Consider the following 227,170-nt stretch of genomic DNA (forward strand, 5'->3'; position numbering starts at 1 on the left):
GCGGCAATACCCGGCACGATCAGCGAAAACGCGGTGGCCGCCAGCATCACCCCCGCACCGAAGCCCAGCAGCGTGTCACTCACCGCCAATGGCATCCGGCGAATCACCAGTACCGGCACGGCGCCCAAGGCGGTGCCAAGGGCGCAAATGGCACCCCCCTGCAACGCGCGCAGGATGCGGGGTTCCAGGTCAAGCCAGGCCAACCCTTGGGCCACCAGCAATGCAGTTCCTGCCAATAGCAGCAGCGAGCCAAACGCATAACGAAACATTCGCACGCTGCTGATCGCCAGTGTTTCAGTGCCCATAGTCGGCCTTAGATCTTGTTATAGAGGAGTTTCAGCCCAGCGCAGCCTGGTACCGTTCAGCAACTTCCGGCCAATTGATAACGCTGTAGAACGCGTTGATGTATTCCGGGCGACGGTTCTGGTACAGCAGGTAGTAAGCGTGCTCCCAGACGTCCAGGCCGAGGATCGGCGTATTGCCGTTCATCAGCGGGCTGTCCTGGTTGCCGCTGCTTTCCACCACCAGGGTCTTTTGCGGGGTAACGCTCAACCACGCCCAGCCACTGCCGAAGCGGGTCAAGGCAGCCTTGGTGAAGGCCTCTTTGAAGGCGTCGAAACCACCCAACTGCTCGTCGATGGCGTTGCCCAGCGCGCCGTCTGGCTTGCCGCCGCCCTTGGGCGACATGACGGCCCAGAACAACGAGTGGTTGGCGTGACCACCGCCCTGGTTGATCACCGCCGCCCGGAGTTTTTCCGGCAGTTGCTGCACGCTGGACACCAGTTTCTCCACCGGCCAACCGGCAAACTCGGTGCCTTCGACAGCCGCGTTGAGGTTATTGATGTAGGTCTGGTGGTGCTTGGTGTAGTGGATCTCCATGGTTTGCGCGTCGATATGCGGTTCAAGGGCATCGTAGGCGTAAGGCAACGCCGGCAAGGTGTAGGACATATCAATGAGCTCCATAAAAAGGGCTGTTGCGGGTCGACGCATCCGAGGGCGCCACGTTGCTGCCCAGCAAGCGATGAGTACGCGGGTACTCACCGTGATCGCTGATGAAATTCAGCAGCTCGACGTAGGTCTTGCTGCTCTGGCGCAGGGCCGCTTCCCGCAGTAGCGGGTTAAGACGGGTGTCCTGAATGGTCTGCAACAGGCGCTGGTGAATGGCGCAAAGGTATTCCGCGCTTTCTTCCGGCTGGTTCAGGCGCAGATGCAGGTCCGCCAGGTTGTGATGGGAAATGACGCAAGCCGCCACCGCTTCGTCGGCATCCGCCCAGCGCTCAAACAACACTTGAGCCAAGGCCAGGGCTTGCAGGTAGGCTTCGCGGGCATCTACCAGCTCGCCCGCCATAAAGCAGCGATTGGCCCGTTCGATCGTGCGTTTCCAGTGCTCCATGGTGAGCCTCCAAAGCAGGGTCGGTGATTACACGCCGCCGGCCGTGAGCTTTTCCGGATCCAGCAGGATTTCCAGTTGGCTGCGGGGCAAGTCGGTGTGTTCGAGCGCCACATCAATCACCGGACGGCCTTGTTGATAGGCCTTCTTGGCGATTTCGGCGGCCTTTTGGTAACCGATGATCGGGTTGAGTGCGGTCACCAGGATCGGATTGCGCGACAGCGCCTCCTTGAGCTTGGCTTCGTTGACCTTGAAGCTGGCAATGGCCTTGTCCGCCAGCAAACGGCTTGAGTTGGCCAGCAATTCCAGGCTGCCGAGCAGATTCTGGGCAATGATCGGCAGCATCACATTGAGTTCGAAGTTGCCGGACTGACCGGCGATGGTGATCACCGTGTCATTGCCGATGACTTGCGCGGCAACCATCGCAGTGGCTTCCGGGATCACCGGGTTGACCTTGCCCGGCATGATCGAGGAGCCCGGCTGCAGGCCCTCCAGTTCTATTTCACCGAGGCCGGCCAACGGGCCGGAGTTCATCCAGCGCAGGTCGTTGGCAATTTTCATCAAGGACACCGCAGTGGTCTTGAGCTGCCCGGAGACCGCGACGGCAGTGTCCTGGGAGCCAATCAGCGCAAACAGGTTCTTGCCGGGTGTGAATTGAACCTGGGTCAGGCTGCTCAGTTGCTGGCTGAAACGCGCCGCAAATTCCGGATGGGCATTGATCCCGGTACCGACAGCGGTACCGCCCTGGGCCAGCGCCTGCAAACTCGGCAGCAGGTCCTGCAGATGGCCGATATTCGCCTTGAGTTGCTGGGCCCAGCCATTGAGCACCTGGCTCATGCGCACTGGCATGGCGTCCATCAGGTGCGTCCGGCCGGTCTTGACGAAGCGATGCACCTCTTCGGCCTTGTGTTCGATCACCTGCACCAGGTGCAGCAGTGCCGGCAGCGTTTGTTCGTGCAGCACCAGCGCCGCGCTGACATGGATGGTGGTGGGGATGATGTCGTTACTGCTCTGGCCGCAGTTGACGTGATCGTTAGGGTTGACCGGCTCGCCCAGCAAACGGCTGGCGAGGGTCGCAATCACTTCGTTGGCGTTCATGTTGGAGCTGGTGCCGGAACCGGTCTGGAAGATATCCACCGGGAAATGCTGCATGAAATCGCCTTCCAGCAAGCCTTGGGCAGCATCGACGATGGCCTTGCCCTGGGCTTCGCTCAGCTGTTTCAGCTCCACGTTGGCCTTGGCGGCGGCGGCCTTGGCCAGGATCAGCGCACGGATGAATTGCGCCGGCATACGTTGATGGCTGATGGGAAAGTTGTTCACCGCTCGCTGGGTTTGTGCGCCATACAGTGCCTCGGCCGGCACTTGCAGTTCGCCCATGCTGTCGCGTTCGATACGGGTGTTACTCATCGGAAGATCCTTGCACCAGGTCAGAGTGAGAAATCGATGGCAGCAATTCGCAGGTCGCCAATTGCCAGGCAAAGGTCTGCCAGCGCTTGAGGCGGCAGGCACAGTGGGACAGTTTTTCCAGGTCGCGCAACGGGCGCCAGGCCTGGTCCAGGCACATGGACCGCCAGTGCCAGGGCAAGGCGATGTCGGAGGCGGTGTCGAGCAGCAGGCGGAATGAGGTCTCGCCGATGGTCCACGGATGGGTCGCTGTGCAACAGGCGAGGTACCGGCCTTCGGCCAGGTAATGTTCGATCAGGCGGGGCTCGTCGGGATCAAGGCCGCAGCGAATCTGACGGCTCATCCAACGCCAGCTTTCCAGGTAGGGATCCTCATGCAGGACAGAACTCATGATCCACGCTCATTCGGTAATGATATTTATTATTAAATGATATTGAGAATCAAAACAAGAGCCTGAGGAAATCACTCGGAATTCCAGGCACAAAAAAAGCGCGCCACCCAATGGGTGGCGCGCCTTGTTTACAGCGTCTTTCGGCGGGTCAGCTACCGGCGACGGTCATCTTCTCGATCAACACCGAACCGGTGCGGATGTTGCTGCGCAGTTCCAGGTCATTACCCACCGCGACAATCTGCTTGAACATGTCGCGCATGTTGCCGGCGATGGTCACTTCCTGCACGGCGAACTGAATTTCGCCGTTTTCAACCCAGAAACCCGCCGCGCCACGGGAGTAGTCGCCCGTGACCATGTTCAGGCCATGCCCCATCAACTCGGTGACCAGCAAACCGCGCCCCATACGGCGCAACAGCGCCGCCTGGTCTTCGTCGCCATGGGTGATGAACAGGTTGTGCACGCCGCCGGCATTGGCGGTGCTGGGCAGGCCGAGCTTGCGACCGGCATAGGTGCCCAGCACATAGGACACCAACTCACCGTTCTCGACGAACGGCTTGGCGTAGGTGGCCAGGCCATCACCGTCAAACGACGAACTGCCCATGGCGCGCATCAGGTGCGGACGCTCATCGATGGTCAGCCACTCCGGGAAGAGCTTCTGGCCGATCGCCCCTTCCAGGAACGACGACTTGCGATACAGGTTGCCGCCGGAAATCGCCCCAAGGAAACTGCCGAACAAACCACCGGCCAGTTCCGCCGAAAACAGCACCGGTACTTCGCACGTCGGCACCGGGCGCGCGCCCAGGCGGCTGGCGGCCCGTTGCGCGGCACGCTGGCCAATGCTCACCGGGTCCGCCAGCAAATCGCCCTGGCGGTTCACGTCGTACCAGTAATCACGCTGCATCTGGCCGTTGGCTTCGGCAATCATCACGCAGCTCAGGCTGTGACGCGTCGAGGCATAACCGCCGATAAAACCATGGCTGTTGCCATACACACGGCAGCCCTGGTGGGTGCTCAAGGTGGTGCCATCGGCATTCTTGATCCGGCTGTCGGCATCAAAGGCCGCCGCCTCACAGGTCAGCGCTTGTTCAATGGCCTGCTCCGGGGTGATATCCCAAGCGTGAAACAGGTCAAAATCCTTCAGGTCACGCGCCATCAAGGCCGCATCGGCCAGGCCCGAGCTTTCGTCTTCGGAAGTGTGCTTGGCAATCGCCAATGCGGCGGCGACGGTTTCGCGAATCGCTTCCGGGCCACTGGCGGAGGTGCTGGCCGAGCCTTTGCGCTGGCCCACGTACAAGGTGATGCCAAACCCCTGGTCACGGTTGAACTCGACGGTTTCCACTTCACGCTGGCGCACCGAAGTCGACAACCCCTGCTCCAGGGACACCGCCACTTCACAGGCACTGGCCCCCTGGCGCTTGGCCTCGGCAATGATCTGCTCGACTTGTTCCTGCAGTGCCGGTAACGCTTGCGGACCGACGCTTTGGGCTGCACTCATGGTTTTCTCCACTCAAATTCTGCTTTCGGTTAAGGCCTTCTAGCGACCGGGCCGGACAAGCGGCCCCCGACTGGTTATCATGGCGGCGTTTCTTTGCGGACTGCCACCATGGTTGATTCTTACGACGACTCCCTCGATGGGGAGAAAAGCAAATCTCAGGTCAAACGCGAGCTGCATGCTCTGGTTGACCTCGGCGAGCGCCTTACAACACTCAAGCCTGACTTGTGTGCAAAACTGCCATTGACCGACGCCCTGCGCCGGGCTCTGAACGATGCGCCCAAGCACACCGCGAATATCGCGCGTAAACGGCACCTTATGTTTATCGGCAAACTGATGCGCGACCAGGACACTGACGCGATTCTGACGTTGCTCGATCAACTCGACGCCTCCACTCGCCAGTACAACGAGCGCTTCCATAATCTGGAACGCTGGCGTGATCGCTTGATCGCCGGCGATGACGCGGTACTGGAGAAGTTCGTCATTGAGTACCCGGATGCCGATCGCCAACAATTGCGCTCCCTGATCCGTCAGGCCCAGCACGAACTGGCGCAAAGCAAGCCACCGGCTTCCAGCCGAAAAATCTTCAAATACATCCGTGAGCTGGACGATAGTCAACGCGGCCTGCGCTGACCCTCTTCCCCGGGTGGCGGCCTTCGCCACCCGAAGCTCCCGTTCTTACGACCCCGTGCCACCCACGGTGATCGCATCAATTTTCAAGGTTGGCTGGCCGACACCCACCGGCACCGACTGCCCATCCTTGCCGCACGTCCCTACCCCACTGTCCAGCGACAGGTCGTTACCGACCATCGACACCTTGCTCATGGCTTCCGGGCCGTTGCCAATCAACGTTGCACCCTTGACCGGCGCGGTGATCTTGCCGTCTTCGATCAAGTACGCCTCGCTGGTGGAGAACACAAACTTGCCGCTGGTGATGTCCACCTGCCCGCCACCGAGGTTGGCGCAGTAGATGCCGCGCTTCACCGAGGCAATGATTTCAGCCGGGTCGCTTTCGCCACCGAGCATGTAGGTGTTGGTCATGCGCGGCATCGGCAGGTGCGCGTAGGACTCGCGACGACCGTTACCCGTGCGGGCCACGCCCATCAGGCGAGCGTTGAGCTTGTCTTGCATGTAGCCCTTGAGCACGCCGTTTTCGATCAGGGTGGTGCACTCCGTCGGCGTGCCTTCATCATCGACGCTCAACGAACCACGACGCCCGGCCAGGGTGCCGTCGTCGACGATGGTGCAGAGCTTGGACGCAACCATCTCGCCCATCCGACCGCTGTAGGCCGAACTGCCCTTACGGTTGAAGTCACCTTCCAGACCGTGGCCCACCGCTTCATGCAACAGCACGCCGGACCAGCCGGAACCCAGCACCACCGGCAACGTACCGGCCGGAGCCGGAATCGCTTCCAGATTGACCAGGGCCTGGCGCAGCGCTTCACGCGCATACCCCATGGCGCGGTCTTCGGTGAGGAAATAGCGGTAGTCGGTACGCCCGCCGCCGCCATGGCCACCGCGCTCGCGGCGGCCGTTCTGCTCAACAATCACACTGACATTGAAACGCACCAGTGGCCGCACATCCGCCGCCAGGCCGCCATCGGTGGAGGCCACGAGGATGCGCTCCCACACGCCGGCCATGCTCACGGTGACTTGCTGGATGCGCGGGTCCAGGGCGCGGGTCGCGGCGTCCACACGCTTGAGCAGCTCGACCTTTTCGGCGCGGCTGATCACTTCCAGCGGGTTATCCGGCGCATACAACTGGGCCACGTCCTGGGTGCTGAACGCCTGCACCGTGCCGTTCTGGCCGGCACGAGAGATCGAACGGGCAGCGCGAGCCGCCAGGCCCAAGGCTTCAAGGGTGATGGCATTGCTGTAGGCAAAACCGGTTTTTTCACCGGACTGGGCACGCACGCCCACGCCTTGGTCGAGGTTGAAGCTGCCTTCCTTGACGATCCCGTCTTCCAGGGCCCAGGACTCGGAAATCTGCCCCTGGAAATACAGGTCGGCAGCATCGATGCCCGGCCCGGCCAGATCGCCGAGGACCGTTTGCAAGCTTTCGATGGTCACGCCACCGGGCGCCAGGAGGTGTTCACTGACTGAGGACAACAACTCGCTCATAGGTTTGGCCTTAAATTCATCGTTCTGAAGCAGGTCGCTGCGCGCCCTGCGAGAAAAAGCGCCGGTGGCCTGCCACCGGCATACGCGTCCGTATCGACGCCTGTTCACTGCTATCGCGTTCGGCCAGCAGCACCGCCTCGCCTTGATCCTGTTGTGCCAGCACTCGGCCCCATGGGTCGATAATCGCTGCATGCCCGAAGGTTTCCCGTGGCCCCGGGTGCACGCCGCCCTGGGCAGCCGCCAGCAGGTAACACTGGGTTTCGATAGCCCGTGCGCGAATCAGCACGTCCCAGTGCGCAGCGCCCGTCACCGCTGTAAAGGCGGAAGGCGCAGTGATCAACTCGGCACCCGCAGCGCGCAATTCGCTGTACAGCTCCGGGAAGCGCAAGTCGTAGCACACCGTCAGCCCCAAGCGGCCGACCGGCGTATCCGCCACCACCACCTGGCTACCATGAGCATAGTCATCGGATTCGCGATAACGGCCCCGGGCATCGGCTACATCGACATCGAACAGGTGTAGCTTGTCGTAGCGAGCGACGATTTCGCCCTGATCATCGATCAGCAACGAGCAGGCATTGGACTTGGCGTTCGGTTGATCCTTTGGAGGCAACGGCAAAGTGCCGGCCACTATCCATAAGGTGAGGTCGCGAGCGGCCTGTTTCAACCACGGCAGGACAGGACCTTCGCCCAAGGCCTCGGCGCGCCCGATATCGGCTACATCACGACGGCCCATGGCGGCGAAGTTTTCCGGGAGTACGGCGAGCCTGGCACCGCCCGCCGCCGCTTGTTCCAGCAGGCGCCGGGCCTGGGCCAGATTGGCCAGCACATCGCTTTGGCTGACCATTTGAATTACCGCAAAGGACATGGGCCCACACTCCAGAAAAGGCATGCACCAAAAAGGGATAGTGCCATGCTACTCCGCAGGCACTCAGTTTGGTTTTTCAAATGGCTTGTCGAAGGTGATTTTCGGGTCTTTCCATGGGCCTTCGACCTTGTACTGGACGCTGGCGAAACGCGAGACGCGGTCGCCAATCAGCTTGTCGATCAGGAACAGTGCACCGCCAATGGCCGGCGCGCCGACGATCAGCGCGGCAATCGGCAGGTTATTGGTCACCGGCAGCGTTACCAGCAACTTCGCATCGACGCGATCCGCCACCAGGTCCAGGGTGCCGTTGATCTCCAGGTTACTCGACGGGCCCGTCATGGTGATCGGCTCACGGGTCACAAACACGCCATTACTGGCGGCCAGCAAGCCCTTGACCCGGTCATAACTCAAGCCTTTGCCGAGCAAGTCCGAGAAGTCCAGCCGCAGCCGGCGACCGATGGAGTTGAAGTTCAGCAAACCAAACACCCGCAGGGCCTGGGCGCCGCCTTCCACTTCAACAAACTGCCCTTTGCGGAAGCTGGCATCCAGGCTGCCGGAGAAACGCTTGGGACCGACCCAGGCCGGCGAACCCGGCCAGCGGCCGTCCACGTCCACATGAAACTCTTCACTGGTCACGCTCGGCGCAAAACCCCAGCCCTTGAGCACGTCCCCAATGTTCTTGCCATCCAGGCGGCCCTTGTACCAACTGCTGCTGGCTCCGGGCCCCCCCTCCCAACCGCCGGCGCCCTGAAGCAGCATGCCCTTGAGGCCCAGGTTGAGGCTGTTGAACGCCATGCCCTTGGTGGTCGGCCGGACTTTCAACGACCAGGCACCTACCAGGTCCGGGCCCTGGAACAACTGGGCAATCGAGATATCCAGTGCCGGAATATCCTTGGGATCGACATCAGCCAGCGGGTCCGGCGCATTTTCATCCGCCTGCACCGTCGGATCCACCGCAGGCAATTTCACGTACTGCAAGTTGACCGCGATCGGCGCGCCCTTGGCATCCGGTAGCCCCACGGTGCCTTTGGCTTGCTGGCTGTCGAACTGCAAGCCCCAGGCCGCGGGCTTGCGATCCAGTTGCAGGTTGACCTGGTCAAACTGCGTGCCGAAGCCGGTCAGCTTGCCAATCTTGAAGTCAGCCCCGCTCAACAGTTGCTTGGCACTGCCACCCGGGTCGTTGCCAGCATAGCGGTCTACCAGTTTTTTCCAGGGATCGACATCCAGCTCCGACAACACCCCGCGAATACGCAAGCCCTTGCCGGCCGGCAACACGGCATCGCCTTCCCCCAGGAACAGCTCACCACGGCCATCGGCAAAATTGTCCGCCGGGGCGGCGAAGGTGAAGCTGCCCAACTCGCCATAATCGAACCAGTAGCGGCGCTCCTTACCCTGCAGCGTCATGCGGAACACGCTGTCACGGCCCTGGCTCGCCGGCATGCCGAACGGTGCCGGCAGGTCCACGGCCACGCCCTTGAGGTTGGAACTGACCATCAACTGGCTGTCGGCGCCGTCGAGGTTGAGCTGCAATTGGTAGGGGATATCGCCGGACACCGGCAACGGCTGGCTGACTTTCAGCCAGTCAGTCAGCCGCTTGACGGTCACCTGCCCCTTGGCGGTTACGCGGGTATTGAGATTGCCCTGCCGGCCATCGGCAAAAATCTGCGCGGTGATCGGCCGGTCGAAGGCCTGGGCGCTGATGTTCTGGCCACTCAGGCCCTTGGCGCTGTCGAAACGGAAATCACCCTTGAGCTGGCTCAGGTCCAGCGTAGGCTCAGCCAATTGCAGGCGCGCCTTGTCAGTCTTGAAATCCACCACAATCTTGGGATCTGCACCCTTGGCCAAGGGAATATCCAGGTCGAGCTTGCCTTGCAGGTCGCCGTCGCCTTTCCAGCCGGCGAAGGTCGAGGCGGTGCCGATCGGCGCCTCCTGAAGGATCTTCAGGCCATCGCCCAAGCCGCCGGCAAAATTGCCGGTCAGCAGTAGGTGACTGTCCTTGCCTTCAGGGGCATGGGGAATGTTGACGTAGATGTCGTTGACCTTGGTGTCGAGCAACTGGCCCTTGCTGGCCAGGATGCGCACGCCGCTCTCCTCTACAAACACTTCGCCCTTGACCTTGCTGACATGCGGCCAGCCCGGCTGGAATGCCAGTTCGGCATCGTGCACCTTGAAGAACAGGCTGATATTGCGCGAAGCAGGCAGCGCATCGTGGTTCAGCGAGCCCTGGTACTGGAAGAAGCCCTCGTCCACCGCGCCCTTGAGGATCGCGGTGCGCAGCCATTCATCGAGTGCCGGGCTCAAGACGGCGGGCAGGTATTTGGGGGTGAAGCGGCCATCGCCGTCGACCATGCCGACCCGCAGGTCCATGTAGTCTTCCTGGCTATGGTCGAAATGCAGGCGAATCAGGAAGTCCGCCGCCACTTTGCCCTCTTCCCCCAGCACCTTGATGTACGGCGCAATCAGGGTGAAGCCTTCTTTATCCAGCTTCCACGTCAGGCGAGCGTTGGCCTGGATGTACTGCCAGGGCTTGGCGAAGATCGGAAACAGGTGCAAGGAGAAGTCCTTGCTGTCCATGCGCAACTCGCCCTTGCCCAGGTCACCGCTGATGCTGCCGCTGACATTACGGGCCGCCGGGGCGCCGAAGTAGGCATCAAAACCGATGCGATCAAGGTTGGCCGCGAAGCTCACGCGCTGGTCAGTGGTGTCTTCAGGCCGGTAATCCAGCAACACGTTGCGCAGCGTACCCGTCGCCTTGAGGTGATCCAGCGCGGTGGCCAGGGCCTCCGGCAACGGTGCCAAGGCATGCAGCAACGGCGTGATCGGGGTCAGGTCGAGACGATCGGCCTGCACGTTCCAGACTTCCTGGGCCTTGTCGGTCGCCAGGGTTTGTTGCAGTTGCAGGCGCGACTCCCAGCGAGTGTCACCGAGGTTCATCGCCAGCGAGTCGAACAGCACCTTGAGGCCGCTGTCACTGCGTTGCAGGTACGCGGTGAGGGCCAGGTTCTCGATATGGGTCGGCTTGCGGTCGGCGTAGCTGCCCTTGAGTTGCGCAGCGTTGAGGCGCACGGCGGCGCTTTGCACGGTGCCCTTGCCCCACGTCAGCCAGAATTCGCCGCCGGCCTTGAGTTCGGTGAGTTTCCATTGCCGGGTCAGCTTTGCCGGGATCCATTTTGCCCAGTCACTCTGGGGCAAGCTCAGGTAAGCCTCGGCTTCACCGTCTTTCCACTGACTGGCGCGGATTCGGGTACGCAGGTTCAGCGCCAGCGGCTGGCCATCGGGCAGGGTCAGGCGCGCGTCCAGGCGCTGGCGGTTGGCGCCGGTCTGCAGGCTCACACCGACATAGGTCAAGGTCAGCGGCGCCTGCTCGAACGGCTGCAGCGTCACCTGGCTGTCGAGCAATGAGACTTGCCCGACCATTTGCATGCGCGTCAGCAGTTGTTCGGGATCCAGCGGCTGGTCATCCTGCACTGGCAAGCCTTGCAGCGCCCAGTGTCCGTCCTTGTCTTCCTTCACGCTGACTTGCAGGCCACTGACTTCCAGATGGGCAATCCGCACGTCGCGCGCCAGCACGCTGGCCCAGATATCCGGCACCACTTGCACCTGATCCAGACGCAGGGCGCTGTTGCCCTCGCCGACCATCACATCGTGGGCCATCAACACCGGCGCGAAACCGCTCCAGCGCCCTTCCAGGCTGCCGATGCTCAAGGGCATGTCCAGCGCAGTACGGGCCTTGGCTTCGATTTCGCCCCGGTATTCCGCCACCAGCGGTGTCAATTCACGGCCAAGGCTCACGTACACCGCTGCCAATACCAGCAACAAGGCGCACAGGCCAAGGCCCCAGCGGGTCAATGCGGCAAAAAAGCGTATCAGACGCTCCATGTCAGGCGACCCTCAAAGGCAATAGTCGGACGGCAGTTCAAGGTCTGCCGGTCTCGTTGATAAGAGCTAACGCGAATCAGAGCAGCACCACGTCATATTGTTCCTGGGAATACATGGTTTCGACCTGGAAGCGAATAGTGCGTCCGATAAAACCTTCCAGCTCCGCGACGTTGCCGGACTCTTCATCCAGCAGCCGGTCGACCACCTTCTGGTTAGCCAGGACTCTATAGCCCTCGGCCTGGTAGGCGCGTGCCTCCCGTAAGATTTCCCGGAAAATCTCGTAGCAAACCGTTTCCGGGGTCTTCAACTTACCGCGCCCCTGGCAACTGCTGCACGGCTCGCACAGTACTTGCTCCAGGCTTTCGCGGGTGCGCTTGCGGGTCATCTGCACCAGGCCCAATTCGGTGATACCGATGATGTTGGTCTTGGCGTGATCGCGCTCCAGCTGCTTTTCAAGGGTACGCAGTACCTGGCGCTGGTGCTCTTCATCCTCCATGTCGATGAAGTCGATGATGATGATCCCGCCCAGGTTGCGCAGGCGCAGTTGGCGGGCAATTGCGGTAGCGGCTTCGAGGTTGGTCTTGAAGATGGTTTCTTCGAGGTTGCGATGGCCCACAAAGGCGCCCGTGTTGACGTCGATGGTGCTCATCGCTTCAGCCGGGTCCACCACCAGGTAGCCGCCGGACTTGAGCGGCACTTTGCGCTCGAGGGCTTTCTGGATTTCGTCTTCGACACCGTACAGGTCGAAGATCGGCCGCTCGCCCGGGTAATGCTCCAGGCGATCGGCAATTTCCGGCATCAGCTCGGCAACAAATTGCGTGGTGCGCTGGAAGGTTTCCCGCGAGTCGATACGAATTTTCTCAATCTTCGGGCTGACCAGATCACGCAACGTGCGCAGGGCCAGGCCGAGGTCTTCATAGATCACACTCGGTGCGCCAATGGTCTTGATCTGCGCGCCGATCTGGTCCCAGAGGCGACGCAGGTAACGGATGTCCATGAGGATTTCATCGGCGCCGGCGCCTTCAGCGGCGGTACGCAGGATGAAACCTCCGGCCTCCTTGATGCCTTCCAGCGCCACGCAGTCGCTGACCACCTTTTTCAGGCGCTCGCGCTCGGCTTCGTCTTCGATTTTCAGGGAGATGCCAACGTGGGCCGTGCGTGGCATGTACACCAGGTAGCGCGAAGGAATCGACAGTTGGGTGGTCAACCGCGCGCCTTTGGAGCCAATCGGGTCCTTGGTGACTTGCACCACCAGGCTTTGCCCTTCGTGCACCAGGGCGCTGATGCTTTCAACCGCCGGGCCTTCACGCAGGGAGATTTCCGAAGCATGGATAAACGCGGCGCGGTCCAGGCCGATGTCGACGAAAGCCGCCTGCATCCCCGGTAACACACGCACGACCTTGCCTTTATAGATATTGCCGACGATCCCGCGCTTTTGGGTGCGCTCGACATGCACTTCTTGCAGAACACCGTTCTCTACCACCGCCACGCGCGATTCCATCGGCGTGATATTGATCAGAATCTCTTCACTCATGGCTGGGTCTCGTTCAGGCGTTTTCACAATAGTGACCGATCGCTTAAGGCTTGGCGCTGGAATACGGCGTTTAGCGCACGGTAAGGTTTTGCCAACAGGGTATGCCGAATTGGCCCAGCAGTTCTGCGGTTTCGCAGACCGGCAGGCCAACGACGGCAGAGTAGCTGCCATTGAGTCCGGCGACGAACACCGCCGCCAAGCCTTGGATAGCATAGCCGCCCGCTTTGTCCTGGGGCTCGCCGCTGTGCCAATAAGTGGTGGCTTCATCCGCTGAAATCTTGCGAAAGCGCACGCGACTGCTGACCAGCCGCGTTTCGCAACGCTGATCATCAATCAGGGCAATGGCCGTCAGGACTTCGTGTTCACGATCAGAAAGGGCCAGCAACATGGCCTGGGCATCGGCCTGACCCACGGGTTTACCGAGGATCTGGCCGTCGAGGATGACGGCGGTGTCGGCGCCCAGTACGCAAGCGCCAGCCGCATCGGCCAGGGTCGCACGGCCGGCCGCCGCCTTGCCGCGCGCCAGGCGCTCTACGTAGGACGCCGGCGATTCATTGGTAAGGGGAGTTTCATCAATGGCGGCGCTGACGACAGTGAACGGCACACCGATCTGGGTCAGCAGTTCACGCCGCCTCGGGGAGCCCGAGGCCAGGTAAAGCGAATTCATGCAGACTCTCCCTGTGGGGTTCGATAACCAGGCAGAGCCTCGCGATCCATTCAATTGATTTTATAGCGACGACGCAATCCACGCAGGCCGAAACTGATCCAGGGCCACAACAACGCACTGACCAGGGCGGGCAACACCAGCGCCAGGGTCGGTTGGCGGTTGCCGGTCAAGGCACTGAGCCACAGCTGTACCAGCTGCGCCAGGCCGAAGATCACCAGGATCACCAGGCACTGCTGCCACATCGGGAACATGCGAAGGCGCTGCTGCAACGACAACACCAGGAAGGTAATCAGGGTCAGGATCAGCGCGTTCTGGCCGAGCAGCGTGCCATAAAGCACATCCTCCATCAGCCCCAGGCACATGGCCGTGACCATCCCGACCTTGTGCGGCAACGCCAGGGCCCAGAATGCCAGCAGCAAGGCGAGCCACAGCGGACGCAGGATTTCCATGAATTGCGGCAACGGCGAAACGCTGAGCAGCAAGCCGATGGCGAAGGTCAGCCAGACGATCCAGCCGTTACGCGAATGAGTACCGGCCATTATTCTTCCCTCTGCCGAGTGGTTGCCGGGGCCGCAGCCGGTGGCTTGGCGGCAGCGGGCGGTTTGGCAGCGGCAGGTGTAGCAGCCGCAGGCTTGGCCGGACGCGCGCTATGGGCCACCGGCTTGGCCGGGGTTGCGACAGGCGCGACTGGGGTTGCCGGAGCAGCAGCCGGGGCGGCAGGTGCAGCCGGCTTTGGCACGGTGGCCGGAATGATCGGCGCAGTGCCGTTTTGCTTGTCTTCCGCTTCCTGGGCCTGGGCGGCTTCGTTGGCGCGCTCTTCCGGGGTGCGGTTGTCACTGAACACCAGCAACAGGTAGCGGCTGCGGTTCAACGCGGCGGTCGGCACGGCGCGCACGATGGCGAACGGCTGGCCGGAATCGTGGATCACTTCCTTGACCGTCGCGACCGGGTAGCCCGCCGGGAACCGCTGACCCAGGCCGGAACTGACCAGCAGGTCGCCTTCCTTGATGTCGGCAGTATCAGCCACGTGGCGCAACTCCAGGCGCTCCGGGTTACCCGTACCGCTGGCAATCGCCCGCAGACCGTTGCGGTTAACTTGCACCGGGATACTGTGGGTGGTGTCGGTCAGCAACAGGACGCGGGAGGTATAAGGCATCAACTCCACCACCTGGCCCATCAAGCCACGGGCATCGAGCACCGGCTGGCCAAGGACCACGCCGTCGCGCTCACCCTTGTTGATGATGATGCGGTGGGTGAAGGGGTTCGGGTCCATGCCGATCAACTCGGCCACTTCGACCTTTTCGTTGACCAGCGCAGAGGAATTGAGCAACTCGCGCAGCCGAACGTTCTGCTCGGTGAGGGCCGCCAGCTTTTGCATGCGTCCCTGCAGCAGCAGGTTTTCGGTCTTGAGTTTTTCGTTTTCGGCCACCAGTTCGGTGCGGCTGCCAAATTGGCTGGCCACGCCCTGGTAAAGACGCTGCGGCAGGTCAGTGATCCAGTAAGTCTGCATCAGGACCAGCGACATCTGGCTACGCACTGGCTTGAGCAGTGTGAAGCGGGCATCGACCACCATCAGCGCAACCGATAGCACGACCAGCACCAACAGGCGCACGCCCAATGAGGGGCCTTTGGAGAAAAGCGGTTTAATAAGCCGCTCCTCCCGGGCAAATTTTTTCTTTATTCATACGGCATCAAACCGGCCTGGATGCAGATTGAAGAAGATAAACGCCAACAGGCAGCACTGCAAAGTGCTGCCTGTTGGCGAAGCATGGGCCAACCAGCAAACGCTTATTCGCTGGAGAGCAGGTCCATGGTGTGTTTATCCATCATTTCCAGTGCACGACCACCGCCACGGGCAACGCAGGTCAGCGGGTCTTCAGCGACGATCACTGGCAGACCGGTTTCCTGGGCCAGCAACTTGTCGAGGTCGCGCAGCAAGGCGCCACCACCGGTCAGCACCAGGCCACGCTCGGCGATATCGGAAGCCAGTTCCGGAGGCGATTGCTCCAGGGCGCTCTTCACAGCCTGAACGATGGTGGCCAGGGACTCTTGCAGAGCTTCCAGCACTTCATTGGAGTTCAGGGTAAAGGCACGTGGAACGCCTTCGGCCAGGTTGCGACCGCGAACATCCACTTCGCGCACTTCGCCGCCCGGGTAAGCGGTACCGATTTCCTGCTTGATGCGCTCGGCGGTGGACTCGCCGATCAGGCTGCCGTAGTTACGACGCACGTAGGTGATGATCGCTTCGTCGAAGCGGTCGCCGCCAACCCGTACGGATTCGGCATACACCACACCATTGAGGGAAATCAGGGCGATTTCAGTGGTACCACCACCGATATCCACCACCATCGAGCCGCGCGCCTCTTCAACCGGCAGGCCGGCACCGATCGCAGCCGCCATTGGCTCTTCGATCAGGAACACTTCACGGGCACCGGCACCAAGGGCCGATTCACGGATGGCACGACGCTCCACCTGGGTGGACTTGCACGGAACGCAGATCAGCACACGAGGGCTGGGCTGCAGGAAGCTGTTTTCGTGAACCTTGTTAATAAAGTACTGCAGCATCTTTTCGCAGACACTGAAGTCGGCAATCACGCCATCCTTCATCGGACGAATGGCAGCAATGTTGCCCGGTGTTCGGCCCAACATGCGCTTGGCCTCGGTGCCAACGGCAACGACACTTTTCTGATTACCATGGGTCCGAATGGCCACAACCGATGGCTCATTCAGGACGATACCGCGCTCGCGCACGTAAATAAGGGTGTTGGCAGTGCCCAGGTCGATGGAAAGATCGCTGGAAAACATGCCACGCAGTTTCTTGAACATGGGAAAGGGACCCTAGGCAACGCGTGGGTAAAAAAGTGCGGCAAACTCTAACAACGACAGGGATTTTGGGCAAGGCGCCAATGTGCTAAATTGGCCGACTTTCTGTGCACCAACCCCCACAATCGCGGCCATATGACCGTAGAAATGCGGTAGTGTTCCTACAATCTAACACACGGATAGCTTCCGTTCTGTTTTCCACTGGAGAATCCCATGGCGCTTGAACGCTCCGACGTGGAAAAAATCGCTCATTTGGCCTGCCTGGGCCTCAATGAAGCCGATCTTCCACAGACCACCGCAGCCCTGAACAGCATTCTCGGGCTGGTCGACCAAATGCAAGCCGTGAATACCGACGGCATCGAGCCCCTGGCTCACCCGCTGGAAGCCAGCCAGCGCCTGCGCGCCGACGTTGTGACCGAGCGCAATAACCGCGAGGCTTACCAGTCCATCGCGCCAGCGGTCGAAAACGGCCTGTACCTGGTTCCGAAAGTCATCGACTAAAGGGAAAGAGCCTGCAATGCATCAATTGACTCTGGCCGAGATCGCCCGCGGTCTCGCCGACAAAAAGTTTTCTTCCGAAGAGCTGACCAAGACCCTGCTGGCGCGTATCGCCGAGCTGGACCCTGCGGTCAACAGCTTCATCAGCATCACCGAAGAACTGGCCCTGAGCCAGGCCAAGGCCGCCGACGCCCGTCGCGCCAACGGTGAAAACGGCGCCCTGTTGGGTGCGCCGATTGCCCACAAAGACCTGTTCTGCACCCAGGGCATTCGCACCAGCTGCGGCTCGAAGATGCTCGACAATTTCAAGGCGCCCTACGACGCCACCGTGGTCGCCAAGCTGGCTGCCGCCGGGGCTGTGACCCTGGGCAAGACCAACATGGACGAATTCGCCATGGGCTCGGCCAACGAGTCGAGCCACTACGGCCCGGTGAAAAACCCGTGGAACCTTGAGCACGTGCCCGGCGGTTCGTCCGGCGGTTCGGCTGCCGCGGTTGCCGCTCGTCTGTTACCTGCCGCCACGGCCACCGACACCGGCGGTTCGATCCGCCAACCGGCCGCGTTCACCAACCTCACCGGCTTGAAACCGACCTACGGTCGCGTTTCCCGCTGGGGCATGATTGCCTACGCCTCCAGTCTTGATCAGGGCGGCCCTCTGGCACGCACGGCTGAAGACTGCGCAATATTGTTACAAGGCATGGCAGGCTTCGATCCGCAGGACTCCACCAGCATTGACGAGCCTGTGCCGGACTACAGCGCCAGCCTGAATACCTCGATCAAAGGCCTGCGCATTGGCGTGCCAAAAGAGTATTTCAGCGCCGGTCTCGATCCGCGCATTGCCGAACTGGTGCACAACAGCGTCAAGGCGCTGGAAAAGCTCGGCGCCGTGATCAAGGAAATCAGCCTGCCGAACAACCAGCACGCGATTCCTGCCTACTACGTGATCGCCCCGGCAGAAGCGTCCTCCAACCTGTCGCGTTTCGACGGCGTGCGTTTCGGCTACCGCTGCGAAAACCCGAAAGACCTTACCGACCTTTACAAGCGCTCCCGTGGCGAAGGTTTCGGTGTGGAAGTACAGCGCCGGATCATGGTCGGTGCCTACGCCCTGTCGGCCGGTTACTACGACGCGTATTACCTCAAGGCGCAAAAGATCCGTCGCCTGATCAAGAACGACTTCATGGCTGCCTTTAATGAAGTCGACGTGATCCTCGGCCCAACCACGCCAAACCCGGCCTGGAAGATCGGCGCCAAGACCGGCGATCCGATCGCCGAGTACCTGGAAGACCTGTACACCATCACCGCCAACCTCGCGGGGCTGCCGGGATTGTCCATGCCTGCAGGTTTCGTCGACGGTTTGCCGGTGGGCGTGCAACTGCTTGCCCCGTATTTCCAGGAAGGCCGCCTGCTCAATGTGGCGCACCAGTACCAGTTGAACACTGACTGGCACACTCGCACCCCTACCGGCTTCTGAGGAGAACACTATGCAATGGGAAGTCGTGATCGGGCTGGAGATTCATACCCAGCTCGCCACCCAATCGAAGATTTTCTCCGGTAGCGCCACCACGTTCGGCTCCGAGCCCAACACCCAGGCCAGCCTCGTAGACCTGGGCATGCCCGGCGTGCTGCCGGTGCTGAACCAGGAAGCGGTGCGCATGGCGGTGATGTTCGGCCTCGCAATCGATGCCGAAATCGGCCAGCACAACGTGTTCGCCCGTAAAAACTACTTCTACCCGGACCTGCCCAAGGGCTACCAGATCAGCCAGATGGAATTGCCGATCGTCGGCAAGGGCTACCTGGACATCCCGCTGGAAGACGGCACCATCAAACGTGTCGGCGTGACCCGTGCGCACCTGGAAGAAGATGCCGGCAAGAGCCTGCACGAAGAATTCAACGGCGCCACCGGCATCGACCTGAACCGCGCCGGCACCCCGTTGCTGGAGATCGTGTCCGAGCCGGACATGCGCAGCGCCAAGGAAGCCGTGGCCTACGTCAAGACGATCCACGCGCTGGTGCGTTACCTGGGCATTTGCGACGGCAACATGGCCGAAGGCTCCCTGCGTTGCGACTGCAACGTGTCGGTGCGGCCAAAAGGACAGGCCGAGTACGGCACCCGCTGCGAGATCAAGAACGTCAACTCGTTCCGTTTCATCGAGAAGGCGATCAACACCGAAGTGCGTCGCCAGATCGAACTGATCGAAGACGGCGGCAAGGTGATCCAGCAGACGCGCCTGTACGACCCGAACAAAGACGAAACCCGCGCCATGCGCAGCAAAGAGGAAGCCAACGACTACCGTTACTTCCCCGACCCGGACCTGTTGCCGGTGGTCATCGAGGACTCGTTCCTGGCTGACGTGCGCGCCACCCTGCCGGAATTGCCGCCGCAAAAGCGCGAGCGCTTCCAGGAGCAGTTCGGCCTTTCGGTGTATGACGCCAGCGTCCTGGCTTCGAGCCGCGAGCAAGCCAACTACTTCGAAAAAGTCGTGAGCATTGCCGGCGACGCCAAACTGGCGGCCAACTGGGTGATGGTTGAGCTGGGCAGCCTGTTGAACAAACAGGGCCTGGAAATCGACGAAGCACCGGTGTCCGCCGAGCAGTTGGGCGGCATGTTGCTGCGGATCAAGGACAACACCATCTCCGGCAAAATCGCCAAGACCGTGTTTGAAGCCATGGCCGCAGGCGAAGGCAACGCTGACGAGATCATCGAGAAGCGCGGCCTGAAGCAAGTCACCGACAGCGGCGCGATTTCGGCCGTGCTTGACGAGATGCTGGCAGCCAACGCCGAACAGGTTGAACAATACCGTGCGGCGGATGAAGCCAAGCGCGGCAAAATGTTCGGCTTCTTTGTCGGCCAGGCGATGAAAGCCTCCAAAGGCAAGGCCAACCCGCAACAGGTCAACGAACTGCTGAAAAGCAAGCTCGAAGGCTGATCGCGGTCGCCTCACTGCGGGAGCCGGCTTGTGTGGGAGCTGGCTTGCCTGCGATAGCATCACCTCGGTGCACCTGAAAGACCGAGGCGCTTGCATCGCGGGCAAGCCCGGCTCCCACATAAGCCGGTTTCCACATCACTTTCGGGGACACCTTGAATGAAGCGTCTACTCGGCCTGCTGGCCCTGTTCTCACTGCTTACCGGCTGCGCCAGCGGCCTCATCGACCCCAACGGCTACGACGAAACCGGCACCGCCTCCTACTACGGCGCCAAACACCACGGCAACCGAACTGCCAGCGGTGAACCGTTCAACCAGAATGCCCTGACCGCCGCCCATCGTCGCCTGCCCTTCGGCACGCAGGTGAAGGTCACCAACCTCGACAACAACAAAAGCGTCGTTGTCCGCATCAACGACCGCGGCCCGCACACCCGTGGGCGCCTGATCGACCTTTCACGCAAAGCCGCCGAACAGCTCGGTATGATCAGCAACGGCACCGCGCGTGTTCGCGTGCAAGCCCTCAGCAATTGACCCACGGAGCCCAGGCCATTTTCGGATTAACCGCCCTCTCGCTCTTTAGCGTGATCGAACTGATCAGCGGCCTGCTGCTGTTGATCGTCGGCGCCGAAGTCCTGGTGCGCGCCGCCGTGCGCCTGGCAGCCAGCCTCAAGGTGCGGCCGCTGATCATCGGCCTGAGCATCGTTGCCTTCGGCAGCAGCGCGCCGCAAATGGCGATCAGCCTGCAAGCCACCCTGGCCGATAACACCGACATCGCCGTGGGCAGCGTGATCGGCAGCAGTATCTTCAATACCCTGGTAACCCTTGGCCTGTCGGCCCTGATCATCCCGCTGCGGGTCTCGCGGCAACTGGTGCGCCTGGACATCCCGGTGATGATTCTCGCCAGCCTGCTGGTGTTTGTGCTCGCCGCCAATGAAGAGCTGACGCCGGTCGACGGCCTGTTGCTGCTGGTGGCCCTGGTGGCCTACCTCGGCGTGCTGCTCTACCAGACCCGCCACTCCCGCCGCCCCCGTACCCGGGACATTGTGGTGCAGGCGCCGTGGCTGAGCAGCGTGCTGCTGATGCTTGGCGGGCTGCTGATCCTGGTCCTCGCCGGGCACCTGCTGCTGGGCGCCGCGGTGGACGTGGCCGAGGACCTCGGGCTGTCGGAGCGCATCATCGGCCTGACGCTGATTGGCGTCGGCACTTCCCTGCCGTGCCTCGCTACCTCGTTGATCGCCGCCCTGCGCGGCCAGCGGGAAATTGCCGTAGGCAACGTGATCGGCAGCAACCTGTTCAACTTGCTCGGGGTGCTGGGCTTTACCGCCCTGGTGGCGCCTTCGCCGCTGTCGGTGTCGCCCAACGCGCTGGATTTTGACCTGCCAGTGATGCTTGGCGTGGTCGCGTTGTGCCTGCCGGTGTTCTATTCGGGCTACCGCGTCACCCGGGCCGAAGGCCTGGTGTTCCTGGGCCTGTACCTGGTGTACGGGCTGCATGTGGTGTCGTTCACCTTCGGCATGCCGCTGGCCAACAAGCTTGAACAACTGATGCTGTATTACGTCCTGCCAGCGCTGGTGGCTTTCCTGTTGTTCACCTCGCTGCGAGCCTGGCGCCGCCAACACAAGAGGGAATCGCAATGACCGAACAGAAAAAGCCCGGCGTTGAAATGCGCCGCCAGGTAATGGGTGATGTGTTTGTCGATCGGGCGCTGGGCAACGCCACCGAGTTCAGCCAGCCGCTGCAGGATTTCGTCAACGAGCATGCCTGGGGCAGCGTGTGGAACCGTGAAGGGTTGCCGCTGAAAACCCGCAGCCTGATCACCCTCGCCGCCTTGACCGCCCTCAAGTGCCCGCAGGAACTCAAGGGCCATGTGCGCGGCGCGCTGAACAATGGGTGCACCGTGGAGGAGATTCGCGAGGCGCTCCTGCATTGCGCGGTGTATGCCGGTGTGCCGGCAGCGATTGATGCCTTCCGTGCCGCGCAGGAAGTGATCGACAGTTACCAGAAAGACGTTTAAATCCAGCCGCCTGCCTGCAACACGAAAATCCCGATATTCGTGGTCACCGCCGCCATCAAGGTGGTGATCACGATAATCGCCGCCGCCAGCTCATGATTGCCCTCCGCCGCCCGCGCCATCACATAACTGGCCGCCGCCGTGGGCGCGCCGAAGTACAGGAACAGAATCCCCAACTCCGGCCCACGGAACCCCAGCAGCCACGCCCCCAGGGTGGCCAGCACCGGCAGCCAGACCATCTTCATCAGGCTGGCACTCAGGGCCATGTCACCGCTTTTGCGCAACGCCGCCAACGACAGGGTGCCGCCGATACAGATCAGCGCCAGTGGCAAGGTCATGTCCGCCAGGTACTGCCCGGAAGACTCCAGCCAGCCGGGCAGGCCAATCTGGAAATACGCGAAGGGCGCCGCCGCGATCACGCTGATGATCAACGGGTTGGCCAGCACGCTCTTGAAGATGCTCCAGGGGTCGGACTTGATCACCGGGCTGTACACCGCCAGCACAATGGTCGACAGGGTGTTGTAGAACAGGATCACCAGCGCTGCGAGCACCGCGCCGAGGGAAATCCCGTAGTCGCCATACATGCTGGCCGCCAGGGCCAGGCCGATCACGCCGTTGTTGCCGCGAAACGCACCTTGGGCGTAGATGCCGCGATCTTCCCGCGGGCAACGAAAGATCGCCCAGCCCCAGGCCAGGGCGAAGCTCAGCAACGTGGCCACGGCGAAGTAGATCAACAGCCCGGGTTTGAGGGCTGAATGCAGGTCGGCGTGGAGAATCCCGAGGAACAGCAAGGCCGGCATGGTGACGTTGAACACCAGGGCCGAGGCGATGTGGATAAAGTTGTCGTTGATCCAGTTGATGCGCTTGAGCAGGACGCCCAGGAACAGCATGGCAAACACCGGCGCGGTGATGTTCAGGGTTTGTAGGAAAATTGCCAGCATGCCGGGGAGAACCTTGGGTGGGCGTCGGTAGGTGGCTAATGATAAGCCACCTGGCACGGGTTCGTCTGGAGCACACCGATCAAATGTGGGAGCTGGCTTGCCTGCGATGGCGTCGGTACAGCAAACATCATTGTTGTCTGGCCTACCGCTATCGCAGGCAAGCCAGCTCCCACACAGTGCACATCTGTCTCAGGTGATCGGCGCCGGGTTGAACAACGTAATGTCGTTATGCAGCTTGTGCTGCTCCGCCCAGGTCTGCTTCTTGCCGCTGGCCACGTCCAGATAGAAGTGGAACAACTCCCAACCCAGCTCCTCGATCGTCGCCCGCCCGGTGGCAATCCGCCCGGCATCGATATCAATCAGGTCCGGCCAGCGCTGCGCCAGCTCGGTGCGCGTCGAGACCTTCACCACCGGCGCCATCGCCAGCCCATACGGCGTACCACGCCCGGTGGTGAACACATGCAGGTTCATCCCCGCCGCCAACTGCAACGTACCGCACACAAAATCACTGGCGGGCGTCGCGCAAAAAATCAGGCCCTTGCGATTGAACCGTTCACCCGGGCCAAGCACGCCATTGATCGCACTGCTGCCCGACTTGACGATAGAGCCCAGCGACTTCTCGACAATATTCGACAACCCGCCCTTCTTGTTGCCCGGCGTGGTGTTGGCGCTGCGATCCGCCTCGCCCTTGGCCAGGTAGCGATCGTACCAGTCCATTTCCCGCACCAGCTCCCGGGCCACGTCCTGGTTCTGTGCACGGGACGTCAGCAGGTAGATCGCATCGCGCACTTCGGTCACTTCGGAAAACATCACCGTCGCGCCCGCCCGCAGCAGCAAATCCGAGGCATAACCCAGCGCCGGGTTGGCGGTAATCCCTGAGAATGCATCGCTGCCGCCGCACTGCATGCCGAGGATCAACTCCGACGCCGGTACGGTTTCCCGCCGGCGCTGGTCGAGTTTCTTCAGGCGGGTTTCGGCCAATTCCATGATCTGTTCGATCATTTCGGTAAAGCCGTGGCTGGAGTCCTGCAACCGGTACAGCCAGGGCTCACTCAGGTCTACCGAGCGGTCGTTGTCGTGCATCACCTGCCCGGCCTGCAATTTCTCGCAACCGAGGCTGATCACCAGGGCCTCACCGCCCAGGTTCGGGTTGCGCGCCAGGTTACGCACGGTGCGAATCGGGATGTAGGCGTCGGTGGCGGTAATCGCCACGCCGCAGCCGTAGCTGTGGGTCAGCGCGACCACGTCATCGACGTTCGGATACTTGGGCAGCAGCTCGTCCTTGATGCGCTTCACCGCGTGGTCCAGCACGCCCGTGACGCACTGCACCGTGGTGGTGATGCCAAGGATATTGCGCGTGCCGACCGTACCGTCGGCGTTGCGATAACCTTCGAAGGTAAACCCTTCCAGCGGCGCCTGCGCCTCGGGCACCTCGGTGGACAGCGGCAAGCTGTCCAGGGGCGGCGCCGTGGGCATGCGCAGTTGATCTTCCTGAACCCAACTGCCGCGGGGAATCGGGCGCAAGGCATACCCGATGGTCTGCCCGTAGCGAATGATCCGACCGCCTTCGGGGATGTCTTCCAGGGTCACCTTGTGGCTTTGGGGAATGAAATCCACCGTCACCAGGCCGTCGGGAAACTCGGTCCCCGCCGGTACGCCCTGGTCGTTGACCACAATCACCACGTTATCCAGCGCGTGCAAACGGATGGAGCGTGGCGAATCGGCATGTTCAATCAACTGCATGACGCGGGCCCCTTCAGGAATGCGCTTGAGAAAGTTTAGTCAGCTCAGGGCCGTTGGCCGGCGGCTCTTTGAGCACCACACGCTTGATCGGGCCGACAATCACCAGGTAGCTGAATACAGCCAGCAATGCGTTGGCACCCACAAACACCAGCGCCCATTTGAAGGAACCGGTGGTGCTGATGATGTAGCCAATCACGATCGGTGTGCTGATGGACGCCAGGTTGCCGAACATATTGAACAAACCACCGCTCAAGCCAGCGATTTGTTTCGGCGAGGTGTCGGACACCACCGCCCAACCCAGTGCGCCAACGCCTTTACCGAAGAAGGCCAGGGCCATGAAGCCCACCACCATCCATTCGATGTCCACGTAGTTGCACGCGACGATGCTGCTGGAAATCAGCAAGCCGCCAATGATCGGCGCCTTGCGGGCGAAGGTCAGGGAATGGCCTTTACGCAGCAGGTAGTCGGAAATCACCCCGCCCAATACGCCGCCGATAAAACCGCAGATCGCTGGCAACGAAGCGATGAAGCCGGCCTTGAGGATGGTCATGCCGCGCTCCTGAACCAGGTACACCGGGAACCAGGTCAGGAAGAAATAGGTGATGCCGTTGATGCAGTACTGGCCCAAGTACACGCCGAGCATCATGCGGTTGGTCAACAACTGACGGATGTAGTCCCACTTCGGGCCGTCGGTTTTCTTGCCTTTGCCCTTGTCCTGGTCCATGTCGACCATCGCGCCGTTGGCAGCGATGTGCTGGAACTCGGCTTCGTTGATCATCGGGTGCTGGCGCGGGCTGTGGATAACTTTCAGCCAGATCAGCGAGAACACGATGCCTATGCCGCCCATCACCACAAACACGTGCTGCCAGCCGAAGGTGTAGACGATCCAGCCCATCAGCGGCGCGAACAACACGGTGGCGAAGTACTGCGCCGAGTTGAAGATCGCCGAGGCAGTGCCGCGTTCAGCGGTAGGAAACCACGCCGCCACAATGCGGGCATTTCCGGGGAAGGATGGTGCTTCAGCCAGGCCCACCAGGAACCGCAGCATGAACAGCGCAACGATGGCGGTGGAGACACCGAACTCACCGACATAGCCTTGCAGCACGGTGAACAGTGACCAGGTGAAAATGCTCAGGGCGTAGACCTTTTTCGAACCGAACCGGTCCAGCAGCCAGCCGCCGGGAATTTGCCCGGCCACGTAGGCCCAACCGAATGCGGAGAAGATATAGCCGAGGGTGACGGCGTCAATGCCGAGGTCTTTTTGCAGGCTGGAGCCGGCAATGGCAATGGTGGCACGGTCGGCGTAGTTGATCGTGGTCACCAGAAACAGCATGAGCAGGATCAAATAGCGGACGTGAGTCGGCTTGGTCGCTTGCATGAAGATGTACTCCCACTAATTATTTTTTTTGCGGGTAATCAAATTGTAAGCCTGTGGCGGGCACGGACCCGCCACAGTGCTGGCGTTACGAACCGATGTAGCTGGTTTTCACCACGGTGTAGAACTCTTGCGCATAGCGACCCTGCTCACGCGAACCGTAGGATGAACCCTTACGGCCACCGAATGGAACGTGGTAATCCACACCGGCAGTCGGCAGATTGACCATCACCATCCCGGCCTGGGAATGACGCTTGAAGTGGTTGGCGTACTTCAGCGACGTGGTGGCGATACCGGCCGACAGGCCGAACTCGGTGTCGTTGGCCATCGCCAGCGCCGCCTCGTAATCCGCCACGCGCACTACGTTGGCCACCGGGCCGAAGATCTCTTCACGGCTGATGCGCATCGCGGCTTCGCTGTCGGCAAACAGCGTCGGCGCGAGGAAGTAGCCTTCGGTGTCGCACGTCACCAGCTCACCACCGCTGACCAGCCGGGCACCTTCGCTCTGGCCGATGTCGATGTATTTCAAGTCCTGGTCCAGCTGGGCCTGGGAAACCACCGGACCAATGTCGGTACCGGTTTTCAGCGCGTGGCCGACCTTGATCGACTTCATGCGCTCAGCCATGGCCGCGACGAACTGGTCGTGAATCCCGGCGGTGACGATAAAGCGGCTGGAAGCGGTGCAACGCTGACCGGTGGAGTAGAACGCGCTCTGTACCGACAGCTCGACGGCTTGCTTGAGGTCGGCGTCGTCGAGAATGATCTGCGGGTTCTTGCCGCCCATTTCCAACTGCACCTTGGCCTGGCGCGACACGCAGCTGACAGCGATCTGACGCCCCACACCCACCGAGCCGGTGAAGCTGATGCCGTCGACTTTCGGGCTGTTGACCATGGCATCACCGACCACACGGCCGCTGCCCATCACCAGGTTGAACACACCGGCGGGGAAGCCGGCGCGGGAGATGATTTCGGCCAGGGCCCAGGCGCAACCCGGCACCAGTTCAGCCGGCTTGAGCACCACGCAGTTGCCGTACGCCAGAGCCGGGGCGATCTTCCAGGCAGGAATCGCGATCGGGAAGTTCCACGGCGTGATCAGGCCAACCACGCCCAAGGCTTCACGGGTCACTTCGACGTTGACGCCCGGGCGCACCGACGGCAGGTAGTCGCCGGACAGGCGCAGGCATTCACCGGCGAAGAATTTGAAGATGTTGCCGGCGCGGGTCACTTCGCCGATGGCTTCGGGCAGGGTCTTGCCCTCTTCCCGGGCCAACAGGGTGCCGAGCTCTTCGCGACGGGCGAGGATTTCAGTGCCGACTTTATCCAGGGAGTCATGACGCGCCTGGATGCCGGACGTGGACCACGCCGGGAATGCCGCGCGCGCAGCGTCGATAGCGGCATGCACCTGGGCGAGGTCAGCCTTGGCGTATTCACCAATGACATCAGACAACTCAGACGGGTTGATATTGGCCGAGTAGTCGGCGCCGGCAACCCACTGGCCACCGATGTAGTTTTCAAAACGCTTGGCTTGGGACACGAATTCTCTCCTGACGCAAAAAGCCGCTGATTACTCAGCGGCCTTGGTGATGGGTTATTGCGCGCCTTGCTTGTCGATCAGCGCGGCCAGGGCTTCGTATTCTTCCGGCAGCAGATCGGTCAGCGGCGTACGCACGGGGCCTGCGTCATAGCCGACGATTTTCGCCCCGGCCTTGACGATGCTCACGGCGTAACCGGCCTTGCGGTTACGGATATCGAGGTACGGCAGGAAGAAGTCGTCGATGATCTTGCCGACGGTGGCGTGATCTTCCCGGGCAATGGCGTGGTAGAAATCCATCGCGGTTTTTGGAATGAAGTTGAACACCGCCGAGGAGTACACCGGCACGCCCAGGGCCTTGTAGGCAGCGGCGTAAACCTCTGCAGTCGGCAAGCCGCCCAGGTAGCTGAAACGGTCACCAAGGCGGCGGCGGATCGACACCATCAATTCGATGTCACCCAGGCCGTCCTTGTAGCCGATCAGGTTCGGGCAGCGCTCGGCCAGGCGTTCCAGCAGCGGCGCGGTCAGGCGGCAGACGTTGCGGTTGTAGACCACAACGCCGATCTTGACCGACTTGCACACCGCTTCAACGTGGGCGGCAACCCCGTCCTGGCTGGCTTCGGTCAGGTAGTGCGGCAGCAGCAGCAGGCCTTTGGCACCCAGACGCTCGGCTTCCTGGGCGTACTCGATGGCCTGGCGGGTGGCACCGCCGACACCGGCAAGAATCGGCACGCTGGTGGCGCAGGTATCCACCGCGGTTTTCACCACTTGCGAATATTCGCTGGCCGCCAGGGAGAAAAACTCACCGGTGCCGCCAGCGGCGAACAAGGCAGTGGCGCCGTAAGGGGCCAGCCATTCCAGACGCTTGATGTAGCCCGCCTGGTGGAAATCACCCTGGGCGTTGAAATCGGTCACCGGGAAAGACAGCAGACCGTGAGAGAGGATGGACTTCAGTTCTTGTGGATTCATTATTCGAACACCCTGGGCGAAGACTTTCTGTTGTGAGATTACGGATGGTTATCTTGATGTCGTACGTCATCGTACAACTATAAAAATATTCGTCAACTGCAATTCATCGACCTTCTACCGGTTCGGGATTTGTACACGCCTGCCTTGACGTAGGAAATTTCTCCTCTATGCTCGCTTTAGCTGTATATACATACAGTTATTACGGAAGATTCCTACGACATAGCAAGGAGCTAACATGTCAGGTCTTGAACTCGCTGCACCTGAAAAAAACCCGCCCACCCTGCGTTTTGAAGGCGGTGAACACACCGCCATCGGCGACGACACCCTGCTGCGCTTCGTCAAGGATGCCCCGGCGATTCCCGCCCGGCAGGTCGAATTGCACCTGCCCAACGGCCTTGCCCTGCGCTATGGCCAGATCATCGCCCTAGGTGGCGATTTCTATGGCATTCCCGGGCGCCCCATCAACGAAGGCACATCGCCCGCTGATCGCGTGCAGCGCTTTACCGATGCGTTCAACTCGCTGGCGGTACTCCCGGCATCACGGGAGGAAGCGGGCAAAATCCTGGCGGTGATGCAGAAGGAGATCAACGCGGTCAACCAGGCGATCAAGGACGGCAAGCAACCCCACGAGGCCTATGACGCGTTGGGTGACACGTTGTCGGAAGAATGGAACCGCATCACCGGCGGCGGCAGTGCCGTGTCGGCGCTGGTTCCCCTGGGGCGTTACCTGAAACTGGCGGCAGACAATGCCGACCACTTCGGCGAGTGGGCGTTGGCGGCCTACCTGGCGGGCCATACTGCGGCGCTGCAACAAGCAGTCGTAGCCCATCAGACCGGCACCGACCAGGCGCTGGAACTGGCCTACGCGATGAACAGCTTTGCTGATCACTTTTTGACCGACCTGTTTTCTGCCGGCCACCTGCGGGTTCCGCGCAAACAACTGGCGGCGGTGGTGACACCGGGTGAACTGGGCTCGCTGATCAGCCGCTTCATGCACGATGAAGACAGCAAGTTCGGGCTCAATGTGCGCAACGCCCTGGGCGAGCAGTGGCACGCCTACGGTGACAAACGTTATTTCGACAGCAACGACGCGGCCAACCGGGCCATGGTCAAACGGGCCGTGCAGGCTTCGGCCGACGAAATCTTCGAAACGTTTATCAGCGGCGTGGCGCCCTCCCCGGCCAATTTCAGGGCGCCGTTGTACGTGCCGGACCTGAACGCCGCGCAAAACCCGGCAAACAACTTTTCACCGCTGTTCAAGGCTGAAGGCGACAAAGTGCTGCGGCGCAAAGACGTCAACAACCTGAACGACAAGCAGTGGACCAATGACTGGTGGGGGTGGAGCACGTATCTGCTGCTGAAGGACTACAAGCCGAATCAGCCGGCCTGAACGACATGAGTTAAGCCTTGTGCATTAACCTGTGGCGAGGGAGCTTGCTCCCGTTGGGCTGCGAAGCAGCCCCAGCGGGAACACGGGGTTCTTTCAGAGAGAACTCGGGGGAATGGTTTTGGGGCCGCTGCGCGGCCCAACGGGAGCAAGCTCCCTCGCCACAATGAGCTTTCAAGCCTTCCAGGCTGGAATCAACCGCGCTGCGCTTCTGCCTCTTCATGGGCATGGCGCAGCCGCTCACGGCTGTTGGTCAGGTGCAACCGCATGGCCGCCCGCGCCGCGTCCGAGTCCTGGCGAGCGATCGCCTCATAGATCTCTTCGTGTTCACGGCTCAGGCGACTCATGTAGTGCTGCTGGTCATCATGGGCCAGGCGGGCCGAGTTCAGCCGCGTGCGCGGAATGATGCTGGTGCCCAGGTGGGTCATGATGTCGGTGAAATAGCGATTGCCGGTGGACAGGGCAATCTGCAGATGGAACTGGAAGTCCGACGCCACCGCATCACCGGCGTGGGCCGCGCTTTCGTTCAGGGCATCGAGGGCGGCGCGCATGCCAGCCAATTGCTCCTCGCTGCGACGCTGGGCGGCGAGCCCGGCAGACTCCACTTCCAGACTGATCCGCAGCTCAAGGATGGCCAGCACATCCCGCAGCGTCACCACGGTGGCCGGGTCGATGCGGAAGCCGCTGGGGCTTGGCGTGTCCAGCACAAAGGTGCCGATACCGTGACGGGTTTCCACCTGCCCCGCCGCCTGCAATCGCGAGATGGCTTCACGCACCACGGTGCGGCTGACCCCATGGGCGTCCATGATCGCCGACTCGGTGGGCAGTTTGTCGCCACGTTTGAGTTGGCCGTCGCGGATCTGCTCGGACAACACCGTGACCAATTCCTGGGCAAGGCTGCGGCGCTTGCGGGGAAGACGAGGGGCGGCGCTGGCGTTTTCCATGATGAATCATCTATCTCGGCGATCAGAAGTACGCATGATAGCCCATGGCGGTTGTACGATCACCGTTACGTCATGACTTTCATCTATAACCGCCGGGGTTTTCATCGGGCAAAAAAATGCCCCGGCATTGCCGAGGCATTTTTAACACTGGCCCGAGGACCGGCGTTTTGTTACTTCACCACTTTCAGACTCGGCCGACCGCTTGGACGCGGTGGCTCGGAATCCGGCGGCGGTACGTCATCTTCGCCTTCGAGCTCGATCGCTTCGTCTTCCTCAAGGGACGACTCCAGATCAAACACCATGCCCTGGCCGTTTTCCCGGGCGTAAATCCCGAGGATGGCGCCAATAGGCACGAACAGCGTATGCGGCACACCGCCGAAACGCCCTTCAAAGCTGACCGCTTCATTGTCCATGTGCAGGTGTCGCACAGCACTGGGTGAAACGTTCAGGACGATTTGTCCGTCACTGGCAAAACCTTGCGGTACCTGAACCGCAGGAAACTCGGAATTGACCAGCATGTGCGGGGTGCAATCGTTGTCCACTATCCACTCATAGAGCGCGCGGACCAGGTAAGGTCGACTGGAGTTCATCAACGGCTCCTTAAGCCTTAGCGCATATCGCGTTCGACACCAGACAGACTCGCCTGGAAAGCCTCACGCGCAAACTGGCGCTCCATGTAGTCAAGCAGCGGCTTGGCAGGCCGCGGCAATTCAATGCCCAAAATCGGCAAGCGCCAGAGTATGGGTAATAGGCAGCAATCCACCAGACTTTGTTCCTCGCTGAGGAAAAAAGGTTTGTCGGCAAATAACGGCGAAACACCGGTCAGGCTCTCGCGCAATTCCTTGCGCGCCTGAACCCGGGCCGCTTCTTTACTGCGTGAATCCAGAATCAGGTCCACCAGGCCACACCAGTCACGCTGGATCCGATGGATCAGCAGGCGGCTGTTGGCACGCGCCACCGGATACACCGGCAACAACGGTGGATGGGGATAACGCTCATCCAGGTATTCCATCACCACGGTTGACTCCCACAACGCCAGGTCACGATCGACCAGGGTGGGCAAGCTGCCGTAAGGGTTCACTTCGATCAGCTTCGGCGGATGACGCCCCGCCTCCACAGTAATGATCTCTGCGCTGACACCCTTCTCTGCGAGCACGATGCGTACTCGGTGGGAATAGTGGTCGGCGGGGTCGGAGTAACAGGCCAACCGATTGGTCACGCCCATGGCGGTCCTCCTCGCTTGTTGAAATTATCGGAAGCTCAAAAACGAGCGCGCCCAGTGAGCATCTCCGTGACGCCTGGATAAACCAGACTTACCTTCAGAGATGCCGCTGGGCGCGCAAGATTAACAGCAATTACTTACGGTTGGATCAATGCACATCCTTCCAGTATTCGCGTTTCAGCAGATAGGCGAACACGAAGAAGAAGGCCAGGTACAGCAACACATAGGTACCAATGCGCTGATGCTGCAGCTTCACTGGGTTGGCCGAGTAGGCCAGGAAGGTCACCAGATTCTTGACCTTCTCGTCGAACTGCTCTTCGTTCAGCGCGCCGGTCTTCGGCACTATGGTCAGCTGATCGCACGCTTCATGAGTCAAAGGCGTACCGGTGAGCGGATCATACTGCTTCTTGCCGTCTTCGACGATTTGTACTTGCTTGCATCCTACCACTTGGCGGCCTTGCAGGCCGACCAGAACGTTAGGCATACCGACGTTCGGGAACACTTTGTTGTTCACGCCGTAGGGACGCGTCGGGTCTTCGTAGAAGGATTTCAGGTAGCCATAGAGCCAATCGGTACCACGCACACGGGCCACCAGGGTCAGGTCGGGCGGTGCAGCCCCGAACCAGGTCTTGGCGTCGGCCGGTTGCATGCCAATGGTCATGTGGTCGCCGATCTTCGCACCGGTGAACACCGAGTGGCTGAGCATCACGTCATGGGGGATGCCCAGGTCATCGGCTACGCGCTCGTAACGCTGGAACTTGGCACTGTGGCAGCCCATGCAGTAGTTGGTGAACGTACGCAGCCCGTCCTGCATCGCAGCCTTGTCCGACACATCGATGTCGACTTTTTCCAGCTCTGGGCCGTGTTCAGCGGCGAAAGACAGCAGCGGCAAGGCCGCAAGAATGAATGCAACGAATAATTTTTTCATCAGCCAGTCACCCTTTCCGGTACCGGTTTGGTCTTCTCGAGCCGGGTGTAGAACGGCATCAGAATGAAGTAGGCGAAGTACAGGAAGGTGCAGACCTGCGACAGCAACGTACGCTCCGGGGTCGGCGCCAACACGCCCAGTACACCCAGGATCACGAACGCAATGCAGAACACCCACAGCCAGATCTTGCTCAGCCAGCCCTTGTAGCGCATGGACTTGACCGGGCTACGGTCGAGCCAGGGCAGCACGAACAGCACCGCAATCGCCGCGCCCATGGCGATAACGCCCATGAGTTTGTCGGGAATCGCCCGCAAGATCGCGTAGAACGGGGTGAAGTACCAGACCGGGGCAATGTGTTCCGGGGTCTTGAAGGCGTTCGCCTGTTCGAAGTTCGGTTTCTCGAGGAAATAACCGCCCATCTCCGGGAAAAAGAACACGATCGAGCAGAAGATGAACAGGAACACCACCACGCCGACGATATCTTTTACGGTGTAGTACGGGTGGAACGGAATGCCGTCCAGCGGTACGCCGTTTTCGTCCTTGTGCTTCTTGATGTCCACGCCGTCGGGGTTGTTCGAACCCACTTCGTGCAACGCCAGAATGTGCAGCACCACCAGGCCCAGAATCACGATCGGCAAGGCCACCACATGCAACGCGAAGAAGCGGTTCAGGGTGATCCCGGAGATCAGGTAGTCACCACGAATCCACTGGGTCAGGTCGTTGCCGATGACCGGGATCGCACCAAACAGCGAGATGATCACCTGGGCACCCCAGTAGGACATCTGGCCCCACGGCAGCAGGTAGCCCATGAAGGCCTCGGCCATCAGCGCCAGGTAGATCAGCATGCCGAACACCCACACCAGCTCGCGGGGCTTCTGGTAGGAACCGTAGAGCAGGCCACGGAACATGTGCATGTAGACGACGATGAAGAACGCCGAGGCGCCGGTAGAGTGCAGCAGACGCAGGATCGAGCCGTACTCGACGTCGCGCATGATGTATTCGACGGAGGCGAAGGCTTCTTCGGCCGACGGGGTGTAGCTCATCGTCAGCCAGACACCGGTAACGATCTGGTTGACCAGTACCAGAAGTGCCAGGGAGCCAAAGAAATAGAAGAAGTTGAAGTTCTTCGGTGCGTAGTACTTGCTGAGGTGGTCTTCCCACATTTTGGTCGCGGGGAAACGCGCATCCACCCAATCCATGAACTTGCTCATCAGGCTTTCTCCCCCTCGTCGACGCCAATGACAATGACACTGTCAGTCTCGTAGTGATGTGGCGGAACTGGCAGGTTCAGTGGTGCGGGTTGTGACTTGTAGACGCGGCCGGCGAGGTCGTAGTGAGAACCGTGGCACGGGCAGAAATAGCCCCCGACCCAGTCCTTGCCCAGGTCAGCGGGCGCCACTTCCGGGCGGAAGGTGGGAGAGCAACCCAAGTGGGTGCAGATACCGATCAGCAGCAGAATCTCCGGCTTGATCGAGCGAATTTCCTTATCGACGTAAGCGGGTTGGTCGGAATTCTTCGAGTCGGGGTCAGACAGTTGGCCCTCGATCTTCTTCAGATTTCCCAGGATTTCCTCGGTACGACGAACGATGAACACTGGCTGACCGCGCCACTCAGCAATCATTTGCTGGCCTGGATCGATCTTGCTGACATTCACCTTCACCGGTGCACCTGCGGCTTTCGCCTTGGCACTGGGAAACCATGACCCCACGAACGGGACCGCAGCCCCCACCGCTCCTGCAGCACCCACCACGGATGTGGCTGCTACCAAGAAGCGACGCCGGCCTGCATTCACGCCGTCATTGCTCATTCAGTCCTCTCCCATCAGCTTTGTGGCCTGTTAAATCAGGCGTCTACTAAGTGTTAAATCTGAACTTATAAAAATTTTGCCGAATGGTAATGAAAAGCCCCACGTCTGACAAGGTAATTACCCCCGGCACTGGCTCCAAGCCTTTGAGTATAGGGGCTCTACGGATGTGGCAAGTTGTCACAGAGATTTTTTTACATAAATAGTAGGCAATAAAAAACGCCCAGCTCCGTGAGGAGGCTGGGCGTTTTCTGGAACGTAAAAGCGAATTAACGCTTCGAGTACTGCGGACGCTTACGCGCTTTACGCAGACCAACTTTCTTACGTTCAACTTCACGAGCATCGCGAGTAACGAAGCCAGCTTTGCGCAGAGCGCCACGCAGGGTTTCGTCGTACTGCATCAGAGCGCGAGTGATACCGTGGCGGATTGCGCCAGCTTGACCACTTACACCGCCACCGATAACGGTGACGTAGATGTCGAACTTTTCAACGGTCTCGGTCAATTCCAGCGGCTGACGAACTACCATGCGGGCAGTTTCGCGACCGAAGAAATTTTCCAGAGTGCGGTTGTTGATCGAGATGTTACCAGTACCCGGACGCAGGAAAACGCGAGCGGTAGCGGTTTTGCGACGGCCAGTGCCGTAATTTTGAGTCGCCGACATAATGAACTATTCCGTTAAAACTTCAGTTCTTGGGGCTGCTGAGCAGCATGAGGGTGAGCAGCGCCCGCATAGACTTTCAGCTTGCGATACATGTCGCGACCCAGTGGGCCCTTCGGCAGCATACCTTTGACCGCGATTTCAATCGGGGCTTCAGGCTTTTTGGAGATCAGGCCTTCGAAGTTCGAAGACTTGATACCGCCTGGGAAACCGGAGTGACGGTAGTACATTTTGTCTTGCGCTTTGTTGCCGGTAACACGTACCTGCTCGGCGTTGATGATGACAATGTAGTCACCGGTATCAACGTGAGGGGTGTACTCAGGCTTGTGCTTGCCACGCAGACGGCTGGCGACTTCAGTGGCCAGACGACCCAGGGTCTGACCAGCGGCGTCGACGACAAACCAGTCGCGCTGAACTGTTTCTGGTTTTGCAGTAAAAGTTGTCATTCTTTAATAGCCTCAGGGGCCGCCCTGTAAATTAGACGGCGGATCTTACTGAATAGTGCGTACTTTGACAAGTCAAAGGCAGCCGGATACAGACGCTATCGGGGGCTCGGGTCGGCGCGTCCGTTCAACGGCAAGATTCTTCGGCAGGCGGCGCATCACTTCCACTGCAGAAAGAGGTGGGCAATTATGCAGATTGCCAAAAAAATTTCAACCTGCTTTTATGATTGTTTTCCCCGAAGGAGTACCCGATGGACTATCGACAGCTGGGCCGAACCGATCTGAACGTGAGCGCGATAGCCTTGGGCACCATGACCTGGGGCGAGCAGAACAGCGAGGCAGAGGCCTTCGCACAGATCGAACGGGCCAAGGCCGCGGGGATCAACTTCCTCGACACCGCGGAAATGTACCCGGTACCGCCCAAGGCCGACACCTACGCCACCACCGAGCGCTACATCGGTAATTACTTCAAAAGCCGTGGCGACCGTGCCGATTGGATCCTCGCCAGCAAGATCGCCGGCCCCGGCAACACCATCGACTACATCCGCGATGGCAACCTCAAGCACAACCGCAAGCACATCGCCGAAGCCCTGGACGCGAGCCTCAAGCGCCTGCAAACCGACTGGATCGACCTCTACCAGTTGCACTGGCCCGAGCGCAGCACCAACTTTTTCGGCCAACTGGGCTACAAGCACAAGGCTGAAGAAGACCTGACCCCGCTGGAAGAAACCCTCGAAGCCCTGGATGAGCAGGTCAAGGCCGGCAAGATCCGCCACATCGGCCTCTCCAACGAAACCCCGTGGGGTACCATGAAGTTCCTGGCCCTGGCCGAAGCCCGCGGCTGGACCCGCGCGGTGTCGATCCAGAACCCCTACAACCTGCTCAACCGCAGCTTTGAAGTGGGCCTGGCGGAAATCGCCATCCGTGAACAATGTGGGTTGCTGGCCTATTCGCCCCTGGCCTTCGGCATGCTCAGCGGCAAATACGAAGGTGGCGCACGCCCGGCCAAGGGCCGCCTGAGCCTCTACAGCCGCTTCAGCCGCTACTTCAACGCCCAGTCGGAAGCAGCCTGCAGCCGCTATGTGGCATTGGCCCGCGAGCACGGCCTGGACCCGGCGCAGATGGCATTGGCGTTTGTGACGCAACAGCCGTTCGTGACCAGCAACATCATTGGCGCCACGACCCTGGAGCAGCTGGACAGCAACATCGCCAGCGCCGACCTGAAACTGTCGGATGAAGTGCTGGCGGGGATTGAGGCGATCCAGAAGGATCATCCGAATCCTGCGCCGTGATTGACCCTGTGGTGAGGGGGCTTGTCCCCCGTTGAGCTGCGAAGCGGCCCTGAAACCTGCCACCTCGGCTGGCCTGAAAGAATGAGGTGGCTTATTGGGGCTGCTGCGCAGCCCAACGGGGGACAAGCCCCCTCGCCACATGAATCTCTCTGCGCTGTCAAAGCGCCCGCGCAATAATCTCCTTCATGATCTCGTTCGTCCCCGCATAAATCCGCTGTACCCGCGCATCCGCCCACGCCCGGGCAATCGGGTATTCCCACATAAACCCGTAACCCCCGTGCAGCTGCACGCACTCATCCAGTACCTTGCACTGCAAATCCGTGGCCCAGTATTTGGCCATCGCCGCCGTGGGCACGTCGAGCTTGCCTTCGAGGTGCAGCTCCATGCACTTGTCGACAAACACCCGGCCAATCTGGGTTTCCGTAGCAATCTCCGCCAGCTTGAAACGGGTGTTCTGGAAGTCGATGATCGCCTTGCCGAACGCCTTGCGGTCGCGGGTGTACTCCAGCGTCCATTGCAACGCCGCCTCGGCTGAAGACAGCGCGCCAATCGCCACCGTCAAGCGCTCCTGGGGCAACTCCTGCATCAGATAGGCAAAGCCCATCCCAGCCTGCCCCAGCAGGTTTTCCTTGGGTACACGCACATCCTGGAAGAACAGCTCCGAGGTGTCCTGAGCTTTCATCCCGACCTTCTCCAGGCGCTTGCCCTTGTCGAAGCCCGGCGTGTTGGCCTCCACCAGGAACAGGCTGGTGCCCTTGGCGCCGGCCTTGGGGTCGGTCTTGGCGACGACAATCACCAAGTCCGCCAGGTAGCCGTTGGTGATGAACGTCTTGGAGCCGTTGATCACGTATTCATCACCGTCCAGCACCGCCGTGGTCTTGACCCCTTGCAGGTCCGACCCGGCACCCGGCTCGGTCATGGCGATGGCCGTGACCATCTCCCCGGAGATCAGCTTGGGCAGGTATTTGTGCTTCAGCGCCTCACTGCCGTAATGCAAGATGTAAGGCGCGACGATGTCCGAATGCAGGGAGAAACCAATCCCGGTCAGCCCCAGCCGGCTGATCTCTTCGATCACCACCGCGCTGTAGAGAAAGTCCGCCCCGAGGCCGCCGTACTCTTCCGGCAAGTGCGAGCAAAGCATCCCCGCCTCCCGCGCCTTGTTCCACAGGTTGCGGTCAATGTAGCCCTGCTTTTCCCATTGCCCGTGGAACGGCGCCGCGTCTTTTTCGAGGAAGGTGCGCACGCTCTGGCGGAAGAGTTCGTGCTCCGAGCTGAACAAGGTTCTGGGAATCATGGGTCACCTGCGTGAATTGTCGGACAAGACCGGGATCACAGAGCCTAAGCCGCGAAGGCGTCACGGGACACTGGACACATGCGACAAAAAATAAGACGATCCAGCCGTCTGGTGACCACTTTCCCCTATAAGAATAAATGAAATTATGTCTAACCAAATCTCCACGCCCTTGCGGCGCGTCAGCATTTTGGCCATTGATCGGGTATTCGCTTCAACCCTCATGCAAGCCAAGGATTTTTTCCATCTCGCCAGCCTGCGCTACGGCAAACAGCTGGGCCAGGGCCTCACACCGGCGTTTGAAACCCGCCTCGTCAGCCCCGACGGGCAATCGGTGCGCAGCTTCAGCGACGTGATCATGCCGGTGGACGGAGGCCTCGAAAACGCCGACATCATCGTGCTCCCGGCCTTCTGGGACGACTTCGACTCACTGTGCCAACGCTACCCCCAAGTACTGCCCTGGCTGCGCGAGCAGCATGCCCGTGGCGCCGTGCTCTGCGGCGAAGCCACCGGGGTGTTCTGGCTCGCCGAGGCCGGCTTGCTGGACGGTAAGGAGGCGACCACCTACTGGCGCTTCTTCAACGCCTTCAGCGAACGCTTTCCCAAGGTTCAACTGAACCAGGACAAGCACCTGACCGACGCCGACAACCTGTACTGCGCCGGCGGCACCACCTCGGCCTGCGACCTCTACATCTACCTGATCGAGCGCTTCTGCGGCGCCAACATCGCCCAGGCGGTAGCCCGCGACATCCTTTATGAAGTGCAACGCAGCTATGCGCCGGGGCGTATCGGTTTTGGCGGCCAGAAGCTGCATCAGGACGTGATCATCCTGCAAATCCAGCATTGGCTCGAAGAACACTTCGCCGACAAGTTCCGCTTCGAAGACGTGGCCCGGGAGCACGGCATGAGCATCCGCAACTTCATGCGCCGCTTCCAGACCGCCACCGGCGACAAGCCGCTGCATTACCTGCAACGCCTGCGCATCGAGACGGCCAAGGGCTTGCTGTCCGGCAGTCGCAAAAGCATCAAGACCATCAGTTACGAAGTGGGTTACGACGACGCGAGCTTCTTTGCGCGGCTGTTCCGGCAACACACCGAGTTGTCACCCAATCAGTACCGCCAGCAATTCCAGCAAGCCGCGTAACCAAAGGGTATACACAGTAAAAATGTGGGAGCTGGCTTGCCTGCGATGGCGGCGTGTCAGGCACCAGATGCATTAGCTGACAGACCGCTATCGCGGGCAAGCCCGGCTCCCACCGTTGATTTCTGTTGACCTGGAAATTTTGCATTAAAAAGGCCCGCATCGCTGCGGGCCTTTTTCATTTCGAGCACATCGCTTACGGCTTGTGCGCCCGCGACAGGAACTCGTGGGACTGCATTTCCAGCAAGCGGCTCAAGGTCCGTTGGAATTCGAAGTTCAAGCGACCGCCGGTGTAGAGGTCCTTGAGCTCGACTTCCGCCGAGATGATCAGCTTGACGTTACGGTCGTAGAATTCGTCGACCATGTTGATAAAGCGCCGCGCGATGTCGTCGGTGGTGACGCTCATCTGCTCGACGCCGCTCAGGATCACCGCGTGGAAGATCTTGCCCAGTTCGATGTAGTCGTTCTGGCTGCGGGGGCCGTCGCACAGTTCGCGGAATTCGAACCAGGCCACGTCATCGCAGGTGCGCAACGCAATGATTTCGCGGTTTTCGATGATCAACTTGTCGTTTTCGATCGCCTGGGTGCATTCCGGCGTCAGCGCGCGGAAGCTTTTGCGCAGGCTTTCCTGGGCCACTTCGTTGAGCGGGTAGTGGAACAGTTCGGCTTGCTCAAGGTGACGCAGGCGGTAGTCGACGCCGCTGTCGACGTTGACGATGTCGGTGTTCTGCTTGATCAGGGCAATGGCCGGCAGGAAGCGCGCGCGTTGCAGGCCGTCCTTGTACAGGCCGTCGGGCACGATGTTCGAGGTGGCGACCAGGGTCACGCCGTTCTTGAACAGCTCTTCCATCAGGGTGCCGAGGATCATCGCGTCGGTGATGTCGGACACGAAGAACTCATCGAAACAGATCACCCGAGCTTCTTCCGAGAAGCGCTTGGCGATGATGGTCAGCGGGTTCTTCTCGCCCGGCAGGGTCTTCATCTCTTCGTGCACGCGCTTCATGAAGCGGTGAAAGTGAGTACGGACCTTTTCCTTGAACGGCAGCGCTTCAAAGAAGGTATCGACCAGGTAAGTCTTGCCCCGGCCAACACCACCCCAGAAGTACAGGCCCTTGACCGGCGTGTGGTCTTTCTTGCCAAACAACTTGCTGAACATGCCCGGCTTGTTCTGCGAGGCCTGGACCAGATCGTCGTACAGGCGTTGCAAATGGCGCACCGCAGTTTCCTGGGCAGCGTCATGGAAGAATTCCGGGCGTTTCAGATCAGCTTGATATCGTTCTAGGGGCGTCATAATTCGTTAGCAAGGCAACAAAAACGGGCCGCCACTGTAACGACGGCCCTGAAGAATGGCAATCAACCCTTGGTCGGGTCAATCCTCGATTGGGGTCAACGCAACGCGCAAGGCTTCAATCGCCGCATCCCGCGAGGCGCTGTCGGCGAACGCCGGGCTATCGGCGACGACTTCACCGTCCAGCCACACGCTGAAGCTCGAGGCTTCACTGCGTACATCCAGCGCCTGACCCGACTGCAGCTGCTTGGTCACCGCGCCGGCGGCTTTACCGTCGGCAAAGTTGCGCGACAACAGCAGTTGCTCGCCTTCGGCCGCCAGCAAACGGAAGCGGAAGCTGCCGTCGTCTTCGCGGAAGCTGACAAAACGTGCGGCTTTCGCAGCTTTCTTCTTGGTGGTGGCGGCAACGGCGACCGGGTTGACGAACGAACGCAGGCCCACCGCTTCACGCAGCTCGGCCAGGAACGGTGCCGCCACGGCGCGGGCTTTCTTGGCGCCGATCAGCAGCAGGTCTTCCATGTCCGACGGGCGCGACATCAGTTGGTGGTAACGCTCACGCGCCTCACCCAGTTGGCCGTCCAGCAATTGGAACAGACGGTTCTTCGCCTCGCCCCAGCCCAGGCCTTGCAGCAATTCGCCGCGGAACTCTTCTTCCTGGGCCTTGGTGGCAAATGCCTGGTACAGGGTGAACAGGTGGGAATTGTCCGGATCTTTCGCTTCGCCCGGCGCGCGGGAGTCAGTGACGATGCGCGAGATCGCGTCCTTCATGTCCTTGGCGCTGGTGAACAACGGGATGGTGTTGTCGTAGCTCTTCGACATCTTGCGGCCATCCAGGCCCGGCAAGGTGGCGACGCTTTCTTCGATCAACGCCTCGGGCATGGTGAAGAATTCTTTGCCATTGCCGAACAGGTGGTTGAAGCGCTGGCCGATGTCCCGGGCCATTTCCACGTGCTGGATCTGGTCACGACCGACCGGCACCTTATGGGCGTTGAACATCAGGATGTCCGCCGCCATCAGCACCGGGTAGCTGTACAGGCCCATGGTGATGCCCGCATCCGGGTCTTCGCCGTTTTCCAGGTTCTTGTCCACCGAGGCCTTGTAGGCGTGCGCACGGTTGAGCAGGCCCTTGGCCGCCACGCAGGTCAGCAGCCAGGTCAGCTCGGGGATTTCCGGGATGTCGGACTGGCGATAGAACGTCACGCGGTTCACATCCAGGCCACCGGCCAGCCAGGTCGCAGCGATTTCCATGCGCGAGCGCTGGATACGCTGCGGGTCATCGCACTTGATCAGGGCGTGGTAGTCGGCCAGGAAGTAAAAGGAGTCGGCATTGGCGTCCTGGCTGGCAAGGATCGCCGGGCGAATCGCGCCGGCGTAGTTGCCCAGGTGCGGCGTGCCGGTGGTGGTGATACCGGTGAGGATGCGGGTACGGGTCGTCATGGGTGATCGCTTTTCATCAATTCGAAAGACGTGGCAGCACAAGATCCTTGAGATCGGTCAGCTTGCCATGAAAAAAGTGTCCGCATTCTGCCACTTTCAGCAGTTCATGGGGGCGATTCAGGGCGGCGGACCAGTCGTAGACCAGCTGCGGGTCGACCACTTCGTCGGTTTCCGGTTGGATCACGGTCAATGGGCAGCCCTGTGGCAACACGTCGTTATCCCGCAGGCGCATCACCGCCGCGGCCACCATGAACAGGTGGGCGAGTTTTTCGCCCTTGGCTTCCAGGCGGCCGCCGAGGGTGCCTGCCACAAACCCGCCGAAGGAAAACCCCAGCAGGGTGATCGGCAGGTCGGAATGCTTTTCACGCAGCCAGGTGGCGGCGGCTTCGGCGTCGTCGACTTCACCGGTGCCCATATCGTGCGTACCGGCGCTGGCGCCGACACCGCGATAATTGAATCGCAATGTGATCAAGCCGGCATCGCGCGCAGTGCGTTGCAGGGTCGATACGACTTTGTTGAGCATGGTGCCGCCCTGCACCGGGTTAGGGTGGCAGATCAGCGCCAGGCCACGTGGCTCGGGGTGATCCAGATACAGGGCTTCCAGTTGGCCTACCGGGCCATCGATCAAAACGGGGGTTTCACGCATCAGCAAGGAAGGAACTCCGTGACCTCTCAAGGGGTCGACTCGTCTAGCTAAAAGTCTGTGCATGGCATCATTGCGAGCTTAATCGCGGTATACAGCGCAGGTCCGAGCCGTTAACGTAAAGCAAAGCCGTTTATAGAGGAAGGACTCGTGGAACACTCGCTCTTAGTTTGGTTGTTGCCGACTCTCGCCTTGGTTGCCGGTGTCGCCATTGGATTCCTGGTTGCCCGCCTGCTGCCGAATGCCGCGCCTAACCGCACGCAACGTCAGCTGGATGACATTCAGGAACGTTTTGACAGTTATCAGAACGAGGTTGTTACCCACTTCAACAGCACCGCGACCCTGGTGAAAAAGCTCACTCAGAGCTACCAGGAAGTACAGGATCATCTCGCCGAGGGTGCCAACCGCCTGGCCCTGGACGACATCACCCGCCAGCGTCTGCTGGCCGCGCTGCATTCCGATGCACCGCAAGCGCCACGGGAACGCCTGACCCCACCTCGGGAAAATCAGGAACCGCCACGGGACTACGCGCCAAAAACGCCAAACGCCCCGGGGATGCTGGATGAGCATTACGGCTTGAAGAAGTAATACGTTTTCAAGCGATATGAAAAAGCCCGGCTGATCGATGATCAGCCGGGCTTTTTTTGTTTGGCTTCGTTGGATGGAGTGAGTACATATCCGTTGCTGCGGTCAGGGCTGCTATGGGTTCCGCCCTTACGGCGGGTCACTTTTGAAAGGAGCCCAAAAGTAACCAAAAGGCTCTTGCCCCACCACTCGGCACCTCGCCCAGGCTCGGTGTGCCCTCTCTCCGGTACTACTCCGCGGGCCGCCGCGACGGGGCGTCCCTGCCCCGTCGCGGCTAAACCGGCGTCCTGCCGGTTTACCCGCTCCGTACTACCTGCGTTCGGCCAGCGTGGTTTAACGGGGCGCCTAAGATCAAGATCAAAAGCAGATCAACAGCACAGCGGCCTACAGGCCGGCTTGAGTGGTGTGAAGCAAAGGCAAAATCAAAATCAAAAGCCAGAGCGAGCACGGTCAAATGTGGGAGCTGGCTTGCCTGCGATGCAGACAACTCGGTACATCAGACACACCGAGGTGATGCCATCGCAGGCAAGCCAGCTCCCACAGAAAAGCAGAGCCGCAGCAGTTTCAGATTTGGTTTTCGCTTTGGCTTTGGCTTTTGATCTGGCTTCTACCACTCAAGCCGGCCGGTAGGCCGCTGTGCTCTTGCTTTTGATCTTGATCTGGCTCTGACTGCCCCAATAAGCCCGAGGCCGAACGCAGGGATTGAGGAGCGGGTAAACCGGCAGGACGCCGGTTTAGCCGCGACGGGGCAGGGACGCCCCGTCGCGGCGGCCCGCGGAGCAATGCCGGAGTGAGGGAACACCGAGCCTAGGCGAGGTGCCGACAGGCGGGGCAGAGCGCTTTGGTTACTTTGCCGCTTTTGCAAAGTGACCCGCTGTAAGAGCGGAACCATAAGTAGCCGTTACCGAAGCAACGGATATACCCCAAAGTCTCAAACCAGCGCCTGCTCCGCCAACTGCCCGTTCTCGATCCGCACATGCCGTCCATGGAAACGCTTGAGGCTGCTGCGGTGCCCGACGCTGACGATGCTCAACCCCGGCAACTCATCGATCAACGCCTGATACAGCGCCGCCTCGTCCTCCTCGTCCATCGCCGACGTAGCTTCATCCATGTACAGCCATTGCGGCTCAAACAGCAATGCGCGAGCAAACGCCAGACGCTGCTGCTCACCCGGTGACAACATGCGCTGCCAGTGGTTGGCTTCATCCAACCGAGGAATCAGATGCGCCAGGCGGCAGGTTTCCAGCACCTGTGCATAACGTTCCGCCGGGTACGCACCCTCCTCCTGTGGATAACTCAACACGCCGCGCAAGGTGCCAATCGGCAGATACGGCTTCTGCGGCAGGAACAGGTAACGCTCGGCCGGCAAGCGAATGTTGCCGTGACCGTTTGGCCACAGATTACCCATGGCCCGCAGCAAGGTTGATTTACCGCTGCCGGAGCGACCGCTGAGCATCAAGCGCTCCCCCTCGGCGACGGTCAGGTTGGCGCCGTCGAGCAGGTGACGACCATCGGCCAGGTCCAGGCTGAGGTTGTTCATCTGCAAACTGCCGCCCTGACGCTGCAACTCAATGCCCATGTTGCGGCCTTCGTTTTCTTCCATCGCCTCGCCAAAACTCAGCAGACGATCACAGGTCGCGCGCCAGCTGGCCAACACGGTATATGCGTCGACAAACCAGCTCAGGCTGCCCTGCACGCTGCCAAAGGCACTGGCCACCTGCATCAGCACACCCAGCTCTATCTGCCCGGAAAAGTAGCGCGGCGCGGCCACCACAAACGGAAAGATGATCGCAATCTGCGAGTATCCGCTAGTGAAGAAATTCAGGCGCTTCTTGAGCTGCATGATGCTCCAGAAGTTGCTCCACACCCGCCCGAAACGTGCACTCAGCTGTTGGTGTTCATTCGGCTCGCCATTGAACAGCGCAATGCTTTCGGCGTTCTCGCGCACCCGCACCAGGCTGAAACGCAAGTCGGCCTCAAACCGTTGTTGGCGGTTGCTCAAGCCGATCAGTTTTCGACCAATCAAGTGGGTCAACCAACTGCCCAGCACGGCATACACCAGCGCCGCCCAGAACATGTAGCCGGGAATCGTAATGCCCCACACTTCAATGCTGCCGGACACGCCCCACAAAATCACCGAGAACGACACCAGGCTCACCAGGTTACTGATAAAGCCCAGGCCCAGGCTGAGGGTGCTGCTGGTGAAGGCGTTGAGGTCTTCGGAGATACGTTGGTCGGGGTTATCGGTGTAGCCGCCGTATTCCAGGTGGTAGTAGTTCTTCTGGCTCAGCCACTTGGCGAAGTAGGTTTCGGTCAGCCAGCGCCGCCAGCGGATGGTGAGCATTTGCTGCAAATAAGAGGTGAACACCCCGGTGACGATCGCCACTACAGCGATCACGCTGAAGTACATCAGCAAATGGGTGAAGGCGTCGTAGTCCTTCTTTTCCAGGGCGTTGTAGAAGTCGCGATTCCAGCTGTTGAACCACACCGACACGGCCACGCTGAACAGCGACAGCCCCAGCACCACCAGCAACAACAGCCAGGCCTTGACCTTCTCCTCACTGCGCCAGTAAGGGGTGATCAGCGCCCAGACTTTCCTTAAAAATTGCCCACGCACCGCGTCATTGACCGCGGAATACTCAGCGTTCTGATTCATTGTTCAGGCTCGGTAGGAAATAAAGAACAGGCGTCGGATCGATCATAGCCGATCGATCCGGGGCTCCGTGCAGCCTGAAGCAGATTGTTCAGTCGCCGTTCAACGTCGTACCGGGCGCTTCTGCAGCTTGCGCTGCAACGTCCGGCGATGCATGCCCAGGGCGCGGGCGGTGGCGGAGATATTGCCTTCGTGCTCGGTCAACACCCGCTGGATGTGCTCCCACTGCAGGCGGTCCACCGACATCGGGTTTTCCGGCACCAGGGTGTCGAGGTCGGCGTGCTCGGAGAGCAAGGCAGCCAGGACGTCGTCGGCGTCTGCCGGCTTGCACAGGTAGTTGCAGGCGCCGCGCTTGATGGCCTCCACCGCGGTGGCAATGCTGGAATAGCCGGTGAGGATCACCACGCGCATTTCCGGGTCCAGCTCCAGCAGCTTGGGCAGCAGCACCAGGCCGGAGTCACCGTCCATTTTCAGGTCCAGGGCGGCGTATTCCGGCAGGTCGGCCGTGGCGATGGTCAGGCCTTCTTCGGCGGAACCTGCGGTGCTGACACGAAAGCCACGACGGCTCATGGCGCGGGCCATCACGCGGGTAAAGGTGGCGTCGTCATCTACCAGCAGCAGGTGCGGCAGTTCTTCGCCTTCGACTTGGATCTCGTCACTCATCGATGTCTCCTCGTGCGACACGGGGCAGGCGCAGCTCGGTGAGCGTGCCGCCTTCCTCATGACTATAGAGTTTCACTGAGCCGCCCGCGCGGGTCACGCTGGCCTTGCTCAAAAACAGGCCCAGGCCGAAGCCTTTGCCCTTGGTGGTAAAGAATGGCTTGCCGATCTGCTCGGCAATCGCCAGCGGCACACCGGCGCCGTGGTCGCGAATACTGATGGTGAAGTCTTCCGCGTCCCAGTTCAGGGTCACTTCCAACCCTTCCGGGCACGCATCGGCGGCGTTGTTCAGCAGGTTCAGCAGCGCCTGGGTCAGGTCCGGCGGCGGCGCCATGCGCGGCACTGCGCCCTGGCCCAGCAGGTGGAAACGGTAACTGGCTTCGGGACGCATCAGGTGCCAGCGGTTCAGGGCTTCGTCCAGCCACTGGGTGACGTCCTGCATCTCCACCGCCAGGCGGCGATTGGCTTCGGCGGCGCGCACCAGTTGCTGCAACGTCAACTTGCACTGCTTGACCTGTTCCTGCAGCACGCCGAGGTCATCTTGCAGGGCCGGGTCGTGATGGTCCTGGGTCATTTCCTTGAGCAGCACGCTCATGGTCGCCAGCGGCGTGCCCAACTCGTGGGCCGCGCCGGCGGCCTGGGTCGCGACGGCCAGCAACTGCTGATCGCGCAGACCTTCTTCACGGCGAATGGCGCGCAGCTCTTCCTGGCGGCGCAGCTCTTCCGCCATGCGCGCGGCAAAGAACGTGATGACCGCCGCCGACAGGGCGAAGCTCAACCACATGCCGTAGATCTGCAGGTTTTCCCGGGCGATGGGGAAAGTTTGCAGCGGGTAGAACTGCGCCAGCAGCAGGGTGTACAGGGCCAGGGCGATGCCCGACAGCACCACCGAATAGCGCCACGGCAAGGTCACCGCAGCGATGGTCAATGGCACCAAATAATAGGAAACGAAGGGGTTGGTGGAACCACCGGAGAAGTACAGCAACACACTGTGGATAAACAGGTCGCAGGCCAGTTGCAGCGCGTATTCCAGTTCGGTCACCGGCCACGTGGTGCGCAGGCGGATGGCAGTAAACGCGCACAGCACCGTGGAAAACCCGAGGGTGACCGCCAGTTGCAACCACGGCAGCGGCAGCAGGTTGAACCAATAGGCAAGCCCCACCGAGCCGGCCTGTGCGGCCAGCACCAGGGTGCGGATGAACGTCAGGCGCCAAAGGTTCTGGCGGGTGGCGGAAGTCAGTTTTACGGCGGCGAGCATGAGCTCTCCCGATGAGCGCTGCAGGCGGATCGCACGGAGTATAAACGAAGCGACAGCGCTGGCACGGCGTGTGTGGCTCTTTGACGCAGGGGTCAGGAACATGACCGTTCGTCGGCATCCGGTAACTTGTAGCGAATGTGTAAACCCGAAGAACTGAAACCTTGCGTCTACAGTCTTACCGAACACGAACATCTCAAGGAGCTTCCATGTCACGTTTCATTCGCAGTGCAGCCACCCTCACCCTCGGCGCCGCTACCCTCGCCAGCCTGCCGGCGATGGCTGCCGATGAACTGCATTACAACCAGATTTCCCTGCGTGCCGAAGTCAGCCAGGAAGTGGCGCGCGACCAGATGATCGTCACCCTCTACACCGAGTCGCAGAACACTGACCCAGCCAAGCTGGCCGCCGAAATCACCACCACCATGAACAAGGCGCTGGCCCAGGCCCGCGAAGTCAAAGGCGTGACCCTGCGCCAGGGCAGCCGCAACAGCTACCCAATCTACGACAACAAAAACCAGAAGATCACCGGCTGGCGTGAACGCGCCGAGCTGCGCATGGAAAGTGCCGACTTCGCCGCACTGTCCAAGCTCACCGGCGACATGCTGACCAACCTGAAAATGGACAGCATGGATTTCGCCATCGCCAACCCGACCCGCAAGGCCAGCGAAGATGCCTTGCTTAAAGAAGCGGTCACCGCGTTCAAGGCCCGTGCACAACTGGCCACCGACGCGCTGGGCGGCAAGGGCTACAAAATCGTCAACCTGAACTTCAACACCAACGGTTATCCACAGCCCTACGCCCGCGGTGGGATGATGATGAAGGCCGCAGCGATGGATTCGGCGCCGACGCCGGAAGTCGAAGCCGGCACCAGTCAAGTGAGCATGAGCGCCGACGGTGTGATTGAAGTCTTGCAATAAGTTTTATTGCAATAAAAAACGGCGCAGCCTTACAAGGCTAGCGCCTTTTTTTTGGGACGCGATGTCTCGATCACGTCATAACCAACTGTAGGTCCGACACTCGGCTCTCACTTAAGCCTACCGCCCACCTGTCAATTCTGCACACCTTAAAGTAACTATTGCCTTTATAAAATAACTTGTCACGCAGGATACAAACATCAATGTGGAACCGTTGACACTCAAGCTGCCACCCAACTGCACATACTCCACTGATGTTTTACACGACCACAGAAAAAACCTTAACCGTTCTAAAACAAGGCACCAATTCGCGCAATATAACAGTGTACGGTTCGGCCACCTCGAACTCACACCGAGGAATTCAACTTATAAACCCTCACTAATAAAAAGAGCCCACAATGAATATAAGCCCGCACTCCCTATCGCCACTTTCAACTACTCCACAGGCAACTTTTGCCGTTTCCGAACCTATACATAATCATCCCACTCGGACCACTGACTCTCCACCTAATGTACACACTCTCACTCCAGGAGCAGTGAAAGGTTCAGGGGCAAAAAAAACCGACCATGGACAAGAGTCGATTCACTCCTCCGCCCCTGATCATGAATTTGACGTCGCCAAGGCAGTCATTTATGGCTCAGTGGACGTTACTCCGCCCACTGCAAGCTATACGATACAAGAGCGGGTGCAACGTATCGATGCGTACGCGGGCCGTGTAACAACGCAGCTTGAGAACATAGAAAGTGGTGAGGAAGGCGAAAGCAATATCAGGTTCCAGAAGAACCGCCAGTTCCTGGAGCCTGCGGGCTATTTCAGTGGAGGGTTGCTAGCGGCCGGATATGACCCGCATGAAAAAATCACAGTGACCTTCACCTCCTACGTAGGGAAAGGAAAGCCTGAAGTACCGACCGACACCGACAAGCGTACCTACTTTGCGTGGGAAATTGCCGCAGGCGCTCTTGCGCATGACAAAGTACAGCGGGGCGGTCCGCTTAACTTCCAATTCATGGAAGTCGAGCGCAATGACCGAAGCAAGGTCAACGTTCTGGAGTCTCTAGGCAAGCACCTTCAGAATCATTGGGAACAGGACATAGCCAAGTCCATGCGAGACACTTCAGGCGCATTGGAGAAACGTTCAGGGAACGCCGATGCCTATGTTGTACGGGGAACATTGCAAAGCCTGTTAAACAACCCGGACAGCTTCGAAAAGTTAAGCTCTGACGCTCAGGAGGCGGTCAAGCGCACCCTGGAGAAAAATGGGCAAGTCATTATCCCCAACATCTATGGCTATCCACTGGCAGGGTATGCGTTTATTCCTAATACTCCATTTGATGGCAATTATGATCATCGGCCCAATGAGGGCTTGATGATCGATTTGAAGAACGGCACGGTCCGTGAAATAAAGGGAGATGCAGACTTTGCCGACTGGGCCAAAAACAATCGAAGCGCTTTGCTGCGCAGTTTCAATGCCAGCGACAGACAAGGCGGCAAAGATGCGCATTGGCCCAAGGCAGGGGATGTGCTCGACGAGTTGATTTCGGGCAATAGCGCCCATTACCCGGGATATTCCAGCCTCCTTAAAGATAAAGGTGTCCCGGTGCGGGAAACATTTAACTATACCGAATCGCGGGGCAGCAATTATCGCTTGAAATACGACAATCTGAACGACGGGATTGCCGCCAAATACCAGGAAGTAAACAGCAATAACGCTGTATGGTCCGACCAAACCGAGGTGTTTGGCTCTTCGCAACAAAACTGGAAGGCCGCGAAAGAGTTCTGGGGTAATACCTTTGGTTACGTACCCATCGTCGGCAACGCGGGCAATATTGTCTTTGGCGTCCATGATGGCATCTATGGCAAGACAGCAGGCGATCGCGTTGGAGGTAACTCGGCAGCAGTGATATCAGGCCTGCAATTGGTGCACGAACTTTTACCCGCTGCGGCCGAGTCAGGGCTAGGTGATGCCCCGATAAACGCTGGGCATTACAAATGGGTATACCGTTCAGAGACCCGCGAATTTGAATTGGCACGAGCACCCAAGGTGCCGGAAGATGCCGATGAAGTCATGGTTCCAAAGGAGGAAGGAGCCGAAGTTAACCGCCTGCGCCCTTCCGAGGCCGGCAATATCAGTGCGTATGCGGTTGCGGATGGAGAGCAGTTGATTGAAGGGGCTACACGTAACGGCAAAGGCATTTACCAGGTCAAGGATGCAACCACCGGCCAAGACCGCTGGTTCATCCGCTATTCCGATGAGTCGGGTACCCGCAAAGTCTACGAGATCAAGAGCAACTTCAAGTTAAGTGACGACTATGTCCAGATCATTGATCCCGAGAGCCGTAAACCGGTGTTGTCGGTACACACCGACGGCGACGGTGGGTGGGTCCGGGGTGAAGGAAAGGGCGGAAGATGGCCCTGGAATTCACCGTCCCCCACCCCCAGCGAAAACCTGATACCTAAATTCACCGATTTGTTCGACGATATCGACGCCGACGCCGCGAACGGGGCCAAGGTCTTCGACGAATACTTGAACGTTGATGAGGCAACCCCCTACAAAATATCGGCTACCGGGTATGAAGAAAACGGCGTGCTTAGAAGAAAGTTGAATGTGACGTGGGATGCCACTGAGCACACGTTCAACATTTGGCCATCCGAGCGGGCAGCCCCTACCCCGTACAGCACAAGCACCTACTCGCCAAACTTCATTAACGATGTGAATCGCAGCACGTACACAATCATCCAACCGTCAAAAGCCGGTGACGTTATCTCGGAGCTGAATGCCGGTGGGAACTCTGCCGAAGAAATCAGACAGAACCGGGTGACACAGTTCGAACAAGCGATTCCTGATGAAGACCTTCGGGCCCGCATTTCTGAAGTCGCCCATCAAGGAGCGGCACAGCCCGTCCATGCTGAAATCGTGAAGGCGCTAAAGGAAGGCTACAACGCCAAAGCGAATGACATAACCTACACGATCAACTATGACCCGCTGAAAAATGAAACCCAAGTCACACTGTTCACACAGTGGTACATCAATGACCTGACCGGGGATGAACCAAGGTCGATACCGGATATAAACGTGACCGCAACCCGAACGTTCACGATCCGTGAGAGTAACGAAATATCGGGGGATCGTTTCACCATCGACGAGTTCGCCCCGATTAACCTGGAGGTGTCGGTGCCGGCGGACTTCCCCGCGAATTAACCCTGTAATGCCTGCGCCTGTCTCTACCTGAATAACTGGAACGGCGGTAATCTCGGTGACCGCCGTTTTCGTTTGGGCAGCCTTTAGCTGCCATCTCAGGGGTCTCCATGGAAAGAATCGCCTTAAAACCGCTCCTCCTCGCTGCCGGCCTGCTCGCCTTTATGCCGATAGCCCAGGCGGCCAGCACCCTGGTCTACTGCTCCGAAGCCAGCCCCGCCGGCTTCGACCCCAGCCAGTACACCAGCGGCACCGATTTTGATGCCTCCGCCGAAACCGTGTTCAACCGCCTGACCCAGTTCAAGCGCGGCGGCACCGAAGTCGAACCGGGCCTGGCGACCAGTTGGGACGTGTCCAAAGACGGCCTGACCTACACCTTCCACCTGCGCGATGGCGTCAAGTTCCACACCACCGACTATTTCACCCCGACCCGCGACTTCAACGCCGATGACGTGTTGTTCACCTTCCAGCGCCTGCTCGACCCCGAGAATGCGTTCCGCAGGGCCTACCCGTCGGAGTCGCCGTACTTCACCGACATGGGCTTGAACACCACGATCAAGAACGTCGAAAAACTTGACGAGCACACGGTGCGCTTCAACCTGAACAACGTCGACGCCTCCTTCGTGCAGAACCTGGCCATGAGCTTCGCCTCGGTGCAGTCCGCCGAATACGCCGCGCAGTTGCTCAAGGAAGGCAAGGCCGCCGACATCAACCAGAAGCCCGTCGGCACCGGGCCGTTCGTGTTCAAGCGCTACCAGAAGGATTCGCAGATTCGCTACAGCGCCAACAAACAGTATTGGAAGCCCGAAGATGTGAAGCTCGACAACCTGGTGTTCTCGATCACCCCGGACGCTGCGGTGCGCCTGCAAAAGCTCAAGGCCGGCGAGTGCCAGGTCAGCGGTTACCCGCGCCCCTCCGACATTGACGTGATGAAGCAGGATCCGAACCTGCGGGTTCTTCAGCAAGCCGGCTTCAACCTGGGCTTTCTCGCCTACAACGTGACCCACCCGCCGCTGGACCAACTCAAGGTGCGCCAGGCGCTGGACATGGCCATCGACAAGCCGGCCATCATCAAGGCGGTGTACCAGAGCGCCGGACAATTGGCGCAGAACGCGCTGCCTCCGGCCCAGTGGTCTTATGACCCCACCATCAAGGACGCGCCCTACGATCCGGCCAAGGCGCGGGCGCTACTAAAAGAAGCAGGGGTTGCACCAGGTACCACCATCAACCTGTGGGCGATGACCGTACAACGCGCTTCCAATCCCAACGCCCGCATGTCGGCGCAGATGATCCAGCAGGATTGGGAAAAGATCGGCATCAAGGCCAATATCGTCAGCTATGAGTGGGGCGAATACATCAAACGCGCCAAAGCCGGCGAGCATGACGTGATGATTTACGGCTGGACCGGCGACAACGGTGACCCGGATAACTGGCTCGGCGTGCTCTACAGTTGTGCTGCGGTGAAGGGCAGCAACTATGCAAAATGGTGTAACCCCGCCTACGACAAGCTGGTGCAGCAGGCCAAGGTCAGGAGCGACCGCGAGCAGCGCATCAAGTGGTATCAACAGGCGCAAAAAATCCTTAAGGAACAAGTACCTATAACGCCTATTGCAAACTCGACGGTTTTCCAGCCCCTGCGAAAGGAAGTACAGGACTTCAAGATCAGTCCATTTGGACTCACACCGTTCTATGGCGTCAGTCTGAATAAGTAACAGCCGCGCCCCAACCGAGTGCACCAGACGCCTCGGTTGGGCATTCATGGTGCGCGTCTCGCACCGAAAAAAACCCTCAAAAGTGCGTAAATGTGTCTGAACTTACACATATGCGACATTCGTGTACGTTCGTACCACTGTTTAGCCGTTGTAGGCTCTCAACATCTTGCATTGGGTATGGGCCCTGCATAAGTATCCGCAGGTCGACTCACGAGGTCGCCCTCACTACCAAAAATGACAACAAATCATGAGGCCAACATGCTTAAACACGCAGTCATTCCGTTATTAGTCAGCGCCGGTTTAATGGCTGCTGCACCTTTCGCCCAAGCGGCGAGCAACCTGGTGTTCTGCTCCGAAGGGAGCCCGGCCGGCTTTGATCCAGGCCAGTACACCACCGGAACAGACTTCGATGCTTCGGCCGAGACCATGTTCAATCGTCTGACCCAGTTTGAGCGCGGCGGCACCGCTGTTGTTCCTGGGCTGGCCACCACCTGGGACGTTTCCCCGGATGGCCTGACCTACACCTTCCACCTTCGTGAAGGCGTCAAGTTCCACACCACCCCGTACTTCAAGCCAACTCGTGAATTTTCGGCTGACGACGTACTGTTCACGTTCAACCGGATGATCAACAAAGATGATCCGTTCCGCAAAGCCTACCCAACCGAGTTCCCGTACTTCACGGACATGGGTATGGACACCAACATCAAGAACATCGAGAAAGTCGATGCCCACACCGTCAAGTTCACCCTTGGCACCGTGGACGCCGCCTTTATCCAGAACCTGGCAATGAGCTTCGCCTCCATCCAGTCGGCTGAATACGCCGCCCAGCTGTTGAAGGAAGGCAAGGCACAGGACATCAACCAGAAGCCAATCGGCACTGGTCCGTTCGTATTCAAGAGCTACCAGAAAGACTCCAACATCCGTTACACCGGCAACAAGGATTACTGGAAGCCTGAAGACGTGAAGATCGACAACCTGATCTTCGCCATCACCACCGACCCGTCGGTGCGCATCCAGAAGCTGAAGAAAAACGAATGCCAGGTAACCCTGTTCCCGCGTCCGGCCGACCTCAAGGCGCTGGGTGAAGACAAGGACCTGAAACTGCCGCACCAGGCCGGTTTCAACCTGGGCTACATCGCCTACAACGTCATGCCGGTCCTCAAGGGCCAGACCGCACCGAACCCGCTGTCTGACCTGCGCGTGCGTGAGGCTCTGGACATGTCGGTGAACAAGCAGCAGATCATCGACTCGGTCTACCAGGGTGCAGGCCAACTGGCTGTCAACGCCATGCCGCCTACCCAGTGGTCCTACGACACCACCATCAAGGACGCCCCGTTTGATGTGACCAAGGCCAAGGCCTTGCTCAAGGAAGCCGGCGTCAAGGAAGGTACCGAGATCACCCTGTGGGCGATGCCGGTCCAGCGTCCGTACAACCCGAACGCCAAGCTGATGGCTGAGATGCTGCAGAACGACTGGAAACAGATCGGCCTGAAAGTGAACATCGTCAGCTACGAGTGGGGCGAGTACATCAAGCGTTCCAAAGGCGGCGAGAACCAGGCCATGATCATTGGCTGGAGCGGCGACAATGGTGACCCGGACAACTGGCTGAACGTGCTGTTCGGCTGCGATTCCCTGGCCGGCAACAACTTCTCCAAGTGGTGCGACAAGAAATTCGACGGCATCGTGAAAGAAGCCAAGGCGACTTCCGACGTAGCCAAACGCACCGAGCTGTACAAGCAGGCGCAACATATCCTCAAAGATGCAGTCCCGATGACACCTATCGCGCACTCGACGGTGTATCAACCCATGCGCAACAACGTGCAGGACTTCAAGATCAGCCCGTTTGGCTTGAACTCCTTCTACGGTGTGAGCGTAAGCGGCAAGTAAGGGTCTCTGGCGGCGACGTTTCATAACGTCGCCGTTATTGCATCCGCCAAGACCGTAGGAAACAGACCACCTCCGCACACGCTGCCGTCCTACGGCAGCGAACTGCGAATCGCGGTTCCATTGCCTACAAGGTCTGTCAGATTCGTTGCATTTACTGCCCGGCTCCCGACCCATAACGTCGTGGCACGGCAGACGCATCGTCTCTGTGAGGCAACTGCCGTTGTGGGATCAGTGTTGTCGCAGGGCCAAGGCCTTGCGATTGCTCACTGACGAAAACAACAAACAAGGATCGGGATTGTCATGCGCCATACCACCGTTCTATCCGCGATATTTGGCACCAGCCTGTTGGCTGTGGCCTCGATGGGCCAGGCTGCCGAGAAAAAGAGCCTGGTGTTTTGCTCCGAAGGCAGCCCGGCTGGCTTCGACACCGCGCAATACACGACGGCCACCGATAACGACGCCGCCGAGCCTATCTACAACCGCTTGGCCGAGTTTGAAAAAGGCGCGACCAATGTCGTTCCGGGCCTGGCAACCCGTTGGGATATTTCCGAAGACGGCCTGACCTACACCTTCCACCTGCGCGAAGGGGTGAAATTCCACAGCAACAAGGACTTCAAGCCGACGCGTGATTTCAACGCCGACGACGTGCTGTTCACCTTCAATCGCATGCTTGACCCCGAACACCCGTTCCGCAAGGCCTACCCCACCGAGTTTCCGTACTTCAACGGGATGAGCCTGAACAAGAATATCGCCAAGGTCGAGAAAACCGACCCGCATACCGTGGTGATGACCCTGAACACGGTCGACGCCGCGTTTATCCAGAACATCGCCATGAGCTTCGCCTCGATCCTGTCGGCTGAATACGCCGACCATTTGCTCAAGACCGGCAAGCCCAGCGACATCAACCAGAAGCCGATCGGCACCGGGCCGTTCGTGTTCCAGCGTTATCAGAAAGATTCGCAGATCCGCTACACCGGCAACAAACAGTACTGGGACCCGAGCCGCGTGAAGCTCGACCAGCTGATTTTTGCGATCAACACCGACGCGTCGGTACGGGTGCAAAAGCTCAAGGCCGGCGAATGCCAGATCACCCTGCACCCGCGCCCGGCCGACGTCGAAGCCCTGAAGGCCGACCCGAACCTGCAACTGCTGACCAAGCCAGGCTTCAACCTGGGCTACATCGCCTATAACGTGCGGCACAAGCCCTTCGACCAGCTCGAAGTGCGCCAGGCCCTGGACATGGCGGTGAACAAGCAAAGCATTCTCAACGCCGTGTACCAGGGCGCGGGGCAACTGGCGGTCAACGCCATGCCGCCGACCCAGTGGTCTTACGACGACACCATCAAGGACGCCGCCTACAACCCGGAAAAAGCCAAGGAACTGCTCAAGGCTGCCGGCGTGAAGGAAGGTACCGAAATCACCCTGTGGGCGATGCCGGTGCAACGGCCGTACAACCCCAACGCCAAGCTGATGGCTGAAATGCTGCAAAGCGATTGGGCCAGGATTGGCCTCAAGGTCAAGATCGTCAGCTATGAATGGGGCGAGTACATCAAGCGCACCAAGAATGGCGAGCACGATGTCAGCCTGATTGGCTGGACCGGTGACAACGGTGACCCGGACAACTGGCTGGGCACCCTCTACAGCTGCGACGCCATCGGCGGGAACAACTACTCCATGTGGTGTGACCCGGCGTACGACAAGCTGATCAAGCAAGCCAAGGTCGTGACCGACCGCGAACAAAGGACTGTTCTGTACAAACAGGCGCAGCAACTGCTTAAAGCACAGGTGCCGATCACGCCAGTCGCCCACTCGACGGTTAACCAGCCGTTAAGCGCCAAAGTCGAAGGTTTCAAAGTCAGCCCCTTCGGCCGCAACGTGTTCTCGGGCGTCAGTATCACCCCATAAAAAGATAACCGGATTGCGCAGGGTGAGCATTCACCTTGCTGCAAACGTGCAGCCTTATTTCGGGTTTTACCCAAGGGCAAACGTTTGCAAAGGCTTGAAAGAGTTACACACCCAATAGCCGGTTCACCTAAAAAGACCGGCATTAAAAAAGAGAACCAAAGGAGCTTCACCCATGAAACTGAGCAGCACCGCGCTACTGGCCCTGGCCATCAGCAGCATCACGGCCACCGCCTACGCTGAACCTGCAAGCCAGGACTTCGTTCCAACCACACTGGCCGGCACCAGCGCCCAAAGCGAGGCCAAAGGCTTTATCGATGGAGCAAGCCTGGGCGGCACAACCCGTAACTGGTTCTCCAACGAACAGCGCTTCCGTGGCAGCAAGTTCACCTACCAGAAGCACGGCGAAGCCCGTACTGACAACTACCGTACCAACTGGGTGCAAGGCACCATCCTCAACGCTACCTCGGGTTTCACCCAGGGCACCGTTGGCGTGAGCACTGAAGTGGCGGTCTACAACGCTCTGGTCCTGGACCGTAGCAAGCGTGACATCAAGGGCGGCTCCAACCGTACCCTGGCCGACTCCGACGGCGACGCCGTAGACCAGTGGAGCAAACTGGGCCTGGCCAACGTCAAGTTCCGTGTCTCGAACACCACCTTGACCGCCGGTCGCCAGAACTTCAGCAGCGGCATTATCGACACCATCGGTAACCGTGCGCTGCCTTCGAGCTTCGAAGGTGTGAGCTTCAACAGCGAAGAGTTCAGCAACCTGTCGTTCCAGGGCGGCGTGTTTGACCGCGTTTCGCCACGGACCGAGCAGAGCCTGTCGAAATTCCGCACTGAATACGGCAATGGCCGTCAGGAAACCGACAAGGTCAACACCCTGGGCGTCAACTACCAGCCGTTCAAGAGCCTGAAGACCAGCCTGTTCGCCGCCAACGTGGAAGACTTCTGGAACCAGTACTACTTCGGTGCTACCCACGAACTGGGTGACAGCCAGACCCTGTCCCTGACCACCGGCCTGAACTACTACAAAACCGTCGACGAAGGCAAAAAGTTGATGGGCAAGATCGACAACGACACCTACTCGCTGTCGTTCGGCCTGACCCACCAGGCTCATAGCCTGACCTTCTCCTACCAGGCCGTGAACGGTGACGAGTACTTCGACTACCTGCACGAAACCAACGGTATCTACCTGGCCAACTCCCTGACGTCCGACTTTAACGGTCCGAACGAGAAGTCCTTCCAGATTGCCTACGGCATCAACATGGCCGAATACGGCGTGCCAGGCCTGAAGTTCAACATCTACTCGGCGCGTGGCTGGGGTATCGACGGTACTCACTACACCGGCGACGGCGGCCGCGCAGGCTTTGCCTACAACGGCATTCAGGCCCAGGACGGCGAGAAACACCAGGAATATGGCGTGGGTACTTCCTATGCGATTCAGAGCGGCGCACTCAAGGCCACCACCATTCGTGGGACCTACGTGACTCACCGTGCCAGCGCCAACCAGGCTGACGGCAACCTGCGTGAGTTCCGCCTGGTGACCACCATCCCGTTCAACATTCTTTAATCAGCGCCAGGTAAGCGGCAGGCTCAGGACGAGCCTGCCGCTTACGCTTGTCTGGTCCAATCGATTGCAGAGGGCTCTTAGATGAAAATGCTCCCGTTACAAGCTGCCATTGCCGCTGCGCTGTTGAGCGTCGCGGTCGGCATCTCGGCCAAACCGTTGGTCGTCTGCACCGAAGCCAGCCCGGAAGGTTTCGATCCGGTCCTGTACACCACGGCTGTCACCGCTGACGCCGCGGCTGAAACCATGTTCAACCGCCTGGTGGACTTCAAGCCCGGCACCACCGAAGTGATCCCGGCGCTCGCCAAGGACCTGCCGGAAATCAGTGCCGATGGCCTGACCTACACCTTTCACCTGCGCGACGACATCAAGTTCCACACCACCGACTACTTCAAACCCACGCGCAACCTGAACGCCGACGACGTGCTCTGGAGCTTCCAGCGCCAGCTGGACCCGAAACACCCTTGGCACAAAAAGTCCAACGTGGGCTACCCGTACTTTGAAAGCATGGGCTTCAAGGAACTGCTCAAGAGCGTAGAGAAGACCGACGACCACACCGTGGTCTTCACCCTGACCCGCCCTGAAGCACCGTTCCTGGCCGACCTGGCCATGGCGTTTTCCTCGATCCACTCCGCCGAATACGCCGACCAGTTGCTCAAGTCCGGCAAGACCGATGACCTGAACGCCAAGCCCATCGGCACCGGCCCGTTCATCTTCACCCGCTACGCCAAAGACGCCCAAGTGCGCTTCAAGGCCAACCCGGACTACTTCCGTGGCAAGCCGCCGGCCGATCCGCTGATCCTGGCCATCACCACCGACAACAACGTGCGCCTGCAAAAGCTCAAGGCCAACGAATGCCAGATCGCGCTGTATCCAAAACCGGATGACGTGCCGAGCATGAAGGCCGACCCGAACCTGAAGGTCGCGGAACTGGCGGCGATGACCACCGCTTACACCGCCATGAACACCACCCACAAGTACATGAGCGACGCCCGGGTGCGTCACGCGATCAACATCGCGTTCGACAAGAAAGGCTACAACGAGTCCCTGTACGGCAAAGGCAACGCAGTCGACGCCACCGGGCCTTACCCACCCACCTTGCTGGGCTTCAGCGACAAGCTGAAGAACCCGCCCCGCGACCTCGACAAGGCCCGCGCCCTGCTCAAGGAAGCCGGTGTACCGGAAGGCACCGAGATCACCCTGTTCACCCGCAATGGTGGCGGCCCGACCAACCCCAACCCGATGCTCGGCGCCCAGCGCATGCAGGCGGATTTGGCGCAAATCGGCCTGAAAGTGAACATCAAGGTCATGGAATGGGGCGAAATGCTCAAGCGCGCCAAGAATGGCGAACATGACATGGTCTCCGCCGGCTGGGCGGGGGATAACGGGGACCCGGATAACTTCCTCACCCCGAACTTGAGTTGCGATGCAGCGAAAAACGGCGAAAACTACGCCCGCTGGTGTAACAAAGAGTTTCAAGACTTGATCGACAAGGCACGCGCCATCGCTGAACCCGCACAGCGCGCTGCACTCTATGAACAAGCCATGGACGTTTTCGACAAGGACCAACCATGGATTCCCATGGCTTACCCGAAAATGTTTACCGCCATGCGTAAAAACGTCGAGGGTTATACCCAAAGCCCTCTGACTACAAATAACTTCGCCACCACCCAGGTGAAGTAGATAAGAAACGCTCGGCACCGTCGACATTGACGGTGCCGAACCTGCCTAACCGGCTGATTGAGGTACACAACAAGATGTTTAGTTTTATTGCCCGCCGATTGGGGTTACTGATCCCCACGTTTTTCGGCATCACCTTGCTGACGTTCGCGTTGATTCGCATGATCCCTGGCGACCCCGTCGAAGTCATGATGGGCGAACGACGAGTCGACCCCGAGATGCACGCTCAGGCAATGGAACGCCTTGGTCTGAATAAACCGCTTTATGCGCAATACCTGGATTATGTCGGCAAGCTCGCCCACGGCGACCTCGGCGAATCCCTGCGCACCCGTACCAGCGTGTGGACTGAATTCACCGCCCTTTTCCCGGCGACCCTGGAACTGTCCATGGCCGCCCTGTTGTTCGCCGGCATCCTGGGGCTGTTAGCCGGGGTGATCGCGGCCTTGAAGCGAGGATCCCTGTTCGACCATGGGGTGATGGGCATCTCCCTGGCGGGATATTCGATGCCGATCTTCTGGTGGGGCCTGATCCTGATCATGTTCTTCTCCGTCAGCCTGGGCTGGACGCCCGTGTCCGGGCGGATCGACCTGCTCTACGACATCGAGCCGCGCACCGGCTTCATGCTGATCGACACCCTGCTGGCTGACGAGCCGGACGCGTTCTGGGATGCCTTGCACCACCTGATCCTGCCGGCCATCGTGCTCGGCACCATCCCGCTGGCCGTGATCGCGCGGATGACCCGTTCGTCGATGCTCGAAGTGCTGCGCGAAGACTACATCCGTACCGCCAAGGCCAAAGGCCTGTCGCCGGCGCGCGTGGTGTTCGTCCACGGCCTGCGTAACGCCTTGATCCCGGTACTCACCGTGGTCGGCTTGCAAGTCGGCACGCTGCTGGCCGGTGCGGTCCTGACCGAAACCATCTTCTCGTGGCCCGGCATCGGCAAATGGCTGATCGAAGCCATTGGCGCACGGGATTATCCCGTGGTGCAAAACGGCATCCTGTTAATCGCCTGCCTGGTGATTCTGGTGAACTTCGTGGTGGACATCCTCTACGGCTTCGCCAACCCACGCATCCGTCACCAGCGCTGAGATCATGACCATGACCACACCTACTCCCGCGGTAGCAGTCGATCAAAGCCTGCTGTACCCGTCCCCGTACAAAGAATTCTGGCAAGCCTTTTCCAAGAACAAGGGCGCCGTTGCCGGCCTGCTGTTCATGTTGCTGGTGGTGTTTTGCGCCATCTTCGCCCCCTGGGTGGCTCCGCATAACCCAAGCGAGCAATACCGTGACTTCCTGCTGACCCCTCCGGCCTGGCTGGAAGGCGGGCAGATCCAGTTCCTGTTGGGTACCGATGAGCTGGGCCGTGACCTGCTGTCGCGCCTGATCCAGGGCTCGCGCCTGTCCTTGCTGATCGGTTTGTCGTCGGTGGTGATGTCGTTGATCCCGGGGATCCTGCTGGGTCTGTTCGCCGGTTTCTTCCCGCGCCTGCTCGGCCCAACCATCATGCGTCTGATGGACATCATGCTGGCCCTGCCGTCGCTGCTGCTGGCTGTGGCCATTGTCGCAATCCTCGGCCCTGGCCTGATCAACACCGTGATCGCGATTGCGATCGTGTCGCTGCCGTCCTATGTCCGTCTGACCCGCGCGGCGGTGATGGGCGAACTGAACCGTGACTACGTGACCGCCGCCCGCCTCGCCGGCGCCGGCCTGCCGCGCCTGATGTTCGTCACCGTGCTGCCAAACTGCATGGCACCGCTGATCGTTCAGGCCACCTTGAGTTTCTCCTCGGCGATTCTCGATGCCGCAGCCCTGGGCTTCCTGGGCCTTGGCGTACAACCGCCAACCCCTGAGTGGGGCACCATGCTGGCCTCGGCCCGCGACTACATCGAACGCGCCTGGTGGGTCGTGAGTCTGCCTGGCTTGACCATTTTGCTCAGCGTGCTGGCAATCAACCTGATGGGCGACGGCCTGCGCGATGCGCTGGACCCGAAACTCAAGAACGCCGCCTGAGGAGATTCCCATGTCACTGCTAGAAATCAAGAATCTCAATGTCCGCTTCGGCGACAAGACTGCCGTGCCGGTGGTCGATGGCCTCGACATCTCCGTCGACAAAGGCGAAGTACTGGCGATCGTGGGCGAGTCGGGTTCGGGTAAATCCGTGACCATGATGGCGCTGATGGGCCTGATCGAGCACCCCGGCATCGTCACCGCCGACGCCCTGAACTTCGATGGCAAGGACATGCTCAAGCTGAGCAACCGTCAGCGTCGGCAGATCGTCGGCAAAGACCTGGCGATGGTGTTCCAGGACCCGATGACTGCACTGAACCCCAGCTACACCGTGGGTTTCCAGATCGAAGAAGTGCTGCGCCTGCACCTGAAAATGTCCGGCAAGCAAGCGCGCAAGCGTGCCATCGAACTGCTCGAAAAGGTGGAAATCCCGGGGGCAGCCAGCCGTATGGATGCCTACCCGCACCAACTGTCCGGTGGTATGAGCCAGCGTGTGGCCATCGCCATGGCAATCGCCGGCGAGCCGAAACTGCTGATCGCCGATGAACCCACCACCGCACTCGACGTGACCATCCAGGCCCAGATCATGGACCTGCTGCTGGCCTTGCAGAAAGAGCAGAACATGGGCCTGGTGCTGATCACCCACGACCTCGCGGTGGTGGCTGAAACCGCCCAGCGCGTGTGCGTGATGTACGCCGGCCAGGCCGTGGAAGTCGGCCAGGTGCCACAGTTGTTCGACATCCCGGCGCACCCGTACAGCGAAGCGCTGCTCAAGGCGATTCCCGAGCACAGCCTGGGCGCCACGCGCCTGGCCACGCTGCCGGGTATTGTTCCCGGCCGTTATGACCGCCCGCAAGGTTGCCTGCTGTCGCCACGCTGCCCGTATGTGCAGGAGTCCTGCCGCGCCCAGCGTCCTGGCCTTGACCCGAAAAGCAACAGCCTCGCCCGCTGCTTCTACCCGCTGAATCAGGAGGTGGCGTAATGGCCGTCGTACTTACCGCCCGCGACCTGACCCGTCACTACGAAGTGTCCCGTGGCCTGTTCAAGGGCCACGCGCTGGTGCGTGCGCTCAATGGTGTGTCGTTCGAACTGGAAGCCGGCAAGACCCTCGCGGTCGTGGGCGAATCCGGTTGCGGCAAATCCACCCTGGCCCGCGCCCTGACGCTGATTGAAGAACCGTCTTCCGGCTCGCTGAAAATCGCAGGGCAAGAAGTTGCCGGGGCCGACAAGGCCCAGCGCAAGCAATTGCGCAAAGACGTGCAGATGGTGTTCCAGAGCCCGTACGCCTCGTTGAACCCGCGCCAGAAGGTCGGTGACCAACTGGGCGAGCCGCTGCTGATCAACACCAACCTGTCCGCCGCCGAGCGTCGGGAAAAGGTCCAGGCGATGATGAAGCAAGTGGGCCTGCGCCCTGAGCATTATCAGCGCTACCCGCACATGTTCTCCGGTGGCCAGCGCCAGCGGATCGCACTGGCCCGGGCGATGATGCTGCAACCCAAGGTGCTTGTAGCGGACGAACCGACCTCGGCGCTGGACGTGTCGATCCAGGCCCAGGTGCTGAACCTGTTCATGGACCTGCAGCAGGAATTCAACACCGCCTACGTGTTCATCTCCCACAACCTGGCGGTGGTGCAACACGTCGCCGATGACGTGATGGTGATGTACCTCGGCCGCCCGGTGGAGGTCGGTCCGAAGGAAGACATCTACGCACGCCCGCTGCACCCGTACACCCAGGCGCTGCTGTCGGCGACCCCGACCATTCATCCGGACCCGAACAAACCGAAGATCAAAATCGTCGGCGAGTTGCCCAACCCGTTGAACCCGCCATCTGGCTGCGCGTTCCACAAGCGCTGCCCGTACGCGACCCAGCTGTGCAGCACCGATGAACCGGTGCTGCGACCACTCGACAACCGCCAGGTGGCTTGCCACTACGCGGAGCAATTTGTGGTCTGACGTGCAAAAAAAATGCTCTGGAGGGTGAGTCCAGAGCATTCCAGTGTTCTACAGCCCTGCTTGTCGGATAGCGCATCTGTCCGGTAAGCGGGGCTTTCTTTTGCCTGCGTTACTTACGTATCGCTGTCGCCATCGTTGTAGGTGTCGCTGTCTTCGCCGTCATTGTCCGGGTTTTCGGCGTCGTCATCGTCCTTGGAACCGCCCTGGTTCTCGTCACCAGGCTCGGATTCACTCTTGGCCAGCAGCAAGCCACCCGCCTGCACCGTCTTCGCCGCCACAAATCCGGTGCCATGGCTTTGCACAGCCGTTGTGGCCCACGCGGAAGACATACCCAACGACAACATCACCAGCACTTTGAGCAACAGCACCACACGTTGAAAGATACTCATGGTCGAATTCCGCCCAGTCAGGAGTTGAATTGCGTACGACGGCTGTCCGCCGTCGCCTTGCTTCAAGCTAGTCCCGAACTGAAGTTTTCGCCAATGAAACAACCCGGATAGCAGCCAAAGAAAAAGGCGAAGCCATCACCGCTTCGCCCTCTCTTATGTCGCCAACCCTTAGTGATGCTCGCGGGTCGCGCGGAATTTCACATCCGGCCAGCGCTCTTCCATCAGCGCCAGGTTGACCCGGGTCGGGGCCAGGTAGGTCAAGTGACCACCGCCGTCGATCGCCAGGTTTTCCACGGCCTTGATCTTAAACTCTTCGAGCTTCTTCTTATCGCTGCAATCGATCCAGCGCGCGGAGTACACGGTGATCGGCTCGTAGGAGCATTCGACCTTGTATTCCTCTTTCAGGCGACTGGCCACCACATCGAACTGCAGCACACCGACGGCGCCGAGGATGATGTCGTTGCTGCGTTCCGGGAAGAACACCTGGGTCGCGCCCTCTTCTGCCAACTGCTGCAAACCCTGGCGCAGTTGCTTGGATTTCAGCGGGTCACGCAGGCGTACGCGGCGGAACAGTTCCGGGGCGAAGTGCGGGATACCGGTGAAGCCCAGTACTTCGCCTTCAGTGAAGGTGTCACCGATCTGGATGGTGCCGTGGTTGTGCAAGCCGATGATGTCGCCGGCAAACGCCTCTTCCAGTTGCTCACGCTCGGAGGAGAAGAAGGTCAGGGCGTCGCCGATGCGCACGTCCTTGCCGGTGCGCACGTGGCGCATCTTCATGCCTTTTTCGTATTTGCCGGAGCAGATGCGCATGAAGGCGATACGGTCGCGGTGCTTGGGGTCCATGTTCGCCTGGATCTTGAACACGAAGCCGGCAAACTTCTCTTCCACCGGCTCCACGGTACGCTCGTTGGCAACACGGGCCAGCGGCTTGGGTGCCCAGTTGACCACGGCGTCCAGCACGTGATCGACACCGAAGTTGCCCAGGGCGGTACCGAAGAACACCGGCGTCAGCTGGCCGTCGAGGAACTCCTGCTGGTTGAACTCGTGGCAGGCGCCCTGCACCAGTTCCAACTGGTCGACAAACCGGTCGTACTCGTCACCCAGGTGGGCGCGGGCTTCGTCGGAGTCGAGCTTCTCGATGATTTTCACATCGGTACGTTCATGGCCATGGCCGGCGGTGTACACGATGATGTAGTCGTCAGCCAGGTGGTACACGCCCTTGAAGTCGCGGTAGCAACCAATCGGCCAGGTGATCGGCGCGGCCTTGATCTTCAGGACGGCTTCGATTTCGTCCAGCAGTTCGATCGGGTCGCGGATGTCACGGTCGAGTTTGTTGATAAAGCTGACAATCGGCGTGTCCCGCAGGCGGCAGACGTCCATCAGCGCGATGGTCCGTGGCTCAACGCCTTTACCGCCATCGAGGACCATCAATGCCGAGTCCACCGCCGTCAGGGTGCGGTAGGTATCTTCGGAGAAGTCTTCGTGGCCCGGGGTGTCGAGCAGGTTGATCATGTGGTCGCGATACGGGAACTGCATGACCGACGTGGTGATGGAGATACCACGCTGCTTTTCCATTTCCATCCAGTCAGAGGTGGCATGGCGGTCGGATTTGCGGGATTTCACCGTGCCGGCCACCGCGATCGCCTTGCCCATCAGCAACAGCTTCTCGGTGATGGTGGTTTTACCGGCATCGGGGTGGGAAATAATGGCGAAAGTGCGGCGTTTCGCGACTTCGGCGGCCTGGTGGGTCATGGGAAATCGCCTGGCAGGTGAGTCAAAAAAGGGCGGCGAGTATAGCGCAAACCCGGGGTGACGGACCACCGTTCACCCCATTGGGGGTGGCTAATTGCTGCCAAGTATGGAACCTTTTAAAAGGTAGAGACGTCCACTCCCCTGCTACCGCACTCGTAACAGGGGCTGAAAAATCAGCAAGTTAGCCTGACGAGGCTGCGCTCATGGCTCGACCGCATACCGCGTTGCCGGTAGGGGCGAGCTGCTATTCGCGACCACATTCGCCGACAGCCAGGAATGGCATTGCCGCTCGGAAATGTGTTCGCCGACAAAAGAAAAAAGGAGTCCGCCTGTGGCTATTCGCTATGGCAAAGGGCTGATAGGAGGAGCGGTTGTCGTCGCTCTCCTGGCCCTGCTGGTCCACTGGATCGGCATCAACACGATCGAACTGTACCGCGACGATTTGTTGTTTTACCTGCAAGCTCACTTGATCCTCGTCCTTGTTTCGATGCTGGCCGCCCTGATCGTAGGGATTCCCGCCGGTATTCTGCTCAGCCGACCGACTATGGTCGGGCGCGCAGAACGCTTCATGCAGATCTTCAACATCGGCAATACCGTCCCTCCCCTGGCCGTACTGGCCATCGCCCTCGGTGTCCTTGGCATCGGCAGCGGCCCCGCGATCTTCGCGCTGTTCCTCGCCTCGTTGCTGCCCATCGTGCGCAACACCTATGAAGGCCTGAAAAACGTTCAAGGTTCCCTCAAGGAAGCCGCCGTCGGCATCGGCATGACGCCGCGCCAGGTGCTGTTTCGCGTCGAGCTGCCCAACGCCGTGCCGATCATCATCGGCGGTGTGCGCGTGGCCCTGGCGATCAACGTCGGTACCGCGCCCCTGGCGTTCCTGATTGGCGCCAACAGCCTGGGCAGCCTGATCTTCCCCGGCATCGCCCTGAACAATCAGCCGCAACTGTTGCTCGGCGCCGCGTGCACCGCGCTGCTGGCCTTGCTGCTCGACGGTCTGGTGACCATGGCCAGCCGCCTTTGGCTGGAACGCGGGTTGCGTCCGTCTTAAGGCTTTGGCAAAGGAATTCACATGAAAAAACTGACATTGATATTGAGCTGCGTCCTGCTGTTCGCAGGGTTTGCGCAAGCCGCTGAAAAACCGGTCATTCGCATCGGCGCCCGGGTGTTCACCGAACAGACCCTGCTCGCCGAAATCACCTCCCAGTACCTGCGCACCAAGGGTTACGACACCCGTGTGACCGGCGGCCTGGGCAGCAACCTGGCGCGCAGTGCCCAGGAAAGCGGGCAACTGGACCTGATCTGGGAATACACCGGCGTGTCGCTGGTGGCCTACAACCACGTCGACGAGAAGCTCGACAGCGAACAGTCCTACGCCCGAGTGAAAGAACTCGACGCGAAAAAAGGCCTGGTCTGGCTCTCCCCGTCGAAATTCAGCAACACCTACGCCCTGGCGCTCCCAGAGAACGTGGCCAAGGAATTCCCGCAGATCAACAGCATCAGCGACCTGACCAGCGCCCTGGCCGAGAAAACCAAGGGCACACGCCTGGTAGCCCTGGACACTGAGTTCGCCAACCGTTCCGACGGCATGGCCGGCATGGTCAAGCTGTACGACATGAACCTGACCCGCAAGAACACCCGGCAGATGGACGCCGGCCTGGTGTACACCGCGCTGCGTAATGGCCAGGTGTTTGCCGGTTTGGTCTACACCACCGACGGTCGCCTGAACGCCTTCAAATTGAAGCTGCTGGATGACGACAAGCATTACTTCCCGGACTACACCGCAGCCCCCGTGGTGCGTCAGGTTTACCTCGACGCTCACCCGCAACTGGCCGCCGACCTCAAGCCACTGGCTGCGCTGTTCGACGACGAAACCATGCGCCAGCTGAATGCGCGGGTCGACGTCGACCATGAAAGCCCGTCCGCTGTGGCCGCAGATTTCCTGCGCCAGCATCCGATCAACTAAGAGGAGAAGACATGGAATTCCTGAACGCCTTTTCCCATCTTGATTGGGCACTCGTCCTGCAACTGACCTGGCAGCACATCACCCTGGTCGGCATCGCAGTCATCCTGGCCATCGTCGTGGGCGTGCCCCTGGGCGTGCTGATGACCCGCTTCCCGACCCTCGCCGGCCCGTTGCAAGCCAGCGCCACGGTGCTGCTGACCGTGCCGTCGATTGCCTTGTTCGGCCTGCTGCTGCCGTTCTACTCCAAGTTCGGCCAGGGCCTGGGGCCGATGCCGGCGATCACCGCCGTGTTCCTCTACTCCCTGCTGCCCATCATGCGTAACACCTACCTCGCCCTCACCGGCGTGGAACCGGGCATCCGCGAAGCCGCCAAAGGCATCGGCATGACCTTCGGCCAGCGCCTGCGCATGGTCGAACTGCCGATTGCCGTGCCGGTGATCCTCGCCGGTGTGCGCACCGCCGTCGTCATGAACATTGGTGTGATGACCATCGCCGCCACCATCGGCGCCGGTGGCCTGGGTGTACTTATTCTGGCTTCCATCAGCCGCAGCGACATGTCGATGCTGATCGTTGGCGCCGTACTGGTCAGTCTCCTGGCCATCTTCGCCGACCTGCTTCTGCAATGGCTGCAACGCACGCTGACTCCAAAAGGACTGCTCAAATGATCGAACTTCAAAACCTGACCAAGACCTTCCAAAGCAACGGCAAAACCATCACCGCCGTTGATTCCGTAAGCCTGACCGTCAACGAAGGCGAGATTTGCGTATTCCTCGGCCCGTCGGGTTGCGGCAAGAGCACCACGCTGAAGATGATCAACCGCCTGATCAAGCCGACCTCCGGCAAGATCCTGATCAATGGCGAAGACACCACCGACCTCGACGAAGTGACCCTGCGTCGCAACATCGGCTATGTGATCCAGCAGATCGGCCTGTTCCCGAACATGACCATCGAAGAAAACATCGTGGTGGTGCCCAAGCTGCTGGGCTGGGACAAGCAGAAATGCCACGACCGCGCCCGCGAGTTGATGAGCATGATCAAGCTGGAGCCCAAGCAGTACCTGCACCGCTACCCGCGTGAGCTGTCGGGTGGCCAGCAACAGCGGATCGGCGTGATCCGCGCCCTGGCGGCGGATGCCCCGCTGCTGCTGATGGATGAACCGTTCGGCGCGGTCGACCCGATCAACCGCGAGATGATCCAGAACGAGTTCTTCGAGATGCAACGCGCGCTGAACAAGACCGTGATCATGGTCAGCCACGACATCGACGAAGCCATCAAGCTGGGCGACAAGATCGCGATCTTCCGCGCCGGCAAGCTGCTGCAGATCGATCACCCGGACACCCTGCTGGCCCACCCTGCCGACGAATTCGTCAGCAACTTTGTTGGCCAGGACAGCACCCTCAAGCGCCTGTTGCTGGTGAAAGCCGAAGATGCGGCGGACAACGCGCCGTCGGTCAGCCCGGAGACGCCGGTGGCGGAGGCCCTGGAGCAGATGGACGAACTGGACCGTCGCTACGTGGTGGTCACCGATGCCGAGAACAAGGCGCTGGGTTATGTACGACGTCGCGACCTGCACCGTCAGACCGGCACCTGCGGCCAGTACCTGCGCGAGTTCAACGCCACGGCGGCGTATGACGAGCATTTGCGCATCCTGTTGTCGCGCATGTACGAGTTCAACCGCTCGTGGTTGCCGGTGATGGACGCGGAGCGGGTGTTCCTCGGGGAAGTGACCCAGGAGTCGATTGCCGAGTACCTGAGCTCCGGTAAGTCCCGTGGGGGCAAGACCAGCATTGTTTCGCCGGCCGAGACAGCACTGGCCTGATAAATCTGCTTCTGTGGCGAGGGGGCTTGTCCCCCGTTGGGCTGCGCAGCAGCCCCATTAACTCCCCGCGTTTTTTCAGACAAAAAGCGGTGGCAGGTTTTGGGGGCCGCTACGCAGCCCAACGGGGGACAAGCCCCCTCGCCACAAAAGCCCTCGCTAACCAGCAGTTTCCCATTCAAATTGCCCCATCGGGGGAACATCAATCCGTCATACCGGTCGGTTACATAAGTAGCTGCAGGCGGCCTCACGACGAACGCGTGCAAAAACGCGACATTTTTAGTTGATCTATAGCCCCTCACGTCCTAAAGTTCGCGCCGAACGTCCATGCTGGAAACGATCCATCCGGCTCAAGTACTGACGACGAGACAGCAAGGCCAAGGGAAGCGGTTGATCCCATGGCCTTTTTGCTTTCGGCGACATGCCTTGGGAAGTAGGCGAACCAAAGTGGGGATACGGAGGACGTTCATTTGCACCCATTGATCAATTTAGTTTGCCAGTAGGAGTTCCCAGCATGTCGATCCAGGTCGAAGACTATTTCGCGCGCGCCACTTTTGACAAAATGAAGGCGTTCGCCGATACCCAGGAAACCCCGTTCGTGGTGATCGACACCGCGATGATCAGCCAGGCCTACGATGACCTGCGCGCCGGTTTCGAATTCGCCAAGGTGTACTACGCCGTCAAGGCCAACCCGGCCGTCGAGATCATCGACCTGCTCAAAGACAAAGGTTCGAGCTTCGACATCGCGTCGATCTACGAGCTGGACAAGGTCATGGACCGCGGCGTCAGCCCGGACCGTATCAGCTACGGCAACACCATCAAGAAATCCAAGGACATCCGCTACTTCTACGAGAAGGGCGTGCGCCTGTTCTCCACCGACTCCGAAGCCGACCTGCGCAACATCGCCAAGGCTGCCCCGGGCTCGAAAGTCTATGTGCGCATCCTGACCGAGGGCTCGACCACGGCCGACTGGCCGCTGTCGCGCAAATTCGGCTGCCAGACCGACATGGCCATGGACCTGCTGATCCTCGCCCGCGACCTGGGCCTGGTGCCTTACGGCATCTCCTTCCACGTCGGTTCGCAACAGCGTGACATCAGCGTGTGGGACGCGGCGATCGCCAAGGTCAAAGTGATCTTCGAACGCCTGAAGGAAGAAGACGGCATCCACCTGAAGCTGATCAACATGGGCGGTGGCTTCCCGGCCAACTACATCACCCGTACCAACAGCCTGGAAACCTACGCCGAGGAAATCATCCGCTTCCTCAAGGAAGACTTCGGCGACGACCTGCCGGAAATCATCCTGGAACCGGGCCGTTCGTTGATCGCCAACGCCGGGATCCTGGTCAGTGAAGTGGTATTGGTTGCGCGTAAATCCCGTACCGCCGTCGAGCGTTGGGTGTACACCGACGTGGGCAAATTCTCCGGCCTGATCGAAACCATGGACGAAGCCATCAAGTTCCCGATCTGGACCGAGAAGAAAGGCGAGATGGAAGAAGTGGTCATCGCCGGCCCGACCTGCGACAGCGCCGACATCATGTACGAGAACTACAAGTACGGCCTGCCGCTGAACCTGGCGATTGGTGACCGGATGTACTGGTTGTCCACCGGTGCGTACACCACCAGCTACAGCGCGATTGAATTCAATGGCTTCCCGCCGCTGAAATCGTTCTACCTGTAAGCCGGCGGCAAACAAAAAACCCATGACGCGTCATGGGTTTTTTTGTGGGTTCAGGAAAGCTCGGCGGTGCGTCGCTGGTAGGCCACAGCCATCGCCCGAATCTGCGGGTCGTTGGCGGCAGACAACGCCTTGTGCGCCACACGCAAGAACTTCAGATTCCCGCCCGCCAGCGCCTTGCGCAGCCACTCCAGCGCCGCGTCGACCTGGCCGCGATCCGCCAACACCGCCGCATAACTGAACTGCCCGCGAAAATCCCCGCCTTGCGCCGACCGGCGATACCACGCCACCGCCGCCTCCAGATCCCTGGGGCAAAACTGCCCTTCTTCCAGATAACGCCCCAGCAGGTTCATTGACTTGGCATGGCCCAGTTCCGCTGCCTGTCGATAACACGCCAGCGCCAGGCCTTGGTTTTCGGCGACCCCGCGCCCGGTCGCCAGCAGGTTGGCATAGTTATACAACCCCCAATCCAAGCCGCCTTCTGCCGCCAAACGATATTCCCGTGCAGCCGCCACCGCATCCGCCGTGCAACCCCAGCCATGCTCCAGGCAACGCCCGAGCATGTTGCGCGCCATCCAGTGCCCGCCTTGGGCCGCGATGCGGAACCAGCGCACCGCCAGCGCTTCATCGCGCTCGATGCCGCGCCCTTCCAGCAGGATTTGCCCAAGCAGCGCCTGGGCATCCACCACGCCCTCCTTCGCCGCGATCAAAATCGCCTGGGCGGCCCGCACCGGGGAGTCGTCGAGCATGCTCTGCAATTGCTCAACGTTGAGGACTTCTTCACGACGCAATAAAAAGCCCACGGTCAGACCTCAACCCAGCGGCGCAGCAGGTTGTGATAGGTGCCGGTGAGCTGGATCAGCGCCGGGTGGTCGGGCACGTCCCGGCTCAGTTGCTGGATCGCCCCGTCCATCTCGAACAGCAAGGTGCGCTGGCTGTCTTCGCGCACCAGGCTTTGGGTCCAGAAAAACGAAGCGTAACGCGCGCCACGGGTCACGGCGTTGACCTTGTGCAGGCTGGAACCGGGGTACAGCACCATGTCGCCCGCCGGCAACTTGACCCGTTGCAAGCCGAAGGTGTCCTGGATTTCCAGCTCGCCGCCGTCGTAGTCGTCGGGGTCGCTGAAAAACACGGTGGAGGACAGGTCAGTGCGCACCCGCTCGTGGCTGCCTTTGGACTGGCGCACAGCGTTGTCGATATGGAAGTCGAAACTGCCACCCGCCGTGTAACAGTTGAGCAACGGAGGGATGACCTTGTGCGGTAACGCCGCCGACATAAACAAAGGATTTTTCCACAGTCGATCGAGGATCGCCGCGCCGATTTCCTTTGCCAGCGGGTGGCCTTCCGGCAGTTGCAGGTTGTGTTTGGCCTTGGCCGATTGATGACCGGCAGTGATTTTGCCGTCGGCCCAATCGGCCTCCGCCAGGGCTTCGCGGATGCGCAGCACTTCCTCGCGAGAGAACAGGCCGGGAATGTGCAGCAGCATGGGGGCGTTACCTGAAAACAGTGAGACGCCAATGGTAGTGATTCTTATTGACTGTGCACAACCCCACTCCCAGCCAAACGACGAACGAGATCGTAAAAACCGTAAGCAAAAAGTGTAAAGAACGTAAATTCAGTGCGAATAGCAATGTATCGCAATTGATATAAAGTCTTGTTCTACCTATATTCCGCGGCCTCACCTCCTTGGGGAAAGGACACACTCATGCCGCGCACTTCGATAAAAACACCTGCCAGTTCACCACGGTTGCTGGCCTCGGCCATCGGCGTTGCCATCAGCGCCAGCGCTGCCGCCCAAATGGCGCAAGCCGCTGAAGACACCGAGCAGAAAGGCGAGCGCAACAGCATTTCCCTGGGGGCCACCAGCATCACCGGCCAGGAACAGGACAACACGTCCTACCAGGTCGAAAAAGCCTCTTCGCAGAAGTACACCGCGCCGCTGGTCGACACCCCGCGCTCGGTTACCGTGGTGCCACAGCAAGTACTCAAGGACACCGCCGCTACCTCGTTGCAGGATGCCCTGCGCACCGTACCGGGGATTACCTTCGGCGCCGGTGAAGGCGGCAACCCCCAGGGCGACCGGCCGTTCATTCGCGGCTTTGACGCACAGGGCGACACCTACCTCGACGGCGTGCGCGATACCGGCGGCCAGAGCCGCGAGATCTTCGACATCGAGTCGATCGAAGTCAGCAAAGGCCCCAACTCGTCCTTCGGTGGTCGCGGGTCGGCCGGCGGCAGCCTCAACCTGGTCAGCAAGACGCCACAGGCGCGGGACTTCACCAACGGTGGTTTCACCTATGGCTCCGACCAGACCCGTCGCTACGTGCTCGACGTCAACCGTCAGTTCCTGGACAGCGCCGCGTTCCGCCTGAACCTGATGAGCCACGAACAGAACGTCGCCGGGCGTGACGCCGTCAACTACGACCGTTGGGGTGTGGCCCCGTCGCTGACCTTCGGCCTGGGCACCCCGACCCGCGTCAACCTCAGCTACTACCACATGGAAAGCAACGACCTGCCGGATTCGGGCATTCCGTATGGCTACAGCAACAGCGGCGCCAGAGCTGCCCATGTGCATGACAAACCCACCGACGGCGGCGACAGCAACAACTTCTACGGCCTCAAGGATCGCGACTTCCGCAAGACCCGCGCCGACATCAGTACGTTCTCCATCGAGCACGACCTGAACGACAACATGACGCTGAAAAACACCCTGCGCCATGGCAACACCGGCCAGGACTACATCGTCACCCAACCGGACGACAGCCAGCACAACGTCAACCAGTTCGGCACCGTGTGGCGGCGCGCGAACACTCGCGTATCCACCACCGAAACCACCACCAACCAGACCGACCTGTTTGGCAGCTTCCAGGCCTTCGGCTTCAAGAACACCTACTCCACCGGCCTGGAATTCACCGGCGAAGAAACCCGCTACAGCGGCTACACCGTCAGCCCGAACAGCAACCCCGGTTGCCCGGCGCCCGGCAAAGGTGGCCAGTGCACCTCGCTGGGTAACCCGAACCCGGACGATGCCTGGACCGGCAGCATTGCGCGCAACTACAACGGCACCAACACCAAGGCCACCAGCCGCGCCGCCTATGTATTCGACACCATCGAACTGGACCCGCAATGGCTGCTGAACGTTGGCCTGCGCTACGACACCTTCGACACCGTGGCCAACACCAATGCGGTGCCGACCGCCACCGTCAAGGCCCGCAGCAAAATCAAGAACGACAGCCAATTCTTCAACTGGCAGGCCGGCCTGGTCTGGAAGCCACTGGATAACGGCAGCATCTATGCCTCCTACGCGACCTCGGCCTCGCCTGCCGGCGGCCTGGTAGGCGAAGGCGCAGACGGCAACCCGCTGTCTGCCGGTGCCGCTACCAGCGACCTGAAACCCGAAGAGACCGTCAACTACGAACTGGGCACCAAGTGGGACCTGTTCCACGATCGCCTGTCCCTGACCGCCGCGGTGTTCCGCACCGAGAAGAAAAACACGCGGATCCTGGTAGACGCGCTGACCTATGAAAACGGCGGCGAATCCCGTGTGGACGGCCTGGAGTTGTCCGCCAGCGGCAAGCTCACCGATCAATGGCAAGTGTTCGCCGGCTACAGCTACCTGAAAAGCGAACTGGTGGACCCGGGCTTGAACGGCCGGAACGGCGTCATCAGCGCGGGCTCCAACAAAGGCAACCAAATGCCCAACACGCCGAAGAACACCTTCAGCCTGTGGACAACCTATGACGTGACCCCAAAACTGACCGTCGGCGGCGGCGCATTCTATGTCGACGAAGTCTATGGCGATGCCGGCAACACCGTTTACGTGCCGTCGTACACCCGCTACGACGCCATGGCCAGCTACAAGCTGACCAAGAACGTGGACCTGCAATTGAACGTGCAGAACCTCACCGACAAGACCTACTACGACAAGGCCTACGCGGCACACTTCGCCAACCAGGCCGCCGGCCGCACGGCGATGCTGACCACCAGTTTCCATTTCTAAACCGATACAAATCACCGCACAAAACCCCACGCATCGGATGCGTGGGGTTTTTGCATGTAAAAAAGAATCTTTCTCGAATACTCGCGGCATAATGCGCGCCGTGAGCCACCTAACCTGATGACGAGGCCGTACGACGTGTTGAAGAAAACCCTGTTCCAGTTGCATTGGTTCTTCGGCATTACCGCCGGGCTGGTGTTGGCCTTGATGGGGATCACCGGCGCGACGGTGTCGTTCCAGGACGAAATCATCGAGGCGCTGAACCCGACCGTGTTGACGGTGGAAAAGCGTCCGGCCGGCGTACTGCCGCCCGTGGAACTGGTGCGCCTGCTGGAAGCCCGTGAAGGCAAAGTGGTGTCGATGCTCACGGTGCAACCCGACAGCACCAACGCCGCCAAGGTCTGGTTCACCCCGCCACCCGGTGAACGCCGCGGGCAGATGCGCTACTTCGACCCGTACACCGGCGACTACCTGGGCGACCCGGTCGGCCAGGACTTCTTCGGCTTCGTGCTGCAACTGCACCGCTTCCTCGCCATCGGCGACACCGGCCGGCAAATCACCGGCGCCTGCACATTGATCCTGGTGTTCTTCTGCCTCTCGGGCCTGTACCTGCGCTGGCCGCGCCAGGTGGCAAGCTGGCGCGCGTGGCTGACCCTGGACTGGCGTAAAAAAGGCCGCAGCTTCAACTGGGACCTGCACTCGGTGTTCGGCACCTGGTGCCTTTTGTTCTATCTGTTGGCGGCGATGACCGGGCTGTTCTGGTCTTACGAGTGGTACAGCAACGGCTTGACCAAGCTGCTGTCCGACGCCCCGCAGAACGAACGGGTGCGCAAGCGCGGCCCGGCGCCGGAAGGCCCCGCGCCCGTGGCCAATTACGACGCGATCTGGAGCAGCATCTACAGCAACGCCGGGCCAGGCCTGAGCGGCTATAACATCCGCATGCCAGCGGTCGCCGGCCAACCGGCCACCGTCTACTACTTGCTGAAGACCTCGCCCCACGACCGCGCACTGAACCAGATCAACCTCGACCCGGCCACCGGCGAGGTCAAGTCCCATGAGACCTACGCCGGCAAAAGCTTCAAGGCACAGATCCTGACCAGCATCTATGCGCTGCACACCGGCAGCTACTTCGGCCTGCCCGGGCGGATCATCCTGACCTTCACCGCCCTGCTGATGCCGCTGTTCTTCATCACCGGCTGGCTGTTGTACCTGGACCGTCGCCGCAAGAAGCGCCAGGTGCGTGAGGCACGCAAAGGCCTGACCGACAACCACAGCGACGCGCCGGCCTGGCTGATCGGTTTTGCCAGCCAGAGCGGCTTTGCCGAGCAACTGGCCTGGCAGACCGCCGGGCAATTGCAAGCCGCCGGCTTGCCGGTGAATGTGCAGTCACTGGGCAGCGTCAGCGAAGAAGACTTGCGCCAGTCGAGCCATGCGCTGTTCGTGGTCAGCACCTTCGGCGACGGCGAAGCCCCCGACAGCGCCCGTGGTTTCGAGCGCAGCGTGCTCGGCCAGGACCTGTCCCTCAAGGGCTTGAACTACTCGGTACTGGCCCTGGGAGACCGTCAGTATCAACACTTCTGCGGCTTCGCCCGGCGCCTGCATTTCTGGCTGACCAACCAGGGCGGCAACCCGCTGTTCGCCCCGGTGGAAGTCGACAGTGGCGACACCGATGCGCTGCTGCACTGGCAACAACAACTGGGCCAACTGACCGGCCATGCACCCGCCGCAGCCTGGGCCACCGCGACCTATGAAAACTGGACGCTGAACCAGCGCACCTTGCTCAATCCCGACAGCAGTGGCTCCGGCGTCTATCTGCTTGGGTTCACCCCGCCCGCCCCCCGGGATTGGCTGGCCGGTGACCTGGTGGAAGTGCTGCCGCGCAATTGCCCGTGGGCCATCGAGCATTTCCTCGAAGGCCTGGGGCTGGCTGGCAGCGAAGGTGTCGTCATCGACGGCCTGGCGCATACCCTCGACCAGGCGTTGGCCAGCCGCCAACTGCCGGACAATCGCGCGCATCTGGTGGGCCTGCATGCCCAGGCGCTGGTCAATGCGCTGGTGCCATTGAGCATGCGCGAATACTCCATCGCCTCGATCGCCAGCGACGGCGTGCTGGAACTGATCGTGCGCCAGGAACGTCACGCCGAGGGCGGCCTGGGCGTGGCGTCCGGCTGGCTGACGGAACATGCGCCGATGGGTTCGGCGATCAGCCTGCGCCTGCGACGCAACAGTGGCTTCCACCTGCCGACCGCGCCGGTACCGATGATTCTGCTGGGCAACGGCACCGGCCTTGCCGGGCTGCGCAGCCTGCTCAAGGCAAGGATTGCCGACGGCCAGCAGCGCAACTGGCTGCTGTTTGGCGAACGCAATATCGCCCACGACTACCATTGCCAGGACGAGCTGCAAGGCTGGTTGGCCAGCGGCGACCTGGCGATGCTGGACCTCGCGTTTTCCCGGGACCAGGCGGAAAAAATCTACGTTCAGGACCGCCTGCGTGAGTCGGCGGATGTGCTGCGTAAATGGATCGCCGAGGGCGCAGCGATTTATGTCTGCGGCAGTCTGCAGGGCATGGCGGCGGGTGTGGATCAGGTGCTGCACGATGTGCTGGGCAGCGAAGCGGTTGAGCGGTTGATCGAGCAGGGCCGCTATCGCCGGGATGTTTACTGATTTCCTCCAGACAATGAAGGTCAACTGTGGGAGCAGGCAAGCCAGCTCCCACATGTTTAATTGCATTCCAGATCAGGCGGGCTGCAGCTTCTGCTCAAACACCGAGACGCCATCCAGGTCCCGCAAAATCACCGTCAGTTCCGCCGTCTGCCCATCAATCTGCACCTCGCCAAAAAACTGGAACCCGGCAAACGGCGAGCCGTTCTGCACGGTCGGTGCCTTCTCGAACACCACTTCCGGGCCAAAAGTTTTATCCAGCGGATTAGGCCCGAAGCTCCCGGCATTCAGCGGCCCGGCGACGAACTCCCAGAACGGCTCAAAGTCCTGGAACGCCGCCCGGTCCGGATGGTAATGATGGGCTGCGCAGTAGTGCACATCCGCCGTCAGCCACACGTGATTACGTACCTGCTGCGCCCGCAAAAACCCGAGCAATTCGGCGATTTCCAACTCGCGCCCCTGGGCCGGGCCCGGGTCACCGTTGGCAATCGCCTCCCAGCGCGGTACGCCGGGGCTCACCTCGCCGTCGGGCACGCCGAGGCCGATCGGCATGTCGGCAGCGATGACTTTCCACTGGGCCTGGGAGGCCTTCAATTCGCGCTTGAGCCAGTCCAGTTGCTCACGCCCCAGGAAGGGTTTTTCGCCACCCAGGTTGTCGTCGTTCGGCCCGCGATAACTGCGCATGTCCAGCACAAACACATCCAGCAGCGGGCCGTAGCTGAGCTTGCGATAGATGCGCCCGCCCTGGTCGGCGCTTTGCCGGCGCATGGGGGAATACTCCAGCCAGGCCTGGCGTGCGCGGCCCACCAGGGTGTTGATGTCCCGGGTCTTGTAGCGCTCATCCAGCTGCTTGCTCGGCGACCAGTTGTTGATCACTTCGTGATCGTCCCACTGCCAGATCTGCGGCACTTCGGCGTTGAAGCGGCGCACGTTTTCATCCATCAGGTTGTAGCGGTAGTTGCCCCGGTATTCATTCAGGGTTTCGGCGACTTTGCTTTTGGCTTCGGTGGTGATGTTGCGCCAGATACGCCCGTCTTCGGTGGTCAATTGGGCGGGCACCGGGCCGTCGGCGTAGATGGTGTCGCCGCTGTGGATAAAAAAGTCCGGCAGGCGCAGGCGCATGGCTTCGTAGATGCGCATGCCGCCGATATCCGGGTTGATACCGAAGCCCTGGCCGACGGTGTCGCCGCTCCACACGAAGCGGATGTCCCGGCGCTGTTGCGGCACGCTGCGCAGGTGGCCGAACCAGGGTTCGCTGGCCACACCGGTCTGGGCGTCTTCGAAGTGCACACGGTAGAAAATCGCCTGGTCGACGGGCAGGCCGGTGAGTTCGACACGGGCGGTGAAGTCGGTGCGGCTGTCGGCCAGGGGCGAGACGAATTTGCGCGGGTTGCTGAACACGCTGCGGGTATCCCACTCCACCACCATCCGTGCCGGGCGGTCGCTGCGGCTCCAGATCATTGCGCGGTCGCCCAGCAGGTCGCCGGACTGCACGCCGTCGGTGAGCTGCGGGCGGTCCTTGACCGAGGCGATCACCGCCGGCGCGAGGCCCGGCAGCAACAGGCCGGCGCCGACGGCTTGCATCACGCGGCGACGGCCGAGGTTGAAGTGGCTCATGCAGGTTCCCTCTTGAGCAGCAAAAGGGAAACTTAAGCATGAAGGGATGAACGGGTTATGACACCGGCGCGACCGTCAGCTCGACCACTTCGGGACGCTTGATCAAGGCATACACCACCGCCGTCAACAAACTCCCCGCCACAATCGCGAACAGGTACAGCAGCGCATGGTTGATCGCATTCGGGATCAGCATCACAAACAGCCCGCCATGGGGCGCCATCAGCTTGCAGCCGAAATACATCGACAGCGCACCGGTCAGCGCGCCACCGGCGATACTGGCCGGGATTACCCGCAGCGGGTCCTTGGCGGCAAACGGAATCGCGCCTTCAGAGATAAAGCACATCCCGAGGATCAGCGCCGCCTTGCCGGCTTCGCGTTCGGTCTGGGCGAACTTGCGTCGCGCCAGGAAGGTGGCGATGCCCATGCCAATCGGCGGCACCATGCCGGCGGCCATGGTCGCGGCCATCGGCGCGCCGCTCTGGGCCGCCAGCAGGCCGACGGAAAACGCGTAGGCCGCCTTGTTGATCGGCCCGCCCAGGTCGACGCACATCATGCCGCCCAGCAAGATGCCCAGCAGCACGGCGTTGGTGGTGCCCATGGTGCTGAGGAAATCCGTGAGGCCGGTGAGCATCTTCGCCACCGGCGGCCCCACCAGGTAAATCATCGCCAGGCCCGTGAACAAACTCGCCAGCAACGGGATGATCAGGATCGGCTTGAGCGCTTCGAGGCTCTGGGGCAAACGGATCGCGCGGCTGATGAATTTGACGCAGTAGCCGGCCAGAAAGCCGGCGAATATCCCGCCGATAAATCCCGCGCCCAAGGTGCTGGCCAGCAGGCCGCCGATCATGCCCGGCGCCAGGCCAGGACGGTCGGCAATCGAGTAGGCGATGTAACCCGCCAACAACGGCACCATCAGCATAAAGGCCTGGTCGCCGACGGTTTTCAGTGCGGCGGCCAGGGTGCCTTTTTCTTCAAAGGCATGAATGCCGAACACGAACGACAGGGCGATAAGCAGGCCGCCTGCCACCACCATCGGCAGCATGAACGACACACCGGTGAGCAGGTGTTTGTAGACACCGGTTTTCTCCGGCTTGGCAGCGGCGCCGCTGGCGGCAGATTCCTGCTTGCCTTCGGCCAGGGCCTTGTTGAGGATGGCTTCCGATTGCTTGAGCGCGATCCCGGTGCCACAGCGATAGATTTTCTTGCCGGCAAACCGCTCGGTGGCGACTTCGATATCGGCCGCCAGCAGCACCACATCAGCGTCACGAATTGCCTCGGGGCTCAGCGGCGTGCGGGCGCCCACCGAACCTTGGGTTTCCACCTGCAAGTCATACCCGAGGCGCTTGGCGGTTTGCTGCAACGCCTCGGCGGCCATGAAGGTATGGGCAACGCCGGTAGGGCACGCCGTGATCGCCACGATACGCGGCGCACTTTTGGTGGGTGCTGCCTCCGCCACCTGCACCTGGGCCTCTTCGGCCCCGCGACGCAACACCGCGTCCACATCCTGCAGCGCCTGGGCCGGCGTGCTGCGGAATACGCGCTTGCCAACAAAACGCTGCATGTCCACCGGCGTGCTGCTGACCAGCAACACCCACTCGGCGGCTTCGATGGTGGCCGCCGACAATTGGCGTTCCGGGTGCTGCACATCGACCACTTCGACGCTGGTGCTCCAGCCCTGGCGTTGCGCGGCGGCGTCCAGCAAGCGGGCGCACAGCACACTGGTGACCATGCCGTTCGGGCAGGCAGTAACAATGGCTAACTTCATGACCAACCCTCTTATTGTTCTGTCAGCGGGCGCACGTGGACGCCGCTCTGCAAAGTCTCAAGCTGTGCGTCGTCGGTGATGCCAAAGCCGATTTGCGTGACCGCCATCGCGGCGATTGCGGTGGCGCGGCGCAGGGTGGTTTCGGGCACATCGAAGGTCAACAAACCGTGGAGCATCCCGGCCAGCAACGAATCCCCGGCACCGACGGTGCTGGCGACGCTGACCTTGGGCGGCGTGGCGTGCAATGCCGTGCCGGGGCTATACCAGCTCACACCTGCGGCACCGTCGGAGACCACCACATGTTCCACACCCAACTGGTGCAGCTCACGGATTGCATCTGTGGAATGACCCAGGGCATCGGCCAGTTCTTCAGTATTGGGTTTGACCAACCACGGGCCGGCGTTCAATCCAGCGCGCAGCGCTTCGCCGCTGGTGTCCAGGGCGACTTTCAAGCCGAGGTTTTTCAGTTGCTGCAGCAGGCCCTGGAACCACTGAGGGGTGATGCCGCGTGGCAGGCTGCCGGCCACGACGACGGCGTCATACGCCGGAGCGATCCGCGCCAGTTGCTCAAGCAGTGCCTGTTGCGCCTGCTCGCTGACCACCGGGCCCGGTGCATTGACGTCCGTCACCCGGCCATCCTGTTCGGCGATCTTGATATTGCTGCGGGTTTCTCCCGGCACACGAATAAACGCATCGGTAAAACCGCGCCGCGCGATCAGCATCTCAAACGCTTGGGGATTGTCCTCGCCAAGAAAGCCGCCCACGGTCACCTGATGACCAAGGTCGGCCAGCACCTGGGCGACGTTCACGCCCTTGCCGGCAGCGTGGGTGATCATCGCTTCGCTGCGGTTGACCTCGCCCGGCTCCAGGCGCGCCAGGCGCACCGTCAGGTCCAACGCCGGGTTCAGCGTCAGGCTTAAAATCCTTGCCATTTACACGGCCTCCACAAGGGCTCGCACTTCGGCGGGCGAACCCACCGCCAGTGCTTTTTGCGCCAGGCCGCGGGCCTCGCTCAGACTGAATTCACGCACACGCGCCTTCACTTCGGGAATGCTGCGCGCCGAGACACTCAGCTCATCCACACCCAGGCCGATCAGCACTGGAACCGCCAACGGATCGGCCGCCAACTCGCCGCACACGCCGACCCATTTGCCATGGGCATGGGCGGCGCGCACGGTGATGTCTATCAGTTGCAACACCGCCGGGTGCAGGCCATCCGCCTGGGCCGACAGCGTCGGGTGGCCACGGTCGATGGCCAGGGTGTACTGGGTCAGGTCGTTGGTGCCGACGCTGAAGAAGTCCACTTCCCTGGCCAGCACCGGCGCGAGCAAGGCGGCCGACGGCACTTCGATCATGATCCCCAGTTGCAGGTCGGCCACCGGGATTTCCCGGCGCAGGCGCTCGGTCATCTCGCGGGCCTGGCGCCACTCGTCAACGCTGCCGACCATGGGGAACATGATGCGCAGCGGACGGTTGTCCGCCGAGCGCAGCAGCGCGCGCAACTGCGCTTCCATGATTTGCGGGCGTTGCAGGGTCAGGCGAATGCCGCGCACGCCGAGGAACGGGTTTTCTTCCTTGGCGATCGGCCAGTAAGGCAGCGGTTTGTCGCCGCCCACATCAAGGGTACGTACCACCAGTGGCCGACCACCGAGGCCGTCGAGCACGCGGCGGTATTCGGCTTCCTGAGTGGCTTCGTCGGGCGCCTGTTTGTGGGCCATGAAAATCAGCTCGGTGCGCAGCAGGCCGATGCCTTCGGCGCCCTGCTCCACCGCGCTGGCCACCCCGGCGCTTTCGCCGATATTGGCAAACACTTCGACGGCATGGCCGTCGCGGGTCAGGGCCGGTTCATGACGTTGCGCGGCAGCGGCTTGCAGGCGTTGTTCGCGGGTGTCGCGTTCGACGGTGGCGCGCTGCAAGGTGGCAGCGTCGGCGTCGACATGCAGGCGGCCGCGCTGGCCATCGAGCAATAGCGGCGTGCCGGACGCCAGCAGCAAGACGGCAGGGCCTGCGCCCACCAGCGCGGGAATCCCCAGGGCACGGGCGACGATGGCGCTATGGGCGGTGGCGCCGCCACGGGCAGTGAGGATGCCGGCGACGCGCACCGGGTCCAGGCGGGCGACGTCCGAGGGGCCGACTTCATCCATCACCAGGATGTAGGGTTCATCGGGCTCCTGGGCGGTTTCGACGCCGCACAGTTGCGCCAGCACGCGGCGGCCAATGTCACGCAGATCGGCGGCGCGCTCGGCGAGCAAGGCGTCCTGCAGCGATTCCTGCTGTTTGGCGGCGGCTTCGATCACGCTCATCCAGGCCGCTTCGGCGCTTTCGCCTTGCCTGAGACGGGTCTCGACTTCGTCGGTCAGTTCCGGGTCGTCGAGCATCTCCTGGTGGGTGATGAAAATCTCGCGGATGGCCTTGGATTTACTGCGCTCGATCAGGCCCTGGATATCCTGGCGCACGTCGGTCAACGCGGCGTGCAGGCGTTGGCGCTCGATCACCGGCGACTCGCCGCGCAGCGGGTACTCGAAGGGTTGCAGCACCTGGATATGCGCCGGGCCAATCGCAATGCCGGGGGCGGCGGCGATGGCCTGGATCAGGCTGCCGGACACTGGCGCGCTGATCACCGGTTCGATGTCGACCACAGCCTGTTGAGCGCTGACCGCCGGCAGCGGCTCGACTTCTTCGCCCAGGCCTTCTTCTACTGCGGCCAGCAAGGCAGGCAAGGCGTCACCGGCAATGCCCGGTTCCGCGACAAACTCCAGCACCTGACCACGACGGGCGCCGAGGCTCAGCAGCTTGCTCAAGCTTTTTACTGAGACTGCACTGACGTCGCCATCAACGATGCGCACACGAATTTCACCGTCAAAGCTTTTTGCCAACTGCGCGAGGATCTTCGCGGGGCGTGCGTGCAGGCCATGGGCGTTGGCCAGGGCGATGCGCACGCTTGGCCAGTCGGCCGGCAACTCACCGCCGAGCACTTCCAGCACGGCGCGGCTGCTGGTGGCGCGCCCGAGTTCCTGGCCACGGCCTTCGATCAGCAAGGCGCACAGGCGTTCGAGCAGGGTCTGGTGCGCCTCACCGAGGCTGGCCAGGCAGAACAGGCCGCTCAAAGACTGGCCCAGGTAACGCATGGGTTTGTCCGGGGTGACAAACGCCAGGCCGGGGCGCTTGACCGTCTGCTCGCTGTGCAGCCACCACAGGCCATCGCCCAGGGGCAGCGCGTCGACTTGTTGCAGCACGGCGGCAAAGCCATTGCTCACGCAATCGGCCTGGCGCAGCAGGCGTGCGCCTCTCCAGACAAGCTCTTCGAAATCGTCTGCCGACACACCCAGGCCGATCATCTGTGCGTCCAGCGCCAGCTCCTGCGGTGCACCTTGCAGCAGTTTCAGCAAGGCTTCGGCGGAGCCGGCGCGGCGCAGGGCCTGGCCCAGGTCGGTCTCGCCGAGGGCGCGGGTCAGCAGTTGCAGCAGGCGCAGGTGTTCATCGGATTTGGCGGCAATGCCGATCGCCAGGTAGACGATCTGGCCATCACCCCAATCCACGCCTTCGGGAAATTGCAGCAGGCGCACGCCGGTGGCAAACACCTGGTCGCGGGTTTCGGGAGTGCCGTGGGGGATGGCGATGCCTTGGCCGAGAAAGGTCGAGCCTTGGGCTTCACGCGCTTGCAAGCCACTGAGGTAACCCTCGGCGACCAGGCCATCGGCCACCAGTTTTTCAGCGAGCAGTTGCAAGGCAGCAGACTTATCCACAGCCGTCTGGCCCATGGATATCTGCTCGTGGGTGAGCTCAAGCATGCCGTTCTCCTAGTTAGTGCGGCGGGCGCACTAGGTATTATTTTGAATAAATCAGTGCAAAGGCGTTCGAATAAATTGACTGAGTGGTCAGTTGGCAGGACCACGTTCGTCGCGATAATCGTAAAAATACGCTTGCTGAAACGTTTAATCTAGAATTTATGGCAGATTACGCGTTAATTACGCATGATTGAAGAGCCACTCGGCTGTTGAGTTGCGACAATGGTCGGCTGCAGTAATCGGTTACGATTGGACAAAATGTCGGGGCAAGCTCTAAAAAACAAGGAAATCCCGGTTTGAAACTCAGTGATATTGCGCGCATTGCCGGTGTGTCTGTGACCACCGCCAGCTACGTCATCAATGGCAAGGCCGAACAGCAACGGATCAGCAGCGCAACCGTCGAACGGGTGCGCGCCGTGGTTGAAGAACATGGCTTTACGCCCAATCCCCAGGCCGCCGGGCTGCGCAGCCGGCACACCCGTACCCTGGGTTTTATCCTGCCGGACCTGGAAAACCCCAGTTACGCTCGTATTGCCAAGCTGCTGGAGCAAGGCGCCCGGGCGCGCGGCTATCAACTGCTGATCGCCAGCTCCGACGACGACGCCGACAGCGAGCGGCAATTGCTGCAACTGTTCCGCGCCCGCCGTTGCGATGCGCTGTTTGTTGCCAGTTGCCTGCCGGCCAGCGACGACAGCTACCGCGAGCTGCAAGCCAAGGGCTTGCCGGTCATCGCCATCGACCGGGTCATGGAGTCTACGCAGTTTTGCTCGGTGGTCAGTGATGATCGCCAGGCCTGCCAACAGTTGACCAGCAGCCTGCTGCAACCGCTGCCCAAGCAGATCGTGTTGATCGGTGCGCGGCCAGAGCTGAGCATCAGCCAGGAACGTGCCTCCGGCTTCAAGGAAGCGCTGAAAGACTTCGGCGGTGAAGTGCTGATCGAACAGGGCGAGGCCTTCAGTCGCGACTGTGGCCGACAGCTGATGGAGCAATTGCTGCAAAGCCTGGGGCATTTGCCTGACGCACTGGTGACGACGTCCTACGTCCTGCTGCAAGGGGTGTTTGACGCACTGCATGACTTCCCGCTCAAATCCCGCCCTCTGCGCCTCGGCACGTTTGGCGACACCCAGTTGCTGGATTTCCTGCCGCTGCCGGTGAATGCCATGGCCCAGCAGCACCAATTGATCGCCGACACCGCGCTGCGCCTGGCACTGGCGGCCATTGAAGAGCAGCACTACCAGCCTGGCGTGCATGCAATCGGCCGCACGTTCAAGCAGCGGATTCACTCGGAGTAAGCGGTGTGGAGCTGATCGACAGCCACACCCACCTGGATTTTCCGGACTTCGACGCCGACCGCAGCGAAGTCCTGAGCCGCAGCCGCGAGCTGGGCGTGCGCAGGATGGTGGTGCTGGGGGTCTATCAGCAGAATTGGCAACGGCTGTGGGACCTGGTGCAAACAGACGCGGGTCTGTTCGCCGCGTTCGGCCTGCACCCGGTCTACCTCGATGACCATCGCCCCGCCGACCTGACGGAACTGGGCGACTGGCTGACCCGCCTGAGCGGCCACCGGCAACTGTGCGCCGTGGGGGAAATCGGCCTGGATTATTTCCTCCAACAGCTGGACCGCGAACGCCAGCAAGTGCTGTTTGAAGCACAGCTGAAGCTGGCGGTGGATTTCCAGCTACCGGCGCTGCTGCATGTGCGTCGCAGCCACGCCGCCGTGATCGCCACGCTCAAGCGCATTCGCCTGCCACGGGGCGGCATCATTCACGCGTTTGCCGGCAGCCATGAAGAGGCCCGCGAGTACATCAAGCTCGGTTTCAAACTGGGCCTGGGCGGCGCGGCGACATGGCCCCAGGCCGTGCGCATGCACAAGGTGATTGCACGCTTGCCACTGGAAGCTGTGGTGCTGGAAACCGACTCACCGGACATGGCACCCGTGATGTACCCCGGCCAGCGCAACAGCCCCGAACACCTGCCGGACATTTGTGCCGCACTGGCGGAGCGCATGGGCATCAGCCCTTCAGTGTTGGCTGAGGCGAGCACTCGCAATGCCTGCGAGCTGTTCAACTGGTAGGGGTTTTACCTCACGCAGTGTCAGGGTCATCCGCTGCCGGTGACGGGCATAGCGCAACGTCATGAAGTAAATCAGTACCGCCATCAGCGAGACGTTGAGCTGCCCGGCCACACTGATCAGCCCTATCCACTCGGCGACCAGCGCCACCAGCAGCGCCGCGCTGGTCAGCACGATCATGCTCGGACGCAGCAGGCCAAGATTGTCCAGGGACTTGAACTGCTTCAACTGTTTGGGGCAACTCGGCTCCACACCTTTGTGGCAGTACGGGCATTCAAAAGGTTCGTTGATGGCAATGGCGTTGAGTTGCCAGGGCTTGAGCTCAAAGGACACCTTGCACAGGACGCAATGCCCTCTGACGCCGACAATGGCAGCGGTCATAACCGAACCTCCGCGAAAATGGATGGCACAAATTCTCGCCTATTTTGGCAGCCGGAAAAGATCAACGCCAAAAACAAGACAAGCGCCACGCCACCTACGAAGAAATCCTACAGCCAAACCTCACACCCGAAACGCACCGATCAACTGCTTCAGCTCGATCACTTGCAACGACAATTGCCGGCTGGCCTCTTCGGTCTGGTGTGCGCCCTGCGCTGCGTGTTCACCGGCACGGTTGATTTCGACGATGTTCTGGTCGATGTCATGGGCCACGGCGGTCTGCTGCTCGACAGCGGCGGCAATCTGCTGGTTCTGGTCAACGATCATGCCCACGGCACCGAGGATATTTTCCAGGGCCTGCTGGACCTTTTCCGACTGCCCCACCGTGCCATTGGCCATCTCGTGGCTGGTGCCCATGGCCTTCACCGCTGCGCCGACGCCGCTGTGGAGCTTGGCGATCATCTGCTCGATTTCTTCGGTGGAGTGCTGGGTGCGCCGGGCCAGGGTGCGCACCTCATCGGCCACCACGGCGAAACCGCGCCCTTGCTCACCCGCGCGCGCAGCTTCAATGGCGGCATTCAGCGCCAGCAGATTGGTTTGTTCGGCGATGCTCTTGATCACCTCGAGCACGCGGCTGATGGACTGGCTGTCGATGGCCAACTGGTTGATCACGCGCACCGATTGATCGATCTCCGAAGCCAATGCCGCAATGCTGCCTTGCTGGGATTGCACCAGGCCACGGCCGCTGACGGTTTCATCGTTGACGCTATGAGCACTGCTGACCGCCGCCGCCGCGCTGCGCGCCACTTCCTGGGCGGTGGACGACATCTGGTTCATGGCGGTCGCCACTTGTTCGATCTGACTGCGCTGGCCGGACACGGCCTGGTTGCTGCTGGCCGAGACCGACTCCACTTGCCCGGCCTGGTGTTCGACCTGGTTGACGGTGTGCCCTACCCGCTCGATCAAGTCATGGATTTTGGCCACGGTGCCGTTGAACACCTGGCCCAGATCCCCCAACTCGTCGCGGCTGTGGGCGACGAACGTCACGGTCATGTCGCCCGCCGCCACCTTGTCCATCATCGCTCCGAGACGGCGCAGGGTGGTGCGGGTGGACGCGTAGAAGCCCGCGTACAGGTAGAAGATCAGCAAAAACACCGACGCCAGGGCCGCGACCAATCCGATCATGTGCGTGCGGTTTTCTGACAGGCGCTGCTCCAACTGTTGTTCGAGAAACGTCAGGGTGGCTTCGTCGAGCTGATAGGTCTTGGCCATCAATGCACTGACTTCGTCGTAGAAACCTTGCCATGGGGTGTCGAGGGTTTCGGCCATCACCACGCGTTCTTCGAACACCTCGCTGCCTTGCTTGAGGCTGGCCCGGCTCGCGTCCGCCAGGCTCGCCAGGGCGGCATGAGCGGGTTTACTGGCGCCGAGGGCGTCTTGCAGTTTCAGGCCGTATTCGGCCTGGAGCTTCTCCAATTGCTGCAGCAATTCATCAAAGCGGGTGCTGGAAGATGAGTTGAGAAAGCCCTGGCCCAACGAATACGCGCCCATCGCCCGGCCTTCGCCCAGGGTTTGAGTGACTTGCGGGGTGACGCTGGTGATCAGTTCGCTGAGCTGGCGCAGATCGCCCTGGGGGTCGCGGCTCAAGCCCGACTGGCTGGCGATGATCTGGCTGAGCATCTGCGCCTTGTTGAGCAGTTTGCCGATCAGCGCGCTTTTGCTGAGCAGCGAGGTTTCCTGTTGTTGGGCCTTGAAGGCGGCGATCATTTCATCGCGCTTGGCGTCGAAGGCGGCGGCCTGCTCGGGGTCGGTGGACAGGGCGTGAAAGCTTTGCAGGCGCTGCAGCAGGCTCTGCTCGAGGGCGCCGATCTTGCTTTCGATATCGCCGGCCTTGCCTGACTGGCCGAGGGTTGCGTTGATCTGCACCTGGTTGTTCAGGGTTTCCAGGTCGCGGCGCAGGGCCAGGCTGCTGGTCAGCAGGTCGAGGCTTTGCAACTCGACGCGGGTGCCCTGGAAATCACGCCAGGAGTCGCGCACCAGGTAATAGTTGGTGGCCAGCATCGGCAACAGGAACAGCACGCTGATAAGGCTGAACTTCATACCGAAGGTCAGGCGGTTCATGAACGCGACGGCGGGATAGAGCAAGCTCTTCACAGGTGAACTCCCTTTTCTTTTATTTTTATTGAGGGCGCAGGGCGGCGGCAGATAGCCACTATTTGGCGCTCTGTCTGTATAGCTCAATTCGAAAAGGAGGTTTGTAACTTAAGGTTAACGGCAGGCGCGAATGGCTCGCGCCTGCCGGTGTCGATCAGGGCAGCACGGTCCAGATGGCGAAGCCGGCGTACCACAGCACCGCGGCGCGCAGCAGCAATTCCCAGATCCGATCCAGGCTGTTGATACCCTCGGGCCCCACCATCGGCGGCGGGATTTCAGCAGCCACCAGGCCGACCTTGTCCACCAGTTGCGCCGCCGTGATGTCCCAGCTCAGCAGCTCATGCAGCATCACCCGACCGACCGCCACAAAGTTGCCCACCAGGGCAAAGCTCGCCGCCAGCAGGCGTACCGGCAACCAGTCGAACGCGTGGCGCAATTGCCCGGCGCGCTCGGCCACCAGCGGGTTCTGGCTGTTCTCGGTCGCCAGCGCCAGCAGCCGGTAGGCCAGGGCCGCCACCGGGCCGAGCAGGAAATACCAGAAAATCACCGCGAAGAAACTTTGGTAGGCCTGCCACAGCAGATGGCCCTGGACCCTTTCCAGCAACTGCTCCCCGCTCTCGGCGCTGATACTCAAGTCGCGCTCGGCCACATGCTCGGCCGCTTGCAGGTCACCCCGACGCCAGGCATCCCGAAACGGTCCCAACCCCGCCAATAAATCGCCACGGCCCAGGCTGTAGATCACCACCAGCAAATGCACCGGCAGCGCCAACAGGCCATACGCCACTGGCTCCAGCACCAGCAGCAACAGCGCGAGCAAGGCCACCGGCAACAGCACCAGCAGCGCGAGGATCAGCCAGGGCTGTTTGCCGAGGCTGGCGCTCGATTCCAGCTTGGCCAGTTCCCGCAGCCAACCGCCATCACGTTGAATACGCTGGCGCAGGGCCGAGAATTTCTCGATCCATACCGCCAGCACCAACACCAGAAAACTCATTGTGCGTGTCCTCCATCCTGCAAGGCGCTGCGAAAGCGCGCCCAATCAAAAGCGGGTCCGGGGTCGGTCTTGCGTCCCGGGGCGATATCGCTATGGCCACAAATGCGCTGGCGGGTAATGCCCGGGTACGCCGCCAGCAACTGGCGCGTCAGGGTGATCAGGGATTGATACTGGGCATCGGTGAAAGGCAGGTCGTCAGTGCCTTCCAGCTCGATCCCCAGGGAAAAGTCGTTACACGTCTCACGCCCCTCGAAGCTTGATACACCGGCATGCCAGGCCCGGTCCCGGCACGAGACAAACTGCGTCACCGCGCCATCACGCTCAATCAGGAAATGCGCAGAAACCCGTAGGTCGGCAATGCCTTCAAAGTAGGGATGTTCCGTGACATCCAGGCGATTCTGGAAAAACTCGTGCACCTTGCCGGTGGCGAATTGCGCAGGCGGCAGGCTGATGTTGTGCACCACCAACAGGGAAATCTCGCCACCGGGGCGCTCGTTGAAGTTGGGCGAGGGGCAATGACGAATGCCCTGGCACCAACCGCTGGCGGGGTCCAACTGCATACAGGTTCCTTGAACGAGGCTGGGGTGACTCAGTATGCCGCGTTCCACTGCCCGGTTGCGATCACTTGGCGCGATGAAGTTGACGCAGGTTGCCAATCACCGAGGCCAGGGCCCGGTCGAACAGCAGTGCATCATCCAGGGTTCGCACCGCGCCGCGCTTGAACTCCAACGCCAGTTCGACCGGGCTTTTTTCCAGAACCTTAAGGCCAGTTCGATTGACGAAAATGCAGGTATTGCCCGGCGCAATAATCGCCGTCAGCTTGCAGCGCAGAGTGTTTTCAGGGTCTTCCTGGAACTCGACCCAGCAACCGACGCGCAATTGGCGGGCCTTGAGCAGGTCGGGATCATCTTCCGGCAGGCTCACCGTAATAGCCGGTGCTGCAGGGCTGAGGACGAACGCCTCGCGTACCTCGATCTGCGACACAGAAGGCGGGTCGTCGGCGTTGCCCCGGAATGACTGGACATGCAGGGTTTGCAACCGGGTGAAAAATTCCCGGGTGATGAAGGGATCAAACGCCGCGCCGCTCAAGCCGTCGCGCAAGGCCTTGAGCAGGCCTGGCAACTGCTCCAGCAAGTGCCGGCCGGCTTCGGTGTGTTCGCTCAGGCCGACACTCCAGATCAACTCGTCCATGGTGCGCAGCCCGGCCGCCCATTGCGGCGAGTGTTCACCATGCTTCAGGCAGGCCAGCAACAGTACCTGGCTCCAGGCCTGCTGCAGGAACTGCACCACGAACTCGGGCAGCACTTTGCCCAGCAGCCGCTGATTGAGGGCCTCGGCCACTCGCTGACGGGCGATTTCGGTACGGGCGCGCCCTTCTTCCGCATCACGGGTGCGTTGCTCCAGCAACTCGCTGCGGCGCCGCTCGTCATGGGTAAACGCGGTGAACTCCGTCAGTAGTTGGGAAAAAATCGCCGGGTCATCGACAAAATCGTTCAACAAACGCTGCACCACTTGCTCGATGTGCAGGTACAGGCTGTCGCGCTGATAGTCATCGCGCCGGCTCCAGCCCATGGCTGCTGCGGCGATTTCATTGAGCAGGCGTCGCGCCGGGTGATTGGCGCGACTGAAGAAGCTCTTGTCCAGCACCGCCACCTTCAGCATCGGAATCTGCAGCCGGGCGATCAACGCCTTGAGGGACTCGGGCACCGTGCCGTCATTGAGGATGAACTCGAAGAGCATGGCGATCAGGTTGATCACATCCTCGTCCGCGTCCTCTACCACCCGCGACTTGCCACTCTTGACGCTGACCCGGGTGAGCAGTTGTTCAAGCTGGTTGCGCAGGTCGAAATCATCCTCGACCTCGGGCGCAGGCACATATTGCTGCAAATGGGAGAGCAGGCGCAGCAGGTCACGGGTGGAAATGGGCTGGGTCTCGGCGCTGGCCTCAAGGGTGGGTGCCACACTACCGCGCACCGCAGACAGCAACTCCTGCAAGGCCGCAAAGACTTCCTGCCCGCTGTCGTCGGTGGGATGGCTGGCGATGGGCGGGGCGTCTTCGGGCAAATCCGCGGTGGCGACGGCGCGGCGCGACGGCACGGCCTTGAGTTCAGGCAATACGCCGGTGGCGATCAATAATTGATTGGCTTCGCCGTATAACAGATCGGCGTCACTGAGCACGTACTTTTCAAACAGCTTGAGAATGATCAGCTTGACCCGGATTTCCACGCCAAGGCTGCGCCCTGCCTGCAGAAAGAACGCGCACAACATCGCCGGGCCCAGGGGGTTATCCCGATCATCCAGGCGTTTGTCGAGCAACGCGCCCAGTCGGGCCGTCAACTGCCCCAGGGCCAGGCCGTCCCGGCGCAGCACCTTGCCCAGCATGGCCTCCAGAGCGACGGCTTTTTCCAGTTCGTCACCCGAGACACCGGGCACCGCCGTGTAGGACACCACCGGAATCAGTTGCAGCTCGCCGCGCTCCACATTGCCAAGGTTGGCAAACGCCTCGTAGAGCTGCTCCATGAAACCGCGCTCGAAATTCTTGCGCTTGAGGCGCAGATCGCGCATGGCTTCAAAGAAAATACCGTGGTCGACGTTGCTGCGGGTCTTGTCGGCCATTTCGAACAGGGTGTCGTCAGCGTTATCAAACAGCTCCTGCAGCCCCTGTTTGAGCTGCTGTGCCGCCTTGTCACGGACCTGGAGCAACACCACCGGCAGGCGGGCAAGCGGCGACGGCGTCGCCCGTGCCTTATTGATCGGCACCACCTTCCCGTCATTGTGCATCCTGGCCTCCTGAAACGGCGGTATTCGATGTTGTGAAAGATCGGTGCAGTCACGGAGCAAAACGCCCCGGAGCACTGCGAAAATCGGACCATCACTGCGACGTCAAAGCTATGACGCCAATTGCAAGGCGCGAGATTATCTTGCAAATGGGGGTTGTTGCGCCAGCAAACTCTGTGACTGCCGTGTAAATGAGCACCGCACGCCGCGTCAATGGCACCTGCTGCCTTGGGTTAAGGCCCGCCCTGCCCCTATAATCCAGGCACTTTGTTTGTGGAGCCTGTTATGCCCAATCTTCGTCTAGCCGACCTGACCGCCGAAATCGAAGCCAACGTGCGTCGCGCATTGCTGGAAGACATCGGCAGTGGGGATATCACCGCACAACTGATCCCGGCCGAACGCCTGGCCAAGGCCACGATCATCACCCGCGATGCCGCCGTTATCAGCGGCACGGCCTGGGTGGAAGCGGTGTTTCGCCAGCTGGACCCGCGCGTTGCTGTGCATTGGCAGGTGCGCGACGGCGAGCGCGTCAGCCCGAACCAGGTGCTGTTTCACCTGGAAGGCCCGGCTCGATCGCTGCTCAGTGGCGAACGTTGCGCGCTGAATTTTCTACAACTGCTGTCAGGCGTTGCCACGCGCGCCCAGTATTTGGCGGACTTTGTCGCGTCTACCCAGGTCAAGCTGCTGGACACCCGCAAGACCCTGCCCGGCCTGCGCCTGGCGCAGAAGTACGCGGTGACCTGCGGCGGTTGCCACAACCATCGCATCGGCCTGTATGACGCGTTCCTGATCAAGGAAAACCACATCGCGGCCTGCGGCGGCATTGCCCAGGCCATCAGCGCCGCCCACAAGATCGCCCCGGGCAAGCCGGTGGAAATCGAAGTGGAAAGCCTGGAGGAGTTGCGCGAAGCATTGGCGGCGGGCGCCGACATCATCATGCTCGATGAACTGAGCCTGGATGACATGCGCGAAGCCGTGCGCCTGAACGGCGGCAAAGCCAAGCTGGAAGCCAGTGGGGGGATTAACGAAAGCACCCTGCTGCCCATCGCTGAAACCGGTGTGGACTACATCTCCATCGGAGCGATGACCAAGGATGTGAAGGCGGTGGATTTGTCGATGCGGCTGAGTCTGTAAAGTAACCCGCAGGAGCACACCTATGTGGCGAGGGGGCTTGTCCCCCGCTGGGCTGGGCAGCAGCCCCAAGAGATCGCCGCATTCTGCCAGCAAGAACTGGGGAGCAGGTTTAAGGGCTGCTTCGCAGCCCAACGGGGGACAAGCCCCCTCGCCACAAAAGCTCGCTCGGTTACGACTCAGATCGCGAGGTTATTCATTCCGCAATACTCATTCCAGTCGACACCCAGCACCTCGGCGGCCTCCTTGTGCAATGCCAGGCGCGCGGCCTCGAACTCTTCGGGGGTGGAGGTGTACTTCAGGGTCAGTTCCCATGGCTGCAAGCCCTGGGCCTCGGCCTCATCCTCAAATGACCATTGGATCTGGTCCCTTTGATCATCGGCGCTCAGGTCCTTGATCTCATCCAGCAGTTCCGGCGACTCCGCGACGTACTTTTTGAGGGCTGCTTCGTGCCGCGCTTCCTGGGTCATTTCTTGTGTGGTCATGTCGTTCTCTTAGATCGAGGAATGGGGATGCATCTGGGTCATCAAGGTCGCGCAGATACAAAAGAACAGGCATGAATACCGGTTCGTCTGGCCTTCAGAACCATTCTGGGATCATCTGAAAACTGTGTTGCCTTTTTGCCCGAGACAGGAATCGAACCTGCGACCTTCGCGTTACGAGTGCGCTGCTCTACCGGCTGAGCTACACGGGCGGTGGGCTAAAGCTAGCACTGCCTTGGACGTCCGGCAACTCACTGCTTTTCGAGAGCAATCACACCCTGCACCCAGAAGCGTGGCTGCAGGTGCCCGTTGCTCAGGGTCATGTAGTGCTCGCTACGCTCCGTGAGGCGGGGCACGTCACGAATCGCGACAAACACCAGCAGGCCGACGGCCACGATACTCGCCGCGATCCAGGTCTTGTACAACATCGGCGCCTGGGCGACCGGTGGAGTTCTCCATACATGCAATGCCATCAGCCATCCGGCCACCAGCGCCAGCCAGAGTTGCGAAACCGGCATCACGATCACCCCATCCACCTGGGCCTGGGTCAGCGCACCAATCAGCGAGGCAAACAGGCACAGCCGCAGCAGATCCACGGGCGCCAACGACAACGCACGTTCACGCAATACGCCCACGGTTGCCCAACCCGCCCACGCAACCAGCGCGATCACACACAGCGTCGACGGCACGCCCCATTCGCTGGCCCACTGCAGAACCGCCTGGTGAGGGTGAGCGGCAATGTCGTTGGCAATATCGGCGAAATGCATCGGCCCGAAGCCCAGCAAAGGACGCTCAAGAATCATGTTCCAGGCTTGCCACCAGATGGGCCCACGCCCTGACAAACTGGTCGTCAGGCGGTCTACGGCACCGTTGGAAATTTCAATCCCCAAGTAACCTGCCAACACGGTGAACATCAACCAATACAACAACAAGCCGCAGGCCAGCGCCGCCAACTGCCAGGCCAGCCAGCGCCGCCCCGGCGCCCCCAAAAACACCAGCAAGGAGCCGGCAGCTCCCATACCGAGCCACGTGCCACGGGTACCGCCGCTGATCGCAATCAGCCACCAGACACAGAGCAGCATAAACACCATTGCCCGCGCAGTACGCGAGACAGTTGAAAGCAGCAAGGGAAGCGCCAGCAGCGGCAGGGTGAAGGTCTGGAACTGACCATAGAAGCGCTTGTTGGAGAATCCGGACAGCAGCAAATCGGTGTTCAGTGCCGTTTCACCGCTGGTAAACGCGAGGAAGCCGGCATACAGGTACTGAATGCTTTTGATCAGGCACAGCAGCAATACGAACAGGATCAGGACGCGGTCCAGGGATTCATCGCCATTGCCCCTGACCCGACTGAAAGCAACGGCGATGGCACCGCAACTGATGGCCATCGCCAGTTCGGTCAAGGCCCAGACTGGCTGATGGGCCAACACTGCAGACACCAGCCCCATCCCCCCAATCAGCGCCACCCCGAGCGCTGTCGGCCTATCGACGCATTGCTTTGCCCGTGGTGAGCTAAGCCCATACACCACCGCACACAGCGCCACCGATATCTGCACCACACGTTGCCAGTCGTGGCTGCTGAAAGGCGCGCAAATCGCCAGCGTCAGCAAACACATCACCAGCACAAGGAACGTGCTCCCCCGCAACTGTACGGACAACGTCATCGGCAACCTCTACTTCCTTGTGGCGCATAGGGAGCGGTTTACACACACGCTCTCCCTTGTTGCGTAAACAGTAGACGACCTTGCTATCAGGCGCCGCCGGAGGCACAACCTTTGGCAGCGAATGAGTCTTCTACCGTGGTGGTGCACTTCCAGCCGGTCGTGGCGCTACGGGTCAAGGTGATGCTCTTGCCCAGGACCGGCGCGGGCGCGTCGAGGATTTCGCAGGCAATCGTACCCGCGCCCGTGGCGACGTCACCGGTAACATCAATCTTGCAGTTGGCCGTGGGGCTGGTCCCGCCAATCAACGCCAGGGTTGGCGGCGTGCCTTGGTTCAGCGTGTCTTCAAAGCCCGCCTTCAGCGCGGAGATTTCAGCCAGCCCAGCGGTGAACTTGGCCTTGGCCTGGTGCTTGGTGTACATGGGCAGGCCGATGGTGGCCAAAATGCCGATGATCGCCACGACGATCAACAACTCGATCAAGGTAAAGCCTTTCTGACGCATCACATTCACTCTCCAGAATAAAACCTGTCGCAGGCGCATCCTGCACCCCGTCTCGGTAACCGCGCCAGTGTACTCACCCCCGCGCAACCAATCCTGCACAAGACGCACAAACTGACATTTTTTCGCTGAAGACGCCCCTGCCCGAATCCGTCACCTGACTAAGCTATAAATCTTCCACTGTCTGTGTGCGGAACTGCGAAATGAATGATGTTTCAGCGATCTATGCCTGGGAAGGCGTCAACCGCAAAGGGCGCAAAGTGTCTGGGGAAACCAGCGGCCATAATCCTGCGTTGATCAAGGCGCTATTGCGCCAACAAGGGATCAGCCCCGGGCGTGTACGGAAAAAATTCACCGGCTGGCCGAGCCTGGCTACGCCAGTCAAGCCGGCAGAGATCGCCCTCTTCACTCGCCAACTGGCAACGCTGCTAAAGGCCGGCATCGCGCTTTTGCAGGCACTGGACATCATCGCCGAAGGCGTCGATAACCCGCACCTGCGTGCCCTGGTTCAGGGCTTGAAACAGGAGATCGCCGCCGGCAGCAGCCTGACCGCCGCCTTGCAGAAACAGCCACGTTACTTCGATGAGCTGTACTGCAACCTGATTGCAGCGGGTGAGCAGGCGGGCGCACTCGAGGCACTGCTGGAACGGGTCGCCATTCACCTGGAAAAAAGCCAACAGTTGAAAGCCAAAATCAAAAAGGCCATGACCTATCCCATGACCGTTCTGGCAGTCACCACCCTGGTCAGTGCGATCTTGCTGATTCACGTCGTGCCGCAGTTCCAGGGGCTGTTTGCCGGCGTCGATGCCGAGTTGCCGGGCTTTACCCTCGGGGTCATCAGCCTGTCGGAGTTCATGCGGCATAACGGCTGGGTGCTGATCCTGGTCGCTGGCACCAGTTTTTCGGGCCTGCGCAAAGCCTATCGCTCATCGACAGGCTTTCGTCACTGGCTCGATGCCAGTTTGTTGAAAGCACCCGTGGCAGGCACACTGCTGAAAAAATCGGCGGTCGCCCGCTACGCCCGCACGCTCTCGACGACCTTTGCTGCGGGCGTACCGCTGGTGCAAGCACTGGATTCAGTGGCAGGCGCCACGGGGAATGGGCTGTTCAAACAGGCAATCAATCGTATGCGCCACGACGTATCAACCGGAACCCAACTGAATGAATCCATGGCTGTCAGCGGCCTGTTTCCCGGCATGGCGATCCAGATGACCGCCATCGGCGAGGAGTCGGGCACGCTCGACCATATGCTGGAAAAAGTCGCCAGCCATTACGAGGCAGACGTCGACCACCTGGTGGACAACCTCACCAGCCTGATGGAGCCGCTGATCATGGTGGTACTGGGGGGCATCGTCGGGGCTTTGGTGCTCGCCATGTACCTGCCGATCTTTCAGCTCGGTACGGCCTTTTGAGCACGCCACTGACTGAAATACTTGTTTATCAGCCCTGGGTGTTTGTATCAGGCGCACTGGTGCTGGGGCTTATTGTCGGCAGCTTTATGAACGTGCTGGTGTGGCGCCTGCCAAAGATGCTGGAGCGTGAATGGCGAGCCCAGGCCCATGAAGTCCTTGGCCTTCCCGCCGAGCCCGCTGCCGCCCCCTATAACCTGATGCGGCCCAACTCCTGCTGCCCGAACTGCAGCCACCCGATTCGCCCCCGGGAGAATATTCCGCTCGTCAGCTATTTGCTGCTCAGGGGGCGCTGCTCAAGTTGCCATCAACCTATCGGCGTGCGGTACCCCTTCACCGAATTGGCGTGCGGGTTGATCTCTGCGGTTGTCGCCTGGCATTTCGGTTTTGGCTGGGCAGCCGGTGCGGTGATGGTGTTGAGTTGGGGACTGCTGGCGATGAGCCTGATCGATGTCGATCACCAACTGCTGCCGGACGCGCTGGTGCTGCCGTTGCTGTGGATGGGGCTGATCCTCAACAGTGTTGGCGTTTTTGTGTCATTGCCCGATGCGCTCTGGGGTGCGGTAGCCGGCTACACGAGCCTGTGGTCGGTGTTCTGGTTGTTCAAGCTGATTACCGGCAAGGACGGTATGGGTTACGGTGATTTCAAGTTACTCGCAATGCTCGGCGCCTGGGGCGGCTGGCAAATTCTGCCGATGACGCTGTTGCTGTCATCCCTGGTGGGCGTGATCGGTGGCCTGGTTCTATTGCGCCTGCGCAAAGCCCAAGCCTCCACTCCAATGCCTTTTGGTCCGTATCTGGCAATTGCCGGCTGGATTGCATTGCTCTGGGGTGGTCAAATAACCGACTTCTATTTGCAGTCTGTCGGTTTCAGATGACCACTTCTGTTGCAACACCCTGGATTCTCGGCCTCACTGGCGGTATCGGCAGTGGCAAAAGCGCGGCAGCCGAACACTTCGTACGGCTTGGCGTGGACCTGATTGACGCCGACCACGCCGCGCGCTGGGTAGTCGAGCCCGGGCGCCCTGCCCTGGCGCAGATTGCCGAGCATTTCGGGGCGAGCGTGCTACAGCCTGACGGGCAACTGAACCGTGGGGCGCTGCGCAAGCTGATCTTCGAAGTGCCTGACGAACGCCGTTGGCTGGAGGCGTTGCTGCACCCGCTGATCACCGAAGAGATTCGCAGCCACCTGGCGCGCGCCCAATCGCCTTACGCGATCCTGGTGTCACCGTTGCTGATCGAGTCCGGCCAGTACACCATGACCCAGCGCGTGCTGGTGATCGACGTGCCGCAATCGTTGCAGATTCAGCGTACCCTGCAGCGCGACGGCATCAGCGAAGAGCAGGTGCAGGCGATTCTCAAGGCCCAGGCCACCCGTGAAGACCGCCTGCGCCACGCCGATGACGTGCTGGTCAATGACCAGGACCTGGCCCGGCTGCATGCCGAGGTCGAGCGACTGCACCACTTTTACCTTACTTTGCGTGGAGGCCGATCATGAGCCAACCCTTGACCGTCGAATGCCCAACCTGCGGTGCACCCGTGGAATGGAAAGCGACCAACCCCAACCGCCCGTTTTGCTCGGACCGCTGCAAACTGATCGATCTGGGCGCCTGGGCGTCGGAAGAACACAAGATCCCGGTCAGCCCGGACGCCGAAGACGAACTGTTCTCCGAAGACTTTCAGCCCAAACACTAAGGCCGCATAAAGCCATAGTCCTGCTGGTCGTCGAGATTCTCTGCAAGGTATTGCAGCTCGTCGGCCAGGTCTTCAAAACTGCGCACGCCCTTGCTCTGCTGCACCACCGCACTGAGCATGGCGCGCAGGGTCAAGCCCGGGTCAAAGCCGATTTCCTGCGCCGCGTCCTGGCTTCTGCGTAACTCCTGCCGCGCCCACTCGTACACACTCATGATTCCGTGCTCCTGGAAATTTTGCAGAGCATGCGACCACTTGCGCGTGCAGGATTTGACGTGGATCAAGGCCGTGGATCGTCATCCTTCCAGGGCGCCGAGAGGTAGCGGGTGCGGTTGAATGTCTCCAGCCACTCCGGGCAGAACACCACCAGGGCGCTGATCACCATGCCGTTGATAAAGGCCTCGGGAAAAATGATCAGCCACAAATAGCCGACAAAATCCTCGATCCACTCCGGCATCGCAAAACGGCCGTCGAACCACAACAACCCCAGGCCCACCAGCAGGCACAACAAGGCCGACAGTGCGGCCGCGAAAAATCCCGAGCAGAAGATATACACAAAGGGATTGCGCGGCTTCGCCCGCTCCACCAGCAGCGCACAGCCTTCGGTGACCAGTACCGGCAACAGGATCAGCAGCATGCCATTGACGCCCACGGCGGCCAGATCCTGGCGGCCGAGCAACACCAGGCCGAGCTGTGCGGCCAAGCCACCGACGATCGCCAGGGGCCAATCGAGCAGCAAGGTCACGGCGGTCATGCCGATGAAGTGGTAGGACACCCCCGTGTCGAAATCCCGGCGTACCAGCCACAACATAAACAGCGCGAACACCGTGCCAAACAGCAAATGCTGGCGCCGTCGGTCAGCAAACAGCTCGACCCATGGCGAACGCAGGAGCGCCCACATCACCACCGGCGCGTACAGCAGCCAGCCGATGCTGAGCGTTTCCGGCGCCAGCACCGCGGCGCTGATCACGGCTGCACCTGCTCCAGGGCCTGGCGCAACTCAGCGGCGGAGTCGTATTCATGCTGTGCCACCAGCTTGCCGTGATCCAGTTGCAGCCACAGTACTTTATCCACAGCCGCCGGATAGCGCGGGCTTATACGCGCATCGCGATCAAGCATGACCCGATAGTTGTAGGCCTGCATGGCCGGCACCGCGAACATCTTCGCAATGAGCCGCGGCATGCGCTGGATATCGGCGAGAAACACCGTATGTCGCGCCTCCAGATAGCCCTTGGGCTGCCCTTGCAGCGCTGCGTCGACGATTTTTGCGGCGTCCATGCTGCGCGCTACCAACAAGGTTTGCGCCTGGTCATCCAGGGTGTAGGCCTGGTCGAACTGGTCAAGCAATGTCCAGGGTGCAACACGCTCACCCACTTCGACGGCCTGGGCCCACACGGGTAAAAGACTCAAGAACAGCACCACAAAAAACTTCACTGCACACTCCTCATGCCTGGGGGAACTGTCGAGTAGCCAGTCTACACCGACCTTTTGATACGGGACTTCCTGCGGTCATCATTTGGACGCTAAGCTGGTGACATGGATGACTCAGATTATTTGCGCCTGCTCACCGTAGCGGCCGAACAAGCCAATGCGTTCCTGTCCAATGCCCGCAAATGGGAGCGTGAGCGTTGGGTCTGCCAGCGCCTGCTGCAAGGCTTGAACGTGCCCTACCGCGCCGAAGAGTTCCACGCCGCCGGGCAAGAGCCGCCGGATGTGCTGTTTCGCGATGCCAGTTTCGAGGTGTTTTTCGTACTCGATGAAGGCCGGCGCCTGAACGACGAGTGGCGCGACGAACTGCTGCGTCGGCGCAGCGCCTTTTCCCTGAGCCAACTGGTTCGACGAGAAGCCAAACCCCGGCGCATTCCCGCCCACGAATTCCTGCTGCGCCTGGCGCCCACACTGCGCAAGAAGGCGCACAACTATAAAGAGCGCGGGATGGACCTGGGGGAGCTGGACCTCATCGCCTTCGCCAGCCTCAAGCGCGAAGTACTGGACCTCAACAGCCATTTTCCACCACCCACCGAGTACCTGCGCCAGGGCTGGCGCTCACTGTCCCTCGTGGGTCCGACCTTTGCGCGCGTATTGTTTGCTCATCCGGACGCTCCGGACTTCTTGCGCAACAATCTGGGGCGCAGCATAGTGTTTGATGTGGGCATCAGCCTGTGATCAGGTTGGCGACTATGCTTCTGGCAATGCCGCCAATCACCCGACTGTAACGTGGCGCCCTTCAGCAACGTCTACCTGACGAGGCCTTTATGACCAGCCGCCTGAACCCCGACGACCAACAGCATGTCGAAGAGTACCTGCAACTGTCCCAGAACCAAGTCGAGCGCAAGCCTTTCCGGCCCTGGCTGCTCCTTGCCGTGGTGCTGGTTGCAGTGATCGGCCTGGGTTTGCTGAGCCGTCTTTTGAGTTACCTGACGCTATGAGCTGCCTTGCGCTCGCTCGGGTAACCGCACCGATTTCTTTTAGCCTTGCGAGATATCCCCATGACCCATCGTATTATTATCGTCGGCGGCGGCGCCGGCGGCCTGGAGTTGGCTACCCGCCTGGGTAAGACTCTGGGCAAGCGCGGCACCGCCAGCATCACGCTGGTGGACGCCAACCTGACCCATATCTGGAAACCCTTGCTCCACGAGGTGGCGGCCGGATCGCTGAACTCTTCGGAAGACGAACTCAACTATGTTGCCCAAGCCAAATGGAACCACTTCGAGTTCCAGCTGGGGCGCATGAGCGGGCTCGATCGTGAGCAGAAAAAAATCCAGCTGGCCGCCACCCTCGACGAAGAAGGCCGAGAACTGGTGCCTGCACGCGTGCTGGGCTATGACAGCCTGGTGATCGCGGTCGGCAGCACCACCAATGACTTCGGCACCGAGGGCGCGGCGCAGCACTGCCTGTTCCTCGACACCCGCAAACAGGCCGAGCGTTTCCACCAGCAATTGCTCAACCACTATCTGCGAGCCCATGCGGGGCAGACGGATGTGGTGGAGCAGATCAGCGTCGCCATCGTCGGTGCCGGTGCCACCGGGGTCGAGCTGGCCGCCGAGCTACATAACGCTGCCCATGAACTGGCGGCCTACGGCCTGGACAAGATCAAGCCGGAAAACATGCACATCACCCTGATAGAAGCCGGTCCACGGGTGTTGCCCGCCCTGCCGGAGCGAATTGGCGGGCCTGTGCATAAAACCCTGGAGAAACTCGGGGTGACTGTACTGACCAACTCCGCCGTAAGTGAGGTGACTGCCGACGCCCTGATCACCAGCAGCGGCCAGGTCATTCCGGCCAGCCTCAAGGTCTGGGCTGCCGGGATCCGTGCGCCAGGGTTCCTCAAGGACATCGATGGCCTGGAAACCAACCGTATCAACCAGCTGCAAGTGCTGCCGACCCTGCAAACCACCCGCGACGAGAATATCTTCGCCTTTGGTGATTGCGCAGCCTGCCCACAAGCCGGCACCGACCGCAATGTGCCACCGCGCGCCCAGGCGGCTCACCAGCAGGCATCGTTGCTGGCCAAGTCACTGAAACTGCGGATTGAGGGCAAGGACCTGCCGTCGTACAAGTACACCGACTACGGCTCGCTGATCTCGCTGTCGCGTTTTTCGGCGGTGGGTAACTTGATGGGCAACCTGACCGGCAGCGTGATGCTGGAAGGCTGGCTGGCACGGATGTTTTATGTGTCGCTGTACCGCATGCACCAGATGGCGCTGTATGGCTTCTTCCGCACGGCGATGCTGATGCTGGGAAGCAAGATTGGGCGCGGGACCGAGCCGCGCCTGAAACTGCACTGACAGCACGTTCCGGGATAGGACTCGGTTAGTGTGGGAGCGGGCTTGCTCGCGAAAGCGGTGGTTCAGTGCCAGATGTACTGACTGACACACCGCTTTCGCGAGCAAGCCCGCTCCCACATTTGTTTTGTGGTGCGGCCGGGATTCCGCGGGCAAAAAAAATCCCCGCATCTTTCGATACGAGGATTTTTAATATGGTCGGGGTAAGGGGATTCGAACTCCTGACATCCTGCTCCCAAAGCAGGCGCGCTACCGGACTGCGCTATACCCCGGTAAAAAAAAGGCGACCTCTCAGTCGCCTTCTTCGATCAGCGCTTTTGGCCTCTGATCTTAAGATTCGATTCCAGCGTTAACTGGTCTCAAAAATGGTGGGTCGTGTGGGATTCGAACCTACGACCAATTGGTTAAAAGCCAACTGCTCTACCAACTGAGCTAACGACCCAAATATGGTCGGGGTAAGGGGATTCGAACTCCTGACATCCTGCTCCCAAAGCAGGCGCGCTACCGGACTGCGCTATACCCCGGTTTGAAATTGGCTCCGTGACCAGGACTCGAACCTGGGACCCAATGATTAACAGTCATTTGCTCTACCGACTGAGCTATCACGGAACTACATATTTCAAAGTGTTACGTTGTTGCTTGTTACCTTCTCTTCGACGCTTCCGTATCGCTACGTTAGTGCCTCTGAGGCGCGCTATTCTACAATCTTAAAAACCTCTGTCAACCCTTTAAATTGCTTTTAAGACAAGGATTTGCGCTTCTTTCTGATTTCTCCTTGGGGAGAAGAAACCGTTGGGCTGACGTTGCTGCGGGGCGCACTTTACAAGCCTTTGCCTTACAGTTCAACGCCCTATCGAAAAAAAAGGCCCCGCAATGCGGGGCCTCTTGTTACAGCGCTACAGCCTGAACTCAGTGGAAGACGATTTCGTCGTTCTCCACCGTCGCCTCGACGCTGGTGCCCGGCATAAAGCTGCCCGACAGGATCAGCTGTGCCAGCGGGTTCTCGATCCAGCGCTGGATCGCACGCTTCAACGGCCGTGCGCCATACACCGGGTCGTAACCGACGGCGATCAGCTTGTCCAACGCCTCGCGGCTCAGCTCCAGCGACAACTCGCGCTCCGCCAGGCGGCTGCGCAGGCGGCCCAACTGGATCTCGGTGATGCCCGCGATCTGATCCCGCGCCAAAGGCTCAAAGATCACCACTTCATCGACCCGGTTGATGAACTCCGGCCGGAAGTGGCTGGTCAGCGCGTCCATCACGGCTGCGCGCTGGGCTTCACGATCACCCACCAGTTCCTGGATCTGTACAGAGCCCAGGTTGGAGGTCATCACAATCACCGTATTACGGAAATCCACGGTACGCCCGTGGCTGTCCGTCAGCCGGCCATCTTCCAACACTTGCAGCAACACGTTGAACACATCCGGGTGGGCCTTCTCGACCTCGTCCAGGAGGATCACCGAGTAAGGCTTGCGCCGTACTGCTTCGGTCAGGTAACCGCCCTCCTCGTACCCGACATAGCCTGGTGGCGCCCCGATCAGGCGAGCCACGGAATGTTTCTCCATGAACTCGGACATATCGATCCGCACCATGGCCTCTTCGGTATCAAAGAGGAACTCGGCCAAGGCCTTGCACAGCTCAGTCTTACCCACGCCGGTCGGGCCGAGGAACATGAACGAGCCGCTCGGACGGTTCGGGTCGGACAACCCGGCCCGGGAACGCCGTACCGCGTTCGACACCGCAACCACCGCCTCTTCCTGGCCGATGACGCGCTGGTGCAACAGGCTTTCCATCTTCAGCAGCTTGTCGCGCTCGCCTTCGAGCATTTTCGACACAGGGATACCGGTCCACTTCGAGACGACTTCGGCGATTTCTTCCTCGGTCACCTTGCTGCGTAGCAACTGGTTCTCAGGTTTGCCGTGCTGGTCGACCATCTGCAGGCTGCGCTCCAGGTCCGGGATCACCCCGTACTGCAACTCGGCCATGCGGTTCAGGTCGCCTTTACGGCGGGCTGCTTCCAGTTCCTGACGGGACTGCTCAATCTTTTGCTGGATCTGTGCAGAACCCTGTACTTCAGCTTTTTCCGAGGTCCAGATTTCTTCGAGGTCCGAATACTCGCGCTCCAGACGAACAATTTCTTCCTGGAGTTTTTCCAGGCGTTTCTTCGCCGGCTCGTCTTCTTCTTTCTTCAGGGCCTGGGACTCAACCTTCAGCTGAATCAGGCGCCGATCCAGACGGTCCAGCACTTCGGGTTTCGAATCGATCTCCATGCGAATGCGGCTGGCCGCCTCGTCGATCAAGTCGATGGCCTTGTCCGGCAACTGACGATCAGTAATGTAGCGATGGCTTAATTTCGCCGCCGCAATGATCGCCCCGTCGGTGATCGCCACTTTATGGTGGACCTCATACCGCTCTTTCAGGCCACGCAGGATCGCGATGGTGTCTTCTTCGCTCGGTTCTTCCACCAGTACTTTCTGGAAGCGGCGCTCAAGGGCCGCATCTTTCTCGATGTACTGGCGATATTCGTTCAGTGTGGTCGCACCGACGCAATGCAACTCGCCGCGGGCCAGTGCCGGCTTGAGCATGTTGCCCGCGTCCATCGAGCCTTCGCCTTTACCGGCGCCGACCATGGTGTGCAGTTCGTCGATAAACAGAATGATCTGCCCTTCCTGCTTCGACAGTTCATTCAGCAGGGATTTCAGGCGCTCTTCGAACTCGCCACGGAACTTGGCACCGGCAATCAGCGACCCCATGTCCAGGGACAGCAGGCGCTTGCCTTTAAGACCATCCGGCACTTCACCATTAATGATGCGCTGGGCCAGGCCTTCGGCAATCGCGGTTTTACCCACGCCAGGTTCGCCGATCAGCACCGGGTTGTTCTTGGTGCGACGCTGCAGGACCTGGATGGTGCGACGAATTTCATCGTCACGGCCGATCACCGGATCGAGCTTGCCTTCTTCGGCGCGCTTGGTCAGGTCGACGGTGTATTTGTCCAGGGCCTGGCGAGACTCCTCGTGGTTAGGGTCATTGACCGCCTCGCCGCCGCGCAGGTTGTTGATGGCATTTTCCAGGGCTTTCTTGCTTACGCCCTGGCCCAGCAACAATTTGCCGAGCTTGCTGTTGTCGTCCATCGCGGCGAGCAACACCACTTCACTGGAGATGAACTGGTCACCCTTCTGCTGGGCCAGACGGTCGGCCTGGTTCAACAGGCGCGCCAAGTCCTGGGACATGTTCACGTCGCCAGTCGGATTTTGGATTTTCGGCAGTTGGTCGAGCTCTTTGCTCAACTCTTTGCGCAGGCTGTTGACGTCAAAGCCCACCTGCATCAACAAGGGTTTGATGGAACCGCCTTGCTGCTCCAGAAGCGCTTGCATCAAGTGCGCAGGCTCGATGGCCGGATGGTCCAGGCCAACCGCCAGAGATTGGGCGTCAGATAAAGCCAACTGCAATTTGCTGGTTAAACGATCAATACGCATTAGTCACCTTCCTTTTGAGCAGGCCGGAGCTATGAACAAACACATCCTGAATGAAGAAACCTGCCAGATACCCTTATAGATGGGGTGGATTCTGGAAGATTCAAGCGGGCTATTGCTGACTTGCGTCAGGATTGACCCAAGTCAAGAGAGTCTAGCGTTCAAGCCAGATAAGGGAGGCAAACCGACCCGTGCGCGGGCTGCGGCGGTAGGAATAGAAGCGGGGATCGGTCACCGTGCAGAAGCCGCCACCATAGACAGCAGTAACGCCACGGGCTGCGAGACGCAGGCGGGCTAACTGATAAATATCGGCCATGAACTTGCCCGGGTTCTGACTGGGGACGAACGCCGCAATCGTTTCCGGAAGTTGCTGCATAAAGGCTTCACGCACTTCCGGGCCGACTTCAAAGGCTTGCGGGCCAATCGCCGGGCCCAGCCACACCAGTACGTCGGCAGGCTCGGTATCCAGGCTTTCAACGGTCGCTTCCAATACGCCAGCGGCCAGCCCACGCCAGCCGGCATGGGCTGCGGCCACGCGGGTGCCGGCGCGATTGCAAAACAAGGCAGGCAGGCAATCTGCCGTCATTGATGTGCAGGCGATGCCAGGGGTGCTGGTCCAACTGCCATCTGCTTCGGCAGTCCGACTTGGATCCGCCTCAACCACACCAACACCGTGAACCTGACGCAACCAGGCCGGCTGAATATTGAAGGCGTCGGTAAGGCGACGGCGATTTTCAAGGACGGCGTCGAGACTGTCCTCGACATGATCGCCAAGGTTGAGGCTATCGAACGGCGCCACACTGACGCCGCCCGCACGGGTGGTAACACAGGCTTTCACCCCGGCCGGCGCGGGCCAGTCAGGAATCAGCCAGTCACTCATCCGATAAACGCCTCGCGATCCTGCTTGAGCAGCGACAACAACCAGACAAAATCGTCTGGAAGTGGCGATTCCCAGCTCATCCGCTTACCGCTCGTCGGATGATCCAGCTCCAGGAAGCGGGCATGCAGCGCCTGGCGCGGGAAGGTCTTCAGCGAATCAACCATGGTTGCACTGGCCGCAGGCGGAATACGGAAGCGGCCACCGTAGGCCGGATCTCCGACCAACGGGAAGTTGATGTGCGCCATGTGCACCCGAATCTGGTGGGTACGACCGGTTTCCAGCTTCACCCGCACGTGGGTGTGGGAGCGGAAACGCTCAAGTACACGGTAGTGGCTGACGGCCTGCTTGCCGCCTTCCATCACCGCCATGCGCTGGCGCTGCTGGCCGTGGCGACCGATCGGGGCATTGATTTTGCCACCCGCCGTTACCACACCGATCACGATGCATTCGTAGATCCGGCTGACGCTGCGGCTCTGCAGTTGTGTGACCAGCTGCGTCTGCGCCTGAATGGTCTTGGCCACCACCATAAGGCCGGTGGTGTCCTTGTCCAGACGGTGCACGATGCCGCAGCGCGGGACATTGATGATGTCCGGCACGTGGTGCAGCAAGGCATTGAGCAGGGTGCCATCAGCGTGCCCGGCGGCCGGGTGAACCACGAGGCCTGCGGGTTTATTGATCACCAGGATGTCGTCGTCTTCGTAGACGATGTCCAGTTCAATGTCCTGGGCGATCCATTCTCCCTGGGCTTCCTGCTCGGCATTCAGCTCAAGAATCGCACCACCATGGACTATGTCTCGCGGGCGGATAACCGCTCCATCCACAGTCAGGCGGCCGTCTTTGATCCAGGCGGAAAGGCGCGAGCGCGAGTGCTCAGCGAATAATTGTGCGGCGACTTGATCGAGGCGTTGGCCGCCCAATTCGGACGGCACCTCTGCGCGAAGTTCAATTTTATCGGACATGCTCAGACTAGGCGTGGCACAGCCTTTGGTTTCGGCTGCGCGCTTGTGGTTAAATACGGCGTCTTTTGCCCCGAGGCTTTCCAAGGGGCGCTCATCATAACAGGACGGCCCCGCCCAAGACAGCGGCCGTCATAGGGACGCAAGCCGCCATGCAAGTGAAACACCTGCTGCTGATCGCCATCCTCGCCATGACTGCTGCTTGCTCGTCAACAAAGGAAGTCGTCGACGAAAACCTGAGCGAGGTCGAGCTGTACCAACAAGCTCAGACCGACCTGAACAACCACAGCTACACCAGCGCCACGGCAAAGCTGAAGGCACTGGAGTCGCGGTATCCGTTCGGGCGCTACGCCGACCAGGCCCAGCTCGAGCTGATCTACGCCAACTACAAGAACGCCGAGCCGGAAGCTGCCAAGTCCGCCGCCGAGCGTTTTATCCGCCTGCACCCGCAACACCCGAACGTGGACTACGCCTACTACCTCAAGGGCCTGACCTCGTTTGACCAGGACGTTGGCCTGCTGGCGCGCTTCCTGCCGCTGGACATGACCAAGCGTGACCCGGGCGCTGCCCGCGACTCCTACAACGAGTTTGCCCAGCTGACCAGCCGCTACCCCAACAGCCGCTACGCGCCTGACGCCAAGCAGCGCATGATCTACCTGCGCAACCTGCTGGCTTCCTACGAGATCCACGTAGCCCACTACTACCTGACCCGTCAGGCGTATGTCGCTGCCGCGAACCGTGGCCGCTATGTAGTGGAAAACTTCCAGGAAACCCCGTCCGTGGGTGACGGCCTGGCCGTGATGACCGAGGCTTACCAGCGCCTGCACCTGGACGCCCTGGCCGCTACCAGCCTGGAAACCCTGAAGCTCAACTACCCGGACCACCCAAGCCTGAAGGACGGCCAGTTCGTACCGCAGGTAGCCGAAGCGGACAACCGCTCGTGGTTGAGCAAATACACCCTGGGCCTGATCGAGTCCCGTCCACCGCTGCCGCCGGGCGAAACCCGCGCCAACCAGGACATTATCAAGCAATACCAGGACGCCAAGGATTCGATTCCATCGGACCTCAAGCCTCGTGACGAAAACGGCGACATTATCGAAGAGCAAGGGCCTCAAGCCCTGGGCAACAACGAAGACCGCTCGTGGTTCAGCTACATGACTTTCGGTATCTTTGACTGATTTTTCGCTGCGATGCAAAAAAGGGAGACCCTCGGGTCTCCCTTTTTTTGCCTGCGATTTAATTCCGCTGTGCGCCTGTCACGTCCTTGGCTAAACTGCTGAATTCCTTGTCGAGAAGCTGCCCACCATGGTTCGTCTACTGTTCTGGATTGCCGTTATTGCTGCCGCGGTATGGTTTTGGCGCAAATTCAAAAGCCCGGCCGCCAAACAGCAGCGGCCCAGCGAACCCGGCACGATCCAGATGGTGCGTTGCGCCCACTGCGGTCTTCACCTGCCACAGGACCGAGCCTTGAGCCTGCGCCAGGAATGGTATTGCACCCAGGCGCATCTGGAGCAAGGGCCGAAGGCTATCCAGCGCTGATTCGGCCTGCCGGCGCGTACGGTGTCGGATCAATGATCGGCTGACGCCCCAGCAATAAATCGGCGAACAACTGGCAGGACGCCGGCGCCAGCACCAGGCCATTGCGGTAATGCCCGCAGTTGAGCCACAGCCCTTCAAACCCGGGCACCTTGCCAATATAGGGAATGCCTTCCGGCGAGCCGGGCCGCAAGCCGGCCCAATGTCCCACCACTTGAGCATCGGCCAGGGCCGGGATCAACTCGACGGCAGAGGCCTTCAGGCTTTCCAGCGCGGAATCGGTGGGGGTCTTGTCGAAGCCTTCATGCTCCAGCGTGCTGCCGATCAGAATGTGCCCGTCGCGCCGGGGAATCGCATAACGACCCTTTGCCAGGACCATGCACGACAAAAAGTCCGACGCGCATTTGTACAAGATCATCTGGCCCTTGACTGGCTCCACGGGCAGCGCCAACCCCAGGCTGCCCAGTAACTCACCGCTCCAGGCACCGGCGGCGAGCACTACCTGATTACCACGGATCGGCCCAAGCGCCGTGTTCACACCAACAATCTTCCCACCTTCCTGAATAAACCCATCAACCGCGCACTGCTCGTGAATCGTCACGCCTGGCAGGGCCAACAAGGCCGCCTTGAGGGATTTGACCAGTCGCGGATTACGCACATTGGCCACATCCGCCATATAGATCGCCTGGGAAAACCCGGTACCCAACACCGGCACAGCGTCATGGGCAGCTGAAACATCCACCTTGCTCAACGGACGGCCTTCGCGGGCGGCCCAGGCAAGCGCCTCGGCTTCATCGTCCAGATCCAACCAATACAGGCCCGTGGTGTGAACTTCCGGATCAACGCCAGTCGCTGCAAACAGACGCTCCGCGAGTTGCGGGTAAAAGTCCTGGGACCAATGCGCCAGGGCAGTTACCGCCGGGCTGTAGCGCCACGGGTACAGTGGGGAAACAATGCCGCCGCCTGCCCACGAAGACTCCTGCCCGACCGCCGAACGATCCAGCAGCACCACCGCCTGCCCCTGGGTCGCCAGGTTGAACGCCGTCAACAACCCGATTACCCCACCACCCACAACCACTACTTGCTGTTGCTTAGCCATTGTTCGATCCAGCCGATAAAAAGAAAAAGGCACGCCCGGCGCCCAATCGTCCAGCTTCCTCATCATTGCCCCCAGCACGCCTTGCGGGTCATATCAGGCGCGGCTCCCGGATTGCTTCGCGCACCGGTACTGCTCAGGCTGAAGGCGGCACAGGGATCGCCGGCCATCACCGAGTCAATCGCCGGTGTGGCAAGCAGAATGAAATCCTGAGGGTTCAATGCAGGGGTGATTCTATAGCGATCATTGCCGGCGATGACGCCGGTCGCATCAATAAAAGTGCCGTTCCTCGCGTAATAGCGCTCAAGGAGTTGGGCCTGTTCAGTCAGCAACCCGGCAATTTCCGCACGATAGACCTTTTTCATATGGCTGGTATACCCGGGATAGGCAACCCCTGCCAGGAGGCCGATGATCGCCACGGCGATCAATAATTCGATCAGGGTGAAGCCTGTGCAATCCTTGCTCATCGTGCTGTTCACCTATTGAAGTTGCCGCCACATGATTCGTCGAAAACGCTCATCGGGGCCGCTGCCGACGCGCGCATACACAGATTCCAGGACCGATCGCGAGTGACCACTGACACCCACCGACGTCACGCGATAGAGAGTGGCCTGGATGTCTGCCGGGAGATGGGCCAAGCCCGTCCCCGGCCCCAGGTTTTGAATACCGTAGATGCCATCCTTCATCCCGATCCAAGTGACCGTCGACACGGGGTTCGTCCCGGGCCCCGCGACCGAAACCGACTCGGCAGGTGGCGCGCACGCGGCAATCGAGCGACAAGGGTGCAGGGCAAACCCGGGCGCCTGCACCACAGACTCGCCAAGCCTGAGGCCGCTTTCGGCCAGCTGAAACGACTGGTTGCGCTGGCGAACACCGCCGGTCATTTTTTCTTGCGAGATTGCCCCCTCCATCGAAGACAACCCGAGCAGCGCCAACAGCAGCAGAAAGACCAGGCTGATCAGCAACACCATGCCTGCCTGCCTTGAACGGGAGAAGTCATAAACCATGGGCCCGCTACTCCAGACGATTACGCAGCGCCGCTACAACGCTATAGGTCTGGTCTTTCACCAACCCCGCCGGATCCTGAAGCGTCAGTAAAATCCGCACACTACGTATCAGCGACTCATCGCCGGGGTTGGGATCATATCGGGTGACAACCGTCGAGCCCGCCTTCCCGGCCACCCCGAAACTGATATCGAACGCCCCCACGTTATCCACAAGCACCGCCTTGCTCGGGGCCGCCAGCGTGCTGAACTTCAATTGCCCGCCCTCGAAGGTGTACGTCAGCCTGCGCAGTGGAAAGCGGATCTGCCCGGGCGCGGGTGCCGGCGCGCTCCCCGCATAGGCTTGGGCAGCAACGGTGCAGTCGGAGAGCACTGTCCAATCGGGCTTGCTGCCGCCCTCTCCGACGTCAGCGGTCACCAGCGTCAGAGACCGGGAGCTGCCGGTGGCACTCCAGCCGATGGGCCGATCGAAACCCGCAGGCGCGTTGCTGATCGAGGCCGTGGACAGGCAACCGAACATGCCTGCCTGGCGTATTTCCTGAATCAGCTTGCCGAGGACGAACCGTGCATCATCCTGCAGCAGCGAAGCTGCACGCTGACTGGCATGAGTGATTCGGGAGCTGAGCGCAATCTGCGTCACGCCCAGGATCAGCACCAGGCCGAGGGCCAATGCCAGCAGCATCTCCACCAGACTGAAACCGCGACCTGGGCATCTCATGGCCGCACCCTCGGGTCGACGGCAACCCGACTGGTCAGGGTAAATGTTTCCCGGGCCCCTTGAGCCTTCGCGCCACGGGAGTCGTCCCAACTGATACTGATCGTCACCTCGCGCTGATTGACCACCACCGAACCCTTGGCGCTCTCCCCGGCAAATCCTGCGATGTTGGCTTCGAAATCGTGCAGGTCCAGATCACGGACACTCGCGACCGAAGTACTCGCAGGCGCGCGCTCGCTCTGTGCCCACGAATAATCGGCACCGGAGTTGGCACGGATCCGGTCAAGCATGTCGTACGCAATGAAACTGGCCTGACTGGTCATCCTGGAACTGTCGGTGTATTTCAACGAATTGAGCTGAATCACCGCCGCCCCCAGCAGGCCAATGGCCAGGATCAGTACAGACACCAAAACCTCGACCAGGGTCATCCCGACCTGGGTCGGTCGAGGGTGAAATATTGCAGGGCACGTATTCATTACCGTCGCCATCCATGTCGAAGGTCGTCAAAAAAAGCAGCGGGAAATCCGCAGTGCGACGCAAGACTAGCGCCGGTCTTGCCCAAGCGCTGCACCCCGGAACAAAGCGAAATACTTTGGACTAAATGGCCACCATTCGACGCCCCGTCCCGGGCGCTATAACTATGTCTGCCATCCGGCACCGACTGAAAAAGCACACCGCGTCCACGGAGGGACGGCACATGAAACAACGAGGTTTCTCGCTGATCGAGCTGATACTGGGCCTGTTCCTGAGCGGCATCCTGGCCAATCTGGCAGTGCCGAGCCTCAAGGGGCTGCTTGAGTCGCAACGACGCCAGGGCGCCGCCGAATCCCTTGCCAGCGGGGTGCGTTATGCGCGCACGGAAGCCATCGCACGCAATCGCACGGTGGTCATCCATGCATTGGACGATGACTGGAGTCGGGGATGGAGGGTAATACTGGACCTGAACGGTCGCGGCCATCTGGACGACGACAACCCGGTGCTGCTGGAGCGCCAGGACAGTGGGCAGATACCAATTGTGGGGAATACCCCGGTGAGAACCCAGATACGCTTCAGCGGCCTGGGTGAACCGCTGCTATCAGCAGGGGCGTTCAGTGCTGGCACGGTTCACGTGTGTGCCACGGACCAGCAATTGAGCCTGTATCAGATAGTGCTGGCAGCCAGCGGGCGCATCAGCCTGCGCAGTAACAAGACCGAGCAGGCGTTGTGCCGGGGCTACGCCGGCACGTTGGGGCTCAGAGCAGCGAACGAACCCGCAGCTCCTTGGGCATGGAGAAAGTGATGTTCTCTTCACGACCAGCCAGCTCATCGGCACCGGTTGCGCCCCAGGCCTGCAATTGTTGAATCACGCCACGCACCAGCACTTCCGGGGCCGAGGCACCCGCAGTGATACCAATGCGCTCGACACCGTCGAACCAGCTGCGCTGCATGTCTTCGGCACCATCGATCAGGTAGGCCGGAGTCGCCATGCGCTCGGCCAGCTCGCGCAGCCGATTGGAGTTGGAACTGTTCGGACTGCCCACCACCAGTACTACGTCGCATTCGTCAGCCAATTGCTTGACCGCATCCTGGCGGTTTTGCGTGGCGTAGCAGATGTCATCCTTGCGTGGCCCGCCGATGGCCGGGAAACGCGAGCGCAAGGCATCGATGACGCGGCTTGTGTCATCCATGGACAAGGTGGTCTGGGTGACGAAGGCCAGCTTTTCAGGGTTGTGCACCTGCAAGGCGGCGACGTCTTTTTCATCCTCTACCAGGTAGATCGCGCCGCCATTACTGGCGTCGTACTGGCCCATGGTGCCTTCGACTTCCGGGTGACCGGCGTGGCCGATCAGGATGCATTCACGACCATCACGGCTGTAGCGCGCAACTTCGATGTGCACCTTGGTCACCAGCGGGCAGGTAGCGTCGAACACTTTCAGGCCACGGCCTGCAGCTTCAGTACGCACCGCCTGGGAAACGCCGTGGGCGCTGAAGATGACGATAACGTCGTCCGGCACCTGGTCCAGTTCTTCAACGAAGATGGCGCCGCGACTGCGCAGGTCTTCGACCACGAATTTGTTATGGACGACTTCATGACGCACATAAATCGGCGGCCCGAAGACTTCCAGGGCGCGGTTGACGATTTCAATCGCCCGGTCCACGCCGGCGCAGAAGCCACGGGGGTTGGCGAGTTTGATTTGCATGCTGTGCCTCGTGTCTTGCAACGCAAGAAATTGGAACATTGCGGCGCCGTTTACCAGCGCCGGCTTCGTCAGTCAGAGCGCTTTAACGTCGATGATTTCAACATCAAAGGTCAAGGTTTTCCCGGCCAACGGGTGGTTGAAGTCGATGGTCACTTGCGCGTCATCAAAGGCTTTCACCACACCTGGCAGCTCGGTATTCGCCGCATCATTGAAGATCACCAGCAAGCCTTCCGACAGCTCCATGTCCTGGAACTGCGAACGCGGGATGATCTGCACGTTTTGCGGGTTGGGCTGGCCAAAGGCGTTTTCCGGCAGGATCTGCAGGTTGCGCTTGTCGCCGGCCTTGAAACCGAACAGGGCCGCTTCGAAACCCGGCAGCAGGTTGCCGTCACCGACCTTGAAGGTCGCCGGGGCCTTGTCGAACGTGCTGTCGACCGTGTCGCCATTCTCCAGGCGCAATGCGAAATGCAAGGTGACTTCCGTGTTCTGGCCGATGCGTTGCTCAGCCAATACCTGTTCAGTCATGAACGGTCTCTCCGGTTTTCTTACTTTTGAACATATCCAACGCCAGCATGATTGCACCGACGGTGATAGCGCTGTCAGCAAAGTTGAACGCCGGGAAGTACCAGCGGTTCTGCCAATGCACCAGAATGAAGTCGATCACATGGCCCAGGGCGATGCGGTCGTACAGGTTGCCCAATGCGCCACCCAGCACCAAGGCCAGCGCGACGGCCAGCCAGGTGTCATCGCGCCCCAGACGCTTGAGCCAGACCACCAGCACCGCACTGACCACCACGGCGATCAGGGCAAACAGCCAGCGCTGCCAGCCGGAGCTGTCAGCCAGGAAGCTGAACGCAGCGCCGGTGTTGTAGGCCAGGGTCCAGCTGAAGTAGTCGGGAATCACCACGATCTGCTGGTACATCTGCAAGGCGCCTTCGAAATGAGCCTTGCTGAGCTGGTCAATGACCAGCACCAGCACGCTCAGTACGAGCAAGCCCAGGCGTCCAAAACGACTGGCTTTAGGCATAGTGACGAACCTCGCCAGCGCCAGAGATGTTGTCGACGCAGCGACCGCAGATTTCCGGATGCTCCGGGTTCACACCGACATCTTCACGGCAGTGCCAGCAACGGGCGCACTTGGCGAAGGACGACTTGACCACTTTGAGCTTGAGGCCCGGGACTTCAGTCGCGACGGCATCCGCAGGGGCTTGAGCAAACGGCGCCAGGCTGGCGGTGGACGTGATCAAGACAAAGCGCAGTTCGTTGCTCAGCTTGGCCAGGTCGGCGGTCAGGCCTTCCTCGGCAAACAGCGTGACTTCGGCCTGCAAGTTGCCGCCAACGGCCTTCGCCGCGCGCTGCACTTCCAGCTCCTTGTTCACCGCAACCTTGACCGCCATCACGCCTTCCCAGTACTCGCGGCCCAGCTCGAAGTCGGCCGGCAGTTCGGTCAGGCCTTCGTACCAGGTGTTGAGCATCACAGACTCGTTACGCTCGCCCGGCAGGTATTCCCACAGCTCGTCGGCGGTGAAGGCCAGGATCGGCGCGATCCAGCGCACCAGCGCTTCAGAGATATGGTACAGCGCGGTCTGCGCCGAACGGCGGGCCTTGCTGTTGGCGCCGGTGGTGTACTGGCGGTCCTTGATGATGTCGAGGTAGAAACCACCCAACTCCTGCACGCAGAAATTATGGATCTTCGAGTAGACGTTCCAGAAGCGGTATTCGCCGTAGTGCTCTTGCAACTCGCGCTGCAGCAACAGGGTACGGTCCACGGCCCAACGGTCCAGGGCGAGCATGTCCTCGGCCGGCAGGATGTCGGTGGCCGGGTTGAAACCAGTCAGGTTCGACAACATGAAGCGTGCGGTGTTACGGATCCGGCGGTAGGCATCGGCGCTGCGCTGCAGGATCTGCTCGGACACGGCCATCTCGCCCGAATAATCGGTAGAGGCCACCCACAGGCGCATGATGTCGGCGCCCAGGGTGTCGTTGACCTTTTGCGGCGCGATCACGTTGCCCAAAGACTTGGACATCTTGCGACCGTTCTCGTCGACGGTGAAACCATGGGTCAGCAACTCGCGGTACGGGGCGTGATCGTCGATCGCACAACCGGTCAGCAACGAGGAGTGGAACCAGCCACGGTGTTGGTCGGAGCCTTCCAGGTACAGATCGGCGCGCGGGCCGGTCTCGTGACCCATAGGGTGCGAGCCACGCAATACGTGCCAGTGGGTGGTACCCGAGTCGAACCACACGTCGAGGGTGTCGCTGATCTTGTCGTACAGCGGCGCTTCGTCGCCCAACAGCTCGGCGGCATCCAGCTTGAACCAGGCTTCGATACCCTCTTGCTCAACGCGCTGGGCAACCACTTCCATCAGCTCGACGGTACGTGGGTGCAGCTCGCCGCTTTCCTTGTTCAGGAAGAACGGGATCGGCACGCCCCAGTTGCGCTGGCGGGAGATGCACCAGTCCGGACGGTTGGCGATCATCGAGTGCAGGCGCGCCTGGCCCCAGGCCGGGACGAACTTGGTGTCTTCGATCGCCTTGATCGCACGCTTGCGCAGGGTTTCGCCGCTGGTCGGCTCTTTGTCCATGCCGATAAACCACTGCGCGGTGGCGCGGTAGATCAGTGGGGTCTTGTGGCGCCAGCAGTGCATGTAGCTGTGGGTGATGGTTTCGGTGTGCAGCAGCGCACCGACTTCAGCCAGCTTGTCGACGATCGCAGGGTTCGCCTTGAAGATGAACTGGCCACCGAAGAACTCCAGGGACGGCGCATACACCCCGTTGCTTTGCACTGGATTGATGATGTCGTCGTTGACCAGGCCGTACTGCTTGCAGATCACGAAGTCATCTACGCCATAGGCAGGCGAGCAGTGAACCACACCAGTGCCGGCGCCCAGTTCAACGTACTCGGCCAGGTAGATTGGCGACAGACGGTCGTAGAACGGGTGACGGAAGTTGATCAGCTCCAGCGCGGAGCCGGTAGTGGTCGCGATCACCGAGCCCTGCAGGTTGTAGCGGGTCAGGCACGACTCAACCAGCTCTTCAGCCAGCACCAGCAGCTTGTCACCGACGTCTACCAGGGCGTAGGTGAATTCCGGGTGCACGTTCAGCGCCTGGTTGGCCGGGATGGTCCACGGGGTGGTGGTCCAGATCACGATGGAGGCTGGCTTGGCCAGGCTCGCCAGGCCGAACGCTTCGGCCAGCTTGACCTCGTCGGCGATCGGGAAGGCCACGTCGATGGTCGAGGACTTTTTGTCTTCGTATTCCACTTCTGCTTCGGCCAGGGCCGAGCCGCAGTCGAAACACCAGTTCACGGGCTTGAGGCCCTTGAACACGAAACCGCCCTTGACGATTTCGGCCAAGGCACGGATTTCACCGGCCTCGTTCTTGAAGTCCATGGTCTTGTACGGGTTGGCCCAGTCGCCCAACACACCCAGACGGATGAATTCGGACTTCTGCCCTTCGATCTGCTCGGTAGCGTAGGCACGGCACAGTTCGCGGGTTTTATCCGCGCCCAGGTTCTTGCCGTAGGTCACTTCGACTTTGTGTTCGATCGGCAGGCCGTGGCAGTCCCAACCCGGAACATAAGGCGCGTCGAAGCCCGAAAGGGTTTTCGAGCGGACGATCATGTCCTTGAGAATCTTGTTCAGCGCATGACCGATGTGAATCGTGCCGTTGGCATAAGGAGGGCCGTCGTGCAGGACGAATTTCGGACGATCCTTGCCAATCTCGCGCAACTTTCCGTACAGGCCAATACTGTCCCAGCGCTGCAGGATCTGCGGTTCGCGCTGTGGCAGGCCGGCCTTCATTGGGAAGGCGGTGTCCGGAAGGTTTAGCGTGGCTTTATAGTCGGTCATTTAAGGCTCTTCATTAGCGATGGGCGCTAGGTGCGGCTAGTGCACGGGCGGCGGCGACATCCGCATTGATCGCCGTTTTCAACGCCTCCAGGGAGGCGAAACGCTGCTCTTCACGCAGCTTTTGGTGGAAAGCCACCGTCAAACGCCGGTCATACAGATCACCGGCAAAATCCAAAAGGTGAACTTCCAGGTGGGCTTTGCCATCACCTGCAACCGTGGGCCTGACGCCTATGTTGGCGACTCCGGGCCACGATTGGCCGTCGATGTCGACACTCACCAGGTAAACCCCGGTCAGCGGCACACGACGGCGCTTGAGTTGCACGTTGGCGGTTGGCGTGCCCAGTTGGCGCGCCAGCTTCTGGCCGTGCAGGACCCGCCCGGCAATCCGGAACGGGCGACCGAGCAAACGCTCGGCCAAGGCGAAGTCGGCAGCGGCCAGGGCGTTACGCACCTGGGTACTGCTCACGCGCAGGCCGTCCAGTTCGACGGTTTGCGCGGCTTCGACGGTAAAACCCTGGGTGACGCCGGCCTGCTGCAGGAAATCGAAATCCCCTACCCGGTCGCAACCGAAACGGAAGTCGTCGCCGACCTCCAGGTGCTGCACGCCCAGGCCGTCCACCAGGATACGGTCAACGAACTCGGCGGCACTGAGGCTGCGCAAGCGCTGGTTGAAAGCCAGGCAGAGGACACGGTCCACGCCCTCTTCCGCCAGCAGTTGCAGCTTGTCCCGCAGGCGGGCCAGACGTGCCGGCGCCGTTTCCGGGGTAAAGAATTCGCGGGGCTGTGGTTCAAAAATCACCACACAGCTGGGCACGCCCAACTCAACCGCACGCTCACGCAGGCGGGCCAGGATAGCCTGGTGGCCACGGTGAACACCGTCAAAGTTGCCAATAGTGGCGACGCAGCCCCGATGCTGGGGGCGCAGGTTGTGGAGACCTCGAACCAGCTGCATAACGCGCTTCTTGCTCATAAAGTGGTCGATTATAACCACACCCGGCCCCGGACGACAGGCAACAGCGCAGGCCATTTGTGCGAATCGATAAAACAACCGCTTTATCGACGAAAAGTCTCTAGCTCAGCGACTTGCGATTGAAATCCCGCAAGCGGAAGCCCATCAGCAGCAACATGCCGAAGTACACCGCTACGCCAGCCACCACTAACACACCGAGGCGCATGAAGCGCTCCAGCATATGGCCCTGATCCCAGGCGGGCATGAAGTGCATCAGGCCCAGCAGCACCGCCGCCATCGCGCCCACGGCCACCACCAGCTTGAGCGCGAACGGGCCCCAGCCCGCCTGCGGCTGGAACATTTTCTGTTTGCGCAGCTGATAAAACAGCAGCCCGGCATTGATGCAGGCACCCACACTGATCGCCAGCGCCAGCCCGGCATGCTTCAACGGGCCAATGAACGCCAGGTTGAGCAGTTGCGTCACGATAAGGGTGAAGATCGCGATTTTTACCGGGGTGCGGATATTTTGTTGAGCATAAAAGCCAGGAGCCAGCACTTTGATCACGATGATGCCCAACAGCCCGACGGAGTAGGCAATCAGCGCACGCTGGGTCATTGAGGCGTCAAACGCGGTGAACTGGCCGTACTGGAACAGCGCAACCGTCAGCGGCTCGGCGAGCAACCCCAAGGCCACGGCGCACGGCAGCACCAGCACGAAGCACAAGCGCAGGCCCCAATCGAGGATCCGCGAATACTCGTGACGGTCCTTGCTGGCATAGGTACGGGACAACGTTGGCAGCAGGATGGTGCCGAGCGCCACGCCCAGCACACCGGACGGCAATTCCATCAGGCGGTCGGCGTAATACATCCACGACACCGAACCCGAGACCAGCAACGAGGCGAAGGCGGTGTTGATGATCAGCGAGATCTGGCTGACGGAAACCCCGAGGATTGCCGGCAGCATGTTGCGCATCACCCGCCAGACACCGGTGTCCTTGAGGTTCAGCCGCGGGAGCACCAGCATGCCGATCTTCTTCAGGTGCGGCAGCTGATACAGCAGTTGTGCCAGGCCACCGGCCAGGACCGCCCAGCCCAGAGCCATCACGGGCGGATCGAAGTACGGCGTCAGGAACAGCGCAAAAACAATCATGCTGACGTTAAGCAGGGTTGGCACAAACGCCGGCACCGAGAAGCGGTTCCAGGTATTGAGGATCGCCCCGGCCAGGGACGACAGGGAAATCAGCAATATATAAGGAAAGGTCACCCGCAACAGGTCAGTGGTCAGGGCGAATTTTTCCGGCGTATTGGCAAAGCCGGGAGCCGTGGCCCAGATCACCCAGGGCGCGGCGAGCATGCCCGCGATCGTCACCAGCGTCAGCACCAGCGTCAGCAAACCCGAAACATAAGCAATAAAGGTGCGGGTCGCCTCCTCGCCTTGCTGGGCCTTGTATTCCGCCAGAATCGGCACGAAGGCCTGGGAAAAAGCCCCTTCGGCGAAGATCCGCCGCAGCAGGTTGGGCAGTTTAAAGGCAATAAAGAAGGCATCCGTGGCCATGCTGGCGCCAAAAATACGTGCCAGCAGCGTGTCACGCACAAACCCCAGAACCCGGGAAATCATGGTGATAGAGCTGACGGCGGCCAACGATTTGAGCAGGTTCATTGAAAGAGTTTTTGCCTATAGATAAAGAGCAGGCGAACAAACGGCCCACATATGCGATACTCCGCGCCTGCAACAAGCACAGAGCCAAAGCTCGCGAGTTTACAGGTCAAGCGCCGGAAATAAATCACCCGCCTCTTAAGATCGACCACTCAGCAGTTCGCATCACACGCCCTTGACAAGACTTCAACTCATCGGCATGATTCGCGGCCTATTTTGTTTGCTATTTCCTAAAAAGTCTTTCGAGGAGCTCGACGGTGGCCAACACACCTTCCGCCAAAAAACGTGCAAAACAGGCTGAGAAGCGTCGCAGCCACAACGCCAGCCTGCGTTCCATGGTTCGTACCTACATCAAGAATGTAGTTAAAGCCATTGACGCAAAAGACGCTGAAAAAGCTCAAGCTGCTTACGTTCTGGCCGTGCCAGTTATCGACCGTATGGCCGATAAAGGCATCATCCACAAGAACAAAGCTGCTCGCCATAAAGGTCGTCTGAATGGCCACATCAAGGCTCTGAACCTTGCTGCTGCAGCCTAAGCGATAAGCTTGTTAAAAAACCGACCCCAGGGTCGGTTTTTTATTGCCTGCAATTTGGGCAAGCCAAAAAAAGAGCCGGCATGCCGGCTCTTTTAGAGATTTACTGCGCCGTAGGCCACGGCAGGATCGGAATCGCCGTCACCGCATTCTGCGGGCTGCCTTCGATCAAGCGGTCGCTGTAGACCAGATACACCAGGGTATTGCGCTTCTTGTCGAGGAAACGCACCACCTGCATGGTCTTGAACACCAGGGACGTGCGCTCCTTGAACACCTCATCCCCATCCTTCAGCTCGCCCTTGAAGCGAATCGCGCCCACCTGACGACAAGCAATCGACGCCTCGGCACGATCTTCCGCCAGGCCCAGGCCACCCTTCACCCCGCCAGTCTTGGCGCGAGACAGGTAGCAGGTCACGCCATCCACCTTCGGATCATCAAAAGCCTCGACCACGATCCGGTCATTGGGGCCGACGAACTTGAACACCGTCGACACCTGGCCAATCTCTTCGGCCGACGCCAGCAGCGGCATCGCCAACAGCAAACCGAGCAACCCCTTCATTACGCGCATCGAGACTTCCTTTTTACTTAAACCAGAATCAGGTTATCCCGGTGAACCAGCTCCGGCTCAGCCATGTAACCCAACAGACCGACAATCGCTTCAGACGACTGCCCAATGATTTTCTGCGCCTCAAGGGCGCTGTAATTGGCCAGGCCACGGGCAATCTCGCGACCGTCCGGCGCCACACACACCACCATCTCGCCACGGCGGAAACTGCCCTGGACCAATTTCACACCCACCGGCAGCAGGCTTTTGTTGCCTTGAGACAACGCCGACACCGCACCCGCATCCAGCACCAGCGTACCGCGCGTCTGAAGATGCCCTGCCAGCCACTGCTTGCGCGCCGCCAGCATGCCGCGCTCGGGCGACAGCAGCGTACCGATGCGCTCACCCGCCTTCAGGCGATCCAGCACACGCTCAATCCGGCCACCCACGATGATAGTATGCGCGCCGGAACGCGCCGCCAGCCGCGCCGCACGCAGCTTGGTCTGCATACCGCCACGCCCCAGGGCACCACCGACACTGCCGGCCACCGCATCCAGCGCCGGGTCATCTGCACGGGCTTCGTAAATCAGCTGGGCATCCGGGTTATTGCGCGGGTCAGCGTCGAACATGCCATCGCGATCCGTGAGGATCACCAGCAAGTCAGCTTCAACCAGGTTAGCCACCAGGGCCGCCAGGGTATCGTTGTCGCCGAAACGAATTTCGTCGGTCACCACGGTGTCATTCTCGTTGATCACCGGGATCACCTTGAGTTCAACCAGGGCGCGCAAGGTGCTGCGGGCATTCAGGTAGCGCTTGCGGTCAGACAAGTCGTCATGGGTCAGCAGAATCTGCGCCGTGTGGCGACCGTGCTCGGCAAAGCTGGACTCCCAGGCCTGCACCAGGCCCATCTGACCGATGGCGGCAGCGGCCTGCAGCTCGTGCATCGCGCTGGGTCGCGCGGTCCAGCCGAGACGGCTCATGCCCGCGGCAACTGCCCCGGACGACACCAGCACCAACTCAACGCCAGCCTCATGCAACGCCACCATCTGGTCCACCCAGACGCTCATGGCCGCACGATCCAGCCCCTTGCCATCCGCCGTCAGCAGCGCGCTACCGATCTTAACGACCCAACGCTGCGCACCTGTCACCTTGCTCCGCATCATCTTCAACCTTAGATAGAGGGCCGCGCGACCCAGCGCCGCCCATAACGTTATTCGTGACTACCGATTTCCAGATACCAAAACGCCGCTCGATTGAGCGGCGCTTAAGTTTACTGCAACGAATCAGTCGCGCACGTAAATGATTTCCGGGCCATCTTCATCATCCACGTCTTCTTCGTCCCAATCGTCGTCACCGATGTCATGGACCGACTTGACGCCACTGCGACGCAGCGCACGCTGGTCATCCAGCGCTTGCAACTGGGCACGGGCTTCGTCTTCGATGCGCTGATCCAGCTCGGCCAGCTCCGCCTTGTAGACAGGGTCGGCCGCCAGGCGATCGGCACGGTCTTCGAGGTAGCGCATGATATCGCGAGTGAGGCGCTCAGTGCCTTCTTTGGCAATGGCCGAGATCACGTAGACCGGACCGGTCCATTCCAGGCGATCAACGATTTCCTTGACGCGCTCTTCGTGCTCTTCCTCAAGGATCTGGTCGCACTTGTTCAGTACCAACCAACGGTCACGCTCAGCCAGGGACGGGCTGAACTTGGTCAGCTCGCTGACAATCACTTCTGCAGCGTCCGGCGCACTGGTGTCATCCAGCGGCGCCATGTCGACGAGGTGCAGCAGCAAGCGGGTACGGGACAAGTGCTTGAGGAAACGAATCCCCAGGCCCGCGCCATCGGAAGCACCTTCGATCAGGCCCGGGATATCCGCAACCACGAAGCTTTTCCAGCGATCGACACTGACCACACCCAGGTTTGGCACCAGGGTAGTGAACGGGTAATCGGCAACTTTCGGCTTGGCAGCAGACACCGAGCGGATGAACGTACTTTTGCCAGCGTTCGGCAGACCCAGCAGACCCACGTCAGCCAACACCTTCATTTCCAGCTTGAGGTCACGCTGCTCGCCCGGCTTGCCCGGCGTGGTCTGGCGTGGCGCACGGTTGGTACTGGATTTGAAACGGGTGTTACCCAGACCGTGCCAGCCGCCATGAGCCACCAGCAAGCGCTGACCGGCTTTGGTCAGGTCGCCGATGATTTCCTGGGTCGCGGAGTCGATCACGGTAGTGCCGACCGGAACCCGCAGGACCAGCTCTTCGCCTTTTTTACCGGTGCAGTCGGTGCTGCCGCCGTTAGAGCCACGCTCGGCATCAAAGTGCCGGGTGTAACGGTAATCCACCAGGGTGTTGAGGTTTTCGTCGGCGACCATGTAGACCGAGCCGCCATCGCCACCATCACCACCGTTGGGACCACCGTTTTCGATGAATTTTTCCCGACGGAAACTCATGCAACCGTTACCGCCGTCGCCAGCTTTTACTCGGATCGAAACTTCATCAACGAACTTCATAACAAAACGCCTCTCGTCGCATGGACGAGCTTAAGAAACCAAGACATAAGACTCTTGCAAAAATGAGCGCAGCGACCTCAAGCAACGACCGCAAATCCACTGCCTTCACCCATCACAAACAGCTTTGCAAGAGACTCACCCCACAAACGAAAAAGCCCCGTCGCGAGACAGGGCTTTTCCAGCAACTACGTAATTATGCCGCGACGACTTCAGTCTTCGGGACAATGCTCACGTAACGGCGGTTGAAAGCGCCTTTTACTTCAAACTTGATCACGCCGTCGATTTTAGCGAACAGAGTGTGATCTTTACCCATGCCAACACCGTAACCGGCGTGGAATTGGGTGCCGCGCTGACGCACGATGATGTTGCCCGGAATGATAACCTGGCCGCCATACATCTTCACGCCAAGGCGTTTGGCTTCTGAGTCGCGACCGTTACGGGTACTACCACCAGCTTTTTTGTGTGCCATGAGTCAATTCTCCTAGTGAGGAATTAGGCTGAAATTAAGCCTGAATACCGGTGATTTTGATCTCGGTGTACCACTGGCGGTGGCCCATACGCTTCATGTGGTGCTTACGACGACGGAACTTGATGATGCGGACTTTATCGTGACGACCTTGGGAGATCACTTCAGCCACAACGGTAGCGCCTGCAACAACTGGAGCGCCGATGTTCACGTCATCGCCATTGGCGACCAACAGAACGCGATCAAAGGTAACGGATTCGCCAGTAGCGATTTCCAGCTTCTCGATCTTCAGGTATTCACCTGGGGCGACCTTGTATTGCTTGCCACCAGTAACAATTACTGCGTACGACATGGTATTTCTCCGATAATCCTGCTCACCCAGCGCTTTATAAGAAGAGGTATTGGCTGGCATGGCTGCATGGGATGGACGTCCCGAATGCAATTGCGTAAGGCAGGTGCTGCCCAGGAAGTTCAGGGTGCGCGATTGTACGCAAGCTATGGAGGTGTTGCAAGTAGCCGTCTATCGCGCCTTGACACTACGGGACGTGGGTCCTAGCATGCCGCGCAACCCTTCTGGAGCGACTGTCGCTGATGCAACCCCAAGCTTTCTACCGCGCGGTGGCGGACGATTTTAGCGCCGTCGACGGCATCATCAAGAAGCAGCTGACTTCTAAAGTGCCGCTGGTCTCCAAAATTGGCGACTACATTACGTCGGCCGGCGGTAAACGCCTGCGTCCTTTATTAGTGTTGCTGTGTGGCAAGGCCCTCGGCCGCGAAGGCGATGACCTGCGCCTGCTGGCCGCGACCATCGAGTTCCTGCACACCGCCACCCTGCTGCACGACGACGTGGTCGACATGTCCGGCATGCGCCGCGGTCGCGAGACGGCCAACGCGATGTGGGGCAACGCGCCAAGCGTGCTGGTGGGCGACTTCCTGTACTCACGTTCCTTCGAAATGATGGTCGAGCTGGGCTCGATGCCGGTGATGAAGATTCTTTCACAGGCCACGCGCATCATCGCCGAAGGCGAAGTGTTGCAGCTGTCGAAGGTTCGCGACGCCAGCACCACCGAAGAAACCTACATGGAAGTGATTCGCGGCAAAACCGCGATGCTCTTCGAAGCCTCGACCCACAGTGCCGCGGCCCTGTGCGAAGCGACGCCCGAGCAGAGCGAAGCCCTGCGCACCTTCGGCGATCACCTGGGCGTAGCCTTCCAGCTCGTGGACGACCTGCTGGATTATCGCGGCGACGCCGAAACCCTGGGCAAGAACGTCGGTGACGACCTGGCCGAGGGCAAGCCGACCTTGCCGCTGATCTACACCATGCGCGAAGGCACGCCGGAACAGGCCGCCCTGGTGCGCAAGGCGATCCAGAAAGGCGGGATCGAAGACCTGGAAAGCATCCGTGAAGCCGTGGAAGCCTCGGGCTCCCTCGAATACACCGCACAACTGGCCCGTGACTACGTCGCTCGCGCCATCCAATGCCTGGAAGCCCTTCCAGCCAGCGAATACCGGGACGCCCTGGTTGAGCTGAGTGAGTTTGCGGTCGCACGCACCCACTGATTCTGCTCTGCTTCATGTGGGAGCTGGCTTGCCTGCTCCCACAGCGCTCTCTGGCGTTGCTGCACCCTGCCGGGCTAAAACCCTATACAATGTGCGCTTTTTAGCCATCCTGAAACTAAAGGAGCTTTAGTGAGCACGTTGCCACCCTGCCCGAAATGCAATTCCGAATACACCTACGAAGACGGCGCCCAGCTGATTTGCCCGGAATGCGCCCATGAGTGGGCCGTCGGAGGCGAAGCCGAGGCTGCCAGCGATGAATCCGTGAAAAAAGACTCTGTGGGCAACGTCCTGCAGGACGGCGACACCATCACCGTGATCAAGGACCTCAAGGTCAAGGGCACCTCTCTGGTGGTCAAGGTCGGCACCAAGGTGAAAAACATCCGCCTGTGCGACGGCGACCACGATATCGACTGCAAGATCGACGGTATCGGCCCGATGAAACTCAAGTCCGAGTTCGTACGCAAAGTCTGAATCTGCTGCCTCCATCCCGTGCCCTGCACGGGATGGCGCTTCGTCCTCCCCGCATCACCCCCGCACTACTGGCAAAAGGCCAGGCCTTTTGATCAAAAACAATATCCACACAGAAAAGTACGGAAATCGCCAATAGGTACTTGCTATTCCTTGAATAAGAATTATTCTCATTGAAACCCATCAAGGAGATGCGACCCATGACTTATTTGATTGATGCCTGGCTGGACCGCCCACACCCTTACCTGCGAATCCTTCATCGGGAAACCGGGGAAGTCTGCGCGGTGCTGGAAGAAGAAGCGCTAAGTGAACTGCAGGATCAGGGCGACCTGGACGTCAATGGCCTGAGCTCCAGCGAACCTGGGGTGTTGAAGGAGGTGGTGAGAAATCTGTTTCTGTTCTGCTATGCCCGGGCATTGCGCCCGGTGACGGATCTCAATGGCAAGTTTCATCCATGAGTAACCGCGCAAAACGCTGTAGGAGCGAGCAGGCTCGCTCCTACAGGTAAGGTCTTACAGAACGTCGAGCAGCTCGACGTCGAACACCAGAACGCTGTGCGGCGGGATGCTGCCAACGCCTTGAGCGCCGTAAGCCAGTTCGCTCGGCACGTACAGGCGCCATTTGCTGCCGGCATTCATCAGTTGCAGGGCTTCGGTCCAGCCGGCGATCACGCCGCCAACCGGGAATTCTGCAGGCTGGCCGCGCTCGTAGGAGCTGTCGAACACAGTGCCGTCGATCAGGGTGCCGTGGTAATGAGTGCGCACTTGGTCTTCACGGGTTGGCTTGGCGCCAGAACCTGCGGTCAGCACTTCAAATTGCAGGCCGGAAGCCAGGGTGGTGATGCCGTCACGCTTGGCGTTTTCAGCCAGGAAAGCCAGGCCTTCGCCAGCAGCGGCTTCAGCCTTTGCAGCCGCTTCGGCTTGCATGATTTCGCGGATGACCTTGAAGCTGGCGGCCATTTGCTCTTGGTCCACACGGCTTGGCTTGCCGGCGAAAGCGTCGGTCAGGCCAGCCAGGATCGCGTCCAGGCTCACGCCCGGTGGCGGGTTGTCGCGCAGTTGGTCGCCCAACTGACGGCCAATGCCGTAGCTCACGCGGGTTTCGTCGGTGGACAAGTTAACTTCGGACATGGAACTGCTCCGCTGTAGGACAGCGCCGGAAAACTGCAACATTTCCCGAACCGCCCAGAACTAAAAGGGCGAGCAGACTAGCACACAAGAACGACCGATGATGAGCCCCCGCCCTTACCAGGCGGAGTGGATGGCGATCGGCAAGCGCAGGCTTTCCTCGGCGCTGGGCGGCATGCCGCACATTTCGTCGTGCACCGAGGTGTGCACCAGCTCAAACGGCATTTTCGGCATCGCGTGCTTGTGCAGCAGTTGGCGCGCGTGCTCCACCGAACGCAGGTGCAGGGTTTTGCCCTGGTCATCACCCAACGGGTACGCCCTGCCCTGCATGCGGGCTTCCAGCACGTAGATACCGCCTTCGAGGGAGATCAGGCTCAATTGGTCAATACGGCCCACCGTGGCGTAGGCATACAGCTCTTGCAGGTTCATGACGGCACCTCCAGGACAGAGCTATAGAGATAGGCCGGAACGCCTCGAACCACAAGGCGAAAACCGGCCATCCGTCCATTAGTGCTTGGTGACTTTGTCCAGGTAGCCCATCGCAAACGCCGACACCACGAAGGTCATGTGAATGATCACGTACCACTTCAGGTGCTCGGGGTCGACGTTCTTGGCGTCCATGAAGACCCGCAGCAAGTGGATCGACGAAATCGCCACGATGGACGCCGCGACCTTCATCTTCAGCGACGAGGAATCCATGGTCCCCAGCCAGTTGAGCTTTTCCTTGCTTTCGTCGATGTCCAGCTGGGAGACGAAGTTCTCGTAGCCACTGATCATCACCATCACCAGCAGGCCGCCCACCAGCGCCATGTCGATCAACGACAGCAGCACCAGGATCACATCCGACTCACTCATGGAGAACACCATGGGAATCACATGAAACACTTCCTGGAAGAACTTCAGACCCAGCGCCAGCAGGCCCAGGGACAAACCGAAATAAATCGGCGCCAACAGCCAGCGTGAGGCATACATCGCATTTTCGATAAAGCGTTCCATTGAATCTCACACAGCTTGGCTAAAAATGGCGCCGAGTATACCAGCCGTTCCCAAACGCCAGAAACCGTCGAGAAAACTGATCTGTACGGCATCTGTAAAAGAATTTTTCTGCTAGTGTCGAGCTCATCAACTCGGCTCGATGATGTCGGACAGGAAAACTCAGATAATGGATGTGCGATCCCCTTTGGCCAGCATTGGCCTGTGTGCGGCGTTGCTGATGGGCAGCGGTTGTTCCCCCAGCGATGAACACAAGCAAGCCAGCCTCGAAGAGAAAACCGCCAAGTTCGAACAGTCCCTGGACGCCATCCAGGACCCCAAGCTCAAGGACGCCGTGTCCGAGCTCGGTGGCTCGTTGCTGTTGCTGGAACGGGCGCGGGTCAAGCTCGCCACCAAGCCCATCGAGGCCGAGTACAGCGAAGACGCCCTGGCGCTGCTCAAGCATTACCCGACGCCCCAGGCTCTGGTTGACACCTACATCAATGGCCTGTTTGTGCTGCGCAAGGCGTCCCATTCGGACTACCTGACGGACCTGCAGCCGATCTTCCCGTTCAACTTCAACATGCCCGACCAGTTCCCGTTCCCCCACGGCCTGGAATGGCAGTCGGTCACTTTGAGCAACAACAAGGTCATCCCCTTCCAGCCGGAATGGTCGGAAACCGACCCGGGCATCCAGTTGAGCCCCACCAGTTCCAACCTGACCAACCCCGATGATCTGACGGTGACCTACCCGTTCGTCGAAGGCATCGAGACTGACAACAAGAGCCAGCCGCAGCCCGTCACCCTCAAGGGCAAGGTCGAAGTGATCGCCCCGCGCAAAGTCTTCACCTTCGACTTGTCGAAGAAGGACGTGGGCCGCAAACGCACTGAAGAAAACGTCACGGTCACCCTGCTGACCCTGGAAAAGAACTACGCCGAGATCGAACTGACCAACAGCGCCCCCCTCGCGCCGGAAGTCGCCGACGAATCGCCTAACCCGCTGCTGGTGCAGGCGCGCGATACCACCGGGCAATTTCTCTCGCGTTCGGGCTCGATCAACGAGAACGCCGCCCAACTGGCGTTCTACGAGAAGCAACTGGCGGAAATGCAAAAGCAGACGGCCTGGTCCGATGCCTTCGAGAAACAGCTGGAAGACGAGCAGAAAGCCTTCGAACACAAGCAGGACAGCCATTACACCAAGGTGTACTTCAATGGCTTGATCGACAACGTGCAAGTCAGCGTCCTCGATTTTTCCCAAGCCACCGTAACCCGCAAGGACCTGGACCTGCCCGTGCGGCGCTTCGACAAGAACAGCCTGGAGAAAACCGTACAGCCCCTGCCGATGCCCGTCACCGTGTATGACGACCAGGCCTCCGACTGGCTGAAGGACGCCACGCTGTCCGAAGACCAACTCAAGAAAAGCGTCACCATCAATCAGTCGGTGGATGACGCCAGCGCGGCGCACATCGAGTTCGATCACCCCTACACCTTCAACGACGACCTGCTGGGCGACGACCGGGGCGGCGGCGATGCCCCCGTGACCTTTCTCACGGCCAACGACGAAGGCAAGCTGGGCGAGCCGATCGAGCTGCCCGCCGAGGCCTACGAGGTCGACCCGGGGCGCGCCACCATTACCTATGACCTGAACCTGTTCCCCGAGAACCCAGGGTTTGCCGTAGGTTCAATGCCGCTGTTCCTGGCCACCATCGAAAAAGGCAACCTCACGGCGGGGCAACTGCCCAAGGGCCTGGAACTGAAAGACAACGCGCTGATTGTCGACCAGAAGCTGTTCCCCGCCGACAGCTGGCGGTTCTATGCCAAGGACGCCAGCGGCAACTACCTGAAGGAAATTCTCGGCGTCAGCCACCGCGCAGAGGAGTACGGCACGGCGTTGTTCGACGTGCATTACTTCTACGGCCAGCCGAGCGCATTGGAGACCTACCAGCGCACCGGGTTGAATACCGTGCAGTACGGGTTCGAGGTCAAGCTGGACAAGCCCGAGTCGGCACCTGCCCCCAAGCCGTAAGCGCCAAGCGGGCTTGTGTGGGAGCCGGGCTTGCCCGCGATAGCATCACCTCGGTCCAGCTGAAAGACCGAGTTGCCTGCATCGCAGGGAAGCCAGCTCCCACACAAACCCACCCATTGGGTTTTCGATGTTTAGCGGATATCACTCAACGCCGTTTGCCGCCCGCCATTGAGCTGTCGCAAGTGCGCCTGGAGGTGCAGGCACCAGATCTGCGGGTCGTCGGCCAGTTCGTACCCGTGCAGGGTCAGGCTTTCGACAATCGAATCGAGGATGGTTTGTGCCACGAAAGGTCCGTGAAACGGGCCTTGAGACTTGATGGTGGAGGGCTGTTCGCCAGTCATTCCGGCGGCAAACAACAAGGTCCACATCCCGGTATCCCCGGCGAGAGGGCGAATGGAACATTCGATACGAGTAACCAGGCCCAGGCACTGGCGGGTGAGGCAGAGGTTGCGCGACATGGCGGCGACCCTCGGTAGATCCGGTATTCAGCCTCGCAGGGCAAGACTGTTTCTATCCAGCGACTCCTGTGGATATCCCTTGAGCTGAGAATAGAAGAAACCCGGTACAAACCAAGGCTGGGGGACCAACGGACGACTGCCCTGTGGTGAGGGGGCTTGTCTCCCGCTGGGCTGCGAAGCAGCCCCAATAGGATAAACGCGCTCTAACAGGTAAAACACACTGCCTGGATTTGGGGCCGCTTCGCAGCCCAACGGGGGACAAGCCCCCTCGCCACAAGGCGCGCCCCTCATCCGATCAACATCACACGGGCTTGGTCTCAGCCAACGCCTCCTGCGCCAGCTCCTTCTCGGCTTCCTTCAGATCATCTTCGCTGATCATCTCGGCAATCGCCCGCAGGCGCTCCACCACCCGCGCGTTGACGCTGCCTTCCGGGAATTGCCCCTCCTCGTCCGGCGACCCCGCCGGCTCGCCCACCAGCAGGCTCAGGGCTTCGTCAGCCTGACGCACGGCGTAGACGTGGAATTGCCCGTCCCGCACGGCCTGCAACACCTTCTCATCAAGCATCAGCGTCGCGACGTTGGCCTGGGGAATGATCGCGCCCTGCTCGCCGGTCAGCCCGCGGGCTTCACAGAGGCGGAAGAAACCTTCGATCTTCTCGTTGACCCCACCCACCGCCTGCACTTCACCAAACTGGTTGATGGAACCGGTGATGGCAAAGCACTGCTTGAGCGGCGTCTTCGACAGGGCCGAGATCAAGGTGCACGCCTCGCCCAGGGACGCACTGTCGCCGTCGACGTAACCGTAGGACTGCTCCAGGGCGATACTCGCCGAGATCGCCAGCGGGAATTCCTGGGCATAACGGCTGCCCAGATAACCGGTGAGGATCATCACGCCCTTGGAGTGAATCGGCTGGCCGAGGTTAACTTCGCGCTCAATATCGACGATGCCGCTGCCGCCCGGGTACACCGTGGCAGAAATCCGCGCCGGCACACCGAATGCCGAGTCACCGACCTCCAACACTGTCAGCCCGTTGCACTTGCCCACCGCGGCACCGGCGGTGTCGATCAGGATCACCCCGGCGAGCATGTCGTCGAGAATCCGCGCCGACACCCGCCCGGTGCGCGTGGCCTTGGCCTTGAGCGCGCGCTCGATGTGCCCGGCATCCGTGCGCTCATCGCCCGCCAGGTGGCGAATGAAATCCGCCTCGCTGACCAACTGGAACAAATCGCCAATACGCGCCGACAGGCGCCCCTGGTTCTCCGCCAGCCGCGCGCTGTAGGTCGCCAGCCGCGCCACAGCGTCCGAGGTCAACGGCGCCATGCCTTCTTCCGAGGTGCGGGTTTTCAGCAACTGTGCAAACTGCTCCAGGCTTTCATCCACCATCGGAATGTCTTCGTCAAAATCCACCAGCACCCGGAACATCTCCTGGAAGTCCGGATCCGCGTCTTGCAACGCGTAGTACAGCTGGCGGGAGCCGATGATGATGACCTTGAGCTGCAACGGGATCACTTGCGGGTTGAGGGTCACGGTGGCCAGGCGGCCCAGTTCGCCCAACGGTGATTCCATCTTCAGCTTGCGCGACTGCAGGGCACGCTTGAGGGCGTCCCACACAAACGGCTCGCTGAGCATTTTCTCGGCTTCGAGGATCAGGAAACCGCCGTTGGCCCGGTGCAGCGCGCCCGGCCGCAACTGCCGATAGGTGGTGTAGAGCGCGCCCTGGTCGGTGCTGTATTCAATACGGCCGAACAGGTTGTCGTAGGTCGGGTGCGGCTCGAATACCACCGGCGCGCCACCGTTGACCGGATGGCCCACCACCAGGCTCGGGCAGTACTGCTCTTCCAGCAACTTGCGGGCCTGGGCGTCGGTTTTCGCGTCATCCACCAACTGCTCGACCACGGTTTTCAGCAGGTACACCTGCATGGCCTGCAAGTAGCCGCAGACGGCCGCGTTCTCCGCGTACTTCTCGGACAACGGCGCCAACAGTGGCTGCAAGGCCAGGGTGATGGTTTCTTCGTTGAACTGGCGCATCTGGTTATTGGACTCGCGCTTCCACTGGGGCAGGCTGGCGAGCTCTTCGTTGAGCCGTTCTTCCAGTTCGGAAATATCGGTGTGGAAACGCTCGCGGTCGGCTTCCGGCAACTGCGAAAACTCGGCCTCGTCCAGCGCCTTGCCGTCGAGCATCGGGGTAAAGGCGATGTTGCTGCTGTCACGGTACAGCGCCACGTCCTTTTCCAGGGCCAGGCGCTCGATCACATCCAGGGCACGGTCGTAACGCTGGTTGAAGGCACGGTCGATGGCGCTTTTGCGCTGTTGATACGTCGGGTGTTCGAACACCGCCGGAAAGGTCGCGACCAGGTTGTCGATCAAGCCGTTGATGTCGCTGATGAACGCGGCAGCACCGCCCGCAGGCAGTTCCAGCGCGCGGGGCTCGCGAGGCTCATCGAAATTATTGACGTAGACCCAGTCGGCCGGGGTCTGCAGGCGTTTGCCTTCGGCCTTGAGGTAGCGTTTGACGAACGAAAAGCGGCCGGTCCCGGGCTCGCCCATCACAAATACGTTGTAACCGGGGCGTGGCATGGCCACACCAAACTGCAAGGCTTCGACCGCACGTTCCTGGCCAAGCACACCGCGAAAGGGCTCCAAATCATTGGTGGTCGAGAAGCTGAACTGTTCAGCGGAAAAAGGACGAGTCAGCGCTTCAGGCGCTAGACGCAAGCTGGCAGCAACAGGATCAGGCATCGGGCTTCCTTACATCAGGCGGGGCAGATGACGGCATTCTGGCGCCGGGTTGGGCCGGCTGGCAAGGCACGGCTTAGGGAAAGCATAGACCCGGCTTTGAGGCTGTAAAAAAACCGAGTGTTTCCGGCTTGTTTCACAAAAAATAACGGAACCCTTGGATCGTGCCTAAACTCCAACCTGCTGCGGGTTGGACTAATAACCGGCCCCTAGGGTGCTGTCAGGCACCTGAACCCTTGTCCATTGGTTTGCACACAAAGAGAACAAAGCTATGAAACGGATCCTTCTTGGTACTCTCTTCACCGTAGTCTCCCTCAATGCAATGGCTGAAGCGCCAGGTGGCCCGAACTGCGGTTGGGGCAACATGTTGTTCGAAGGCCAACGCGGCACTCCCGCTCACTTCCTGGCTTCCACCACCAACGGTACCTCGGGGAACGCCACTTTCGGCATGACCTCGGGCACTAACGGCTGTAACACCAACAGCGCACTGACCTACGGTGGCAAATCGTGGATTGCCATGAATGGCATGATGAACGAGCTGTCCGAAGACATGGCCAAAGGTAACGGCGAAGCGCTGACTACCTACGCCGTGGTACTGGGTGTTGCTCCTGAAGACCGCGAGCACTTTGCCGCGGTGACTCACGAGCACTTCCAGCAAATCTTCAGCAAAGCTGACGTAACCGCTGATGACGTGCACAACAACACCCTGGCCGTACTGAAAGGCGACACCCGCCTGGCGAAATACGCTACCCAGGCTTAAGCTCGACCCGCCCGTGCCTTTCGAGGCACGGGTTTTATTATTTTTGGACCTGCCTCCCCTTTGGGTCTTTTTATCTCGACTTAAGTTGCCCACATGCTCAAACGCCTTGCCTACCTGGCACTCTTCGCCTGCGCCCCGCTGTATGCGGCACCGCACCTTGATGATCAACGTTTGCAGCAACTGGCCAACGAGCCGTTCTGGCTGTCGCTGGGGCATTACGAATCCGGCAAGTTCGAAGGCTGGCGCAGTTATGTCAGCGACAAGAAATTCTTCCTCGCACCCGATGGCGCCCACCATCCGGACCAGGAACTGAAGGCCACCGTAGAAGCACTCTATGCTCCGGCCAGCCTCGGTGAAAAACACGCCCAATGCGTTTACCCCGCACGTACCCGTTGGCTCAAGGACCAGTTGCACCTGACTGACTTGCCGGCGCTGGACTGCAAGGAATTCAAGCAATGGTTCAAGGACGTTGCCCCCCACAGCGCGGTGATGATCTTCCCGGCGGCCTACCTCAACAGCCCGTCGTCAATGTTCGGCCACACCCTGCTGCGCATCGACCAGGCTGACGTGCAGAGCAACAACACCGCGCTGCTCAGCTACGCGATCAACTTTGGCGCCTATATCGAAGGCTCGGACAACAGCATCCTCTACGCCTGGAAAGGCCTGATGGGCGGTTATCCCGGCCTGTTTGCGCTGGTGCCCTACCAGGAAAAACTCTCCGAATACCGTAGCCTGGAGAACCGCGACCTGTGGGAATACCGCCTGAACCTGAGCCAGGTCGAGACCGAGCGCATGGTCGAGCATGTGTGGGAACTCAAACAGATCCAGTTCGACTACTTCTTCTTCGACGAAAACTGCTCCTATCGCCTGCTGGAACTGCTGCAAGTGGCCCGCCCAACGCTGCGGCTGACCGAACAATTCCCGCTGACCGCGATTCCTACCGACACTGTGAAAGCCGTGAAAGAAGCCGGCCTGGTGGAGAAAATCGACTATCGCCCGTCCCGTGAACGCGAACTGCTGGAACGTGCCAAGCCTCTGAGCAGTGATGAGCAGCAATGGGTGCTGAAGATCAGCGACGACCAGAAACAACTGCAGGAGCCGGGCTTCAAGGCCATCGCCAAAGACCGCCAGGCCCTGATCATCGACGCCGCCTACCGCCTCGGCCGCTACCGCGCCAACGGCCTGGAGCGCGACACCGAACGCTCCCAGCGCAGCTTCGAACTGCTGCGGGCGATCAACCAGAACCCGGCACCGGACCTGAAGATCGAACGCCCCGGCCTGCCCGAAGACGGCCACGAATCCCGCACCTGGCAAGCCGGCATCGGCACCCGGGGCGACAAGGCCTTCGGCGAATATGGCCTGCGCATGGCCTATCACGACCTGAACGACAACGCCGAAGGCTTCCCGCTGGGCGCGCAGATCGAAATCCTGCAAATGAAACTGCGCCAGTACGAAGGCAACCACTGGCAATTGCAGCAACTGGACCTGGCGACCATCCGCTCACTGACCCCACGCAACGCACTGCTGCAACCCTGGTCGTGGCAAGTGACCGGCGGCCTTGAGCGCGTGCCGGGCAAACATGACGACGAAACCCTGGTCAGCCACGTCAACGGCGGCGCCGGCGGCACCTGGCAACTGCGCGACGACATGCTGGGCTTCGCCCTCGGTACCGTGCGCGTGGAACACAACAGCGACTTTGGCGAAGCCATCTCCCCGGCGGCCGGCTTCAACACCGGCGTGCTGTGGCGCAATCCGCTGGGCAACCTGAGCCTGGAAGCCAAGGGTGATTTCTTCACCAATGGTGAAGTACGGCGCAGTATCAGCCTGAATCAACAGTGGGAATTGTCGCGCAACCTGGGGTTGAGACTGAGTGCCCAGCGTGAATACAGCCACTTGGCGACGCCGGTGAATGAAGTGATGCTGGAAGTGAAGTGGTATCACTACTGACCACCCCACTCGCCAGGAAAACATCTATCAAATGTGGGAGCAGGCTTGCCTGTGATGGCATCGCAGGCAAGCCAACTCCCACATTTTGACCGCGTTACTTCAGAGGCAGCAGTGCCAACAGATTAATCACAGCCCTTTCACATCCCCCCAACGAATCGCCTTCTAAACTCCCCTCATCAGCCGTTCAACGGCCAGGGAGCATGCGATGTGGCGGTACGCAGTAATGCTGGGCGTGTTGGCCCTGCTCTCGGGTTGCCAATCAACCCATGAGGATTTGCTGGCCAAGGGTTACCCACCCGCCTTCGCCGACGGCTATGACGACGGTTGCAGCAGCGGCCGCCAGGCCGCCGGGGTGATCACCGGGGAATTTCGCAAGAACGTCCCCCGCTATCTGAAGGACCGCACCTACGCCGAAGGCTGGGATGACGGCTTCCGCCAGTGCAAGGCCATGCGCGAGAACGAAGACCTGAATGACTATAAGAACCGCCACTGGGACGACCGCGAACGCGCCTGGCAACAGGAAAAGGACCGCGACGCCGCCCGGGCCTTTCGCTCGCCATAGGTCGCTTTCAGACATCCAGCGAAACTTAACCCCTGCGACCATGGCCCAAACTCCATAGCAGGAGAATCCCATGAGTCGAGCGTTCGTCAATGAAGACAGCGCCGCTGCCCAGGCCAGCCAACCGGTAGAACGCCAGGTCAGCGCGCAACCCAATCACCTCACCGCCCGCGGGCTTGCGCAGTTGCAGGCCAAGGTGGCGCAGTTGCAGAACGAGCACAGCGAAGAATCCGCCAAGGGCGAGCAGGCCGATAAACAGCGCCAGGCCGACCTTGAGCGGGATTTGCGTTACTTCAACCAGCGCCTGCAAAGCGCACAGGTGGTGGCGCCGGCAACCTCCACCGACAAGGTGCAGATCGGCAGTTGGGTGACCTTTGCCAACGAACAGGACGAAGAGCAGCGCATTCAGTTAGTGGGCGAAGACCAGGCCGACGCCACGGTGGGCCTGATCAACTGGGGTTCGCCCCTGGGCCGGGCGCTGCTGGGTGCGCAGGTGGGCGACGAGGTGCTGTGGAAGCGCCCCGTCGGTGATCAGTTGATCGAAATCCTGCGCATCGAGCCCGAGGCTTAAACGATGCCTTGGGCCAGCATCGCGTCCGCAACTTTCACAAAGCCTGCGATGTTGGCGCCCTTCACGTAGTTGACCCGACCGTTCTCTTCGCCGTAATGCACGCACGCATGGTGGATCGACTGCATGATGTTGTGCAGCTTGCTGTCCACTTCGCCGGCGGTCCACAGCAGGCGCATGGCGTTCTGCGACATCTCCAGCCCGCTCACCGCCACGCCGCCCGCATTGGACGCCTTGCCCGGCGCGAACAGGATGCCGGCCTCGATAAAGATATCCACCGCCTCAAGGGTGGTGGGCATGTTGGCGCCTTCGGCCACGCACACGCAGCCATTGCGCAACAGGGTGCGCGCCGCTTCGGCGTCCAGTTCGTTCTGGGTCGCACAGGGCAGCGCGATATCGCAGGCCAACTCCCACGGCGCCTTGCCGGCACGGAATTCCAGGCCAAAACGCACCGCCAGTTCGCTGATGCGCCCGCGCTGTACGTTTTTCAGCTCCAGCAGCGCCGTCCATTGTTCTTCGGTCAAGCCGCTTTCGCAGTACAGGGTGCCTTCGGAGTCGGACAGGCAAATCACCTTGCCCCCCAGGTCCATGACCTTGCGCGCCGCGTATTGCGCGACGTTGCCGGAACCGGAGATGGCCACGCGCTTGCCTTCGACCCGCTCGCCATTGCGCTTGAGCATTTCCTCGGCGAAGTACACACAGCCAAAACCGGTGGCTTCCGGGCGGATCAGGCTGCCGCCGTAGCTCATGCCCTTGCCGGTCAGCACCGAGGTGAACTGGTTGCTCAGGCGCTTGTATTGGCCGAACAGGAAGCCGATCTCGCGGGCGCCCACGCCGATATCACCGGCGGGCACATCCACGTCCGAGCCGATATGGCGATACAACTCGCTCATGAACGCCTGGCAGAAGCGCATCACCTCGGCGTCGCTCTTGCCCTTGGGATCGAAGTCCGAGCCGCCCTTGCCGCCGCCCATGGGCAGCGAGGTCAGGGAATTCTTGAAGGTTTGTTCGAAGGCGAGGAATTTCAGCACGCCGAGGTTGACCGACGGGTGGAAACGCAGGCCGCCTTTGTATGGGCCGATGGCGCTGTTCATCTGGATCCGGAACCCGCGGTTGACCCGCACTTTGCCCTGGTCATCTTCCCACGACACCCGGAACACAATCGCACGCTCAGGCTCGCAGATGCGCTCCAGGATGCCCGAGTTCAGGTAGTGGGGATTGGCTCCAAGAAACGGCCACAAACTGCGCAGGACTTCTTCCACGGCCTGGTGGAATTCGGGCTGGTCGGGGTCGCGTTTTTTGAGGCGGGCAAGGAAGGATTCAACGGATTCAATCATGAAAAGTCTCGGCAAATTTATTGTCGTTAAAGGAGATTTGTCCCGGACTTTATCAACTCATGCCGCACCGCGACAGGGCAAAATGTCGCCTTTGTGAATTTAAATGGTGCATTTGATATAAATTAAGGCAGTTTTTGCACCTTAATGAAGATTTCAATCAAAGTTTCGCACCAACAAATGAACCGCTATCGCAGGCAAGCCAGCTCCCACATCTGGCTGCGTACATTCAAGACAACGCGGTCGAATGTGGGAGCTGGCTTGCCTGCGATGCAGACGACGCGGTCCACCTGAAAACACGCAAAAAAAAGCGGAGCCCGAAGGCTCCGCTTTTTCAAACCACCAGCCCGAATCAGGCCAGTTTCTTGTGCCGTACACGATGCGGCTGGGCAGCGGCTTCGCCGAGGCGTTTCTTGCGATCGGCTTCGTATTCGGTGTAGTTGCCTTCGAAGAACACGGCTTGGGAGTCGTCTTCGTACGCCAGGATGTGAGTGGCCACGCGGTCAAGGAACCACCGATCGTGAGAGATCACAATGGCGGCGCCCGGGAAGTCCAGCAGGGCTTCTTCCAGGGAACGCAGGGTTTCAACGTCGAGGTCGTTTGACGGTTCGTCGAGCAGCAGGACGTTGCCGCCCTCTTTCAAGGTCAGGGCCAGGTGCAAGCGACCGCGCTCACCACCGGACAGGTCCTTGACGAACTTCTGCTGGTCGCCGCCCTTGAAGTTGAAGCGACCCACGTAGGTGCGCGACGGGATTTCATAGTTGCCGATACGGATCTGGTCGGAACCGTCGGAAATCTGCTGGAACACCGTCTTGCTGCCGTCGAGGTCGTCGCGGCTCTGGTCCACGCACGCCAGCTGCACGGTTTCGCCGACTTCGATGGTGCCCGAGTCCGGTTGTTCCTTGCCCATCAGCATGCGGAACAGCGTGGATTTACCCGCACCGTTACCGCCGATCACACCAACGATGGCGCCTTTTGGCATGGAGAACGACAGGTTGTCGATCAATACGCGATCGCCGTAGCCTTTGCAGACGTTCTTGAACTCGATGACCTTGTCACCCAGGCGCGGACCGGCCGGGATGTATATCTCGTTGGTCTCGGAACGCTTCTGGAATTCCTGGGATTGCATCTCTTCGAAACGCGCGAGACGGGCCTTGGATTTCGACTGACGTGCCTTGGCGCCTTTACGCACCCATTCCAGCTCGTCTTTCATGGCCTTTTCATGGGCCGACTGCTGCTTGGATTCGGCCGTCAGACGGTCGGACTTGGCTTCCAGCCAACCGGAGTAGTTGCCCTCGTAAGGGATACCGGCGCCGCGGTCGAGTTCCAGAATCCAGCCGGCCACGTTGTCCAGGAAGTACCGGTCGTGCGTGATCGCAACCACGGTGCCCGGGAAGTCGTGGAGGAAATGCTCCAGCCAGGCGACGGAATCGGCGTCCAGGTGGTTGGTGGGTTCGTCGAGCAACAGCATGTCAGGGGCCGACAGCAGCAGGCGGCACAGGGCCACACGACGCTTTTCACCACCGGACAGGTGTTCAACCTTGGCGTCCCACGCCGGCAGGCGCAGCGCGTCGGCGGCGACTTCCAGCTGCCGGTCCAGGTTGTGACCGTCTGCGGCTTGCAGGATGGCTTCGAGCTTGGCCTGTTCTGCCGCCAGTTTGTCGAAGTCGGCATCTTCTTCAGCGTAGGCCGCGTAGACCTCGTCCAGGCGCGCCTGGGCGTTCTTGATCACGCTGACGGCTTCCTCGACCACTTCACGCACGGTCTTGGTCGGGTCCAGGATCGGCTCTTGCGGCAGGTAGCCGATGTTCAGGTCGGGCATCGGGCGGGCTTCGCCGTCGAATTCGGTGTCGACGCCGGCCATGATTTTCAACAGGGTGGATTTACCCGAACCGTTGAGGCCGAGCACGCCGATCTTGGCGCCCGGGAAGAAGGACAGAGAAATGTTTTTCAGGATTTCCCGCTTCGGCGGAACAACTTTTCCCAGCCGATGCATGGTGAAGACGTATTGAGCCATGGTGAACCTAGCGTCAGTGACTGATGAATTAAGCGGGCGAAACCCGTGCCAGGCCATGCGCCGCGCGGGCCGTTGATATCTATCAATGCCTGCGTGCGGTAGATGCCTGATTGTCTGGGGCTGGAACGCCCTCGCGTAACCGGCAAAGCTACCTGAATGCGGGTGGGCAGTCCAGCCAGGCGGGGCTGGCACTTTGCCACAACACAAGGCATGCTAGCCGCCCTCCGGGCGTCCGGCTTATAGTGCACGTCGCGCGCCAGTCCAGCCAAACCGCAGGATCACAGTTTGTCCAACGTCACGCCGCCAACTCCCCTGCGCGCCGCTCATATAGCGCCGGGAGCGCCCCTGCACGGAACCCTGAAGGGCGCATTGGCGACGCTTGTCCTGCTGCTGCTCGCGCTGCTGTTCTGGCAACTGCTGGACCAATTGCAGCAAAACCAGAAAAACCAGCAGCAATACACCATCGACTACAGCGCCGACCTGGCCGAACAGATCAGCCTGAACATGGCCCTCAGCGCGCAAATCGCCCTGAACCTGCTACCGATCGTCGAGCCGCCCCGGGACACCGAACAGCAACAAATCCTGATGCGCACCCTGCAACGCTCCCTGCCGGAGTTGCGCAGCGTCGCCCTGCTCGCCCCCAGCGGCGCGATGATCAGTGACAGCGCCAGCGACAGCCAGGACAGCGCCTGGCTTGAAGAACTGGTCAAGCGCAGCCACGCCCAGTCCTATTACCTGAGCAACAACAACGACGGTACCGTCATCTACCTGCTGCTGCACCAGCCCAGCGGCGGCACCAAGATGTACTGGGCCCTGCGCCTGGCGCCCAATTACCTGGCCAACCTGACCCGCCAGGACGGCCAGGGCCAGCGCCCCATGTGGGTCATCGAAAACCGCCTCAACCACCGCGTGGTCAGCCGTGACAGCGGCATGCCGGCCCAATGGGCCTCGTCGTTGACCCCGGACGAATTGAACAAAAGTGTACTGGTCACGCCCCTGAGCAAGAGCGACTGGCAACTGCGCGGCCTGTTCGACCGCGCTGCCGTGCTGGAACAACTGCTGCCGGCCTTTATTGGCAAATGTCTGCTGGGCCTGGCCTTCTCGCTGATCCCGGTGATCGTGCTGCTGAACATGCGCCGCCGTCAGCGCCAGGTGCACGAGGGACGGCGCCGCTACCAGGATATTTTCGAAGGCACCGGCGTGGCGCTGTGCGTGCTGGACCTGTCTGGCCTGCGTGCGTTCTTCGATAGAGCCCGACTGCAAACCCGCGAACAGTTGCAACAGTTACTGCAAGACAGCCCGGAGCAACGCCAGCAACTGCTCAAGGAACTGCGTATTACCGAGGTCAATCAGGTGGCGGTGCGCCTGCTGAATGTCGCCTCTTGCGAGCAAGCCTGGGAGCGCCTGATCGACGCCTGCCCGTCGAGCCCGACCGCCATCGGCCACCAGGTGATCGACGCGGTACTGACCCAACAGAAACAGCTCGAACTGGAAATCCAGCTCAGCGACGTCGCAGGCAACGACCAATACCTGTGGCTGGTGATGCGCCTGCCGGAGCAACAGGACGACTTCAAGGCCGTGATCCTGAGCATCAGCGACATCACCAGCCGCAAGCTGATCGAGCTGTCGCTGGTGGAGCGCGAGGGTTTCTGGTCGGACGTGGTGCGCACCGTGCCCGATCACCTGTATGTGCAGGACGTGATCAGCCAGCGGATGATTTTCAGCAACCACCACCTTGGCCACACCCTGGGCTACAACAAGCCCGAACTGCAGCAAATGGGCGAGTATTTCTGGGAAATCCTGCTGCACCCCGAAGACGCCGAGCGCTACCACGACCTGCGCCAGCAACAGCGCCAGGCCGGCTACCTCAGCCAGTTGCAGTGCCAGCTGCGCTTTCGTCACCGCAACAACCAATGGCGGCGCTTCGATATCCGCGAACAGGCCCTGGCCCGGGACAAGACCGACCAGGTGACGCGCATTATCGGCGTGGCCAAGGACATCACCGACCAGATCGAGGCCAGCGAATCCCTGCGGGACAGCGAACAGCGCTACCGCATGCTGGCCGAAAGCATCAGCGACGTGATCTTTTCCACCGACAGCAAGCTGGCCCTCAACTACGTCAGCCCTTCGGTAAACGCGGTGCTGGGTTATGACGTTGACTGGATCTTTGAAAACGGCTGGCAATCGACCATTGCCAACCCGCAGCAACTGACCGGCATCTACTCCCTGGTGGAACAAGTCAGCCGCGCCCTGGACCAACCCGAGTCCCTGGCGGCCTTGCGCAACGACGTGCAGACCCAGTTGTTCCTGTTCGACTGCCTGCGCGCCGACGGGCGCAAGATCCCCATCGAGCTGCGCCTGGTGCTGGTGTGGGACGAGCACGGTGCATTCGAAGGCATCCTCGGCGTGGGTCGCGATATCAGCCAGCAACGCCGCGCGGAAAAAGACCTGCGCATGGCGGCCACGGTATTCGAACACTCCACCTCGGCGATCCTGATCACCGACCCGGCCGGCTATATCGTGCAGGCCAACGAGGCCTTCAGCCGGGTCAGCGGTTATGCGGTGGCGGACGTGCTCGACCAGTTGCCGAACATGCTCACCGTCGACGAACAGCAGGAAGCTCACCTGCGCTACGTGCTCAAGCAATTGCACCAGCACAGCACCTGGGAAGGCGAAGTGTGGCTCAAGCGCCGCAACGGCGAGCATTACCCGGCCTGGGTCGGGATTACTGCCGTGTTCGATGACGAAGGCGACCTGGCCAGCTACGTGTGCTTCTTCAGTGACATCAGCGAGCGCAAGGCCAGCGAACAGCGGATCCACCGCCTGGCCTACTACGACGCCCTGACCCACCTGCCCAACCGCACGCTGTTCCAGGACCGCCTGCACACCGCGTTGCAGTCGGCGGAACGGCAGAAGTCGTGGGTGGTGCTGATGTTCCTCGACCTCGACCGCTTCAAGCCGATCAACGACTCCCTGGGCCACGCCGCCGGCGACCGCATGCTCAAGGAAATGGCCACCCGCCTGCTGGGCTGCGTGGCCGAAGACGATACCGTGGCGCGCATGGGCGGCGACGAGTTCACCTTGCTGCTGCAGCCACGGGTCAACCGTGAAATGGCGCTGAACCGCGCGATTCACGTGGCCGAGCAGATCCTGGCCAGCCTGGTGAAGCCGTTTGTGCTGGAGGGCCGCGAGTTCTTCGTGACCGCCAGTATCGGCATCGCCTTGAGCCCGCAGGACGGCAACGAGCTGAGCCAGTTGATGAAGAACGCCGACACGGCGATGTACCACGCCAAGGAGCGCGGCAAGAACAACTTCCAGTTCTACCAGGCCGACATGAACGCCAGCGCCCTGGAGCGGCTGGAGCTGGAAAGCGACCTGCGCCACGCCCTCGAACAGAACGAATTCGTACTCTATTACCAACCGCAGTTCAGCGGCGACGGCAAACGCCTGACCGGCGCCGAAGCCCTGCTGCGCTGGCGTCATCCGCGGCGCGGGCTGGTGCCGCCGGGGGATTTCATCCCGGTGCTGGAGGAGTTGGGACTGGTGGTGGATGTAGGCGACTGGGTGATCAGCGAAGCCTGCCGTCAACTCAAGACCTGGCACCAGAACAAGGTGCGGGTGCCCAAGGTCTCGGTCAACATATCGGCCCGGCAGTTCTCCGACGGGCAACTGGGCGAGCGTATCGCCACCATCCTCAAGGACACCGGCCTGCCGCCCGCGTGCCTGGAGCTGGAGCTGACCGAAAGTATCCTGATGCGCGAGGTCAATGAAGCGATGCAGATCCTCGCCAGCCTGAAAAACCTCGGCCTGAGCATTGCGGTAGACGACTTCGGCACGGGTTATTCGTCGCTGAACTACCTCAAGCAATTCCCGATCGACGTGCTGAAGATCGACCGCACCTTTGTCGACGGCCTGCCGTCGGGTGAACAGGATGCGCAGATTGCCCGGGCGATTATCGCCATGGCCCACAGCCTGAACCTGGCGGTAATCGCCGAGGGCGTGGAAACCCATGAGCAGCTGGACTTCCTGCGGGAGCACGGTTGTGACGAAGTGCAGGGCTACCTGTTCGGGCGGCCGATGCCGGCGAACCGGTTTGAGGCGCAGTTCAGCAATGATGCGCTGTTCATGTTCGACTAAGAGCGTGTGATGCGGCTTTTGTGGCGAGGGGGCTTGTCCCCCGTTGGGCTGCGAAGCAGCCCCAAAACCTGCCACCGCGATCTATCTGAATAAACGTGTGAGCCCTGAATGGGGCTGCTGCGCAGCCCAACGGGGGACAAGCCCCCTCGCCACAAGGGCACCACTCATCCCCAAGTGAATCCCGCTTGTCCGCGACATGATGTCCTTTCATATGCCATCTAAAACCCATTGGGTTAGAATGCGCTTCTTTTCTGCCCCCGATCCTTGAGGACCGCCATGTTCAGCCGTGATTTGACTATTGCCAAGTACGACGCCGATCTCTTTGCCGCCATGGAGCAAGAAGCCGTGCGCCAGGAAGAGCACATTGAGCTGATCGCTTCGGAAAACTACACCAGCCCTGCGGTTATGGAGGCTCAAGGTTCGGTTCTGACCAACAAGTACGCCGAAGGCTACCCAGGCAAGCGTTACTACGGTGGCTGCGAGTACGTCGACATCGTTGAGCAGCTGGCAATCGACCGCGCCAAGGAACTGTTCGGCGCCGATTACGCCAACGTCCAGCCACACGCCGGCTCCCAAGCCAACAGCGCCGTTTACCTGGCCCTGCTGCAAGCGGGCGACACCATCCTGGGCATGAGCCTGGCCCACGGCGGTCACCTGACCCACGGTGCCAGCGTTTCCTCCTCCGGCAAGCTGTACAACGCCGTTCAGTACGGCATCGACGGCAACGGCCTGATCGACTACGACGAAGTCGAGCGCCTGGCGGTTGAGCACAAGCCAAAAATGATCGTGGCCGGTTTCTCTGCCTACTCGCAGATCCTGGATTTCCCACGCTTCCGCGCAATCGCTGACAAAGTCGGCGCCTACCTGTTCGTCGACATGGCCCACGTGGCCGGTCTGGTCGCCGCTGGCGTCTACCCGAACCCGGTGCCATTCGCTGACGTAGTAACCACCACGACCCACAAGACCCTGCGCGGTCCACGTGGCGGCCTGATCCTGGCGCGCGCCAACGCCGAGATCGAGAAGAAGCTGAACTCCGCCGTATTCCCGGGCGGCCAAGGTGGCCCGCTGGAGCACGTGATCGCCGCCAAAGCGATCTGCTTCAAGGAAGCCCTGCAGCCTGAGTTCAAGACCTACCAGCAGCAAGTGGTGAAAAACGCCAAGGCCATGGCCGGTGTGTTCATCGAGCGCGGTTTTGACGTGGTGTCCGGCGGTACTGAAAACCACCTGTTCCTGCTGTCGCTGATCAAGCAGGACATCTCCGGTAAGGATGCTGACGCCGCACTGGGCAAAGCCTTCATCACCGTGAACAAGAACTCGGTACCGAACGACCCACGTTCGCCGTTCGTCACTTCCGGCCTGCGCTTCGGCACCCCGGCTGTGACCACTCGTGGCTTCAAGGAAGCAGAGTGCAAGGAACTGGCTGGCTGGATCTGCGACATCCTGGCTGACCTGAACAACGAAGCAGTGATCGACGCTGTGCGTGAGAAGGTCAAGGCCATCTGCAAGAAGCTGCCGGTATACGGCGCTTGATTGCAGTAGCTTGAATGAAAAGCCCGGCTCAAGAGCCGGGCTTTTTTATGCCGGATTTCAAATTGAAATACGGTTAAGTGTGGGAGCTGGCTTGCCTGCGATAGCGGTGTGCCAGTTAATACACCTGTGACTGACACACTGCTATCGCAGGCAAGCCAGCTCCCACCTTGACCGCATTTCAAGTCAGGGTTGATAGACCCGTGCAAAGCCTTCGCGGATCTTCTCTTCCGGCAACTCGTCGGCAATAAACACAATCACACTTTCCCGCAGCTCGCCTTCGGCCCATTCGGTGTCCCAATCGAACCCGTAGAGCTTCAGCACGCCCTGGAACACCATGCGCCGGTCTTCCCCGGCAATGTTCAGGACGCCCTTGTAGCGCAGCAGTTGCTTGCCGTGGTCTTCCAGCAATTCGTTCATGAACTCGCTGAGCTTGTCGATATCCAGCGGCTGGTCGGTGCGCAGCACCAGGCTGGAAATACGGTCGATGGACGGCGCCTGGCTCACCGGGCGCAGGCTCATGCCGGCGTTCAGGTTGAAGCCGCGCACATCCAGCAGTTCGGCAAGGTCGATCTTGCCGTGCTCCACTACACGAATCGGTGCCCGGCGGTTGATGCGGGTCAGGCGCTCGCTCAGGGCGTCAAAGGTGGCGTTGTCCACCAGGTCACGCTTGCTCACCAGCAGGCGGTCGGCAAACCCGATCTGCGCCTGGGCGATGGTCTGGGTCAGGTGGTGCTCGGCGTGGGCCGCGTCCACCAGGGTGATGATGCCGTCGAGGATGTAGCGCTCGCGCAGTTCTTCATCGATGAAAAAGGTCTGGGCTACCGGGGCCGGGTCGGCCAGGCCGGTGCACTCGATCACCAGGCGGTCGAAGGCGATCTCGCCGCTGTCCAGGCGCTCCAGCAGCAGGTACAGGGCCTTGGTCAGGTCGGTGTGAATGGTGCAGCACACGCAGCCATTGGACAGGGTCATGACTTGCACCGGCTCGCTGCCCAGCAATTGGGTGTCGATACCGGCGTCGCTGAATTCGTTCTCGATCACGGCGATTTTCAAGCCGTGCTCGGCCTTGAGCAGGTGGCGCAACAAGGTGGTCTTGCCAGCGCCAAGAAAGCCGCTGAGGACGGTGACGGGGATGGGGGTTAACAAAACAACGATCTCCCATGCGCTAAAAGAAATGCAGGAGCCCGGCTTGCCGGCGATGGCGGTCTGAAGATCGCTATCGCCGGCAAGCCGGGCTCCTACAGTAGGGTGTTGGGCTCAAATGCGGTGCTTCAACAGCACTTGGGCCCGCCCTTGCCGCCGTAACGGGCTTCCTGGCGTTCCCGGAAGAACGCCTTGTAGTCCATCATCGGCTTGTCCGGGTGTTTGGTTTGCATATGCTCGACGTAGGTGTCGTAGTCGGGCATGCCGACCATCAGGCGCGCGGCCTGACCGAGGTATTTACCGAGGCGACTGATGTCATTGAACATGATTGCAATCCTCTATCAAGCGTCCGGGATGGCCTGGTATGGCGCTTCTTTATCCGTACGTTCCTTTTTGCCCCAGGCGGCAATGCCGACCTTGAGCGCATAGAACAGGATGCTGAAGACCACGAACAGGAACAGCGCCGTCAGCGTTGCGTTGGTGTAGGCGTTCCAGATCACGTGCTGCATCTGGTCGATGCTCTTGGCCGGTGCGAGGATCTGGCCGCCGGCCAGGGCATCGCTGTATTTCTTGGCCAGCGACAGGAAGCCGATCGCCGGGTTGGCGTCGAACAGCTTGATGAAGCCTGCGGTCACGGTGCAGATCAGCAGCCAGACTGCCGGCAGCATGGTCACCCAGATGTAGCGTTGGCGTTTCATTTTGATCAGCACAACAGTGGCGAGCATCAGCGCGATACCGGCCAGCATCTGGTTGGAGATACCGAACAGCGGCCACAAGGTGTTGATGCCGCCCAGTGGGTCGATCACGCCTTGGTACAGCAGGTAACCCCACATGGCCACGCAACCTGCGGTGGCAATCAGGTTGGCTGTCCAGGACTCGGTACGCTTGAGCGCCGGTACGAAGGAGCCGAGCAGGTCCTGAAGCATGAAGCGACCGGCACGGGTACCGGCGTCGACTGCGGTCAGGATGAACAGCGCTTCGAACAGGATCGCAAAGTGGTACCAGAACGCCATGGTGTTTTCACCCGGCAGTACGCTGTGCAGGATCTGCGCGATACCGACCGCCAGGGTCGGCGCACCGCCGGCACGGGCCAGGATGGTGGACTCGCCGATGTCATGCGCCACTGCCTGCAACGCTTCCGGGGTAATCGCAAAACCCCAGCTGCTGACGGTTTGCGCAACGGTCACCACGTCACCGCCCACAATTGCGGCCGGGCTGTTCATGGCGAAGTACACGCCAGGCTCGATCACCGAAGCGGCAACCATTGCCATGATGGCCACGAACGACTCCATCAACATGCCGCCATAACCGATGTAACGGGCGTGCCCTTCACTGGCCAGCAACTTGGGCGTAGTGCCCGAGGAGATCAGCGCGTGGAAGCCCGACACGGCGCCACAGGCAATGGTGATGAACAGGAACGGGAACAGGCCGCCCTTCCACACCGGACCGGTGCCATCGATAAACTGGGTCAGCGCCGGCATTTTCAGCTCTGGCATGGTCACCAGGATGCCGATCGCCAGGGCGATGATGGTGCCGATTTTCAGGAAGGTAGACAGGTAGTCGCGTGGCGCGAGAATCAGCCACACCGGCAGCACCGCCGCCACGAAACCGTAGCCGATCAACATCCAAGTAATCTGGATGCCGGTGAACGTAAAGGCCTTGCCCCATACCGGGTCAGCGGCAATCTGCCCGCCCAGCCAGATCGAGCCCAGCAGCAACAGCACGCCGATGATCGAGATCTCGCCGATGCGGCCCGGGCGGATGTAGCGCATGTAAATGCCCATGAACATCGCGATCGGGATGGTTGCCATCACCGTGAAGATGCCCCACGGGCTTTCGGCCAGGGCCTTGACCACGATCAGCGCCAGCACCGCGAGGATGATGATCATGATCAGGAAGCAGCCAAACAGCGCGATGGTCCCGGGCACGCGGCCCATCTCTTCGCGGACCATGTCCCCCAGGGAACGGCCGTTGCGACGGGTGGACAGGAACAGGACCATGAAGTCCTGCACCGCGCCCGCCAGCACCACGCCGGCGATCAGCCATAACGTACCGGGCAGGTAGCCCATCTGCGCCGCCAGTACCGGACCGACCAAAGGCCCAGCGCCGGCGATTGCCGCGAAGTGGTGACCGAAAAGGATGTGTTTGTTGGTCGGCACATAGTCCAGACCGTCGTTGTTGAGCACAGCGGGGGTAGCCCGCAGTGGATCGAGCTGCATCACATGGTTAGCGATGAACAGACTGTAGTAACGGTAAGCAACCAGATAAATGGCCACTGCGGCGACCACAATCCACAAGGCGTTGATCGCCTCGCCGCGGCGCAAGGCCACTACGCCCAGGGCGCACGCTCCTACGATTGCCAGCAGCAGCCAGGGTAGATGGCGTAGCAGGCTATTATTATTTTTCATTTTTATATTCCAGCCAGGGTGGACAGAAAGACAGCCATCCCGAGTTTAGCGCTACTGGCCTTAAAGGCCACCCCCCTACGTTGGTCTAGAGCCTTGCCGGGGCGAAAAAAGCAGAAATAATCGCCCCATGATGGCGCAGGGCTACAATTCTCTTATCCACAGAGGGTTTCACCATGAGCGAACAGCCTTCAGACCGACGCCGTTTCCGACGGATTGCCTTCGATGCCAAGACCGAGCTGACACAAGACGGCCATGTCTGGCCGGTGCAACTGGTGGATTTGTCGCTCAAGGGACTGCTCGTGCAACGGCCCGAAGGCTGGCAGGGCCATCGCTACGAGTCGTTCGACGTGGATATTCATCTGGACGCCGAGACCGACGTGAAGATGCAAGTGCGGCTGACCCACGACGATCATGCGCAGCTGGGCTTTGTGTGCGAGCACATCGACCTCGACTCGATCAGCCACCTGCGGCGAATAATCGAGTTGAACCTGGGCGATCAGGAAGAGCTGGAGCGGGAATTCGCCGCCTTGCTGGAGATCTGAAAATGTGGGAGCTGGCTTGCCTGCGATGGCGGTGTGTCAGTTTGCATATCAATTAGCTGATACACCGCCATCGCAGGCAAGCCCGGCTCCCACAGGGGTAATGTGTGGCTGGCGACTATTCGAACAGGGCATCCAGCGCCTGCTCCAGGCGGGTCACTCCGATCACCTGCAGCCCCGGCGGCATTTCTTTCGGGGCATTGCCCTTGGGCACAATGGCGCGCTTGAAGCCGTGCTTGGCCGCTTCTTTCAGGCGCTCCTGCCCGCTCGGCACCGGGCGCACTTCACCCGACAGGCCCACCTCGCCAAATACCAGCAAGTCGTGGGGCAACGGCCGGTTGCGCAGGCTGGACATCACCGCCGCCATCAACGCCAGGTCGGACGCGGTCTCCAGCACCTTGACCCCGCCCACCACGTTGAGGAACACGTCCTGGTCATGGGTGGGAATGCCGCCGTGGCGGTGCAGTACCGCCAGCAACATCGCCAGACGGTTCTGATCCAGGCCCAACGTGACCCGACGCGGGTTCGCCAGGTGGCTGTCATCCACCAGCGCCTGGACTTCCACCAGCATCGGCCGGGTGCCTTCCCACGTTGCCATCACCACACTGCCTGGGACTTCTTCCTGAGCGCGGGTCAGAAAAATCGCCGACGGGTTGGAGACTTCCTTCAAGCCCCGGTCGGTCATGGCGAACACACCCAATTCGTTGACCGCGCCAAAACGGTTCTTCACCGCCCGCAACAATCGCAACCGGCCGTCGGACTCGCCTTCGAAATACAGCACCGTGTCGACCATGTGTTCCAGCACCCGTGGCCCGGCCAGCGCGCCTTCTTTAGTCACATGGCCCACCAGGAAAATCGCCGTGCCGCTCTGTTTCGCGTAACGCACCAGCAATGCGGCACTTTCCCGCACCTGGGACACGCCACCCGGCGCCGATTGCAGTTGTTCGGTGAAAATCGTCTGGATCGAGTCGATCACCATCACCTTGGGTTTTTCCAGGCGCGCGGTGGCGATGATGCTTTCAATGCAGGTTTCGGTCATCACCCGCAGCTGGTCCTGGGGCAACCCCAAGCGGCGGGCGCGCATGGCCACCTGTTGCTGGGATTCTTCGCCGGTGACATACAGCGCCGGCATACGGCTGGCGATGCTGCACAGGGTTTGCAGCAGGATCGTGGATTTGCCGATGCCCGGGTCACCGCCGATCAGCACCACCGAGCCGTCCACCAGGCCGCCGCCCAGCACCCGGTCCAACTCGCCGGAGGCTGTGGAGAAACGCGGGATTTCTTCGACGCTGACTTCAGCCAGGGTCTTGATCTGGGTTTGTTGCCCGGTCCAGCCGGAGCGGCCGCTGGGGGCCACGGCGCCGCCACTTTCAATCATGGTTTCGGTGAGGGTGTTCCACGCACCGCATTCAGTGCACTGGCCGGCCCACTTGGGAAAGGTCGCACCGCACTCCGTGCAGCCATACATGCGCTTGGCCTTTGCCATTTGAGAACCTCCAACCGAAAAACCGCGATGATAGCTCAGCGCGGCGCCGGGGTACGGATTTCACCGCTGGCCAAACGTGAAGCGCTGTTACCGATCGGGTCTTCGGCGTTGAGATCGGCGCCCTTGGCTTTCAGTTCGTCCAGCAGCTCCACACGTTTGAACAGCCCGGCATACATGGCCGCCGTTTGTCCGGCGCCGTTGCGCTGGTCGGGGTTGCAGTCGGTGGCAAGCAGACGCTGGGCGATTTTCAGCTCTCCCTTGAAGATCGCCCCCATCAACGCGGTGTTGCCGCGCTTGTCCTGCACGCAGGCATCGGCGCCGGCGGCGAGCAAACGATCCACGTACGCCCCCTCGCCGTGGTAGGCCGCGAGAATCAGCGCGGTGTAGCCTTTTTCGTCCTGGGTGTTCAGCGAATAGCCTGATTCGGTGAAGGTATTGAGCATGTCCACGTCGCCACGGCGGGCCGCGTCGAAGTAGTAATCCTGGAGCTGTGTTTTTACCGCTTCCGGGTCGGACGACTCGGCATGAGCGGTAAAAGCCAGCAAGGCGGTGAATAAAGCGATGTAGATACGCATGGCGTTTCTCCTGCCAGGTGTCGACGCCCCTTCGGGCGCCGACAGGGGCTAACCCATCAGTCCGTCAGTTTTTCAGCCAGCGCCTTGACGCGGGCCAGGTCACCCTTGGCGACTTTGGTCACGCCGGTGCCGTACTCCGGATCAGCCTTGTAGAGGAACGACAGGATGATGTGCTTGCTCTCGTCATCGGTGGTGGCCAGGGAGCCACCAAAGTTGTCGATCAAGTCCTGACGCTCTTTCTTGTTGAACGAGCGGTACAAATCACCGGCCTGCTTGAAGTTCTGCTCACGCTGGATCTTCGCCTGCTGGGTGCTGCCCGACAGGGCCGACTGGCTGTAACGGGCGGTTTGCGGCTCTTCCCGTGGCAGCAGGCGGCTAGGCTGGTAGTTCACGCCGGTGGTGGTTTTGCCGAAGTTCATCGCGCCGTCCTGGTTACCGTTATTGACGGTTACCCGGGGTGCGTTGATCGGCAGTTGCAGAGCGTTTGGCCCCAGGCGGTACATTTGCGTGTCGGCATAGGAGAACACCCGGCCTTGCAGCAGGCGGTCTTCCGACGGCTCGATGCCCGGCACCAGGTTCGCCGGGGCCATGGCCACTTGCTCGGTTTCCTGGAAGACGTTGGCCGGGTTGCGGTTCAGCACCATTTGCCCGACTTTGCGCTCCGGCACGTTTGGCCAGATCTTGGTGGCGTCCAGCGGGTCGAAATCAAACTTGGCCAAGTCCTCAGGTTTCAGCACTTGCACATACAAGTCCCACTTGGGGAAATCACCCTTGTTAATGTGCGTGACCAAGTCATTGGTCATATGGCTGTAATCGCGGCCCTGGACTTCAACCACTTGTTTTGGATCGAGGTTCTTGATGCCTTGCAGGCTCTTCCAGTGAAACTTGACGTAGTGCACTTCGCCCTTGGCGTTAATCAACTTATAGGCATGTACACCGTTGCCATCCATCTCGCGATAACTGGCCGGTGTACCGGAGTCCGAGTACAACTCGGTCAATGTGCGCGTGGACTCTGGAACATGGGAGAAGAAGTCAAAACGACGGGAATCGTCATCCAGGTTAGTGCGCGGGTCAGGCTTAAAGGCATGAACCATGTCCGGGAACTTGATGGCGTCACGAATAAAGAACGTCGGGAAGTTGTTGCCTACCAGGTCCCAGTTGCCTTCGGCGGTGTAGAACTTGGTAGCAAACCCGCGCGGGTCACGCAGGGTTTCCGGCGAATGGTTGCCGTGAACGACCGCAGAGAAGCGCACAAACACCGGCGTGGCTTCACCGGCGGCAAATACCTTGGCCTTGGTCAGGTCGCTGAGGTTGTCGGTGACGGTGAACGTACCGTGGGCGCCGGTGCCACGGGCATGCACCACACGCTCCGGGATACGTTCGCGGTCGAAGCGCTGCAACTTCTGGATCAGTTGCACGTCTTGCAACAGCACCGGGCCATTGGCCCCGGCAGTTTGCGAGTTCTGATTGTCACCGACCGCCGCTCCATTATCGCGGGTGAGGTTGGCGGCGTGTACGGACAGCGAAAGAAGACTGGCGCCCATTACAAGCAGCACCCGTCGCGCAGAAACAGGCCCGCGGCTAATAGGGTTTTTCATCGAGGTATCCTCTGGTTTTTTTAGTGCACATTGAGTTGTGCTTGCCAGAGGCTAGTGACCCGCGAGTCAGAAGATAAATAGAAAAGCCGTACCACCCCGATAAAGAAAATAGTGTGGTAACCCCCTGAAATAGCGGGTATTCCGCGCGCGATTGGTGGCACTTTGCAAACTATTTGCGTTTTAATGTGTCGATAAAAACGGACACTGTTAGCAGTTGTGTCGAGCAAGCCTCGCCACACTGTCTTACACTGGCTTCTACCTCCTCATCTGTAACAAGGAATAACCTATGGGCGTGTTAAGTGAGTTCAAGGCCTTCGCGGTCAAAGGTAATGTGGTCGACATGGCCGTCGGTATTATCATCGGCGCCGCCTTCGGGAAAATTGTTTCCTCGTTTGTAGGCGACGTAGTGATGCCCCCTATCGGTCTGTTGATCGGTGGTGTGGACTTCGGCGACCTGGCCGTCACACTCAAGGCTGCCCAAGGCGATGCGCCTGCAGTGGTGCTGGCATATGGCAAGTTCATCCAGAGCGTGATCGACTTCGTGATCGTCGCGTTTGCGATCTTCATGGGTGTGAAGGCCATCAACCGCCTGAAGCGTGAAGAGGCCGTGGCGCCTACCTTGCCGCCGGTTCCTACCAAGGAAGAAGAGCTGCTGGGAGAGATCCGCGATCTGCTCAAGGCACAGAACAGCAAGCCCGAGTAAGCTCGGCAGATAAAGCAAAGGCGCCTTCGGGGCGCCTTTGTTTTACCAGTAGTTTTCTACGGCCACCTGGCCGGGGCGACGGGTCAGGCTCAGTTGCATGTCGCGTTGCTTGAGCAACTGGCGGGTGTCATCGATCATCTGCGGGTTGCCGCAAATCATCACCCTGGAATGCTCGGGGGTCAGCTCGACGCCGGCAGCGCGCTCCAGTTCGCCATTCTCGATCAGCGTGGTAATCCGTCCATTCAGTGCGCCCGGATGTTGCTCACGGGTGACGATGGGAACGTAAGTGAGCTTGTGGGCGTGTTCCGCCAGGTACTCGCGTTCACCCAGTTCATGGATCAGTGACTGATAGGCCAACTCCCGGGCCTCCCGCGCGCTGTAGACCAGGATGATGCGCTCGAATTTTTCCCACACCTCGAAGTCCTGCAGGATCGACAGAAACGGCGCAATGCCAGTCCCGGTGCCCAACAGCCAGAGATCGCGGCCATCCACAAACCGGTCAAGGGTGAGGAAGCCCGTGGCCTGGCGCTCCACCAACAAGGTATCGCCCTCACGCAGGCGGCTCAGTTCACTGGTGAACTCACCGCCCGGCACCACGATGGAGAAAAAATCCAGGTGCTCATCAAACGGCGAGGACACCACCGAATAGGCACGCCACACAATGCTGCCATCGGCCTTGGTGACGCCCAGGCGCACGAATTGGCCGGCGCGAAATCGAAAGCCCGGGTCCCGGGTCGTACGCAGGGTAAACAGGCTGGGGGTCAGGGATTGCACGTCAAGCAACGTCTGGCGGGTGAATTTTTCAGCACTGGCCGTCATGGGGAACTCCGTTTTGCACAGACCCCTAGTGTCCCTCAAAGCAGCGCCTGGAAACACCGCTGGTTTGTACTGGCATTGCTGCCACGAGGGGCTAGGGATGCAGGTTTTTTCTGAAAAGCTAGAAATAGCAACCCTTCAATTTGTACTAACTATTTAGCTATTAACTCACACCCAATCAGCGCTCAGAGGGTGTAAGGCATATAAACACTATCAAAGTGACATTAATGACAAGCCACTAATAACACTAAACATTCCGCATAAAACACAGACAACTTATACAACACGTTTAACTCTGTAGAGCGCCTGGCCTTCTAAAAGCCCGGCAGGGATAACTAAATTTTCATTTTTACACCCGGCTCGTGTCCTACACTGATTTTCGGGTCGACCCTGAGAGGCGAGCAGTCCCAAGTCACAGATAGAAAGGGAAAACTCATGGAGATGTACAAATGGTCAACTGGCGCAATACTCGCTTACCCAAACTGGAAGGCGAGAACGAAATCACCAGTATGTATGAAGCGGCCCTGAATCTTACTTACGAGCTCGACTTTCAGTACTGCGGATTCATACTCAGTTCTCACCTGCCAAACAACCCAACGAAGACCGTCCGCATCAACAACTATTCAAATGAATGGAACACCCTCTACAAACAACAAGACTACTTTGACCTGGACCCCGTTGTGGCCCATTGCAAGCGCTCGGTGCTGCCGATCGTATGGGACGAAAAAACCTTTTCCTCGGTACCGGACTTATGGGTTCACGCCCAATCCCAAGGCTTGAATTTCGGATGGACCCAGTCAGTCCATGACTTTCAGGGGGTTTTCAGCATGCTGAGCCTGGGACGCGATACCGGCCCTGTAAGCCCTGAAGAACTTTACGAGAAAGCCGGGCAAGCCCTATGGCTTTGTCACGCCCTGCACGCGGTGGTGGCACAGAAGTATGCCGACAAGCCCGGCGTGCAAGCGCCCAGCAAGTTGACCCCGCGCGAGACCGAAATCCTGCAATGGTCGGCCATGGGTAAAACCGCCTCGGACATTGCGACTATTCTTTGCCTGTCAGAACGCACGGTCGGCTTTCATATCAGCAGCGCCATGAAAAAGCTGGGCGTCTCGAACAAGATTGCCGCCGTGATGACCGCGGTCAAGGCCGGTCTGTTTTAAAACACCGAATGTAATCCCCTCAAAAAAAACGTAACATTTGCAGCCAGTTCCGGGTGATGACGCAAGCTCCAAGGGCCGCGTCGCCGTTCACCCAGATGGTCCGTTTACCCAGAGTCTCCCCCGCCATGCCCCTGCTCGACAGCACCTTCGCCCAACTCGACCTGATCCGCCAGCCCGAACAGCACAACGACCCGTTGCAAGCCTTTGATGCGGCCGACGAGTATTTGCTCAGCCACCTGGCGGAACAGCAGCCGACCCCGGCCACTCGCGTGCTGGTGCTCAACGACAGTTTCGGCGCCCTGGCGGCCAGCCTCGAAGGGCATGTGCAGGTCACCTCCAGCGGCGACTCGTTCCTGGGTGCCCTGGGCCTGGAAAAAAACCTGGCGCGCAACGGCAAGGCCTTCGACGCGGTAACGTTCCTGCCCGCCAGCCAGACGCCGGTCGGGCCGTTCGACCGAGTACTGATCCGCGTACCCAAGACCCTGGCCCTGCTGGAAGAACAACTGATTCGCCTGCAGGGCCAACTGGCCCCTGGTGCCGAGGTGATTGCCGGGGCGATGGTCAAGCACCTGCCTCGCGCCGCCGGTGAATTGCTGGAGCGCTACATCGGGCCGATGCACGCTTCACTGGCGGTGAAAAAAGCCCGCCTGCTAATCGCCACCCTGGCCGACCGGCCACACGCCGTGTCGCCCTACCCTACGCGCTATAGCCTGGAAACCCCGGCCATCGAACTGCTCAACCACGCCAACGTGTTCTGCCGCGAAGGGCTGGACATCGGCACTCGCGCCTTTCTGCCGCACCTGCCGAGCAACCTGGGCGGCGCCCGGGTTGCGGACCTGGGCTGTGGCAACGGCGTATTGGCGATTGCCAGCGCGCTGCAAAACCCCGAGGCGCAGTACACGCTGGTGGACGAGTCTTATATGGCCGTGCAATCGGCGGCCGAGAACTGGCGCGCAGCGCTGGGCGAACGTGACGTGCTGATCCGCCCCGGCGATGGCTTGGCCGATCAAGCGCCGCAATCGTTGGACGTGGTGCTGTGCAACCCGCCGTTCCACCAGCAGCAGGTGGTGGGCGACTTCCTCGCCTGGCGCATGTTCCAGCAGGCGCGGGAAGCCCTGGTGGTCGGCGGCGCGCTGTATATCGTCGGCAACCGTCACTTGGGTTATCACACCAAATTGGCGCGCTTGTTCCGCGGCGTCGAGCAAGTGGCGACCACGCCGAAGTTCGTGGTGCTCAAGGCGCGCAAATAAAAAAGCCCTCCATAAAGGAGGGCAATACGTACAACGGGATGTCAGTGGGTGGTCAGGCCCGCGGCATTCATGAACATGCGCATCAGGCTGGCCACCACGAACAGGGCCACGACACTGCCGGTCCAGATCATCGCCAGCCAGCCCAGCCGCTGCCAGAGCGGCTTTTTTTCGGCCTGTTCGATGTCGTGCAACGAAGGTTTGCCGGACATGAGTCAATCCTCCTAGTGGTAACCGTCTTCGTGGGTGACCTTGCCGCGGAACACGTAGTAGCTCCAGAAGGTATAGCCCAGGATGAACGGGATGATGAACAGTGTGCCCACCAGCATGAAGCCCTGGCTTTGCGGCGGTGCGGCAGCGTCCCAGATCGATACCGATGGCGGGATGATGTTCGGCCACAGGCTGATACCCAAGCCGCTGTAACCGAGGAAGATCAGCACCAGCGTCAACAGGAACGGCGTGTAGTGCGCATTGCGGGCCACGGCGCGAATCAGCCCGTACATGGTCACCAGCACCAGGATCGGCACCGGCAGGAACCAGAACAGGTTCGGCAGGGTGAACCAGCGCGAGGCGATTTCCGGGTGGGCCAGCGGCGTCCAGAGGCTGACGATACCAATCACCGCCAGCACCACGAATGCCAGGGGCCGTGCCAGGTTGTGCATCTTCTCCTGCAGGCTGCCTTCGGTCTTCATGATCAGCCAGGTGCAACCCAGCAGCGCATACGCCACGATCAGGGCCACGCCGCAGAACATCGTGAACGGCGTCAGCCAGTCCAGTGAGCCGCCGGCAAACTGGCGGTCGACCACCGGAATCCCATCAATGAACGCCCCCAGTGCCACGCCCTGGAAGAACGTCGCGGCCAGCGAGCCGCCGATGAAAGCCTTGTCCCACAGATGACGCTTGTCGTCCTTGGCCTTGAAGCGGAACTCAAACGCCACGCCGCGAAAGATCAGCCCGATCAGCATCAGCATCAGTGGCAGATAGAGCGCCGACAGCACCACCGAGTAGGCCAGCGGGAACGCGCCAAACAGCGCCGCGCCCCCCAGTACCAGCCAGGTTTCGTTGCCGTCCCACACGGGGGCGACGGTGTTCATCATCACGTCACGGTCGGTCTTGCCCGGGATAAACGGGAAGAGAATGCCGATCCCCAGATCGAAGCCGTCCATGACCACGTACATCATGATGCCGAAGATGATGATCACGGCCCAGATCAGCGGAAGATCAATACCCATGGCTCAGTTCCCCTTGTTCAAGGTGTCGCCGTGATCGGCGTCGGCGCTGTCATCGGCCGCCGACAACGGACGGGCCGGTGTGCGTTTCTGCCCGGGGCCACCGTGGGTGGGCTCGGTGCTTTCGTGGGTCACAGGCCCTTTGCGCACCAGGCGCATCATGTAGCCCAGGCCCGCGCCGAACAGCGCGAAATACACCACCACAAACAACACCAACGTAATGCTCATCTGCGCAAAACTGTGGTTGGACGAGGCGTCCGCCGTGCGCATCAGCCCGTAGACCACCCACGGCTGACGACCGATTTCGGTGGTGAACCAACCGGCGAGAATCGCGATCAGCCCGGACGGGCCCATCCACAACGCCAGGTACAGGAACGGCTTGGACGTGTACATCTTGTCGCCCTTGCGCAGCCAGAGGCTGAACAGGCCGGTGAAAATCATCAGGAAGCCCAGGCCCACCATGACCCGGAACGACCAGAACACGATGGTCGAGTTGGGACGGTCCTCAGGCGGGAACTCCTTGAGTGCCGGCACCTGCTTGTCCAGGGAGTGGGTCAGGATCAGGCTGCCCAGGTACGGGATTTCCACGGCGAATCTGGTTTTTTCGGCCTTCATGTCCGGCCAGCCGAACAGGATCAGCGGCGTGGGCTCGTTGCCGATATTTTCCCAGTGGCCTTCAATCGCAGCGATCTTCGCCGGTTGATGCTTCAGGGTATTGAGGCCATGGAAGTCACCGATCACGGCCTGGATTGGCGCGACAATCAGTGCCATCCACATCGCCATCGAGAGCATGGTGCGGATCGCCGGGTTGTCCTTGCCGCGCAGCAAATGCCAGGCTGCCGAGGAGCCGACAAAGAACGCGGTCGCGACAAACGCTGCCGTGGCCATGTGCATCAGGCGGTAGGGGAACGACGGGTTGAAAATCACGGCCAGCCAGTCGGTGGGAATCACCCGGCCATCAATGATTTCAAAGCCCTGTGGCGTCTGCATCCAGCTGTTGGAGGCGAGAATCCAGAAGGTCGAGATCAGCGTACCGACGGCCACCATCACCGTGGCAAAGAAGTGCAGCTTGCGTCCGACCTTGTTCCAGCCGAACAGCATGACCCCAAGGAACCCGGCTTCGAGGAAGAACGCCGTGAGCACTTCATAGGTCAGCAACGGCCCGGTGACAGCGCCGGCGAAGTCCGAGAAGCGGCTCCAGTTGGTGCCGAACTGATAAGCCATGACCAAACCGGAGACCACGCCCATGCCGAAGTTGACGGCAAAGATCTTCGACCAGAAATGGTAGAGGTCACGGTAAGTGTCGTTGTGGGTCTTGAGCCACAGGCCTTCCAGCACCGCAAGGTAACTGGCCAGACCGATGGTGATGGCCGGGAACAGGATATGGAATGAGATGGTGAACGCGAATTGAATTCGGGCGAGATCTAGCGCCTCCAAACCGAACATAAGTCTTCCTCTGTCAGGTAATACCGAATGCTGGCTGGAGGCCTGCACCCACTGCCCCCACGGATATGGAGTGTGGCGAATTTGAATTCGTTTCTTTTTTTAACCAGCCACGCAGGGATTCTGGCCTTGCGGCCGCCAGAGCAATCCCGGCGAAGGTTTTGATCTGGATCAAGCATTGCTGAAAGAGTAGTCCCATTTTCGCGAGAGCAAGGCGTGGTCTTTTGCCGCGTGACAGGTTGCCTCAGTGGTGAGGGGGCCTGCGTAAGATCAGTGGCAGCACATCTTTTGTGGCGGGGTTGGGCGGGCGTTGGGGGCATATCCGTTATTTGGGTGATGGCTGGCATTGGTTCCGCTCTTACAGCGGCTCACTTTTGAAAAGCGCAAAACTAAGCAAAACGCTCTTGCCCCACCACTCGGCACCTCGCTTAGGCTCGGTGTGCCCGCACTCCGGCATTACTACGCGGGCCGCCGCGACGGGGCGTCCCTGCCCCGTCGCGGCTAAACCGGCGTCCTGCCGGTTTACCCGCTCCGTACTACCTGCGTTCGGCCAGCGTGGTTTAACGGGGCGCCTAAGATCAAGATCAAAAGCAGATCAACAGCACAGCGGCCTACAGGCCGGCTTGAGTGGTGTGAAGCAAAGGCAACATCAAGATCAAAATCTACAGCGGGCACGGTCAAATGTGGGAGCTGGCTTGCCTGCGATAGCATCGCCTCGGTGTACCTGAAAAACCGAGGTGTCTGCATCGCAGGCAAGCCAGCTCCCACAGAAAAGCAGAGCTTCATCAGTTTCAGATTTGGTTTTCGCTTTGGCTTTGGCTTTGGCTTTTGATCTGGCTTCTACCACTCAAGCCGGCCGGTAGGCCGCTGTGCTCTTGCTTTTGATCTTGATCTGACTGCCCCAATAAGCCCGAGGCCGAACGCAGGGATTGAGGAGCGGGTAAACCGGCAGGACGCCGGTTTAGCCGCGACGGGGCAGGGACGCCCCGTCGCGGCGGCCCGCGGAGCAATGCCGGAGTGAGGGAACACCGAGCCTAGGCGAGGTGCCGACAGGCGGGGCAGAGCCCTTTGCTTACTTTGGGGCTTTTCCAAAGTGAGTCGCTGTAAGAGCGAAACCCATAGCGGCCGTTACCGAAGAAACGGATATGTACCCCCGTCAGCTGTACATATCCCCCCTCCCACCCCTCCTACGCAACTATTGGTTACAAGTTGGTGATAACCTCACTTCCCCCCACCCAGACCTGTCTCCCCGATGCCCAGAGAACCCGCGCTGCTGTTACGTCACCACCGCCCTTTCATCGCGTTCTGGCTGGCGCGGATCTTCACCGCCAGCGGCTTCCAGATGCTCACCGTGGCCATCGGCTGGAACCTCTATCAACTGACCGGCAACGTGCTGGACCTGGGTCTGGTCGGCCTGGTGGAGTTCGTACCACGGGTGCTGTTCATGCTGCACACCGGCCATGTGGCCGACCGCTACGAACGGCGCAAGGTAGCCGCCATCTGCCAGACCGTACAGGCCTTGATCGCACTGTCCCTGGCGATCGGCGGACTGACCGGCAACGTCACCCGCGAGATGATTTTTATCCTGGCGTTCCTGCTGGGCGCAGCGCGCTCGTTTGAAATGCCCACCACCCAGGCCATGCTGCCGAGCATCGTGCCGACCGCACTGTTTCCCCGCGCGGTGGCGTCGTCGCAATCGGCCCAGCAATTGGCAACCATCGTGGCGCCGGCCCTGGGCGGTTTGCTGTATGCCTTTGGCAGCGTGTGGGTATATGGCCCGACGGTAGCGCTGTACCTGATCGCCTGCGTGCTGACCCTGAACCTGCCGGCACGGCAGACGCCGTTGAACAAGGCCAAGGCGACCATGGACTCGTTGCTGGCCGGGATTCGCTTTATTCGCAGCCGGCCCGACATCCTCGGGGCGATTTCCCTGGACCTGTTTGCCGTGCTGCTGGGCGGTGCCACGGCCCTGTTGCCGGTGTTTGCCAAGGACATTCTGCTGACCGGGCCGTGGGGGCTCGGGCTGCTGCGTTCGGCACCGGCGGTCGGGGCGCTGGTGATGTCCTTGTGGCTCGCGCGGTTTGCGGTAGACCGGCATGTGGGGCGGATCATGTTTACGGCGGTTGGGGTGTTTGGCGTGGCGACCATTGCGTTCGGCCTGTCGACCTCGTTCTGGTTCTCCCTGGCGGTGCTGGTGGTATTGGGCGCAGCCGACATGATCAGCATGGTGATCCGTGCTTCGTTCGTACAGCTGGAAACCCCGGATGAAATGCGCGGCCGGGTGAGTGCGGTGAACGGGCTGTTTATCGGCGCGTCGAATCAGTTGGGCGAGTTCGAGTCAGGGATCACCGCCCACTGGTTCGGCACCGTGCCCGCCGTGGTCATGGGCGGGATAGGTACGCTGGTGGTGACCGGGGTCTGGATCAAACTGTTCCCGACCCTGGCCAACCGCGACCGCATGCATGTGCCGGCGCAAGACACCAAGGTTTAGAACACCTTGTCGAGGGTGACGGGAAAGTCCCGCACCCGCTTGCCGGTGGCGTGATACACCGCGTTGGCCACCGCCGCCGCCACCCCGACTATCCCGATCTCGCCAACACCCTTGGAACCCAGGGCGTTGACGATTTCGTCGTGTTCTTCGACAAACAGCACGTCAATCTCGCCAATATCGGCGTTTACCGGAATGTGGTACTCGGCCAGGCTGTGGTTCATGTAGCGGCCCAATTGATGATCAATCTGGGTTTCTTCATGCAACGCCATGCCAATCCCCCAGACCACCCCGCCGAGGATCTGGCTGCGGGCCATTTTCGGATTGACCACCCTCCCTGCCGCAATCGCACTGACCACCCGGCTGACCTTGATGGTGCCCAGGTCCTCATCCACCCGCACTTCGACAAACACCGCCGAATGCGTGGCTGAGGCATAGCCTTCGCGTTTCTTGTCGGGCTCGCAATCCACCTGCACTTCCAGCGCCTGCTCGCCGCTGTCCTGCACCAGTTGCGCCAGGGAGATGCGCTGGTCACCGGCATGTAACTGGCCATTTTCGAACCGCGCCGACTCGGCGTCCTTAAAAGCCGGATACGTCTTGCGCGCAATGTCCAACAGCTTGGCATTCAACGCCTCACACGCCTGCTGCACCGCGCTGCCCACCGACGACACGGTAAACGAGCCACCTTGCAACGGCGCCGTCGGCAGTGACGAATCCCCCAGCAGGAATGTGACGTCGCCTACCGGAACACCACTGGCCTGGGCGGCAATCTGGGCCATGACCGTGTAGGTGCCGGTGCCGATATCGGTGGTGGCGCTGCTGACCGTGAGTTTGCCGAGGTGGTCGATGCGCGCCTTGGCGCTGGCCTTCATTTGCAGGGCTTCCCACACGCCACCGGCCATGCCCCAACCGATCAACTGGCGGCCATCGCGCATGCTTCGCGGTTCCGGGTTGCGCTGGCTCCAGCCGAACCGTTCGGCACCTTCGCTGTAGCATTCGCGCAAAGCCTTACTGGACCAGGGCTTGTCTTCATTCTGATTGCGCTCGGCATAGTTGATCAGCCGCAACTGCACCGGGTCGATGCCCAGGGCGCAGGCCAGTTCGTCCATGGCGCACTCCAGGCCGATCACCCCAAGCGCCGCGCCGGGGGCGCGCATGTCCAACGGTGTGAACACATCCAGCGGCACCAGCTTGTAGGTCAACAGCACGTTGTCGCAGTGATAGAGCATGCCGCTCCATTCCACCACGTGTTCGCTGAAGTCCTCGAAGCGTGAGGTCTGGCCGATGGCGGTGTGCCCCAGCGCGAGCAAGCGACCATTGGCGGCAGCGCCCAGTTGCAGGCGCTGCAAGGTGCGCGGGCGGTAGCCGAAGGTGAACATCTGTTGGCGCGTGAGGGTGACGCGTACTGAGCGCTTCAACGCCAGGGACGCCATCACTGCCAACGGCAGTTGGTACTGCGGACGCAAGCCGGAACCAAACGCGCCGCCGACGAACGCGGCAAAGATCCGTACCTGGCTTTTATCCAGGCCGAAGACTTTCTGCACGTAGGCCTGGCAGTTCTGCGGGCCCTGGGTTTTGTCGTGGATATGCAGGGTGCCGTCCGGCTGGTACAGCACGGTACTGGCGTGGGGCTCCATCGGGTTATGGTGTTCGATGGGCGTGCTGTAGTGCAGATCCAGGCAGGTGGCGGCGCCGGTCCATTCGGCCTGGAAGTTGCCGCGGGGCTTGGGCGGTGTTTGCGGCGACGGGTGCGCCTGGTCTTGCAAGGCCAGCAGGTCGGTCTCGGAGGGCTCGGCGGCGTATTCGATCTCCACCAGGGAGCCGGCGTGGCGCGCCAGTTCCAGGTTATCGGCGATCACCAACGCCAGCGGCTGGCCGCTGTAGAGCACACGGTCGTTATACAGCGGGCGAAACGGCGAGCCGTCGGCGGCATCGGCGTCGGCGTAGCTGTCATCGTAGCTCGCCAGTTTCGGGCGGTTGAGGTGATCGAGCACCATGACCACACCGGGCAGCGCCAGGGCTTTGGACGCATCAATGCGAATGACGCGCCCCTTGGCAATGTTGCTCGACACCACGCTGCCGTGCAGCAGGCCATCTTCGGGAAACTCACCGGCATAACGCGCGTGCCCGGTGACCTTGAGCAGACCGTCCACCCGGTCCAACGGTTTGCCGATCGCGCTCATGACGTGGCTCCTGCAACAGCGGCATCGCTCAGGGCGCGAATGATCGCGCGGCGCGCCAGTTTGATTTTGAAGCCGTTGTGCTCCAAAGGCTCGGCGTCCAGCAGCAGGGCTTCGGCGGCGGCGCTGAAGGTTTCGCGGCTGACGGATTGGCCAATCAGCGCCGCTTCCACCGCGCGGTCGCGCCAGGGTTTGTGGGCGACGCCGCCCAGGGCCAGCCGGGCGTCGACGATCACATCGCCGTCCAATTCCAGCGCAGCCGCAACCGACACCAGCGCGAACGCATAGGACGCCCGGTCGCGGATTTTCAGGTAGTGGCTGTGGGCAGCCAGGTGGTCGGCCGGTAACTCGATCGCGATGATCAGTTCGTCGTCGGCCAACTGGTTATCCCGCTCGGGCGCGTCGCCCGGCAAGCGGTGGAAATCGGCAAACTCGATGACCCGTGCACCACCACGGCCTTGCACATGCACCCGGGCATCCAGGGCAGCCAGGGCCACGCACATGTCCGAGGGATGGGTGGCGACGCACTGGTCGCTGGCCCCGAGGATCGCGTGGATGCGGTTCAAACCGACCCGCGCCGGGCAACCACTGCCGGGCTCGCGCTTGTTGCAGGGCACGGCGGCGTCATAGAAGTAGTAGCAACGGGTGCGCTGCAACAGGTTGCCGCCGGTGCTGGCCATGTTGCGCAATTGCGGTGAGGCACCGGCGAGGATGGCCTGGGACAGCAGCGGGTAGCGCTCCTCGATCAAGGGGTGCCAGGCCAGGTCGGCGTTGCTCACCAGGGCGCCGATCATCAAGCCACCCTCAGTGGTTTCTTCAACGTCGCGAAGCGGCAGGCCGGTGATATCGATCAGGTGTTCGGGGCGGCTGATGTTTTCTTTCATCAGGTCCAGCAGGTTGGTACCACCGGCGATAAAACGCGACGCCGGGCTGACCAGGTGCACCGCCTCCTGCACGTCGGCCGGCTTGCTGTAGTGGAAGGGATTCATTGCTCACCTCCCTGCGTGCGGCACGCGGGCAAGGCTTCTTCGATGGCATCGCGGATGTTGTTGTAGGCGCCGCACCGGCACAGGTTGCCGCTCATCAGTTCCTGGATTTGCGCGGTGTCGTGGGCACGGCCTTCGCGGGCCAGGCCCACCGCCGAGCAAATCTGCCCCGGGGTGCAGTAGCCGCACTGGAAGGCGTCGTGCTTGATAAAGGCCTGCTGCATCGGGTGCAGGTCTTCGCCCGAGGCCAGGCCTTCAATGGTGGTCAACTCGGCGCCGTCGCACATCACCGCCAGGGTCAGGCAGGCGTTCACCCGCTTACCGTTGAGCAACACCGTGCAGGCGCCGCACTGGCCGTGGTCGCAGCCCTTCTTGGTGCCGGTCAGGTCCAGTTGCTCGCGCAGCAGGTCCAACAGGGTGGTCCAGGGCAACACATCCAGTTGGATATCTCGGCGATTGAGTGTCAGGTGTATCGGGTGACTGACGAACGGCTTGGCCGCCGCGCCGTTGGGGGTCGCGCTCATAAACACCTCACGGATTGGTGTGCAATCGCGGCGTTCAGGGAAGTCGCCGTCTTAGCGGTACGACTTCCCGGGGTTATGAGCGTTCAAGGCAATTGATGGGTGGTGATCAGCGAATGCTGAGGGTGGTGACCAGTTGGTTGCGCGGCGGGTTGATCGAGGTGTTGCTGTACTGGAACGTGCCGCCGGCTTCGATATCCAGCTGGAACGTATAGATGTAGCCCATCAACGTGCCGGCGCCGCTGCACGCCTGGCTGATGGCGCCGACCTGGCAGATGGCGGTGCTGCTGCCGGACACCGGCGCGCCATCGAAAAACGCCTGGGAGCTGTTGCCCAGGCCGACTTCCATCACATACACGAAGGTTTGCCCGCGGTGCGTGCACATCTGGGTGCTGGCCGCCCGCTCTGGGATGGTTTCAGTGCAATTGGCCGACTGCACCTTGAACACCCGCACCTCGCTCAACGCCGGTGCAGGCGCGCCCCACGCCGGTGCTGCGCCGAGCCACAGGCCGATACAACCGAACAGAGCTAGACTCCAGGCGCTGGCTTTTTTCATGCTGTCGATGACCCTGTAATAAACGTCGGCGCAGTATGCCTCAAGGCCATGATCAAGCCTATGCGCCACTGGCCCTCGGCTGCTGGTATGATGCGCCGCTTTTTCCGATCCTCTCTGGAACCACAGGCGCTTGGCGCAGTTTGTGCTTTGACTTAGAGGTCAACAAATAACGACGCAAAATAGCGTCACAGGGAGCAGGCATGCTGGAAAAGCTGTTTCAACTCAAGGCACACAATACGAATGTGCGCACCGAGATTCTCGCGGGCGTCACCACCTTCCTGGCCATGGCCTACATCCTGTTCGTCAACCCGAGCATTCTCGGCGAGACCGGCATGGACAAGGGTGCGGTCTTTGTCGCGACTTGCCTGGCAGCCGCCATCGGCTCCACCGTGATGGGCCTGATCGCCAACTACCCGATTGCCCTGGCACCGGGCATGGGCCTCAACGCGTTCTTCACCTACACCGTCGTCCTGCACATGGGCCACACCTGGCAAGTGGCGCTGGGTGCGGTGTTCATCTCGGCGGTGCTGTTCTTCCTGCTGTCGATCTTCCGCATCCGTGAATGGATCATCAACAGCATCCCGTTGCCGCTGCGTTCGGCGATTGCGGCGGGCATCGGCCTGTTCCTTGCGCTGATCGCCCTGCATAACGCCGGCATCGTGGTCAGCAACCCGGCCACCATGGTGGGCCTGGGCGACCTGAAACAACCGGCACCGATCCTCGCCACCCTCGGCTTCGCGCTGATCGTGGCGCTGGAAGCCCTGAAAGTGCGCGGCGCGGTGTTGATCGGCATCCTGGTGGTGACCATCGTCTCCATCGTGCTCGGTTTCACCCCGTTCGGCGGCGTGATGTCGATGCCGCCTTCGCTGGCCCCGACCTTCCTGCAACTGGACATCAAAGGCGCCCTGGACATCGGCCTGGTGAGCGTGATCTTCGCCTTCCTGTTCGTCGACCTGTTCGACAACTCCGGCACCCTGATCGGCGTCGCCAAGCGCGCAGGCCTGATGGGCAAGGACGGCCACATGCCGAAAATGGGCCGTGCGCTGATCGCCGACAGTACTGCGGCCATGGCCGGCTCTCTGCTGGGCACCTCGACCACCACCAGCTACATCGAATCGGCGGCGGGCGTGAGCGCCGGTGGCCGTACCGGTTTGACCGCCGTCGTGGTCGCCATCCTGTTCCTGCTGGCGCTGTTCTTCTCGCCACTGGCGGCCAGCGTACCGGCCTTCGCCACCGCGCCGGCGCTGCTGTTCGTCGCCGTATTGATGACCTCGGGCCTGGCCGAAATCGACTGGGACGACATCACTGTCGCCGCGCCGGTGGTGATCACCGCCCTGGCGATGCCATTCACTTATTCCATCGCCAACGGCATTGCCTTCGGTTTCATCGCCTGGACCGCCATCAAGCTGCTTTCGGGTCGCTACCGTGAGCTGAACCCGGCGCTGGTGATCCTGTCGATTCTGTTTGTGATCAAGCTGGGCTGGTTCAACGCATGACTTTTGACGCCGCAAGCTACACCGCTCAACTGCAAGACAAGGTCACGCGCTTGCGTGACCTGCTGGCGCCGTTCGACGCGCCAGAGCCGCAGGTTTTCGACTCGCCCTTGCAGAACTTCCGCCTGCGGGCGGAGTTCCGCCTGTGGCGTGAAGGGGGTGAACGTCACTACGCGATGTTTTCCCAGGACGACAAGCGCACGCCGATCCTCATTGAAGAATTCCCGATTGCCAGCCTGCGCATCAACCAGTTGATGCCGCAGCTCAAGGCCGCCTGGCAAGCCAGCGCCGCCCTGAGCCACAAGCTGTTCCAGGTGGAGTTCCTCACCACCCTGGCCGGCGACGCGATGATCACCCTGTGCTATCACCGCCCGCTGGACGAGCATTGGCACACCGCCGCGAACAAGCTGGCGGCTGATTTGAACGTGAGCATCATCGGCCGCTCCAAGGGCAAGCGTGACGTGATCGGCCGCGATTACGTGGTCGAGAAACTCGATGTCGGCGGTCGCACCTTCAGCTATCGCCAGCCGGAAGGCGCGTTCACCCAGCCCAACGGCACGGTGAACCAGAAGATGCTCAACTGGGCATTCGAAGCCCTGGGCGATCGCAGTGATGACCTGCTGGAGCTGTACTGCGGCAACGGCAACTTCACCCTGCCCCTGGCCACCCGCGTACGCAAAGTGCTCGCTACCGAAATCAGCAAGACCTCGGTCAACGCGGCCCTGAGCAACCTCGATGAAAACGCGGTGGATAACGTCACCCTGGTGCGCTTGTCTGCCGAGGAACTGACCGAAGCCTTGAACGAAGTGCGGCCGTTCCGGCGCCTGCACGGCATCGACCTCAAGAGCTACGAGTTCGGCAGCGTGTTCGTCGACCCGCCGCGTGCCGGCATGGACCCGGACACCTGCGAGCTGACCCGACGCTTCGAGAACATCCTGTACATCTCCTGCAACCCGGAGACGTTGGCGGCGAACATTGCGCAACTGCATGACACACACCGGATTACCCAGTGCGCGATGTTTGACCAGTTCCCGTGGACGCACCACATGGAATCGGGTGTGTTGCTGACTCGGCGGTAAGTCCCCAAGACACCGAAAATATCCCATGTGGGAGCTGGCCGGCTCTCACATGGGATCCTCATGTATCAGTGGAATCACCGTCCTCCAGCACCTCCTTGCGTGGCCGGCCGCCCTTCTTGCCATTGGCTCGGGCGGCCGCGGATTTGGCGGCGCTGCTCTTGCGACCGTTGCTGGAGGCGACCAGGCTTGTAGCCAGGGCCATTAACGGCTGGCTGGTGGCGATAAGGCCCGTGATGGAGACATCCAGGTCCTGACCCTCACAGCAAAGCGCCTTTCCGCCAAAACCCACCTCCAACTGCTGGAAATCCTGCAAGGTAAACCCTTTGAACTCCGGCAGCCCCGCCACCGGCAACAGGATCCGACTGCCGTCGCTGAAGCCAATGGAAATGCTGTCATTCTCATACCGCACGTTGCTGGCGTTGGCGTACAAACGCTTCGACCTGCGTCCCCGGTCGATGGCCTTATCGATATCGGCCTCGGTAATCGGTACATACGGTAGAACCTTGGCCTTTACGATTTTTTTCATAAATCGATCTCCACAAAACCCGGTGCCCTGACCAGATTCAAAATTGTTTTCTGCCCCACGACATCGTGCCGGGCACGTGCGATCACATAGACACCGCGCTGAATGATCAACCCAGGCAACACCTCGCTGGCTTCCCAATCCCAGGAGTGATTCTCCAGACAAACCGTTTGCAGTTTTTCCCACCAGATCCGGCGTGCCCGCGCCAGGTAATGCGGTTGCATCAAGGTGTAGCGAATTCCTTCAAGAATCGACATCGATGGCCGGCGCCGTTCGGGGTCTACGTCCCACAACGCCACATGCCCATCCAGAAAGCTGAAACGAAACCGCGCATCCCATTCCTTGCCCGCCATATGCACATGAGGCGGGCAATGCTCATCCCTGAGAAACACCGCAATCACACATCCTTTGTAAGTGCCTACTTTCATCGTAACCCATCCGTTAGGTTATTTTCCGTCAGGTAACACTTTTCCTCATGCACCCGACAACCGGCTCCATGCCCCGAAGCTGTTTCACAGATTAGTAACCACGAACAACCCGTCGAATGCCGGGTTGTAACCACTCATGCCGATGGCTGGAAATACCCCGCCAACGCCCGCAGGTCCTGCTCGTTCAGCAACCCGGCGAAATACTTCAGCTGTATCCGCGCCAGCAGGTACGCATGCCGTGCATCCGCCAGGTCGCGGCGGGCCGAGAACAGTTGCTGCTCGGCGTCCAGCACGTCGAGGTTGACGCGCTCACCGCCGGCCACACTTTTTTTGGTCGCCGTCACCAAGGCCGTGGCCGAGCTGACCGCCATTTCATACGCCCGCACTTTGGCCGCGCCGCTGGTGTTGAGGTTGAATTGCTTGCGCAGTTCGATCAGCGTTCTGGCGGTTTGCGCGTCCAGTTCGTATTGGGCCTGGGACAGTTGATTGGCGGCCTGGCGCGTCGACGCCGACACCGAGCCACCGGCGAACAGCGGCAGGCTGACCTGGATGCCGACGCTGTTGGTATCGTACTTCTGGTTGTAGCTGCTTTCCGAATCCGAGCTGGTCTGGCGGCTGCTCGCATACAGGCTGACCTTGGGCATGTGCCCGGCGCGCTTGCGCTCCACTTCGTATTCGGCGACGTCCAGCGCGTGGTGCTGGGATTTGAGCTCCGGGTTGTTGGCCATCGCCATTTCCCGCCAGGTCTCGAAACGGTTGGGCTCCAGCGGCGGGATCTCGAACTGGCGAGTCAGCGGCGCCAACTCGTCTATCTGCAACGGCTGGCCCACAATCGCTTCCAGCTCGCGCAAGGCTGCGTCCTGGGTGTCCAGGGATTCGATCTCTTCGGCCTGGGCCAAGCTCAGGCGTGCCTGGGTTTCCAGCACATCGGTGCGGGTGCCCTCGCCGCCCTTGAGCAGCCGTTCATTGAGTTGCAGGCGCTCGGCGTACGCGCGTTTCTGGGCGCGGCTCAGCTCGATCCGCTCCTGGGCCAGCAACGCCTGGCTGTAGGCGCTCAACACCCGCACGGCCAGTTCCTGGCTTTTGCCGCGAAAGCGTTCATCGGCAAACAGCGCCTGCGCTGCACCCTGGCGATAGCGCGCATAGGCTTCGTAATCGAGCAGCGGTTGTTGCAGGGTCAGGGTCGAGGCATAGCTGCGGTAATCGCGGTCGCTGGTGACGTTGCCCACCGCCGTCGACTGGGTAACTTCGGATTCATTGCGCGAGTTGTTGTAGCTCCAGGACAGGTTCGGCAACAGCCCGGCGCGGCCGATGATGCGGTTTTCCTCGCCAGCCTCGCGCTCCTGGATTGCCGCCTGAAACGTCGGGTCGTTGCGCAGGGCCAAGTCATAGGCGTCGAGCAATCCCAGCGCCTGGGCCGATCCACTGCAGGCACAACACAGACCGAATAACAGCGCCTTCATTCTTCCACCAACGCCATGTGAGTCCGATCCAGCAAGGGTTTGAACAGGTAGTTGAGCATCGAGCGCTCACCGGTTTTGACGAACGCTTCCACCGGCATGCCCGGGCGAATCTGCAAGCCGTCGAGCTGGCGCATGCCGGCTGCACTGACCTGGGCGCGCAAGGTGTAATACGGCTCATCGGTGCGCTCGTCGACCTGGCGGTCGGCCGACACCAGCGTCACTTCACCGGCAATGCGTGGGGTGGTGCTCTGGTTGAACGCCGAGAACAGCAACTCCACCGGCAAGCCCGGGTGCACCTTGTCGACCATCTGCACCGGCACCCGCGCTTCCACCAGCAGTGGTTCACCCTGGGGCACGATGTCCATCAGCGTCTGGCCGGGCTTGATCACGCCGCCTTCGGTGTACACCTCCAGCCCCACCACCACGCCAGCCGCCGGCGCGCGCACCAGGCTGTTGGCCAGTTCGAATTCGGCCGAGGCCAGCCGGTTGCGCAAGTCGTCGCTGCGGGTGCGGGTTTCGGCCAGTTGGCCGCGCAGGTCTTTCTGGAAGTCTTCGCCGAGCTGGCGGATGCGCAGGCGCAGTTCAAGGACTTGCCGTTGCAGTTGGCCGATGCGGCCGAAATCCTCGGCAATCGCACCGTCGAGCTGGGCATACAGCCGTTCATTTTCCAGCAGCCGATTGCGCGGGATGTAGCCGTCCCGCGCCAGCTCGCGCAGGCCTTGCAGCTGTTCATTCATCGCGGTGCGTTGCAGCACTTTGCTGGCCTGGGATTCCCTGGTGCCGCGCAATTGCGCTTCGGCCCCGGCGATGGTTTCCCGCAGGCCTTGCTGCTCCGTGGCCAGGGCCTGGGCGCGACTGCTGAACAGTTGCCGTTGCAGGCTCAAGGTGGCGGCGGCCTCCGGCTCGTTCAGCAGTTCGGGGCCGAAAACGATGGCCGACAAGCCTTCGCTCTCGGCACTCAAGCGCGCTTCGCTGGCCTGGGACGCAATGAACTGGCTGCGCAAAGACTGCATCTGCCCGCGCAACGGGGTTTCCTTCAGGCGGATCAATACCTGGCCGGCGCTCACCACCTCGCCATCGCGCACCTCGATCCGCTCGACGATCCCGCCCGACGGGTGCTGCACCGTCTTGCGGTGCCCCGACACCATGACCTTGCCGGACACCGCCACGCCCTTGTCCAACGGCGCCAGCGCGGCCCAGCCGAGGAACCCGGCAAACCCGCCGAGCACCAACAACCAGCCCAGGCGGGCGTATTTTTTATCGTCCAGCGCCAGCACGTTGTTCACCGGCGGCACGCTGTTGTCCGTCACAAGCACAGGTCGGCTCATGCTTTTTTTCCTTCACCGAGGCGGTAGCTCATGCTCATCGCCGACACCGGTTTGGGCGGCGCGGCCGCCGGTTTCTGCGTGGCCTCCAACACCCGCGCCGTGGGCCCGAACGCTTGCAACTGGCCGTCCCGCAGGATCAGCAATTGGTCCGTCAACGCCAGCACAGGGGTCTTGTGGGTGATCAGCACCAGCGTGCGACGCTGCGCCTTGAGCAAGGTGATGGCATGGAGCAAGGCCTGCTCGCCGGCCTCATCGAGATTGGAATTGGGCTCATCCAGTACGATCAGCGCAGGCAAGCCGTACAGCGCCCGCGCCAGCGCCACACGTTGCTTCTGCCCGCCGGACAACCCGGCACCGCCCTCCCCCAGTTGGGTGTCGTAGCCTTGGGGCAACTGCAGGATCAGTTGATGCACGCCGGCCATCTGCGCGGCAGCGAGCACCTTGTCCGAATCCACGGTGTCGAAACGCGCGATGTTGTCGGCAATGCTGCCGGCGAACAGCTGGATGTCCTGGGGCAGATACCCAATGTGCGGGCCGAGTTGCTGCTTGTCCCATTGCGCCAGGTCCGCGCCGTCCAGCCGAACCTTGCCGGCCATCGGCGTCCAGGCCCCCACCAGCAACCGCGCCAGGGTCGACTTGCCGCAACCGGAAGGACCGATCACGCCCAGCACGTCACCGGCAGGCAGGCTGAACCCGAGGTTGGCCAACGCGGGCCGACGACTGCCGGGCGCACACGCGCTTACCTGCTCGACCGTCAACTGGCCGCTGGGCACCGGCAAGCTCATGCGCTCGGTGCGCGCCGGGTTGGCCGCCAGCATCAGGGTCAAACGCTCATAGGCCAGGCGCGCCGAACTCCACTGTTTCCAAACGCCGATCAGTTGGTCGATAGGGCTCAGTACCCGCCCCATCAGGATCGAGCCGGCGATCATCATGCCCGGCGTAATCGCCCCCTGCACCGCCAGCAATGCGCCCAAACCGAGGACCAATGACTGCAACGCCAGGCGTACGCCCTTGGACCAGGCACTGATGGCGGCGGTCTTTTCACTGGCCAGGTTCTGCGCCGCCAGAAACGCCTGGTGCTGGGCAAACCAGCGCGCACGCAGGGTTGCCAGCATGCCCATGGCTTCGATGGCTTCGGCATTTCGCAGGTTGGCCGTGGCCTGCTGGCTGGCGCTGATCGACAGCTGATTGGCCTGGGTCAACGGTGCCTGGCAGATGTGCTGGTTGGCCCACGCCAGCGCCATCAGCATCAGCGCACCGGCCAGCGCCAGGACGCCGAGCCAGGGGTGGAACAGGAAGATCACCAGCAAGTACACCGGAAACCACGGCGCATCAAAAAATGCGAACAGCGCCTGGCCGGTGGCGAACTGGCGCAAGGTCGTCAGGTCGCTCAACGCCTGCCCTGCCGCCTGGGTGCTGCCCTTGAGTTGCGCCTCGAACGCGGCGTCGTACACCCGCTGGTTCAGGCGCATGTCCATCTGTGTACCGAGGCGGATCACCACCTGGCTGCGCACCCACTCCAGCGCGCCCATCAAGCCGAACAAGCCAAGGATCATCAGCGTCAGCATCAACAGGGTCATCGGGTTGCCGGAGGCCAGCACCCGGTCGTAGACCTGCAACATGTACAGCGCCGGGGCCAGCATCAACAGGTTGATCACTGCCGAAAACAGGCCAATGTTGAGGAAGCCACTTTTATAGGCCGTGAGAGCGGCCAGGGTTTCGTTGCCGGCATGGCGCATCGAGGGATTCTCATGGGGGAAATCGGGAAGCGCCGCCCGCGTTTGACACGCCGCGCGCCGCTCCGCAGAATTTGTCACCGCCGTCGCCCTGGCCTTCGAAACTCACGGCGACGACGGGGTTTACGCAGCGAATGGGAGAGTGATCTTCCATTCGCTTTTTTCATTGCGCAGCAAAGTCAGGCAGCGAGTGCCCAGTCCTGTGCAACGTCCTGCACGCCTACCAGGGCGACGTCGGTGGTGGTTGCCGTAGCGTGTGCTGCCAGGCCGGCCGAGATCTCGTCGAACGTGTTGGCGGTGGACAGGCCGAAGTCGTCCAGCAGGTTGTTGAGCACGATTTCCAGTGCCGAGGTGTTGCCTTGCATCAGGCTGTAGATCACGTTCTGAACGTCGTTGCCGACGCGGCCTGCACCTTGTGCCGCGCTCAGGTCGAGGCCGTTGAACGCCACTTTGAACGCATCGAGGGTGAAGTCGCTGCCATTGCCGCCGCCCAGGCCGGTGCCCAGTTGAACGTTATCCAGGTTGCCCCACAGGTAGTGGTTTTCGTTGTGGCTGGCTGGCAGCGCCGGGTTGAATACGTAGTGCAGGCCGTTGCTGGTGTTGCTGTCGGCAATGAAGGCGTAGTCGGAATTGTTGGCGCCGTGGGTCGAATACTGGTCGCCGCTCAGGGAGCCGTTGCTGAAGCCGCCGGTGTTGCTGCTGCCGTGACCCGCAGTGTTGAACCCCAGTGCCCAGTCGGTCAGGTAGTCCGAGACGGAGTAAGCACCGAGCGCAGCTTCGTAACTAACAGAAATAGTCATCACTTAACCTCGTTATAAACAACACGATTGATCAGCACGCTCATACAGCGCACTTTTTGCCCACCCTTGGGCAAAACCGTTGGTTGATAAAGTGCCGTGGCACCTTGATCAGAACTTGTATTCGAGCATCCCGCTCAACGTTCGCCCGCGCGCCAGGCTCAGGTTATTGGCATCCCCCATGGCGACGAAGTAGGCCTCATCGGTGGCGTTTTCCAGCGCCAGGGCGATGTTCAATTGGTCGGTCATCCAGTAGCTGGCGTACAGGTCATAGAGGGTGTACTGGGGCCAGAGCGCCTGGTCGATGAAGTCATAACCTTGTGAGTCGAGGTTCTCGCCATTGCCTGAGCTGTAGCGCACGCGGACGCCCATATCGAGTCGCTTTTCCAGGAAGCGCGCGCCCAGGGTCAGCGAGCCGCGATCAGCCGGCATATAGGTGGCGTTGCCCATGATCCGGCCACAGCTTTCCTTGTTGTTGGCAACATCGTCGTCCAGCACCTCATACGTGGTCACCGGGCGCAGGCCGATCGTGCCGTTCGGCCGGGTGTAGCGTTCATAGCGTGTGGTGGACGGCCCGTTCTTCTTCGCCCCGCCCATGTAATAGTTCTTCGAGCAGAACTCGTTGCTGCCGATCATGTGGGTGTAACTAAGGTTGGCGTACGCCCGCCCCATGTCGTAGTTGAGTTGGTACTCCACCCCCCGAAAGCGCGTGGGGTTGGTGTTATTGACGTACGCCATCGTGCCGAGAAAACCGCCGACGGAGGTCTCCGGCAAACTGACGCTGTGATTGAGGAAAGAGAAGTTCTCGATCCGGGTATCGAAGTAAGCCACCTTCATGCCCAGGCGGTCGTCACCGAACAGCAGCCCCTCTTTGAATACGTTCACGCCCACTTCCCAGTCCCGCGACTCTTCGGGTTTCAGGAACGGGTTGGGAAACACCCGCTCTGATGAGCTGCCACCGTGAGGACGCCCGGTCATAAAGGTTTCCGTCACCGCCGGCGGGCGCCAGCCCTTGCCCCAGCGGGCGTAGAGTTGCATCCAGTCCAGCCCCGGCTTTATGCCGATACCGAACGTGGGAGAGAACTGGCCCTCTTCTCTATCAATGTCGAAAACCTCCTCGACACGCTTGGCACCTACCGTGCTGCTGTAGAACCGATCGCGCCGGTACAGCGTCATCCCGGTGACCCCTTCCAGCCGATAGCGGTCGTACCGCAAGCCCGCCTCCAGCGTCAGCCAGTCGCCATATTCGTACTGCAGGTTGTTGAACAGGCTGGCGATGGTGCGTTTGCCACCGGGCGTCCCGCCTTCAACGTAAGGCAACAGGCCGGAAAGGTTGGTGGCCTCGACCTTGTTGGTACTGGGCTTGAACTTGTCTTGATACACCTCCACGCCGTAGTTCCAGCTCACATGACCCAGCGCATCGAAGTCGAACCGCGACGTGTTGTCGCCCTGTACACCCCAGGTATCGGTCTGAAAATGATCCGTGTAGCCCGCCACATAGTTGCCGGAGGTCAGTGTCGCGGCGTTGGGCGCATTGTCCCGGTCCATCTGTGTGGTGACGTAGTAGACCTTGGCTTTGAAATCGATCAGCGGGTTATCCGGCGTGTAGCGATAATCCAGCCCGACGTTCTTGGCATTGAGGTTGTTCTTGCTGACGCGCTGGTAGTACACGCTCTGGTTATCCGGGGCGGTGTAGGCCCACGCGTCATTGCTGTCGCTGTCACTTTCCAGGTAGCTCAGTTGCACCCGTTGGTCATTGGGCAGGTTCAGGCCGAACTTGACGATTTGGGAGCGGGTGACGCTGCCGGTGTCACCGACCTCACTGTTCAGCCAATCGTCGAAGGCCGCAGGCTGGGAGTCGCGAGCGCGCAAATGAGTGCCCAGTTTCTGGTCGTTGTGGGTACCGGCGCGGTAGTCGCCAAAATGCCGTTCGCTGTACCCCAGCAGCACGTCGCCGCGCTCGTCGCCAAAGGCAAACACACCGCTGCCGTTGAAATAGGTGCCGTTACCCAGTTCACCAATCCCGCTACCGGCACGCAAACGCCCGCCATAATCCTTGCCATCGGCCAGGAACTCACTGGCCTCCAGGGTCTTGAAGGATGCAATCCCGCCCAACACGGCAGCACCGCCCTGCCCGGACTGGCTGCCCTTGTCGATTTCGATGCTGGAGATGAACTCCGGGTCGATCAACATCGTGCCGTTGCGCTGCTGGTGGCCGTTGACGTTGAAGTTCTGGCGCATGCCGTCGATGTTCATGTTGACCCGGCCGTAGTCCTGCACGCCGCGGATGTTCACCGACAGGCCCGGGTCACGCTGGTTGACGGCGGTGTACACGCCGGCGGTTTCTTCGAGCATGTCGGCGGCGTGGCGCGGCGGGCGTTTGTCGATCTGCTCGCGACTGATCACGGCCACCGAGCGCGGTGTGTCGTATACCCAGTCGCTTGGCTTGCCGTTGGTGTTGCCGGTGATGGTGGTGGTGCCCACGGTCAGCGCACCGTCATGGTCGGCGCTGACGCGCGTCAGCGTCACCTGCCGGTCCCCGGTAAAGCGGTATTCCACCGGTGCACTGCCCACCAATCGGCCGAGGCCTTCCTGGGCGCTGTAACGGCCCTTGAGCGCGGTGCTGGTGAGGCCTTGCAGGCGCGCGCTGTCGAAGAGCACTTGCAACCCGGCCTGGTCGGCGAACGTCAGTACGGCAAGGCCCAAGGGTTGCGCCGCAATATCAAACGTCAATGTGACAGGCTGTGACTCACCGACTGGCGCCTCGGCGGCCTGCACCTGGCAGGCGGAGGCGAACAGCCCCAGGTGGATGGCAAGGGCCAACCGGCTACCGGTGTTGCGCCCCTTGGTGATTGCAGACATCGACGTTATCCCTTCGCTGACCATTCTTGTTTATGCGAATACTTCTCACTTAACAGGACGTGTCAGGCGTCGGAACTCAGTAAGGTTTTTTTGAAAGTTTTTCCGAAGGGCGTAAACGGGGCCCGGCGACCCCATCAATAGATCAGGCTCAGCCCCGCCAGATCAAAGCGCTGCACCTGTAATTCTTCGGTCAGGGTGCCGAGGGCCGTGTCGAGCATATCGAGACGGAACACGCCGCTGACTTCACGGGTGCCGAGGTCGGCATTAGTCAGCACCACCTTGCCCGGCCGGTAGCGGTTGAGCTGCTCGATGACCTTGGCCAGCGGCAAGCGATCGAAGATCAACACACCGCGACGCCAACTGGTGGCGCGCTCCAGGTCGAGGTCGTCGAGGGCGACCACGCCGTTCTCGGGGCTGTAGCGCGCAGCCTGGCCTTCCTTGAGCACGGTTTCTTTCTGCGGCACCGCTTGCAGCGTGACGGCCACACTGTGTTGCAACACTCCGACCCAAGCCTGCCGGTCGTCCTCACGCTCGACCACAAACCGCGTGCCCAGGGCGCGGGTTTGCCCGCTGGCGCTCTGCACCACGAACGGCCTTTTTTCCTCACCGGCCATGGGCGCCACATCAAAGATCGCCGAGCCTTTGATCAGGCTGATGCGCCGCTGCACACCGTCAAAATCCAGCTTGATCGCACTCGCAGAATCCAGTTGCACGCTGCTGCCGTCCGCCAGGTGCACGGTGCGCACCTCGCCTTTTTGGGTGAGGTAATCGGCCTGCATCTGCAGCAGCGCCTCAGGCCCGCGCACCCAGCCGACGCCGGCCACCACCAGCAACAGCGCAACACTCGCCGCCATGCGCCACGGCCTGCGCCGACGAGAGCCGCGCACCGGCGCCGCGGTGGCGGGCGGCCGCTGGCGATGCACCGTCTCATCACGATGCACCTCGCCCAGCGCCGCCCACGTCTGCTCGGCAAACCGCAGCGCCGCTTCATGGCGGCTGTCCCTGGCGATCCATTGGCGCAACTCGGCCTGCTCCTGATCGGTCAGGGCGCCGGCGTGCAGGCGCACCGCCCAATCGGCAGCCGCCTCGGTAATGCTGTGCTGTTGCGGACCCGGGCTATTCACGTGTGAATCTCGAATTTTTCGTTATATAACGCTGTGACGTCTGACCCCAGGTTTGTCGGTAATTCATTCGTCGGACGGCCCCGCCTCACCTTCCTGCAAACGCTGCATGACATACGCCAGCGCCTTGGCCAGGTGCTTTTGCACTGAGCTGTCGGAAATGCCCAGGTGGCGCGCGACCTGGGCATGGGTCATGCCCTCGATCCGGTTGAGGCGAAAAATCTGCCGGGTACGCTCCGGCAATTCCGCCAGTGCCTGCTTCAATGCCTGCCGCTGTTGCTGCGCCATCGCCTGAGCCTCCAACCCGGCCATTTCATCTTCAATCTCGGCCAGCGCCTCATGGGGCACGGAGTCGGTCTTGCGCCGCGCCTCCTGGCGAATATGGTCGATCAGCAGATTACCGGCCTTGCGATAGAGATAGCCCTGGGAGTTGTCGATGCGCTCGCCGGCCGGCTTTTGCGCCAGGCGCAGGAAGCTCTCCTGCACCAGGTCTGCGGCCAACTGCGGGTCCCGTACCTTGCGCGCGAGATACCCGCGCAGGGTATCGGCGTGCTTGAGAAACAGGCCTTTGAGATCCACGTCCGACAAACCGACTCCCTGGAATGTAGAGGAAACAGGCGGGCATCTTAAGCGTTGTCGAGAATGATTTTCAATTGATATCAGCTCTGATCTGCACAATGGCGGTTTTCATTCTGCGTTCGGTAATCGAACGGTTCCCACCCCGGCGATTGACCAAATTAACCATTCAGTACATTTTATCCGCAGACATAAAAACAACAGTGGAGATCCCTCATGCCCCCTATCGTGCTGGTGCTCAACGGCCCCAATCTCAACCTGCTCGGCACCCGCGAGCCCGCCACTTATGGCCATGAAACCCTGGCCGACCTTGCCGCCCTTTGTGGCCGCAGCGCCGAGCAACTGGGACTGAAAGTCGAATTTCGCCAGACCAATCACGAAGGCGAATTGCTGGACTGGATCCACGGCGCCCGCGCCCGTTGCGCCGGGATTGTGATCAACCCGGCAGCCTGGACCCACACCTCGGTAGCGATCCGCGACGCGCTGGTGGCCAGTGAAGTACCGGTGATCGAAGTGCATTTGTCCAACGTGCATGCCCGGGAAGCGTTCCGTCATCACTCCTTTGTGTCGCCGATTGCAAAGGCGGTACTCGCTGGCTTTGGCAGCCATGGTTATCACCTGGCCCTCGAACACTTCAGCAAGACCTTGAAGGGATGAACCCGGTGTCCAGACGTCGAATTCTCGCCGGCCTGATCGGCGCCGGCATCCAGGCCTCCCGCACGCCGGCCCTGCATGAGCACGAGGGCGATGCCCAGGGCTTGCGGTACCTGTATCGCCTGATCGACCTCGACCAGTTGCAGGTGGATACCCGCGCCCTGCCCGACCTGTTGATGGCGGCCGAGCAGATGAACTTCACTGGCTTGAACATCACCTACCCGTGCAAGCAGGCAATCCTGCCGTTGCTGGATGACCTGTCACCCGAAGCACGAGGCATCGGCGCGGTGAACACCGTGGTGTTCCGCAACGGTGAACGCATCGGCCACAACACCGACTGCCTGGGTTTTGCCGAAGGCTTTCGCCGCGGCTTGAATGACGTGGCACGCAGGCACGTGGTGCAGATGGGCGCGGGCGGTGCCGGTGCGGCAGTGGCCCATGCGCTGCTGGGCGAAGGCGTGGAACGCTTGAGTATTTTCGACATGGACGCCGAGCGCGCCCGGAGCCTGGCGGACAACCTCAACCAGCATTTCGGTGCCGGCCGGGCCCAGGCGGGCAATGACCTGGAAAGCGCCATGGCCGAGGCCGACGGCCTGGTGAACACCACACCGATGGGCATGGCCAAGCTGCCCGGCATGCCGGTGCCGCTGCACACTTTGCGCGCTGATTTGTGGGTGGCAGAGATTGTGTATTTCCCGCTGGAAACCGAATTGCTGCGCAACGCCCGCGCCCTGGGTTGCCGCACGCTGGATGGCGGCAACATGGCGGTGTTTCAGGCGGTGAAGGCGTTTGAGTTGTTCAGCGGGGAAGTGGCGGATGCCGACCGCATGCTGGCGCACTTCCAGAGCATGAACATCTGACGGTAGAAACCGGATCAAAAGGTGGGAGCTGGCTCGCCTGCGATGCAAACAACTCGGTACTTCAGACAAACCGAGTTGATCCTATCGCGGGCAAGCCCGGCTCCCACAAAAGCCCGCTCCCACATTTGTTCAGTGTTAAATTCAGGCCTGCAGGTAGCGCAACACCGACTCGCAGATCATCGCCCGATGCCGCTGCTTGACCGCTTCGTCCGACAACTCGATCTGAAAGATCTCGCTGAAGGTGTGGCGGTTGGACACCCGGTAAAAGCTGAACGAGTTGATCAGCAAGTGCACGTCCAGCGGCTCCAGTCCTTCACGGAACAACCCCAGTTCGGCGCCCCGGCGCAACGTGGTGCCGAGGGCTTCGAGGATGTTGCTGTTCATCGCCTTGATCGATGTCGACTGCTTTACATACTCGGCGTTGTGGATGTTCTCGATGCTCACAATCCGCACAAAATCCACGTTCTGATCGTGGTGATCAAAGGTGAATTCCACCAGCCGACGGATCGCTTCCCGGGGCTCCAGGGCCGTCAGGTTCATCCGGGTTTCGGTGTTGCGAATGTCGCCGTAGAGCTTCTCCAGCACCTCGACGTAGAGCTGCTCCTTGCTGCCGAAGTAGTAATAAATCATGCGCTTGGAGGTCTGGATACGCTCCGCGATCGCGTCCACCCGGGCGCCGGAAAGGCCCTGGGTGACAAACTCGACGATGGCTTCCTGGAGGATGTTCTCGCGGGTCTTTTCCGGGTTGTTCTTGCGACTCTTGCGCGGCGCGGCGGCCGCGGCGGGAAGCTCGGAAGTCAGGGTCATGGTGCGCTCACGGCCTTAGGTGCAGGCGGTGATTATGGGCCGCCGCGCACGCCGAAGGAAGCGCCGGCACCTTACAGCCTGGCCTGGCGCGCCGCACCGCTGCGGGACTTGGCCATGGCCGCCAGGCGCACCGCCACGTTGGCCGCGCCGTAACCGGCGTAACCGTTCTTGCGCTGGATGATCTCGAAGAAAAACCGGCCTTCGAACGGCTCGGTGTACACGTGAAACAGCTCACCGCCCTGGGCGTCGCGGTCGTACAGCACGTTGTAGTACGCGAGCTGGCTGAGGAACTCGTCATCGAAGTCAAACCGCGCCGCCAGGTCATCGTAGTAGTTCAGCGGGATATCCAGCAGCGGCACGCCGGCATCCTTGGCCCGGCTGACCTCGGCGAAAATGTCCGCGCAGTCGAAGGCAATGTGGTGCACACCCGAGCCGCGATAGCTCGACAGCGCGTGGGAAATCGCGGTGTTGCGGTTCTCTGAAATATTCAGCGGCAGGCGAATCGAGCTGCAACGGCTGCGCAGTGCGCGGCTTTTCACAAGGCCGTACGGGTCGGGCAGTACCACTTCGTCATCGGCTTCGAAATCCAGCAGGCTCTTGTAGAACAGCACCCAACTGTCGAGGCTGTCGGCGGGCAACGCCATGGCCATGTGGTCGATGCGCAGCAGTCCGCCGCTGGCAGCGCTCGCCGGTTGCAGGTTGAAATCGGTGTCGTAGAGGCCACCTTCGTTCTGGTCTACCAGGTAGATCAGGCTGCCATCCGGTGCACGCACCGCCGCCAGCTCCAGCTCATTAGGGCCGACCAGGCCGCGATACGGCTGGCCCTTGTAGGCCACCGCCCGCTCCAGGGCCTTGGCGCTGTCTTTCACGCGGATCGCCGTGGCGCACAACGACGGGCCATGGGCCTCGAAAAAATTATGGGCGAAGGAATAGGGTTCACAGTTGAGGATCAGGTTGATATCACCCTGGCGCAGCAGGCTGACGCTCTTGGAGCGATGCTGCCCGGCCTTGACGAAGCCCAGGCGCTCCAGCCATGAGGTGAGCTTGGCGCCGAGGTTTTCATCCACAGCGAATTCGAGGAATTCAATGCCGTCGTATTCGCTGGCGGCGGGGGTTTGAAACAAAATCTCGGGGACCGGTTTGGCTTCCTCGGCCAGCCGCTGGCGGGTCTTCTCTTCGAGATACAGCAGCGAGCGCAGGCCGTCGGCGGCATTCGCCCGGGTCGGTGCGGCGCGGAAGCCGTCGTTGAAGATTTCCAACGACAACGGCCCGGTGTAGCCGCTCTTGACGATCGGGGCCAGGAAGCCTGCCAGGTCGAATTCGCCCTGGCCGGGGAAGCAGCGAAAATGCCGGCTCCATTCCAGTACGTCCATCGCCAGGATCGGCGCGTCGGCCATCTGCACAAAGAAAATCTTGTCGCCGGGGATCTCGGCGATGGCACTCGGGTCGCCCTTGAGGGACAGCGTGTGGAAGCTGTCGAGCAACACGCCGAGGCTCGGGTGATCGATCTTGCGCACCAGGTTCCACACCTGTTGCCAGGTGTTCACATGCCGTCCCCACGCCAGCGCTTCGTAGCCAATGCGCAGGCCACGGCGGCCGGCGTGTTCGGCCAGCAGGCTCAAATCATCCAGCAGAATGCTTTCATCGCCGACGGCATCGGCTGACGCGTTACTGCACACCAACACCAGGTCGGTGCCCAACTCCTGCATCAAATCGAACTTGCGCTCGGCCCGCTCCAGGTTGCGCGCCAGGCGGTCGCGGCGGCAGCCCTCAAAATCCCGGAACGGCTGGAACAGGGTGATGGCAATGCCGAGGTCGGCGCACATTTGCCTAACTTCACGCGGACTGCCGTCGTAATACAGCAGATCGTTTTCAAAGATTTCCACGCCATCAAACCCGGCCGCCGCGATGGCTTCGAGTTTTTCCGGCAGGGTTCCGCTCAAGGAAACGGTGGCGATGGAGCGTTGCATGGGGCGACTCCCGGCATTGAGGCATGTCTTGTTTACGGCAAATTATTGGCCGCTAAACTCATCACAGCAATTGAAATGTACGAACCGGTTAGTTTTATGGGCGATTATCGAACAGAATGGCAATCAGCGAATTGACGATTTTTTAGCCACTGCGCACCATCGACAGCACATTGAGTCCCGCTCCTGTTGAGCGGCCTCGGTTAACCAAGACCCTGAACACACCATAAAAATTTCAAAAAAACGGGTACTTCCTCATGCCTTCGCAAACTCCCGCCGTGGCCGTGCGCCACAGCAATCCCCATAGCGGCATCGGCGACAAAATCCGTGGCGCCATGGCTGTCGGTAAAACCCGCTGGGGCATGCTGGCCCTGGTGTTTTTCGCCACCACCCTGAACTACATCGACCGCGCCGCCCTTGGCGTGATGCAGCCGATCCTGGCCAAGGAAATGAGCTGGACGGCGATGGACTACGCCAACATCAACTTCTGGTTCCAGGTGGGTTACGCAATCGGCTTTGTGCTGCAAGGCCGGCTGATCGACCGGGTCGGCGTCAAGCGCGTGTTCTTCTGCGCGGTGCTGCTGTGGAGCCTGGCCACCGGCGCCCACGGCCTGGCCACCTCGGCAGTGGGCTTTATGGTGTGCCGGTTTATTCTCGGGCTCACCGAGGCCGCCAACTACCCGGCCTGCGTCAAGACCACCCGCCTGTGGTTCCCCGCCGGCGAGCGTGCGGTGGCGACCGGGATCTTCAACGCCGGCACCAACGTCGGCGCAATGATGACGCCGATGCTGCTGCCACTGATCCTCCACGTGTGGGGCTGGCAGGCCGCGTTCCTGTGCATGTCGGCACTGGGCGGCATCTGGCTGGTGTTCTGGGGTTTGAAGTACTACAACCCAGAAGACCATCCGAGCGTGAAGCAATCGGAACTGGACTACGTGCAGCAGGAAGTGGAACCGGAACAACCCCGCGTGCCGTTCAGCCGAATCCTGCGCATGCGCGGTACCTGGGCCTTCGCCCTCGCCTACTCGATGACCGCGCCGGTGTTCTGGTTCTACCTTTACTGGCTGCCGCCGTTCCTGAATCAGCAATACAACCTGGGCATCAACGTGACCCAGATGGGCATCCCGCTGATCATCATTTACCTGACGGCGGACTTCGGCAGCATTGGCGGCGGGATTCTGTCTTCGTTCCTGATTGGCCGCGGGATGAATCCGATCAAGGCGCGGCTGTTGTCGATGCTGCTGTTCGCCTGCTGCATCGTCGGCGTCATCATGGCCGCCGGTTCCAGCCAACTGTGGGTCGCGGTGTTTGCCATCTCCTTGGCCATCGGCGCGCACCAGGCCTGGACCGCCAATATCTGGAGCCTGGTGATGGACTACACGCCCAAGCACATGATGAGTACGGTGTTCGGTTTTGGCGGCATGTGCGCGGCCATCGGCGGGATGTTCATGACCCAGATCGTCGGCCATATCCTGACCGTGACCAACAACAACTACACCGTGCTGTTCACCCTGATTCCGGCGATGTACTTCATCGCGCTGGTCTGGATGTACTTCATGGCGCCACGCAAGATTCCGACCGTCGAGGTCTGAGTTTCCTACCTGCGCCGCTGCTGCCAGGCAGCGGCCAACCCGCTCAGGCAAATCACCCCGATCCCGACCACGGTGGTCAGGTCCGGGGTGTGATTGAACACCAGCCAGCCCAACAACCCCGCAAACACGATCTGGCAATAGCCGAACGGTGCCAGCAGCGCTGGCGCCGCGAAGCGGAAGGCCTGGGTCAGCATCAAGTGTGCGGTCATCCCGCAGGTGCCCAGCGCCAGCATCAACACCCCGTGCCACAGGCTCGGCACCTGCCAGAAGAACGGTACCAGTGCACTCATCACCAGGGTGTTGCACAGCCCGGCGAAGAAGTTGCTGGTGGTGGGTGTGTCGTACTTGCTGAGGATGCGCGTGAGCAGCTGGTAGAAGCAGAAGAACAGTGCGGAGGTCAGCGGCAACAACACCGCCGGCGTAAACAGCTCACCGCCCGGATGCACGATGATCAGCACCCCGATAAACCCGCAAATCACCGCCAGCCATTGGCCGCGGGTCACGTGCTCGCCCAGCAGTGGCACCGACAACGCGGTGACCAGAATCGGCGCAAGAAAGTTGACCGCCGTGGCCTCGGCCAACGGGATAAAGTGCAGCGCCGCCGTAAAGAACAGGCTGGTGCCCAGCAGGCACAAGGCCCGCGCCACCTGCAGCAACGGCCGCTTGCTGCGCAGCACCCGCAGGCCCGATTGCGGCAGGAAGATCCCGGCCATCAACAGCGTGTGCACCAGGTAACGGGCCCACACCACCATCACGATCGGGTAAAACCCGGCCAGGTATTTGGACAGCGCGTCGTGGCTGGAAAACAGAAAAGTCGCCACCACAATCAGCAAAATGCCTTTGAGCGGGTGGTTGACGCCGGAAAGTGGGGTACTGAGGGTCATTGCATTCTCTTGAGTGGCAGGCTGAAATGACCGCCGCATACCGCGGCATAATCTAGAACGGGTGACGCGCCTCGCTCAAGAGCATAACCAAACACTGTTCGAACAGCGCACTAAATTGCGCTTTTCCAGTCCAACGCTCCACGCCCACCCGCCCATTGCGCGTTTTTTAACCAAGGCCTTCTCACCATGAAAAAAACCCTGTTGATGCTTTCGACCCTGGCGCTGCTCAGCGCCTGCGATAAACAAGCCGAGACGGCTAAAGCGCCTGCTCCGGCGTCGGTTCAAGCAACGCTGGTGCCGGAAGTGCTGCCCACCGACAAATGGGTCGGCAAGTGGATGGGCGTCGAAGGCCTCAACCTGACCATCGCCAAGGACGACAGCATCGGCCGTGGCCACTATGTACTGACCATGAAATACGGCCTGGATGACGATGACTCCGGCACCTTCAAGGGCCAGGCGTCTGAAGACGGCATCACCTTTGAACGCCCGGACGGCCCGCAGATCCTGAGCGCCGGTGACGGCGAAGCCACGGGCCTCAAATGGCTGGCCGACAAGAAGGACTGCCTGATCGTCGACACCGGCGAAGGTTATTGCCGCGACTGACACCAACAACTTCCCGCCGGACACCCATCACCTGTGGCGAGCGGGCTTGCCCCGCGTTGGGCTGCGCAGCAGCCCCATAACAGGCCAGGGTGTTCTTTTTGGAGGAATTCGGTGTTCTTATTGGGGCTGCTGCGCAGCCCAACGGGGGACAAGCCCCCTCGCCACCGACAGCCGGACTGGCGCCAACCCTACACACCAACAACACTGAGCTGCAGGTTCAACAAGAGGATTGCCACATGCTATGGAAAAAAGGCCGACGCAGCGACAACGTGGTGGACGCCCGCGATGACAGTGGCGGCGGTGGCGCAGGCATGCGCTTTGGTGGCGGCAAGGGCCTGAGCCTGACGGCGATCGTGCTGATCGTCGGCATCGGCTGGCTGACCGGCCAGGACCCGATGCAGATCCTCGGGCAACTCAGCGGCCAGCTCACCGAGCAAGCGCCCTCCGTCAGCCCGCAAACTCGCCAGGCGCCGCCGGCCAATGATGAACAGGCTGACTTCGTGCGCGCCGTGCTCGGTGACACCGAAGACACCTGGGCCCAGGTGTTCCAGGAGAACGGCCTGACCTACAAGAACCCCAAGTTGATCCTGTTCCGTGGCCGGGTGAACTCCGCCTGCGGTGGCGCCACGTCCGCCAGCGGGCCGTTCTATTGCCCGGCAGACCAACAGGTATACCTGGACCTGGATTTTTTCCGGGAAATGTCCCAGCGCTTCAAGGCCGCTGGTGATTTCGCCCAGGCCTACGTGATCGCGCATGAAGTCGGACACCACGTTCAGACGCTGCTGGGCATCTCCGCGAAGATTCAGGCAGCCCGCCAGCAAGGCCGGCAGATGCAAGGCGACGGCGGCCTGCTGGTGCGCCAGGAACTGCAAGCCGACTGCTTCGCCGGGGTGTGGGCCAACCGCGCACAAAAGCGCCTGAACTGGCTGGAGCCTGGCGACATTGAAGAAGCACTGAATGCGGCCAACGCCATTGGCGATGACCGCTTGCAGCAACAGGGCCAGGGCCGTGTAGTGCCTGACTCGTTTACCCACGGCACCTCGGCACAGCGGGTTCGCTGGTTCAAGACCGGCTTCGCCCAGGGCCAGATCACTCAATGCGATACCTTTACCGCCAAGAGCCTTTAAATGAATAAACGACTGGGTCTGCTGTTAGGTTTGTTGATCACCTGTTCTTCCTCCTCCTGGGCCGCCGAGCATGGCGTCAAGGAGGTCAGTCCCGATCGTTTCCACCTGGATGCCGGCGACCTCAGCGTCGGCTTGAGCCAGGACTGGCGCCAGCCACTGCCTCAAGTCACCCGCGCGCTGATCATCGTGCATGGCCGTTTGCGCAACGCGATGACCTACCTGGACAGCGGCGAAAAAGCCGCCGAAGCCGCAGGACAAAACGCCAACACCTTGGTGATTGCGCCGCAGTTCCTCAACCAGACCGACCTCAAGCGCAACCAGATCGACAGCCAGACCCTGCGCTGGAACAGCAATGACTGGATGGCCGGCGAGCCGTCCACCGGCCCGGGCCAGATCAGCTCCTATGGCGCCCTGGACCAGATCATCAAGCACCTGGGCAACCGCAAGCTGTTTCCGAACCTGAAGGAAATCGTGGTGGCCGGCCATTCCGGCGGCGGCCAGGTAGTGCAGCGTTTTGCCCTGACCGGGCATGATCACCCGCTGCTGCAAACCGAAGGCATCAGCTTGCGCTATGTAGTGGCCAACCCGTCGTCCTACGCGTACTTCAGCCCGCAGCGTCCGGTGAAGTTCGATGTTTCCAGTTGCCCTGATTTCAATGACTGGAAATACGGCATGCAAAACCTGCCGGCCTACGCCAAGGGGCAAAGTGCCGAGCAGCTTGAGCAGGCGTATGTGTCGCGCAATGTGACTTACCTGCTGGGCCAGCAGGACACCGACCCGAATCACCCGGCGCTCGACAAGAGCTGCGGGGCTGAAACCCAGGGCGCGTATCGCCTGATTCGCGGGCACAACTATTTTGACTACCTCAAGCAGCGGCACCCGCAGTTGGGCCACAAGTTGGTTGAAGTACCGGGCGTTGGGCATAACGGGGACAAGATGTTTACCTCGCCTGAAGGGCAGAAGGTGCTGTTCTCCCAATAACTGACGAAACCGGATCAAAAATGTGGGAGCTGGCTTGCCTGCGATGGCATGCGCTGGGTGTTACTGATACACCGCAGTGTCTGCATCGCAGGCAAGCCAGCTCCCACATTTGATCTTCATTGCCTGGGGTTAGAGCATCCGGCGCAGTACCGCGCAATCTTCGGCATGCCAATCCGCGAGTTCCGGCCACGGGTTATCCGGCAGATTGACCAGCACAGTCTTCGTGCCCGCCGCCCGCCCGCAATCCAGGTCAAACCGGTAATCACCGACCATCACCATCGCTTGCGGCGCCACTTCCCACGCTTGCGCCAGCTTCAACAAACCACCCGGATCAGGCTTTGGCGGCGCATCATCACGCCCCAACACATCCTCGACCGCAAAGCAGTCGGCCAAACCAATCGCCTGCAATGTCACATGGGCCAGCTCCCGCGCATTGCGCGTCAGGATGCCCAGGCGATAACCCCGCCCGGCCAACTCCCGCACCAACTCCACCGCACCGGTCGCCGCCACCGAACCCAGCGCCAACTCACGCTCGTGCTCCAGCAACCACGCGTGCTTGGCCGCGGCTTCATCGGCAGGCAACGCCGCCAGGTGGGTCAGAATGTCGTCGGTCGCCGGAATACCCAGCGCCACGCGAATCGCCGCAAAGTCATGCACGGCCACCGTCAGGGTGCCGTCCATGTCGAACACCCAGTGCTTCACATCAGCCAGGCTCATGCCCAGTCCTTGCGATGACGAATCAAGCCTTCCTGCGTGACCGACGCCACCAATTGCCCGGCGCGGTTGTACACGCTGCCCCGGGAGAACCCACGGGAGTTGCCGGCCCACGGGCTGTCCATGGCGTAGAGCAACCAGTCATCGGCACGCAGGTCGGCGTGGAACCACAGCGCGTGGTCGAGGCTGGCGACTTGCATGTCTTTCTGCCACACGGTCTTGCCATGGGGCAGCAGCGAGGTGGTCAGCAAGCCGAAGTCAGAGGCGTAGGCCAGCAGGTATTTGTGCAGTGCCGGCGAGTCGGCCAGGGCGCCGTCCGCGCGAAACCACACGTACTTGACCGGGTCGGACGGCTGCGGGTTGTAGGGGTCTTTCTCGGTGACCGGGCGCACTTCGATCGGCTTGGGACACAGCAGCTTTTCGCGCATGTGCTCAGGGATCAGGTGCGCGCGCTGTTGGGTCAGCTCCAGCTCCGACGGCAGGTTTTCCGGGCCGACCACCACCGGCATGGTGGTCTGGTGCTCGAAACCTTCTTCGTCGTACTGGAACGAGGCGCTGCAGGTGAAGATCGGATTGCCCTTCTGGATCGCCGTCACCCGGCGCGTGCTGAAACTGCCGCCATCGCGCACCCGGTCCACCGAATACACGACCGGCAACGCCGCATCGCCGGGACGCAGGAAGTAACCGTGCAACGAATGCACATGCCGCGTCTCCTCAACGGTCTGGCTGGCCGCCGACAGCGACTGGCCCAATACCTGGCCGCCGAACAGTTGGCGAAAGCCCAGGTCCTGGCTGCGGCCGCGAAACAGGTTTTCCTCGATCGGCTCCAGGGTCAGCAGGTCCACCAGATCTTCCAACACTTGGCTCATAGAGCATCTCCTACAACAATCTATTGGGCATTCCGGGCTGCTTATCCGTGCAGCGTGTCCAACCATTGGGCGCGGGTGATGCGATACAACACATGATGCCGCACCGGGTCATCCGCTGCGACCTTGGGGTGCTCAAAATCTGCCAGGGGATCGTAATGCATACCGATGGCCTGCATGACTTTTTGTGATGGCAGATTGGCTTCAGTGGTAAACGAGACAATTTCGTTCAGCTTCAGCCGGTCGAAACCGCAGCGCAGCGCCGTCCAGGCGGCTTCACTTGCATAGCCCAGGCCCCAATGCTCCCTGGCCAGGCGCCAGCCAATTTCCACCGCCGGGGTAAACGGGGCGTCGAAGCTCACATTCAACAACCCGGTGAGGCCGATGAATTCGCCGCTGTCCTTGCGCTGCAAGGCCCACAGGCCAAACCCGTACTCGGCGAAATGGCCGCGAATGCGCCCGATCAGCGCGGCGCTTTCCAGGCGACTCAAGGTAGCCGGGAAATACCGCATCACCTGCGGGTCGGCGCACATGCGCGCAAACTCCGGCAAGTCGGCATCGCTCCATTGGCGCAGCACCAGGCGTGCGCTCTCCAATTCCAGTATCGGCTCCATTGGTCCCCCTCCCTTGCCATGTGCGTGAGTGTAACGCGCTGTTAAGATCCTTCGCTGGTTCCCGTCAGAAATCGCCATGCCTTTGCCATTGATCTACCACGACGACTACAGCCCCGAGTTCCCGGCGGACCACCGCTTCCCCATGGATAAATTCCGCCTGCTGCGTGACCACCTGGTGGAGAGCGGCCTGACCCGGGACAGCCAGCTGCTGCGCCCGGAACTGTGCCCCGCCGAGATTCTGGCCCTGGCCCATGAACCTGGGTATATCGAACGCTACATGAGCGGCGAGTTGTCCCGCGAAGACCAGCGGCGCCTCGGCCTGCCCTGGAGCGAAGCGCTGGCCCGGCGCACCGTGCGCGCAGTGGGCGGCTCGTTGCTGGCCGCCGAACAGGCGCTGGAACACGGCCTGGCCTGTCACCTGGCCGGCGGCACCCATCACGCCCACTACGATTACCCGGCGGGGTTCTGCATCTTCAACGACCTGGCGGTGATCAGCCATTACCTGCTGGCCAGCGGGCGGGTCAACCGGGTGCTGATCTTCGACTGCGACGTTCACCAGGGCGACGGCACCGCGCGCATCCTGCACGACACCCCGGACGCGATCACCGTGTCCCTGCACTGCGAAAAGAACTTCCCCGCGCGCAAGGCCGAAAGCGACTGGGACATCCCGCTGCCCATGGGCATGGGCGACGAGGATTACCTCAAGGTCGTCGACGATGCCCTCAACTACCTGCTGCCGCTGTATCAGCCCGACCTGGTGCTGTACGACGCCGGCGTGGATGTGCACAAGGACGACGCCCTCGGCTACCTCAAGCTGACAGACGAAGGCGTCGCCGCCCGCGATGAAAGCGTGATGCGCCACTGCCTGGGCCGCGATATTCCGGTGGTCGGGGTGATCGGCGGCGGCTACAGCAAGGACCGCCCTGCCCTGGCCCGTCGCCACGGGATTCTGCACCACAGTGCGCAGCGCGTCTGGACGTCATCAGGCTGTCATTGAGTTATGCACGTTACCCACAATCGCTGTGGAACTGCCTGTGGATAACCTGAGTGGAAACCTCTGCAAGCCATACGCCGCATGGCCTGCAGAACACTGTACGTTTTTTGATCAGGCAGCATGAGCATCCTCGGGTAGAATGCTCGGCCTACTTTGCCGAACCGCAGTTATCCCCATGTCCCAGACTCAAACCCCACCTCAACACGTCATCATCATCGGCGGTGGCCCGGCCGGGCTGATGGCCGCCGAAGTGTTGAGCCGGGCCGGCGTGCGCGTCGACCTGTACGACGGCATGCCGTCGGTGGGCCGCAAATTCCTGCTGGCGGGCGTTGGCGGCATGAACATCACCCATTCCGAGGCTTACCCGGCGTTCCTGTCGCGCTACGCCGAGCGGGCGCCGTTTATGGCGCCGTTGCTGCGTGAGTTCGGAGCCGAAGCGTTGTGCGAATGGATACACGGGCTGGGGATTGAAACCTTTGTCGGCAGTTCCGGCCGGGTGTTTCCGACCGACATGAAAGCCGCCCCGCTGCTGCGCGCCTGGCTCAAGCGCCTGCGGGACCAGGGCGTGGTTATCCACACCCGGCATCGCTGGCTGGGCTGGACCGCCGACGGCGGCTTACTTATCCACAGCCCGGACGGCGAAAAAACGGTCCACAGCGACGCCGTGCTGTTGGCTTTGGGTGGCGGCAGTTGGTCGCGACTGGGCTCCGACGGTGCCTGGCTCACGTTGCTGGAAGACAAGGGCGTGCCGTACACCCCGCTGCAACCGAGCAATTGCGGCTTCGAGGTGCCGGCCTGGAGCGACCTGATGGTCAGCAAATTCGCCGGTGCACCGTTGAAAAACGTCGCCATCGGGTTGGCAGACGACAAGCCCCGGTTGGGCGAATGCGTGGTCACCGCCACAGGTATCGAGGGCAGCCTGATCTATGCGCTGTCGGCGCCGATTCGCGAGGCCATCAATCGCGATGGATCGGCCACCGTGCATCTCGACCTGCTGCCGAGCAAGCCACTGGACAAGGTGATTGCGGCGCTGAGCAAGCCGCGAGGGTCACGCTCGATGAGCAAACATTTGCACAGCCAGTTGGGGTTGGATGGGGTGAAGGCCGCTCTGTTGCGCGAATTGGCACCGGCGGAGCACTTCAATGATCCCGCGCAATTGGCAGTCGATATCAAGGCGCTGCCACTGACGCTGGTGAAAACCCGGCCGATGGACGAGGCCATCAGTACTGCGGGCGGTGTGCCGTTTGAGGCACTGGATGAGCGGCTGATGCTCAAGCAACTACCCGGCGTATTTTGCGCAGGCGAAATGCTGGATTGGGAGGCGCCTACCGGCGGGTATTTGCTGACCGGGTGTTTTGCCAGCGGGCGAGTGGCGGGGCAAGGCATTTTGGCGGCGCTGAAAGTTGCAGAGGGGCAGCCCCTTCGCCAAGGGATGCACCCTCTCTGAGCGTTACAGCAGTTGTTTTCTCAGGCCACCGTGAACATACCGCTGATTGGCCTTCGGGCGCCCTTGCAGGTCAATCACCATCGTTCGCACACGCTGCTGAAACGCCTGCAAAGCGTCGAGCACCTGGTCATCCACCGGAAGCCGCTGTACGGCACTTGGCGCGCAATGCTCACCGGATGAATGACCGGTCTCCAGCGCCTCCAGCTCGAACTCCTCAAACTCGTCACTTCCCGTCAAAGCACGTCCCTCCGGTTCTTCTGGAGTCTCCACACCCAACCCGTCAATTTTGCTTTAGACCCTGTTTATGAACCTGGTAATTAACACCAAACGAATCTTCCACCACCTTGAGGTGTGGAGCCCCGGCCCCCAGTAGTTTTTCCAAATCACCCAGGTATTTCTCCTGGACGTAATAAAGTGCAACACCACTGTCGTCATACCCGGCCTCGCCGGCATCTTTTTTGTACGCTTCCTTCAAGTTGCGGTATTGCTGCTCAGCCGTCTCCTTGATTGTATTAAGCGTCTCTTCCAGGCCCTGTTTGGTTCCCGGCGATAACTCGAAGTTATTCTTCATATGCTCCACATACTCCTTGCCAGCCCGATAGGCTGGATAAAGAGTACCCGCCGTTATCAGCTCGTTCGCCTTGTCCAGTAAGCGACTCGCGGTTTCTTTTATTTTGGCGTCGGCCTCCGCCTTGCTCTTCCTGGATTCGTTGACGCCAATACCGACACCCGTAACGACCAACCCACCTATTATCGCCGCCGCGAACGGCACCAAAAAAACAGCCATATGTGCTCTCCACTTAAAGTCGATATTCATAAGTCAGTCCACTGACTTAATCATAGTGACCCGTGGCGGCCTTCAGTTCCGGTCGAACACAACTTTCAACCAGACAAAGTATGTCCGAGCGAGAACAAGGTAATCATTCAGGATGAGATACCCTAACTATCAGTTGCACACTATTCGATATGTTAAACATGAGCGGGATTGCCCCGCCCATCTCATTCGCCGACCGTCTATTTTATAGACCCGGACACTTATTTTTTCTTGCGCGGCCCGGTGTTAAACGCAGGCACCTTGCGCACTGGCTTGATCGACGGCTCCGCCACCGACACTTCACCACTTTCCACCCACTTGCCCAGGTTGCGCTTGCCGCCACCGGATGCCTTGGGTTTCTTCGGCTTTTTCGGCTTCTTCACCACCTGGCCGCTGGCATCGGTGTCCGGCACGCGATGCTCAGGCTCGAAGTCCTGCTCCATCTTGCGGGTCAACGTCTGACGGGTCAGCATCTCAATGGCCGACAGCATGTTCACTTCATCGGCACACACCAGGGAAATCGCCTCACCGGTGTTGCCCGCACGACCGGTACGGCCGATGCGGTGGATGTAGTCCTCGGCCACGATCGGCAGGTCAAAGTTGACCACCAGCGGCAAGTCTTCGATGTCCAGGCCACGGGCTGCCACGTCGGTAGCCACCAGGATCTGCACGTCGCTGCTCTTGAAGCGATCCAGCGCACGCTGGCGCGTGGCTTGTGGCTTGTCGCCGTGAATCCCGTCGGCATTGATGCCCAGGCCCTGGAGTTTTTCCACCAGCGCGTCCACACCGTTACGGGTCTTGGCGAACACCAGCACCTGCTTCCAGCGACCCTTGCGCATCAGGTGCACAAACAGCTCGGCCTTGCGCTTCTTGTCCACCGGCACCACCCATTGCTTGACGGTGTTGGCGGCAACGTTGCGCGGGCTGACTTCGACGGTCAGCGGGTCGTTGAGCATCTGCCCGGCCAACTGGCGGATCTCGTCGGAGAAGGTCGCGGAGAACAGCAGGGTCTGGCGTTTTTTCGGCAACATGCGGTAGATGTTCGCCAGTTCTTCGGAGAAGCCCAGGTCGAGCATGCGGTCGGCTTCGTCCAGCACCAGGGTTTGCAGCTGATTGAGTTTCAGCGCGTTCTGGCGGAACAGGTCGATCAGGCGGCCAGGCGTGGCCACCAGCACATCGACACCTTTGCGCAGCTTCATCATCTGTGGGTTGATGCTCACGCCGCCGTACACGGCGTAAGTGGTCAGCGGCAGGTTTTGCGCGTACTCGGCGACGCTGGCGTGAACCTGTTCGGCGAGTTCGCGGGTCGGGCACAGGATCAGCGCGCGTACCGAGTTGGCGCTGACTTTCGGCCCTTCCATGGTCAGCAGTTGCAGCAGCGGCACGGCGAAACCGGCGGTTTTGCCGGTGCCGGTCTGGGCCGCAGCCATCAGGTCGCGACCGGCCAGCACCGCCGGAATGGCTTGCGCCTGCACCGGCGTCGGGGTCTGGTAGCCAAGCGTCTCAAGGGCGCGCAGCAAGGGTTCGATCAGGCCAAGTGTGGCGAAAGTCATGGAAATACCGTAGGAAAAAGTCAGCGCAAGGTCGCAATGCGCGGCAGTTTACCTTATTTCCGGTTTCGGCTTTCGCCACTGTGGCAGGCTGATCAGCAGCACCGCGCTGATGATCACCAACATTGCCAGGGCTTCTTCCATGCCGATGGTCTCGCCGACAAACACAATCCCGAGCAACACCGCCACCGCCGGGTTGACGTAGGCATAGCTGGTGGCCGCCGCCGGGCGCACGTGCTTGAGCAGGTACATATAGGCGTTGAAGGCGATGATCGAACCGAACACGGTCAAGTAAGCCAGGGCCAGCCAGCCTTCCAGCGGCGGCATGGCTTGCAGGTGTTCGCCGCTGACAGCGCTGAGCACCAGCAGCACGGCACCCGCAATCAGCATCTCCGCCGCACTGGCCATGGCGCCTTGAGGCAGCGGCAAATGCTTGCTCCACACCGAACCGAAGGCCCAGGCCGCCGCCGCAAAAATCAGCAGGGCCGCACCGGTGGGGCTCGATTGCAGGTTGGAACCCATATTGAGCATGGCGATGCCGATAATCCCCAGCACCACCCCGGCCCATTCCAGACGGGTATTACGCGCACCCCAGAAATAACCGCAGAGCAAGGTGAACAGCGGCACGGTCGCCACCGCCAACGCGGCCACGCCGGAAGCCACGCCCGTGTGCTCGGCCACACTGACCGCGCCGTTACCGAAGGTCAGCAGCAAAATGCCGATCTTGCCGGCGGCCTTCCACTGAACCCAGGTCGGCGCCGGGGCCCCACGCCAGCGCAGGAAGGCATACATCAGCGCGCCTGCCGTCATGAAGCGAATCCCCGCCAGCAACAACGGCGGCCAGTACTCCACACCAATGCGAATCACCAGGTAGGTAGACCCCCAGATCACGTACAACGCAAAAAAGGCGGCGATCAACGGTAAGGGAAAGCGACGTGGGCCAGGCATTGGGCAGCTCTGCGGCAGGACAAGGGAGCGTTATTTTAGAAATCCCCGACTGTAAACATAAGTTACAAAACCTGTTTAAAGCGCCAGTACACTTTTCAAAACACGGTTATCAAGGCTATAAACCGTGCTTTCGAAAGCCACGCATTCCCGGAGCCTTATCATGGACAAATACGACCGCATGCTTCTCAGCGCCCTGCTGGAAGACGGCCGCGCGTCCTACGCGCAATTGGCGCGCACGGTAAACCTCTCGGCGCCCGCCGTGGCCGAACGGGTGGCGAAGCTGGAAGCCAGTGGTGTGATTACCGGGTATCAGGCCAAGGTCGACCTGTCCAAGGTGGGGTTGCCGATCCAGTGCGTGATTGAGCTGAGGTTGACCAATCATGGGAGCCAGAAGGTGTACGACGCGCTGGCGGAAATTCCCGAGTTGACTGAATGCCATCGGGTGACCGGGGACCCGTGCGTGATCATGCAGGCGGCGGTGGGCTCGATGCCGGAGCTGGAGAGTTTGATCAATCGGGTGGCGAAGTTCGGGTTCAGCAAGACCTCGATCATCTTGTCGAGTGCGATAGAGCGCCGGGTGCCGCTGGGGCAGTTGGAAGGGAATGGGAAGAATGGTGGGTGATCTATCGCCATCGCGGGCAAGCCCGGCTCCCACAGTTGATCGCATCCAGCCCAGGCAACGCGCTCAACTGTGGGAGCTGGCTTGCCTGCGATGGCGTCAGTAGCTTCACCGCTGCCGCACAATCAAGTCTACGATTTGCTTGATGGTAGTAATTCCGTTCCAGTCTTCTTGGGTAGCGCGCAAATCGAATTGCCACTTGATCTGCATGACGAAGCAAGTCAGATCATCATCAATGATCTCAAAGTCATGAATAAAGTCTGTCTGCTCTGTCACCTGACTTCGATCTATGAAGCCGACGATATCAACAAAAAGTTGAATGACTTTTTCGCTGACCTCAATTCGCGTGAGGTTACTTTCCATTTCCTTCCTCATACACCTACTTTTTAAGGGCCAGCAAGACTGATCCCTTTCATTTGCAGGACCTTTCCTAGCGCGCTTTCAAGCCTTGCCCACACTGGATCACATCGCTAGTCTCGCCCGGTCATCGACCATTCGGTGACCGGATGTGCAAGTCCGATTGCAAGGGGTGACAGCTTCCATTTCAGGAGTTCCACCATGATCAAAACAACCAGTTCCCACGAAGAAATCCTCAGCGACAACACCCTCACCCGCCGCGCCATCGATTACTACCTCAAAGCCTCCGCCCCGGACGGCGCCCCCTTCGTGCTGAACGACAACATGAGCTTCGAAGACGCCCTGGCACGGGCGGCCGATTTGCTGCATTGCGCCGTGGCAACCGCACAGATATCCGGCGAGCCCATGAACGGGCAGCAGCGGGCGGTGATGCATTTGGTGGAGATGGCGAAGGTGGTGGTGGATCGGTCGCTGGACTGTTTACAGCCTCGGTAAACGTGCTTTCTGTGGCGAGGGGGCTTGTCCCCCGTTGGGCTGCGCAGCAGCCCCAGCAGGCTCACCGAAGTCTTTCAGTTAGATAGTGGAGTTTTTGGGAGGGGCTGCTTCGCAGCCCAACGGGGGACAAGCCCCCTCACCACAGAGAGCCCCCCTCTCCAAGAAAGTACCCAGCCACAGGGAACGGTGCAGGAATCAGAACCCGCGATGCTTCTTCAGATGATCATTGATCTTCGCCGCCGGAACCTTCTGCAAGCTGCACAGCAATTCGTGTGACAACTCCCGCAACCCGTGGGTGCGGCGCAGTTCCTCGGCCAAGTGTGCGGTGAGGTTGGCCGCCATCTCCGCATCCGCCATCGCCCGGTGAGCCTTGCCGGTGTGGGGCAGTTGGGCAAACGAGGTCAGGGTGCCCAGCTTGTGATTCGGCGCCGCCGGCATCAAGCGCCGCGCGAGTAACAGCGAACAGGCAAACTTCTGCAAACGCGTACGGCGGATCAACCCCAGCTCGAAATCCCAGAACTTCTGGTCAAACGCGGCGTTGTGCGCCAGCAGCGGCGTGGTGCCGACAAACTCGTTCACCTCGTTCATCACCCGCTCCGCCGACGGCGCGGTACGCAACATGGCGTTGCTGATGCCGGTCAGTTGCTCGATAAACCCCGGCACGCGCACGCCCGCATTCATCAGGCTCTGGTAGCGGTCCACGATCTGGCCCTGCTCCAGGATGACCACGGCGATTTCCGTGGCCCGGCAGCTGCTGCTCGGCTGGATGCCGGTGGTTTCAAAGTCGATGACCGCTATACGTTCCAAACCTGTTCCAACTCCGTCAAAAATCTATTTAAGCAGCAACGCGCCTTCGATCGGCACGTAGCGGCTGGCGGCGCGTATCAATGAGTTGGCCGTCAGCCCCGGCACGCCGTAGGCCACGGCTTCGACGCCGTGCTTGCTGATGATGCGGTCCAGCAGCATGTCGAAATCACCGTCGCCGGAGGCCAGCACCACTTCGTCGACATGGGCGGCGGCGTCCATGATGTCGATGGTGATGCCCACGTCCCAGTCGCCCTTGGCCGAGCCGTCGCTGCGCTGGATGTAGGGCTTGAGCTTCACGGTAAACCCGAGGTTGCGCAGGATCTGCTGGAATTGCTGCTGCTTGCTGTCGCCACGGTCGATGGCATAGGCGTACGCCTCGACAATCTGCCCGCGCTGGCTGATGTCAGCCCACAGGGCGGCGTAGTTGAAGTGACAGCCGTACGCCTGGCGCACGGTGTAGTAGAGGTTTTGTACATCGGCGAACACGGCTATCTTTTTCACCGCAAATCCTCATGACACGCGCATGGACCCCGGACTCAAAGGCCCGGAAAGGTTGCCAGTATGCCAGCCACACGGAAGTTTCCGAGAAAAATCAGCCCAGGGCGACGAAGCGCCCCGGTTGAGTGTGGGTCAGACGAAGGAATCGTCGTCGCCAAAGGAGGAGGAGTCGTCGGAATAGTCGTTGTCGGCGAAGCTGTCGGATGAGTTGTCGCTGCCCCAACTGTCGTTGCCGGCAAATTTCTGGTCGTCGTTGCCCCAGTTGCTGTTGTCGCTGGCAGGCGCCGGCTCTTCGCGGATGATCTCTTCAACCACTTGAGGTTGTTGCGAGTTGTGGCTGAACAGGCTGCTGATGCCTTCTGCCAGCATCACACCACCGGCCACGCCGGCTGCGGTTTTCAGTGCGCCGCCGAGGAAGCCGCTGCCAATCGGCGCTGCGGGTGCCTGTTGCGGCTGTTGGTAATTCTGCTGGGGCGCGCCGTAGTTCTGCTGCGGTGCAGGTTGCCCGCCAAACGACGGACGCGCCGGTTCACGCCAGCCACCGCCGGAAGACGCAGGGGCGCTCTGGGCCGGCTGCGGGTCGCGGGAGCCACCGCCAAAGATGCTCGACAGGAAACCGCCACTGCTCGGGGCAGGCTGCGCCGCCTGGGATTTGGCCTGTTGCAGTTGGTCCTGCAATTGCCGGATCTGCTCGGCCTGCTGCTTGTTCTGCGCATCAAGGCTCTTGATCGCATGCTCTTGCACCAGAATCGACTGGGTCATGTAGTACGCAGCGGCCGGTTGGCGAGTGACGTGTTCCTTGATCCGCGCTTCGGCCTGGGCGTCGCGGGGGGCTGAGTCCGTTTCGGCTTGCTGCAACCGTGAAAACAGTCCATCGATCAGGGTTTGCTCTTCGCTGTTCATGGCGACCTCGTTAGATTGCCGGTAGAAATCTTCGCCTTGCCCACTATGTGCAAGGTACAACCCAGTTATGGGGCTGTTACTGATTGTTTCAATGGTCTTTACGCAAGGTTTACGTTTGCTTGCATCTGGTCATGATCGGTTAAAGTAACGCCCTTGCTTTTCGGCCTGTGAAGACCCTGATGAATCCGTTAGACGTACTGCGCGACTCCTTCTTCTTTTTCAAGCGCAACCTGGGCGCCATCGTGCAGTTGTGCCTGCCGTTGGTGATCTTCGAAGCCCTGCTGCAACAGGTGCTCGACCACACCCTCGGCCCGGATGCGTTTCCCGGCTACAGCGTGGTCATCGGTTTGCTGGTGTATCCGCTGTACACGGGCGCACTGATCCTGTTCCTCGACGCCCGCACCCGGGGCGAATCGCCACGTACCCTGGATGTACTGGCCATGGCCCTGACCCTGTGGCCGCGTTTTGCCTTGCTGACGGCTGTCAGCACGCTGCTGATCCTGCTGGGCTTGTCGCTGTATTTTCTGCCGGGCCTGTGGCTGATGGTGGTGCTGGCCTTCGCTGAATACCTGCTGGTGCTGCGGGGCATGTCGGCGCTGTCGGCCATGAAGGAAAGCCTGCGCCTGACCCGTGGGCATTTCTGGCGCATCCTGGTGTGCCTGCTGTGCGTGATGACCCCGCTGTGGTTGCTCAAGGGCGCCAGCGTCGCGGTTTACCCGGACCCGAACCCGCTGCTGGGCCTGCTGATCGACAGCGCACAAAGCTTCCTGCAGCTGTTCACCAGCGTGGTGTTGTTCCGCCTGTTCATGTTGATTGGTGGCGACGCCGACGCGCGGTGATATGCTCCGGGCCTTGTCCTGCAACGCCATAAGCCGAGCCGATGACCCGACTACTGCGCATTACCTTGCTGGGCCTGCTGATTCTCGCGGCCCTGCTGACCGGCTTGATCTACAGCCTGACCTGGCGCCCTGCCGACAAGGAAACCCTGCCCATCCGCTGCGTCGCGCCCCGCGCACCCACCCTGTTGCCGGGCCAGGCGCTCAAGGTGATGACCTGGAACGTGCAGTACCTGGCGGGCAAGAACTACGTGTTCTGGTACGACACCCCGGACGGCAGCGGCCCGGACGACCGCCCCACCGTTGAAGACATGGCCGCCAGCCTCGACGAAGTGGCGCGAGTGATCCGCGACGAACAGCCCGACATCCTGCTGTTGCAGGAAGTCGACGAAGGCGCCAAGCCTTCCAGCTACCAGGACCAACTGGCCCTGCTCCAGGAGCGCCTGGCCGATCTCTACCCGTGCAGCGCCCAAGCCTTCGACTGGAAAGCCGACTTCGTGCCCGACCTGCACATCTTCGGCAGCGTCGGCCGCAAGCTGGTGACCATGAGCCGCTACCAGATCGAACACGCCGAGCGCCTGCAACTTCCGGTAGCCCACGCCAACCTGATCAGCCGTCAATTCCAGCCCAAACCCGCGTTATTGCTGACCTACCTGCCGCTGAGCGATGGCGGCCAGTTGGCCGTACTCAATACCCGCCTGGACGGCACGGCCCCGGGGCACAACGCGGTGCAGGAACAGGTGCAGGCAACCGTCAAGCTGGTGGATAAATTCGAAAGCCGTGGCACGCCATGGCTGATGGGTGGGGATTTCAACCTGTTGCCGCTGGGGCAATTCCTGCGCCTGGACGCCGGCAAACGCGGGCAATACTCGCCGGACAGCGAGCTGCATCTGCTGTGGGAAAAGTACCCGATGATTCCGAGTAACAGTGAATCCAGCGGGATTGATCGGAACCAGTGGCTGACGTATTTCCCGAACGACCCGACTGTAGAGGGCCCGGATCGTACGCTGGATTATCTGTTCTACAGCTCGCGGATCAAGAAGGTCGAGGCCAAGGTGCGGCAGAGCGATACGGTGCGTATCTCCACTCATTTGCCGGTGATTGCGCGATTCCTGTTGCCCGCCGCGCAGTAAGCCACGCGGCAAAACAGTAGGGGAGCTGGCTTGGGTGGGAGCCGGGCTTGCCCGCGATGCAGGCACCTCGGTCTATCCAACAGACCGAGGTGATGCCATCGCAGGCAAGCCAGCTCCCACAGTTGATCTTCCGCGCGCTTACTTTCTTGGTTTGATCCGAGCCGTAGGTTCAGCAATCAACGGATCATCCGGCCAGTAATGCTTCGGATACCGCCCCTTCAAATCCTTCTTCACCTCGGCGTACGTACTGCGCCAGAAATTGGCCAGATCCTGCGTTACTTGCACCGGGCGCCTTGCCGGCGACAACAGGTGCAGCTTGACCACCTGCCGTCCGCCGGCAATCCGCGGCGTGTCTGCCAGCCCGAACAATTCCTGCAGACGCACCGCCAGAATCGGCGGCTGCTCGCTGTAGTCCAGACGCACCGACGAGCCCGACGGCACCTTCAGATGGTGCGGCGCCAACTCGTCCAACCGCGCAGGCAACGGCCACGGCAGCAGGTTATGCAGGAAGCTGGAAATATCCAGATTGGAAAAATGGCTCAGGCGCGACACCTTGCCCAGGTACGGCATCAACCAATGTTCCAGGCTGGCGAGCAAGGCGCTGTCGCTGACATCCGGCCATTCGCTGGCCTTGCCGGTGTCCAGATGACGCAGCAGCATCACCCGCGCCTGCCATTGGCGCAGCTCCGGGGTCCAGGGCAGCAGTTCCAGGCCTTTGCGTCGCACCAGGTTGACCAGCGCCTGGCTGCGGGCAGACTCGTCCAGGCCGGTCAGCGGCTCGCGGCTGAGCACCAGCTCGCCGACCTTGCGCTGGCGTTCGGCGCGCAGCACGCCTTCGCGTTCGTCCCAGTCGAGTTGGTCGACATTGCGCACCTGCTCGGCCAGCACCGAGTCAAACAGCACCGGGTCAAAATCTGCCGCGAGGTAAATCCGTTCTTCGCGCTGGCCATGGCGGCTGCCCAAGTCGGCGATCACCAGCCAGGGTTGTTTCATCAGGCTGTCGGCCTCGGCGAACAGCGCAGCACGGCCGTTGGCCAGGCGGTATTCAGCCCCGCCGGCACGCCGTTGCTGGGCGACGCGGTCCGGGTAGGCCAGCGCCAGCAAGGCGCCCAGCCAGCGCGGGTGATCGGGATCAGACACAGGCTGCTCGGCCTTGCCTCTTAAATAACCACGGTATTGCCGGGCCAGTTGCCGGGCGCGCTGCACGCCACCTTGGGTGCCACGGGCCTTTTCTTCTCCGGACAACAACGCCAGCCGGCTGTGCAAGTCCGCACCGGCGCCGCGCAAGATATCGCGCTCACCCAACAGCGCTGCCACGTCACACGCCATGTGCGCCAAGCCCAAATCCTGCCCACGCAACAGCAGATGGGCGATGCGCGGATGCGCCGGCAACCCGGCCATTTTCTGGCCGTGGGCGGTCAGCTTGGCGTCGCTCAGCGCGCCCAATCGTTCGAGCAAATCCTGAGCCTGTGCATAAGCTGCAGTGGGCGGCACGTCGAGCCACACCAACTGAGTCGGCGCCACGCCCCAGCGGCCCAGTTGCAGGGCCAGGCCGGAAAGATCGGCCGAGAGAATTTCCGCACTGGAATACGCCGCCAGCCCTTCATGCTGGTCCTCGGACCACAACCGGTAACACACGCCCGGCTCCAGTCGCCCTGCCCGGCCGGCACGCTGGGTGGCGCTGGCGCGGGAGATGCGCTGGGTGTCGAGGCGGGTCATGCCGCTGCCCGGGTCGAATCGCGGGACCCGCGCCAGCCCGGCATCGATCACCACGCGCACGCCGTTGATGGTCAGGCTGGTCTCGGCAATGTTGGTGGCCAGCACTACTTTGCGCTTGCCGGCGGGCGCCGGGTCGATAGCGGCGCGTTGGGCGGCCAGGTCCAGTTCGCCGTGCAGCGGGCACAGCAGCACCTCGGGGTTATCGCCCAGTGCGTCAGCCAATTGCTGATGAACCCGACGAATCTCGGCCTGCCCCGGCAGGAAAACCAGCACGCTGCCGGTCTCGTCGTGCAGGGCTTCCAGGAGGGTCTGCACCAACCGTGGCTCGATAAATTCGCCAGGCTGGAATGGCCGGCCCCAGCGCATCTGCACCGGGTACATGCGCCCTTCGCTGCGCAGGATCGGCGCATCGTCCAGCAACCCGGCCAGACGCTCGCCTTCCAGGGTGGCCGACATCAGCAGGATTTTCAGCGGCTGCTCGTCGCGAAACAGGTCCCGGCCATTCAGGCTCAGGGCCAGCGCGAGGTCGGCGTCCAGGCTGCGCTCGTGGAATTCATCGAAGATCAGCAAACCTACGCCGTCCAGCGCCGGGTCATCCTGCAAACGGCGGGTGAGGATGCCTTCGGTGACCACTTCGATCCGGGTGTTGGGGCCGACTTTACTGTCCAGCCGGATGCGGTAGCCGACGGTTTCGCCGACCTTTTCACCCAGTTCGCTGGCCAGGCGCTCGGCGGCGGCGCGTGCGGCCAGGCGCCGGGGCTCAAGCATCAGGATGGTTTGCCCGGCCAGCCAGGGTTCATTCAACAGCGCCAACGGCACCCGTGTGGTTTTACCGGCGCCGGGCGGAGCTTCGAGCACGGCTTCATGGCGCGTCGCCAGGGCGTCACGCAGGGCAGGTAAAACATCATCGATTGGCAACGAATTCATACTGGCTCCAAAGCAGAGCGGCGAGTATAACGGCGAACTGCCGGGTGTCGGTGGTGGTCTCAACGACACGACCCCGTCCTTACTGGAATGCGGTCAAAGGTGGGAGCTGGCTTGCCTGCTCCCACCTTTGATCATCGTCGCCTTGTAGACTGGCTTATAGTCACTTTCATTATGTTCAAGGAGAGTTCCATGCGTGTTGCTTCCCGTGTCATCGGCGGTGTTCTGGCCGTCACCCTGCTGAGCCAGTTGACGGCTTGCGGCTCGATTTTCTACCCCGACCGCCGTGGCCAGATCGACGGCAAGATCGACCCGGCGATTGCCGTGCTCGATGCGGTCGGCCTGCTGTTCTACGTGATCCCGGGCCTGATCGCCTTCGGTGTCGACTTCGCCACCGGCGCGATTTACTTCGAGCCTGGCAAGACCGCCCAGGTGGCCCCGGAAAAACTCCAGCAAGCCATCGGCGCCGACGGCAAGGTCGATAACGCCAAGCTGCAAACCATCATCCAGAAAGAAACCGGCCGTAACCTGCCGCTGGACGACCCGCGCATGATCCAGTTCAAGGGCAGCGTGCAACAACTCGCCACCCTGGGCCTGCAACCCGCCGCTTAAGGACTGACCCGCCCCATGACCAGCAGTCCAGAACACGCCCGGCTGTTGCGCCTGGCCACCCGCGCTTCCGTCGGCGTGGCCTGTGTGCTGATTGTGACCAAGGCCATCGCCTGGTGGCTCAGCGGCTCGGTGAGCATGCTCGCCGGGTTGACCGACTCGCTGCTCGACGGCGTCACCTCGCTGCTCAACTTGCTGGCCGTGCATTACGCGCTACGCCCAGCCGATGACGACCACCGTTATGGCCACGGCAAGGCGGAGTCCCTGTCGGGCATGGCCCAGGCGCTGTTTATCGCCGGCAGTGCGGTGCTGATCGCCTTCCAGGCGTTCCAGCGCTTGCAGCATCCGGAGCCGGTGGGCGCACCGTGGCTGAGTATCGGCGTGATCATTCTGTCCCTGGCGCTGACAGCGGCGCTGTTGGTCCTGCAACACCGGGTGATCCGCGAAACCGGCTCCAACGCCATTCGTGCCGACTCGCTGCACTACCGCTCCGACATGATGCTCAACGGCAGCATCCTGGTGGCACTGGTGCTGGCGGCGTTTGGTTTCCATCAGGTGGACGCCTGGTTCGGCCTGGGCATCGCGGCCTACATTTTGTGGAGCGCGATCCAGATCGCCCGGGAAAGTTTTTCGGTGTTGATGGACGAGGAACTGCCGCCGGACGTCAGCCAGCACATGCTGGAACTGGCGTGCAGCGTGCCCGGCGTACTGGGCGCCCATGACTTGCGCACACGGATTTCCGGCAGCCACTGGTTTGTGCAGTTGCACCTGGAATTGCCGGGGGAATTGAGTCTGTCTGTGGCCCATGGCATCAGCGACCAGGCCGCCGATGCCATTCACAACGCCTACCCGCGGGCCGAAGTGCTGGTGCACGCCGACCCGCAGGAAGTGGTCAAGGGCGCGAAGGCCTAGTACTGCACCTGATACCCGCGACTGGTCAGGCAGTTGCCCTGGGCCTGGCGGTAGGTTTGCACCACCGCCGGGTCTGGAGCGTAGGTGACGGTCCTTGGGTCAAAACCACTTTGTTGCACGGCCCAGCGATAGCAGTCATAACCGTCCTGCTGGACTTGCGCCGGTGACTGGCCGTTGGCCGGGTAAGCCACCACGTCATAACCATTGCCCTGGGGCACGGGTTGCGGCGCTGGCGCGGCCGGTGGCGGCTGCACCACTACGTACTGCTGGCTGCTTTCTTCGTAGGTGTAATAGGCACCGGCGGCGAGGAAGAACAGCGCGCTGCCCACCCACACTTCCCGCGCGTAGTCGGGCAGGTATTGCACGCGAATCCCGTACGGCGGCGTCACGACGACGTAGCGCGGGCCTTGCGGGCGGTACCAGTAGCCACCCGAAAAGAAGTAGTCCTGGCCGCGATACGGCACGCGGTAATTGCGGTCGGGGAAGCGGTCCACGATGTAACCCGGGCGGTATTGCGGACCTGGGCCCCAGCCATTGCCGTGCCCGTCGGGGCGGCCTGGCCAGCGGTGATCGTTGGGATGGTAGTTGTTGCCACCGCCGTTACCACCATTGAAGCCGGGCCGGCCCGGGCCACCCTGGCCGCCATTACCGGCTTGCCAATGCGGGTTGCCGTCGTTGCGACGCGGAATGTCCTGGTAATTGCCGGGGCGCGGTTCCTGGGTCTGGCGCACGGTATCCGGGCGACCCTGGATCGGCAGGTTATTGGCGGGCTGGGGCGCCTGGTGCGGGGGTTGCTGTTGATTGCCCTGCGGACGACCTTGCCACTGGCCGCCACCGTTCGGGCGCTCGAAATTCTGGTTCTGCGGTCGAGGCTGATTATTTTCGAAATGCTGATTCTGCGGACGCGGCTGATTGTTCTCGGGGCGGGGAGCTTCAGGACGCGGTTGATTGTTTTGCGGTCGAGGCTGGTTGTTCTGCGGCCGCGGCTGGTTATTGCCCGGGTGCCCTTCCGGGCCTCTTTCATGCTGACCACCGCCCTCCTGGCGTGGCGGGTCGTCGGCCATCACTTGCGCACCAACGCTCATCATCAGCAAACCAACACCTGCCAAACGCCAGATGCGCTTCATGCTATTCCTCACTGCGGATTAGGGCCTACACGTAAGACTGGAAAACCGGGGCCCGGTTCTGCGACAGGTTATCAGTCACGAGAAGTATTTTCGCAGGCAATAAAAAGGGGCGACCCGTCGGTCGCCCCTTGAGAACTTCGTCCTGGCTCAACGCTTTTGACGTTGGCTCACCTCACGCCGTCTTGTGGACAGTGTGCAGCCCGGGGGCCGGGGCAACCCTGTGGGGTTGGCGGCCGCAGCCGGCCTTATTGGCGGGCTGCAGTGGACTGTATGTCCGGGCAGTGATTCTGTTGATAACTCTACGCCTCGGCCTCAGGCAGATGATTGCGAAGATTGCGTCAATAAACAGTGCTTGCGCAATTTTTAACCCTGGATAGATAATTCGCCGCAATAGTTACGACAAAGGCCAGCCCCATGAGCAAACTTGACCGATACGACCTGAGTATTTTGGCGGAATTGCAGCGCGACGCGAGGATCTCCAACCAAGAGTTGGCCGAGCGGATCGGCCTGTCGCCTTCGCCGTGCTCACGCCGGGTCAAGCAATTGGAGGACGACGGCTACATCGCCCGCCAGGTCGCCTTGCTCGACCGCAAGATGCTCGGCCTGAGCCTGACAGCCTACGTGCTGATCGGCATGGACCGACACACCCCGGAGCGTTTCGAGAATTTCGAGGCGGCCATCCGCACCTTGCCGCAAGTGCTGGAGTGCAGCCTGGTGACCGGGATGGACGCCGACTACCAACTGAAGGTGGTGGTGCCGGACATGGATCACTATCAGAAACTGCTGCTGGGCCACCTGACCCGCATCGAAGGCGTCACCAGCGTGCGCTCAAGCTTTGTGCTGAACCAGGTGCTCAACAGTACCGAATTGCCGCTGACCCACCTGCGCACTTAAGACCAGCGCGGAACAAATGTGGGAGCTGGCTTGCCTGCGATGCAAACGACTCGGTCTTTCCGAGACACCGAGGTGATGCAATCGCAGGCAAGCCAGCTCCCACAGACCGACGCAGGTCAATGTTGAGCCTACGATGCTGGCGTATACTTCTGGCCCTACCCCGCCGGAAACGACCCGATGAACTCGATTGATCCCGCCGTGTTTGAAGAATGGATGATGACCGGCCTGGTCAGCATCCTGATCATTTTCATGGGCTTTATCGTCTGGGACCTGGCGAAGAAATCCAAGGCCGGGCGCTTTGGCTCGATGATCCTGTTCTTCGTGCTGGGCCTGGGCGTTGCCGCGTTCATCATCAAGAGCGTGGTGATCGGCCTGATCGAGTCCGGCGCCTTATAAGCGCGCCGGCACTTCCTTCCATTGGCCTTGATCCAGGCCGTCGATCGACCAGTCACCTATCCGCACCCGCACCAGCCGCAACGTCGGCAAGCCCACCGCCGCCGTCATGCGTCGTACCTGGCGGTTACGCCCCTCACGAATCACCAATTCCAGCCAATGGGTCGGCACGCTTTTGCGAAACCGCACCGGCGGGTTGCGCGGCCACAGTTGCGGCTCGTCCAGTTGCCGCGCTTCGGCGGGCAGGGTCATGCCGTCGTTGAGTTCCACGCCGTCGCGCAGGCGTTGCAACTGCTCCTCGGTCGGCTCGCCTTCCACCTGCACCCAGTAGGTTTTCGCCAGCTTGTGCTTGGGGTCGGCGATGCGCGCCTGCAACTGGCCGTCGTTGGTCAGCAGCAACAGGCCTTCGCTGTCACGGTCCAGGCGCCCGGCCGGGTAGATGCCGGGGATGTCGATGAAGTCCTTGAGGGTCGCCCGCCCGCCTTCGTCGCTGAACTGGGTCAGCACATCGAAGGGTTTATTGAACAGGATCAACTTGGGCTCGGCCGGTGGCGCCTTGGCGACACGACGCGGGGCTGACGAAGTTTGCGGACTTTTCACACCGGGGCGGCGAGAAACGGGGCGGGCAGGACGGGACATGGCAAAGGAACATCTAACGGTCAGGACCGACAATGCTAGTGGCCTGACCGTTAAATAACCATCCCAACCGTTTAGCGGAACGGCGGCTCGTCGAAGCTGCGCAGTTTGCGCGAGTGCAGCGAGTTGAGTTCAGTGCGCAACAGGTCCACCGCCTCGATGCCGATCTTCAAGTGCTGGCTGACCGCACGCTCATAGAACGCGTTGGCCGAACCCGGCAGCTTGATCTCACTGTGCAGCGGTTTATCCGACACACACAGCAACGTGCCGTACGGCACCCGCAGGCGGTAGCCCTGGGCGGCGATGGTGCCGCTTTCCATGTCCACGGCCACGGCGCGGGACAGGTTGATCAGCGGCCGTTCCTGGGCCCAGCGCAGCTCCCAGTTGCGGTCGTCGTAGGTCAGCACGGTGCCGGTGCGCAGGCGTTTTTTCAGCTCTTCGCCCTTCTCGCCGGTCACGTTGGCGGCCGCTTGCTGCAAGGCCATCTGCACTTCGGCCAGGGCCGGGATCGGGATGTTCGGCGGCACTACCCGGTCGAGAATCCCGTCGCGGCGCATGTAGGCGTGAGCCAGCACGTAGTCGCCGATGGTCTGGGACTGGCGCAGGCCGCCGCAGTGGCCAATCATCAACCAGCAATGCGGGCGCAACACCGCCAGGTGATCGGTGATGTTCTTGGCGTTGGACGGGCCGACGCCAATGTTCACCAGGGTCACACCGTGGCCATCGCTGGCTTGCAAGTGGTAGGCAGGCATCTGGTAACGGTGCCAGACCACGCCCGCAGCAATGGCAGACGCTTCGCCGTGGTCCATGCTCTTGTCGATGATCACGTTGCCCGGCAGCACCATGCGGATAAAGCGCGGGTCACTGCGCAGCTGTTCCAGGCCGTGCACGATGAACTGGTCAACGTAGCGGTGGTAGTTGGTCAGCAAAATCCACGGCTGCACATGGCGCCAGTCGCTGCCGGTGTAGTGCACCAGGCGGCGCAGGGAGAAGTCGACGCGGGCGGCGTCGAACAACGCCAATGGCAGTGGGTCGGTGTTTTCCCAATCGTAGAGACCATCGGCAATGCCATCGGTGGCAGCGGACAGGTCGGTACTCGGGAACACCCGCGCCAGCGTGGCGGCGGTCACGCCGGAGCCGGCAAGTTCGTCGCCCTGCTCCACCACGTACGGGTAGGGAATGTTCTGCTGGCTGACGCCCACCTCTACCGTCACGGTGAAGTCGTGCATCAACGGCACTAGTTGCTCCAGCAGGTATTTGCGGAAGGCTGACGGATGGGTGACGGTGACGCTGTAGGTCCCCGGCAACTGGACCTTGGCATATGCCCGGGTGGTCTGAGGGACTTCGCCCTGCACCAGGTAGGTCAGGCGAAGTTCCGGGTAGCGAAACAGCGCACGTTGTTCGGCATCGGGTTCGACGCGGTCTTTGAGGTAGCGCTTGAGGGCTTGATTGAGCGCGCCGGTAGCACGCTCATGGAGAGCCGCCAGCCGATCCACGGCTTCTTCGGCGGTTTGAACGACAACAAAAGCTTCGGTCACGGTAAGCATCCTGTGTTCTGACTTGCAGGCCTTCATCTTGCCTGTATCCCTGGCAGACGGGAACCTCCTTCAGAAACCTTGGGGTGTCGACCGGGCGACAATGGCCTCCACATCCACACCACGCGGCAAGGTGCCATACACCCGGCCCGACGACTCACCCAGCCGGCTGGCGATAAAGCCATCACTCACACTGGCATTGCCTGCCTCCAGCAACAGCTTGGCCTGCAACGCCACCGCAATGTCTTCGGTAAGTTGCCGGGCACGGTACTGGATGTCCTGGGTGTCCATGAACGCCGACTTCAGCTGTTCGATGTGCCGTGCCAGGTGCTGGTGACCATGGCCATCCCCCAACTCGACAAACAATGCCTCCAACACGCCCGGCTCTTTCGACAGCGCCCGCAGCACATCCAGGCACTGCACGTTGCCGGAACCTTCCCACGTCGAGTTGACCGGCGCCTCACGGTACAGACGCGGCAAAATGCTGTCCTCCACATACCCGGCGCCGCCCATGCACTCGGCAGCTTCGTTGATCATCGCCGGGGCACGTTTGCAGATCCAATATTTGCCCACCGCCGTTACCAACCGGGCGAATTTGGCCTCTTGCTCGTTATCCAGATGGTCCAGCGCGCGGCCCATGCGCATGCTCAAGGCCAGGGACGCCTCGCTTTCCAGCGCCAGGTCGGCCAGCACGTTTTGCATCAGCGGTTGCTCGCTGAGCACCCGGCCACCCACCAGGCGATGGGCGCAATGATGGCTGGCCTGGGTCAGCGCCTGGCGCATCAGGGCACTGGAGCCGACCATGCAATCGAAACGGGTCATGGCCACCATCTCGATAATGGTCGGTACGCCGCGCCCTTCTTCGCCGATCATCCAGGCCAGCGCACCGCGAAACTCCACTTCGCTGGAGGCGTTGGAGCAATTGCCGAGTTTGTTTTTCAGGCGCTGGATGTAGAACTCGTTGCGGGTGTCGTCCGGGCGGTGCCGGGGCAGCAGGAAACAGGTCAGGCCCTTGTCAGTCTGCGCCAGGGTGAGAAAGGCGTCGCACATCGGCGCCGAGCAGAACCACTTGTGCCCCACCAGTTCATACGCCTGGCCCGGGCCGCCGGCGCCCACCGGGTAAGCGCGGGTGGTATTGGCGCGCACGTCGGTGCCGCCCTGTTTCTCGGTCATGGCCATGCCGATGGTCGCGCCGGCCTTGTGGGCAATGCCGACGTTGCGTGGGTCATATTCGGTGGCGAGGATTTTCGGCAGCCAGGTATCAGCCAGGTCCGGCTGCAAGCGCAGGGCCGGGACGCAGGCGAAGGTCATGGTCAGCGGGCAGCCGGTGCCGGCTTCGGCCTGGCTGTGCAGGTAGGTCATCGCGGCGCGGGCCACGTGGGCGCCGGTTTGCGGATGAGCCCACGGCAACGACGGCAGGCCATGTTCGACGGCGGTGCGCATCAGTTCGTGGTACGCCGGATGAAACTCCACCAGGTCGATGCGATGACCAAACCGGTCGTGGCTGTTGAACACCGGCTTGTTCTGGTTGGCCAAAAAACCGGCCTCCATCAGAGGCCCGCCCGCCAGCGCACCATAGGTATCGATGCGCTGCTCGGCCCAGCCGGCGCCAAAACGCCGGGACCAGTCTTGCAGGGGCAAATCGATACGGTACAGGTTGGTGCCGTCCAGGGACGGTGGCTGGTTGGTGACGTCGTGGGTTTCGGCGAACGGGTGCAGGTTCATGACGGGCCTCCTGAAAAAAGGCCACGTTCATTGAGGCCTGAATTTCAGTTAAGCACCGTCACCTGGCTTAAAAAAGTGGCATACACGCCTAATTCGCGGCGCTTTCGCCCTCGACCTGATGCAGCAACCGCAGTTGCAGCACCAACTGCAAGGCTTCGAAGCGTACCGGTTTGGTCACTCGATCGGTGATACCCACGCCGTGGCAGCTCTCGCGTTCCGGCGCATGCTGCGAGGTGCTCAAGGCGATCACTGGCAGTTCGCCACAGCCGGGCAACGCACGAATCTGACAGCACAGAGAGAACCCGCCCTCCGGCACATCCAGCAACACTGCATCGAAGGTTTCACTCTGCAACAGCGCCAGGGCGGCCGGCCCGTTGTCGACGGTTTTCACGCGGTAACCGAGCTTGAGCAACATGCCGCGCACCACCAGTTGGGCCACGCTGTTGTCGTCTACCAGCAACACTGCGCACTCCTGAGGGCTGCGTTGTGGCTGCGGTACTCGCCGCACTGGCGCTGGCTCGGGTTGCACCGGGCTGACAGCCAGTTCCAGCTGGAAGCGGCTGCCACGCCGCGGCTCGGAATTGTGGGTGAGGCGCCCACCGAGCAATTCGATCAATTGCCGGCAGATTGCCAGGCCGATGCCCATGCCGCCGTACCGACGCGTGGTCGAGCCATCAAGCTGGAAGAAGCGCTGGTAAAGGGTCGCTTCATCGAGGTAAGCGAACCCGATGCCGGTGTCGGTCACGATAAAGGTCAGGCGCAACGTCCCGTCAGCCTGGGGCACGCCGACTACCCGCACCCGCACCGAACCTTCGTGGGTGAACTTGAAGGCGTTGTCCAACAGGCAATCCAGGCATTGCGCCAACTTGCCGGGATCAGCGTTGATGCGGTCCGGCAGCTCATCCGCCAGGTCGATCGAAAACTCCAGGCCCTTACTCTGGGCGCTGGTCGCGAACTGCTGGCGCAAGGTGTCGAGCACGCCACGCAGGCTGAACACCTCGGGTTGCGGGCTGAGGCGCCCGGCCTGCAGTTCGGTGAGGGTCAGGATGCCGTTGACCATGCGCATCATCTCGCGGGCCGAGCCGGCGGCAGTTTGGTGATACTGGGCGAGGTCGCCTTGCAGCGGCTCGGTCTGCATCAACTCCAGGGAGCCGATCACGCCGTTCATCGGCGTGCGCAGTTCGTGGGTCAAGGTGGCGAGGAATTCATCCTTGAGCTGGTTGCTGTGGGCCAGTTGGGTGTTGAGCACTTCGAGTTTCTGGCTGGCATCAAACAGGATTTGCGCCTGCTGCTCACGCATCGAGTTGATGCGGTCGGCCAGTGCCAGGGACAGCAAGGCTACTTCGAGTGCCGAGCCGATCTGGCTGGCGTACATCGTGAGGAACACATTGGGCAGGTAGCCCAGCACCATCATCGTATTGACCACCCCGCCCAGCAGGAACGCGGTCCAGGCAATGATGAAGTAACGCGCCATCCTCTGGCCGCAGTACCAGGCCTTGATGGCCGCGACGAAGATAGTCACGGTGAACACCAGCGCCAAACCGGTGGCCAGGCGCAGGGCCAATGCATAACTGGTGAACAGCGCCAGCACCATCACCGCCGCACCGCTGACCGCCAGCGCCAGTAACAGCCGATTGATCCAGCGACTGTAAAGCGCGGTGTGCAGGAAGCTGCGGGCAAACAGGCTGCCGAACAGCGCCGCCGAACCGATCAGGAACGGCACCGCCGCATTCGCCCACCACGGGTTATCAGGCCAGAAGTACTGCACGGCCACGCCATTGACCGACAGTTGATACAGGCCGAACGAAGCAATGTAGAGGATGTAATAGAGGTAGCTGGTGTCGCGCACGCTCAGGTAGATGAACAGGTTGTAGACCAGCATGCCGAGCAGCACGCCGTAGATCACGCCCAGCACGTACAGGCGCAGCGGCTGTTCTTCGAGGTACGCGGTGGTAGACCAGAGGGTCAGCGGTGCCTGGATCGAGCCCTGGCTTTGCAGGCGCAGGTACAGGGTTTCCCGTTGGTCCGGCGCGAAGTCGAGCTTGAACAGGTAGTTACTCTGGCGAATTTCACGGCTGGAAAACGGCAGGCTACTGCCGGTGCGCGAGACCAGTCGATAGTTGCCGACGCTGTCGGGCTCGTAGAGTTCCAGTTGGTTGAGCGGCGGATACGCCAGTTCCAGCAGCCAGTGGCGCGAGACATCCAGAATTGTCGGACGGTAATGCAGGTCGAGCTTGAGCCAGAACACCGAGCGCGAATAGCCGGCATTCAGGGTGGCTTTGTCATGGGTCTTGAAGCGACTGGCGAGGACTGGCGAGCTGATATCGCCAATGGTCAGGGCGCCACTTGGGTCTTCAAGCACTTGCATCACTTGGCCCAGGGGCAACCGCGTGGTGGTCTCGTTGAACTCGACTGCGCCGGCCAGCATCGGCAGCCCGCTCAACAGTAACATCAGCAAATAGCGCATAGAGCCCCAGCGTGACCTGTCCGGTTATGTCAAAAGCCTCCATTCCTTTTGAGCAGACGTATACCGGCGATACAGTTATTGGTTTGGATCCACTCTAGCATAGCCATTACAGGCCAAAAGACACCATTGAAATAATTTTTTGAAAGGCTCTAGAACGGGCATTACAGAGTATTTGACCTGTATTTTCGCGTGATAGCAAACAGCCATTTCGTCCGACTCCTCCGCTAAAAATTCAACCATCGCCCGACAGCCACCCAAAAAGCGTTTGGTGGTAAGCTCGCGCACCATGAATATCTACAGCTCTCGCCCCGTTGTCCTCTGTCTCTCCGGCCATGATCCCAGTGGTGGCGCCGGCTTGCAGGCAGATATCGAAGCCCTGCTCGCCCAGGGTTGTCATGCGGCCCCGGCCGTCACCGCGTTGACCGTGCAGAACACCGTCAACGTCAGCGATTTCCGCGTGCTGGACCGCGAGTGGGTGCTGGCCCAGGCCAACGCCGTGCTCGGCGACTCCGACGTCGCGGCGGTGAAGCTGGGCATGCTCGGTTCCCTGGAGATGGTCGACACTGTGGTCGAACTGCTCCAGGCGCACCCGCATTTGCCGGTGGTCTGCGACCCGGTGCTGCGCGCCGGTGGCGGCGGCAGCCTGGGCAAGGACGAAGTCGGCTATGCCATGCGCGAACGGCTGTTGCCGCTGTCGCTGATCGCCACGCCAAACCTGCCCGAAGCGCGCATCCTCGCTGAACTGCCCGAGGGCACGGCGGACGAGTGCGCCGCCAGGCTGCTGCCGTTCATCAAGCACCTGCTGATCACCGGCGGCCATGGCGACGAGCACGAAGTGCACAACCGCCTCTACAGCCGCGACGGCACGCACCAGACCTTTACCTGCCAGCGCCTGCCCGGCAGTTATCACGGTTCCGGCTGCACCCTGGCCAGCGCGCTGGCCGGTCGGCTGGCACAGGGCGAAGGTTTGGTGAGCGCGGTGCAATCAGCCCTCAACTACACTTGGCGCACCCTGCGTGACGCTGAACAACTCGGCCAGGGGCAATTCGTGCCTCGTCGTCTGCCGTTGGATTTCTGCTCGTAATACCAAGAGGCCTGTCCGATGAAACTACGTGGCCTTTATGCCATTACCGACAGCCAACTGTTGGCCGGCAAGTTCCTGGCCTACGTCGAAGCGGCGTTGGACGGTGGCGTGACCCTGTTGCAATACCGCGATAAAAGCAGCGACGAAGCGCGCCGCCTGCGGGAAGCCGAAAAACTGCGTGAGCTGTGCTCGCGCTACAAGACACAGCTGATCATCAACGATGACGCCGAACTGGCCGCGCGCCTCGGCGTCGGCGTACACCTGGGCCAGACCGACGGCCCGCTGACCCCGGCTCGTGCGCTGCTGGGCTCCAAGGCGATCATCGGTTCCACCTGCCACAGCCAGATCGAGCTGGCCGAGCAGGCCGCCAAAGAGGGCGCCAGTTACGTCGCCTTCGGCCGCTTCTTCAACTCCAACACCAAGCCCGGCGCCCCGGCGGCCACCGTTGAACTGCTGGCCCAGGCCCGCGCGCGGTTGCACCTGCCGATCTGCGTGATTGGCGGCATCACCTTGGAAAACGCCGAACCACTGGTGGCCCACGGTGCCGACCTGCTGGCGGTGGTGCACGGCCTGTTTGGTGCCGACAGCACTCAGGAAGTCACCCGCCGCGCCCGCGCCTTTAACGATCTTCTAAAATCTTGAATTCAGAGAACACGATCATGTCCCGTTCCGAAACCCTGTTTGCCAATGCCCAGAAACACATCCCCGGCGGTGTGAACTCCCCCGTGCGAGCGTTCAAGAGCGTTGGCGGCACCCCGTTGTTCTTCAAACATGCCGAAGGCGCCTACGTCACCGACGAAGATGACAAGCGCTACGTCGACTACGTGGGTTCGTGGGGCCCGATGATCCTCGGCCACAGCCACCCGGACGTGCTGGATGCAGTACGCCAGCAACTGCAACACGGCCTGTCCTATGGCGCACCCACCGCCATGGAAACCGAGATGGCTGATCTGGTCTGCTCCATCGTGCCGTCCATGGAGATGGTGCGGATGGTCAGCTCCGGCACCGAAGCCACCATGAGTGCGATTCGCCTGGCCCGTGGTTTCACCGGCCGCGACAGCATCATCAAGTTCGAAGGCTGCTACCACGGCCACTCCGACAGCCTGCTGGTCAAGGCCGGTTCCGGCGCACTGACCCAGGGCGTACCGAGCTCCGCCGGGGTGCCGGCCGCGTTTGCCAAACACACCCTGACCCTGCCGTTCAACGACATCGCCGCCGTCGAGCAGATGCTCAGCGAAGTCGGCCAGGAAGTGGCCTGCATCATCGTCGAGCCAGTGGCCGGCAACATGAACTGCGTGCCGCCGGCACCGGGCTTTCTGGAAGGCCTGCGCGAACAGTGCGACAAGCACGGCGTGGTATTGATTTTTGATGAAGTGATGACCGGTTTCCGCGTTGCCCTCGGCGGCGCCCAGGCGTACTACGGCGTGACGCCCGACCTGAGCACCTTCGGCAAAATCATCGGTGGCGGCATGCCGGTGGGCTGCTTCGGCGGCAAGCGTGAAATCATGCAACACATCGCGCCACTGGGCCCGGTGTACCAGGCGGGCACGCTCTCGGGTAACCCGCTGGCCATGGCCGCCGGCCTGACCACCCTGCGCCTGATCAGCCGCCCGGGCTTCCACGCCGAACTGACCGACTACACCACCCGCCTGCTGGACGGCCTGCAACAGCGTGCCGACGCGGCTGGCATTCCGTTCGTGACCACCCAAGCGGGCGGCATGTTCGGCCTGTACTTCAGCGGCGCCGACGACATCGTCACCTTCGACGACGTGATGGGTAGCGATGCCGATCTGTTCAAGCGCTTCTTCCACCTGATGCTGGAAGGTGGCGTGTACCTGGCACCGAGCGCCTTTGAAGCCGGTTTCACCTCGATTGCCCATGGTGATGCCGAGCTGAAACTGACACTCGATGCCGCTGAACGCGCCTTTGCCGCCTTGAAATAAGCGCCTCAAAAACCTGACGTCGCCCCTGGCGGCGTCAGATTTGCTACTTTGCTTACAGATATTTCCGTCTTTTTTCGAGAATTTACCTGCAATCCGGCAGATAACTTGCCCACGCAGCAGAAAAACGAGTAAAGACTTTGTAAGCAGGTGCCTGCTTATTTCATAATGCGCGCTTATTGGATCCCCCCGTGGGTCCCGCGCCCCGTCAGAGGTAAGTCGATTCCCATGAAACGCACCGGCCGCACCCTGGTTCTGGGCTGCCTGTTGCTCCTTCAGCCGCTGCTGGCGTTTGCCCAGGCAGGCGGCAACTCGTTGTTAATCCCAGCGATGGGTCGTTGCACCCTCAATACCCAGCCAGAAAGCCAGGCCGAAGCCCTGAGCGCGTGCCAGAAACAGGCCGATGCCGGGGATGCGCAGGCGCAATACGAGTTGGGCGAGTACTTCTACGACAGTAAAAACCCCGCACGCGACCTCAACAAAGCCTTGAACTACTTCGAGAAAGCCTCGTTGCAAGGCCACGCTCAGGCGCAATTCCAGCTCGGCACCATGTTTTTCCATGGCGAAGGCGTACCGGCCAATAACGTTCAGGCGTATATCGTGCTGAAAATGGCGGCGGTCAATGGCGCCGAAGATGCGCTGGACACGGCCGACGAAGTGGCCGAGCACATGCAGCGCGACGAACTGGAAGTAGCGACCCAGGTACTGGGGCAGATTTTCCGCAACTACCTGCAGGAACTGCAGAGTGCAGATGGCAGCTCGCCATTCTCGCCACTGCCGGATCCTTCACGCTGAGGAATTGCTCCCATGCCTGGCATGGGAACATTCACGGTCTTACTTCTCTGGCATCGGCATCGGAAACGGCATGACGTTGCTCATGCCCCGGGCCTCGCTGATTTTCGGCGTCCCCAGGCGCTCGACTTCATCGATGCGCACAATCGAATGCATCGGCACAAAACTGCGCACCACGCCTTCGAACTGAGCCTTGAGTTTTTCCTCGCCCGGGTCGACGACCAGCTGTGTGCGCTCGCCAAAGACGAACTCTTCCACTTCCAGGAAGCCCCACAGATCACTTTGATAGATCTGCTTGGCGTACATTTCGAACACCTGGCCCTGGTTAAGGAAAATCACCTTGTAGATTGGAGCTTCACGTTTGGTCATGGTGGGCGGGTAACACATCGGGGGATATAAAAGAGGGCGCGAACTATAGCATGGCGTCCGATGCACAGTGCTAGGAACCTATCGGCATGCCCCCTATAATGCGCGGTTCTTTACCACCAGTTGACGATCCCCCATGGCCAAGAAGCTTTACATCGAAACCCACGGTTGCCAGATGAACGAGTACGACAGCTCGCGCATGGTCGATCTGCTGGGTGAACATCAGGCCCTGGAAGTCACCGCCCGCGCTGAAGATGCCGACGTGATCCTGCTCAATACCTGCTCGATCCGCGAGCGGGCCCAGGACCGGGTCTACTCGCAACTGGGCCGCTGGCGCGAGCTGAAACTGGCCAACCCGGACATGGTGATCGCCGTCGGCGGTTGCGTGGCCAGCCAGGAAGGCGCCGCCATCCGCGACCGCGCACCGTATGTCGACGTGGTCTTCGGCCCGCAAACCCTGCACCGCCTGCCGGAAATGATCGACGCCGCCCGCATCACCAAGCTGCCGCAAGTCGACGTCTCGTTCCCGGAAATCGAAAAATTCGACCACCTGCCCGAGCCGCGCATCGACGGCCCGAGCGCGTATGTGTCGGTGATGGAAGGTTGCAGCAAGTACTGCACCTTCTGCGTGGTGCCATACACTCGCGGCGAAGAAGTCAGCCGCCCGTTCGACGACGTGCTGGCGGAGATCATTCACCTGGCCGAGAACGGCGTGCGCGAAGTGACCCTGCTGGGGCAGAACGTCAACGGTTATCGCGGCCAGACCCACGACGGGCGCCTGGCTGACCTCGCGGAGCTGATCCGCGTGGTGGCTGCCGTCGACGGGATCGAGCGGATCCGCTACACCACCTCGCACCCGTTGGAGTTCTCCGACAGCCTGATCCAGGCCCACGCCGAAGTGCCGGAGCTGGTCAAACACCTGCATCTGCCAGTGCAATCGGGCTCGGACCGCATTCTGTCGGCCATGAAGCGCAACCACACCGCCCTGGAATACAAATCCAAACTGCGCAAATTGCGTGCAGCAGTGCCGGGGATTTGCATCAGTTCGGACTTTATCGTCGGCTTCCCCGGCGAAACCGAGAAAGATTTCCAGCAGACCATGAAGCTGATTGAAGACGTCGGTTTCGACTTCTCCTACTCCTTCGTCTACAGCCAGCGCCCGGGCACCCCGGCCGCCGACCTGCTCGACGAAACCCCGGAAGCGTTGAAGAAGGAGCGTTTGAACGCCCTGCAACACCGCCTCAACCAGCAGGGTTTCGAGATCAGCCGACAGATGGTGGGTTCGACCCAGCGCATCCTGGTCACCGACTACTCGAAAAAGGACCCTGGCGAATTGCAGGGCCGGACCGAGAACAACCGGATCGTCAACTTCCGTTGCGATAATCCGACGCTGATCGGGCAGTTCGCCGACGTGCACATCGACGCGGCGCAACCGCACTCGCTGCGCGGCTCGCTGGTTAACTGAGAGCCCGGTTTTCAAGGCAAATGAAGATCAAATGTGGGAGCTGGCTTGCCTGCGATAGCGATATAACAGGCAGCCTCTCTTTTGGACGTGCCGGCCTCATCGCAGGCAAGCCAGCTCCCACACTGGATCGCCTTTGTTCTTGAGAGCGGGTCCGGGATATATAAGTGCTTTCGCACGCAGCCTGCTGGCGTTATCCTTGATTTCATCTTAATTGCCCCAGGGCGGCTAAAAGCGACCTTGAACGCACCCATAGAACCACATCGTTTTCTCCTCGAGCCCTTTGAGGCTCGCCGTTTCGCCAATCTGTGCGGACAGTTCGACGAGCATCTGCGCCTGATCGAGCAACGCCTGAGCATCGAGATCCGCAACCGCGGCAATCAATTCGAGCTTATTGGTGAACCCCAACACACCACCTCGGCAGAAAACCTTCTGCGCCGCCTCTACCGGGAAACCAAAGGTAGCGAGCTGTCGCCGGAAACGGTGCACCTGTACCTGCAGGAATCCGCGGTGCAAGACCTGGCCAATAACCCGGTGGCCGAAGCCAGCGTGGCCCTGCGCACCAAGAAAGGCATGATTCGCCCTCGCGGCTTGAATCAGCAGCGCTACGTCAAAGAGATTCTGGGCAACGACATCAACTTCGGCATCGGTCCGGCCGGTACCGGCAAGACCTACCTGGCCGTGGCTTGCGCAGTCGACGCTCTGGAGCGCGAGCAGGTGCGACGCATCCTGCTGGTGCGCCCGGCGGTGGAAGCCGGCGAGAAACTGGGCTTTCTGCCCGGCGACCTGGCCCAGAAGATCGACCCGTACCTGCGCCCGCTCTACGACGCGCTCTACGAGATGCTCGGCTTCGAATACGTGGCCAAGCTGATCGAGCGCCAGGTGATCGAAATCGCCCCGCTGGCCTACATGCGCGGTCGTACGCTGAACAACAGCTTCATCATCCTCGACGAAAGCCAGAACACCACCGTCGAGCAGATGAAAATGTTCCTCACCCGGATCGGTTTCGGCTCCACCGCCGT

General features: G+C 60.9%; 205 protein-coding genes, 5 tRNA genes and 1 pseudogene (2 of these 211 only partly in view). 82 read left to right on the top strand and 129 right to left on the bottom strand.

The genetic code is table 11. The annotated features are described in order from the left end of the window. From HKK54_RS05145 to pmbA, 6 genes are all read right to left on the bottom strand, one after another. A protein-coding gene (locus HKK54_RS05145; RefSeq protein WP_010170593.1) for a ZIP family metal transporter crosses the window boundary here: on the bottom strand, positions 1–305 show its start. The gene continues 589 nt to the left of window position 1, outside the view; 305 of the gene's 894 nt are visible here — the first part of the coding sequence; the start codon lies at positions 303–305; its stop codon lies beyond the left edge, outside the window. A gap of 31 nt (positions 306–336) precedes the next feature. Next, positions 337–948 carry a superoxide dismutase gene (locus HKK54_RS05150; protein ID WP_169386301.1) on the bottom strand — a complete coding sequence of 204 codons (612 nt, stop codon included), beginning with the start codon at positions 946–948 and terminating at the stop codon, positions 337–339. A gap of 1 nt (position 949) precedes the next feature. Beyond that, a complete protein-coding gene (locus tag HKK54_RS05155) occupies positions 950–1,393 on the bottom strand; it encodes a hypothetical protein (RefSeq protein ID WP_010170597.1) in 444 nt (147 codons plus the stop codon). Positions 1,394–1,420: 27 nt separating this feature from the next. Continuing rightward, positions 1,421–2,797 carry a class II fumarate hydratase gene (locus HKK54_RS05160; protein WP_169386302.1) on the bottom strand — a complete coding sequence of 459 codons (1,377 nt, stop codon included), beginning with the start codon at positions 2,795–2,797 and terminating at the stop codon, positions 1,421–1,423. Continuing rightward, positions 2,790–3,185, bottom strand: a complete 396-nt coding sequence (locus HKK54_RS05165; protein WP_010170602.1) for a hypothetical protein — start codon at positions 3,183–3,185, stop codon at positions 2,790–2,792. The genes HKK54_RS05160 and HKK54_RS05165 overlap by 8 nt, the downstream gene beginning before the upstream one ends. A gap of 148 nt (positions 3,186–3,333) precedes the next feature. After that, positions 3,334–4,680, bottom strand: a complete 1,347-nt coding sequence (pmbA, locus tag HKK54_RS05170) for a metalloprotease PmbA (protein WP_010170604.1) — start codon at positions 4,678–4,680, stop codon at positions 3,334–3,336. 108 nt (positions 4,681–4,788) lie between these two features. On the opposite strand from pmbA, the gene yjgA reads away from it, so the two are divergent. After that, entirely contained in the window at positions 4,789–5,310 is a 522-nt protein-coding gene (gene yjgA, locus HKK54_RS05175) for a ribosome biogenesis factor YjgA (RefSeq protein WP_003216092.1), read from the top strand. A 45-nt stretch (positions 5,311–5,355) separates the two neighbouring features. Here the strand turns inward: yjgA and tldD are convergent, their stop codons facing one another. The 8 genes from tldD to mreB form a co-directional block, all read right to left on the bottom strand. Next, positions 5,356–6,798, bottom strand: coding sequence for a metalloprotease TldD (gene tldD, locus HKK54_RS05180; RefSeq protein ID WP_010170608.1), 1,443 nt, complete (start codon positions 6,796–6,798; stop codon positions 5,356–5,358). 16 nt (positions 6,799–6,814) lie between these two features. After that, positions 6,815–7,663, bottom strand: coding sequence for a carbon-nitrogen hydrolase family protein (locus HKK54_RS05185; protein ID WP_169386303.1), 849 nt, complete (start codon positions 7,661–7,663; stop codon positions 6,815–6,817). 63 nt (positions 7,664–7,726) lie between these two features. After that, on the bottom strand, positions 7,727–11,542 hold the full coding sequence (locus HKK54_RS05190; RefSeq protein WP_169386304.1) for a YhdP family protein: 3,816 nt from the start codon (positions 11,540–11,542) through the stop codon (positions 7,727–7,729). Positions 11,543–11,618: 76 nt separating this feature from the next. Continuing rightward, positions 11,619–13,076, bottom strand: a complete 1,458-nt coding sequence (gene rng, locus HKK54_RS05195; protein ID WP_003216085.1) for a ribonuclease G — start codon at positions 13,074–13,076, stop codon at positions 11,619–11,621. Between the two features lie 70 nt (positions 13,077–13,146). Next, entirely contained in the window at positions 13,147–13,743 is a 597-nt protein-coding gene (locus HKK54_RS05200; protein WP_169386305.1) for a Maf family protein, read from the bottom strand. Between the two features lie 50 nt (positions 13,744–13,793). Further along, positions 13,794–14,282, bottom strand: coding sequence for a rod shape-determining protein MreD (gene mreD / locus HKK54_RS05205; RefSeq protein ID WP_010170623.1), 489 nt, complete (start codon positions 14,280–14,282; stop codon positions 13,794–13,796). Continuing rightward, the gene (mreC, locus tag HKK54_RS05210) at positions 14,282–15,391 is read right to left on the bottom strand and encodes a rod shape-determining protein MreC (protein ID WP_169389247.1); all 1,110 of its coding nucleotides are present in this window, start codon (positions 15,389–15,391) and stop codon (positions 14,282–14,284) included. The genes mreD and mreC overlap by 1 nt, the downstream gene beginning before the upstream one ends. Before the next feature lie 140 nt (positions 15,392–15,531). Beyond that, positions 15,532–16,569, bottom strand: coding sequence for a rod shape-determining protein MreB (gene mreB / locus HKK54_RS05215; RefSeq protein WP_002555108.1), 1,038 nt, complete (start codon positions 16,567–16,569; stop codon positions 15,532–15,534). Positions 16,570–16,779: 210 nt separating this feature from the next. Between mreB and gatC the strand changes: the two genes are divergently transcribed. The 6 genes from gatC (at position 16,780) to HKK54_RS05245 (ending at position 22,002) form a co-directional block, all read left to right on the top strand. Continuing rightward, entirely contained in the window at positions 16,780–17,067 is a 288-nt protein-coding gene (gatC, locus tag HKK54_RS05220; protein ID WP_003216077.1) for an Asp-tRNA(Asn)/Glu-tRNA(Gln) amidotransferase subunit GatC, read from the top strand. Positions 17,068–17,083: 16 nt separating this feature from the next. Beyond that, entirely contained in the window at positions 17,084–18,535 is a 1,452-nt protein-coding gene (gatA, locus tag HKK54_RS05225) for an Asp-tRNA(Asn)/Glu-tRNA(Gln) amidotransferase subunit GatA (RefSeq protein WP_169386306.1), read from the top strand. 10 nt (positions 18,536–18,545) lie between these two features. Continuing rightward, positions 18,546–19,991, top strand: coding sequence for an Asp-tRNA(Asn)/Glu-tRNA(Gln) amidotransferase subunit GatB (gene gatB, locus HKK54_RS05230; protein WP_010170723.1), 1,446 nt, complete (start codon positions 18,546–18,548; stop codon positions 19,989–19,991). Between the two features lie 156 nt (positions 19,992–20,147). Beyond that, complete coding sequence (locus HKK54_RS05235) at positions 20,148–20,519, top strand: septal ring lytic transglycosylase RlpA family protein (RefSeq protein ID WP_010170725.1); 372 nt, start codon at positions 20,148–20,150, stop codon at positions 20,517–20,519. Positions 20,520–20,569: 50 nt separating this feature from the next. Continuing rightward, the gene (locus HKK54_RS05240; RefSeq protein WP_010170727.1) at positions 20,570–21,625 is read left to right on the top strand and encodes a calcium/sodium antiporter; all 1,056 of its coding nucleotides are present in this window, start codon (positions 20,570–20,572) and stop codon (positions 21,623–21,625) included. Then, on the top strand, positions 21,622–22,002 hold the full coding sequence (locus tag HKK54_RS05245; RefSeq protein ID WP_088422719.1) for a carboxymuconolactone decarboxylase family protein: 381 nt from the start codon (positions 21,622–21,624) through the stop codon (positions 22,000–22,002). The genes HKK54_RS05240 and HKK54_RS05245 overlap by 4 nt, the downstream gene beginning before the upstream one ends. Here HKK54_RS05245 and HKK54_RS05250 read toward each other — a convergent pair. The 5 genes from HKK54_RS05250 to kdgD form a co-directional block, all read right to left on the bottom strand. Further along, positions 21,999–22,940, bottom strand: coding sequence for an AEC family transporter (locus tag HKK54_RS05250; protein WP_169386307.1), 942 nt, complete (start codon positions 22,938–22,940; stop codon positions 21,999–22,001). The two genes, HKK54_RS05245 and HKK54_RS05250, sit on opposite strands and share 4 nt — an antisense overlap. A gap of 189 nt (positions 22,941–23,129) precedes the next feature. After that, complete coding sequence (gene garD / locus HKK54_RS05255; protein WP_010170733.1) at positions 23,130–24,683, bottom strand: galactarate dehydratase; 1,554 nt, start codon at positions 24,681–24,683, stop codon at positions 23,130–23,132. A gap of 13 nt (positions 24,684–24,696) precedes the next feature. After that, entirely contained in the window at positions 24,697–26,061 is a 1,365-nt protein-coding gene (locus HKK54_RS05260; protein WP_010170736.1) for an MFS transporter, read from the bottom strand. 85 nt (positions 26,062–26,146) lie between these two features. Continuing rightward, positions 26,147–27,592: an aldehyde dehydrogenase family protein gene (locus tag HKK54_RS05265; RefSeq protein ID WP_003216060.1), complete on the bottom strand. Its 1,446-nt coding sequence runs from the start codon at positions 27,590–27,592 to the stop codon at positions 26,147–26,149. A 54-nt stretch (positions 27,593–27,646) separates the two neighbouring features. Next, the gene (gene kdgD, locus HKK54_RS05270; RefSeq protein ID WP_003216058.1) at positions 27,647–28,558 is read right to left on the bottom strand and encodes a 5-dehydro-4-deoxyglucarate dehydratase; all 912 of its coding nucleotides are present in this window, start codon (positions 28,556–28,558) and stop codon (positions 27,647–27,649) included. 235 nt (positions 28,559–28,793) lie between these two features. On the opposite strand from kdgD, the gene HKK54_RS05275 reads away from it, so the two are divergent. Further along, complete coding sequence (locus HKK54_RS05275; RefSeq protein ID WP_169386308.1) at positions 28,794–29,948, top strand: phospholipase; 1,155 nt, start codon at positions 28,794–28,796, stop codon at positions 29,946–29,948. A gap of 191 nt (positions 29,949–30,139) precedes the next feature. Here HKK54_RS05275 and HKK54_RS05280 read toward each other — a convergent pair whose 3' ends face one another. The 8 genes from HKK54_RS05280 to rplM form a co-directional block, all read right to left on the bottom strand. Beyond that, positions 30,140–30,889, bottom strand: coding sequence for a FadR/GntR family transcriptional regulator (locus HKK54_RS05280; RefSeq protein WP_010170744.1), 750 nt, complete (start codon positions 30,887–30,889; stop codon positions 30,140–30,142). Positions 30,890–31,059: 170 nt separating this feature from the next. After that, positions 31,060–31,479, bottom strand: coding sequence for a ClpXP protease specificity-enhancing factor (locus HKK54_RS05285; protein WP_010170747.1), 420 nt, complete (start codon positions 31,477–31,479; stop codon positions 31,060–31,062). Positions 31,480–31,496: 17 nt separating this feature from the next. Then, the gene (locus HKK54_RS05290) at positions 31,497–32,114 is read right to left on the bottom strand and encodes a glutathione S-transferase N-terminal domain-containing protein (RefSeq protein ID WP_010170749.1); all 618 of its coding nucleotides are present in this window, start codon (positions 32,112–32,114) and stop codon (positions 31,497–31,499) included. 145 nt (positions 32,115–32,259) lie between these two features. Beyond that, the gene (locus HKK54_RS05295) at positions 32,260–33,039 is read right to left on the bottom strand and encodes a cytochrome c1 (RefSeq protein WP_010170751.1); all 780 of its coding nucleotides are present in this window, start codon (positions 33,037–33,039) and stop codon (positions 32,260–32,262) included. After that, a complete protein-coding gene (locus HKK54_RS05300) occupies positions 33,039–34,250 on the bottom strand; it encodes a cytochrome b (RefSeq protein ID WP_003216042.1) in 1,212 nt (403 codons plus the stop codon). Before HKK54_RS05300 ends, HKK54_RS05295 begins: the two co-directional genes overlap by 1 nt. Next, positions 34,250–34,846 (bottom strand): ubiquinol-cytochrome c reductase iron-sulfur subunit, encoded by a 597-nt coding sequence (gene petA / locus HKK54_RS05305; protein ID WP_003216040.1) that lies wholly within the window; start codon positions 34,844–34,846, stop codon positions 34,250–34,252. The genes HKK54_RS05300 and petA overlap by 1 nt, the downstream gene beginning before the upstream one ends. Before the next feature lie 266 nt (positions 34,847–35,112). Continuing rightward, on the bottom strand, positions 35,113–35,505 hold the full coding sequence (gene rpsI, locus HKK54_RS05310; protein ID WP_003216038.1) for a 30S ribosomal protein S9: 393 nt from the start codon (positions 35,503–35,505) through the stop codon (positions 35,113–35,115). Between the two features lie 14 nt (positions 35,506–35,519). After that, positions 35,520–35,948 (bottom strand): 50S ribosomal protein L13, encoded by a 429-nt coding sequence (gene rplM, locus HKK54_RS05315; protein ID WP_003216032.1) that lies wholly within the window; start codon positions 35,946–35,948, stop codon positions 35,520–35,522. A 248-nt stretch (positions 35,949–36,196) separates the two neighbouring features. On the opposite strand from rplM, the gene HKK54_RS05320 reads away from it, so the two are divergent. Beyond that, positions 36,197–37,237, top strand: a complete 1,041-nt coding sequence (locus tag HKK54_RS05320; RefSeq protein WP_010170771.1) for an NADP(H)-dependent aldo-keto reductase — start codon at positions 36,197–36,199, stop codon at positions 37,235–37,237. A 157-nt stretch (positions 37,238–37,394) separates the two neighbouring features. Here HKK54_RS05320 and HKK54_RS05325 read toward each other — a convergent pair whose 3' ends face one another. Then, positions 37,395–38,531, bottom strand: a complete 1,137-nt coding sequence (locus HKK54_RS05325; protein ID WP_169386309.1) for an acyl-CoA dehydrogenase family protein — start codon at positions 38,529–38,531, stop codon at positions 37,395–37,397. A gap of 220 nt (positions 38,532–38,751) precedes the next feature. Here HKK54_RS05325 and HKK54_RS05330 point away from each other — a divergent pair, with 220 nt between their 5' ends. Then, positions 38,752–39,672 (top strand): GlxA family transcriptional regulator, encoded by a 921-nt coding sequence (locus HKK54_RS05330; protein ID WP_172834601.1) that lies wholly within the window; start codon positions 38,752–38,754, stop codon positions 39,670–39,672. A 193-nt stretch (positions 39,673–39,865) separates the two neighbouring features. On the opposite strand, the gene zapE is transcribed toward HKK54_RS05330, so the two are convergent. The 3 genes from zapE to HKK54_RS05345 all read right to left on the bottom strand — a co-directional run bounded on the left by zapE (position 39,866) and on the right by HKK54_RS05345 (position 43,040). After that, entirely contained in the window at positions 39,866–40,960 is a 1,095-nt protein-coding gene (gene zapE, locus HKK54_RS05335; protein WP_003216025.1) for a cell division protein ZapE, read from the bottom strand. A gap of 78 nt (positions 40,961–41,038) precedes the next feature. Next, the gene (locus HKK54_RS05340; RefSeq protein WP_169386310.1) at positions 41,039–42,394 is read right to left on the bottom strand and encodes a tryptophan--tRNA ligase; all 1,356 of its coding nucleotides are present in this window, start codon (positions 42,392–42,394) and stop codon (positions 41,039–41,041) included. A 16-nt stretch (positions 42,395–42,410) separates the two neighbouring features. After that, a complete protein-coding gene (locus tag HKK54_RS05345; protein ID WP_029615886.1) occupies positions 42,411–43,040 on the bottom strand; it encodes an alpha/beta hydrolase in 630 nt (209 codons plus the stop codon). Between the two features lie 147 nt (positions 43,041–43,187). Here HKK54_RS05345 and HKK54_RS05350 point away from each other — a divergent pair, with 147 nt between their 5' ends. Next, entirely contained in the window at positions 43,188–43,625 is a 438-nt protein-coding gene (locus HKK54_RS05350) for a YhcB family protein (RefSeq protein WP_010170781.1), read from the top strand. Between the two features lie 928 nt (positions 43,626–44,553). Here the strand turns inward: HKK54_RS05350 and HKK54_RS05355 are convergent. The 3 genes from HKK54_RS05355 to HKK54_RS05365 form a co-directional block, all read right to left on the bottom strand. Then, complete coding sequence (locus tag HKK54_RS05355) at positions 44,554–46,278, bottom strand: ABC transporter ATP-binding protein/permease (protein ID WP_169386311.1); 1,725 nt, start codon at positions 46,276–46,278, stop codon at positions 44,554–44,556. Between the two features lie 99 nt (positions 46,279–46,377). Next, a complete protein-coding gene (locus HKK54_RS05360) occupies positions 46,378–46,938 on the bottom strand; it encodes a response regulator transcription factor (RefSeq protein WP_010175084.1) in 561 nt (186 codons plus the stop codon). Next, positions 46,931–48,193, bottom strand: coding sequence for an ATP-binding protein (locus HKK54_RS05365; RefSeq protein ID WP_010175082.1), 1,263 nt, complete (start codon positions 48,191–48,193; stop codon positions 46,931–46,933). Before HKK54_RS05365 ends, HKK54_RS05360 begins: the two co-directional genes overlap by 8 nt. 206 nt (positions 48,194–48,399) lie before the next feature. Here HKK54_RS05365 and HKK54_RS05370 point away from each other — a divergent pair, with 206 nt between their 5' ends. The 11 genes from HKK54_RS05370 to HKK54_RS05420 all read left to right on the top strand — a co-directional run bounded on the left by HKK54_RS05370 (position 48,400) and on the right by HKK54_RS05420 (position 65,015). After that, complete coding sequence (locus HKK54_RS05370) at positions 48,400–49,110, top strand: SIMPL domain-containing protein (protein WP_010175080.1); 711 nt, start codon at positions 48,400–48,402, stop codon at positions 49,108–49,110. A 395-nt stretch (positions 49,111–49,505) separates the two neighbouring features. Continuing rightward, entirely contained in the window at positions 49,506–52,307 is a 2,802-nt protein-coding gene (locus HKK54_RS05375) for a hypothetical protein (protein ID WP_442962320.1), read from the top strand. 107 nt (positions 52,308–52,414) lie between these two features. After that, the gene (locus tag HKK54_RS05380; RefSeq protein ID WP_169386313.1) at positions 52,415–54,016 is read left to right on the top strand and encodes an ABC transporter substrate-binding protein; all 1,602 of its coding nucleotides are present in this window, start codon (positions 52,415–52,417) and stop codon (positions 54,014–54,016) included. 258 nt (positions 54,017–54,274) lie between these two features. Then, positions 54,275–55,903, top strand: a complete 1,629-nt coding sequence (locus HKK54_RS05385) for an ABC transporter substrate-binding protein (protein WP_010175075.1) — start codon at positions 54,275–54,277, stop codon at positions 55,901–55,903. Between the two features lie 360 nt (positions 55,904–56,263). Continuing rightward, the gene (locus tag HKK54_RS05390; RefSeq protein ID WP_442962331.1) at positions 56,264–57,808 is read left to right on the top strand and encodes an ABC transporter substrate-binding protein; all 1,545 of its coding nucleotides are present in this window, start codon (positions 56,264–56,266) and stop codon (positions 57,806–57,808) included. 172 nt (positions 57,809–57,980) lie between these two features. Then, a complete protein-coding gene (locus HKK54_RS05395; protein WP_010175072.1) occupies positions 57,981–59,378 on the top strand; it encodes an OprD family porin in 1,398 nt (465 codons plus the stop codon). 81 nt (positions 59,379–59,459) lie between these two features. Further along, entirely contained in the window at positions 59,460–61,058 is a 1,599-nt protein-coding gene (locus HKK54_RS05400) for an ABC transporter substrate-binding protein (RefSeq protein ID WP_169386315.1), read from the top strand. A 74-nt stretch (positions 61,059–61,132) separates the two neighbouring features. Continuing rightward, positions 61,133–62,143 carry an ABC transporter permease subunit gene (locus HKK54_RS05405; RefSeq protein ID WP_003215992.1) on the top strand — a complete coding sequence of 337 codons (1,011 nt, stop codon included), beginning with the start codon at positions 61,133–61,135 and terminating at the stop codon, positions 62,141–62,143. A gap of 10 nt (positions 62,144–62,153) precedes the next feature. Then, positions 62,154–63,065 (top strand): ABC transporter permease subunit, encoded by a 912-nt coding sequence (locus HKK54_RS05410; protein ID WP_010175067.1) that lies wholly within the window; start codon positions 62,154–62,156, stop codon positions 63,063–63,065. Positions 63,066–63,075: 10 nt separating this feature from the next. Continuing rightward, positions 63,076–64,044: an ABC transporter ATP-binding protein gene (locus tag HKK54_RS05415; protein ID WP_008437263.1), complete on the top strand. Its 969-nt coding sequence runs from the start codon at positions 63,076–63,078 to the stop codon at positions 64,042–64,044. Then, positions 64,044–65,015, top strand: coding sequence for a peptide ABC transporter ATP-binding protein (locus HKK54_RS05420; protein WP_003215987.1), 972 nt, complete (start codon positions 64,044–64,046; stop codon positions 65,013–65,015). Before HKK54_RS05415 ends, HKK54_RS05420 begins: the two co-directional genes overlap by 1 nt. A gap of 113 nt (positions 65,016–65,128) precedes the next feature. Here HKK54_RS05420 and HKK54_RS05425 read toward each other — a convergent pair whose 3' ends face one another. Further along, a complete protein-coding gene (locus HKK54_RS05425; RefSeq protein WP_169386316.1) occupies positions 65,129–65,404 on the bottom strand; it encodes a hypothetical protein in 276 nt (91 codons plus the stop codon). 168 nt (positions 65,405–65,572) lie between these two features. After that, entirely contained in the window at positions 65,573–67,156 is a 1,584-nt protein-coding gene (locus HKK54_RS05430) for a peptide chain release factor 3 (protein ID WP_010175060.1), read from the bottom strand. 295 nt (positions 67,157–67,451) lie between these two features. Between HKK54_RS05430 and HKK54_RS05435 the strand changes: the two genes are divergently transcribed. From HKK54_RS05435 to HKK54_RS05455, 5 genes are all read left to right on the top strand, one after another. Beyond that, a complete protein-coding gene (locus HKK54_RS05435; protein ID WP_442962321.1) occupies positions 67,452–68,204 on the top strand; it encodes an ABC transporter permease in 753 nt (250 codons plus the stop codon). A 21-nt stretch (positions 68,205–68,225) separates the two neighbouring features. Then, entirely contained in the window at positions 68,226–69,119 is an 894-nt protein-coding gene (locus HKK54_RS05440; RefSeq protein WP_010175057.1) for a glycine betaine ABC transporter substrate-binding protein, read from the top strand. Positions 69,120–69,130: 11 nt separating this feature from the next. Then, positions 69,131–69,784 (top strand): ABC transporter permease, encoded by a 654-nt coding sequence (locus HKK54_RS05445; RefSeq protein ID WP_010175055.1) that lies wholly within the window; start codon positions 69,131–69,133, stop codon positions 69,782–69,784. Next, the gene (locus tag HKK54_RS05450) at positions 69,781–70,938 is read left to right on the top strand and encodes an osmoprotectant ABC transporter ATP-binding protein OsmV (protein ID WP_003215971.1); all 1,158 of its coding nucleotides are present in this window, start codon (positions 69,781–69,783) and stop codon (positions 70,936–70,938) included. Before HKK54_RS05445 ends, HKK54_RS05450 begins: the two co-directional genes overlap by 4 nt. Positions 70,939–71,449: 511 nt before the next feature. Then, entirely contained in the window at positions 71,450–72,613 is a 1,164-nt protein-coding gene (locus HKK54_RS05455; RefSeq protein WP_010175053.1) for a type III PLP-dependent enzyme, read from the top strand. Between the two features lie 50 nt (positions 72,614–72,663). On the opposite strand, the gene HKK54_RS05460 is transcribed toward HKK54_RS05455, so the two are convergent. Both HKK54_RS05460 and HKK54_RS05465 read right to left on the bottom strand, forming a co-directional pair. Further along, positions 72,664–73,413, bottom strand: a complete 750-nt coding sequence (locus HKK54_RS05460; RefSeq protein ID WP_169386317.1) for a tetratricopeptide repeat protein — start codon at positions 73,411–73,413, stop codon at positions 72,664–72,666. Positions 73,414–73,415: 2 nt separating this feature from the next. Further along, positions 73,416–74,096: a Fe2+-dependent dioxygenase gene (locus tag HKK54_RS05465; RefSeq protein ID WP_010175048.1), complete on the bottom strand. Its 681-nt coding sequence runs from the start codon at positions 74,094–74,096 to the stop codon at positions 73,416–73,418. Between the two features lie 219 nt (positions 74,097–74,315). On the opposite strand from HKK54_RS05465, the gene HKK54_RS05470 reads away from it, so the two are divergent. Together HKK54_RS05470 and HKK54_RS05475 are read left to right on the top strand one after the other, a co-directional pair. After that, a complete protein-coding gene (locus HKK54_RS05470) occupies positions 74,316–76,610 on the top strand; it encodes a TonB-dependent receptor (RefSeq protein WP_169386318.1) in 2,295 nt (764 codons plus the stop codon). Positions 76,611–76,745: 135 nt separating this feature from the next. Continuing rightward, the gene (locus HKK54_RS05475) at positions 76,746–79,271 is read left to right on the top strand and encodes a PepSY domain-containing protein (protein ID WP_169389248.1); all 2,526 of its coding nucleotides are present in this window, start codon (positions 76,746–76,748) and stop codon (positions 79,269–79,271) included. A 72-nt stretch (positions 79,272–79,343) separates the two neighbouring features. On the opposite strand, the gene HKK54_RS05480 is transcribed toward HKK54_RS05475, so the two are convergent. From HKK54_RS05480 to ptsP, 4 genes are read right to left on the bottom strand one after another with little or no spacing between them, the layout of a single operon-like run. Continuing rightward, on the bottom strand, positions 79,344–80,885 hold the full coding sequence (locus HKK54_RS05480) for an alkaline phosphatase D family protein (RefSeq protein ID WP_169386319.1): 1,542 nt from the start codon (positions 80,883–80,885) through the stop codon (positions 79,344–79,346). Positions 80,886–80,940: 55 nt separating this feature from the next. Further along, on the bottom strand, positions 80,941–82,650 hold the full coding sequence (locus tag HKK54_RS05485; protein WP_169386320.1) for a PTS fructose-like transporter subunit IIB: 1,710 nt from the start codon (positions 82,648–82,650) through the stop codon (positions 80,941–80,943). A gap of 11 nt (positions 82,651–82,661) precedes the next feature. After that, positions 82,662–83,582, bottom strand: coding sequence for a 1-phosphofructokinase (pfkB, locus tag HKK54_RS05490; protein ID WP_169386321.1), 921 nt, complete (start codon positions 83,580–83,582; stop codon positions 82,662–82,664). After that, complete coding sequence (ptsP, locus tag HKK54_RS05495) at positions 83,583–86,441, bottom strand: phosphoenolpyruvate--protein phosphotransferase (protein WP_169386322.1); 2,859 nt, start codon at positions 86,439–86,441, stop codon at positions 83,583–83,585. Positions 86,442–86,734: 293 nt separating this feature from the next. On the opposite strand from ptsP, the gene cra reads away from it, so the two are divergent. Together cra and HKK54_RS05505 are read left to right on the top strand one after the other, a co-directional pair. After that, complete coding sequence (gene cra / locus HKK54_RS05500; RefSeq protein WP_169386323.1) at positions 86,735–87,730, top strand: catabolite repressor/activator; 996 nt, start codon at positions 86,735–86,737, stop codon at positions 87,728–87,730. Between the two features lie 5 nt (positions 87,731–87,735). Then, complete coding sequence (locus HKK54_RS05505; RefSeq protein ID WP_169386324.1) at positions 87,736–88,512, top strand: TatD family hydrolase; 777 nt, start codon at positions 87,736–87,738, stop codon at positions 88,510–88,512. Here HKK54_RS05505 and HKK54_RS05510 read toward each other — a convergent pair. The 6 genes and pseudogenes from HKK54_RS05510 to HKK54_RS05530 form a co-directional block, all read right to left on the bottom strand. After that, the gene (locus HKK54_RS05510) at positions 88,459–88,890 is read right to left on the bottom strand and encodes a hypothetical protein (protein ID WP_169386325.1); all 432 of its coding nucleotides are present in this window, start codon (positions 88,888–88,890) and stop codon (positions 88,459–88,461) included. The two genes, HKK54_RS05505 and HKK54_RS05510, sit on opposite strands and share 54 nt — an antisense overlap. A 120-nt stretch (positions 88,891–89,010) precedes the next feature. Continuing rightward, positions 89,011–89,940, bottom strand: coding sequence for a methyl-accepting chemotaxis protein (locus HKK54_RS33935; RefSeq protein ID WP_442962332.1), 930 nt, complete (start codon positions 89,938–89,940; stop codon positions 89,011–89,013). After that, a pseudogene (locus tag HKK54_RS33940) lies at positions 89,917–91,008 on the bottom strand (methyl-accepting chemotaxis protein); the annotation flags it as partial. The gene HKK54_RS33935 and the pseudogene HKK54_RS33940, both read right to left, overlap by 24 nt. A 187-nt stretch (positions 91,009–91,195) precedes the next feature. Next, positions 91,196–92,032 (bottom strand): regulatory signaling modulator protein AmpE, encoded by an 837-nt coding sequence (gene ampE, locus HKK54_RS05520; protein ID WP_169386327.1) that lies wholly within the window; start codon positions 92,030–92,032, stop codon positions 91,196–91,198. Beyond that, positions 92,029–92,592, bottom strand: a complete 564-nt coding sequence (ampD, locus tag HKK54_RS05525; protein ID WP_010175013.1) for a 1,6-anhydro-N-acetylmuramyl-L-alanine amidase AmpD — start codon at positions 92,590–92,592, stop codon at positions 92,029–92,031. Before ampD ends, ampE begins: the two co-directional genes overlap by 4 nt. A 61-nt stretch (positions 92,593–92,653) precedes the next feature. Further along, positions 92,654–94,813: a DUF1631 domain-containing protein gene (locus HKK54_RS05530; RefSeq protein ID WP_169386328.1), complete on the bottom strand. Its 2,160-nt coding sequence runs from the start codon at positions 94,811–94,813 to the stop codon at positions 92,654–92,656. A 282-nt stretch (positions 94,814–95,095) separates the two neighbouring features. On the opposite strand from HKK54_RS05530, the gene nadC reads away from it, so the two are divergent. Beyond that, positions 95,096–95,944, top strand: a complete 849-nt coding sequence (nadC, locus tag HKK54_RS05535) for a carboxylating nicotinate-nucleotide diphosphorylase (protein ID WP_010175009.1) — start codon at positions 95,096–95,098, stop codon at positions 95,942–95,944. 176 nt (positions 95,945–96,120) lie between these two features. Here nadC and HKK54_RS05540 read toward each other — a convergent pair whose 3' ends face one another. From HKK54_RS05540 to HKK54_RS05555, 4 genes are all read right to left on the bottom strand, one after another. Further along, complete coding sequence (locus HKK54_RS05540) at positions 96,121–96,426, bottom strand: DUF6388 family protein (protein WP_010175007.1); 306 nt, start codon at positions 96,424–96,426, stop codon at positions 96,121–96,123. 136 nt (positions 96,427–96,562) lie between these two features. Beyond that, positions 96,563–96,635 (bottom strand) — tRNA-Thr (locus HKK54_RS05545). 39 nt (positions 96,636–96,674) lie between these two features. Next, a complete protein-coding gene (locus tag HKK54_RS05550) occupies positions 96,675–98,084 on the bottom strand; it encodes an O-antigen ligase family protein (protein WP_010175005.1) in 1,410 nt (469 codons plus the stop codon). A gap of 86 nt (positions 98,085–98,170) precedes the next feature. Beyond that, positions 98,171–98,584: a pilin gene (locus HKK54_RS05555; RefSeq protein WP_169389249.1), complete on the bottom strand. Its 414-nt coding sequence runs from the start codon at positions 98,582–98,584 to the stop codon at positions 98,171–98,173. Between the two features lie 200 nt (positions 98,585–98,784). Between HKK54_RS05555 and HKK54_RS05560 the strand changes: the two genes are divergently transcribed. From HKK54_RS05560 to yacG, 4 genes are read left to right on the top strand one after another with little or no spacing between them, the layout of a single operon-like run. Then, entirely contained in the window at positions 98,785–99,993 is a 1,209-nt protein-coding gene (locus HKK54_RS05560) for a type II secretion system F family protein (RefSeq protein WP_169386329.1), read from the top strand. Further along, on the top strand, positions 99,990–100,868 hold the full coding sequence (locus HKK54_RS05565) for a prepilin peptidase (protein WP_442962322.1): 879 nt from the start codon (positions 99,990–99,992) through the stop codon (positions 100,866–100,868). The genes HKK54_RS05560 and HKK54_RS05565 overlap by 4 nt, the downstream gene beginning before the upstream one ends. Further along, positions 100,865–101,488: a dephospho-CoA kinase gene (gene coaE, locus HKK54_RS05570; RefSeq protein ID WP_010174998.1), complete on the top strand. Its 624-nt coding sequence runs from the start codon at positions 100,865–100,867 to the stop codon at positions 101,486–101,488. Before HKK54_RS05565 ends, coaE begins: the two co-directional genes overlap by 4 nt. Next, positions 101,485–101,685: a DNA gyrase inhibitor YacG gene (gene yacG, locus HKK54_RS05575; protein WP_010174995.1), complete on the top strand. Its 201-nt coding sequence runs from the start codon at positions 101,485–101,487 to the stop codon at positions 101,683–101,685. Before coaE ends, yacG begins: the two co-directional genes overlap by 4 nt. Here yacG and HKK54_RS05580 read toward each other — a convergent pair. The 3 genes from HKK54_RS05580 to HKK54_RS05590 form a co-directional block, all read right to left on the bottom strand. Further along, positions 101,682–101,897: a hypothetical protein gene (locus HKK54_RS05580; protein WP_003215917.1), complete on the bottom strand. Its 216-nt coding sequence runs from the start codon at positions 101,895–101,897 to the stop codon at positions 101,682–101,684. The two genes, yacG and HKK54_RS05580, sit on opposite strands and share 4 nt — an antisense overlap. 65 nt (positions 101,898–101,962) lie before the next feature. Next, a complete protein-coding gene (locus HKK54_RS05585) occupies positions 101,963–102,652 on the bottom strand; it encodes an energy-coupling factor ABC transporter permease (RefSeq protein ID WP_010174991.1) in 690 nt (229 codons plus the stop codon). Further along, a complete protein-coding gene (locus HKK54_RS05590) occupies positions 102,649–103,116 on the bottom strand; it encodes an FAD/FMN-containing dehydrogenase (RefSeq protein WP_169386330.1) in 468 nt (155 codons plus the stop codon). The genes HKK54_RS05585 and HKK54_RS05590 overlap by 4 nt, the downstream gene beginning before the upstream one ends. A 102-nt stretch (positions 103,117–103,218) precedes the next feature. Here HKK54_RS05590 and HKK54_RS05595 point away from each other — a divergent pair, with 102 nt between their 5' ends. The 3 genes from HKK54_RS05595 (at position 103,219) to HKK54_RS05605 (ending at position 105,470) form a co-directional block, all read left to right on the top strand. Continuing rightward, positions 103,219–103,848: a DUF1780 domain-containing protein gene (locus tag HKK54_RS05595; RefSeq protein ID WP_008437312.1), complete on the top strand. Its 630-nt coding sequence runs from the start codon at positions 103,219–103,221 to the stop codon at positions 103,846–103,848. Positions 103,849–103,937: 89 nt separating this feature from the next. Then, positions 103,938–104,111 carry a DUF3094 family protein gene (locus tag HKK54_RS05600; protein WP_010174986.1) on the top strand — a complete coding sequence of 58 codons (174 nt, stop codon included), beginning with the start codon at positions 103,938–103,940 and terminating at the stop codon, positions 104,109–104,111. A 60-nt stretch (positions 104,112–104,171) separates the two neighbouring features. Then, positions 104,172–105,470: an NAD(P)/FAD-dependent oxidoreductase gene (locus tag HKK54_RS05605; RefSeq protein ID WP_169386331.1), complete on the top strand. Its 1,299-nt coding sequence runs from the start codon at positions 104,172–104,174 to the stop codon at positions 105,468–105,470. Positions 105,471–105,662: 192 nt separating this feature from the next. Here the strand turns inward: HKK54_RS05605 and HKK54_RS05610 are convergent. The 7 genes from HKK54_RS05610 to rluD form a co-directional block, all read right to left on the bottom strand. Then, positions 105,663–105,739 (bottom strand) — tRNA-Pro (locus tag HKK54_RS05610). A gap of 94 nt (positions 105,740–105,833) precedes the next feature. After that, positions 105,834–105,909, bottom strand: a tRNA-Lys gene (locus HKK54_RS05615). A 5-nt stretch (positions 105,910–105,914) separates the two neighbouring features. After that, positions 105,915–105,991, bottom strand: a tRNA-Pro gene (locus HKK54_RS05620). A 9-nt stretch (positions 105,992–106,000) separates the two neighbouring features. Further along, positions 106,001–106,076: transfer RNA gene (locus HKK54_RS05625), tRNA-Asn, on the bottom strand. A gap of 300 nt (positions 106,077–106,376) precedes the next feature. Continuing rightward, positions 106,377–108,941 carry an ATP-dependent chaperone ClpB gene (gene clpB / locus HKK54_RS05630; RefSeq protein WP_169386332.1) on the bottom strand — a complete coding sequence of 855 codons (2,565 nt, stop codon included), beginning with the start codon at positions 108,939–108,941 and terminating at the stop codon, positions 106,377–106,379. Between the two features lie 151 nt (positions 108,942–109,092). Next, positions 109,093–109,818 carry a peptidoglycan editing factor PgeF gene (pgeF, locus tag HKK54_RS05635; protein ID WP_169386333.1) on the bottom strand — a complete coding sequence of 242 codons (726 nt, stop codon included), beginning with the start codon at positions 109,816–109,818 and terminating at the stop codon, positions 109,093–109,095. Further along, positions 109,815–110,777, bottom strand: coding sequence for a 23S rRNA pseudouridine(1911/1915/1917) synthase RluD (gene rluD, locus HKK54_RS05640; RefSeq protein WP_169386334.1), 963 nt, complete (start codon positions 110,775–110,777; stop codon positions 109,815–109,817). Before rluD ends, pgeF begins: the two co-directional genes overlap by 4 nt. A gap of 149 nt (positions 110,778–110,926) precedes the next feature. On the opposite strand from rluD, the gene HKK54_RS05645 reads away from it, so the two are divergent. Then, positions 110,927–111,952 (top strand): outer membrane protein assembly factor BamD, encoded by a 1,026-nt coding sequence (locus HKK54_RS05645; RefSeq protein WP_008432851.1) that lies wholly within the window; start codon positions 110,927–110,929, stop codon positions 111,950–111,952. A 127-nt stretch (positions 111,953–112,079) separates the two neighbouring features. Then, a complete protein-coding gene (locus HKK54_RS05650; protein ID WP_010174976.1) occupies positions 112,080–112,313 on the top strand; it encodes a PP0621 family protein in 234 nt (77 codons plus the stop codon). Here the strand turns inward: HKK54_RS05650 and thiO are convergent. The 5 genes from thiO to pilV all read right to left on the bottom strand — a co-directional run bounded on the left by thiO (position 112,300) and on the right by pilV (position 115,601). Beyond that, positions 112,300–113,409, bottom strand: a complete 1,110-nt coding sequence (gene thiO / locus HKK54_RS05655) for a glycine oxidase ThiO (protein ID WP_169386335.1) — start codon at positions 113,407–113,409, stop codon at positions 112,300–112,302. The two genes, HKK54_RS05650 and thiO, sit on opposite strands and share 14 nt — an antisense overlap. A gap of 62 nt (positions 113,410–113,471) precedes the next feature. Beyond that, positions 113,472–113,873 carry a type IV pilin protein gene (locus HKK54_RS05660; RefSeq protein ID WP_169386336.1) on the bottom strand — a complete coding sequence of 134 codons (402 nt, stop codon included), beginning with the start codon at positions 113,871–113,873 and terminating at the stop codon, positions 113,472–113,474. Positions 113,874–113,885: 12 nt separating this feature from the next. Then, a complete protein-coding gene (locus HKK54_RS05665) occupies positions 113,886–114,413 on the bottom strand; it encodes a pilus assembly PilX family protein (RefSeq protein WP_010174970.1) in 528 nt (175 codons plus the stop codon). 7 nt (positions 114,414–114,420) lie between these two features. Next, entirely contained in the window at positions 114,421–115,128 is a 708-nt protein-coding gene (locus HKK54_RS05670; RefSeq protein WP_169386337.1) for a PilW family protein, read from the bottom strand. Next, entirely contained in the window at positions 115,125–115,601 is a 477-nt protein-coding gene (gene pilV, locus HKK54_RS05675) for a type IV pilus modification protein PilV (RefSeq protein ID WP_169386338.1), read from the bottom strand. The genes HKK54_RS05670 and pilV overlap by 4 nt, the downstream gene beginning before the upstream one ends. A gap of 221 nt (positions 115,602–115,822) precedes the next feature. On the opposite strand from pilV, the gene HKK54_RS05680 reads away from it, so the two are divergent. Next, on the top strand, positions 115,823–116,404 hold the full coding sequence (locus HKK54_RS05680; protein WP_169386339.1) for a GspH/FimT family pseudopilin: 582 nt from the start codon (positions 115,823–115,825) through the stop codon (positions 116,402–116,404). On the opposite strand, the gene ispH is transcribed toward HKK54_RS05680, so the two are convergent. The 6 genes from ispH to murJ form a co-directional block, all read right to left on the bottom strand. Continuing rightward, the gene (ispH, locus tag HKK54_RS05685; protein ID WP_010174963.1) at positions 116,358–117,305 is read right to left on the bottom strand and encodes a 4-hydroxy-3-methylbut-2-enyl diphosphate reductase; all 948 of its coding nucleotides are present in this window, start codon (positions 117,303–117,305) and stop codon (positions 116,358–116,360) included. The two genes, HKK54_RS05680 and ispH, sit on opposite strands and share 47 nt — an antisense overlap. Positions 117,306–117,377: 72 nt before the next feature. Beyond that, positions 117,378–117,815: an FKBP-type peptidyl-prolyl cis-trans isomerase gene (gene fkpB, locus HKK54_RS05690; RefSeq protein WP_003215879.1), complete on the bottom strand. Its 438-nt coding sequence runs from the start codon at positions 117,813–117,815 to the stop codon at positions 117,378–117,380. Between the two features lie 7 nt (positions 117,816–117,822). Continuing rightward, positions 117,823–118,332, bottom strand: a complete 510-nt coding sequence (gene lspA, locus HKK54_RS05695; RefSeq protein WP_010174962.1) for a signal peptidase II — start codon at positions 118,330–118,332, stop codon at positions 117,823–117,825. Continuing rightward, on the bottom strand, positions 118,325–121,156 hold the full coding sequence (ileS, locus tag HKK54_RS05700) for an isoleucine--tRNA ligase (RefSeq protein ID WP_169386340.1): 2,832 nt from the start codon (positions 121,154–121,156) through the stop codon (positions 118,325–118,327). The genes lspA and ileS overlap by 8 nt, the downstream gene beginning before the upstream one ends. A 13-nt stretch (positions 121,157–121,169) precedes the next feature. Continuing rightward, positions 121,170–122,108, bottom strand: coding sequence for a bifunctional riboflavin kinase/FAD synthetase (ribF, locus tag HKK54_RS05705; protein WP_076014011.1), 939 nt, complete (start codon positions 122,106–122,108; stop codon positions 121,170–121,172). Positions 122,109–122,226: 118 nt separating this feature from the next. Next, the gene (murJ, locus tag HKK54_RS05710) at positions 122,227–123,765 is read right to left on the bottom strand and encodes a murein biosynthesis integral membrane protein MurJ (RefSeq protein ID WP_010174959.1); all 1,539 of its coding nucleotides are present in this window, start codon (positions 123,763–123,765) and stop codon (positions 122,227–122,229) included. A 254-nt stretch (positions 123,766–124,019) separates the two neighbouring features. Between murJ and rpsT the strand changes: the two genes are divergently transcribed. Beyond that, positions 124,020–124,298 (top strand): 30S ribosomal protein S20, encoded by a 279-nt coding sequence (gene rpsT, locus HKK54_RS05715; protein ID WP_003215870.1) that lies wholly within the window; start codon positions 124,020–124,022, stop codon positions 124,296–124,298. 100 nt (positions 124,299–124,398) lie between these two features. Here the strand turns inward: rpsT and HKK54_RS05720 are convergent, their stop codons facing one another. The 5 genes from HKK54_RS05720 to rplU all read right to left on the bottom strand — a co-directional run bounded on the left by HKK54_RS05720 (position 124,399) and on the right by rplU (position 128,164). Next, a complete protein-coding gene (locus HKK54_RS05720) occupies positions 124,399–124,863 on the bottom strand; it encodes a CreA family protein (protein WP_008432835.1) in 465 nt (154 codons plus the stop codon). A gap of 17 nt (positions 124,864–124,880) precedes the next feature. Continuing rightward, positions 124,881–125,999, bottom strand: a complete 1,119-nt coding sequence (gene proB / locus HKK54_RS05725) for a glutamate 5-kinase (RefSeq protein WP_010174957.1) — start codon at positions 125,997–125,999, stop codon at positions 124,881–124,883. Positions 126,000–126,122: 123 nt separating this feature from the next. Further along, positions 126,123–127,346, bottom strand: coding sequence for an Obg family GTPase CgtA (gene cgtA, locus HKK54_RS05730; protein WP_010174956.1), 1,224 nt, complete (start codon positions 127,344–127,346; stop codon positions 126,123–126,125). A gap of 193 nt (positions 127,347–127,539) precedes the next feature. Next, the gene (gene rpmA / locus HKK54_RS05735) at positions 127,540–127,815 is read right to left on the bottom strand and encodes a 50S ribosomal protein L27 (protein WP_003215862.1); all 276 of its coding nucleotides are present in this window, start codon (positions 127,813–127,815) and stop codon (positions 127,540–127,542) included. Positions 127,816–127,849: 34 nt separating this feature from the next. Continuing rightward, entirely contained in the window at positions 127,850–128,164 is a 315-nt protein-coding gene (rplU, locus tag HKK54_RS05740) for a 50S ribosomal protein L21 (protein ID WP_003176051.1), read from the bottom strand. Between the two features lie 239 nt (positions 128,165–128,403). Here rplU and HKK54_RS05745 point away from each other — a divergent pair, with 239 nt between their 5' ends. The 3 genes from HKK54_RS05745 (at position 128,404) to HKK54_RS05755 (ending at position 130,298) form a co-directional block, all read left to right on the top strand. Then, positions 128,404–129,372, top strand: a complete 969-nt coding sequence (locus tag HKK54_RS05745; RefSeq protein ID WP_003215860.1) for a polyprenyl synthetase family protein — start codon at positions 128,404–128,406, stop codon at positions 129,370–129,372. 129 nt (positions 129,373–129,501) lie between these two features. Next, the gene (locus tag HKK54_RS05750) at positions 129,502–129,843 is read left to right on the top strand and encodes a zinc ribbon domain-containing protein YjdM (RefSeq protein ID WP_003215858.1); all 342 of its coding nucleotides are present in this window, start codon (positions 129,502–129,504) and stop codon (positions 129,841–129,843) included. A gap of 197 nt (positions 129,844–130,040) precedes the next feature. Beyond that, a complete protein-coding gene (locus HKK54_RS05755) occupies positions 130,041–130,298 on the top strand; it encodes a PA4570 family protein (RefSeq protein WP_003215856.1) in 258 nt (85 codons plus the stop codon). 54 nt (positions 130,299–130,352) lie between these two features. Here HKK54_RS05755 and HKK54_RS05760 read toward each other — a convergent pair whose 3' ends face one another. From HKK54_RS05760 to HKK54_RS05770, 3 genes are all read right to left on the bottom strand, one after another. Beyond that, positions 130,353–130,970 carry an FKBP-type peptidyl-prolyl cis-trans isomerase gene (locus HKK54_RS05760; protein ID WP_003215854.1) on the bottom strand — a complete coding sequence of 206 codons (618 nt, stop codon included), beginning with the start codon at positions 130,968–130,970 and terminating at the stop codon, positions 130,353–130,355. A gap of 114 nt (positions 130,971–131,084) precedes the next feature. Then, on the bottom strand, positions 131,085–131,396 hold the full coding sequence (locus HKK54_RS05765) for a DUF6482 family protein (protein WP_010174948.1): 312 nt from the start codon (positions 131,394–131,396) through the stop codon (positions 131,085–131,087). 78 nt (positions 131,397–131,474) lie between these two features. Next, positions 131,475–131,963, bottom strand: coding sequence for a TIGR00645 family protein (locus HKK54_RS05770; protein WP_010174946.1), 489 nt, complete (start codon positions 131,961–131,963; stop codon positions 131,475–131,477). 166 nt (positions 131,964–132,129) lie between these two features. Here HKK54_RS05770 and HKK54_RS05775 point away from each other — a divergent pair, with 166 nt between their 5' ends. After that, positions 132,130–133,965, top strand: coding sequence for a hypothetical protein (locus tag HKK54_RS05775; protein WP_169386341.1), 1,836 nt, complete (start codon positions 132,130–132,132; stop codon positions 133,963–133,965). 131 nt (positions 133,966–134,096) lie between these two features. Here HKK54_RS05775 and HKK54_RS05780 read toward each other — a convergent pair whose 3' ends face one another. Continuing rightward, the gene (locus HKK54_RS05780) at positions 134,097–134,423 is read right to left on the bottom strand and encodes a PA4575 family protein (RefSeq protein ID WP_076014017.1); all 327 of its coding nucleotides are present in this window, start codon (positions 134,421–134,423) and stop codon (positions 134,097–134,099) included. Positions 134,424–134,724: 301 nt separating this feature from the next. Then, a complete protein-coding gene (locus HKK54_RS05785; protein ID WP_010174939.1) occupies positions 134,725–137,163 on the bottom strand; it encodes a Lon protease family protein in 2,439 nt (812 codons plus the stop codon). Positions 137,164–137,431: 268 nt separating this feature from the next. Here HKK54_RS05785 and HKK54_RS05790 point away from each other — a divergent pair, with 268 nt between their 5' ends. The 4 genes from HKK54_RS05790 (at position 137,432) to HKK54_RS05805 (ending at position 140,997) form a co-directional block, all read left to right on the top strand. Beyond that, positions 137,432–137,920: a DUF3015 domain-containing protein gene (locus tag HKK54_RS05790; protein ID WP_010174937.1), complete on the top strand. Its 489-nt coding sequence runs from the start codon at positions 137,432–137,434 to the stop codon at positions 137,918–137,920. 93 nt (positions 137,921–138,013) lie between these two features. Continuing rightward, complete coding sequence (locus HKK54_RS05795) at positions 138,014–139,867, top strand: Lnb N-terminal periplasmic domain-containing protein (protein ID WP_169386342.1); 1,854 nt, start codon at positions 138,014–138,016, stop codon at positions 139,865–139,867. A 205-nt stretch (positions 139,868–140,072) separates the two neighbouring features. Further along, on the top strand, positions 140,073–140,429 hold the full coding sequence (locus HKK54_RS05800; protein WP_169386343.1) for a hypothetical protein: 357 nt from the start codon (positions 140,073–140,075) through the stop codon (positions 140,427–140,429). A gap of 70 nt (positions 140,430–140,499) precedes the next feature. Next, entirely contained in the window at positions 140,500–140,997 is a 498-nt protein-coding gene (locus HKK54_RS05805) for a GreA/GreB family elongation factor (RefSeq protein ID WP_010174931.1), read from the top strand. Here the strand turns inward: HKK54_RS05805 and gdhA are convergent. After that, on the bottom strand, positions 140,994–142,331 hold the full coding sequence (gene gdhA / locus HKK54_RS05810) for an NADP-specific glutamate dehydrogenase (RefSeq protein WP_169386344.1): 1,338 nt from the start codon (positions 142,329–142,331) through the stop codon (positions 140,994–140,996). The genes HKK54_RS05805 and gdhA overlap by 4 nt on opposite strands. Before the next feature lie 349 nt (positions 142,332–142,680). Continuing rightward, on the bottom strand, positions 142,681–144,345 hold the full coding sequence (ettA, locus tag HKK54_RS05815; protein ID WP_169386345.1) for an energy-dependent translational throttle protein EttA: 1,665 nt from the start codon (positions 144,343–144,345) through the stop codon (positions 142,681–142,683). A gap of 285 nt (positions 144,346–144,630) precedes the next feature. On the opposite strand from ettA, the gene HKK54_RS05820 reads away from it, so the two are divergent. Both HKK54_RS05820 and glyA read left to right on the top strand, forming a co-directional pair. Then, positions 144,631–148,482 carry a bifunctional diguanylate cyclase/phosphodiesterase gene (locus HKK54_RS05820; protein WP_169386346.1) on the top strand — a complete coding sequence of 1,284 codons (3,852 nt, stop codon included), beginning with the start codon at positions 144,631–144,633 and terminating at the stop codon, positions 148,480–148,482. A gap of 276 nt (positions 148,483–148,758) precedes the next feature. Then, positions 148,759–150,012, top strand: a complete 1,254-nt coding sequence (glyA, locus tag HKK54_RS05825) for a serine hydroxymethyltransferase (protein ID WP_010174925.1) — start codon at positions 148,759–148,761, stop codon at positions 150,010–150,012. 183 nt (positions 150,013–150,195) lie between these two features. On the opposite strand, the gene yjiA is transcribed toward glyA, so the two are convergent. The 3 genes from yjiA to HKK54_RS05840 all read right to left on the bottom strand — a co-directional run bounded on the left by yjiA (position 150,196) and on the right by HKK54_RS05840 (position 153,560). Then, the gene (gene yjiA / locus HKK54_RS05830) at positions 150,196–151,155 is read right to left on the bottom strand and encodes a GTPase (protein WP_010174923.1); all 960 of its coding nucleotides are present in this window, start codon (positions 151,153–151,155) and stop codon (positions 150,196–150,198) included. Positions 151,156–151,280: 125 nt separating this feature from the next. Beyond that, positions 151,281–151,478: a YbdD/YjiX family protein gene (locus tag HKK54_RS05835; protein WP_003176208.1), complete on the bottom strand. Its 198-nt coding sequence runs from the start codon at positions 151,476–151,478 to the stop codon at positions 151,281–151,283. A 15-nt stretch (positions 151,479–151,493) separates the two neighbouring features. Beyond that, entirely contained in the window at positions 151,494–153,560 is a 2,067-nt protein-coding gene (locus HKK54_RS05840; protein WP_010174921.1) for a carbon starvation CstA family protein, read from the bottom strand. A gap of 173 nt (positions 153,561–153,733) precedes the next feature. Between HKK54_RS05840 and HKK54_RS05845 the strand changes: the two genes are divergently transcribed. Then, positions 153,734–154,102, top strand: coding sequence for a PilZ domain-containing protein (locus HKK54_RS05845; RefSeq protein ID WP_169386347.1), 369 nt, complete (start codon positions 153,734–153,736; stop codon positions 154,100–154,102). A 115-nt stretch (positions 154,103–154,217) separates the two neighbouring features. On the opposite strand, the gene radA is transcribed toward HKK54_RS05845, so the two are convergent. From radA to katB, 3 genes are read right to left on the bottom strand one after another with little or no spacing between them, the layout of a single operon-like run. Then, positions 154,218–155,585 (bottom strand): DNA repair protein RadA, encoded by a 1,368-nt coding sequence (radA, locus tag HKK54_RS05850; protein ID WP_003215821.1) that lies wholly within the window; start codon positions 155,583–155,585, stop codon positions 154,218–154,220. A gap of 35 nt (positions 155,586–155,620) precedes the next feature. Continuing rightward, the gene (locus HKK54_RS05855) at positions 155,621–156,160 is read right to left on the bottom strand and encodes an ankyrin repeat domain-containing protein (protein WP_169386348.1); all 540 of its coding nucleotides are present in this window, start codon (positions 156,158–156,160) and stop codon (positions 155,621–155,623) included. A 56-nt stretch (positions 156,161–156,216) separates the two neighbouring features. Then, complete coding sequence (gene katB, locus HKK54_RS05860) at positions 156,217–157,758, bottom strand: catalase KatB (RefSeq protein ID WP_029616068.1); 1,542 nt, start codon at positions 157,756–157,758, stop codon at positions 156,217–156,219. Between the two features lie 286 nt (positions 157,759–158,044). On the opposite strand from katB, the gene mscL reads away from it, so the two are divergent. Further along, positions 158,045–158,461, top strand: a complete 417-nt coding sequence (gene mscL, locus HKK54_RS05865; RefSeq protein ID WP_010174913.1) for a large-conductance mechanosensitive channel protein MscL — start codon at positions 158,045–158,047, stop codon at positions 158,459–158,461. Between the two features lie 42 nt (positions 158,462–158,503). Here mscL and HKK54_RS05870 read toward each other — a convergent pair whose 3' ends face one another. Further along, positions 158,504–159,280, bottom strand: coding sequence for a ferredoxin--NADP reductase (locus HKK54_RS05870; protein WP_169386349.1), 777 nt, complete (start codon positions 159,278–159,280; stop codon positions 158,504–158,506). Positions 159,281–159,726: 446 nt separating this feature from the next. Here HKK54_RS05870 and HKK54_RS05875 point away from each other — a divergent pair, with 446 nt between their 5' ends. Together HKK54_RS05875 and HKK54_RS05880 are read left to right on the top strand one after the other, a co-directional pair. After that, on the top strand, positions 159,727–160,437 hold the full coding sequence (locus HKK54_RS05875) for a helix-turn-helix transcriptional regulator (RefSeq protein WP_010174910.1): 711 nt from the start codon (positions 159,727–159,729) through the stop codon (positions 160,435–160,437). 125 nt (positions 160,438–160,562) lie between these two features. Beyond that, a complete protein-coding gene (locus tag HKK54_RS05880) occupies positions 160,563–161,687 on the top strand; it encodes a methyltransferase (protein WP_169386350.1) in 1,125 nt (374 codons plus the stop codon). A 41-nt stretch (positions 161,688–161,728) separates the two neighbouring features. Here the strand turns inward: HKK54_RS05880 and HKK54_RS05885 are convergent, their stop codons facing one another. From HKK54_RS05885 to HKK54_RS05895, 3 genes are read right to left on the bottom strand one after another with little or no spacing between them, the layout of a single operon-like run. Continuing rightward, positions 161,729–161,896: a DUF2474 domain-containing protein gene (locus HKK54_RS05885; RefSeq protein ID WP_010174906.1), complete on the bottom strand. Its 168-nt coding sequence runs from the start codon at positions 161,894–161,896 to the stop codon at positions 161,729–161,731. A 12-nt stretch (positions 161,897–161,908) separates the two neighbouring features. Beyond that, the gene (cydB, locus tag HKK54_RS05890; RefSeq protein ID WP_008432810.1) at positions 161,909–162,916 is read right to left on the bottom strand and encodes a cytochrome d ubiquinol oxidase subunit II; all 1,008 of its coding nucleotides are present in this window, start codon (positions 162,914–162,916) and stop codon (positions 161,909–161,911) included. Between the two features lie 3 nt (positions 162,917–162,919). Continuing rightward, positions 162,920–164,359, bottom strand: coding sequence for a cytochrome ubiquinol oxidase subunit I (locus HKK54_RS05895; RefSeq protein ID WP_010174899.1), 1,440 nt, complete (start codon positions 164,357–164,359; stop codon positions 162,920–162,922). A 1,249-nt stretch (positions 164,360–165,608) separates the two neighbouring features. Here HKK54_RS05895 and HKK54_RS05900 point away from each other — a divergent pair. Continuing rightward, positions 165,609–166,847 (top strand): MFS transporter, encoded by a 1,239-nt coding sequence (locus HKK54_RS05900; RefSeq protein ID WP_169386351.1) that lies wholly within the window; start codon positions 165,609–165,611, stop codon positions 166,845–166,847. Here HKK54_RS05900 and HKK54_RS05905 read toward each other — a convergent pair. The 4 genes from HKK54_RS05905 to HKK54_RS05920 form a co-directional block, all read right to left on the bottom strand. Further along, a complete protein-coding gene (locus tag HKK54_RS05905; protein WP_169386352.1) occupies positions 166,844–169,027 on the bottom strand; it encodes a xanthine dehydrogenase family protein molybdopterin-binding subunit in 2,184 nt (727 codons plus the stop codon). The two genes, HKK54_RS05900 and HKK54_RS05905, sit on opposite strands and share 4 nt — an antisense overlap. After that, positions 169,024–170,013 carry an FAD binding domain-containing protein gene (locus tag HKK54_RS05910; RefSeq protein ID WP_010174887.1) on the bottom strand — a complete coding sequence of 330 codons (990 nt, stop codon included), beginning with the start codon at positions 170,011–170,013 and terminating at the stop codon, positions 169,024–169,026. Before HKK54_RS05910 ends, HKK54_RS05905 begins: the two co-directional genes overlap by 4 nt. Beyond that, a complete protein-coding gene (locus HKK54_RS05915; RefSeq protein WP_169386353.1) occupies positions 170,010–170,534 on the bottom strand; it encodes a (2Fe-2S)-binding protein in 525 nt (174 codons plus the stop codon). The genes HKK54_RS05910 and HKK54_RS05915 overlap by 4 nt, the downstream gene beginning before the upstream one ends. 106 nt (positions 170,535–170,640) lie before the next feature. After that, positions 170,641–171,087, bottom strand: a complete 447-nt coding sequence (locus tag HKK54_RS05920) for a DUF4879 domain-containing protein (RefSeq protein WP_010174882.1) — start codon at positions 171,085–171,087, stop codon at positions 170,641–170,643. 200 nt (positions 171,088–171,287) lie between these two features. Between HKK54_RS05920 and HKK54_RS05925 the strand changes: the two genes are divergently transcribed. Next, positions 171,288–172,583, top strand: a complete 1,296-nt coding sequence (locus tag HKK54_RS05925; protein ID WP_010174880.1) for an NCS2 family permease — start codon at positions 171,288–171,290, stop codon at positions 172,581–172,583. Then, the gene (gene trmA, locus HKK54_RS05930) at positions 172,580–173,659 is read left to right on the top strand and encodes a tRNA (uridine(54)-C5)-methyltransferase TrmA (RefSeq protein WP_010174878.1); all 1,080 of its coding nucleotides are present in this window, start codon (positions 172,580–172,582) and stop codon (positions 173,657–173,659) included. The genes HKK54_RS05925 and trmA overlap by 4 nt, the downstream gene beginning before the upstream one ends. A 58-nt stretch (positions 173,660–173,717) precedes the next feature. Here the strand turns inward: trmA and HKK54_RS05935 are convergent, their stop codons facing one another. The 9 genes from HKK54_RS05935 to HKK54_RS05975 form a co-directional block, all read right to left on the bottom strand. Next, the gene (locus tag HKK54_RS05935) at positions 173,718–174,185 is read right to left on the bottom strand and encodes a DUF2442 domain-containing protein (RefSeq protein WP_010174876.1); all 468 of its coding nucleotides are present in this window, start codon (positions 174,183–174,185) and stop codon (positions 173,718–173,720) included. Then, complete coding sequence (locus HKK54_RS05940) at positions 174,182–174,610, bottom strand: DUF4160 domain-containing protein (protein ID WP_169386354.1); 429 nt, start codon at positions 174,608–174,610, stop codon at positions 174,182–174,184. Before HKK54_RS05940 ends, HKK54_RS05935 begins: the two co-directional genes overlap by 4 nt. 134 nt (positions 174,611–174,744) lie before the next feature. Next, positions 174,745–176,073, bottom strand: coding sequence for a TolC family outer membrane protein (locus tag HKK54_RS05945; RefSeq protein WP_169386355.1), 1,329 nt, complete (start codon positions 176,071–176,073; stop codon positions 174,745–174,747). Then, complete coding sequence (locus HKK54_RS05950; protein ID WP_169386356.1) at positions 176,070–177,401, bottom strand: HlyD family type I secretion periplasmic adaptor subunit; 1,332 nt, start codon at positions 177,399–177,401, stop codon at positions 176,070–176,072. The genes HKK54_RS05945 and HKK54_RS05950 overlap by 4 nt, the downstream gene beginning before the upstream one ends. Further along, on the bottom strand, positions 177,398–179,140 hold the full coding sequence (locus HKK54_RS05955; RefSeq protein ID WP_169386357.1) for a type I secretion system permease/ATPase: 1,743 nt from the start codon (positions 179,138–179,140) through the stop codon (positions 177,398–177,400). Before HKK54_RS05955 ends, HKK54_RS05950 begins: the two co-directional genes overlap by 4 nt. Before the next feature lie 176 nt (positions 179,141–179,316). Further along, positions 179,317–179,937: a heme acquisition protein HasA gene (locus tag HKK54_RS05960; RefSeq protein ID WP_169386358.1), complete on the bottom strand. Its 621-nt coding sequence runs from the start codon at positions 179,935–179,937 to the stop codon at positions 179,317–179,319. Positions 179,938–180,045: 108 nt separating this feature from the next. Beyond that, on the bottom strand, positions 180,046–182,796 hold the full coding sequence (locus HKK54_RS05965) for a TonB-dependent receptor (protein WP_169386359.1): 2,751 nt from the start codon (positions 182,794–182,796) through the stop codon (positions 180,046–180,048). A 134-nt stretch (positions 182,797–182,930) separates the two neighbouring features. Next, positions 182,931–183,920, bottom strand: coding sequence for a FecR family protein (locus HKK54_RS05970; protein ID WP_010174862.1), 990 nt, complete (start codon positions 183,918–183,920; stop codon positions 182,931–182,933). Between the two features lie 63 nt (positions 183,921–183,983). After that, positions 183,984–184,505 (bottom strand): RNA polymerase sigma factor, encoded by a 522-nt coding sequence (locus HKK54_RS05975; protein WP_169386360.1) that lies wholly within the window; start codon positions 184,503–184,505, stop codon positions 183,984–183,986. Positions 184,506–184,709: 204 nt separating this feature from the next. Between HKK54_RS05975 and aroQ the strand changes: the two genes are divergently transcribed. Further along, positions 184,710–185,150 carry a type II 3-dehydroquinate dehydratase gene (gene aroQ, locus HKK54_RS05980; protein ID WP_087693554.1) on the top strand — a complete coding sequence of 147 codons (441 nt, stop codon included), beginning with the start codon at positions 184,710–184,712 and terminating at the stop codon, positions 185,148–185,150. Beyond that, positions 185,147–186,007, top strand: coding sequence for a shikimate dehydrogenase (locus tag HKK54_RS05985; RefSeq protein ID WP_169386361.1), 861 nt, complete (start codon positions 185,147–185,149; stop codon positions 186,005–186,007). The genes aroQ and HKK54_RS05985 overlap by 4 nt, the downstream gene beginning before the upstream one ends. A 141-nt stretch (positions 186,008–186,148) precedes the next feature. Here the strand turns inward: HKK54_RS05985 and HKK54_RS05990 are convergent, their stop codons facing one another. Together HKK54_RS05990 and quiC are read right to left on the bottom strand one after the other, a co-directional pair. Next, entirely contained in the window at positions 186,149–186,814 is a 666-nt protein-coding gene (locus HKK54_RS05990) for a TetR/AcrR family transcriptional regulator (protein ID WP_010174854.1), read from the bottom strand. 71 nt (positions 186,815–186,885) lie between these two features. Further along, positions 186,886–188,784, bottom strand: coding sequence for a 3-dehydroshikimate dehydratase QuiC (gene quiC / locus HKK54_RS05995; RefSeq protein WP_169386362.1), 1,899 nt, complete (start codon positions 188,782–188,784; stop codon positions 186,886–186,888). Between the two features lie 254 nt (positions 188,785–189,038). Here quiC and HKK54_RS06000 point away from each other — a divergent pair, with 254 nt between their 5' ends. Then, the gene (locus HKK54_RS06000; RefSeq protein WP_010174849.1) at positions 189,039–190,373 is read left to right on the top strand and encodes an MFS transporter; all 1,335 of its coding nucleotides are present in this window, start codon (positions 189,039–189,041) and stop codon (positions 190,371–190,373) included. A gap of 5 nt (positions 190,374–190,378) precedes the next feature. Here HKK54_RS06000 and HKK54_RS06005 read toward each other — a convergent pair whose 3' ends face one another. Further along, complete coding sequence (locus tag HKK54_RS06005) at positions 190,379–191,257, bottom strand: DMT family transporter (RefSeq protein ID WP_003215531.1); 879 nt, start codon at positions 191,255–191,257, stop codon at positions 190,379–190,381. Between the two features lie 186 nt (positions 191,258–191,443). On the opposite strand from HKK54_RS06005, the gene HKK54_RS06010 reads away from it, so the two are divergent. From HKK54_RS06010 to HKK54_RS06020, 3 genes are all read left to right on the top strand, one after another. Further along, a complete protein-coding gene (locus tag HKK54_RS06010; RefSeq protein WP_169386363.1) occupies positions 191,444–191,860 on the top strand; it encodes a hypothetical protein in 417 nt (138 codons plus the stop codon). A 236-nt stretch (positions 191,861–192,096) separates the two neighbouring features. Then, complete coding sequence (gene ypfJ / locus HKK54_RS06015; protein ID WP_010174845.1) at positions 192,097–192,987, top strand: KPN_02809 family neutral zinc metallopeptidase; 891 nt, start codon at positions 192,097–192,099, stop codon at positions 192,985–192,987. After that, positions 192,988–193,968, top strand: a complete 981-nt coding sequence (locus HKK54_RS06020) for a hypothetical protein (protein WP_010174843.1) — start codon at positions 192,988–192,990, stop codon at positions 193,966–193,968. A gap of 129 nt (positions 193,969–194,097) precedes the next feature. On the opposite strand, the gene HKK54_RS06025 is transcribed toward HKK54_RS06020, so the two are convergent. The 3 genes from HKK54_RS06025 to HKK54_RS06035 are packed head-to-tail and all read right to left on the bottom strand — an operon-like array spanning position 194,098 to position 196,162. After that, positions 194,098–194,685 carry an HAD family hydrolase gene (locus HKK54_RS06025; protein ID WP_010174842.1) on the bottom strand — a complete coding sequence of 196 codons (588 nt, stop codon included), beginning with the start codon at positions 194,683–194,685 and terminating at the stop codon, positions 194,098–194,100. Beyond that, entirely contained in the window at positions 194,682–195,551 is an 870-nt protein-coding gene (gene tesB, locus HKK54_RS06030; protein WP_010174840.1) for an acyl-CoA thioesterase II, read from the bottom strand. Before tesB ends, HKK54_RS06025 begins: the two co-directional genes overlap by 4 nt. Before the next feature lie 41 nt (positions 195,552–195,592). Further along, the gene (locus HKK54_RS06035) at positions 195,593–196,162 is read right to left on the bottom strand and encodes a GNAT family N-acetyltransferase (RefSeq protein WP_169386364.1); all 570 of its coding nucleotides are present in this window, start codon (positions 196,160–196,162) and stop codon (positions 195,593–195,595) included. Positions 196,163–196,238: 76 nt separating this feature from the next. Between HKK54_RS06035 and HKK54_RS06040 the strand changes: the two genes are divergently transcribed. After that, entirely contained in the window at positions 196,239–197,159 is a 921-nt protein-coding gene (locus HKK54_RS06040) for a histone deacetylase family protein (RefSeq protein WP_010174836.1), read from the top strand. A 172-nt stretch (positions 197,160–197,331) separates the two neighbouring features. Next, positions 197,332–198,603: a TIGR03862 family flavoprotein gene (locus tag HKK54_RS06045; RefSeq protein ID WP_010174834.1), complete on the top strand. Its 1,272-nt coding sequence runs from the start codon at positions 197,332–197,334 to the stop codon at positions 198,601–198,603. 3 nt (positions 198,604–198,606) lie between these two features. Here the strand turns inward: HKK54_RS06045 and HKK54_RS06050 are convergent, their stop codons facing one another. The 4 genes from HKK54_RS06050 to yedA form a co-directional block, all read right to left on the bottom strand. Next, complete coding sequence (locus tag HKK54_RS06050) at positions 198,607–198,873, bottom strand: hypothetical protein (RefSeq protein ID WP_169386365.1); 267 nt, start codon at positions 198,871–198,873, stop codon at positions 198,607–198,609. A gap of 10 nt (positions 198,874–198,883) precedes the next feature. Further along, positions 198,884–199,420, bottom strand: a complete 537-nt coding sequence (locus HKK54_RS06055) for a hypothetical protein (RefSeq protein ID WP_141629537.1) — start codon at positions 199,418–199,420, stop codon at positions 198,884–198,886. A 218-nt stretch (positions 199,421–199,638) separates the two neighbouring features. After that, positions 199,639–200,970, bottom strand: a complete 1,332-nt coding sequence (locus HKK54_RS06060; RefSeq protein WP_010174828.1) for a DEAD/DEAH box helicase — start codon at positions 200,968–200,970, stop codon at positions 199,639–199,641. A 48-nt stretch (positions 200,971–201,018) separates the two neighbouring features. Further along, on the bottom strand, positions 201,019–201,915 hold the full coding sequence (gene yedA, locus HKK54_RS06065) for a drug/metabolite exporter YedA (RefSeq protein WP_010174826.1): 897 nt from the start codon (positions 201,913–201,915) through the stop codon (positions 201,019–201,021). A gap of 160 nt (positions 201,916–202,075) precedes the next feature. On the opposite strand from yedA, the gene HKK54_RS06070 reads away from it, so the two are divergent. Further along, a complete protein-coding gene (locus HKK54_RS06070; RefSeq protein ID WP_010174823.1) occupies positions 202,076–202,537 on the top strand; it encodes an Lrp/AsnC family transcriptional regulator in 462 nt (153 codons plus the stop codon). Between the two features lie 105 nt (positions 202,538–202,642). Here the strand turns inward: HKK54_RS06070 and HKK54_RS06075 are convergent, their stop codons facing one another. Then, entirely contained in the window at positions 202,643–202,897 is a 255-nt protein-coding gene (locus HKK54_RS06075) for an acyl carrier protein (RefSeq protein WP_029616067.1), read from the bottom strand. Between the two features lie 195 nt (positions 202,898–203,092). Here HKK54_RS06075 and HKK54_RS06080 point away from each other — a divergent pair, with 195 nt between their 5' ends. Continuing rightward, on the top strand, positions 203,093–203,386 hold the full coding sequence (locus tag HKK54_RS06080) for a DUF6124 family protein (RefSeq protein ID WP_169386366.1): 294 nt from the start codon (positions 203,093–203,095) through the stop codon (positions 203,384–203,386). Between the two features lie 195 nt (positions 203,387–203,581). Here HKK54_RS06080 and HKK54_RS06085 read toward each other — a convergent pair whose 3' ends face one another. The 3 genes from HKK54_RS06085 to HKK54_RS06095 form a co-directional block, all read right to left on the bottom strand. Beyond that, positions 203,582–204,193, bottom strand: a complete 612-nt coding sequence (locus tag HKK54_RS06085) for a 3'-5' exonuclease (RefSeq protein WP_003215504.1) — start codon at positions 204,191–204,193, stop codon at positions 203,582–203,584. A gap of 24 nt (positions 204,194–204,217) precedes the next feature. After that, entirely contained in the window at positions 204,218–204,694 is a 477-nt protein-coding gene (locus HKK54_RS06090; protein ID WP_003215502.1) for an NYN domain-containing protein, read from the bottom strand. A 129-nt stretch (positions 204,695–204,823) separates the two neighbouring features. Continuing rightward, positions 204,824–205,594 carry a DUF2076 domain-containing protein gene (locus HKK54_RS06095; RefSeq protein ID WP_010174816.1) on the bottom strand — a complete coding sequence of 257 codons (771 nt, stop codon included), beginning with the start codon at positions 205,592–205,594 and terminating at the stop codon, positions 204,824–204,826. 179 nt (positions 205,595–205,773) lie between these two features. Between HKK54_RS06095 and HKK54_RS06100 the strand changes: the two genes are divergently transcribed. After that, positions 205,774–206,433: a YciC family protein gene (locus HKK54_RS06100; protein ID WP_010174814.1), complete on the top strand. Its 660-nt coding sequence runs from the start codon at positions 205,774–205,776 to the stop codon at positions 206,431–206,433. 41 nt (positions 206,434–206,474) lie between these two features. Beyond that, positions 206,475–207,563, top strand: coding sequence for an endonuclease/exonuclease/phosphatase family protein (locus HKK54_RS06105; RefSeq protein WP_169386367.1), 1,089 nt, complete (start codon positions 206,475–206,477; stop codon positions 207,561–207,563). Between the two features lie 138 nt (positions 207,564–207,701). Here the strand turns inward: HKK54_RS06105 and hrpB are convergent, their stop codons facing one another. Continuing rightward, positions 207,702–210,209 (bottom strand): ATP-dependent helicase HrpB, encoded by a 2,508-nt coding sequence (gene hrpB, locus HKK54_RS06110; RefSeq protein WP_169386368.1) that lies wholly within the window; start codon positions 210,207–210,209, stop codon positions 207,702–207,704. 189 nt (positions 210,210–210,398) lie between these two features. Between hrpB and HKK54_RS06115 the strand changes: the two genes are divergently transcribed. Together HKK54_RS06115 and HKK54_RS06120 are read left to right on the top strand one after the other, a co-directional pair. Then, complete coding sequence (locus HKK54_RS06115; RefSeq protein ID WP_003215492.1) at positions 210,399–210,818, top strand: hypothetical protein; 420 nt, start codon at positions 210,399–210,401, stop codon at positions 210,816–210,818. Positions 210,819–210,833: 15 nt separating this feature from the next. Beyond that, entirely contained in the window at positions 210,834–211,727 is an 894-nt protein-coding gene (locus tag HKK54_RS06120; protein WP_010174809.1) for a cation diffusion facilitator family transporter, read from the top strand. On the opposite strand, the gene HKK54_RS06125 is transcribed toward HKK54_RS06120, so the two are convergent. Next, positions 211,724–212,854, bottom strand: coding sequence for a DUF6515 family protein (locus HKK54_RS06125; RefSeq protein WP_169386369.1), 1,131 nt, complete (start codon positions 212,852–212,854; stop codon positions 211,724–211,726). The two genes, HKK54_RS06120 and HKK54_RS06125, sit on opposite strands and share 4 nt — an antisense overlap. 414 nt (positions 212,855–213,268) lie before the next feature. On the opposite strand from HKK54_RS06125, the gene HKK54_RS06130 reads away from it, so the two are divergent. Further along, positions 213,269–213,748 carry an Lrp/AsnC family transcriptional regulator gene (locus tag HKK54_RS06130; protein WP_003194418.1) on the top strand — a complete coding sequence of 160 codons (480 nt, stop codon included), beginning with the start codon at positions 213,269–213,271 and terminating at the stop codon, positions 213,746–213,748. Positions 213,749–213,934: 186 nt separating this feature from the next. Continuing rightward, complete coding sequence (locus HKK54_RS06135) at positions 213,935–214,144, top strand: DUF2788 domain-containing protein (RefSeq protein ID WP_026077819.1); 210 nt, start codon at positions 213,935–213,937, stop codon at positions 214,142–214,144. Here the strand turns inward: HKK54_RS06135 and HKK54_RS06140 are convergent. The 4 genes from HKK54_RS06140 to HKK54_RS06155 form a co-directional block, all read right to left on the bottom strand. Beyond that, positions 214,139–214,780 (bottom strand): pseudouridine synthase, encoded by a 642-nt coding sequence (locus HKK54_RS06140; protein WP_029616066.1) that lies wholly within the window; start codon positions 214,778–214,780, stop codon positions 214,139–214,141. The genes HKK54_RS06135 and HKK54_RS06140 overlap by 6 nt on opposite strands. Before the next feature lie 71 nt (positions 214,781–214,851). Next, the gene (amn, locus tag HKK54_RS06145) at positions 214,852–216,351 is read right to left on the bottom strand and encodes an AMP nucleosidase (protein WP_177325013.1); all 1,500 of its coding nucleotides are present in this window, start codon (positions 216,349–216,351) and stop codon (positions 214,852–214,854) included. 33 nt (positions 216,352–216,384) lie between these two features. Further along, positions 216,385–218,037, bottom strand: coding sequence for an acyl-CoA dehydrogenase family protein (locus HKK54_RS06150; protein WP_169386371.1), 1,653 nt, complete (start codon positions 218,035–218,037; stop codon positions 216,385–216,387). 88 nt (positions 218,038–218,125) lie between these two features. Beyond that, on the bottom strand, positions 218,126–220,504 hold the full coding sequence (locus HKK54_RS06155) for a hybrid sensor histidine kinase/response regulator (protein WP_169386372.1): 2,379 nt from the start codon (positions 220,502–220,504) through the stop codon (positions 218,126–218,128). A 286-nt stretch (positions 220,505–220,790) separates the two neighbouring features. Between HKK54_RS06155 and HKK54_RS06160 the strand changes: the two genes are divergently transcribed. The 4 genes from HKK54_RS06160 (at position 220,791) to HKK54_RS06175 (ending at position 224,323) form a co-directional block, all read left to right on the top strand. Beyond that, entirely contained in the window at positions 220,791–221,588 is a 798-nt protein-coding gene (locus HKK54_RS06160) for a hydroxymethylpyrimidine/phosphomethylpyrimidine kinase (protein WP_010174803.1), read from the top strand. A gap of 18 nt (positions 221,589–221,606) precedes the next feature. Next, positions 221,607–222,230 carry a thiamine phosphate synthase gene (gene thiE, locus HKK54_RS06165; protein ID WP_076014073.1) on the top strand — a complete coding sequence of 208 codons (624 nt, stop codon included), beginning with the start codon at positions 221,607–221,609 and terminating at the stop codon, positions 222,228–222,230. A 17-nt stretch (positions 222,231–222,247) separates the two neighbouring features. After that, positions 222,248–223,531, top strand: coding sequence for a glutamate-1-semialdehyde 2,1-aminomutase (hemL, locus tag HKK54_RS06170; RefSeq protein ID WP_063026923.1), 1,284 nt, complete (start codon positions 222,248–222,250; stop codon positions 223,529–223,531). Between the two features lie 225 nt (positions 223,532–223,756). Beyond that, a complete protein-coding gene (locus tag HKK54_RS06175; RefSeq protein WP_169386373.1) occupies positions 223,757–224,323 on the top strand; it encodes a tetratricopeptide repeat protein in 567 nt (188 codons plus the stop codon). A 39-nt stretch (positions 224,324–224,362) separates the two neighbouring features. Here the strand turns inward: HKK54_RS06175 and HKK54_RS06180 are convergent, their stop codons facing one another. Next, positions 224,363–224,689, bottom strand: coding sequence for a DUF1820 family protein (locus HKK54_RS06180; RefSeq protein WP_003215457.1), 327 nt, complete (start codon positions 224,687–224,689; stop codon positions 224,363–224,365). A gap of 133 nt (positions 224,690–224,822) precedes the next feature. Here HKK54_RS06180 and miaB point away from each other — a divergent pair, with 133 nt between their 5' ends. Both miaB and HKK54_RS06190 read left to right on the top strand, forming a co-directional pair. Further along, complete coding sequence (gene miaB, locus HKK54_RS06185; protein ID WP_010174799.1) at positions 224,823–226,151, top strand: tRNA (N6-isopentenyl adenosine(37)-C2)-methylthiotransferase MiaB; 1,329 nt, start codon at positions 224,823–224,825, stop codon at positions 226,149–226,151. A gap of 237 nt (positions 226,152–226,388) precedes the next feature. Then, positions 226,389–227,170, top strand: partial view of a PhoH family protein gene (locus tag HKK54_RS06190; RefSeq protein ID WP_010174798.1) — the 5' portion only. It continues 220 nt past the right edge of the window; 782 of the gene's 1,002 nt are visible here — the first part of the coding sequence; it begins with the start codon at positions 226,389–226,391; its stop codon lies off the right edge, out of view.

Origin of the sequence: Pseudomonas sp. ADAK13, assembly GCF_012935715.1 — a bacterium.
Lineage (GTDB): Bacteria > Pseudomonadota > Gammaproteobacteria > Pseudomonadales > Pseudomonadaceae > Aquipseudomonas.

What these genes read in the sequence shown, in the direction of transcription:
- HKK54_RS05360 (WP_010175084.1), bottom strand. Translation starts at nt 46,938, where the DNA reads ATGAGTGACGAGATCCAAGTCGAAGGCGAAGAACTGCCGCACCTGCTG.
- HKK54_RS05770 (WP_010174946.1), bottom strand. Translation starts at nt 131,963, where the DNA reads ATGGAACGCTTTATCGAAAATGCGATGTATGCCTCACGCTGGCTGTTG.
- HKK54_RS05385 (WP_010175075.1), top strand. Translation starts at nt 54,275, where the DNA reads ATGCTTAAACACGCAGTCATTCCGTTATTAGTCAGCGCCGGTTTAATG.
- HKK54_RS05805 (WP_010174931.1), top strand. Translation starts at nt 140,500, where the DNA reads ATGAGTCGAGCGTTCGTCAATGAAGACAGCGCCGCTGCCCAGGCCAGC.
- gatA (WP_169386306.1), top strand. Translation starts at nt 17,084, where the DNA reads ATGCATCAATTGACTCTGGCCGAGATCGCCCGCGGTCTCGCCGACAAA.
- HKK54_RS05845 (WP_169386347.1), top strand. Translation starts at nt 153,734, where the DNA reads ATGAGCGAACAGCCTTCAGACCGACGCCGTTTCCGACGGATTGCCTTC.
- HKK54_RS05275 (WP_169386308.1), top strand. Translation starts at nt 28,794, where the DNA reads ATGTCAGGTCTTGAACTCGCTGCACCTGAAAAAAACCCGCCCACCCTG.
- rplM (WP_003216032.1), bottom strand. Translation starts at nt 35,948, where the DNA reads ATGACAACTTTTACTGCAAAACCAGAAACAGTTCAGCGCGACTGGTTT.
- HKK54_RS05645 (WP_008432851.1), top strand. Translation starts at nt 110,927, where the DNA reads ATGCAAGTGAAACACCTGCTGCTGATCGCCATCCTCGCCATGACTGCT.
- HKK54_RS06010 (WP_169386363.1), top strand. Translation starts at nt 191,444, where the DNA reads ATGAAAAAAACCCTGTTGATGCTTTCGACCCTGGCGCTGCTCAGCGCC.
- HKK54_RS06120 (WP_010174809.1), top strand. Translation starts at nt 210,834, where the DNA reads ATGACCAGCAGTCCAGAACACGCCCGGCTGTTGCGCCTGGCCACCCGC.
- lspA (WP_010174962.1), bottom strand. Translation starts at nt 118,332, where the DNA reads ATGCCTAAAGCCAGTCGTTTTGGACGCCTGGGCTTGCTCGTACTGAGC.
- HKK54_RS05760 (WP_003215854.1), bottom strand. Translation starts at nt 130,970, where the DNA reads ATGTCCGAAGTTAACTTGTCCACCGACGAAACCCGCGTGAGCTACGGC.
- rng (WP_003216085.1), bottom strand. Translation starts at nt 13,076, where the DNA reads ATGAGTGAAGAGATTCTGATCAATATCACGCCGATGGAATCGCGCGTG.
- HKK54_RS05290 (WP_010170749.1), bottom strand. Translation starts at nt 32,114, where the DNA reads ATGGGCGTGACCAATCGGTTGGCCTGTTACTCCGACCCCGCCGACCAC.
- HKK54_RS05155 (WP_010170597.1), bottom strand. Translation starts at nt 1,393, where the DNA reads ATGGAGCACTGGAAACGCACGATCGAACGGGCCAATCGCTGCTTTATG.
- pilV (WP_169386338.1), bottom strand. Translation starts at nt 115,601, where the DNA reads ATGAATACGTGCCCTGCAATATTTCACCCTCGACCGACCCAGGTCGGG.
- HKK54_RS06000 (WP_010174849.1), top strand. Translation starts at nt 189,039, where the DNA reads ATGCCTTCGCAAACTCCCGCCGTGGCCGTGCGCCACAGCAATCCCCAT.
- HKK54_RS05445 (WP_010175055.1), top strand. Translation starts at nt 69,131, where the DNA reads ATGGAATTCCTGAACGCCTTTTCCCATCTTGATTGGGCACTCGTCCTG.
- HKK54_RS05765 (WP_010174948.1), bottom strand. Translation starts at nt 131,396, where the DNA reads ATGAACCTGCAAGAGCTGTATGCCTACGCCACGGTGGGCCGTATTGAC.
- HKK54_RS05370 (WP_010175080.1), top strand. Translation starts at nt 48,400, where the DNA reads ATGTCACGTTTCATTCGCAGTGCAGCCACCCTCACCCTCGGCGCCGCT.
- HKK54_RS05340 (WP_169386310.1), bottom strand. Translation starts at nt 42,394, where the DNA reads ATGACGACCCGTACCCGCATCCTCACCGGTATCACCACCACCGGCACG.
- HKK54_RS06080 (WP_169386366.1), top strand. Translation starts at nt 203,093, where the DNA reads ATGATCAAAACAACCAGTTCCCACGAAGAAATCCTCAGCGACAACACC.
- HKK54_RS06055 (WP_141629537.1), bottom strand. Translation starts at nt 199,420, where the DNA reads ATGAATATCGACTTTAAGTGGAGAGCACATATGGCTGTTTTTTTGGTG.
- katB (WP_029616068.1), bottom strand. Translation starts at nt 157,758, where the DNA reads ATGAAAAACCCTATTAGCCGCGGGCCTGTTTCTGCGCGACGGGTGCTG.
- HKK54_RS05540 (WP_010175007.1), bottom strand. Translation starts at nt 96,426, where the DNA reads ATGACCACACAAGAAATGACCCAGGAAGCGCGGCACGAAGCAGCCCTC.
- cydB (WP_008432810.1), bottom strand. Translation starts at nt 162,916, where the DNA reads ATGGGTATTGATCTTCCGCTGATCTGGGCCGTGATCATCATCTTCGGC.
- HKK54_RS05775 (WP_169386341.1), top strand. Translation starts at nt 132,130, where the DNA reads ATGGATGTGCGATCCCCTTTGGCCAGCATTGGCCTGTGTGCGGCGTTG.
- HKK54_RS05670 (WP_169386337.1), bottom strand. Translation starts at nt 115,128, where the DNA reads ATGAGATGCCCAGGTCGCGGTTTCAGTCTGGTGGAGATGCTGCTGGCA.
- HKK54_RS05415 (WP_008437263.1), top strand. Translation starts at nt 63,076, where the DNA reads ATGTCACTGCTAGAAATCAAGAATCTCAATGTCCGCTTCGGCGACAAG.
- HKK54_RS05530 (WP_169386328.1), bottom strand. Translation starts at nt 94,813, where the DNA reads ATGCACAATGACGGGAAGGTGGTGCCGATCAATAAGGCACGGGCGACG.
- HKK54_RS05330 (WP_172834601.1), top strand. Translation starts at nt 38,752, where the DNA reads ATGCAAGCCAAGGATTTTTTCCATCTCGCCAGCCTGCGCTACGGCAAA.
- ampD (WP_010175013.1), bottom strand. Translation starts at nt 92,592, where the DNA reads ATGCAGTTGGACCCCGCCAGCGGTTGGTGCCAGGGCATTCGTCATTGC.
- HKK54_RS05285 (WP_010170747.1), bottom strand. Translation starts at nt 31,479, where the DNA reads ATGAACTCCAGTCGACCTTACCTGGTCCGCGCGCTCTATGAGTGGATA.
- HKK54_RS05665 (WP_010174970.1), bottom strand. Translation starts at nt 114,413, where the DNA reads ATGGTTTATGACTTCTCCCGTTCAAGGCAGGCAGGCATGGTGTTGCTG.
- HKK54_RS06140 (WP_029616066.1), bottom strand. Translation starts at nt 214,780, where the DNA reads ATGTCCCGTCCTGCCCGCCCCGTTTCTCGCCGCCCCGGTGTGAAAAGT.
- nadC (WP_010175009.1), top strand. Translation starts at nt 95,096, where the DNA reads ATGCCCAATCTTCGTCTAGCCGACCTGACCGCCGAAATCGAAGCCAAC.
- HKK54_RS05375 (WP_442962320.1), top strand. Translation starts at nt 49,506, where the DNA reads ATGAATATAAGCCCGCACTCCCTATCGCCACTTTCAACTACTCCACAG.
- HKK54_RS05425 (WP_169386316.1), bottom strand. Translation starts at nt 65,404, where the DNA reads ATGAGTATCTTTCAACGTGTGGTGCTGTTGCTCAAAGTGCTGGTGATG.
- HKK54_RS05400 (WP_169386315.1), top strand. Translation starts at nt 59,460, where the DNA reads ATGAAAATGCTCCCGTTACAAGCTGCCATTGCCGCTGCGCTGTTGAGC.
- HKK54_RS05355 (WP_169386311.1), bottom strand. Translation starts at nt 46,278, where the DNA reads ATGAATCAGAACGCTGAGTATTCCGCGGTCAATGACGCGGTGCGTGGG.
- HKK54_RS33935 (WP_442962332.1), bottom strand. Translation starts at nt 89,940, where the DNA reads ATGACCGTGACGTTCGTCGCCCACAGCCGCGACGAGTTGGGGGATCTG.
- rplU (WP_003176051.1), bottom strand. Translation starts at nt 128,164, where the DNA reads ATGTCGTACGCAGTAATTGTTACTGGTGGCAAGCAATACAAGGTCGCC.
- HKK54_RS05245 (WP_088422719.1), top strand. Translation starts at nt 21,622, where the DNA reads ATGACCGAACAGAAAAAGCCCGGCGTTGAAATGCGCCGCCAGGTAATG.
- quiC (WP_169386362.1), bottom strand. Translation starts at nt 188,784, where the DNA reads ATGCAACGCTCCATCGCCACCGTTTCCTTGAGCGGAACCCTGCCGGAA.
- HKK54_RS05410 (WP_010175067.1), top strand. Translation starts at nt 62,154, where the DNA reads ATGACCACACCTACTCCCGCGGTAGCAGTCGATCAAAGCCTGCTGTAC.
- HKK54_RS06175 (WP_169386373.1), top strand. Translation starts at nt 223,757, where the DNA reads ATGAAACGCACCGGCCGCACCCTGGTTCTGGGCTGCCTGTTGCTCCTT.
- ileS (WP_169386340.1), bottom strand. Translation starts at nt 121,156, where the DNA reads ATGACCGACTATAAAGCCACGCTAAACCTTCCGGACACCGCCTTCCCA.
- HKK54_RS05875 (WP_010174910.1), top strand. Translation starts at nt 159,727, where the DNA reads ATGGTCAACTGGCGCAATACTCGCTTACCCAAACTGGAAGGCGAGAAC.
- HKK54_RS06025 (WP_010174842.1), bottom strand. Translation starts at nt 194,685, where the DNA reads ATGAGCCTGGCTGATGTGAAGCACTGGGTGTTCGACATGGACGGCACC.
- HKK54_RS05325 (WP_169386309.1), bottom strand. Translation starts at nt 38,531, where the DNA reads ATGATTCCCAGAACCTTGTTCAGCTCGGAGCACGAACTCTTCCGCCAG.
- HKK54_RS05990 (WP_010174854.1), bottom strand. Translation starts at nt 186,814, where the DNA reads ATGACCCTGACTTCCGAGCTTCCCGCCGCGGCCGCCGCGCCGCGCAAG.
- HKK54_RS05235 (WP_010170725.1), top strand. Translation starts at nt 20,148, where the DNA reads ATGAAGCGTCTACTCGGCCTGCTGGCCCTGTTCTCACTGCTTACCGGC.
- pfkB (WP_169386321.1), bottom strand. Translation starts at nt 83,582, where the DNA reads ATGGCAAGGATTTTAAGCCTGACGCTGAACCCGGCGTTGGACCTGACG.
- aroQ (WP_087693554.1), top strand. Translation starts at nt 184,710, where the DNA reads ATGCCCCCTATCGTGCTGGTGCTCAACGGCCCCAATCTCAACCTGCTC.
- HKK54_RS06150 (WP_169386371.1), bottom strand. Translation starts at nt 218,037, where the DNA reads ATGAACCTGCACCCGTTCGCCGAAACCCACGACGTCACCAACCAGCCA.
- HKK54_RS06045 (WP_010174834.1), top strand. Translation starts at nt 197,332, where the DNA reads ATGTCCCAGACTCAAACCCCACCTCAACACGTCATCATCATCGGCGGT.
- proB (WP_010174957.1), bottom strand. Translation starts at nt 125,999, where the DNA reads ATGCGGAGCAAGGTGACAGGTGCGCAGCGTTGGGTCGTTAAGATCGGT.
- HKK54_RS05465 (WP_010175048.1), bottom strand. Translation starts at nt 74,096, where the DNA reads ATGCTGCTGCACATTCCCGGCCTGTTCTCTCGCGAGGAAGTGCTGCGC.
- HKK54_RS05555 (WP_169389249.1), bottom strand. Translation starts at nt 98,584, where the DNA reads ATGCGTCAGAAAGGCTTTACCTTGATCGAGTTGTTGATCGTCGTGGCG.
- HKK54_RS05950 (WP_169386356.1), bottom strand. Translation starts at nt 177,401, where the DNA reads ATGAGCCGACCTGTGCTTGTGACGGACAACAGCGTGCCGCCGGTGAAC.
- HKK54_RS05835 (WP_003176208.1), bottom strand. Translation starts at nt 151,478, where the DNA reads ATGTTCAATGACATCAGTCGCCTCGGTAAATACCTCGGTCAGGCCGCG.
- radA (WP_003215821.1), bottom strand. Translation starts at nt 155,585, where the DNA reads ATGGCAAAGGCCAAGCGCATGTATGGCTGCACGGAGTGCGGTGCGACC.
- HKK54_RS05800 (WP_169386343.1), top strand. Translation starts at nt 140,073, where the DNA reads ATGTGGCGGTACGCAGTAATGCTGGGCGTGTTGGCCCTGCTCTCGGGT.
- gdhA (WP_169386344.1), bottom strand. Translation starts at nt 142,331, where the DNA reads ATGATTGAATCCGTTGAATCCTTCCTTGCCCGCCTCAAAAAACGCGAC.
- HKK54_RS05455 (WP_010175053.1), top strand. Translation starts at nt 71,450, where the DNA reads ATGTCGATCCAGGTCGAAGACTATTTCGCGCGCGCCACTTTTGACAAA.
- HKK54_RS05895 (WP_010174899.1), bottom strand. Translation starts at nt 164,359, where the DNA reads ATGTTCGGTTTGGAGGCGCTAGATCTCGCCCGAATTCAATTCGCGTTC.
- zapE (WP_003216025.1), bottom strand. Translation starts at nt 40,960, where the DNA reads ATGACGCCCCTAGAACGATATCAAGCTGATCTGAAACGCCCGGAATTC.
- HKK54_RS05440 (WP_010175057.1), top strand. Translation starts at nt 68,226, where the DNA reads ATGAAAAAACTGACATTGATATTGAGCTGCGTCCTGCTGTTCGCAGGG.
- trmA (WP_010174878.1), top strand. Translation starts at nt 172,580, where the DNA reads ATGACTTTTGACGCCGCAAGCTACACCGCTCAACTGCAAGACAAGGTC.
- pgeF (WP_169386333.1), bottom strand. Translation starts at nt 109,818, where the DNA reads ATGAGTGACTGGCTGATTCCTGACTGGCCCGCGCCGGCCGGGGTGAAA.
- HKK54_RS05680 (WP_169386339.1), top strand. Translation starts at nt 115,823, where the DNA reads ATGAAACAACGAGGTTTCTCGCTGATCGAGCTGATACTGGGCCTGTTC.
- HKK54_RS05295 (WP_010170751.1), bottom strand. Translation starts at nt 33,039, where the DNA reads ATGAAAAAATTATTCGTTGCATTCATTCTTGCGGCCTTGCCGCTGCTG.
- HKK54_RS05785 (WP_010174939.1), bottom strand. Translation starts at nt 137,163, where the DNA reads ATGCCTGATCCTGTTGCTGCCAGCTTGCGTCTAGCGCCTGAAGCGCTG.
- HKK54_RS05600 (WP_010174986.1), top strand. Translation starts at nt 103,938, where the DNA reads ATGACCAGCCGCCTGAACCCCGACGACCAACAGCATGTCGAAGAGTAC.
- HKK54_RS05420 (WP_003215987.1), top strand. Translation starts at nt 64,044, where the DNA reads ATGGCCGTCGTACTTACCGCCCGCGACCTGACCCGTCACTACGAAGTG.
- ispH (WP_010174963.1), bottom strand. Translation starts at nt 117,305, where the DNA reads ATGCAAATCAAACTCGCCAACCCCCGTGGCTTCTGCGCCGGCGTGGAC.
- HKK54_RS05755 (WP_003215856.1), top strand. Translation starts at nt 130,041, where the DNA reads ATGACTTATTTGATTGATGCCTGGCTGGACCGCCCACACCCTTACCTG.
- HKK54_RS06060 (WP_010174828.1), bottom strand. Translation starts at nt 200,970, where the DNA reads ATGACTTTCGCCACACTTGGCCTGATCGAACCCTTGCTGCGCGCCCTT.
- gatB (WP_010170723.1), top strand. Translation starts at nt 18,546, where the DNA reads ATGCAATGGGAAGTCGTGATCGGGCTGGAGATTCATACCCAGCTCGCC.
- HKK54_RS05915 (WP_169386353.1), bottom strand. Translation starts at nt 170,534, where the DNA reads ATGAGCGCGACCCCCAACGGCGCGGCGGCCAAGCCGTTCGTCAGTCAC.
- HKK54_RS06020 (WP_010174843.1), top strand. Translation starts at nt 192,988, where the DNA reads ATGAATAAACGACTGGGTCTGCTGTTAGGTTTGTTGATCACCTGTTCT.
- HKK54_RS05580 (WP_003215917.1), bottom strand. Translation starts at nt 101,897, where the DNA reads ATGAGTGTGTACGAGTGGGCGCGGCAGGAGTTACGCAGAAGCCAGGAC.
- ribF (WP_076014011.1), bottom strand. Translation starts at nt 122,108, where the DNA reads ATGCAGCTGGTTCGAGGTCTCCACAACCTGCGCCCCCAGCATCGGGGC.
- yacG (WP_010174995.1), top strand. Translation starts at nt 101,485, where the DNA reads ATGAGCCAACCCTTGACCGTCGAATGCCCAACCTGCGGTGCACCCGTG.
- amn (WP_177325013.1), bottom strand. Translation starts at nt 216,351, where the DNA reads ATGAAGGCCTGCAAGTCAGAACACAGGATGCTTACCGTGACCGAAGCT.
- HKK54_RS05380 (WP_169386313.1), top strand. Translation starts at nt 52,415, where the DNA reads ATGGAAAGAATCGCCTTAAAACCGCTCCTCCTCGCTGCCGGCCTGCTC.
- HKK54_RS05790 (WP_010174937.1), top strand. Translation starts at nt 137,432, where the DNA reads ATGAAACGGATCCTTCTTGGTACTCTCTTCACCGTAGTCTCCCTCAAT.
- HKK54_RS06075 (WP_029616067.1), bottom strand. Translation starts at nt 202,897, where the DNA reads ATGGAAAGTAACCTCACGCGAATTGAGGTCAGCGAAAAAGTCATTCAA.
- HKK54_RS06070 (WP_010174823.1), top strand. Translation starts at nt 202,076, where the DNA reads ATGGACAAATACGACCGCATGCTTCTCAGCGCCCTGCTGGAAGACGGC.
- HKK54_RS05880 (WP_169386350.1), top strand. Translation starts at nt 160,563, where the DNA reads ATGCCCCTGCTCGACAGCACCTTCGCCCAACTCGACCTGATCCGCCAG.
- HKK54_RS05260 (WP_010170736.1), bottom strand. Translation starts at nt 26,061, where the DNA reads ATGCAAGCGACCAAGCCGACTCACGTCCGCTATTTGATCCTGCTCATG.
- HKK54_RS05745 (WP_003215860.1), top strand. Translation starts at nt 128,404, where the DNA reads ATGCAACCCCAAGCTTTCTACCGCGCGGTGGCGGACGATTTTAGCGCC.
- HKK54_RS05870 (WP_169386349.1), bottom strand. Translation starts at nt 159,280, where the DNA reads ATGACGGCCAGTGCTGAAAAATTCACCCGCCAGACGTTGCTTGACGTG.
- gatC (WP_003216077.1), top strand. Translation starts at nt 16,780, where the DNA reads ATGGCGCTTGAACGCTCCGACGTGGAAAAAATCGCTCATTTGGCCTGC.
- HKK54_RS05960 (WP_169386358.1), bottom strand. Translation starts at nt 179,937, where the DNA reads ATGACTATTTCTGTTAGTTACGAAGCTGCGCTCGGTGCTTACTCCGTC.
- HKK54_RS05550 (WP_010175005.1), bottom strand. Translation starts at nt 98,084, where the DNA reads ATGACGTTGTCCGTACAGTTGCGGGGGAGCACGTTCCTTGTGCTGGTG.
- ypfJ (WP_010174845.1), top strand. Translation starts at nt 192,097, where the DNA reads ATGCTATGGAAAAAAGGCCGACGCAGCGACAACGTGGTGGACGCCCGC.
- HKK54_RS05910 (WP_010174887.1), bottom strand. Translation starts at nt 170,013, where the DNA reads ATGAATCCCTTCCACTACAGCAAGCCGGCCGACGTGCAGGAGGCGGTG.
- HKK54_RS05720 (WP_008432835.1), bottom strand. Translation starts at nt 124,863, where the DNA reads ATGCGCGTAATGAAGGGGTTGCTCGGTTTGCTGTTGGCGATGCCGCTG.
- HKK54_RS05320 (WP_010170771.1), top strand. Translation starts at nt 36,197, where the DNA reads ATGGACTATCGACAGCTGGGCCGAACCGATCTGAACGTGAGCGCGATA.
- HKK54_RS05795 (WP_169386342.1), top strand. Translation starts at nt 138,014, where the DNA reads ATGCTCAAACGCCTTGCCTACCTGGCACTCTTCGCCTGCGCCCCGCTG.
- HKK54_RS05150 (WP_169386301.1), bottom strand. Translation starts at nt 948, where the DNA reads ATGTCCTACACCTTGCCGGCGTTGCCTTACGCCTACGATGCCCTTGAA.
- HKK54_RS05345 (WP_029615886.1), bottom strand. Translation starts at nt 43,040, where the DNA reads ATGCGTGAAACCCCCGTTTTGATCGATGGCCCGGTAGGCCAACTGGAA.
- HKK54_RS06180 (WP_003215457.1), bottom strand. Translation starts at nt 224,689, where the DNA reads ATGACCAAACGTGAAGCTCCAATCTACAAGGTGATTTTCCTTAACCAG.
- murJ (WP_010174959.1), bottom strand. Translation starts at nt 123,765, where the DNA reads ATGAACCTGCTCAAATCGTTGGCCGCCGTCAGCTCTATCACCATGATT.
- HKK54_RS05430 (WP_010175060.1), bottom strand. Translation starts at nt 67,156, where the DNA reads ATGACCCACCAGGCCGCCGAAGTCGCGAAACGCCGCACTTTCGCCATT.
- HKK54_RS06035 (WP_169386364.1), bottom strand. Translation starts at nt 196,162, where the DNA reads ATGGAGCCGATACTGGAATTGGAGAGCGCACGCCTGGTGCTGCGCCAA.
- HKK54_RS05605 (WP_169386331.1), top strand. Translation starts at nt 104,172, where the DNA reads ATGACCCATCGTATTATTATCGTCGGCGGCGGCGCCGGCGGCCTGGAG.
- HKK54_RS05945 (WP_169386355.1), bottom strand. Translation starts at nt 176,073, where the DNA reads ATGAAGGCGCTGTTATTCGGTCTGTGTTGTGCCTGCAGTGGATCGGCC.
- HKK54_RS05955 (WP_169386357.1), bottom strand. Translation starts at nt 179,140, where the DNA reads ATGCGCCATGCCGGCAACGAAACCCTGGCCGCTCTCACGGCCTATAAA.
- ettA (WP_169386345.1), bottom strand. Translation starts at nt 144,345, where the DNA reads ATGGCTCAATACGTCTTCACCATGCATCGGCTGGGAAAAGTTGTTCCG.
- HKK54_RS06105 (WP_169386367.1), top strand. Translation starts at nt 206,475, where the DNA reads ATGACCCGACTACTGCGCATTACCTTGCTGGGCCTGCTGATTCTCGCG.
- HKK54_RS06095 (WP_010174816.1), bottom strand. Translation starts at nt 205,594, where the DNA reads ATGAACAGCGAAGAGCAAACCCTGATCGATGGACTGTTTTCACGGTTG.
- HKK54_RS05840 (WP_010174921.1), bottom strand. Translation starts at nt 153,560, where the DNA reads ATGAAAAATAATAATAGCCTGCTACGCCATCTACCCTGGCTGCTGCTG.
- HKK54_RS05480 (WP_169386319.1), bottom strand. Translation starts at nt 80,885, where the DNA reads ATGAGCCACTTCAACCTCGGCCGTCGCCGCGTGATGCAAGCCGTCGGC.
- HKK54_RS05450 (WP_003215971.1), top strand. Translation starts at nt 69,781, where the DNA reads ATGATCGAACTTCAAAACCTGACCAAGACCTTCCAAAGCAACGGCAAA.
- HKK54_RS05390 (WP_442962331.1), top strand. Translation starts at nt 56,264, where the DNA reads ATGGGCCAGGCTGCCGAGAAAAAGAGCCTGGTGTTTTGCTCCGAAGGC.
- HKK54_RS05250 (WP_169386307.1), bottom strand. Translation starts at nt 22,940, where the DNA reads ATGCTGGCAATTTTCCTACAAACCCTGAACATCACCGCGCCGGTGTTT.
- rpsI (WP_003216038.1), bottom strand. Translation starts at nt 35,505, where the DNA reads ATGTCGGCGACTCAAAATTACGGCACTGGCCGTCGCAAAACCGCTACC.
- HKK54_RS05470 (WP_169386318.1), top strand. Translation starts at nt 74,316, where the DNA reads ATGCCGCGCACTTCGATAAAAACACCTGCCAGTTCACCACGGTTGCTG.
- clpB (WP_169386332.1), bottom strand. Translation starts at nt 108,941, where the DNA reads ATGCGTATTGATCGTTTAACCAGCAAATTGCAGTTGGCTTTATCTGAC.
- ampE (WP_169386327.1), bottom strand. Translation starts at nt 92,032, where the DNA reads ATGAGTTTTCTGGTGTTGGTGCTGGCGGTATGGATCGAGAAATTCTCG.
- HKK54_RS05485 (WP_169386320.1), bottom strand. Translation starts at nt 82,650, where the DNA reads ATGAAGTTAGCCATTGTTACTGCCTGCCCGAACGGCATGGTCACCAGT.
- HKK54_RS05185 (WP_169386303.1), bottom strand. Translation starts at nt 7,663, where the DNA reads ATGTCCTTTGCGGTAATTCAAATGGTCAGCCAAAGCGATGTGCTGGCC.
- HKK54_RS05900 (WP_169386351.1), top strand. Translation starts at nt 165,609, where the DNA reads ATGCCCAGAGAACCCGCGCTGCTGTTACGTCACCACCGCCCTTTCATC.
- hrpB (WP_169386368.1), bottom strand. Translation starts at nt 210,209, where the DNA reads ATGAATTCGTTGCCAATCGATGATGTTTTACCTGCCCTGCGTGACGCC.
- HKK54_RS06125 (WP_169386369.1), bottom strand. Translation starts at nt 212,854, where the DNA reads ATGAAGCGCATCTGGCGTTTGGCAGGTGTTGGTTTGCTGATGATGAGC.
- HKK54_RS05190 (WP_169386304.1), bottom strand. Translation starts at nt 11,542, where the DNA reads ATGGAGCGTCTGATACGCTTTTTTGCCGCATTGACCCGCTGGGGCCTT.
- HKK54_RS06155 (WP_169386372.1), bottom strand. Translation starts at nt 220,504, where the DNA reads ATGCGCTATTTGCTGATGTTACTGTTGAGCGGGCTGCCGATGCTGGCC.
- tldD (WP_010170608.1), bottom strand. Translation starts at nt 6,798, where the DNA reads ATGAGCGAGTTGTTGTCCTCAGTCAGTGAACACCTCCTGGCGCCCGGT.
- HKK54_RS05985 (WP_169386361.1), top strand. Translation starts at nt 185,147, where the DNA reads ATGAACCCGGTGTCCAGACGTCGAATTCTCGCCGGCCTGATCGGCGCC.
- mscL (WP_010174913.1), top strand. Translation starts at nt 158,045, where the DNA reads ATGGGCGTGTTAAGTGAGTTCAAGGCCTTCGCGGTCAAAGGTAATGTG.
- tesB (WP_010174840.1), bottom strand. Translation starts at nt 195,551, where the DNA reads ATGAGCCAAGTGTTGGAAGATCTGGTGGACCTGCTGACCCTGGAGCCG.
- HKK54_RS05650 (WP_010174976.1), top strand. Translation starts at nt 112,080, where the DNA reads ATGGTTCGTCTACTGTTCTGGATTGCCGTTATTGCTGCCGCGGTATGG.
- cgtA (WP_010174956.1), bottom strand. Translation starts at nt 127,346, where the DNA reads ATGAAGTTCGTTGATGAAGTTTCGATCCGAGTAAAAGCTGGCGACGGC.
- yedA (WP_010174826.1), bottom strand. Translation starts at nt 201,915, where the DNA reads ATGCCTGGCCCACGTCGCTTTCCCTTACCGTTGATCGCCGCCTTTTTT.
- HKK54_RS05510 (WP_169386325.1), bottom strand. Translation starts at nt 88,890, where the DNA reads ATGACCGCTGCCATTGTCGGCGTCAGAGGGCATTGCGTCCTGTGCAAG.
- hemL (WP_063026923.1), top strand. Translation starts at nt 222,248, where the DNA reads ATGTCCCGTTCCGAAACCCTGTTTGCCAATGCCCAGAAACACATCCCC.
- HKK54_RS05965 (WP_169386359.1), bottom strand. Translation starts at nt 182,796, where the DNA reads ATGTCTGCAATCACCAAGGGGCGCAACACCGGTAGCCGGTTGGCCCTT.
- HKK54_RS05395 (WP_010175072.1), top strand. Translation starts at nt 57,981, where the DNA reads ATGAAACTGAGCAGCACCGCGCTACTGGCCCTGGCCATCAGCAGCATC.
- HKK54_RS05160 (WP_169386302.1), bottom strand. Translation starts at nt 2,797, where the DNA reads ATGAGTAACACCCGTATCGAACGCGACAGCATGGGCGAACTGCAAGTG.
- HKK54_RS05660 (WP_169386336.1), bottom strand. Translation starts at nt 113,873, where the DNA reads ATGAGCAAGGATTGCACAGGCTTCACCCTGATCGAATTATTGATCGCC.
- HKK54_RS05560 (WP_169386329.1), top strand. Translation starts at nt 98,785, where the DNA reads ATGAATGATGTTTCAGCGATCTATGCCTGGGAAGGCGTCAACCGCAAA.
- HKK54_RS05925 (WP_010174880.1), top strand. Translation starts at nt 171,288, where the DNA reads ATGCTGGAAAAGCTGTTTCAACTCAAGGCACACAATACGAATGTGCGC.
- rpmA (WP_003215862.1), bottom strand. Translation starts at nt 127,815, where the DNA reads ATGGCACACAAAAAAGCTGGTGGTAGTACCCGTAACGGTCGCGACTCA.
- garD (WP_010170733.1), bottom strand. Translation starts at nt 24,683, where the DNA reads ATGCAGTTGATTGAACATGCCGATTCGCCACGCTCCATCCGTTTGCAC.
- HKK54_RS05595 (WP_008437312.1), top strand. Translation starts at nt 103,219, where the DNA reads ATGGATGACTCAGATTATTTGCGCCTGCTCACCGTAGCGGCCGAACAA.
- HKK54_RS06115 (WP_003215492.1), top strand. Translation starts at nt 210,399, where the DNA reads ATGCGTGTTGCTTCCCGTGTCATCGGCGGTGTTCTGGCCGTCACCCTG.
- pmbA (WP_010170604.1), bottom strand. Translation starts at nt 4,680, where the DNA reads ATGAGTGCAGCCCAAAGCGTCGGTCCGCAAGCGTTACCGGCACTGCAG.
- HKK54_RS05920 (WP_010174882.1), bottom strand. Translation starts at nt 171,087, where the DNA reads ATGAAAAAAGCCAGCGCCTGGAGTCTAGCTCTGTTCGGTTGTATCGGC.
- mreD (WP_010170623.1), bottom strand. Translation starts at nt 14,282, where the DNA reads ATGGCCGGTACTCATTCGCGTAACGGCTGGATCGTCTGGCTGACCTTC.
- HKK54_RS05885 (WP_010174906.1), bottom strand. Translation starts at nt 161,896, where the DNA reads ATGTCCGGCAAACCTTCGTTGCACGACATCGAACAGGCCGAAAAAAAG.
- HKK54_RS05300 (WP_003216042.1), bottom strand. Translation starts at nt 34,250, where the DNA reads ATGAGCAAGTTCATGGATTGGGTGGATGCGCGTTTCCCCGCGACCAAA.
- HKK54_RS05200 (WP_169386305.1), bottom strand. Translation starts at nt 13,743, where the DNA reads ATGAATTCGCTTTACCTGGCCTCGGGCTCCCCGAGGCGGCGTGAACTG.
- HKK54_RS05365 (WP_010175082.1), bottom strand. Translation starts at nt 48,193, where the DNA reads ATGCTCGCCGCCGTAAAACTGACTTCCGCCACCCGCCAGAACCTTTGG.
- HKK54_RS06040 (WP_010174836.1), top strand. Translation starts at nt 196,239, where the DNA reads ATGCCTTTGCCATTGATCTACCACGACGACTACAGCCCCGAGTTCCCG.
- HKK54_RS05905 (WP_169386352.1), bottom strand. Translation starts at nt 169,027, where the DNA reads ATGAGCGCGATCGGCAAACCGTTGGACCGGGTGGACGGTCTGCTCAAG.
- thiO (WP_169386335.1), bottom strand. Translation starts at nt 113,409, where the DNA reads ATGGCTAAGCAACAGCAAGTAGTGGTTGTGGGTGGTGGGGTAATCGGG.
- HKK54_RS05405 (WP_003215992.1), top strand. Translation starts at nt 61,133, where the DNA reads ATGTTTAGTTTTATTGCCCGCCGATTGGGGTTACTGATCCCCACGTTT.
- HKK54_RS05165 (WP_010170602.1), bottom strand. Translation starts at nt 3,185, where the DNA reads ATGAGTTCTGTCCTGCATGAGGATCCCTACCTGGAAAGCTGGCGTTGG.
- HKK54_RS06005 (WP_003215531.1), bottom strand. Translation starts at nt 191,257, where the DNA reads ATGACCCTCAGTACCCCACTTTCCGGCGTCAACCACCCGCTCAAAGGC.
- glyA (WP_010174925.1), top strand. Translation starts at nt 148,759, where the DNA reads ATGTTCAGCCGTGATTTGACTATTGCCAAGTACGACGCCGATCTCTTT.
- petA (WP_003216040.1), bottom strand. Translation starts at nt 34,846, where the DNA reads ATGAGCAATGACGGCGTGAATGCAGGCCGGCGTCGCTTCTTGGTAGCA.
- rluD (WP_169386334.1), bottom strand. Translation starts at nt 110,777, where the DNA reads ATGTCCGATAAAATTGAACTTCGCGCAGAGGTGCCGTCCGAATTGGGC.
- miaB (WP_010174799.1), top strand. Translation starts at nt 224,823, where the DNA reads ATGGCCAAGAAGCTTTACATCGAAACCCACGGTTGCCAGATGAACGAG.
- HKK54_RS05280 (WP_010170744.1), bottom strand. Translation starts at nt 30,889, where the DNA reads ATGGAAAACGCCAGCGCCGCCCCTCGTCTTCCCCGCAAGCGCCGCAGC.
- HKK54_RS05935 (WP_010174876.1), bottom strand. Translation starts at nt 174,185, where the DNA reads ATGAAAAAAATCGTAAAGGCCAAGGTTCTACCGTATGTACCGATTACC.
- HKK54_RS05435 (WP_442962321.1), top strand. Translation starts at nt 67,452, where the DNA reads ATGTGTTCGCCGACAAAAGAAAAAAGGAGTCCGCCTGTGGCTATTCGC.
- HKK54_RS05855 (WP_169386348.1), bottom strand. Translation starts at nt 156,160, where the DNA reads ATGCGTATCTACATCGCTTTATTCACCGCCTTGCTGGCTTTTACCGCT.
- HKK54_RS05940 (WP_169386354.1), bottom strand. Translation starts at nt 174,610, where the DNA reads ATGAAAGTAGGCACTTACAAAGGATGTGTGATTGCGGTGTTTCTCAGG.
- yjgA (WP_003216092.1), top strand. Translation starts at nt 4,789, where the DNA reads ATGGTTGATTCTTACGACGACTCCCTCGATGGGGAGAAAAGCAAATCT.
- HKK54_RS06160 (WP_010174803.1), top strand. Translation starts at nt 220,791, where the DNA reads ATGAATATCTACAGCTCTCGCCCCGTTGTCCTCTGTCTCTCCGGCCAT.
- coaE (WP_010174998.1), top strand. Translation starts at nt 100,865, where the DNA reads ATGACCACTTCTGTTGCAACACCCTGGATTCTCGGCCTCACTGGCGGT.
- thiE (WP_076014073.1), top strand. Translation starts at nt 221,607, where the DNA reads ATGAAACTACGTGGCCTTTATGCCATTACCGACAGCCAACTGTTGGCC.
- HKK54_RS05780 (WP_076014017.1), bottom strand. Translation starts at nt 134,423, where the DNA reads ATGTCGCGCAACCTCTGCCTCACCCGCCAGTGCCTGGGCCTGGTTACT.
- kdgD (WP_003216058.1), bottom strand. Translation starts at nt 28,558, where the DNA reads ATGAATCCACAAGAACTGAAGTCCATCCTCTCTCACGGTCTGCTGTCT.
- mreB (WP_002555108.1), bottom strand. Translation starts at nt 16,569, where the DNA reads ATGTTCAAGAAACTGCGTGGCATGTTTTCCAGCGATCTTTCCATCGAC.
- HKK54_RS06130 (WP_003194418.1), top strand. Translation starts at nt 213,269, where the DNA reads ATGAGCAAACTTGACCGATACGACCTGAGTATTTTGGCGGAATTGCAG.
- HKK54_RS06100 (WP_010174814.1), top strand. Translation starts at nt 205,774, where the DNA reads ATGAATCCGTTAGACGTACTGCGCGACTCCTTCTTCTTTTTCAAGCGC.
- ptsP (WP_169386322.1), bottom strand. Translation starts at nt 86,441, where the DNA reads ATGCTTGAGCTCACCCACGAGCAGATATCCATGGGCCAGACGGCTGTG.